We start from the raw sequence: 230,686 nt of genomic DNA, 5'->3' as shown, positions 1-230,686 counted from the left end.
TCTGGATGATCCGGCCCGCGCGGCGCTCCTTCATCCCGGGGACCACCGCCCGCGCGAGGAGGACCGGGCTCTTCACGAAGAACTCGAGCTGATCGAGGCAGTGCTGCCAGGTCAGCTCCTCGATGGTCACGTGCGGCTGCGGGCCCGTCGCGTTCAGCACGAGCACCTCGATCGGACCGAGGCGCGCCTGCACCTCGTCCACGAGGCGGGCGACCTCCCGCTCGTCGCGCACGTCGGCCTGGAACGCCTCGGCCTCGCCGCCGCCCCGGCGGATGTCGTCGACAACGCGCCCCGCGCCCTCGCGGCCGGCGAAGTAGTTCACCGCCACCCGCGCCCCGGCGGCCGCGAGCCGGCGGGCAATGGCCGCCCCGAGGCCGCGGGACGCGCCGGTGACCAGGGCTACTCGTTTCGATAGATCGTGCGCCATTCAGGCCTCTCCAGGGGATGGGTGACCGCGGGTCGCCCGGCGCCGCGAAGGAGATCGGCCGCGCAGGCGCGCCTCCGGGAGCCTCCCTCCCGCACGGCGCCGCTCGCCCCGCGCAGTGGGCCAGGGTCGGTCGCCGCAGGTGGTATCGACCGGGGTCCAGCAATACAAGATTTTTCCGTCATCCTGCCTTGCTGCTGCATCGTATGTGAATCTTCTTACCCGTAGAAGTGAAGTTTTTCAACGCGATGCGCTACTGGTCGACCTCCGAGCATCGTACGCTGGGACACATGAAACCACGAACGATGCGACATGCCCTGCGTCCCCTCGTGATGCTCGCCATCGGGCCGGTGTTCTGTGCGGCCGTGGGGATCACGCTGATCCACGCCTGGCTCGACGTGCGGCGCCGGCCGCGCGAGCGGCGTCGCTTCGGCCGCGCTGCGGTGCGGCATCGCCTCCAGCGGCCGCGGGAGCATGCGGGCTGCGATTGACACGCGCTTCATCGGCGCGACGGCGCGCGACGGCGCGCGACCGCGGTCCGGCTCAGCGCACGAGGAGGAGCCAGAGGAGCGCCGCGGCGGTGGAGGCCAGGGTCACCGGGACACCGACCCTGGCGTAGGAGCGAAAGCCGATCTCGCGCTCGGCGCCCACGGTCTCCACGACGATGATGTTCGCCACCGAGCCGAGCAGGGTGAGGTTGCCGGCGAGGGTGGACACGACGGCGGTCGCGATCCAGGCGAGGTGCGGATCGGGCTGGCTGCGGATGTACGACTCCGCGAGCAGGATGAACGGGACATTGGAGACGATCTGGCACCCGACGAGCATCGCGATGCTCAGCCCGAGCAGGCCGAGCGTCGGCCCCGCGGGGAGGTAGGGGCTCGCGTCGCGCAGCGCCTGCTCGGGCATGCCGGTCTTCTGGAGGCCCGCCACCACGATGAAGAGGGCGCCGAAGAACACGAGCACGGTCCACGAGATCCGGTCGAACAGGCCGCTCGCGTCCCGCCGGTGCAGCAGGATCGCCGCGGTCGCCCCGCCGATCGCCGTCCACGCCAGGTTCGCGCCCAGCACGAACAGCACCGACACGACCGCGAGGCACGCGAGCGGCACGAGGGCGCTCGGCCGGGCGCCCCTCGTCAGCGCGGGCGCCGCGGATTCGGGCGCGTGCGCGGGCGTCGCGGATGCGGGCGCGGGCGTCGCGGATGCGAGCGTCGCGGATGCGGGCGCGGGCGCCGCGGATTCGGGCGCGGGCGTCGCGGATGCGGGCGCGTGCGTCGCGGATGCGAGCGTCGCGGATGCGGGCGCGGGCGTCGCGGATGCGGGCGCGGGCGTCGCGGATGCGGGCGCGGGCGTCGCGGATGCGGGCGCGGAGGCCTGCACCGCGATGCGGCGCCGGAGCATGAGGTGCAGCATCGCGGCCGTGACGGCGAGCCCGATCAGCGCGGCGGGGCCGGCCTCCAGCAGGTACGCGCGGTACTGGATGCCGGACAGCTGACCCACGAGCATGTTCTGCGGGTTGCCGGCGAGCGTGAGCGCGCTGCCGGCGTTGGCGCCCATCGCGAGCGCGAGCAGGTACGGCACCCGATCGAGCCCCGCGCGCCGGGCGGTCCGGTCGACGAGCGGCGCCAGCATCACGCAGACCGAGTCGTTCAGCAGCACCGCGGAGGCGAGCCCGGCGCCGAGCGTGACCAGGTAGAGCAGGCGGACCGGCGAGAGGTTCCGCCGCGAGACCCACGCGGCGGCGCGCTCGAACACCCCCGCCACGTCGAGCGACGCCGAGAGCAGCATCATGCCGAGCAGCAGGCCGATGGTGTTCGGCTCGACCGCCGCGAACGCCTCGTGCGGCGTCAGGCCGGCGCCGGGCTCGATCGCGCTCAGGAGGACCATCGCGCACGCGCCCGCGAGCGCGCCGGCCGGGCGCCCGATGGGCAAGATCGACAGGCGCCGCGCGGCGATGAGGATGTACGTCGCGGCGAATACCAGCAGGACGGACCACACGGCGCGGCATCAGAGCGGCGGGGGGTGCGCGTGTCAAACGGAGCGGCGGAGCCGCGCTCGCCGCCGGCCTGCATTCCGGCTAAGCAGGCAGCGACGGCTGCGGACCGGCGGGCGGGCGGGGCGCTCTCCCGGGCTCCGCGGGAACGCCAAGGCATGCGCAGGCAGCTCTCGACCCCCACCGCGATCCTCCTCGGCAGCGCCATGATCGCCGCCGCGGTCTACCTCGGTCTGCGCCACGGCCCGGCCGCCGTCGCCCCGGATCCGCGCGCCGCCGCGGGCGACGCCTCGCACCGGGGCGAGCCTGCGCCGCGCGCCGGGGCGGCGGAGGGCGCGCGCGCGCCGGGAGAGGGCGCGCCGGCGCCGCAGCGCGCGCCGGCCGTGCCGCGCGAGGAGGTCGAGAGGCAGGCCGCGCGGGCGCTCGACGCGCGCCGCCCGGCCCTGGTCGAGCGCTGCTACAAGCCGGCGATCGCGGCGCGGCCGGCGCCGCGCGAGGTGAAGTACGTCTTCAACCTGACGTTCGACGCCCAGGGCCGGCAGATCGCGCGCGGCATCATCGAGGACCGCGAGACGTCGCGCCCCGACGTGACGGCCTGCCTGGTCGCCGCGCTCCCGCCGATCGCGGTCGAGCCGCCCGGCGCGAGCGTGCGCGTGGACGTCCCGTTCTCGCTGCCGTGACGGGGGCCGGGCCCGCCGGCGCAGGGGCCGCGCGCGTCGCCCTTGACGCACCCGCCTGAACGCCCGATGCCGGAGCGGTGACGCCCGACCAAGCCTTGAAGGAAGCGGCCACCGGCGCCCTTCGCCCGGTCTACCTCGTGATGGGGGAGGAGCGCTGGCTTGTCGATCGCGTGGTGAGCGCGCTCCGGGAAGCGGCGGCCAAGGGGGGCATCGCCGGGTTCAACGAGGACAAGTTCACCGCGGGGGACACGCCCGTCGAGTCGATCCTCGGCGCCGCGCGGATGCTCCCGATGATGGGCCCGCGCCGCTTCGTGCTCGTCCGCGGCGTCGAGCGCTGGGAGAAGAAGGACGACGCCGACGGCGACGACGGGGACGACGAGCGCGGCGGTGCGGGAGGTAAACGGAGCGCGTCGAAGCAGGCGAGCCCGCTCGACGCGCTCGCCGAGTACGCCAAGGCGCCGTCGCCGAGCGCGGTCCTCGTGCTCGTGGCGGCGAAGCTCCACGGCCAGCGCCGCCTCGTCACGTCGGCGAAGAAGGGCGACTTCCTCGTCTCGTGCGAGCCCTTGAACCGCCGCGCCCTGCCCGGCTTCATCACGTCGATCGCCCGCGAGAAGGGCAACCCGATCTCCAGCGACGTGGCCGACCAGCTCGCCGAGCTCGCCGGGCCCGAGCTCGGGTACGTGGTCGACGCGATCGAGCGGCTCTCGCTGTACGTCGGGCCGAAGCAGCCGATCACCGAGGACGCGATCGCGCAGGTGGTCATCCGGGTCCGGCAGAGCACGGTCTGGGAGCTCATCGACGCGCTCGGGCGGCGCCGGCTCGATCGCGCGCTCGCGGCGCTTTCGGACGCGTACGACCCGCGCGACGGGGGGCTGCGCCTGCTCGGGGCGGTCTCGTGGTCGGTCCGCCAGATGGTGAAGTTCGAGTCGGCGCTCGCCGGGGGCGCGAGCCAGGCCGAGGCGGCCCAGCGCGCGGGCGTGGCCCCCTACAAGGTGAACGACGTGGCGCAGACGATCCAAAAGCTCCCGAGGGGCGCGCTCGGCGGCTGGATGCGCCTGCTCGCCGAGGCCGACCTCGCGCTGAAGAGCAGCCGCCGCCCGGCGCAGGCGGTGCTGGAGACGATGCTGATCGAGATGTGCGCGCGCTGAGCGGGAGGCCGCGGCGGCGAGATCGGGGATGCGCGGGGGCCCGCCCTCGTGAACGAGGATCCGCCGAACGAGGCCGGGGCGCGATGCCTGGTTTCGCGTCGCCCGAGTTCGTACGTGGCTCCGCCATGAGAAGAATTTGAACCACCGAGGCACGGAGGGCACAGAGGAGAGAGAAGAGAGAGCAATAGTTTCTTCTCTCTCCTCGTTCCCCCTGTGCCCTCTGTGGTTCCTCCTCTCATGAACCAGGGAAGAGGCTGGGCGATGCGGTATCAGGCGGGCTTTCGGGCCCAGGCGCCGAAGACCATGTCGCTCACGTACGTGGCGTTCGCCTTCGTTCGCTCCTCCGCGAGGCGCTCTTCGAGCGTGTCGACGTCGATCTCGGCCTCGGTGGCGACGCCCTGCTGCACGATGCGCGGCAGCATCGCCCGGATGATCGCGGCGGTGCGGTGGTGCGCCCGCGGCGTTTGCACGATCGCCTCCGCGCGCACGCGCACGACGTCGAGGCCCGCCTGCTCGAGCACGGCGGCGAGGTGGAAGCCGATGTGGATGTCGGCGCCCTCGCGCTCCACCGTTCGCCACATCCATTGATGCGCGCGTTCATGGAGCGGCAGCGGCTTCAGGCTCGCAGGCACCATGGTGGCGTCGTGCTCCTGAAAGACGACCAGGCCGCCGGGGCGCAGGGCGCGGGAGAGGCCCTTCACGGCCGCCGCCGGGTCGGGCTGGTACATCAGGACGCGCCTGCCCACGACGGCATCGAAGAGGCCGTGCTCGGGCGCCAGCGCGCCGAGGTCGCCCTCGGCGAAGGTCACGTTCGGCAGCCCGAGCTCGCGCGCCCGGTCGCGCGCCGCCGCGAGCGGGCGCGCGTCGCGGTCGATGCCCACGACCTGCCCCTGCCCGCCGACGAGCTGCGCGATTCGAAACGAGACATCCCCGGCGCCGCAGCCCACGTCGAGCACGCGCATGCCGGCGCCGAGGCCCGCATCGGCCAGCAGCCGGTCGGTCATTTCTCCAACCATGTCGATCATCGGTCCACGCTCCTCCGCTTCGTTGGCCCTCCTCGACACGTAGGGCGAGCGGCGCCGCCGCTGAAGGGCGTCGTTTGTTGACGGATCGGCGGATCTTTCGATCGGGGGACTGGGGCTAGCCGAGCAGCGCCTCGAGCGCGCCCTTCTCCCGGAGATCGCTGAAGCTGTGGGTCGGGGCGCAGGCTTCGAGCTCCGCGAGGGCGTACGTGCCCGTGGCCACGGCGATCGACTCCGCGCCGATCGCCCGGGCCGCCGCGATGTCCTTCGGCGTGTCGCCGATGATCACGACGCGGCACGCCTCGAGCGGCGCCTCGAGCTTCGCCGCCCCGCGCGCCGCGCCGATGCGCAGGAGCTCGTCGCGGAGCTCGTGATCGCAGCCGAAGCCGCCGAACGCGAACCGCTCGTAGATGCCGACGCGCGTGAGCTTCGCCTGCGCCCCCGCGCGGACGTTCCCCGTGCCGAGGCCGACGGCGCACCTCGCCCGCCGGGCGGCGGCGTCGAGCGCGTCGAGGACGCCGTGGTGGACCCGGGTCTCGCCGGCGAGCGACATCTCCTCGGCGAGGATCTCGACGTAGAGCGCGAGGAGCGCGTCGATGGCGCCCTCGGTGACCTCGCGCCCGAGCGCCTCGAGCCCCGCCCGGATGATGGCCCTGTCGGTCATGCCGGCGAACGAGAACGCCTCGCACGCGTCGGGCCGGCCGGCAAACCGGTCGAAGGCGCGCTCCATGGCGCGCCGGCCTGCGCCGCCGGTGGAGAGCAGGGTGCCGTCGATGTCCCAGAGGAGGACCGTGGGGCGCATGCCCCCATGGTAGATGCGGCGCGGGCCGAGGGCGAGCGCGGAGGCGCGGGCCGAGGGCGAGCGCGGAGGCGCGGGCCGAGGGCGAGCGCGGAGGCGCGGGCCGAGGGCGAGCGCGGAGGCGCGGGCCGAGGGCGAGCGCGGAGGCGCGGGCCGAGGGCGAGCGCGGAGGCGCGGGCCGAGGGCGAGTGCGGAGGCGCGGCGGATGGTCGTCAGAACGCCCTCCGACAGGGCGCGACGGCGCGGATGAGCACGCCTCGCCTCCCGGGCCGGCCTTTGCAAGGTCCGGAGCTCTCAACATGGGTACCGCACCCGGACACGTCGCGGTCGCCCGGACAGGGGAGGCGGTCACCCGGACATCCCGCGCGCCGCCCGGACAGGGGCGGCGGTCACCCGGACACGTCGCGCGCCGCCCGGACAGGGATCGGGTCACCCGGACACGTCGCGCGCCGCCCGGACAGGGATCGGGTCACCCGGACAGCGCGCCGGCGCGACCGGTAGCGTGCGGGCGTCCGGCCAGCGCGGGCGTCCAGGCGGCTGTCCGGAGGACGCCTCTCCGCGCAGGGTATCAGGAACGCGCAGGCGGAGACCGACGTGGACACGTCATGCTTCTGCCAGCAGACGCGGTTTCTGCGCGTTGATGCACGAAGATAGAGAATTGAAGAGCGCTCGACGTAATGCATGGTTCGCGCGGCGCCTGCGTGCCTGTCGAGCGCTTCGAGCGCAACCGTGCGCCGATCTCTGCTATGAGGGGCCCGTCGAGGGCGGGAGATCGCGTTGCTCGGGCTCTCGTGCAGGTCGCCGACGCCGGTCGAGGGACAGGGCGCCTGCGAGCACCTCGCGAACTGCACAGGGCGCCGGTTGCGCGGAGGGTGCCCGGGAGACAAGACCATGCGACGCTCGCCACGAAGCCCGATCACCGCGGTCCTCCTGCTGCTCTCGTGCGCCGCGCCTGCGGCGGCGGAGCCGCTCCCGCGGCGCCGCCCGTCGACCGGACCGGAGCAGGAGATGCTCGACGAGGCGAAGCGGCTCGTGGATCAGGGGCGCATCGCGGACGCGCGCGACATCCACCTGACGCTGTGGCGGCTCACGAAGAGCGCCTCCGACGCGTTCCGCGTGGGGATGCTGTCGTTCCGGCTGCGCGACTTCCAGATGGCGGCGGAGTTCCTCGCCATCTACTTCGACATGGTCGGCACCCCCGAGGCGCCGAAGATCTGGGTGCCGCCGGGCTTCAAGGAGAGCTACGAGCTGGCGCGGGCGAACTTCGCGGAGGCGCGGCGGCACGTCGGGGCGATCGAGGTGCGCGTCAGCGAGCCCGGCGCGGCCGTGCTCGTGGACGGGCGGCAGGTCGGCGTCTCCCCGCTCCCGCACCCGGTCTACGTCGCCCCCGGCCAGCACCGGGTGGGCGCGCAGCTCGCCGGGCGGCAGGTCGAGGTGCCGGCCGCCGTCGACGCGGGCGGCGAGCGGACCGTCTGGCTGGTGCTCCGGCGCGCGGACGCGGAGGAGCCAGCGCGTCCATCGACGAGCAAGGCGGCCGCCCCGCCGGGCGCGGCGCCGCCGCGGGCCGCGCGCGATCCGGCGCTCCGGTGGTGGACCGTGGGCGGCCTCGCGGCCACGTCGGTCGCGCTCGCCGTCGTCGGGGGCGTCTCGGTCGCGGAGGCCAACGACGCGGCTGGCGATCGGGACGCCGCCTTCGTCCGGGCCCGCTGGGAGGCGTTCCGCTGCCGGCCGGGGCTGCCCGCGTGCGACGCCTACGCGGAGGCCGACGGGCGCGCGAGGACGTTCACGGCGCTGTCGGTGGGCGCGTTCATCGGGGCTGGCCTCGCGGCCGGCGGCGCCGTGGCCGCGGGGTTCCTGCTCGCGCCGGAGGCGACGGTCCGCGTGGGGGCCGTCGGGGGCGCCCCCGGCGCGGCGCTCTCGTTCGGGTGGTAGGGGGGCGGCCTCGCGCCGGCGGGCTCCGGGGGAGCGGGGGCCGCTCTCGCCCGATGCTCTGCGTGATCGTTCACTTCAGGTGAGAATTCGATAGCGATCGTCGTAATGCGATGTGCGTGCGTGATTCGACGCCTGCCATGAATCTCCGTGATCCCGAGGGCGAGCAGGCCTGGTACCGTGCCGCGCATGTGGAAGCGGCGGCTGTGCGCCTCCTGTGCGGTGCTCCTCGCGGGGGTCCTCTGGGCGGCCTGCAGCGGTGACGCCTACGTCGACGTGGAGCGGGAGCCGACGTGCGATTCAACGGAGGAATGCGACCCCGACAGGACAGGAACGCAGTGCATCGACGGGCTCTGCCGGTGTCCGAGCCCTGGGGAGGAGAGCTGCTGCGAACCTGGCGCGAAGGAGGACGAGGGAGATCGCTGCGAGCGGCAGTGCCGGCCCATTGACGAGTGCAACGCCATGCGTTGCGAGGCGCCTCGGGACTGTCCAGGGCCCGTCGACCCACGGTGCGGCCAAGCCGTCTGCGTCGCCGGCGTCTGCAGGCTCGCCTTGCCGGAGCAGCTTCAGAACCAGCGGATCGGCGACTGCGTGAGCCTCCGGTGCGACGAGTCAGGGCGGGTGGTCGCCGAGCTCGACGACAGCGACGTATTCAATGACGGCAACGAGTGTACGGTCGATGTGTGTGCGCAGGGCGTCGGCGTTCACCGTCCGAGAGAGGCGGGGAGGGCCGAGGAGAGCTCCGGGCGCTGCGACGGCAAGGGACATCTGGTTGAGTGCCTGACCGACGAGCATTGCGGGAATCCGTCTTCCGTAGCTTGTTCGCGGCGCGGATGGTGTGTCCCACAGTGGTGCGTCGACGGGGATTTCGACGCTCCCTTCGGGGAAACGGCGACCGACTGTGGGGGGGCGTGCGACCCATGCTCCGCAGGGCAAGCATGTCTGACCTCGGAGGACTGCCACGATCATGTATGCACAGCGGAAGAGAAATGCGCGCTGCCCACGTGCCACGACGGCGTACAAAACGGCGTTGAGACAGATATCGACTGCGGTGCGCCATCATGTCCTGCCTGCGATTTCGGCAAATGGTGTAACTCGCACGAATCCTGCAAGAGCGGTGTATGTGTAGACGGTTTGTGCCGCGCTGCGACCTGTGGCGACGGGGTCATGAACGGCGAGGAGGCAGGCGTCGACTGCGGTGGACTCTGCGCCGCGTGCCCACTCTATATCGACCCCTGGGCGTCTGATGTGAGGGCCTATGAATAGAAGGCGAAGTTTTGCCGCCACACTCGTGGCGCTCTTGGTTGCATCGCTCTGGCTCGCTTGCTCGGACAAGCCGCCGCTCCCCTACATTCCGCCGCCGGAGTGCAGAACCGCCGCGGATTGCGCGCTGCCATATGGCATGGACCCGAGATGCAGTCAGATGGACTGCCTCGAAGGTGCCTGCGAGATCGAGTTGTTCGAGGTGTCGAGAAGCCAGTATCGAGGCGACTGTGAGCTCGTCCTGTGTCGTGACGGGCGGCGCGTCTTCGAGCGCGACCTGGATGATGTATGGGACGACGGCAATCCGTGCACAGACGATGTCTGCGAACCGACGGGACCCGTCAACAAGCATGTGGCACCATCCCCTTCGCCTTCTGGTTCCGGATTCTGCAACGGCTATGGAAAGGAGGTCGCATGCTTGTATGATGCGGACTGCGTGGACGCGACGCTCTACTGCTCTTCTGATGGCAACTGCATCCCTCTGAAATGCAAGAACGGCGACCTCGATGGCGATATCGGTGAAACTTCCATCGACTGCGGTGGCCGCTGCGATCCCTGCAGGGTGACCCTGCCGTGCAACGACAAGTACGACTGTATCACGCGCGTGTGCGGGCCTGATGGGGTATGCTCGGTGGACAGGTGTCTTGACCGAGTGCAGAACGGCAACGAGACCGACGTGGATTGCGGCTACGGCTGTTACCCGTGCGCAGATGGCTACAAGTGCAAGGGTGACGAGACCTGCAAAAGCGGCGTTTGTTTCGCTGGCACGTGTCAGCCAAGAACGTGCAGCGACGGCCGGCGGAATGGGGAAGAGGAAGACGCAGACTGCGGCGGGGACTGTCCTCCCTGCAATTAAGGCTGCGCTCCGCGCCAGGCGTTCGACGGCGTGATGGCGGCGTGAGCCGTCACAGCCGAGTGAGCCGTCCATCTTCGAGGAGCACCCAGGGGGATGATGCCGCGTACGCCTCGGTTCCGGCCATGGGCAGACGCGGCGCATCCGTGAGCTGATGGAGCCCCTTGCCTCGGATCTGCACCCCACGTTCGGTGAGGCGGTAGACCTCCGAGAGCATCGGATAGCCAGCGTGAGGCGGCTTCGGACCAGGAGCGCGCTCCACGGCCGCGCTCGAATCGTGCCCTGCCCAGTCCTCCAGCCGCCGCGGGAGGAACAGATCTCCCGTACAGGAAAGGAGATGCCACAGGTTCATTTGCGTTTCCGATTCGTGGGCGACCAAGGCCAACGGGGTTTTCCATTCCGTCGAGAGGAGGGCAAAAACTAGCTCGTCGAATCGGCTGAGGCGCAGAGAGCCATGCGCGGGTTTCCTTGGAAAGAAGCAAGAGAGCAGTGCCCATAAGGAGGCGAGCTCTGGAAATCCTTCAACGCCACGGATGCAGCTTTCAACGAATGGCAGCGGGGTCTCGTCCACGTAGCTGTCCCAGAGGCCAATGACACGATCGTGCCGCTCGCGCGGCCAGGGGCACGCATTGCCGATGCGCTCGAGGAGAAACTCATCTGAATGGTCAGACACTGACTCCGAACAGCTAAACGGACGCGTTAACACCTCGCGACTCGCTGCGCTCGACAGCGGAACTGGCTCGAAGTCGACAAGAAAGACGTCGCTGTGCGGGATCCCGAGGTGGCGCAACCAGCTGCAGGTCCTCCAGAGGTTCACCCGCTCGTGAAGGCTCGCCGATACCCATACGACGACCGGGGGCTCCCAGCGGACATCCGACGAGTAAAGCCTATCCCACTCTTCGCCTATGTTCCACCACTCCTCGCGCGCCCGAGCATGCTCCACGGCGTCCCGGCGGCTCGGTCCTATAATTAGGCAATCGGACGCGCGCACCAGGTTGGTTGCGCCGATGTACGATAGACGTTCCATCGTCGGTGTGTCGAAGGCGACGTGCGTTCCTGTGCGAAGCGTTGGATGGCTGTTCATGTTCATTCAAACCCGCAATCGTAACACTCGCGATATGAATAGCTCTTCTCGAGCTGGCAATCGCGCCGGCATATGGCGCAGAGAGTCTTACGTCCCTCGATGATGCGCGTGCAAGGCCAGCCCTTGTCCTGGCAGTTGACGAACATATCGGTACATGTCTTGCTTGGCGAGCACGAACCCGCCATCGCGAGCTCTGCGCTACCTATCTCCTCGGCTCCGGCTTCTTCGCCTTCGTCGTTGTGCGGGTAATCTCCCGCTCCCGCGGATCCTGTCGGGTATCCAGCACCCGCGCCTCCCGGTTCCACTGTGTCGCAGGTATACGACAGGTCGCATGCCGACGCGAGCAACATCACGAGCCCGCCGCACAGCACGAGCGCGCTCGACTTCTCCACCAAGCCGTGCCCCATGTCTTCCTCCAATCCGGACGCACGCACCATTCTCTCACCGGGAAGGCGGCGTCAACAGGTCGCCTGGATCGAAATTACGTCCATGTTACATGGCCCTTGCGGATCTGGTTGCGGCCGGTGCGCCGCTGGCTCGAGGAGCGCTTCGGCGAGCTCGACGTCGTCGCTGCCGCTGCCGCTGCCACTGGCTGGCCGGCGCGGACCGACCTGCGTGGGCGGGCCCGGCCATGCCCGGATCCTGCGCTCACGAGCGTGGGCCTGCGCTCGTTTCCCTGTGAGCTCGGTGTGCTCGACGTCAGGGGACGGGGCCCATGAGAGGATCGAGCGCATGCGCGAGGAGTCGAGCCCTCGATGTTCGCTCATCGCGCTCTGGGGCCTCTGGCGTAACGTCTGCCGTATCTCTCTCATGCGCCTTTCACATCCAGCTCCGGATCGATTCCCGGCGCATCTCCAAATGCACTGCGAGGGCCGTGTCTGTCTGCGCGTGTGGCCTGAACAATTTCGGCGCCGCTGAACTGCTCCGGCGGGCTCGACAGCACGTTCGCGACTCCTCGGACACCTTCCCAGACCCTCTCCGCCCGGGTAAGCCTCATACTTATGCCCAAGAAGCAGAACAACACCCATTACGACCGCTGGCGCGACCAGGCCAAGGCCGCCGCTCAGACGGAGAACCCCCTCAAGGTGCCTTACGACGTCGCCCTCAAGGAGGCAGGTCAGGTCGCCGGATTCTTCAACAAGCACTGGGAGCCCACGGCCACGCTGTCAGGCCTCAGGCGCGTCAAGGCGCGCTTGCCCGAGAGCACCGGTGAGGAGATCGTCTCTCTGGTGTACGCGGTCCAGGAGGCGCAAACGAAGCTGCTCCTGCTCGTCGATCCCGTCGTCGTCGACCACGGCGAACGCGCGCGCCTCGTCCTCGACGAGCTCGAGTCCGCCCTCGAGTTCCTCCTCGACGACGGCGTCGAGGAGCCCGCCGACGCGCAGCTCACGGCCATTCAGGAGTTCCACGCCGACATCGGCCAGCGCTCCAGCGCGCTGCACCAGGCGCTGAGCGACTATGCCGGCCTCGCAGACTCGCTGAAGGACCGGCTCGTGGAGGTGGACGAGGAGTTCGACGTCGCCCTCATCACCGAGGCGAAGGAGCTCGCGCGCGCGCTCGCCGCGGCGCCGGCCGCGCGGCCGCCGGCCGATTCCGAGGTCAAGGAGGCGACGCGGATCCGCAACGGGCTGCTCAGGCTGCTCCAGGAGAAGACGGCGCTGGTGCGGAAGGCCGCAGCGCGGGTGTTCCAGCGCAATCCGGAGGTGCTGCGCGAGGTCACGAGCAGCTACGAGCGCCGCCGCCGCGCCGCCGCGCGCCGCGCCAAGGCCGCCCGCGACGCGGCGAAGCCCGAGAGCGCGCCCGCGAAGCGGCCCGGAGAGAGCCCTCTCCTCGGCTGAAGCGCCGCGCTCCTCCAGAGTGCCGCGCCCCCGCCAGAGTGCCGCGCCCCCGCAGCGCCGCGCCCCCGCAGCGCCGCACCTCCGCAGCGTCGCGCCCCTTCGCAGCATCGCGCCCCTCCGCAGCGCGCGCGGCCTTCGTGACGCGGCCCGCCGTCCGCGCCGAAGCTCGCGCGCACCGCCGCGAGTTGCGCTACTCCTCCAACTCGATGGCGCTCCAACCTTTCCGCGTCGCCGCGCTCGCCCTCGTGGCGGGCCTTGTCCTCATCGGCTCTCCGGCCTGCAAGAAGGGCGAGGAGGCCTCGCCAGAGCAGGGGCGCAGGCCAGGCAAGCAGGCCATGAGCTTTCCGGTCGAGGTCGCGCCCGTCGCGGCGGAGCGCGTCGAGTACGCCGTGCCCGCCGTCGGCGCCGTCGAGGCGTTCGAGCAGGTGCAGCTCACCGCGCGCGTCGCCGGCGTCGTCGAGGCGGTGCGGTTCATGGAAGGCGACGAGGTCAAGGCAGGGCAGGTGCTCGTCGAGATCGATCCGGCCCGGTACAACCTCGCCGTCCGCGCCGCGCGCGCGACGCTCGACCGCATGACCGCCACGCAGGCCGAGGCCGCCGCCGGCCTCGAGCGGCGCGAGGCCGAGGGCGCCGAGGGCGTCTTCAGCAAGGAAGAGGTCGCGTCGTGGCGCTCCAGGGCGGCGACGACCGCCGCGCAGGTCGCCGAGGCGAAGATCGCCGTCGACCAGGCGCTCCTCAACCTGCGCGACGCCTACGTGCGCGCGCCCATCCCGGGGAAGATCCAGACGCGCACCGTGCAGACCGGCCAGCACGTCGCCGTCGGCACGGTGCTCGCGACGCTCCTCCGCCGCGACCCGCTCCTGCTCCGCTTCCAGCTCCCCGCCGCCGACGCCCTGCGCGTCCGCCCCGGCATGGAGGCGCGCTTCACGGTGAAGGGCGACGCGCGGACCTACACCGCGAAGCTCACGCACGTCGCCGACGCGGCCGATCCCGCGACGCGCATGGTCGCCGCGACCGGCGAGGTGCAGGGCGAAGGCAAGGACCTGCTCCGCCCCGGCACCTTCGCCGAGGTGACCGTGCCCGTGGGCGCGAGCGGCGACGCGCCGGTGATCCCGCAGACCGCCGTGCGGCCGAGCGAGCGCGGGTTCCTCGCCTACGTGGTCGACGGCACCACCGCGCGCGAGCGCGTGCTCTCGCTGGGGCTGCGCACGGCGGACGGGCGCGTCGAGGTGAAATCGGGGCTCTCCGTGGGCGAGCGCCTCGTGGTGCGCGGCGCCGAGGCGCTGCGCGACGGGTCCCAGGTCCGCGTCGCGACGCCCGGCAGCCTGCCCGGCGGCCAGGCCGCGGGCCACGCCGGGGAGGGCGCCGGCGCCGGCGCTGCGTCCGGAGCACCGGCCGGCGCTGCGCCCGGAGCACCGGCCGGCGCGCCGCCGCCCACCTTGCCCGCCGGCTCATCGACGGCGCCGGCCGGCTCGGCGCCGGCGACCTCACCCGCCAGCTCGACGCGGAGCGCGCCGTGAGCCTCACCGAAGCGTGCCTCAGGAAGCCGGTCTTCGCCTGGATGCTGATGGCGGCGACCATCGTCTTCGGCCTCGTGGCCGTGTCGCGGATCGGCATCAGCCAGTTCCCCGACGTCGACTTCCCCACCATCACCATCTCCGCCACCCTGGAGGGCGCCGCCCCCGAGATCATGGAGCACGACGTGGTCGAGCCGCTCGAGGAGGCGGCCGTCCAGGTCGAGGGGATCCGGTCGATCACGTCGACGTCCCGCCAGGGCAGCGCCTCGGTCACCATCGAGCTCGACCTGTCGCGCGACGTCGACGTCGCGCTCCAGGACGTGCAGACGAAGATCTCCCAGGCGCAGCGGCGGCTGCCGCTCGACCTCGACCCGCCCGTCGTCTCCAAGACGAACCCGGAGGACCAGCCGATCATGTGGGTCGGGCTCTCCGGCCCCTTCTCCCCGCAGCTCGTCGCCGACATCGCGCGCTACCGGCTGAAGGAGAAGCTCCAGACGGTGCCCGGCGTCGGCGAGCTGACCCTCGGCGGCTACCTCGAGCGCAACGTCCGCATCTGGATCGACGCCGATCGCCTCGCCGCCAAGGGCCTCACCGTCGCCGAGGTCACCGAGGCCCTGCGCCGCCAGCACATCGAGCTCCCCGCCGGCCGCATCGAGACCCAGGGGCGGGAGATCAACGTGCGCGTGATGGGCGAGGCGCTCGACCTCGCCACCTTCAAGAAGATCGTCATCCGCGAGGGCGACCCCGGCGGCGCCGCCCCGCCCGGCGCGGCCGCCCAGCCGGCGGGCCCGCCGTCGTCGGCGCGCGCCACGGTGTACCTGGAGGACGTCGCGCTCATCGAGGACGGCTTCGAGGACGTCCGCCGGCTCGCCCGCGTGAACGGCGAGCCCGCGCAGGGCCTCGGCGTGCGGAAGCAGCGGGGCTCGAACGCGGTCGAGGTCGCGCAGGGCGTCCGCGCCGCGCTCGCCGAGGTCCAGAAGACCCTGCCCGAGGGGATGGAGGTGGGGGTGAACTTCGACTCGACGAAGTTCATCGAGGAGTCGGTCCACGAGATCGAGCTCGAGCTCGGCATGGCCATCGCGCTCACGGCCCTCGTCTGCTGGATGTTCCTCGGCTCGCTCTCCAGCACGATCAACGTCGTCCTGGCGATCCCGATGTCGCTGCTCGGCACGGTCGCCGCGATCTACTTCCTCGGCTTCACGCTGAACACCTTCACGCTGCTCGGGCTCTCGCTCGCCGTCGGCATCGTCGTCGACGACGCGATCATGGTGCTCGAGAACATCCACCGGCACGCCGAGGGGGGGAAGGACCGCGTCCGCGCCGCCCGCGAGGGCACCGCCGAGATCACCTTCGCGGCGCTCGCCGCGACGCTCGCGGTCGTCGCGATCTTCATCCCGATCATCTTCATGGAGGGGGTGGTCGGCCGCTTCTTCCTCCAGTTCGGCGTGACCCTCTGCATCGCCGTGCTCCTCTCGTACCTGGAGGCGATCACCCTCGCGCCCGCCCGCTGCGCGCAGATCCTCGACGTCTCGCGCGAGGGCCGGGGCCGCCTCGGGCAGCTCGTCGACCGCGGCTTCGAGGCGCTCTCCCGCGGCTACGGCTGGCTGCTCGCCCGGGCGCTGCGGTTCCCGGTCGCGGTGGTCCTGCTCGGCGCGCTCCTCTTCGCCGGCGCGATCGTCACGATGCAGCGGCTCCCGACGGAGTTCGTCCCGTCGCAGGACCAGGGGCGGCTCCTCGTGCGCCTGCAGACGGCGGTCGGCTCGGACATCGAGGAGACCGACCGGCTCTTCCAGCGCGCGGAGACGTTCGTGGGCGAGCACCCGGCGGTGTCGCGCGTCTTCGCCGTGGTCGGCGGCTTCGGCGGCGGCGCCGTGAACACGGGCGTCCTGTTCATCACGATGAAGCCGCCCGAGGAGCGGTCGCTCTCGCAGGCCGACCTCCAGGGCGCGCTCCGCAAGGAGCTGAACGGCTACCCCGGCCTGCGCGCCGTGGTCCAGGACCTCTCGCAGTCGGGCTTCACGGCGCAGCGCGGCTTCCCGGTCGAGTTCTCGATCCGCGGCCCCGACTGGGGCGAGCTCACGCGGCACAGCGAGCGCATCCGGAGCGAGCTCGCGCAGAGCGGCCTCGTCGTCGATCTCGACACCGACTATCAGCTCGGCATGCCCGAGCTCCGCATCGTGCCCGACCGGGCGCGCGCGGCGGATCTCGGCGTGAGCGTCGAGTCGATCGCAACGACGCTGAACACGCTGGTCGGCGGCGGGCGCATCGCCAAGTACAACGACAACGGGCGCCGCATCGACGTCCGTGCGCGCCTGCTCGCCGAGCAGCGGAGCCGGCCCGAGGACCTCGCGCGCATCCAGGTGAGGAGCGCGTCGGGCGCGCTGGTGCCGCTCACGTCGGTCGTGAGCTACGAGGAGCTCCCCGCGCTGCAGGCGATCACGCGCCGCGACCGCGAGCGCGCCATCTCGATCTTCGGCAACATCGCGCCCGGGCACTCCCAGGGCGAGGCGGTCGCCCGGGTCGAGGAGCTCGGCCGGGACCTGCCCGCCGGCTACCGCGTGGTGCTGGGCGGCGCTAGCGTGACGTTCCGCGAGTCGATGGGCGGCCTCATCTTCGCGCTCGTGCTCGGGATCCTGGTCGCCTACATGGTGCTGGCGTCCCAGTTCAACTCGTTCCTGCACCCGGTCACGGTGCTGACGATCCTGCCGCTGTCGATCGCGGGCGCCGCCTTCGCGCTGCTGCTCTCCGGGCACACGCTCAACATCTTCAGCATGATCGGCATCCTCCTGCTCATGGGGATCGTGAAGAAGAACTCGATCATCCTCGTGGATCACGCGATCGAGGTGCGGCGCGGGCACGGCGAGGGGGCAGGGGAGGCCATGGACGCCCGCGCGGCGATGCTCCGCGCCGGCCCGGTGCGGCTCCGGCCGATCCTGATGACCTCGATCGCGACGCTGATGGCCGCGGTCCCGTCGGCGCTGGCGCTCGGGCCCGGCGCCGAGATCCGGGCCCCGATGGCCGCGGCGGTCATCGGCGGCCTCCTCGTCTCGACGGCGCTCAGCCTCCTCGTCGTGCCGGCGTTCTACGTGGTCGCCGACGACGTGCAGGGCCGCGTCGCGCGGCTCCGGGCGCGGCGCGCGGGGCGCCACGCGCCCGCCGGGCCGGCGCACCCGGCCGCGCCGGAGCGCTAGGGCCGGCCGTCGGATGCGGGGCGCTGCCCGGGGAGCAGGGTTAGCATCGACGCCGCTATTCCCCGCGTACTTAGACCTGAACCACTTCATCACACGCGCGAAGCTGCGGCAGGCAGGGACAGTTTCATGACGATCTGGATCAGCGGAGTCTGCGAGACGAACGGCATCGACATCCATTACCTCCGAACTGGAGGCGCCAAGCCTCCCGTCGTTCTGCTCCATGGATTGATGGGGAGCGGCGCCTGCTGGACTCCCGTGGCGCGGGCGCTCGAGGGGGAGTTCGACGTCGTCATGCCCGACGCCCGAGGGCACGGCGGTTCGAGCGCGCCGCACCACGGATACCGGTACGAGGATCACGCGAGCGACGTCGTGGGCCTCATCCGCGGCCTGGAGCTCTCTCGTCCGGTCCTGCTTGGCCACTCGATGGGCGGCATGACCGCCGCGGTGGTGGCGAGTCGAGGGGCGGGGGTCATCCGCGGCCTCATCCTGGTCGACCCGACGTTCTTGAGCCCCGAGCGCCAGCGCGAGGTGCGCGACAGCGATGTCGCCGATCAACACCGCCAGGCCCTCGGCTTACAGAAGGCTGACCTCGTCGCGCAGGCCCTGGCCCGACACCCGGGTCGCTCGCCGGAGATCGTCGAGCTTCAAGCCGAGGCGAGGCTGAAGACCCGCATGGGGGCGTTCGACGTCCTCACGCCGCCCAACCCCGAATATCGCGACGTGGTGAGCGCGATCGCCGTCCCGAGCCTGCTCGTCATCGGTGACAGCAGCCCCGTCGTCACGCTCGAGATGGCGACGGAGCTGCGGAGCCTCAACCCACGTGTACGAATCGAACAGGTACAGGACGCCGGCCACGGCCTTCCATTTCAACAACCCGAGCGCCTGGGAGAGGTGGTCCTGTCGTTCTTGCGTGAGCTCGCTTAGCTGCTCGTGCGCCTCGGCCTGACGAGGGACACGCTGTAGCGACGATCAGCCGCCCGCCGACTGGCGCGGGCTCGTATGCGTGCATCCGAACGAAGCGGTATCGAAGAGCGCCGACGACTACGCCGTCACCGTTGCCGCCCGGAGAGGCGTCTAGCGGGAGGACGAGCGACGATTCGGAGCGCGCAGCAGGTTTGCCGACTCGCCCTACTTGCTCACCGACACCACGTCCAGGTGCAGCATCTGGCCGGTGGTCGGCGCCGTGTCGTACGGTGGCAGCCCCTCGAAATAGTCCTTGGTCCAATTGGCGATCTGGCGTTCGTTGCCGTCGTTCATCACCACCTTGACCATGGCGCCGCCGTTGACCTGGATCGTCGCCTCGTAGTCCTCCTTGTGAATGTCGTGAGCGCGGTACTGATAATTGTTCAGCCAGTACGTCTGGCGCGGCTCGCTCACCTCAATCGAATATTGCTGGTAATTGATGGAATCGTTGGGGCCAATGCTACCACCGATCATGAACGGCTTCACGGGCATCTCCCCCCCCACGATGTCCGTCGGCTCCCAGATCCCGCGAACCCGCAGCTTGACCGTGTACGTCGTGTTCGGATCGCCGCCGAAGGTCACCAACTTCTCGATGTGCTGGGTGTTGGGCGGATGATTGCACGTCGCCATGGGGGCCAGCGGCAAGGGCGTCGACGGGTCGCACGGGGCATCGACGAACAGCTTGTCCAACCCGCTCGCATAGCTTGCCAGATCTGGAGCGGCGCCGCCGCCGCCTGCCTCGACGGCACCACCGCCGCCACCCGAGCCACCGCCGCCACCCGAGCCACCGCCGCCACCCAAGCCACCGCCGCCACCCGAGCCACCGCCGCCACCCGAGCCCGACGCGGCGTCCTGCGTACCGGCATCGCCCGGCGCTGCTCCCGCGGTTCCATCCATGCCACCCGTCTCGGTGCTGCTGCATCCGGCGACCGTAAGCAGCAGCGCAAGCAGGGCCATCGCCGGCGTTGCGCAGATGCTCCGCATCCCTGCGGTATCGGGACTCGGACCGGGGTCATCGATGGCGGTGCGGTTCGCGCAGACGAGCCGCGCTCTAGCGAACGGAAAAATCCAGTTCATAGAACCAGTGTCCTACATTTGCGACGCGTCTGCAAGAGAGGGGAGGCCAATCGTGGGACCGGCGTCATCACCAGATGCGTCGCGCCGTTGCGCCTCGGCTTGCGGGGGAGGTGTCCCACGCGGCCATCGGCCAGGATCGAGAGGCGCTCCAAGCTGAACGGCGGGCGCGCGCCGTACCAGCACAATCGCTCGAGCCCTCCGCGATCCCCCGCGCGCCCGGTGATCGATCAGCCATGCTGCAATCCTACACGGGTCGTTCGAGTGTCCTCGCCGCTGAGTTCGGTCGCGCTGACGCGACGGTCTGCGGCCTCTGCCAGCGTGGTGTAGACAATATTGCACAGCCGAGTGAGCTCGTTGGATCTGTTGGCTTTTGTAGGCGGAACAGTAAATCGTACTTTATGTACGTTATGTCAACTGCCGGTCGGCGCCGTGGGCGGTCCGAACCAGGTGGTCAGGGCGTCACCAAGGCCCTGGTCCGTGCCTTCTCCGACCCACGCGACGTAGCCGTCAGGGCGAATCAGGACCGCGGTGGGAGCAGCGACCGCGCCGAGCACCGGGAGCTCCCACGCGCCGGCGTATCGCGCGTCGACTCGCCGGACCCGAGCCGCCGACGGCGTGATGTCGAAGGCGCCGGGCTCGCCGAGGTTAAGGAACACCGGTCGGGCATCGTGCAGCAGGGCGAACACGCGCTGCGGGCCGTCCGTGGTGACCACGTCGAGATCGGGCATGCGGCGCCCGAGCAACGGGTGTCCCTCGCCGAGATCGTAGTTGATGTCCACACCAGACATCATCGCGACGTATTGCTGGCGAGGCGCGTCCCTCTGCATCAGCTCGGACATCATCCCGCGCAAGGCCTCGATGCGATCGTCGCTGCGATCGAGCGCGGTGAGCGCCATGGTGTTACGCAGCACGCGGGCGCCGACTGGGTGCCGCTCGGCATGGTACGTGTCCAGGAGGCTCTCCGGCGACGTCCCGTGGACCACCTGTGCGAGCTTCCATCCCAGATTCACCGCGTCCTGCACACCGATGTTGAGCCCCTGTCCGCCCATCGGGGAGTGCACGTGCGCCGCGTCGCCCGCCAAGAGCACGCGGTTGTTTCGGTAGGACGCCGCCTGCCGAGCCATATCGGTAAACCGGGAGATATAGGTGGCGCTGCGAAGACCATAATCCGTCCCGTAGACAGCGATGAGCGCCTCGCGGACGTCGCGTAGGGTCGGCTTGTCGCCCTGGGCGAGGGGCGGTTCACTCAACACCATGCGCACGCTCTTGCCGTCCTCGAGCTTGCCTATCGCATTGATGCCCTTTTCACCACGGCGGATGCCCCACTCGGGCTCTTCGGCCATCTCGACCTCGGCGATCAAGTAGCTGGTCGACGGATCCCACCCTGGGAAGTCGATGCCTGCTTTCTTGCGGATCAGGCTGCGACCGCCGTCGCACCCGACGAGATACTTCGCGCGCAACGATCGGCCGTCGGACAGCTCGACATCGACGCCGGCGTCGTCCTGCGCGAAACCCGTGACCTCACTTCGGCGATAGATCGGCACCCCCAGCTCAGAGACCCAGTCGGCCAGGATGCGCTCGGTGCGGTACTGCCAGAGCCCGAGATAGTAGTTGTGGCGAGCCGGGATGTCGCTGATGTCGAGGGCGCCCCGCGCGAAGGGCGCGCTCCGAAACACCTGCCCTTGCGAAATGAAGCGATCGGCGATTCCTCGCTGATCGAGCACCTCGATCGTGCGTATGTACAGCCCGCCTGCGCGCAAGCCCTCGAGGTCTTGGCTCTCACGCCGCTCGACGATGGCGACGTCGACCCTCGCCAACGCCAGCTCGCCCGCCAACATCAGCCCGGTCGGACCTCCTCCGGCGATCACAACTGCGTGCTTTGTCATGGCGACACCGCGTCCGGATTCGTCGTGCATTTCGATCCTCCTGTGCATGCCATCTCTGGCTTGCGGCCGGCGACCGTACGGCACGACCCGGGGCTTGCCGCAAGCCCCCGTCTCTGGCATACGTTGGTAGTGGAGAGAGGCGGGGGCTGCTCTCCCCGGAGCGTTTTGTGTGTGCCCTCTCGCAGAACGACGGCGCGCAAATTTCAGCGAGACCCGCCTGCTCCCGCCGGCGTTGTGGGTCAGCGGATCCGCGGCGAAGAGTTGTCCGTCCTCCGGTGGCGCACAGCTGGCGCCGGTGTCCCCTGCGCGGGAGCACGGCCATCAGGACAGCCGCGTTCCCGGCGAAGTAGAGACAGGCCGTCCCGGCGGCGGGCTACCGTGCTCCACCTTGGATGACGAGGAGCGCCACGTCGGCTGACGACGGGTTCCGCCCGGGATGACGACGGGTTCCTCCCCGGCCGACGACACCCGCCGCCGCGATGCCGACGGCGTTGCGCGCCGCGCCGTCGTGATCGGCGCGCGCGTTCGCCCACGCTCGCCGGCCCTATCGCCGCGAGAAGCCCCTCGACATCCCGCTGCGTGCGCGCCTAGCGTGCGCCAAGCCCGGCAAACGACACCATGACCGCTCCTCAGAATCCGCTCCTCAACGACCGCGACGTCGAGTTCCTCCTCTACGAGGTGCTCGACGCGCCCCGCCTCTGCGAGCTCCCCTATTTCGCCGATCACACGCGGGAGACCTTCGACCTCTACCTCCAGAGCTGTCGCCGGTTCGCGCGGGAGGTGCTGTTCCCGACCTACCGGCCGGTGGACGCGTCGCCGCCGCGCTTCGACGGGGGGGCCGTCGCGGTGCACCCCGCCCTCAAGCAGGTCTTCCGGCCCATGATCGAGCTCGGCGTGCTCACCGCGGCGCGGCCGGCCGACGTGGGGGGCCAGCAGCTGCCGCTCGTGGTCGCGATGCTCGCCGGCGCGTACCTGATGGCGGCCAACCTGAGCGCGTGCGGCTACCTCGGGCTGACGACCGCGGCGGCGCACCTGATCCAGACGTTCGGCGACGAGACCCTGAAGTCCACCTTCATGACCCGGCTGTACGCCGGCGAGTGGACCGGGACCATGGCGCTCACCGAGCCGCAGGCCGGCTCGAGCCTGGCCGACGTGCAGGCGCGCGCCGAGCGGACCCAGGCGGGGCACTACCTCGTCCGCGGGTCCAAGATCTTCATCTCGGGCGGCGATCACGACCTCGCCGAGAACATCGTCCACCTCGTGCTGGCGCGCATCGACGGCGCGCCGCCGGGCATCAAGGGGGTGAGCCTGTTCGCCGTGCCCAAGCGGCGGCCCGAGGGCGGGCGGCTCGTCCCGAACGACGTGGAGGTCGCCGGCGTGATCCACAAGATCGGCTGGCGCGGGCTCCCGAGCCTCGCGATGAGCTTCGGCGAGCGCGGGGACTGCCACGGCTACCTCGTGGGCAACCCGCACCAGGGCATCTCCTACATGTTCCAGATGATGAACGAGGCCCGGATCATGGTGGGCGTCAACGCCGCCGCGACCGCCTCGGCGGCCTACCACGAGGCGCTCGGCTACGCGCTCGCCCGGCCCCAGGGCCGGCCGCTCGGCTCGAAGGATCCGAGGACGCCGCAGGTGCCGATCGTCGAACACGCCGACGTGCGCCGGATGCTGCTCCGGCAGAAGGCCATCGTGGAGGGCAGCCTCGCGCTGGTCTCCACGACGGCGCGGTACGCCGATCTCGCCGCGCACGCCGAGGATCCGGCGGAGCGCGAGCGCGCGCAGCGGCTCCTCGACCTGCTCACCCCCATCACCAAGACCTTCCCCGCCGAGAAGGGCTTCGAGTCGAACGCCCTCGCGCTCCAGGTCCACGGCGGCTACGGCTACTCGAGCGAGTACCTCCCGGAGGCGTGGCTCCGGGACCAGAAGCTCAACTCGATCCACGAGGGGACGACGGGCATCCAGGGCCTCGATCTCCTCGGCCGCAAGGTCGTGGCCGGGGGCGGCGCGGCGCTCATGGCGCTCGGCGGCGAGGTCGAGCAGGCGATCGGCCGGGCGCGGCGGGCCGGCGTCGAGCCCGCGTGGTGCGAGCGGCTCGGCGCGTCGATGGCGCTGCTCGGGGAGCTGACGATGCACCTCGCCGAGTCGGGGCTGCGCGGCGACGCCGAGCGGATGCTGCGGCACAGCGCGGACTACCTCGAGCTCGCCTCGATCCTGGTGGTCGCGTGGCAGTGGCTCGCGATGGCCGCGGCGGCCCGCGAGGGGCTGGCCCGGGGCGCGTCGCCCGCCGGCTTCTACGAGGGCAAGCTGTGCGCGGCGCAGTACTGGTTCTCGACGGAGCTGCCGCGGGCCCCGGCGCTCGCGGCGCTCTGCCGGTCGGGCGAGGACTCGTACGCGAGGATGCGGCCCGAGTGGTTCTGAGGGGCGGCGCGCAGCTCGCGCGGGACGTCGGCTAGGTCGGCACCCGCACCCGCACCTGCGCACCGTCGCGCCCGCGCACCGCTGAGCCCGCGGAGCTGCACCCGGCATGGCCGCGGAGCAACATCTTGGAGAGCTTACCTTGTCCCCGTTCGGCGCTTACGCTACTTGATGGATGCCACCTTCAGGGGTGGCCGGACATCGGCAGGGTAAGCGGGCAAACTCGACGCGGCGCTCCTTGCTTGACACGAGACCCAGGACTCCTTCACCAGGAGAGCGAGATGTACGTCCCGACGACGGCGATCCGGCCTCAGCTCGATATTCGCGCGCAAGCGCCCGTGCCGACGAAGCACGGTGTCTTTCAGATGCTCGTGTTCCACTGGGGGGGAGCGACGAACCCCGAGCAGGGGCTATCTCCCGACCACGTCGCGCTGATCATGGGTGACGTGCGCGGCAAGTCGGACGTCACGCTGCGCGTGCACTCCGAGTGCCTCACGAGCGAGGTGTTCGGCTCGCTGAAGTGCGACTGCCGCGAGCAGCTCGAGGCGGCCCAGGCGGAGATCGGCCGCCGCGGGCTCGGCGTCGTGCTCTACCTCCGGCAGGAGGGGCGCGGCATCGGGCTCGCCAACAAGATCCGCGCCTACCAGCTGCAGGCGTTCGGCCACGACACGGTCGACGCGAACCGCATCCTCGGGCTGCCCGACGACGCGCGTGGCTACGAGCCCGCGGCCGCGATGATCGATCACCTCGGCATCGAGTCGATCCGGCTCCTCACGAACAACCCCGACAAGGTGGAGGGGCTCCGCGCCCTCGGCGTGCGCATCTCGTCGCGCTCGCCGGCCGTCGTCCCGGCGAACCCGTTCTCCGCGCCGTACCTCGAGGCGAAGCGCCTCCGGATGGGCCACGCCCTCCCGTCGCTGCGCGACGGCGCGCCGGCCAGCGGCGCCGCGGCCAGCGGCGCCGCGGCCAGCGACGCCGAGTAGCCCGAAGGCCCGGCGCGACCCCTCGCTCGCGGAGCGGGCGGGGAGGCCGCGCCGCCGCGCCCGCTACTTCTTCGCCGCGTCCTTCAGCCGCGCCTTCAGCTTCCCGGCGTAGCCCTCCTTGTTCTCCTGCTTCACCCGGCCGATCGCCAGCGCGTCCTCCGGCACGTCGCGGGTCACGGTGGTGCCCGTCGCCACGTAGGCGCCCGCGCCGATCTTCACCGGCGCGACGATCTGCGAGTCGCTGCCGATGAACGCGCCGGGGCCGATCTCGGTCCGGTGCTTCCGGAAGCCGTCGTAGTTGCAGAAGATCGTCCCGGCACCGACGTTCGCGCCCTCGCCGATGTCGCCGTCGCCGAGGTAGGCGAGGTGGTTCGCCTTCGCGCCCTTGCGGACCACCGTCTTCTTGGTCTCGACGAAGTTGCCGATGTGCGCGTCGGCCTCGATCTGGCTGTCCGGGCGGAGGTGCGAGAACGGCCCGATCTGCGCGCCGGCGCCGATCGACGACTGCGACGCGACCGTGTACGGCTTCACCGAGGCGCCCGCCTCGACGACAACGTCCGTGAGCACCGAGCCCACGTCGACGCGGGCGCCCGCGCCGATCCGCGTCTTTCCCCGCAGCACCGCCGCGTGCTCGATCACCGCGTCCGGCTCGACGACCACGCCGGCGTCGACGCGGGCGCTCGTCCGGATCGTGACGCCGCTCCGGCGCAGGCCGTCGGCGATGCGGCCGTAGAGCACCTCCTCGGCGGCGGCGAGCTGCGCGCGGTCGTTGATGCCCACGAGCGAGCCGACGTCCCTCGCCACGACCACCGCGGCGCCGCCGGCCTTCGCCGCCTGCGCGACGATGTCGGTCAGGTAGAGCTCGCCCTGCGCGTTGTCGGTCGTGAGCCCCGCGAGCGCGCGCTCGAGGAAGGCGCCGCGGGCGAGGTACACGCCGGGGTTGACCTCGGTGATCGCGCGCTCCTCCGGGCTCGCGTCCTTGTGCTCGCGGATGCCGACCACGCGCCCCGCGCCGTCGCGCAGGATCCGGCCGTAGCCCGTCGGATCGGCGACCTGCGCGGTGAGCATCGCCATCGGCGCGTCGCCCGCGCCGTCGAGCGCCCCGCGGAGCTGCGCGAGCTGCTCCGGATCGAGCAGCGGCGTGTCGCCGCACAGGATCAGGACCGCCTCGGCGGTCGCCTGGAGGTGCGGCATGGCGCATCGCACCGCGTCGCCGGTGCCGCGCTGCTGGGGCTGGAGCGCGGTGCGGACGTTCTTTCCCTGGGCGCCGAACGCCCTGTCCAGATACGCGGAGACCTCGTCGCGGCCGTGGCCGACGACGACCACGACGTCCGAGGCGCCGGCGGCGAGGGCCGCGTCGACGACGTAGTGGATCATCGGCCGGCCGCAGAGCTCGTGGAGCACCTTCGGTCGGGCGCTCTTCATCCGAGTCCCTTGTCCGGCAGCGAGAACGACAGCGGTGAGCGGGGTGGGTTGGGCGGTCGCCATCGCCACGCAGCCTATCACCCTCCGCCCCGCCGCCGTCCCCATCGCCGCGCGGCGAGCCTGGAAAACGCGTACTATGTCCTCGCCGCCCTCACCCGCGCGGGCAGGAAGCCCTACGCCCCTTCAGCGGAATCGTCTACCCTCGCGGCGTCTCGGGGAGGTTTCCTCATGCGCACGCGTACGCTGCGTTCCTCGGCCGCTGGTGTGCTTCGGCTGGCTTCGCTCGTCGCGTCCGGCGCGGTGGCCGCTTCCTGTCACGAGCCGCTCGACACGGCGCGGAGGGCGCCCCCCAAGGCGACGCTGGGCGACGACGTCTTCGGCGTGCTCTGCGACCGCGTGGGGGCGTCGAGCCTCTACGAGGACCACACGGGCGCCTCGTACCAGCGCGTCTGCCATTACGACAGCGCGGGCGTTTACCTGGACGAGGTCGACGTCTCGCTGCTGCCGCCCGTCTCCGGCGAGCGGGCGGAGCGGGCGCGCAGGCTCGGCGTGGCCAAGGTCGAGGCCATGGCCCGGTGGCGCAAGGACCTCGTGCGCGCCGTCAACGCCGCGGTCCCGGACGTCGAGATCGACAACGTCGCGGCCGGCGAGGGGGGCGGCAAGATCCGGCTGCACGACGCCTTCCTGAGCCTGTCGCAGACGATCGCGCCGCTCTACGAGGCGAACCCGTTCGATCCGAGCCCGGAGGCCAGGGCCGTCCTGCCGGCGTCGACGCACGGGATGGGGCGGCTCCTCGACGCGCTCATCCACGGCAGCGAGGCGAGCGCGACCCGGCTCGAGGGGGAGGAGAAGGCGCGGCGAGAGCGGGCGCCGATCGACTGCGACCGGGGAGCGGAGGGGGAGGGGGGCGCGATCCCCTGTGCGCTCTCCAGGATCTGGGGGCGCCAGGGATATCGCTCGGCGGACGTGGGGCTCGGCGCGATGCGCGCGGCGCTCGCGTACCCGGGCCTGCGCCCGATGACCGTGGCGGCGCTCGACGCGATCGGCCCCGGCGGCCCGGGGGCGCCCGCGCTCCAGGCGCTCTTCGCGGCCGGCAAGCGCGAGCTGGCCGCGCTCTCGCCGGAGGAGCGGGCGCCGCTCTCGGTCGACGCGCCCACCGCCCAGCCGAACCGCCCGCGCACGCTCCTGGAGCTCGCGCAGGCGGCGCTGCTCGCCGAGGACGACGCGTTCGCCTCGCCGCCGTCGAGCTTCGTCGCCCGCCGCGACCGCCGCGGGTGGGTCCTCCCCCAGGGCGGCGGGGTCCCCGCGCCGTTCGTCGACGCCGACGGGGACGGGCTCGCCGACGTCGACGCCTCCGGCAGGTTCGTCGACGAGCGCGGCGAGCCGCTCGCGATCGACCCGCCGTTCGCCATCCCCGGCGTCACCTCGCCGCCGCGGGACGACTTCGGGCGCCTCTCGCCGGAGCTCTACGCCTACGTCGACACCGAAAGGACGCTCCTCGGCGCTGCGCTGCGCGCGATCGTGCCGCTCGTCGACGGGACCCGGTACGCGGGCAAGGGCGACCCCGAGCCGTGGAAGACCGAGCACGAAGGGCTCATGTACGCCCTCGCCGGCTCGACCCTGCTCTTCGGCGACCGCGAGGAGGCCTGCTACGACTTCCGGACCGACACGGTCTTGCCGGCGGACCCGACGTGCGAGGAGCGCGATGGCCGCCTGTCGTACCGTCGCTTCCGCGGCGAGGATTCGCCGCTCGCCGACCTCGCGCACGCGGTCGGCCAGGTGGTCGCCGACAAGGACTCGGACGTCTTCCTCCTCACGCTGATCGATCTGCTCGAGAACCACGAGGCGGAGCTCGCCCGCATGATGGGCGCGGCGCTGCGCATCCGCGACCTCGCCCGCCAGCACGACCGGCTGGCCGCCGAGGGCAAGGAGGCGGCGGCGCGGATCGACGGCGAGGCGCCGCTCTGGGACGAGGTGGCGGCGGTGCTCGACCGGGCCGTCGAGCAGCCGGGGCTCGTGGAGCGCCTCGTCGAGGCGCTCGCGAGCGACGCGCTCCTCGCCCCGCACGGCAGGGCGAAGCACGCGGGCGACGCGATCGCGGCGATGCTCAGGTACCGCGATCAGTACGCGTACGACCCGGAGGACCTGAACGGCCAGGCGATCAACCTCACGGTCGGGGCGCCGTCGACGTCCGATCCGAAGACGCCGGTGGACCCGACGAAGCCGAAGGTCGGCGACAACCGCTCGGCCATGGAGCGGCTGATGCACCTCATGCACGACACCGCCGGCGTGAGGCAGTGCAACAAGCGGGACACGGAGCTGAGCGTGTTCGGCGTCTCGGTGTCCTGCCCCGGGTGCGACGCGCCGTGCGAGCTGTTCCAGATCGACGACCTGGCGGCCTTCTACCTCGACTCCCTCCTCCCCGAGGGGCACGCCAAGAAGGCAGAGCTCAAGATCAAGCCCTCGGTCCTCTCGGCCGTCATTCCCGATTCGGTGCTCGAGTTCTCCAGCGGCATCGACGGCTTGACGAGCCACCCCACGCCGGCCGCGCTCAGCCGGCTCATCTACTTCGGGGCCGATTCGGACGAGTTCCCGAACCTCGTCGATCTCGACCCGCTGCGCGAGCTGACCAACGAGACGACGAACGATTTCATCTCGGGGACGCTCGAGCCGGCCGGCACCATTCACTGCCCGAAGAACGAGCTGGGCGTGAACGAGTGCAGCTCCCCGGAGAACCTGATCCGGATCCGCCACCCGGGGACGACCTTCCTCATCGAGCGGCTCGGGCTCGGCGCTTACCTGAGCCCCATCGTGGCGGCGTTCGCCGAGGTCGCCCCGGACAGCACCGGGGAGGAGATCCTGATCGATCTCTTCAGCACGGCGTACCGGCACTGGCCGGGCAAGGAGCACGGGCCGGAGTGCATCAAGGCCGGCTCGCCGGCCACCAACACCGCGTACTGCTCGGAGGCGGGGGCCAACACGTACGAGCCGCTCATGGCCGACGCGCTCCAGGCCGACGACGTCCTGGCGTCGTCGGTGGCGTTCGCCCGGACGCTGGCCGACCGGTCGGCCCCGGTGACGGTGCAGCGCGGCCCCGGGGCCGCGGCAAGTCCCCCGCAGACCTGGACGAAGGCGCAGGCGATCGAGAAGCTCGCGCGGATCTTCTTCAGCACCCGCTACGCGGCCAACGTGGGGATGGTCGACCGCCGGGGAAAGAAGCGCGCGACGTGGGCCGACGGCCGGACCCAGGATCAGCTCACCGGGTTCACCCTGCTCGCCGACGCGCTGAACGGCATCGACGCCCGCTTCGCGCAGAGCGCCGCGCGCGACGCCGCGGCGCGGAAGGGCCAGTGGAAGCGGGCCACGAGCGAGCTCGTCGACGCGCTCCTCGCCGTCGAGGGGTCAGGGCCGGAGACCCGGTTCAAGAACCGCGCGCTCCCGAGGATGGGCGCCGTCGCCCTGCGCGTCCTCCGCGAGCAGCTGAACGCGCGCTGCCCCGATCGCGAGAGGACGGGGCGGTGCGCCTGGGCCAAGGAGGAGCTCGGCGCGAAGGTGAGCGACCTCGTGAGCCACCCGCTGTTCGCCGCCGCGGTCGACGTGTCGGAGGCGATCCGCGCCCACGAGCCGGCGCGGCGGGAGCTCGAGCGGTTCCTCACCTACCTGCTCGACCCCGGCGCCGGCGACACCCCGCCCCGCGCGCTGCTGGCGGCGCTGGCCGACGTCCTGCAGCTGCTCGGCGACGAGGACACCCTGGTCCCGGTCCTGAAGGCCGCGTCGACCGCGCTGACCCCGGCGGGCGACCGCGGCGGCCCGGGCGCGGCCGACGCGGGGCTCACGGCGCTCAAGGCGCTCAACGACGACCGGTACGACCGGTACCACGCGATGGATCACGTCCTCCCCGCGCTCGTGACGCCGATGAAGGACGACGGCCGCGCCCCGCTCGAGGTGTTCGTCGACGCGTTCGCGGACGTGCACCGCGTGGAGGCCGCGAGCGGCGAACCGCTGGCGGCGGAGGACTACCGGCAGGTCCTTGTCTCGCTCCGGGACTTCCTCACCGACGAGACCCGCGGGCTCGAGCAGATCTACGCCATCCTCCGGAAGCGGCCCGTCGAGTGAGCCGCGCGCACGAGACCCCGATCCGCGCCGCGCTCGCCGCGGCGTCCGCCGCCGGAGCGCTCGCGCTGCTCCCGGGGGACGCCGGCGCTGCCGGGCTGTACTTCACCGATCGCGGCGTCCGCCCGCTGTCCCGCGGCGGCGCGTACATCGCCGGCGGCGACGATCTCGGAGCGATCGCCTACAACCCCGCGGGCGTCTTCGAGGCCGGCACGCAGATCCTGATCGACGCCGGGCTCTTCGAGTGGCGCAGCGAGCACACGCGCCAGGCGATCGTGCGGCAGGTCGACCCGAACACCGGCGAGCCGACGGGCGCGAGCTTCGTGCAGACGATGGAGCCCGTGACCGGCAGCGCGCCGGTGCTGCCGATCCCCACGCTCGGCGCGTCGTTCCGGGTCGATCCGCGGTGGGTCGTCTGGGGCGGCGTGTGGACGCCGTACGCGGCCCTCTCCAGCTACCCGGAGCAGGTGAAGGGCGCGCCGGCGCCGCAGCGGTATGCGCTGCTCACCCTCGAGGGCTCGGCGCTCGCGTTCGTCGGGGTCGGCGCGGCGTACGCGCCGTCGCCCAGGTGGCGCCTCGGCGCGGGGATCGGCGCGGTGGTCGGCACGTTCAACAGCCGCGTGATCGTCTCCGGGTGCGTCCCGGAGCGGATGTTCTGCGCGCCCGAGGATCCGGAGTGGGACATCCAGTCCGAGCTCACCGTCGGCCCGATCGTGGCGCCGACGGGCCAGCTCGGGGCGCTCTTCATCCCGACCCCGGCGTGGCGCATCGGCCTGGCCTTCCAGCTGCCCGCCTGGGTGCGCGCGCCCGCCACCTTCAGGGCGCGGCTCCCCGCGGCGCCCGTCTTCGAGCGCGCCGTCCAGGAGGGCGAGGACGCCGACGTCTCGTTCGATCTGCCCTGGATCCTCCGCGCCGGCGTGGAGGCGCGGCCCGTTACCGACCTGCGCGTGGAGCTCGGGGTCGGCGTCGAGGGGTGGGGCATGCACGACGAGGTCGCCGTCGAGCCCGACGGGGTGGTGCTCCGGAACGTCGCCGGCTTTCCCGAGGAGTTCCGCGTGCCTCCGGTCGTGCTCCCGCGGCGGTTCGAGGCGTCGCTCTCGGCGAGGGTCGGGGGCGAGTACGCGTTCGAGGCCGCCGGCAAGCGGTGGGCGCTGCGCGCCGGCGTGAGCCTCGAGCAGAGCGCGGTCCCGCCCGAGTACGTGTCGGTCCTCACGATCGACGCGACGAAGGTGACGACGGCGCTCGGCCTGGGCGTGCACCTCGGTCGATGGCGCCTCGACGCGACCTACGCGCATGTCTTCGCCGCGGACGTGCGGGTCGATCCGAGGGAGGCGCGGCTCCCGCAGATGAGCCCGGTGCAGGGCAATCCGCCGGAGAACCCGAACATGATCAACGGCGGCGTGTACAGCGTCCGCGCGAACGTGGTCGGGCTCGGGGTGGCGTACACGTTCGAGGACGCGGCGGGCGAGCCGAAGGCGCGATGAGGCGGCGAGCGCTGCGCGCCCAGCGGATCTCCGCGCGTCGCGCGGGCCCGGCGTCGCCTTCAGGCCGCCGCGGGGACGGCGGCCTGAAGGCCAGATCTGCTTGCGCGAGCGCGGGCGGCGGCGCTAGACGGCCCGCAGCTCGCGCAGGCGCTCCGTGAGCCGGGGCTCGTCCAGCCAGCTCAGGTCCTTGTCCACGCTCGTCTCGATGTGGTTGCTGACCTGCTTGCTCACCGTGCTGCGCAGCAGGCCGAGGAAGTGCGGCGGCGCGATGAGCACCAGCGAGTCGTAGGCGTGCTCGTTGAGACCCTTCTCCAGCACCTCCGCGAGCTCCTGGGCGAACTTCTGCTTCTCGACCTCCTTGGGATCGGTGTCGGGCGCCGCGCCGGGCCGGCCGAGGTACGTGCCGCCCCCGCCGCCGCTGATGTTGCCGTTCCCGCCCGGGGTGCCGTTCGGCTTCCGCCCGTGCGCGTCGGCCATCAGATCCCGCACGCGCGCCCGGCTCTCGTCATGACTGTAGGACTCGAGCAGGGTAAAGCCCTTGCCCGCAGGCTCTTCACGATAGAGCTGGGCACGGCTTGCGTCGGAGACCAAGATCCACGTCTTCCGTGCTGCCTTGCTTGCCATAAGCCTCCACAGGGAATCAACGCTTCCCTTGGGTTACGTTAAAGACCGACCCCCTCCATCGCAAGCGGCCGGAGAGCCCAAACCGACGAGATTCGACCGGATTGCACGCGAGGGCGCCGGATCGAGCAGGCTCATCCACCTTCCTGTGCGCGAATTCGAGGAGAACGGGAGAGGGCGAGAGCTGCTCAGGAGGTCGTTGAGCGCGAAATACGGTGTTCGGTGTACGAGTCGAGGTCGCAGCAGGCGGCTCGGGTTCTCGCGCGACAGCGGTGCTCGCCCTCACGCTGCGCGCCGGCCGCGGCCCCGACCCGCACCGCCCGCCCGAAGTTCGGCCGGGGATGGTCGGACTTCGGCGGCTTCGCGGCGGCTTCGCGCGGGCGGCCTCAGCCTTGGTTGCTTGGGGCTCCGTCCTGCTCCGCACCCCGGCGTCCGCTTCGCCGCCGCAGCTCCGCGCACCAGCAATCTCCGGCGGGGCTGCTCGGTCTGGCGCCAGCACCGGAGGGACGAGCAGGGGTTGGACGGGGCGCGCGGGCAGGACAGATGCGGAGATCCGCGAGGGCGAGCCAGGTCGGCGCGGTTCGCTACGCCCTTGGATCTGCCGCGGCCCGGGCACCGCCGGCCGCTGGCAGCGCAGCGGGCCGATGACGCGTCGCGCTCGGTCATCGACCTGCGAGGTGCGAGTAACCCTGGGACTGAACAGAGGTCGCCCCAACATTACCGGGTCAGCGTGCCTCGAGCCAGGGTGCTCAGCTCGTCTTGATCGTGAGCTCGTTGCCGCGCCCCGCCTCGAACGGGAGCGACTGGGAGAGATAGCCGTTCTGCGGGTTGCGCACGTAGTCGATGTAGCCCGAGGCCTGCTCGAACGCGTTCTCGCCGATGATGATCGCGCCCGGCCTCAGATGCGGCTCGAGCAGCTTGAGGACGTCGAGATAAAGGGTGAAGGCGCCGTCGAGCAACACCATGTCGATGTCGCCGGCGACACCAGACTTGAGGGTCTCTCGAGCATCGCCGACCCGGAGCTCGACGATCTCGGACAGCCCGGCGGCGGCGACGTTCGCCCGCGCCCGCTCGACTTTGCTGGGCACGAGGTCGGTCCCGATCACGCGGCCGCCGCCCATGTCGCGCAGCGCGGCGGCCAGATAGATCGTGGAGATCCCCATCGAGGACCCGAACTCCACGATGCGCTTGGCCTTGCAGGCGCGGGCGCACATATAGAGGAAACGTCCAAACTCCGGGGAGACATTGAGGAAATTCTCCGCGAACCCGTGATACGTGCCTTTCAGATCGTCGGCTTCGTCCTTGACGACTTGGGTGATCATCTCTTCTCGGGTGGCCGCCTCGCTCACGGCGATGGCGGCGAGCGGCGCGTCGGCCGCCTCCGCTTCCTGATGAAGACGCTCGAGGACCTCTGCGACCTGGCCGTTGCTGATTGAATTCATATCGACGATTCCTTTCCTTCTGAATGCCGAGCGAGCCGCGCGGGCGCGAAGGGGGCGCGCGAAGCTGCGGGACGGCGTCTGCCAGGACGCCCTTCGCGACCCTCATGCCCATGCCCGATGGGTACCGTTTGACAACCGAGTCGTCCAAGACAATATTGGGCTCGGTCTGAGACCTTTTTAGCATCGATGAAGGGCTGCGGCCCGCCCTGGGATCGAGGAGCAAGCCGATGGAACTCCGCCACCTGCGCTACTTCATCGCCATCGCCGAGGAGGAGAGCTTCAGGCGCGCGGCGGAGAAGCTGCACGTATCACAGTCGCCGTTGAGCCGTCAGATGCAGCAGCTCGAAGAGGAGATCGGCGCGGAGCTCTTCGCGCCGTCGGGGCGCGGCGTGAAGCTCACGCCCGCCGGGCGGCTGCTCCTGGACAGAGCGAAGGCGATCCTCTCCGGCGTGGACGCTGCGGCGAAAGAGGTGAGGGAGACGGCCGAAGGCCAGATCGGAACCGTCACGATCGGCTTCGAGAGCGGCTCTGGGTATGTAGGCCCGCTGTCGACGATCCTCACGCGGTTTCGGAAGCTGGCGCCTCGAGTGAATGTGGAGCTCGTGCCCATGAGCAGCGCCCAGCAGTGGGACGCCTTGCGCGCGGGGCAGATCTCGCTCGGCTACGGGAACTACGTCCCGGATGACTCGTCGCTCGAGAGCGTCGTGCTCTCCCGGCATCGCCTGGGGATCGTCGTGCCGAAGCAGCACCCTCTGGCGACCGCATCCATGATCAACGTCAAGGACTTGGCGACCGAGCCCATGCTGATGGATCCGCGGAAGAGCAACCCTCGCTTGTATGACGACATCATCGCCGCCGTCCGCGCGCGCGGCGTGACCCTGCACGTGGCTTCGGAGATCCTCGACGGAGAAGCCCTGTTGACGCTCGTGGCGAGCGGCTACGGATTGACCTTCGGCGCGGAACCCGCGGCTCGTTTCCTCGCGGTCGGCACCGCGGTCTGGAGGCCGGTCAGCGATCTCGGTTTGGAGATTCGCGACATCGCGATGTGGCGGCCCGACGCGCAGTCTCTCCTGCTGAGGCCGCTCATCGACTTGGTGCGTGAATCCGGCGCCGCTCCTCGCGATCGGGAGGTGGGGCTGCGCAGGCATGAGCGCGAGCGCCAGCGGCGGCCGCGACGCGGGTAGGTGCGGTGAGCAGCGCCAGCGAGATGGAGGCCCCCGGGCGCCATGCTGAGCGCGTTCATCGACGGGTGGAGCCCGCGCCCGCCGCCAGGTCGTCGAGCGATCGCCGTCGCTTCGAGGCCTCACGACGGTTGACAGCCGCCTCGCGCGTGGTGCATGCTGTGCGGCGATGACGTCCTCGAGCACGCGCAGCCTCTTCGCACGAACGGCGTTCGTGCAGGCTGCTGTGTGCGCAGACGTCGCGGCGCTCGCCATCGCCATTTCGATGCCCATTCGATGCGAGGTGCGAGCCCGTTCCTGAGTGATAGCAACCAGCGAACAGGCCCCGCACCTCGGCACGAGGGAGCGGGGCTTTTTCGTATCCAGTCTCCGCCTTCGTCGCCGTCGTCGGGGCCTCCGTCCGAGGCCCCATGAACAGCGATCGAATCCAACGTGGAACGGGCCGCGCGCCTGCACGCGCGATGCTCCGAGGAGCAGGGCTGCCGCTCGCGGCCGACATCGTCGCAGCGCCGGGGGTCCAGCCCGGCGTCCTGGCGGTGCGCGCGCGCGTCGAGGGCGCTCGCGCGACAGGCGCGCTCGCGCGGCGGCTCGCGAAGCTGCACGACGTGCGGCGCGCGGAGGTGCGGCCATGACCCCGCGGATGCCGTGCATCACGGACGTCGCCGCAGCAGCAGCCCGCCTCCGTCCGCTGCTCGCGCCGACGCCGCTCGTGCGTTCGGAGCGCTTCGACGGCTGGCTGAAGCTCGAGGCCCTTCAGGTCACGGGCTCGTACAAGGTCCGCGGCGCGCTCAACGCCATGCTCGTCGCGCTCGCTGGCGGCGATCGGCGGCCTGTCGTCGCCGCGTCCGCCGGCAATCATGCCCGCGGCATGGCATGGGCCGCGCGTCGCCTCGGGCTCGAGGCGCATGCCGTCGTGCCGGTCACCGCGCCGCGCACGAAGGTCCTCGGCGCCGAGATGCTCGGCGCGAGCGTGATCCGCTCCGGCGATTCGTACGAGGACGCGCTCGAGCACGCGCGGGCGCTCGCGGCGCGCCACGACTGGCGGTTCCTCCCAGCGTTCGACGACCCTGACGTGATCGCGGGCCAGGGGACCGTCGGCTGGGAGCTCGAGGCGTCGCCCGACGTCGTGCTCGTGCCGATCGGCGGCGGCGGCCTCGCCTCCGGCGTCGGCCTCGCGATGCGCGAGCGAGGCGTTCGCGTCGTCGGCGTTCAGGTCGAAGGCGTCGACGCCATGGCCCGCGCGCTCGACGGCCGCCCGGAGCTCGCGAACGTGCCCGCGACGATCGCGGACGGTGTGCGCGTGCGCGCGGCCGGCGAGCTGACGCGGCGGATCTGCGCCGAGGTGCTCGACGATGTCGTGACCGTGCCGGAGTCCGAGCTCCGCGACGTCGTCGTCGAGCTCGCCGCGTTCGACCGTGTCGTCGCGGAGGGCGCGGGCGCGCTCGCGTGCGCCGCGCTCGGTCGGGTGAAAGGGCGGCGGAAGATCGCGGTCGTGTCCGGCGGCAACATCGATCTCGCGACCCTGGCGGTGCTCGCCGGCGACGCCGCTCGCGCGCGACCCGCCGGCACGACTCTGCCGTCTGGCGCGGAGCGTGCGGCGCTGGGGAAGCCCGAGCTCGAAGCAGCCAAACAACCGCTGCAAAGCTACCAAGAATAACCCAGATTGGCCCTCCTCCCGGACGCTGGCACTACGCAATCACGCCGGCGAGAGCGGGCGCGGCCTACCGCAGCGCGGCGAGCAGCTCGGCGAAGCCGCGCTCGGGATCGTCCGGGAAGAAGCGGAGCTCCAACGTCCCCTTCGGCAGCGCGCCGAACGCGCGCCACCTTCCGCGGAGCTGCTCGAGCGCGGCGTGCGTCGAGGCCACCCGCCCTTCGGTGATCGCGACCGGCGGCGCGATGCCGGCGCCGGCAGCGCCCTCGAGCATGGAGGCGCGCCGCGCCTCGTTCGACACGAGGGGGTCGTACCAGCCGGCGTTGGCGAGCGCCTCGGCGAAGAGCAGCTCCCGCTGGTCCTCGCCGAAGCCGCGGTACTTGTCGGCCCCGCCGGCGCGGTTCGCCTCGGCGTTGATGCGCGCCGGATCCATGCCCGCGTCGACCCGGCCCCAGAATCCGTGTCGCAGGCCGAACGCCGACTCCACCACGAGGTGGATGAGATCGTGGGGCAGCTGATCCCCGTAGGTCGGAAACACCCAGGAGGTCTCCGTTCCGTCGCGGCGATGCACGTAGATGCGATCGCGCTGGCCGGGGACACGGACGAAGGCGGCCCGCAGGAAGGGCGCTCCGGTGCTCATGCCGCGAGCGTACCGCACGCGCGCGCGTCAGCGGAACCGGTCGGTCGCCTCGATGAGCTCGTGCAGGATGCCGGGCTCCATCGCCGAGTGCCCCGCGTCCGCCACGAGGCGCAGATCGGCCTCCGGGAACGCGCGGTGCAGCGCCCACGCGCTCTCCGGCGGACAGACGATATCGTAGCGGCCTTGCACGATGACCGTGGGGATATGGCGGATCCGGTGGACGTCGTCGAGCAGCTGCGTCTCCGACGTGAAGAACCCCTTGTTCATGAAATAGTGGCACTCGATCCGGGCGAACGCGAGGGCGAACTCCTCTCCCGACGTCTTCGTGACGAGCTCCTGGTTCGTGTACAGGCAGCTCGTCCGCCCCTCCCACACGCTCCACGCCCGCGCCGCCTGCTGCCGCAGCTGGGGATCGGGGCTCGTGAGCCGCCGGTGGTACGCCGTGAGCAGATCGCCCCGCTCGGCCTCGGGGATGAACGCGAGGTACTCCTCCCACGCGTCGGGGAAGATGGCGCTCGCGCCGCGCTGATAGAACCAGTCGAGCTCCTGCTTCCGCAGCAGGAAGATGCCGCGCAGCACGAGCTCCGTCACCCGCTCCGGGTGCCTCTCGGCGTAGGCCAGCGACAGCGTGCTCCCCCACGAGCCGCCGAACACGAGCCAGCGCTCGATCCCGAGGTGCTCGCGGAGCGCCTCCATGTCCGCGACGAGGTGCCAGGTGGTGTTCTCCTCCAGGCTCGCGTACGGCGTGCTCCTGCCGCAGCCCCGCTGGTCGAAGAGCACGATCCGGTAGGCGGCCGGGTCGAAGAAGCGCCGCTGCTTCGGCTCGGTGCCGCCCCCGGGGCCGCCGTGCACGAAGATCACCGGCTTGCCGCGCGGATTGCCGGACTCCTCGAAATAGATCTCGTGAAGATCGGAGACGCGGAGCCTGCCGGCGCGGTACGGCTCGATCTCGGGATACAGCGTTCGCCTCTGGATGCCTGTCGTCATCATGCCGCTCCCGTCCGTTGCCCCGGCGTCCTGCCCGCGCCAGCGCGCGTCAGCCTACGCCAAGGCGCGCCGGGAGGGGAGAGGGCGTGGACGGGAAACGGCGGGAACAGCGAAGAACAGCGGGGGACGGCGGGCGCGCCGGCCCGGGGGCGGCGGCCGCTCAGCCGGCCGGCGCGGCCTCGCGCCGCTCGGGCTTCGACGCGCCGCCGTAGAGCGCCTCGAGCGCGGGCCCGTACTTCTGGAGCGCCACGCGCCGCTTCAGCTTCAGGGTCGGCGTGAGCATCCCGTTGTCGGCCGTGAAGTCCTCCGCCGCGAGGGCGATCTTCTTGATCTTCTCGAAGGACTTGAAATCCGCGGCGAACCGGTCGACCTCCTCCTGGACGTGCGCGACCACCCGCGGGTGCTTCAGCATCGCGTCGGGCGACTCGAACGTGAGCCCCTGGCCCCGCGCCCACTCGGTGAGCGCCGTCATCTCGGGCACGATCAGCGCCACGTTGAAGGGGCGGTTGTCCCCGTAGATCATCGCGCTGTTGATCAGCGGAGACAGCTTGAGCTTCTCCTCGAGCGGGGCGGGCGCGACGTACTTGCCGTTCTCGAGCTTGTACTGCTCCTTGATGCGGCCCGTGACATAGAGATAGCCGTCCTCGTCGAGGTAGCCCAGATCGCCTGTGCGGAAGCCGCCGTCCTCGGTGAAGACGGCCTTGTTCTCCTCGTCGCGCTTGTAATAGCCCATCATGACGTTGGGGCCGTAAATGACGATCTCGCCCTGCTTCGGATCGTGCGTCTCCGACTTGTCGATGACGACCCGCACCCCCGGGATCGCCTTGCCCACGCTGCCGAGGCGGCGGGCCCCCGGGAAGTTCACGGTGGCGACGGGCGACGTCTCGGTGAGGCCGTAGCCCTCGTAGATGGTGATGCCGAGCGCGTCGACGAACTCGGCCACCTGGTACGAGAGCGCCGCCCCGCCGCTGATCGCGTACCTCAGCTTGCCGCCGAACTTGGCGCGGATCTTCGAGAAGATGACCCGGTCCGCCACGGCCAGCGTGAGCCGCTCGACGAGGTGGAGCGGCTCACCCTTGTTCTGCTTCGTCGCGGCGCGCAGCCCGGCGCGGAACAGGCGCTGGATGACCGCGGGCTTCTCGGTCATCTGCTTCTGCACCCCCTCGTAGATGCGGTTGAAGATCCGCGGGACGCTCATCAGCACGGAGGGGTGCACCTCGGCGAGGTTCGCGACGATCTTGTCGACCGACTCGCTCAACGCCATCGACGCGCCGACCGTGATCATCACGTGGAGCTCGCCGGTGTGGCCGAACGAGTGGGCCCACGGGAGGAACGACAGGCTCCGGTCGCCGCTGCCGAACGGGATGAGATCCAGCACGGCGCAGACGTTGGAGGCGATGTTGCCGTGCGAGAGGATCACCCCCTTGGGATTGCCGGTCGTGCCCGAGGTGTAGATGAGGCACGCCGTGTCCTTCGACGTCGGCTGGATGGCGGGCGCCGGGCTCTCCTCGCCCGCGGCGAGCAGCTCCTTGTACGAGGTGGTCCGCGCGCCGGGGACGCCGTCCGCCGGCCCCGCGGGCTCGAACAGACAGACGACGTGCTTCAGCGAGGGCGCCTTCTCGGCGAGGTCCCTGCATTTGCCGTAGATCTGCGGCGTGGCGACGATCGCGGCGACGGCCTCGCAGTCGTTGATGATGAACGCCCACTCGCCCGGCAGCTGCGCCTCGTACATCGGCACGACCGCGACGCCCATGCTGAAGCAGGCATAGGCCGAGACCGCCCACTCCACACGGTTGTTGGAGATGAGGGCCACCCGATCGCCCGGCTGGACGCCGAGCGACGCCAGGCCGCCGCGAAACCTGGCGACGAGCTGCCCGAACTCCGCATAGGTGATCCAGTCCCAGCGGCCATCGGTCTTCGTGCCGAAGAGCGGCCGGGGCCCATGCTGCTTCAGCGAGCGATCGAGCAGTTCTACCAGGTTTTCCAGTTTCGCCATCGGGTCTCCTCCCAGGGCGATTTTTACCATGATGCTCCGGCCGGCTCTGCGTCCTTTTGCGGCGCGCGGCGCCGGCGTTCCTCGGGCCAGCGCCGGATCTGTCCCGCCCGTCCGCATCCGTCCGCGGATCCCGGCCGCGTCGCGCCGTGCGGGATGGGCCCGCGCGCGGGTTGGGTGGGGTGAGCGCGCCGCGCGGGTTGGGCGAGCGCGCCGCGGGAGGCGGGAGCGGGCGCCGGGCGCGCGAGGTGGCGGCCTCGGGTCCCTTCTGTTAGAGGGTGCATCGCTTCAATGCCCCGGTATTCGATCACGACGTTCGGCTGCCAGATGAACGTGCACGACTCCGAGCGGATGCACGACGTGCTCCGCCGCGCCGGCTACACCGAGGCCGGCGGTCCGGACGAGGCCGACGTGCTCGTGCTGAACACCTGCAGCGTGCGCGAGAAGGCCGAGCAGAAGCTGCGGAGCGAGGTGGGGCGGCTCGCGCGCTGGAAGCGCGAGGGCGAGGGTCGGGTGGTCGTCGTCGCCGGGTGCGTGGCGCAGCAGGAGGGGGAGCGCCTCCTCAAGCAGATGCGGACGATCGACGTCGTGGTCGGGCCGGACAACATCCCGGAGCTGCCGGGCCTGCTCGGCGACCTCGCGCTCGGCGGCCTGCCGGTCGCGCGCACGGTGTTCGACCTCGACGCGCCCCGGTTCCTCGTGGCGTCGCCGCCGCCCGCGTCGCGCGCCGCGCCGACGGCGTTCGTGACCATCATGAAGGGCTGCGACGAGCGGTGCTCGTTCTGCATCGTCCCGCACACCCGCGGGCCGGAGCGCTACCGGCCGAGCGACGAGATCGTCGCCGAGATCGCCGCGCTCGTGGCCGCGGGGACGCGCGAGGTCACCCTGCTCGGCCAGACCGTGAACAGCTACCGCGACCCGCTCGGCGCGCTGCCGCGGGCCCCCGGCGCGAGCGCGGACGACCCGGACGAGAGCGAGTTCGCGGCGCTGCTCCGGCGCGTCGCGGCCGACGTCCCGGGCCTCGCGCGGCTGCGCTACACGAGCCCGCACCCGCGGCACCTCACGCCCTCGCTCCTCCTCGCCCACGCCGAGCTCGCCGTGCTGCCGCGCCACGTGCACCTGCCGGTGCAGTCGGGCAGCGATCGGGTCCTCCGGCGGATGATCCGCCGCTACACGCGCGCCGAGTACGTCGCGCGGACGCGGGCGCTCGTGGAGGCGGTCCCGGGGCTGACGCTCTCGACCGACATCATCGTCGGCTTCCCGGGCGAAACGGAGGACGACTTCGCGGCGACGCTGTCGCTCGTGCGCGAGGTGGGGTTCAAGGGGCTGTTCGGGTTCAAGTACTCGCGCCGCCCGCACACGCCCGCGCTGAAGCTGCCGGACGACGTGCCCGAGGCCGTGAAGGGCGAGCGGCTCGCGCGCCTGTTCGAGGAGAGCGAGGCGCTGCTGGCCGCCCACCTGTCCGGCCTCGTGGGGACGACGCAGGAGGTGCTCGTCGAGGGGCGCGACAAGGAGCGCGGGCACGGCGGCCAGGGCGGCGCGCTCTGGTCGGGCCGGACGGGGCGCCACGAGATCGCGCACATCGAGGGCGCGGCGGAGCTCGATCTGCTCGGCGAGGTCGTCGAGGTCTCGATCGCGCGGGCGAACAAGCACTCGCTGCAGGCCGAGCTCACGGAGGCGGCGCGCGCCGCGGCCCGGCCGCGGCAGCGGGGCGTCGCGGAGCCGCGGCCGGCCCGGCGCTCGCTGCCGGTGGTCGCCGCCGAGGGGGGCTGACGTGGCGCTCGTCCTCGACTTCGGCGGGGCGTCGCCGCGGCTCGGGCGCGACGTGTTCCTCGCGCCGAACGCGACGGTGATCGGCGACGTGGAGCTCGGCGACGAGGCGAGCGTGTGGTTCGGCGCGGTGCTGCGCGGGGACATCGGCGCGATCCGCGTCGGCCCGCGGACCAACGTGCAGGACCTCGCGTGCCTGCACCTGACGAGCGGCGTCTCGGAGACGATCGTCGGCGCCGACGTGACCATCGGCCACGGCGCGATCCTGCACGGCTGCCGCGTCGGGGACGGGTGCCTGATCGGGATGGGGAGCATCGTGCTCGACAACGTGGTGGTCGGCGAGGGCTCGGTGATCGCCGCGGGCGCGGTGGTGCCGCCCGGGAAGGTGATCCCGCCGCGGTCGCTGGTGCGCGGCAACCCGGCGCAGGTGATGGGGGAGGTGCGGCCGGATCAGGCCGAGCTCGGCAGGCTGGGCGCCGCGAGCTATGTGGAGAACGCGCGGCGCTTCCGGGCGGCGCTCGCCGCGGCGGCGCCCGCGGCCGGCGAGCCGGGGGCCGCCGCGGCGAGGCGCGATGGAGGGGCGATGGACGAGGTGAAGAGGCCATGAACATCACGGTGAACGGGGAAGCGCGCGAGGTGCCGTCGGCGGTCACGGTGCGGAGGCTCGTCGAGCTGCTCGGGCTGACCGAGGGGCCCGTGGCGGTGGAGCGCAACGGCCAGGTGGTGCCGCGGGCCGAGCACACGGCGGCCGAGCTCGCCGAGGGCGACGTGATCGAGATCGTGCACTTCGTCGGCGGCGGCTGAGCCCGCCTCGCGGCCGCGCGCCTCGCGGTCTAGCGATCTTCCAGTTCGTCCGCGATCCGGGTAGCATGGCGAGCTGCCGTGGATACGAGGGCCCTCGCTCTGGTCTTGGCGCTCGGCAGCTCGGCGGGCGTGGGCGCCGCCCTGGCGGTGCGCGACGCGCTGCCGGCGTCCCCGGTGGTCCGCGGCCTCTCGATCGGCGAGCGCTTCGTGCCGGACGGCGCCGCGCCGGAGGTCTGGCTCGAGGCGAGGCGGGACGCGCTCCGCGGCCGCCTCGTCCGGCTCCGCCACGACGACGTCGACCAGACGGCGACGCTCGGCGAGGCGGGCGTCGAGGTCGACGTCGGCGAGACGCTCGCGGAGGCGCGGCGCGTCGGCCACGAGGGGCCGTGGGCGCGGCGGCTCCGGGAGGCGCGGCGGGCGCGGCGCGGCGAGATCGACGTGCCGCTCGTCTGGGCGGTCGACGAGGCGAGGGCGCGCGCCTTCCTCGAGCGGCTCGCCCCGCAGGTCTTCCGGATCCCGGTGGACGCGCGGCTCGACCTCGCCAACCGGCGCAAGATCCCGGAGCAGGCCGGCCGGGAGCTCGACGTCGACGCCTCCCTCGCCGCGCTGCGCGCCGGGGACCACGAGGACGAGGAGCTCATCGAGCTCGCCGTCCGGTACACCGCCGCCAAGATCACCGTCGATGACCTGGTGAGCGTCGACGTCAGCCGGGTCGTCGCGGCGTACGAGACGAAGTTCAAGCGGCACGGCAAGGAGGCCGGGCGCGCCGTCAACATCAAGACCGCGGCGTCCAAGATCGACGGCACCATCCTGGCGCCCGGCGAGACCTTCTCGTTCAACGCCCACGTCGGCCCGCGGACCCGCAAGAACGGGTTCACCATCGCCCCGGAGATCCTCGGCGACGAGACCGTCCCCGGCTACGGCGGGGGGACCTGCCAGGTCTCCAGCACGCTCTTCGCCGCGTCGCTCTTCGGCGCGCTCGACACGCCGGACCGCCAGAGCCACTCCCGCCCGAGCGCCTACATCCCGATGGGGCTCGACGCCATGGTGACGTACCCGGAGTCGGACCTGAAGATCAGGAACACGCTCCCGTTCCCGATCATGATCCACGCCTACCTGCCGACGCCCACGGTGCTCCGCGTCGAGATCCTCGGCGGCGACCCGGTGGCGGAGGTCGATCACCGCATCTCGGCCGAGCACACCGACGACTTCATCCGCCGCATCTACGTGAAGTCCGAGCTCTCCGGGGGCGACGTGAAGCGCCACCAGAAGGGCTCGTGCGGGTACGACGTGAGATCGTATGTCACCGTCCGTTACAAGGACGGCCGGGCCTCCGACCGCAGCTATACGAGCGAGTACAAGCCCGCGCCCGAGGTGTTCTGGGTCGCGCCCGGCTACGACCCTTCCGCGCTGCCGCAGCTCCCCGAGCACGCGAAGGCGGTCGAGGAGCTCCAGGAGGGCGAGACCCCCGCGGGCGAGACCCCCGCGGGCGAGACGCCCCCTGCGGAGCCGCAGGGCGACGGCTTCTCGATGTGAGCGGGGGCGTCGAGGCCGGTCGCGCCCGGGCGGCTCACCGCCTGGACGCGGCGGGCGCGCGCGGCGTCCGGCGCGGCCGGCGACGCGTCACGCGGCCGCCGCGGTGCGGTCGAAGCGCAGGGGCAGGCTCCGGAGCCCGCGCAGGCCGAACGATCGGTTCCACGACGGCGGCCCCGGCTCGCGCGAGAAGGGGGGCAGCCGCCGGAGGAGCTCCTCGAAGGCGATCCTGCCCTCGACGCGGGAGAGCGGCGCGCCGACGCAGAAATGGATGCCGAAGCCGAATGCCACGTGGCCGCGCTGCTCCCGGGTGATGTCGAACCGGTCGGGGTCGGGGAACTGCGCCGGATCCCGGTTCGCGGCGGCGACGAGCGGCATGACGGTCGCGCCCTCCGGGATCGCGACCCCGGAGAGGGTCACGTCCTGCGTCGCCCGCCGGGTGAGCAGCCGGACCGGCCCCTCGTAGCGGAGGACCTCCTCGATGAAGCCCGGGATCAGCGCCGGCTCCTCGCGCAGGCGGCGCAGCGCGTCCGGGTGCTCGAGGAGCGTGAGGGTGCCGTTGCCGATGAGGTTGGTCGTGGTCTCGTTGCCCGCGACGAGCAGGAGGACCACCATGCCGAGCACGTCGTCCTCCGTCAGCACGCCGTACTCCACCTCGCCCCGGACGATGTCGCTGATGAGGTCCTCGCGCGGTCGCCGCTTGCGGTCGGCGATCATCTCGTGGAAGTAGGCGCGCATCTCGCGGCGGCTCCGGAGGATGCGCTCGACCTCCTCCTCGCTGAGCGGCTGGGAGCCCGCGGGCAGGTTGATGGTGTCGTCGGACCAGCGCTTGAAATCGGCGCGGAGCGACGGATCGACCCCGAGCATCTCGGCGATGACCGTGACCGGCAGCGGAACGGCCAGGTCCTCCATCATGTCGAAGGTGTCCTGCGCGAGGATCCGATCGAGGTGCTCGGTCGCGATGTCGCGGACCCGCGCCTCGATCTGCGCGATCGCCCGCGGCGTGAACGCGCCGCTGATGAGCTTGCGCATCTGGGTGTGGTCCGGCGGATCGCTCCTGAGGAGGCTCGTCTCGCCGACGAGCAGGGGCTCGCGCAGGAGCCGCTCGTCGAGGAGGATCCGCCTCACCTCGGAGGTGCGGGACGAGAAGAGCTCGGGGTGCTTCAGGACGTAGACCACATCGTCATAGCGGCTCACGGCCCAGAAGCCGTTCGGCTCGACCTGGCAGACGGGCGCCCTCTCGCGCAGCTCGGCGTAGTAGGGGTGTGGGTTCTCGATGACCTCGGGCGCGAGTAGATTCAACGCGTGACGCATGGTTCCCTCCGTTGCTTTGTGCTCGGGCGCGGCGCGGCGCGCCTCCTTGTGAATCCGCGGTACGGCAGGCGACGGGCGGTGAGCCTCCGGCGCGCTCGGCTCAGTGCCCCGCGGACACGGGGCCGCCACGGCCCTTCCCGAGCAGGAACACCAGCGGGAGCGTGGCGATGACGAGCACCGCTGTCACCCAGAACGTGTCGTTGAACGACATCACGGCGGCCTGCAGGTTCACGATTCCGTCGAGGACGTGGAGCGCCTTGTTGCGCGCGTCGGTCAGATCGAACCCCTTCGCGGCGAACGCCGATGTGTACGCGGCGACGCGCTCCACGGTCGTCGGGTCGCTCGCCCCCATGTGGCTCACCAGGATCGCGCGGTGGAACGCCTGCCGGTCGGCGAGCACGGTGGTGAGCACGGCGACCCCGACGCTGCCCCCGAGCTGCCGCGTCAGGCTGTAGATGCCGGTCGCGGCGGCGATGTCGCGCTTGGGGAGCGGCCCGAGGGTGGCCATGCTGAGCGGCAGGAACATCAGGGTCGTGCCGAACGACCGGATGATCAGCGGCCAGAACAGGTCGCCCGCGCCCGTCACGGGCGTCAGCTGGTGGAGCTGGAAGAGCGCGACGAGCAGGATGAGCCCCCCCGCCACGAGGAGCGCGCGCGGGTCGAACCGGTTCACGAGCCGCGCCACGAGCGGCATCGACAGGGCGGAGGCCAGCGCGCCCGGCAAGAGCAGCATGCCCGTCTGCTGCGACGTGTAGCCGAGGATCGTCTGGGCGAAGATGGGCACGGCGAAGAGCGCGCCGTAGAGGCCCATGCCGATGACGGCGGAGAGGAGGCTCCCCGCCCAGAGCGAGCGGTGCCGGAGCACGCGCAGGTCCACGATCGGGCGCTCCGACGAGAGCTCGCGGTGGACGAACAGGGCGAGGCTCACGACGGCGACCGCGGAGAACGCGACGATGAACGGCGAGTCGAACCATTCCTCGGCGTGGCCCTCCTCGAGCACCGTCTGCAGCGAGCCGACGCCGGCCGCCAGCAGGGCGATCGCGATCCAGTCGACGCCGCCGCGCTCGCGCTCGCCCGCGGCGTCCGGCGGCAGGAAGGCCAGGCACATCAGCACGGCCGCGATGCCGAGCGGGACGTTGATGAAGAAGATCCACCGCCAGTTGATGTTCGTGACGATGTAGCCGCCGAGCGTCGGCCCGATCGTCGGGCCGGCGATGACGATGGACGAGAAGAAGCCCTGCGCCATCGCCTGCTCTTCCTTCGGGAACGTCTCGAACAGGATCGACTGCGCCTTCGCGAGCAGGCCGCCGCCGCCGAGCCCCTGGAGCACGCGGGCGACGATGAGCATCGGCAGGCTGCTCGCGACCCCGCAGAGCACCGACGCCGCGGTGAAGGCGATGAGCGAGAAGACGAAGTAACGCTTCTTTCCGAAGCGGTGCCCGAGCCACGCGGTGAGCGGCAGGATGATGACGTTCGCGATGGCGTAGCTCGAGACGACCCAGCTCACCTGCGTGAGCGTGGCGCCGAGCGAGCTCTGCATCTCGGTGAGCGCCACGTTGACGATGCTCGTGTCGACGATCTCGAGCAGCGCGCCGAGGGCCACGGCCGCGGCCACGAGCCACCGGTTCGCGTTGACGGGCGCGACGGCGTGCGCCGGCGCGGCCGCGATTGCCGCCTCTGCCATGGTTCCTCCTCTCCTGCGCGATCTGCGCGATACTCACTTGTTCGCGTCGACCGTCAGCTCGACGCTCATCCCGGGGCGCAGCGCGAGGTCGGGCGGCGCGTCGTGGAGGCGGATGCGCACCGGCACGCGCTGGACGACCTTGGTGAAGTTGCCGGTCGCGTTGTCCGGCGGCAGCAGGCTGAAGCGCGCGCCGGTGGCCGCGGAGAAGCTCTCGACCTCGCCGTGGACGGTCACGCCGGGGTAGGCGTCGACGGACACGCGCGCGGGCTGCCCGACGCGCATGTGCGCGAGCTGCGTCTCCTTGAAGTTGCCGGTCACCCAGACCTGCCGCGCGGGGACGAGCATCCCCACGGCCTGGCCGGGGGAGACCAGCTGCCCGACGGAGAGGGTCTTCTTCGACACGATCCCGTCCTGCGGCGCGACGATGCGCGTGTACGAGAGCTCGAGGGCGGCCAGGTCCCGCGCGGCCTGGGCGGTCTCGACCTGCGCGTGCGCCATGCGGGCGCGGGCGCGCGCCAGCGCGATGAGGGCGTCGACGTTGCTCGCCTGCTGGACCCTCGCGCTCGCCTCCTCGACCCGGCTGAACGCCTGCGTGGTCGTGGCCTTGAGCGCCGCGAGGTGCGCCTTCGCCTGCTCCAGCGACGCGCCGGCGACGTCGACGGCCGCCTGCAGCTGGTCGAACTGGGCCTGGGCGAGCGCCCCGGTCTCCACGAGCCGCTTCGCGCGATCCCGCTCGAGCGTGGCCTGCTCCAGGGTCGCCGTCGCCGAGGCGACGTGCGCCTCGCCCTCGGCGATCTGCTGCTTCGACGCGCTCGCGCTGCTGGCCGCGCCGTGCAGCGACGCCTCGGCCACCGACTTGTTGCTGCGCGCGTTGGTCTCGGCGATGCGCTCGTCGGCGTCGGCCGCGTCGGCGCTCGCCCTGGCCGCCGACAGGCTCGCCTCGGCCTGCGCGAGCCGCGCGCGCGCGGGCTCGGCGTCGAGCTCGGCGAGCACGTCGCCCGCCTTCACCGCCTGGTTCTCCGCGAACAGGACCTTCACCACCACGCCCGGCGCGCGCGCCGGGACGGACACCACCTCGGCGTCGATCTGCGCGTCGTCCGTGGTCTCGAGCCCGCGGTGCGCGACGTACCACCCCGCGCCCGCCGCGACGGCGAGCGCGATCGCCGCCGCCGTGACGCCGACCGCCTTGCTCGGCTTGCCGGTCTTGACCGCCCCGGAGGCCGCCTCGGGGGAAGCCGCCGCCTCTCCAGGGAGAGCGCTCGTGGTCGTGGACATGTCGCCGCCTGCTCCTCGTCGCCTCGACGGCGGGCGCAACGGGCGCCGCGTACCTAAGGCAACCTGTGGTTGCGATATAGATAACACGAGGGCTGACAAAGACAACTACTTGTTGCCATAGCACGGACGAGCCATGCTCCACGGGTCGCGCCGTCGTGGTTGAATGGAGCCCCCTCGGGATATGCGGAGCGTTACGTCGTCCCCTCTGAAAGAGCCTTCTCCGGCCCAGTCCGGTGCCGCGGCGGGGCGCCGCCGGACCGGCACGCAGGGCGCGCGGCGCGGGGGCCGCAGCGAGCGCGTGGTGCGGGCGGTGATGCAGGCGGCCGCGGCCGAGATCGCGCGCGCGGGCTACGCGGCGCTGCGGGTGGAGGACGTGGCGGCGCGGGCGGGCGTGAACAAGACGACGGTCTACCGCCGCTGGCCGACGAAGGCCGAGCTCGTGAAGGCGACGTTGCGCTCGTTCTCGGACGACCGCCAGGCGCCGCCGGACACCGGCGCGCTGCGGCTCGACCTGCTCGAGCTGGTGCGGCGCTTCGTCGCCGCCGCGTCGACGTCCGAGGGGCAGGGCATCTACCGCATGCTCCTGGCCGAGATGCACGTGCCGGAGGTCGAGGCGCTCGCCCGCGCGCTCCGCGAGGAGCGCCTCGCCCCGTGGCGAGACGTGCTCGAGCGCGGCGTCGCGCGCGGCGAGCTGCCGCCGGGCACCGATCTCGACCTGATGGTGGAGATGATCCGCGGCACCGTGACGAACCGCCTCTTCCGCCTGCGCGCGCCGGTCGACGACGGCGTCCTGGAGTCGATCATCGACGTCGTGGTGCTCGGCGCGAAGGCCGGCGGCGCGCTCCGCCGCGCCCCCGCCGCGCCGTCAGACGACATTCATGTCATCGGCGACGAGCCTGGATGAAACCTCCCATCGAAAAGGGGAGATCCACGCAATCTGGGATCGACGGGTGAGCGCCCCTGCTCTCCGGGAATAATCCGCTGGACGGTGCATGACACCGGTGTAGATCGCCGTTGCAGCCGGAGGACCGGAGGTGAGCCGTGGCTCAGCTCGGTCGCGGGCAACGAGCCAAATGCGAGCCCTCCGCGGTGCGATCGTGCGCGGAGGGCGGATGCAGAGGGGGCGAGCACCGAGGGAGCGGGGAGATGCCGGTCGGCCGCCGCGCCGCCGCGAGCTCCTCGCCGGCATGGGGGCGACTGCAGGCCTCTTGCTGCTCGGCTGTCGCGGCGAGCCCGTCGATCTGCGCGCCCAGGCCGCCATCGCCGCCGGCGGCAGCCGGGGTTACGCGGGCCCGGCCGTGGATCTCGCGTTCTGGACGGGCTTCACCGGGGGCGATCGGCCGCCGATGGAGCGGCTCATCGCGCGGTTCAACCGCGAGCACGACAACATCGCGGTGCGGATGAGCGTGACCCGGTGGGGCGATTTTTATCAGAAGATCCCGGCCGCGGTCGACAGCGGCCATGGCCCCGACGTGGCCGTCATGCACGCCGATCAGCTGGCCACGGCGGCGGTCCACCGCACTATCCTTCCGCTCGACGAGGTGACCGAGGCGCTCGGCCTCGGCGCCGGCGACTTCTCCGAGACGCTCTGGAGCGCGGGCGTCTTCCGAGGGCGCCGCTACGGCATTCCCCTCGACGTCCACCCGCTCGGCCTCTACGTCAACCGCGCGGTGCTGGCCGGCGCCGGCCTCGACGACGCCGCGCTGCCTCGCTCGCGGCGCGACTACCTGGCCGCGCTCGAGCATCTCAAGCGGCGGGGGATCCAGGGATCGTGGGTGTCGCCGGTCCTGTTCACCGGCGGGCTGATGTTCCAGTCGCTCCTGTGGCAGGCGGGTGGCCAGCTGTTCTCGGAGGACGGCGCGCGGGCGATGTTCCACGCCGAGGCCGGCGTCGAGGCGCTGAGCTTCATGGTCGAGCTGATCCGGCGCGGCTACAGCCCGCGCGACGTCGGCCAGGACGCCGACACCATCGCCTTCATCAACGACCGGAACGCCTTCCTCTGGAACGGCGTCTGGATGATCAATTATTTCAAGGCGGTCCCCGGGCTCCGCTGGGGCGTGCTCCCGGTCCCCGTGATCGGCGCGCAGCGGGCGGTCTGGGGCAACGCGCACCACCTCGTGCTCCCGCGCCAGCCCGGGGCCGGCGCTGGCCATCGCCGCCTGCAGGCGGCGGTGGTGTTCCTCGCCTGGCTGAGCGAGCACTCCCTCGAGTGGGCCGCGGCCGGCATGGTGCCGGCCCGGCGGGCGGCCCGGGAGAGCGCCGCGTTCCGGCGGATGACGGAGCAGGCAATCGTCGCCGAGCAGCTCCCGGCGGTCCGCTTCCCGCCGGCCATCGCCGGGGCCGACGCGGTGCGCGCGTCCACCCTCGATCTCGCGGTGAACGAGGCCGTGCTGCTGAGGGCCGCGCCGCGCGAGGCCCTGAGCCGCGCCGCCCGCGAGGCCGACGCGCTGCTCGCAGGCAACCTGAGGAAGTTCGGGAGGGCGCCGTGACGGCGGTCGACGTACCCCTCGTGGAGCCCGGCCAGGCCGAGGCGGACGGCGGCGCGCAGAGCGCCCCCGGCGTCGGCCGGCTCCGGGAGCGCGGCTTCACGCGGCCGCGGCGGTGGGCGCCCTACCTGTTCCTCGCGCCGTACCTCGCGCTGTTCGGCCTCTTCGTCGCGACGCCGATCGCCCTCGGCGTGTGGATCAGCCTCCACGACTGGGACCCGTTCCTGCCGTCGCAGCCGTGGGTCGGCCTCGACAACTACGCGGATCTGTTCCGGTCCGGCTCGCCCATCCGCGGCAATTTCTGGCGCGCGCTGCGGGCGACCGCGCTGTTCACGGCGCTCAGCGTGCCTGTCCTCGTGACGCTCCCGCTGCTGCTCGCCCTCGCGCTCAACCAGCGCTTTCCCGGCCGATCGTTCTTCCGGGCCATGTTCTTCGCGCCGTACGTGCTCGGCGTGGCGGTCGTGGCGATGATCTGGCGGCTGCTCCTCGATCCGCAGGTCGGCGCGATCAACCACCTGCTGGCGAAGGTGGGTTTGCCTTCAGGCACGGGCTGGACCACGGCGGTGCCGTGGGTGTGGGTCTCGCTGGTGGGGATGACGGTGTGGTGGACCCTCGGCTATAACGCCGTGATTTACCTGGCGGGGCTGCAGAACATCCACCGGGAGCTCTACGACGCCGCCCGCATCGACGGCGCGACCCGATGGCAGCAGTTCTGGCACGTCACGATACCTGGGCTCAGGCCGGTGTTCGTGTTCGTCGTGACGATGACCGTCCTCGCGTCGGCCAACATGTTCGGGCAGGCCTACCTGGTCACCGGGGGCGGGCCGGGCAGCGAGACGCGCACCACCATCATGTACATCGCCGACGAGGGTTTCCGGAGCTTCCGCCTCGGCGCCGCGGCGGCCATGAGCTACGTCCAGGCGTTCTTCCTCGCGGTCGTGAGCCTCGTCATGTTCCTCCTGTTCTTCGGCCGGGGCAGCGACGAGGACGCTCCATGAAGCTCCGGCTGCTCGAGGGCGGCTGCCCTGTCCGCCGCCGGCAGATCGGGAGGGCCTTGTCGTATGCGGCGCTGCTCCTGCTCGCCGTGGCGTACCTCGCCCCGGTGATCTGGATGGCGCTCACGTCGCTCAAGCCACCTTCCGAGGCGACGGCGGTGCCGCCCACGCTCTTGCCCGCGCGGGCGACGCTCGAGAGCTACGAGGCGCTCGCGGGATCGAGCGCCGGGGCGCCGGTGTTCCGCTGGCTCCTGAACAGCCTCCTCGCCGCCGTGGCGCACGCGCTGCTCGTGCTGGCCACGGCGGCCCCGGCGGCGTACGCGCTCGCGCGCATGGAGTTCCGCGGCAAGCGGCTCGTGCTCGCCGTGGTCCTCGCCACGCTGTTCATCCCGCCGATCATGTTCCTGCCCGCGAATTACCTGCTCGTCCGGGGCCTCGGCTGGCTCGACAGCCTCCCTGCGCTGGTCGTGCCGCCGGCCGCCTCGGCGTTCGGCGTCTTCTTCCTGCGCCAGTTCTTCCTCGGCCTCCCGAGGGAGCTCGAGGAGGCGGCGGCGCTCGACGGCGCCACCCGGCTCCAGGTCTTCTGGAAGATCGTGCTGCCTCTGTCCAAGCCGGCCCTGGCCACGCTGGCCGTGCTCAGCCTGCTGAGCAACTGGAACGATTTCCTCTGGCCGATCTACGTGCTGTTCAACCCCGAGAAGCTCACGCTGTCGCCCGGACTCGCGCTGCTGCAGGGGGCCCACACCACCGATTACGCGCTGGTCACGGCGGGCGCGGTGGTCGCGAGCGCCCCGATCCTCGCGATGTTCATCGCCGCGCAGCGATACGTGATCGAGGGGGTCGCCCGCACCGGGTTGAAGGGGTGACCGGCGGCGCGACGCGGGGCGTCACGGCGGCGCGACGGCAAGGACATTGGCTGTCCGTGCGCGCCTCATCGTCGCTTGATCCGGAGTCGCTTTCGGAGGAAGCTCTCTGTCCACGGCGGCTGCGGTGCCCCTCTCGCGCGCGGCCGAGGCGCCGAGATGTGCCTGCTGCCGCGGACGACGGCTGGTGTGCGCTTGGCTTATCTTTGCTTGGATCTCATGAGCGGGATCCGGCGTCCTGTCTTGTCGGCGGAGCCCATCGTGGTGTGCAGATTTCAACGCCAAGGCGCCAAGCGCCTTTGCGTTGAAATCTCTTCTCACACCCGCCTCAGCGCGCCCTCCGCGCGAGCTCGGCCATGAGCCCGAAGAGCTCGACCACGCCTGGCAGATTGAGCTGCCCTCCGCTGAACTCCCGGTAGAGCGTGTGCACGTTCACCGCGATGCGCTCCGCGTCGCTCCAGCTCGCGTAATCGGCGAGCGCGATGTCGCGGGCGGCGTCGGCCGGCGGCATGCCGGCGTCGTAGCGGCGCCGCGCCTCGTCGCGGATGTACACGAGGTAATCGCGCACCGCGCGCACGCCGGCGCGATCCGTGATCGGGCCGTGCCCCGGCACGATGACGTCGGCGTCCAGCGCGAGGATGGTGTCGCACGCCTTGATCCAGTTGCCGACGGGCCCCGCCCACATGATCGGCGTTACGTCGACGAAGAGGATGTCTCCCGTGTAGATCGCGCGGTCCGCGGGCACGTGCACGAGCAGATCTCCCTTCGTGTGCGAGGGGCCCACCTCGAGGAGGCGGACCTCCTTCGCCCCGACCGTGACGGTCAGCTCCCCCTCGAAGACCCGGGTCGGCGCCGTGGGCGCGATCCCGTCGAAATCGAAGGCGCCGAAGCAATGGACGAGGTAATCGCCCAGCGCGCCGGCGGCGCCGCTGCGCGCCTGCCGCATCAGCATGGCGAGCATCGGCGCGGGGACCTCATCCATCTCGGCGGCGCCGGCGCGCGTGGCGATGATCGTCGCGCCCTCGACGAGCGCATTGCCGTAGCAATGGTCGCCGTTCGCGTGGGTGTTCACGACCGTGCCGATCCGCGCCGCCGCGGGGGCGGCCGCGCGCATGGCGTCGAGCATCTCGCGCGTGCGCTTCAGGTCGAAGAGCGTGTCGACGAGCAGCGCCTCGCCGTCCGAGGTGACGAGCCCCGCGTTGCTGAGCCCCCAGGTGCCGGCCGGCTGCAGATACGCGAAGCAGCCATTGCCGACCTCCTGCAACCCTTGCTCATACCGCCATCGGACCATGTCCATCCCCTCTCGCGCGCGCGTCGCTGGACGCGCCTCCGGGCTCCGGAGCGTAGGCCACCCGCTCGACGCCAGGGAATCGAAATCGACCCGTCCCGCGGCGCGACTCCAGCGCATCCCGCCGGCGCGGCGCGAAGGTGGAGCCGAGTGGGCCGGGCGGCGCCGGCGAGCGCCGCCCGGCGCCGCGCTACCAGGCGAAGGCCTCCGGCGCCTCGCCGCCGGGGCCGGGGAACACCTCGTCGAGGCGCTTCAGGGGCTCCGGGGTCAGCTGGATCTCGAGGGCGCGCAGGCTGCCGTCGAGCTGCTCGGCGGTGCGCGGCCCGATGATGGGCGAGGTCACGACCGGGTTCTTGAGCAGCCATGCCAGGGCCACGTCGGCGGGCTTCTCGCCGAGCTCCGCGCAGAGCGCCTCGTAGGCCTCCAGCTTGGCGCGGTTCTTCTCGATGCGCGCCTGCGCGTCGGCCGACGCGCGCCGGCCCTCGCGCGCCTTCTGGAGGGCGCCGCCGAGCAGCCCCCCGGCGAGCGGGCTCCAGGGCAGGACGCCGAGGCCGAACGCGCGGCACGCGGGCAGGACCTCCAGCTCGACGGTGCGCGCGTTCAGGTTGTACACGCATTGCTCCGAGACGAGGCCGAGGAAGTGCCGCTGCGCGGCGAGCCCGTTGGCCTGCGCGATGTGCCAGCCGGCGAAGTTGCTGCTGCCGACATAGAGGACCTTGCCCTCGCGGACGAGCTGCTCCATCGCCTGCCAGATCTCGTCCCAGGGCGTCTCGCGGTCGATGTGGTGCATCTGGTAGAGGTCGATATGGTCCGTCTGCAGGCGGCGCAGGCTCTCCTCGCAGGCGCGGCGGATGTGATAGGCCGAGAGCCTCCTGTCGTTCGGCCCTTCGCCCATGGCGCCGTAGACCTTCGTGGCGAGGACGATGCGCTCTCGCCGCCCGCCGCCCTGCGCGAGCCAGCGCCCGACGATCTGCTCGGTGATCCCCTCTCCGCGCTTGCGGCCGTACACGTTGGCCGTGTCGAAGAAGTTGATCCCGTGCTGAAGGGCCCGGTCCATGATGGCGAAGCTGTCGGGCTCGCTGGTCTCCGGGCCGAAGTTCATCGTGCCGAGGCAGAGGGGGCTGACCTTCAGGCCGGTGCGTCCGAGATTGCGGTAGTTCATGGTGCCGGGGAGGGTAGCAACGCGCCCCGCGCGCGGTCCATGCCGGCATGCTGAACGCGCCGTAGGGTTTCGCCGGAGTCGCGCGTCCGTGAGCCGGCCCGCCGCTTCCTTGATGCGCTGCCGCGCTTCCCATAGGCTCGTTTCGTCGGGCGAGGAGACGATCATGTGGCAGCAGGAGGACACGGAGCTCGAGCACGCAGAGGACCTCCGCGACGAGGCGCAGGGGCTCTCCGGCGTCCGGTTCACCATCGAGCTCGGGCACATCGACCCGTTCGACGCCGCCGCCGTCTTCTGGGATCAGCACGGCCAGGCGCGGGAGCTCTTCCCCGGCACGGAGTGCGCGATGCAGTCGGGATCGTACCGCGAGCCGAGCTTCGTGCTCCGGATGAGCCTGAACCTCCCGGGGATCGGGCCGTTCACGCAGACGTCGCGGTATTCGGCCCAGCGCGTCGCGCCGGAGGCGTTCGCCATCCGCGTCGATACGATCGAGGAGAGCATGCTGTGGAGACGGGGGCTCGCGATTCACCGCTTCTCGCCGGGCTCCGGCGCGACGACGCTGCTCGAGGTGACGAGCCTGTACGCGCCCAGGGTGCCGATCAAGATCCTGAATCAGGCGGCGATCGGCGCGGCCCGCGCGCACCAGCGGCGCTACCTCTCGGGCCGGCGCCCGACGGCCGCGGAGCGGGAGCATTTCCTGGCGGCGCTCGGCGCGGGCGGGCAGGGCGGCGCCTGAGGCGCGTGTGTCCTCTCGCCGCCTTCGCGGCGGCGCTGCTCAGGCAGGACGCGCGCGGCGCGCGCGGCGAGGCGCGGGCGGCGGCGCGGCGCGCGGCGTCGCAGCGGCCAGCACCGCGGCCTCGTGGGCGGCGAAGCGCTCCGCCAGGAAGTCGACGAACAGCCGCGCCCTGGCGGGCTGGAAGCGGCGGCTCGGATAGAGGACGTTCACGGCGGAGGCCGGCGAGGGCAGGTCGGTGAGCAGCGGGACGAGGCGCCCGGCGTCGATGTCGGCGGCGACGTCCCAGATCGACTTGAAGGCGAGGCCGTGGCCGGCGACGGCCCAGTCGCGCACCAGATCGCCGCTGTCGGCCACGAGGCGGCCGGCGGGGCGGACGGTGTGGAGCCCCTCTCCGGCGCGGAAGGTCCACGAGAGCGCGCGCATGCCGGGGCGCTGCAGCACGATGCACGCGTGCGCGTCGAGGTCCGCGAGCGTGCGGGGCCACCCGCGCCGCGCGAGGTAGGCCGGCGCGCCGCAGACCACGCGGCGGCTCCGGGCCAGCCGGCGCGAGACGAGGCGCGAGTCGCCGAGCGCGCCGATGCGCACGGCGACGTCCACGCCGGCGTCGAGCAGGTCCACGACGCGGTCCGACAGGCTGACGCGCACGCGGAGCTCCGGGTGCGCCGCCGCGAAGTCGGCCGCGGCGGGCCCGACCCACTGGCGGCCGAGATCCACCGGCGCCGACACGTGCAGGAGGCCGCGCGCCTCGGCCTGGCCGGCGGTCACCGCGAGCTCGGCCTCGCGCACGTCGGCGAGGATGGCGACGCAGCGCTCGTGGTAGGCCGCGCCCTCGGCGGTGAGCGTGAGGCGCCGCGAGCTGCGCTGGAGGAGGCGCACGCCGAGCGCCGCCTCCAGCCGCGTCATGCGCTTGCTGGCCACCGCCGGCGAGAACCCGAGCTCGCGCCCCGCCGCCGAGAGGCTGCCCCGCGCGACGGCGCACACGAACAGCTGCATGTCCTCCAGCTCGACCATGCGCACCCCCGGCGAGTCACGGGCAGCAAAGCGGGGGCAGGGTAGCCGCTCCGGGGGCGATCTTCAACATTTCCGAAAAGATGGTTCGGCGATCGCGGCCGTTTTCATACGCGCTGGAAAGGATCAAGGTGGCTCGTGTCGCCGCGCCGGTGCGAAGGCGGGCTCGGGGTCTCGGGCCCCGGGCCCGCCGTGCCCGGGCGCGGCGTCTTTCCGAGCGGCCGGCGCTGATGGTCGGCGCGCGCGCGCGCCGACCGACCCGATCGGCTGTCCGAGATCGCTTGTTCCGAGGAGACACGTCCCATGAAAAAGACCCTGTTGATCAGCGCCCTCTCCCTCTCGCTCTTCGCCGCCGCGAGCGCCTGCTACGTGCAGGGCGCCGGCGCGGAGGACCTGCCATCGCCGCGGTCGCTCGTCGTCGACGGGAGCTTGCCGAGGGAGCAGGCCGAGGCGGAGATGCTCGCGGCGCGCCGGTTTTACGCGTTCTGGAACACCGGCGACGAGCGCTACCTCGACGCGGCGATCGCGCCGACCTTCGCGGACCGCACCTTGCCCAAGGGGCGCCCGCAGGGCCCGATGGGCCCGGCGTTCGCGTCGAAGAGCTTCCGCGCCGCCGTACCGGACCTGAGCTGCGAGGTGGAGCAGCTCATCGTCGTCGGCGATCGCGTGGTGGCGCACCTGCGCTTCCGAGGCCGCTTCACCGGCACGTTCGGCGGCAGGGAGGGCGCCGGGCAGGCCGTGGACTTCATCGCCACCGACATCCTGCGCGTGCAGAACGGCCGTATCACGGACAACTGGCATATCGAGGACAACCTGACGCTGCTTCAGCAGCTCGGCGTCGTGGCGCAGTGACGGCCGGCGGCGACGAGACGGCGCCGCGGCTCGCTCGCGCCGTCGCGGCGCTGGGCACCCGCGGTGGAGGACGTCACCGATCGAGCGGCTTCGTGGCGCTGAGGAGCGAGTATCCCGCGTACACCGGGACGACGGACACGTCCGTGAACCCGCACCCGCGGACGAGCTCGTCGAGCTCGCCGGCCGTGAGCTGCTTGCCGGGGGTCATGTACACCATGTTCATGGAGGACAGCGCCGCCGTGAGCGGGCCGTCCTGCCCGTCCGAGAGCAGGAGCTCGTAGATGAGGACGCGGCCGCCCGGCGGCAACGCATCGAAGCTGCGCTGGATCAAGCGCCGCTGGCGCGCGCTGTCCCAGTCATGGAGGATGTTGGCGAAGAAGATCACGTCGTGACCCGAAGGCCACGCGTCGCGGAACATGTCGAGCTCCAGCACGTCGATGCGATCCTCGAGGCCGTGCTCCGCGACGTACCTCCTCGTCGTCTTGCACACGGGCGGCAGCTCGGCGACCGTGAACCGCACCTCGGGGTTCTGCTGCGCCAGGGCGATGCTGAAGCAGCCGGAGCCGCCGGCGACGTCGAGCAGGCGCCCCACGCCCGAGAGCTCGGCCCGCTGCGCGAGCCCGACCGCGGTCGCGAACGAGTGGCTGTGCATCGCCTGGGTGAAGGCGAATGCACGCTCGTCCGACAGGTCCACCTGCGCCCACTCCTCGGTGATGACCTTGCCCTGGCCCTCGCCCCACGCGATGGCCCCGTCCCGCCGCAGCGTCTCCAGCAAGGTGCCGTGCGTGATGGGAACCTGGCAGATGAGCCGCACCATGTGGCCCCAGTAGAACGGCTTGGTCGGGATCAAGAAGTTGCGAGACGTCTCGGTGAGATGGAACTTGCCATGAGACCGCACCAGGAGCCCCATGCCTGCCAGGGAGGCCAGGAGGGCCTCGGTCGCGCGGAGGCTGAGGTGGAGCTTCCCGGCCACCTCCGCGATGCCCGCGGGCTCCTGTTCGAGGAGCGAGAACACCCCGAGCTCGTCGGCAACGCTGATGATGGGCAGCTGGTAGACCGAATACCCGAGCTGCCGCATCAGGGAGTCGTCACAGGTAGGCTTTTCGAGATCCATGGACGTCAATGCATTCCTCCGCTCTGCTGAAAAGGGGGGATGCCGGCGCGGCCGGCGAGCGATCCGTCTCCAACATAGCTGAGCTCGGTCGGGGCTGGCCAGGTGTCGCTCGCTGCCTCGTGGGTCCTCCCGCGCCCTTGCCGGCCGCCGCGAGCCCACGCCTGCTGGCGGGCGCGATGCGCGACGCCGCTCGGCGTGCGGTTCAGGCGCTTGAGCGAGATCAGACGCCTGCGCGAGACGTAAGGGGCTCTGGTTTCGGCGCGGCGCGTGGGCTGGGCTGCGAGCGGGGGCGATCGTCTCCGCAGGACGGCGGTCGTGCTACGCTCGGCGAAAGGCCATGTCCGCTGTCGAGCCCGAGACGACCGCCCGTCCGCCCGCTGCGCCTCACCGGCGGGTGGGAGCCCACGTCTATCGCCGCCCGCCCGAGCCGGTGCTCTTCCCGGAGGCCGAAGAGGTGCTCGAAACGAACCGCCTCCTGGAGCTCCGCACCGCGCTGTACCTGATCCTCAAGCGCGAGCTCGCGCACGCAGCGACGCTCGGCTCCGACCAGTTCGTCTACTGGGACCCGACGACGCCGAGGAAGCGCCTCGCCCCCGACGCCTTCGTGCGTCTGGGCGCGCCTCATCGGACCTTCCGCACCTGGAAGACGTGGCTGCACGGGGCGCCCGACCTCGGGGTCGAGATCGTGAGCGAGTCGGACGAGGGCGAGCCCGCGTGGGAGGAGAAGCTCGAGCGCTACCGCGCCGCGGGCATCCGCGAGGTCGTGCGCTTCGATCCCGACGACCGGGCGCGGCCGATCCGCGTCTGGGACGCGCTCGACGGCGATCTCGTGGAGCGATCGCCGGAAGACCCGGATCTCTGCGCGTGCGAGACGCTGGGCCTCTGGTGGACCGTGGTGGAGGACCCGTCGGTCGGCCCGATGCTCCGGCTGGCGCGCGACAGGGAGGGCCGTGAGCTGCTGCCGACGCCGGACGAGGCCGCGGCGAAGGCGAGAGAGGCCGAAGCCGAGGCGCGGGAGGCGAACAGGAAGCTCCAGGCCGAGCTGGACGCGCTGCGGGCGGAGCTCGCGCAGGCCACGGGCAAGCAGACCCCGCGTTGACGACCGCGCGCCCCGCGAGGGCGTGGCGCGTGGCGCGGGCGGTACGCTCGATTCACGAGCGAGCTATCGCGTCGCTCCCGGGACGCGGGCGCCTCGTGTCCTCTCGTGGACGTGGTTTGGGGTCGCCACGCCCTCGACGCCGGCGAAGATCTGGAGCGCGCCGGTGAGATCGGGATAGACGACCACGTCGCGCGTGGGCTCGTCCGGACCATAACGCAACCACAGCAGCGGCCATGCGTAAGCGCGCACCGCCTGGGCCACGAGGCGGCCCCCGGCGGCGAGCGCGGTGAGGCCGGACACGGCGCGCTCGATCGTGCCGGCGAAGCGGTGGCCGTGGAAATCCGGCTCGACCGTCCGATCGCTGCCGCCGCGGTAGGCGGTGCTGCTCGCGCGGGGGCGGAGGTCGTGGCAGCGCAGAGGCTCGGGAGGGGCGGCGGCGCCCAGGCGGCGCTCCAAGGCGCCCTCGAACGAGAACAGCCACGGCACGAAGGTCATCTCGGGCGGCGCGTAGAGCTCGCGCATCTCGAGCGGGCGGTCCTGCAGATAGCGGATGCGCACCCGTCGGACGCGGCCGGCGCCCATGCAGGACGGGCAGCGGACGTATCCCGCGCTGCACGAGCAGGCGTACGGCCGGGCCTGGCCGCTGCAAAGGGGGCAGCGGGCGCGCCCCGAGGCGCCGGCGCACCCGGTGCAGGGCCCGAAGCCGAGATCCTCGACGAGGCGCCGGTACGCGCGGGGCTCGAAGGACAGCGGACGCGGCGGGTCGCCCGGCTCGAGCTGCGCCGCGGCCTCCGGGCTGAGGTCGACGACCTCCGTCCAGCCCTCGCGGCGCACGATCGACGCGAGGACGACCAGCGCGGCCACGCGGCGCTCCTCGGCCGGCGCGCCGGGCGGCAGCGCGAGGCCCTCGTCGCGGGCGCGCGCGACCGTGGGCAGAAACGGGGCCACGGGATCGGACGGCGGCACCATCGCGGCAGCATGTCCACGAACCGGAGCGCGCGCCATCGCGCCGCAGGCGGTGGGGACGAGGGCGCGTCGGGAGCTCAGGCGTTGCGCATCGGCTCCGCGAGCCATCGAACCAGCGCCTCGCGCTCGAGCTCGAGCAAGGCGACTTCGACCTCGTCTGGACCGTTCACGCGGGCGCGCTCGACGATCGATCGCTCTTCTTCGGCCGTCAGACGTCGCCCGATGCGCCGCGCGAAGAGGCGGCCGAGGAGCTCTGCGATCGCCTTCTGCCCGCGCTCCTCTCCTCGTTGCTCTCCCCGTTGCTCGGCCTCGATGATCATCTCCCCGATGATCGGCGTGCGCCGGAGCAGCCCCTCTTCCTTGTCCTCTACCATGACGATGAGCTCCTTCAGCAGATTATGCCCCCAGGGATCGATGGTCGCCATCACCAGGAGCGCTGTATACAGCTCGGCCCGCTCCTCGGCGTCCTTAGCCCCCGCGTGGATCTCCGCGACGATCTCTCGCAGCGCCGCCGCGGTCGCGTTACGTCCCCGCCCCCGGATCCTTGCAGCAGCGAAACCCGATCTCGTAGAACCGGAACATCGGACCATGCGAGTCGTTGGTCCCGCGGCACCCCGCCCACGGCTTGGACCAGTAGCCGCCCTTCAGCGACGAGCGGTGCGGCCACTCGGGACGCGACGTCGATACCCACTCTTCCACGTTGCCGACCAGATCGACGACGCCGTACGGGCTCACGCACGCCGGATACGAGCCCGACGGCTCGCCCTGCCAGAGCCGCTGCGTCTCGGCGGCCCGCACCGCCGGGTCGTCCGACGCGAGCCGCCGCTCGCTGATGCCCCGGTACGGCTTGCTCACGTTGCAGGCGGCCGGGTCCTGCGCGTAACCGTAAGGGAAGGGGAGCGCGGACGGCCCCTCGCACGCGAGCTCCCACTCGAACTCGGTGCAGAGCCGCTTGCCGACGGCGGCGCACTCCCGCTCGGCCTCGACGAAGCGGAGCATCACGACCGGCAGCGCGCCCGCCCGGTTCGGCCACTCGTGGCGATCCATGCACGTGCGCACCGGCGTGAAGCGCGGCTCGGCGGCGAACAGCCCGGGGAAGAAGCTGAAGCAGTGGCCGCCGCGGTAGCTCGTGCAGATCCGCTGCACGTTCTCGTGGTGGGTGCCCTCCACGAGCACCATGTCGGGCGGGCACGACGCCGGAGCCCCGGGCCGGGGCAGCGCGTCGGCCTGGGCGAGCAGCGGGGCGAGCAGGAGGTCGAGGAGCACGCGGCGGCTCTCTATCGCAAAGCCGCGCGCGCCGCACGAGAGGCCGCGCGGCGGCTCGCCTCACCGGACCTCGCGCCGCGCTCGCGCCCGCGCCCGCGCCGGGCTAGTCTCGCGCCATGGGATTGACGCTGCTTAGGATGCGGTTCGCCGCGCTCGCGGTCCTGGCCTGGGGGAGCGCCTGCGGTGGCAACGTCGTCGTCGACGGGATGCCCGGCGAGGGGTCGGGCGGCGCCGGCGCGGCCAGCGACAGCGCGAACGGCGTCGGCGTGAGCAGCAGCAGCGCGAGCGGGACGAGCAACGTGGCGGTGACCTCCACCGGGGGGGGCGGCGGCGACGCGCGGTCGAGGTGTCTCGACTACTGCGAGCTGTTCCTGTCGGCGTGCGGCGCGGTACCGGGCAGCTGCGGCGACCTCTGTGACGGGCAGCTGTCCACCGCGCCCGCGTGCAACGATCGGCTCGTGCCGTTCTTCGATTGCGCGATGGGCGAGGTGTTCGATTGCAACGTCACCCCGCCCAAGTGCCAGCCGCTCCTGGCTCGGTACGACGCGTGTGCGTCCCGCGACGGCTGAGGGGCGCTGGTACGAACGGCGTTCGCCATGGGGGATCAGCAAGGAAGCGCAGCGCCGGGCGGGGCGCTCGCCGAGGCGGTCGCGAGCTGGGTGGGGGCGAGGATCGACGCGGCGCACGCGAACCCCGCGACGGGGCTCGTCGCGCTGGCGGTGTACGCCGGAGCGCGGCGTGTGCTCGGCGCCGGCATCGGGCCGCGCGTCGCGGGGGTGGGGGTCCTGCCGCGGCTGCCGCGGCTCCGCGCCGGCGCGTCGCATCCGCTCCTCTCGGCCCTGCGGGCTCACCTGGTCGGCCGCCGCGTGCTGGCCATCGAGGTGCGGGGCGACGGCGTCGCCATCGTCGCCGGTGATGCGCTGCTGGCGGAAAGCGCGTCGACCGCACCCGGGTTGGGGTCGTCGACCGAACCCGGGTCGAGCCCAGGGTCACCCCAACCCGGGTTGAGCCCGGCGCCCGCACCCGGGTTGAGCCCGGCGCCCGCACCCGGGTTGAGCCCGGCGCCCGCACCCGGGTTGAGCCCGGCGCCCGGGTTGAGCCCGGCGCCCGCCCCGGCGGCGCGGCTAGAGCTCGCCCCGGGGCGCCGCGGCGAGGTGCGGCTGCTCGACGGCGCCGGCAACCTCATCCTCCGCTGGCCCCCCCAGGGGAGCGCCCCGCCGGCCGAGATCGCCTACCCGGAGGATCCGCTGGCCGCCGGCGCGGCGCTGGTCGAGGCGAGCGACGACGCCGCCGCCGGCCAGGAGAAGGCCGCCCTCGCGCGCGCCGTCAAGGCGCGGCGCGCGGCGCTCGAGCGCAGGGCCGACGCGGTGCGCGGCGATCTCGGGCGGCTGGGGAGCGTCGCGCGCCTCCAGAAGACGGGGCAGCTCCTGCTCGCGCAGGGCGCGCGGGTGCCGCGCGGGGCCGCGAAGGCGCTCCTCGACGACTGGGAGACCGGCGGCAAGATCGAGGTCGCGCTCGACCCGGCGCGCCCCGCGAAGGCGCAGGCCGAGGCGTTCTTCGCCAAGGCGCGGCGCTACCAGCGCGGCGAGGCGGTGATGCGCGCGCGCCTCGCCGAGACCGAGCGCGCCCTCGAGGCGATCGCCGCCCTCGAGGCCGACGTCGCGGCGGCGGAGGCGCTGCCGGAGGCGCTCGAGCCGCTCGCGCAGCGCGCGCGCTCCCTCGGCGTAGCGCGCGCGGACATCGCCGGGGCGGGCGCCTCCTTCGCCGGCGCCGGCTCGCCGGCGCCGGCCGGAGCCCGCGGCCCGCGGGCCGGGCGGGCCGCCCCGCGCCGGCCGTTCCATGCCTACCGGAGCGCGTCCGGCGCGGCGATCCTCGTCGGCCGGGGCGCCGAGGACAACGACGCGCTGACCACGAAGCACGCGCGGCCGCACGACCTCTGGCTGCACGCGAAGGGCGTCGCGGGCTCGCACGTCGTCGTGCCGCTCCCGAAGGGGGCGAGCTGCCCCGCCGACGTGCTCGTGGACGCCGCGACCCTGGCGGCGCACTTCAGCGACGCGCGCGGCGAGGCCGTGTGCGAGGTGAGCTACGTCCCGCGCCGCTACGTGCGCAAGCCGCGCGGCGCGGCCCCGGGCGCGGTGGTCTTCGATCGGGAGAAGGTCATCGCCGTGCGCATCGAGGGGGCGCGCCTGTCGCGCCTGCTCGCGACCAAGGAAGAGGGCTGACGACGGCGCGCTCGCGCCGGTCGCGAGGCGCCTCGCGCGCCGGTCGCGAGGCGCCTCGCGCGCCGGCTGCGACGCCCCTCGCGGCCGCGCCGAGACGCCCCTCGGGCCAGGCTGCGACGCCCTCGCTCCGCCTGCGGCGGGCCGCCCTCAGGCCGTGAACGCCGCCCGGACCTGCTCGTTCAGCTGATCCAGCCGGCGCGCCGGCAGCTCCGCCGCGCGGGCGAGCGACGTGATCACCGCGCGCTCCGCGTCCGAGATCCCCTCGCTCGCGTGGGCCACCGCCAGCGCGACGATGATGCCCTCCTCCACCGCGTCGCAGTCCATGAGGATCTCCGCGAGGAGCCGCACCCGCGGCTCGACGCCCGCCGCCGCGATCACCTTGAGGCTCGCCTCGATCAGGTAGCGGACGAGCTCCGCGTTCAGCTCGGCGCCGAGCATCGGCTCGATCAGCTGCCGGAGGGCGTCGATCTCCTCGGCGTCCACGTTGCCGTCGGCGTTCGCCACGAGCGCGCCGAGGTCGACGATCGGGGTCGGGTTGTACTCGTTCAGGTCGAAGCGAGCGCGGAGCAAGCCGGCCGCCTGGTGGACCAACGCGGGGGGCTTCATGTCGCCTCCGCTCCGGCGATTCGCCTCATGACTCACCACCTTTCGGCGCGCGGCGCCGCACCGTCTCGGACTCGCTGAGCCCGAGGCAGAGCTGCGCCCGCAGCGCGCGCAGCCCCGCGAGCACCTCGGCCGACGCCTTCTCGGCCTCGGCCCGCTCGATGGCCGCGTCGAGCGTCGCGAGCCGGCCTGTCTGGAGCGCCTTGAGCGAGTAGGTCATCTGCACGAACGTGTCGAACAGGTCTCCGAGCTCATCACCTTTGCGCAGCCCCTCTCCGATGGTGAGCCGCGTGGTGCCGACCTGGCGGCACAGGCGCTTCATCTGGTGGACCGGCCCCACGATGCGCTGGGTGATGAAGATCCCGAGCACCCCGAGGACGACGAGGAGGAACGCGCCGCCGCCGACGAGGATGTTGAGGAGGCGCTGGCGCAGCGCCTCGACCTCGGAGCGCCGCCTGCCGACCTCCGCCAGGTTGCGCTCGTACTCGCGGTTCGTCTTCTCGAGCTCCTCGTCGAGGGTATTGCCGAGCTCGGCGCCGTCGCCCCCCAGGGCGGCGGTGCTCATCCTCAGGATCTTGGCGCTGTTGGCCGCCTCTTTGAGCGCGAGCTCGGCCTGGGACGCCGCGTACTGCGCCTGCTCGTTGGCGACGCTCGCGGTCTGCCAGATGACGAGTCCGAGCACCGCCATGACGGCGAGCACCACCGCCACCAGGAGCCCTGTGTACTTGAGCTGGAATCGCGGGTTGAGGAGCAGCTTGCGGCGGGAGGCCGGGCGGGCTGTGGCGCGATCCTCGGCGGGAGAGGTCATGAGGTCTCGTCAGCGGGCGGACGGCATGACCGCCAGCACAGGACATGGCATGAGCGGGGCCGCCCCGGTGCGACCCCCCCGGAAAAACGCACTGCGGTCCCACTGGTACCCGATCCTTCGCGTGGGTCGCAAGGTCTATCCGCACCGAGGGACCTACACCGCGCTTCCGGCGACGTGTTTCGGCCGGTCTCGCAAGAACAGCCGGTTCGCTACCTGTGACCACCGTGGTGCCACGGTGAGCCCATGCGCCACATGCGCTCGCTCCGAGCTCCTTGCGCCCTGACCGGGCTCGAGGGAGGGCAGGCGCAACGGCGCTGCGAAGGAGCTCTTCGTACTGTGAAGCTGCGCTTTTACCGCACTGCCGTGGCGACCACCGGGGTGCGGGTCTTCACGTGCCGCCGCTACGGAGGTGCGTGGCGCCTTACCCAGCTCTCTTCCAGCTCATCGAGCGCCGGCCCATAGTTGGCGAGCCGCTCTCGGACCTCATCGAGGCTACTCAGGTCTTCCGCGCGCTCGACCTTCGCCGCACCGAAGAGGTGGATTTGCACCTCGCGTGCCCACCAGCACTGAAAGTCATTTCCCGAAGGACGGACTCTGGCTCGCAACACCTCCGGCGCTTGATCGTGCGCTTCCTCCACGCCGGCGTTCTGGACCCGCGCGCGAAGCCAGAAGGCGAGCTCCCCGAACGCCTTGCGCGCCCCTTCCTCCACGGTTGTCCCGTCGATCTGCGCGAGCCACGCGCGCCCCTCACCGAGGAAGTGGACAGGCCTGCAAATTGGAGCGATGCGCTCGAGCTGCCGCCACGGCACGACCAGCGCATCGGGCTTCGCCGGGTCGAGGCGGCGTCTCTCCCGCTCTGCGCGCTGCCGTTCTGCACGGGCGAGCGCATAGCGTACCCGCGCGCTCCCGGGGAAGCGGCGTACGGCCTCTCGGAGCAGCGCGACGGCGTGCTCGACCTCGCCCTCTGCGAGCACGAGCAGCCCGCGCTCGCCGGCCGCGCGGTGATCATAGGAATCCGTTTTTTCGAGTCGCTGGAGGATGTTGCGAGCTCGATCGCGCAGATCGCCGGACGTCAACGCGGACGTGACGCCGAGGTGCCGGGCCCACCTCCGGAGCAGACTCGCATCGGTGAGGAGGATCTCCACCTCGTTCGAGGTGAGGCGATGGCGAAGGGCTGCGGTGGGAAGGGTAGCGGTGGATGCGCTCGCGCCCGTATCCTGCCCTGATAGCGGCATTCCTAACTCATCCTGTACGGTCGGTCGAATCGTCGCGCCCTCGCTGGCTTTGAGCGGCTTCGGGACGTTGGCTCGGGAATGCTGTGCCTCGGCTTCATCGTGCCTTCCCAGCGCGCGCAGCACGCCCGGCAGGCCGTCGTGTACGACCTCGTTATAAGGGAAGCGTTCGATGGCGAGGCGGTACTGTGCCTCGGCTTCGTCGAGCTTGCCTTGCGCGCGCAGCACGCCCGCCAGGCCGCCATGTGCGAACTCGTCATCAGGGAAGCGTTCGATGGCGAGGCGGTACTGTGCCTCGGCTTCGTCAAGTCTTCGCCGCGCGCGCAAGACCTCGGCAAGGCCATTGTATGCGACCTTGTCGTCTGGGAAGCGTTCAATGGCGAGGCGGTACTGTGCCTCGGCTTCGTCGAGCCTTCCCTGCGCGCGCAAGAACTCCGCAAAGCCATTGTATGCGACCTCGTCGTCAGGGAAGCGTTCGATGGCGAGGCGGTACTGTGCCTCGGCTTCGTCGAGCCTTCCCTGCGCGCGCAGCATCTCTGCCAGGCCGCCACATGCGACCTCGTTATCAGGGAAGCGTTCGATGGCGAGGCGGTACTGTGCCTCGGCTTCGTCGAGCCTTCCCTGCGCGCGCAGCACGCCCGCCAGGCCGCCATATGCGAACTCGTCATCAGGGAAGCGTTCGATGGCGAGGCGGTACTGTGCCTCGGCTTCGTCAAGTCTTCGCTGCGCGCGCAACACCTCCGCAAGGCCACTATACGCGACCTCGTCGTCAGGGAAGCGTTCGATGGCGAGGCGGTACTGTGCCTCGGCTTCGTCGAGCCTTCCCTGCGCGCGCAGCACCTCCGCCAGGACGTTATGTGCGACCTCATCATCGGGGAAGCGTTCGGTGGCCTCCCATGCAGTGCGGAGGGCTTCATCCAGACGGCGCTTGGCAAGCAGTATCTGCGCCTCTTGAGTCCAGGTGTGGGCGTTCCAAGGGTCGAAACGCCGGGCCGAGCGCAGCCAGGATAAGGCAAGGTCGGCCTTGCGCTTGCCAATCCTCGCGGCGAAGTTGCAGGATGAGCGGACGAAATAGTAGTCGTTCCCCGTCATCTCTGCATAACGCTGCTGGTGGCGCAGCAAGATGGTCGCCTTCGTGACGGCCGCCTCGAAGCCGGCGCCGCCTCTGGCGAGCTGCTGTGCAATCAGCTTTGCTTCCTCCGATCGTGGATCCATCATCGGCCAGGCCCGTGCAGCGCCGCGACGCGCGCCGGCCGCCTGCGAAAGCGAACGAAGCCAGCCTTGCAGGAACTCTCCCGCCGGTCGTTGCAAAGCGTCGTCCCAGAAGGCCGCCCACGCTTCCGGCAACGGATACGCCGCCATGGTGAGCCGCGCGGTCCTCAGGAACTCGTCCCGCGCAATCTCCGGCCGCAGCCAGCGCTCGTCCGCGCGCTGTGCCAGCCCGGTTCCGAGCAGCACGAGGCCGCGCGCGACCTCCACGGGGAACCCTCCAGCGCGGTGCGCCTCCTCCGGCAGGGGCGGAAGCCCGCGCAGGCCGTGAATCCCATGGGCACCGCGGTACCAGGGCTCGTCCGGAGGTAGGTGGCAGAGTTGCCACCAGTGCTCGACCAGGCTGCGATCCTCCTGATGCCGGGCGAGGGCGACCCAGGCTCGACCCAGCGGATCGCGCGATGCTCCCTCGGACAGTGCGCCGAGGAAGTGCCGCTCGCGCAGCATCCGCTCCTTCAACGTCGATGCGGCCTCGCGGAGTTTGGGCTCCGAGGCGATGACGTCGGCGGCCCGGCACCACGCGAGCGCAGTGCGGGCGGCGCTGCCGGGCGGCGGGCCCAGCAGCGGATCTCCAAAGGAGCGCTCGATCCAGGCCGCGAGCGCCTGGTCGACCCTCCGCGGGAAAGCGCTCGTCGTGCCCAGCGCCTCGATCCAGTCGAGGAGGAGCTGCTCCGGCTCGGCGACGGCGAGGTGCCCGAGCTCGGCGACCCCGAGCAGGAGATCATGGAGCGCCTCGACAGGCTCCTGCTCGAAGCGGCGAAGCCACGGCGGAACCGGCGCTCCCTCGAAGACCTGATCCATCCAGCCTGTCATCCTATCAAGTCTCCGTCGGTGCCTGCGGCGTAATCGGGACGTCGGCTCAGATCGCGCACTTCGAGGAGGTGCAAGCCGCGCGCCGTGTGGAGGAGGTTGAGATCCACCGGGCGCCGGATGGTTCCTACCCGGAAGACGTGTGCGGCACGGAAAGCTGTGAAAGGATGGAGCACCTCCCGGCGCGACACGCCGGACGTGCCGCTCAGGTCCACGGTGATGCCGCTCGGGCTGGTGCGTGGCGCCGGGCAGAAAGGTGGCGACGGATCGCAGTCGAGTACCGTGGGCGGGATGAGCGGTTGTGTTGCCCGCATCCCGCGGCGACGCGGCACGTCCGCGACGGGATAGCGGAAGATGAGCACGGAAATTGGGGCGCGGCGTGCCCCGGGATCCATATGGGAGAGGCCGCAGCGATCGCGAAGCGTGTCGGTCCAGCCGAGGGCATCGTCTGCCGGCGTCCTGCCGAACAGATCCGATACATCCTCCCAGAAGGCAGCGAAGGCGGGCCGGAGATCGCAGTGTCGAGCGAACTCGTGGAGGATGTCGTCCATGCGAGTGCGGGCGCGATCGGCGCCGGGCGCGCTCACGAGCGCCTCGGCGACCGTCCGGATCTCCTCCGCGGGTTGCTTGCTCAGGCTGGCGACGGTGCCGATCTCGAGCGTACGAACCAGGTGAATCCTGGGATCGGTCGCGAGGAACGGCGAGCCTGGGTCGATGTCGGCGAAGGTCTCGGGGCATTCATCCGGGTCCGCGGGATCGATCAACGTCGGCACCGTGCCGCCATGTGGACGGAACACGTGCTCAGCAAGGTACGTCTGATGCGCGCTCAGCCACGCGCGGATATCGCCGTGCGCGGCGACGCCCCCCTTGTCACGGTAGCGCTCGACACGCGAGGGGGAGACACCCTCGTCGAGGAGAAAATTGCGCGCCGGCAGCGCGACCGGTCCGTTCGGATCCAGCCCTGTATCCGAGAGGAATGCGGCAAATTCTGACGCCGCAGAAAAGAGACCGCCGCCGGTCAAAGGAGGGCGTTTCGATGCACTCACGGCTGTCCGCGGAGGCTATCACCGCTCGTCCTACTTCGTGAAGGGGGCATCCGACGCCTCACAGGGGGCCTTCAGGGACGGAGGCACCAGGCAGTCCGCGCTACGGACGGTGAGCAGGTCATCGTCGACGGCCCTGACGGGACGATGTGCGCGGAGACAAGACCCGCGGCTGGTACCGAGCGCCTTGCTGCTGTCCAACAGCGTGATTGAGCTCGATGCCGTCGAAGAGTTGCAGCGCGCGGGGCCTATCCTCTCGCGCCTTCAGGGAAAGGGTGATGCCTCGGAGGTCCAGCACCCTCGAGGGGGCGTCGTGACCGAACCGGCCGGCACGAGCTCATGCTCTCCGTCACAGGTCGAACAGCGTCCCCTGCCGGCTCGGCCGTCGGAAGGTCGAGCGCTCGTCTGCCTCTTCGCGCTCGCGCGCGGCGTTCAGCCCGAGGCGCTGGCAGTGCACCTCGAACAGCCGCAGGATCGCCGCCCAGCGCGGGCCCGCGCCCTGGAAGCGCGCCCCGAAGGCGGCCTCGTTCATCTTGCCGCCGCGCATCTCCTGGATGCCGCGGCGCACCTTGCCGGCGCGGTCCGGGAACGCCTCCTCGAGGCGCTCGTCGAAGACCGGGAGCACCTCGCGCGGTAGGCGCAGCGGCATCATGAACGCGCTCTCCGCGCCAGCGTCCCGGGCGCGCTCCAAGAGCTCCGGGACATCGCTGTCGTTCAGGCCAGGGATCATCGGCGACAGCGAGATCCCCGTCGGCACCCCCGCGTCCGAGAGCGCCCGCATCGCCTCGAAGCGCAGCGACGAGCGGCTCGCATACGGCTCCATCTTGCGCGCCACCGCGTCGTCGGCGAACGGGATGCTGAAGTGGACGCGGGCGCGGGCCCGGCGCGCCAGCTCGCCGAGCAGCGCGGCGTCGCGGCGCACCAGCGCGCCCTTCGTGATGAGCCCGACCGGGTTCCTGAACGCGAGGCACACCTCGAGGCAGCGGCGGGTGAGCTCGTAGCTCGCCTCGAGCGGCTGGTAGCAATCGACGTTGCCGGAGAACACGATCGTGTCGCCCTGCCAGCCCGGCTTGTCGAGCTCCTTCTCGAGCAGCTCGGGCGCGTTCGCCTTGACCACGATCTTGCGGTCGAAGTCCGTGCCGGCGCCCCATCCGAGGTACTGGTGCGACGGCCGGGCGTAGCAGTAGGCGCAGGCGTGGATGCAGCCCCGGTACGGGTTGACGCTGTACCGGAACGGGAGATCGGGGCTGTCGTTCGCGGTGATGATGGAGCGGGCCTGCTCCTCGAAGACCTGCAGCGTCGCCGGGGGCGCCTCTTCGAGGTACTCGACCTGCGTCGACGACCACGGGTTCGGAGGGTTGTTCACGGGGCGCGGCATGGTGCGGGGCGCGCCGGGCGAGGGGCGGGCGGCGCGCCGTGAGTGTAGCGCGGTCGTGGGTAGGGTGGGAGCGTTTGTTCAGGTGTGCCCGGTGAGCGCCGGCGTGGCGGGCTCGGTGGAGAGAGGAGCGGCGGGGCGTCGACGCGCGGCGGCGGGCGCGGCGGGAAGGGGGTGAAGGACGCGGAGGACGCCGCGGAGAGGCGTGAGGGCGCGGCGGCAGAGGCGCGGAGCGCGCGACGGGGAGAGCGGATTGACAGGGCAGGGGGGGCCCTGCTCGCATGGGCGCGTCCAGCAGCGACGAGAGGGACAAGATGGCCAATCCGAGACAGCCCGGGTTCGATTTCCGCAGCACCTACCTGCACCTCGCGGACGGGGGCGACGCGTTGCCCATCGAGGTGAGGCCGACGTTCTGGCAAGAGCTCATGTCCGGCGATTCGAAGGCCGCGGACATCCGGCGGGTCGCGGAGGCAGGCGGCTGGCTGGTGACGACGTTTCACCTCGCCGAGGACATGCAGCAATGGGAGATGCACCCGGCCGGCGACGAGATCCTGGTCCTCCTGTCGGGCGCGAGCGACATCGTGCTGCAAGAGCAGGGCGGCGAGCGGGTGGTCGAGCTGCGCGCGCGCACGGCGTGCAAGGTCCCGCAGGGCGCGTGGCACCGGTTCATCGTCCGGGAGCCGGGGGACATGCTGGCGATCACGTACGGCAAGGGGACGCAGCACCGGCCGCTGTAGCGGGGGCGAGCAGATTCATGGGTGCGGCGCGAAGGAAGCCGAGCGCGGCGCTCGGCGAGCGATGGCGGGGGGGCCGCTGCGAGGGTCGACGTGAGAGCGTTTGACGGGCGAGCTGGACCATGTTAGCAGCCCGATGTTAGCAGCCCGACGACTGCACACGATGCACGGCCCATACTGGGCAGCACATTTCACTCGATCTGCTCTGCCTCGTCGCGTGACATCCCTGTGATGAAGGGGTTGTGGTCGCGAGGCACGACCGCCGGAGAATGTCGTTATGACGCATTGGGTTCGATGGACAGCGCTTTTTGTTGCAGCGTTGAGCGCTTCAGCTTGCTACGGCGGGAGCTCTGAAGAGAGCGTCCCCGTGGAGGACTTGGGCGAGGCGGCGGCTGCCGTCACGGTCTGCGTCAGCGGCACGTCGGGGTCGTGCGGCGGGAGCGATCCCGCCGAGAGCTGGACGGGAACCGAGTGCTGTGTCAGCACGTCGCCGACCTGCACGTACGGGACGTCGAGCGCCTGCGGGGGCTCGGACACGAAGGAGCACTGGACGGGAACCGAGTGCTGCGTCGACAATCAGCCCACGTGCGTGAACGGGACGTCGAGCGCCTGCGGGGGCTCGGACACGAAGGAGCACTGGACGGGAACCAACTGCTGCGTCGACAACCAGTCCATGTGCGTGAACGGGACGTCGAGCGCCTGCGGGGGCTCGGACACGAAGGAGCACTGGACGGGAACCGATTGCTGCGTCGAGGCGTCGGTCTGTGCGAACGGGACGTCGAGCGCCTGCGGGGGCTCGGATACGAAGGAGCACTGGACGGGAACCAACTGCTGCGTCGAGGCGTCGATCTGTACGAGCGGGACGTCGAGCGCCTGCGGGGGCTCGGACACGAAGGAGCACTGGACGGGAACCGATTGCTGCGTCGAGGCGTCGGCGTGCACGACCGGGACCTCGGGCACCTGCACCGGCGCGGGAAAGCACTGGACCGGCACGATGTGCTGCATCGAGTGACCGGCTCGCGATTCCGACGCCGAGGAGCATGACCGGAGCGCTACCCGGATCGCTCCCATCGACCGCGCGGTCAGCCGACCTCAGCCCCGCGCGGCGAAGCGGCGGTGGTCGACCATGAGGCAGCGGTCCTGCACGACGAGGACGCCGGCCTCGATCAGCCGCTCGGCCACCGCGTCGCTCCGGATGCCGCTCTGCAGCCAGACGGCGCGCGGCCGGGCGGCGAGCAGGTCGTCGAGGTGCGCGGCGACGTCCTGGCCGCGCCGGAAGACGTCGACGATGTCGATGGGGCCCGGGACGTCCGCGACGCGGCGGTAGACCTGCTGGCCGAGGATGGTCTTCACGTCGGGGTAGTAGACGGGGACGGGGATCACCTCGACGCCTGCGCTCTTGAGGTAGCTCGGGACGTAGAAGGCGGGCTGATCCGCCTGCGCCTCGGTCTTGATGCCGAGCACGGCGACGCGCCGCGCGGAGCGGACAAGCTCCGCCACCCGGGCCTCGTCGTGGCTGATGTCGCGGATGTCGTTCATGGGGGGAGTGTACGTCCGCCGAGCCGGCGCGGCACCCGGGACGGCGTGCTGGAGAGCCGGAGGCGTGGGGCCTGGGCGGCGCCCGGCGCTGGGACCGCTGCGTTCAGCGGGGGCGGCGGCCGGCGGAGGCACGGGGGCGTGTCGGCCTGGGGCGTGGGGGCGAGTCGCTTTCGTCTTCTCGTGGTTCGACCGAGCCTCTCGGGGGCTGCGCGGCGGGCGTCGTGCCGCCGCTGGGGCGGCCGCTCGGGCGGAGGTAGCCGAGCTCGCGGAGGAGCTTGCGATCCTGGATGGCCGATCGGACGACGGCGCTCCATTCCAGGTACCAGCCCCAGAGGTCGGCTTCGGCCTGCTCGCCGTCGTTTTCGGGGTCTGCCGGCGACCGATCCCCGGCGGGCTCGACCTTCTCGGCGCGGGCGAGGAGCTCCCTGGCCTCGTCGACGACCTCTCTGGTGATCCCGCGCCAGGCGAGGAGCTTCCTGGCTTCGCGGCCGTCTCGTCCGGGGCCGCCCTTGTCCTTGCGCCTGGCGAGCTGGTCCCAGCGCTCGACGAAGGTGCCGACGGACACGACGACGGCCGCGCCCTCGGTCTGGCCGAGGTTCCTGAACATCCAGGCATGGACCTCGGGGTGACGGCGCTTGAGGGTCGCCGCGGCGATGGGAAACCACCGGTTCTCCCAGCCGTCGAGCGCGGCGATGAGGTCGGGTTCGGGAGCGCTGGGGCGCACGTCGATGTCGAGCCGGGGGCGCGTGAGGCCCTGGAGGAGGCGCCACCCCTCGGCGAGGTCGGCGTCGGTGAAGCCGTGCGCGACGAGCGCCGCGGCGATCTCGTCCCTGCGAAGGCCCATCAGCAGCTGGAGCACCCGCACCGCCTTCTGCCGGAGCGTCAACCGGGCCATGAGGAATGAGGACCTCCCGTGGAAGACGACTGTACGGGGTCGGGGGACGCGTCCACCAGGGCAGAGCAGGAGAGCGCCGGGGCCGGGAAGGGGAAACCCAGGGCGGGCGAGGGGCGCCCCCGGTCGGCGGGGCGGAGTACCCGGGGGGAGGGAGGTGCCGGCGCGGGGGATCGAATCGGGGGAGATGGGGATCGAGTGAAGGGGGTTGGGGGATGACGAGAGGGAGGTGGGGGTGGAGGTCGCGGGAGACGGGGATCGAGTGCGGGAGGGCGGGGATCGAGAGAAGAGGGGCGGGGATGTGGGGAGGGGAGGAGGGAGAGATGGGCGGGGGAGCCGCCCGGGGAGCGGCAAAGCGGCCGAGGAGAACGGAAGGGCTGGCCGAGGGGAGGAGAGGGCGTGGTAGAAGAGGGCGGGAGCACCGGTTGCGAGCGGTGGAGTGGAGCGGAAAAGCCGGGGGGCGCTCGCAAGGCCGGCAGGTGTTTGAAATGACGATGGATTTGGGGATGACCGGGGGCGCGCGGGGCGGCCTCCGGCGGCCCCATTGAAGCCGGCTGCTGATACGTCACCCAATAGTTGCTCTTGTGCTTTCCGCCGCTGAAAGGCGGCGGCCTCATTGAAGCTCGATCGCGCCAAGCCCGTCGATCACGAGCGACTGCGGTTTCCACCGCTGAAAGGCGGCAGCCCCATTGAAGCACGACGCGCCAGTCGCCCGGGTCGACTTCCTGGCATAATTTCCGCCGCTGAAAGGCGGCGGCCCCATTGAAGCCCCACGGCCAGGATGACGGGGCGGAAGGCGGTGGCGACCCTTCCGCCGCTGAGAGGCGGCGGCCCCATTGAAGCCGAGAGACCATGACGGCATGAGCCATGCCCACTCCTTCTCTCCGCCGCAGAAAGGTGGCGTCCGTACTGAAGCAATGGTGATCGGCACTGCGCCGCTCGCGAAGGAATCGTCTATCCGTCGCAGAAAGGCGGCGGTCCATGAATCAAAATGCGTCGGTGCTGACTCGCTAACTTCACTCGCGCGCCGCGGCTCTGTTCATGCGTGCTGCCATCGACCGCCCGACGGCCTCCGATCCATCGAGTCTCCCCCTGCTTCGCGCATCGATCGCCTGTGCATCGGCGCCGCCGAACCGCGCGCCCGTGGAGCAGCCGATCCCGCCGGGAGGACGTCCACCCGCCCCTCCTCTCCCCTTGCTCCGTCGACGCCCCACGGTCCTGCGAGCTCAGCGAAGCACCCCAGCCCGCCCTTACCTGCACGCGGCGACGTCCCATCCGCGCGTAATCCTTCACCGTTCGCGATTCGTCATGGAAAGTTGTCGCCTCTCGACGTAATGCCGTGCTTGCAGTCTCACTGGAGCGCTCCATCTGGATCCACGAGGGCGCGTGCGATAGGCTACCCTCATGGCGCGGCGTTCCTCAGGAGTCTTTGTCGTGGCCGCATGTACTGCGGCTCTGTGGCAGGGTTGCGGCTCCCCGTCCTCCTACGACTGCCGGGAAACCCTCTCTTGCCCCTGCGAGTGCACCCCTGTTCCGCCGCTGGGCTTCACGGATCCGGTCTTGCTCTACATCGGCAGCGAGCTGTCGGCGCCCGAATGTCCGCCTGTGAGCGCCCCGGCGAAGGTCTACGAGGGCCACGCGGATCTGGACGTCCCCTTCGACTGTCCCGCTTGCCGGTGCAGCGAACCGACCTGCGGGCTGCCGTCCGTCTTGAGGGCGAGCGACGTCCCTCTCTGCCAGGGCCCGACGTTCACGGCCTTCGGTGCTCCTGCGGGCTGGGACGGATCCTGCGTCGCGGCGACCGCGGTCCCGGATGAACGGCTGGCTTCGGTCGTGATTGCGCCGGTCACGGTGACGGCATGCGAGCCGATCGAGCCCGAGCCGGTGCCGCGCCGAAGCGCCAGAGACGGGTTCATCTCCCCCTGGAAGACCTTCGCTCGCGCATGCAAGGGCGACCCGATCGCGCCGGACGACGAAGAAGTCTTCGGAGACACAGATGAGCCCGTATGCCCTACCGGAGAGAAGTGCTGGCCAGCACCGGAGCCCCCGCCACCCGGCTTCCGGCAGTGCATCATGTACCTGGGCGGCGGCGAGCCGGTGTGCCCGGACGATTACCCGCTCATGCACGTGTTCTACAGGGACTTCGAAGACACCCGCGAATGCACGCCGTGCGCGTGCACCCCGACGGGGGAGAGCTCCTGTTCCGCCTCCGTCTCCGCCTACGCCGATGACGCGTGCACCGACGCGTTCGCCTCGCACGCGGTCGGCACCGAGGCAGGGCTGTGCGTCGACGTCATGGCCGGCGTCGCGCTCAAGAGCATGAGCGCGACATGGACCACGCACCACCCCGGCACGTGCGAGGCCAGCGGCGGAGAGCTGCTCGGGAAAGCCACCCCCACGCATCCCTCGACCTTCTGCTGCCAGCCGCTCCCTGCACCCCCGCGCTGATCGACCCGCCCCCGCCGCCGTGGATGCAGCGGCGCGACGGTATCCAGCTCAGCGCAGCTCCCCGTCCGCCGCTCGTGGCACACTCCGCGACGTGAACCTCGACCGTCTCCAGGCGCCCCGGGCTGACGTTGCGCTCCGCATGTCTTTCGCTGTCCCTAGCTCCCAAGACGCATGTCGCCGGCTCGCCATAGCCATCGGACTCCTGTCCGGCGCCGCGATCCTGCTCTGGCCGAAGGCCGCCCTCGCGAACGCCGGCATCCCGATGATCGTCTTCGCGTGGCCCGCATCGGGGATAGCCTTCGTCCCCGTCGTGCTCGTCGAGGCCGCCGTGGCTCGCCGGGTCCTGCGCCTGCCGACGCGAGACGCGATCAAGCTCTCTCTGGTGGCGAACGCATGGTCCACGCTCGCGGGGATCCCGATCACGTGGGCTCTCCTGACGGTCCTCGAGATGACCGTAGGGCCGATCCTGTCGATGGCTCGCGATGATCTCGGACCGGCCGCCTCCCTGCTCCTGCTGCCGATCTCGGCTCCCTGGCTAGGCCCCGTGGAGGAGGGCTGGCGCGTGCTCGCCGCCGGGGCCTTCCTCTGTGTGCCCTTCTTCTTCGCCTCGGTGTGGATCGAGGCGCGAAGCGCTCGGCGCCGCGTGCCGGCGGCCGACGCGCTCCGCTGGGCGAAGAGGGCGAACTCCGCCACCTATGGCTTTTTCCTCGTCGCGCTCGCGCTGTTCGCGCTGATCTCGTGGATGAGCCACGCGGGCAGCGCCGGCTAGCCGCGGTCGCCGGCGTGGCGGCGGCCCTCCTGTGGCAGACTCCCCCGCGTGAACCTCGACCGGCTCCCCGCGCTCTGGGCCGACCTCTTCCGCCACCCCACCTCGCTGCCCGTCGCGCTCGGCGCGGCCATCGCCGTCCTCGCGCTCGGGTTCTTCGCCTACCGCCTGCTCTTCGCCCTGCTCTCGCGCGCCGCCCGCGCGACCCAGACGTCGCTCGACGACCTCCTCCTCCGGCGCATTCGGCTGCCGGCGCGCCTGCTCGTCGCGCTGCTCGCGCTGCACACGTTCATCGCCCTGCGCGGCGGCGAGCTGCCCACGCTCCTCAAAGGCGTGCTCCTCCTGGAGCTCGCCCTCGCGTCGTACCTGGCCATCGAGATCGCCGAGACCATGGTCATCGACTACTGGCTCGCCGAGCGCCGGAAGGTGCAGCTCCCGGCCCTCGTCCGGCACCTCCTGCTCACGATCCTCTACCTCGTCGCCGGCCTCTCCATCGTCGGCGCGGTCACCGGCGTCGACCTCGTGCCGCTGCTCGCGACCTCGACCGTCATCACGGTCGTCCTCGGCCTCGCGCTCCAGGACACCCTCGGCAACCTCTTCGCCGGGCTCGCCCTGCACTCCGAGCGCTCGTTCGGCGTCGGCGACTGGATCCTCGTCGACGGGATCGAGGGGCAGGTCGTCTACGTGGGATGGCGCTCGACCCGCCTCCGGACGTTCTCCGGAGACATCGTGATCCTGCCGAACTCGATCATCGCCAAGGCGCGCGTGCAGAACTTCTGCGCGCCGACCCGGACCTGCGCGCGCAACATCGAGATGCTCGTCGCCCTCGGCGCCGCCCCCGAGGCCGTGGAGCGCGCGGCGCAGCGCGCCTATGCGCAGGTGCCGGACATCCTCCGCGAGCCGCCGCCCAGGCTCTGGCTCGCGGCCGTCACTCCCCTCTTCCAGCGCTATGTCATCAAGTTCTGGATCGCCGACTTCGAGCGCCACGATCTCCTGGAATCCGAGCTGATGAAGGCGTTCTTCCGCGCCTGCCGCGAGGAAGGCGTCGCCCTCAGCCCCGCCGCAGCGCAGCCGGGCCTCGCCGTCGATCCGCGCATCCTCGACCCGCGCGCCCCCGTCGATCCGACGGTGGCTCCGGTGGTCCTGCCGGCGATCGTCGCGGTGCCGGCCGCCCCGGCGCCCGCCGCCGCGAGCGGCAAGGCCGACGCGGCAGCACCGCGCCAGCAGGGGCGCTCCGCCGAGCCGCTCCCGGAGCGCTGAGCGCCGCGATCGGCGCCCAGCGCCCGGCATCGCTTCGGCGACGGCCCGCCGCAGATCGCTTCGGCGCCGCCGCCCGCCGCGGCCGCCCGAGGTCCGCAGTCACCCTGATTTGGCTTGGTCCGGTCGCGCCGCTGCGGTAGCCGGGCGGTATGCCTGACAACCAGCCCGTCTCCCCCAACAAGGTCGCGGTCGTGGGCGCTGGCAGCGTCGGCGCGACGATCGTCTACGCGTGCCTGCTCCGCGGCGTGGCGAAGGAGGTCGCCCTGTTCGACGTGAACCGGGCCAAGGTCGACGCCGAGGTGCTCGACCTGAACCACGGCCTCCAGTTCGTCCCGGCGGCGACGCTCGAGGGCAGCGATGACGTCGAGGTCTGCCGCGGGGCGCACGTGGTCGTCATCACCGCCGGCGCGAAGCAGAAGCCCGGGCAGAGCCGGATGGACCTCGCCATCGCGAACGTCGCTATCTGCCGCGAGCTCCTGCCGCGGCTCCAGGCCGTCGCGCCCGACGCGCTCTACCTGCTCGTCACCAACCCGGTCGACGTGATCACCTATGTCACGCTCAAGCTGACCGGCTTGCCGCCCGCCCGCGTCATCGGCAGCGGCACGGTGCTCGACAGCAGTCGATTTCGCTTCCTGATCGCCCGGCGGCTGAACGTGGCCGTGCAGAACGTCCACGCGTACATCGCCGGCGAGCACGGGGACAGCGAGGTGCCGCTGTGGAGCAGCGCGAGCGTCGCGAACATCCCGCTCGACGCGTGGTCCGTGCCCGGCCACGGCAAGCTCACCGCGGGCGACCGGGCGGAGATCTTCTCGAACGTGAAGAACGCCGCCGCCCAGGTCATCTCCGGCAAGGGCGCGACCAACTACGCGATCGGCCTGGCGACCGCGAAGATCCTGGAAGCCCTGCTCCGCGACGAGAACCGCGTGCTGCCCGTCAGCAGCCTGCTCCGCGGCTACCGCGGGATCGACGATGTGTGCCTGAGCGTGCCGTGCGTCGTGAACCGCTCCGGCGTCGAGTCGCAGCTGCCCATCCCGATGAGCCCCGAGGAGGAGGCCGGCGTCCGCGCCAGCGCGGACACGATCCGCACGGCGATCCGGTCGCTCGGCTTCTGACGCGACCTCGCGCCGCATCGCCTGAGCGCATCCCTGGCTCGGTGATGGGGAGAATTTGAACCACAGAGGGCACAGAGGAGAGAGAAGAAGCTAGTTATCTTTCTTCTCTTGCCTCTGTGTCTCTGTGGCTCTTGTCTCATGAGAAGCCGTCCGGTGAGCACGACCGCGCGCTGGCGATCGTCGCTGTCTCAATCGCTCCGCCGACGATGAAGTGCCACGCTGGCGGCCGAGGAGCGCCCATGCCGGCTCCGTACGACCTACAACGACTCGTGGATACGACCGCTGTCGGGTCGGGGTGGGGGACCCGGGGCTCGATCACACAGTGTGTGGGTGCATGGGCGGGCAACGCCACGATGACCTACCGGTGTTGCCACGGCGCGTGGTGGTCCAGGTGACGCCGCGCCGGCGGCCTCCATGGTCCGGCGATCCACGGGCTCGAGCCCGCGCCGGGCTCGGCCAGCAGCGTGGCCGTCTGTGGATGTGTCGTGTGGTCACCGAGGCCGACACCCTGAGGACATCTTGCTCTACTCTACGCCCCACCCGATGCCTAGCGACGCTCCTGTCGATCTCTACTCACTCGCCTTCACCTGCAGCGTCGACCCGCTGCTCTTGCTCGATGAAAGCGGTCGGATCCTGGCGATGAACCCCGCCGCCGAGCGCCTCTGCTCCACGCCCGGGGCGCCGGCGCGCGGAGGGCCCGTCGATGAGGCCCTGCGGCCCGATCCGCCCCTCGGCGCGCTGCTCGAGCAGGCGCTCCGCGATCGCGCCCCGCGCGCCCTGCCGCCCGAGCTCACCCTCCACCTCGCGGACGAGCGCGTCGTCCTCGCCGAGGGGAGCCTCAGCCCGCTCGTCGACCCCGCGGGCGCGTGCGCCGCCGTGCTCCTCGCGCTGCGCGACGTGACCGAGCGACGCCGGGCCGAGCAGGCGGCGCGCGATCAACGAGCGCGCCTGCACGCGGCCGTCGAGGCGCTCGACGTCGGCTTCGTCGTCTACGATGCCGAGGAGCGGCTCTGCTTCTTCAACACCGCGTACAAGTCGCTCTACCCCGAATGTGCCGCCGCCATCCAGATCGGCAACACGTTCGAAGACGTCGTCCGCGAGGGCTGTCGAAACGGGATCCACCTCCACAGCGGCCTCAGCGAAGAAGAGTGGGTCGCCGGTCGCGTCGCGGACCATCGCCGCTCCGGGGAGGTCTACATGCGGCGGTTCGGGGACCGCTGGCTCACCCTCAAGAGCACCCGCCTCGCCGACGGCAGCTTCGTCGGCCTGCGGATCGATACCACCGAGCTCAAGCAGGCAGAGCTCGCCCTCGAGCGCGAGCGGCAGTTCATCCGCCTCGTGCTCGACACCATCCCGATCGTCGTCACGGTCAAGGATCGGGACGGCAAGATGATGCTCGTCAGCAAGAGCTACGCCGAGCTCTACGACATCACGCCGGAGGGGGCGGTGGGCAAGACCGTCGCCGATCTGCCGTCCTCCCACGCCGAGCTCTCCACCATCGGCGAGATGGACCGGCAGGTGCTCGCGCACATGCAGCCGGTCTCGAGGGTTCAACCCGTCGCGCGCCCGAACGGCAAGGTGCGGTGGATGTCCATCGTCAAGGTGCCCCTGGTCGAGCAAGACGGCACGGCGCACATCCTCGCCATCGGCACGGACATCACGGCGCAGCGGGAGCACGAGGAGCACATGGCCGCCACCATCGCCGAGCTCGAGCGGCAGAAGCAGGCCATCGCCGATCAGCTCGCGGTCATCCAGCACCAGCAGTCGCTCATCCGCGCCCTGTCCACGCCCGTCCTCCAGGTCGCCGAGGGCGTGGTCGCCGTGCCCCTCATCGGCGTGCTCGACGACGCGCGCGCGGCCGACGTCACCGGCAAGCTCCTCGACGAGGTCGTGCGCACGGGCGCTCGCTTCGCCATCATCGACGTCACCGGCATCGAGAGCGTCGACGCCGCGGCGGCCGACCACCTCGTCCGCATCGTCCGCGCGATCCGCCTGCTCGGCGCGAGCGGCGTCCTCACCGGCATCGGACCCGCCGTCGCCCAGTCGATGTGCGGCCTCGGGGTCGACCTCGCCGGCGTCACCACGCACGGCAACCTCCGCGCCGGGATCGAGGTCTGCCTGCGCGCGCTGCCCCGGCGCCGCTGAGCGCTGCCGGCGCTCCCATCCTCCGCGAGGGTGACGAGGAGAGTCACGCCGCGCAGGGCCGGGCGCGAGGCCCAGCCGGACGCGGAGCGTGGAGGCCGCGAGCGCTCACGCGACCTGGCTCCACCCGTAGAGGCCGATCGCGTCGATCAAGCGAGCAATGAACCGCCAAGTCGCCAGGGACGCCGAGAGGGGGATTCTCTTCTTGTATTTTCGGGGGGCCTCTCGGCTCGAAGCTCTGCGCTCTTCGTCGAGCCGCTCACGGCGGGGCCTCAGCTCCAGTGCGCGGTCAACTCGAGATGATCATCGTCGTCGCCGCCGCCGGCGATGATGCGCTGGCGGACGTGGCTGGCGCCGCCGATCTCGAGGAGCTGTTCGCAGGAGCCGATGACCTCGGTCCACATGTTCTCGTCGAACCCGGAGCAGCCGCTCCAGCGAGCGTGGGTGAAGCCGCGGCGGGATTCGAGGACCTGGACGCGGCCGACGGAATAGTAGTTGGCGAAGACGCGCTGGCCCAGGGAGAAGAGGGTGGAGGGCGAGATGAGGGCAGCGATGACCTTGTAGATGCCGCTCATGTCGTCGCGGGTGCACTGGCGGCCGATCTGGTGGATGAGCTCTTTGCCCTCGCCGCTGGCGCGCCGGATGGCCTGGAAGAGATCCTTGTACCAGGCGATCGGGTACCAGCCGGTGGAGACGATGCTGCCATAGCGCATGCCGGCGCGCAGCGGCTCGCACATCTCGTCCAGGCTGAGCTTCTGGAGGGGCTCGCCGCGCAGCTTGCCGAGGCTCACGTACACGGAACGAAACGCCACTCCCTTGACCTTGGGTTCGTCCGTCATCCAGCCGTGCCAGCGCCCTCAGCAGCGAGGGTACCGCGCACGTCGTGCGTAGGCCAGAGAGCTGCCGCTGGCCCGGGTGTGGCCAGAGCCGTGGGCGGGCAGCGACGAGCCCGTCCGGTCGCCGTCATCGCTGGACCCTTTGGTGGGGCGGCCAACGGTGCGCTCGATCTGGACGTTCCGTCGTGGAGCGGGGCTCACGGGATCTTGCAATAGGTCGGGAAGCTCGCCGGGACGCCCGACGCGTAGGGCTCGGGGCGCACCTTGTAGGGGTGGTCCTTCAAGAACTGCCAGCTCGAGGTGGCGATGCCCGACGGGATGCTGTGCCCGCCGCCGGTGTCGCAGTCGATGGCGAATCCCCCCTTCGCCTTGATGTCGTTCTCGAACGCCGCGCTCGCCTGCGCGAAGTCGATGATGACCACATCGGAGCCCTTCGCGCCGTGGACCGCCATGACGGCAGGCGGGTTGCTGGGATCCTGGAGGGGCGGCACGCCGAGGCTCGTGTTACCGCCCGAGTACGTCACGACGCTCGCGACGTAGTTGGATCGCGCATAGGCCATGTACGCGGCCTGCAGACCGCCCGCGCTGAAGCCGAGCGAGTGAATGCGGCGCGTGTCGACATTGCGCTGCTGGATGGCGCACGCGAGCGCCTCGTCGGCGATGTTGAGGTCGCCCACGTACCACACGTTGTTGCCCGTGGTCCGCGTGCCGTCCTCGCCGCCGTGCCCATCGTACGCGTTGGGCGCGAACACGACGCCTCCGCGGCTCGTGATCTCGTTGATGGCGGCCTGTCCGAGGCCGGCCAACGCTTCTTGCGGGCGGGAGCTCGTGGCGTGCCAGTAGATGACCACCGGCGCCGGGGTGGCGGACCTCGCGCCGGCCCACACGCGAACCTCACGGCCGAGGAAGGTCATGGTCCCGGTGGCGATCGTCGGACACGCCTCCCGGGCCGCTGGCAGGGCGCTCGGCGCGCTGCCGCCGCCGGAGCCGCCGGAGCCGCCCGAGCCGCCGGAGCCGCCGCTGCCGCCGCTGCCGCCCGAGCCGCCGGAGCCGCCGGAGCCGCCCGAGCCGCCGGAGCTGCCGCTGCCGCCGGAGCCGCCGGAGCCGCCCGAGCCGCCGCTGCCGGTCGTGCCGGAGGCTCCGCCTCCTGTCACGGACGAGATCGTCGGACGCGTGGTGCCCGTCGCGCAGAAGTTGAACGTGACCGAGGCGCCGGGCTCGATGCGCGCGTTGCCCCGGGTCGGCGTCGCCGTCAGGAGCGTGCCGCTGCTCGAGAACACTGCGCCCCAGGACCTGGTCACCGTCGCGTCCTTCACGTCGGTGACGACGCTCCAGGACGTGGCCGCGCTCGCGCCGCCGTTCGACACCTTGACGGCGGCGCAATAGCGGCCCCCCCAGCTCGGCTGATAGCTCAGCTCGGCCGAGAGGCCGCTCTCGGCCGCCATCGGCGATTCGCCGCCCAGCTCGGCATCGCCGGCCTCTCCAGCGACGCACGCGCCCAGCGTCGCGAGCAGCCCGGCCAGCGCGAGCCGCGTCAGCCGATGAGCGCCGGCGACGCCCGCCTCGATCGAGCGCGGGCGCGACGCGCCGACGAGCCGCTCATCCCTCGCTCGACGCTGCTCATCGCTCCCGCTCCGGGACCGTGAGCGCCGCTGCAACGAGCGCTTCTGCCAGGGGGCAATGTTCATGAGAGTGTCCTCCGTCCTGTGATGTTGAGATCACGTGGCTGCGCCAGGCGCCGAATCCCCGCGCGCGAGGAGCGACACGGGCACGGCCAAGGGCAGCCGCGAGCTTCCTAAGAAAGCTGGCTCGACGGCCGCGATGAACGGATCATAGCAAACGTCGAATCATCGGTGAAGCGAAGATGCGTTTGGATGAGTCGTAATTTCCGCAACTTCGCTCGAAGTTTCCGCGGCTCGTGCAAATGGCTCGCACGGTGTGAGACGCGAGCTCCGGTGACCGCCGTCGTGCGTTTGGAGCCCCGCTCACAGCGCGCGTGTGCGCTCGTCTTCGAGCCCGCTGGCCGCCGGCCGGACACGGCTGTTCGCGAGGCCCGGTGTGACGTCTTCGAGCCCGTTGGCCGCCGGCCGGGCACGGCTTTGTGCGAGGCCCGGCGTGACGTCCGGAACGCGGCGGCGCGAGCTCGAGGCGATGCGTCGGACTCGGCTGGTCGTCGAGGCGCGCTGTGGTAGCACTCAGGCCCAGGGCGCCGCGGCGGCTCGCGGCGCCGTCCGCCCGGAATGGGCGTGACTCGGTCCACCCTGTCGGCGGGGCGAGGTGTGCGGAAATGACCGTCGATCTCTCGATCCTCTTCGGGCTTGGCGCGCTCGGCGGCGGCGCCGGCGTGGCCTGGATGGCGGCGCGGGCCGCCTCGCTGAAGGCCCAGCTGCGCGACGCCGCCCGGCACGCAGAGGCCCTCCGTCAAGCCAACGTGCAGCTGGAACGGCTGCGCGCGGAGCAGCGCCAGGACCGCGAGACGCTCGAGCGCGCCCAGAGCGAAGAGCGACAGAAGGTCGAATGGCTCGACGCGCAGCAGCGAGAGATCGAGTGGCTGAGGCGGGAGCTGGACGTCCGGCCCAAGATCACGCGAAAGCGGTACAAGATCCTGACGCTCGGGATCAAGGGGACCGGGAAGACGTCGCTCACGCTGAAGTGGGCCAATCCGCTCGTCGATCTCGGCAAGGTGCAGGGGACGAAGATCGAGCGTTACGAGCGGACCGTCAGCCACGTGTCCACCAAGGAGGAGCTGGTCGAGCACATCTTCGAGATCGGCGACTGGGGCGGAGAGCACCTCGTCGAGGCTCAGCACGAGCTCGTCATGGACGAGATCCACGGACTGCTCATGGTCGTCGATCTCGCGGCCAAGGACGGCCGGCAGGTGGATCCGGCCCGGATAGACGATCAGATCCGGGAGTTTCAGCCGCAGTCGCTGCGCTATTTCTTCGGCTCCAAGACGCTGACGGCGTGCAAGGCCGTCGTCCTGTTCATCAACAAGTCGGACGTCCTCGCCGGGACTCCCGTCGAGATCGAGGCGGAGGCGCGCAAGCACTACCGGCCGCTGATCGAGGGCATCGAGCGGTTCAAGAACCACGTCGACACCCGCGTGCTCGTGGGGTCGGCGAGCTACGGTCACAGCACGCACCACCTGTTCTCGCACTTCGTCGAGCGCATCCTGCCGAAGCAGGCCTACGACGGTCAGCTCCTCCAGCGGATCAAGCAGGACATCCACCCGCCGGCAGCGGTATCCCAGACGGCGCGGCTCGCGGCGCCCCAGGTCGAGCTCCATGGGCAGAAGTGACCCCGGCGCCGCGGGCTATGAGCCCCCGCGCTACCGCGCCGCGGACGACGCGCCGTGGTATCATGTGCTCCACGGGAACGTCCCTGAGCACCAGATCGACCTCATGTATGGCCCGGAGGTCCCGCAAGGGCCCCTGACGCCGACGCACTTCAGCCACCTCGCGCGGCTGATGAAGTACATCGAGCCGCGGACGAGCGGCGCGCACGCGTTCGCCATCGGCAATCTCTCGCGCGACGATACCCAGCACGAGGCAGGCCACGGCGCGATCGCCCTGATCTTCGCGTTCCGGATCGGCGGCGCCACGGACCACGCCGGCAGGGGGCACCCGCCGTTCGCCCACGGCGTCATCGCCGTCGATCGCGAGGTGCGCCGCGCGTCGCTGCTGGACGCGGTCACGGCCTTTCACCGCCGCGCGATGGATGGCGGCGAGACCGGCGCGTCCGCGGACGCGTTTTATCGGGCGTACGTGCGCGCGGCGCTGGAGCGGCCGGACAGCGTGTCCGGGGTGCTGTCGCGGTACGTGGAGGCGTTCGGCGATCTTCCGCGCCTGCCGCGGAGCGAGCTGCCCTGGGCGTGGGTCGCCGACGCCGGCGCGCTGCCGAGGCGGGTGGTCATCGCCCACGGCGACGGCGAGCCGTTCGGATCGATCGCGAGCGTCGCTTGCCGGCTCGCGGCGGTGCTCTTCCGCTCGGACCTGCGGTGGACCGCGATCTCCACCGGTCGAGAGGCGGACATCCCAGGAGGGTTGTCGGTGCGCATCGTGCCCGAGCGCGAGATCGCGGCGGAGGACCTCACGGGCCGGCTCCTGCGCATCGAGGAGGTGCCCGAGGACGAGGCGGAGATCGCCAGCGCCGTGCTCGGCGCGAGGCCGTATGGCGCGGGGGCGATGCCGAGGGCCGTGGGCTGGCGGGAGCGCTATGCGGCGCAGCGCGCGCCCGGCGCGGGCGCGGACGGCGAGCGGACCGGACCGGCGGAGGCGCCGGCCGCGGGGGGCGAGGCGCCGGGGAGCGAGGCGCCGGGGGGCGAGGCGCCGGAGGCTGCCGCGACGCGCAGCGCGCGGGCCGTCGTGAGCGAGGCGGCGGCCGCGTCACTGTGCGGCAGTGCGCAGGCCGAGGCGGCGGAAACCACGCGGGACGAGGCGCGGCCGCGGCGCGTGGAGGAGCCGGATGCGCCTCGTGCGCGGGGCAGGAGGGCGGCCCTCGGCACGGGCGCGACACTGGCCGTGGTGGCGGCGGTGATCGGCGCCACGTCGGGCCCAGCGCGCGAGGACAGGAGAGCGGATTCCGAGGCGCCGCTCGCCGCGATCACGGCGAGTCCGCCGGCGGCGCCGCCGCCGCCCGTGCAGGAGGTGCAGAGCGGGCCCAAGGCGCCGCCCGCGGCCGCGGAAACCGCTCGGGCCGCGCGGACCTCGGCGCCGCGTCGCGCTCCGGCGAGGCGGGCTCCGCGAAGGGCGCCGGCGGCCAGGGACACCTCGGAGCCGACGGTGTTCGACAGCGCGCCCATGTTCGACTAGGACACCGAACGGGTTGAAGCCCCGAGAGAATGAATCACCGAAGCACAGAGGACACAGAGGAACAACAAAATCGCTCTGTGTCCCCTGTGCCTCGGTGGTTCCAATCTCTTCATCTCGGGCGTTTCAAGCTGATTGGTGCTCAAGGCCAGGGCGGCCGGCGGGGAAGTCGGACGAGGAGGCGGGCTGGCGCCGAGAGCGCCGCGCTGCTCCCGTGCTCTCCCGCGCCGCGGCGAACGTGGCTGGACCCCCGCGGCGGCCGCTCGCCTTTCATGCGAGGCGCGGCGGCGCGCCAGCGCTCACTCACCGCAGCTGGCGTTGGTCTCGGAGCACCAGCACTCGGCCCTGACGCCAGGCTCGCCCGGCGACGATACGACACCTGGCCGCCGGTCGTCTCCGCCCTTGCCGCCGACACCCGCGTTGCCCAGGGAGCGGACCGTCAACCCTTGCGCGATGCCCGAGGCGGCGGGGCACATGGCGTAGGCGATGCCGAGCGCGTCGCCGCCGCGCCCGCCGCCCCCTGGGCCGCCCGCACCGCCGGAGCCCCCATTTCCTCCCCTGCCGTCGCTGGACCAGAGATCATAACCGAGGATGACGCCGCCAGGTGCGCCGCTCCCCCCGCGTCCACCGCTCTGCCCTGACGCCCCGTTTCCCCCGTCGCCCGCTCCTCCGACGGCGGCGATCACCTCGACCATGACGAGCTTCGTCCCGAGGCTCACGATTCCGATGCTGGAGCCGCCGGCCCTCCCCCCGGCGCCGCCCTTGCCCCCGCATCCGCCCGCCCCTCCGCCGCCGCCGCTCGGGCCTGCGAGGAGCGCATCATTGGGGAGCGTGCACCGACCCATCGGGATATCCCCTGCGCCCCCGCCGCCGCCCTGGCCTGGCTGGCCGCGTGTGCCTTCGGCGCCATCGCCACCCTGGATTCCGGAGAGGGTCAACGACTCGCGACGGCCGCCGGCGCCGGGGGTGCCGGTGGCGCCGGGCGCACCCTGGGCGGCGGACACGACGGTCCAGCGTTCGTCGAGCGAGCCCCCGTTTCCAGTCGCTGTCGTCGTGGGGTCGGGCGTCGGGGCCCCGTTTGCGCCTCGCTCTCCGGAGCGATGGGCCCGATCCGGATCGAGCAGCGTCGCCCCGGGCCCACCCGCGCCACCGCGGGTGTCCACGGCGCCGCACATCGTGAGCCCGGGCTGGCCGCCCTGCGGAGCACTCGATATGCACGGCGCCGTCGGCGCTCCCGCCTCGCTCCCGCGCGGCGCGTCCGCCCCCGACTCCGCCGACTCCCTCTCGGGCTCTGCGTCGCTGCCCCTCTTCCCATCGCCGGCCACCACCGTGACCTCCCTCAGCTCCGCCGCGACGTCCGCCACGGCCACCGCGATCGCCGACCCGCCCAGCCGGCCCTCCGCGGACTCCGCGGAGATGTCGAACGCCTCCACCTTCGCGCCGCCCGCCTCGGCCGTCAGCGTCAGCGCCACCTGCCCCGGTGGCCCCTGGATCGCGCTCCTCGCCCCCGGCGGCCTCGTCCACGCCTCGCACGTGTAGCCCCCGAAGACCTCGATCCCGGCCCGCAGCGTCACCGCCTCGTCGAACGGCTGGCCGGCGCACGCGCAGACCCGCTTGCCGCTCGCGCCGTCGATCGCCTCTTGCAGCCGGGAGTACGGGCTGTGTCTCGTCCCGTCCCCGCCGGGAGGAGCGCTCGCGTCCGCGAACACGCCGCACCCGTCCATCGTTTCCGGAAGCGTGCCCGGAATCGGATCCGGATCCGCGCAGTGCAGGCACTCCGGTACCTGACGGCACGCGGTCGCGTGGAGCGCCGCGGCGAGCAGGGCGGCGCAACGGAGCCGGCGCGCGTCGCCGAACAGACCATATCGCATGATGTCGCTCCTCGATGTCACCATCGTGTGTTCAGCGAGATCCCTGCTCCGGGAGCGAGCGCCACGGGCGCGGTCGTCACCGGGGGCCGCCCGTCGGCCCGCAGCCATCCGAGCAGCGCATAGCCCACGGTCGCCGCGCCGAGCACGCCGGCCGCGGCGAACACCCCGGCCGAGGCGTCGTACAGGCGCGCGGCCTCGAGCCGGCGCCGGTGCACCTCGCGGCACCGCGCGCCGCCGAGCGACTCGGCCCCGCGCGCGTAGCAGGAGTCCGCGCCGGGCACCGCCGCGTCGCTGCCGGAGCGCGCGCTCCGATCGGCGACGACCCGCAGGAGGACCGCCGTGCCCAGCGCGAGCCCCGTGGCCGCGCCGCCCGCGGCGACGAGCGCCACGCTCGGCCCCGCGGCGCCGCGATCCGCGGCCGGAGGCGGTCGCTGGGGCGGCGTCCGGGCTTGGATCGCCGGCGCCGGCGCGGCGCGCTCCGCGAACCGGAGCTCCACCGCCTGCGACGCTCCCGGCGCGAGCGTCACCGAGGCCTTCGCCGGGCGCTCACCCTGGAGCCGCGCCTCGAGCGTCCTTTGCCCCGGCTCGACATACACCTCTCGCCCGAGCGGCGACGTCCCCGCCGGGGCGCCGTCGACGAGCACCGTCGCCCGCTCGCGGCTCACGATGAGCGTGAGCGTGGCGATCTTCGCCTTGGCCTCATCGAGCATCCGGCGCGCCCGCGCGCGATCGCGCTCGCTCACGCCCTCGGCTTCGCGCAGGAAGAACGCGATGTGCTCGGCGGCGTCGCGGTGCTTTCCGAGCTTGAGCTCCGCCTGCGCCAGGTTCGCCGCGATCTGGAAATGCTGCTTGAGCGTCCACGCCTCGAGGTAGGCCGCGTAGGCCTCCGGCCAGCGCCCCTCTCTGGCCGCCGCGACCCCTACGCTGTAGATCTGCGCCGCGCGCGCGCCGTCGTCGCGCGGCGCCCCTGGCGTGTCCGGGGTCTCCGCCAGCGCGACCGGCTCCACGGCGGCCGCGCAGAGGAGCGCGCCCAGCGCCGCTCCGGCCGCGCGCCGGCCCCAGATCGTCACAACACCCGCCATGATGGTCCTCCTGCGCATCGATGACCTGGGCGCGCGCGGGCGCCCGTGCGACCCAGGCGCGCCGCCCCGGCCGCGGCGCAGCGCCCTCGCGGCGCCGCGGCCCGGTGTGCACGACAGCGCGCTTGCCCCTGGGGATCGCCGCTCCTCATCACCAGATCACCAGCGATCGTCGGGGCTGCGCCGTCGAGAGTGCTTGTCGAGACAGAGGGTCCGCAGAAATCCCGTCTTTCCCACGCAGGGGCCGCCTGCCGGTGGTCTTCGCGGCGAGGGCGCCTTCTGCGATGGCGTGCCGGCGGACGGCGCGGGCACATGCTGCTTGGATGTCGGCGCGGGCGCCGGCGGCTCGCGCGTCATGCGTGCTTCGTCCGCCGGCACCGGCCCCGTGGTTTCATCGGCCTGCGCCGGAGGCGGCGGTGGTGCCGGCGGGCTCGCTGTCGTCGCGTGGGGCTCCGGAGACGGCGTCGGCTCCGGCGCGCGGAGGTGTCCCTGCGGCGGCGCGGAGGCGGCGCGAGGCGGCGGTCTCCCGGAGAGGGCCAGCGCCGCCGCGGCGAGCGCGCCCAGCGCGAGCGCCGCGGCGGCGATCCAGGGGTTCCGTCTCAGCCGCTCATTCGGCCTCGGCGGACGGGGCGCTCCGGGCGGGAGGATCCCGGCGTCCGGGCTCACCTGCGTTGAGCTCGCGATCAGCGGTGTCGTCGAGGTCCCGGGGTCCGGCCGGTGGCTCGCTGCGCCCTCGCTGGCGTCCGTGGCGTTCGCCGTGCCGTCGGCGCCCGAGGCCGGCGTCGAGAGCGCGGCTTGCGCCGGCGCCTCTGGCGGTGCCGTCTCTTCGCGCGCGTTCCCTGGCACGGCGGACAGCGCTCCTCTCGTCGTCGCGATCGCGCCGAGCCGCTCGGCGATCTCTGCCGCCGTCCCGAACCGCTCCTCGCGGTCTCGTCGCATGCAGCGGGCGACGATGTCCACGAGCCGCCGGTCCGCGCGCCACAGGGTCCGCGCCAGGCTAGGGATCTCCCCGGTCAGGATGGCCGCGAACACCGCGGTGGCGTCTCCCCGGAACGGTCGCTCTCCGGTGAGCATCTCGAACAGCACGATGCCGAGCGACCAGATATCGGAGCGATGATCGATATCCCTGTCGGCCCTGACCTGTTCCGGGCTCATGTACAGCGGGGACCCGACGGCTCCGCCTGGCATGGTGTGGAGCCCGTCGCTGGCGGATAGGTCCTTGGCGACGCCGAAGTCCAGCACCTTGACGACCCACCCCTCCGCGCCGGGCTCGCGGTGCAAGAAGATGTTGGACGGCTTGAGGTCGCGGTGGACGATGTGGAGCGCGTGCGCTGCCGCGAGGCCCCTCGCGACGTCTCTGCCGATGGCCGCGCCGATCTCCGGCTCGACCCGTCGCCTGCGCGCGAGGAGGTCGGCCAGCGTCTCGCCCGAGAGCAGCTGCATCACCAGGAACGGTTCTCCGGCCGTCTCGATCCTGTCGTAGACATCGACGATGTTCCGGTGCTGGAGCGCCCCGCAGCTGCGCGCTTCCCGCTCGAACCGCAGCCGCAGCTCCGGCTCCGGGCGGATCATCCGCTTGAGCGCCACCTCCCGTCCGGTGGCGATGTTGATCGCCGACCACACGGATCCCATGGCTCCCTCGCCGATCTTCTCGACGAGCCTGTATTTGCCGGCGATCGTCCCTCCCGCGTCGACGGGTTCGTGCGTCTTCAGCTTCGACATGAGCCCTCTCGCAGCGGAGCCGGCGCGCCATGCACGGACATCGCGTCAGCCGCGCTGGACGTCGCTCGACGCCCCTCGGCGTGGATTCCCCTCCAGACGTCCCCCGATGGATGGCGGTTCGGTGACACGCTCGCCGCCGTGCAGACACGAGGCGTGCCACGATCAGCCGTGCAGCGTCATCGCACCTTCGAGAAGGGCGAGGTCATCCATCGTCCGCCGCGCGGCGAGCTCCCTCTCCGGGGGCCGGGCAGCTCGGCAAGACCCCACCCCGCGAAGGCCGTCACCCGCTGGCCGGCCCCGTCCCCTGGTCCGATTCCCCCCACGCCACCATGACCGCGCTCGTGTTGTGGAACCCCTCGACGCTCCCACCGAACTTCGCGATCTGCCCGTAGCACGCCACCCCGAACATCGGATGCGGCGCCGCGTTCGGCGACAGGAACGCCCGCACCTCGTCGCGGTACCGCTCCCCCAGCAACCGGAACCGCGACGCGCAGTCGAAGACCAGCGCACCCGACACCGCCGGCAGCGGCCCGAGCACCTTCGTCGACAGCCCCTTCGCCGCCTGCAGCAGCGCGTCGGCCGTCGCGCTCACCACCCGCACGACCTGCCCCCGCGAAAGCCCCCCGGTCAGCACCACCGCCCCGTCCCCCCGGATCGCGATCGGCGACCGGATCTTCAGCGCCTCCCCGAACGGCGTCTTCGCCCCGAGCGCGTGCTTCGCCATCGTCTGGAGCAGCCCCTCGCCCGGCGACCGCAGCCCGAGCCGCGACAGCTCCTCCTCGTACACCCGCGCCGCCGGCTGCCCGTCCAGCGTCCGGAGCACGTTCCGCTCGATGTCCGTGATCGTGAAATCCCGCCCACCCTCGGCCGCCCGGAACCCGTGCACCACGTCGAGGTTCACCCGGTGCCGGTGCGTCAGCCGCACCAGCACCGCCGCGTCCGTCAGCGCCTTCCGACCCAGGAACACCCGCGCCCCCTCGAACGTCCACCCGTCGCCCGCCGTCCCGCCGAACACCCGCATGTGCGGCGGCACCCCCTGCCGCAGCGCGGCCACCAGCTCGTCCCCGTCGCACGCGAACGCGTCCGCCAGCACCAGGATCGAGCTCGGCGCGCCGCTGCGCGGGCCGTTGCTCGACACCGCCTCGTCCATGTCGCTCAGCGCCGCCCGCACGCTCTTGCCGTGATCCGCCCGCAGCTCGCGCGCCGCAGCGCACGTCACCTCGACGTTCGCGCCCCCGAGGAACGCGCACGACACGCCGCTCCTGCTGAAGCCCCGCTCCGTGAACGACACCCCGCCCGTGGTGGCCCCGACCACCGGGACGCCCGTCGCGTCCTCGACCGCGGCGAGATACTCCTCGTGCTTCGTCCCGCTCGGCAACGCCACGATCGCGAGCCGCGCCGGCTCCTTCCACTCGGCGACCGTTCGCTCGATCTTCCGTCCGAGCAGCCAGGCGTTCCCATCAAAGGGTCCGAGGGTCATCATCTTCATGCGCCGAAGCTCCTGCCTGCCCGGCGCCGGAGCGCGGGGCTTCGAGTCCAGGCCATCGCTGACGATACGCGTCGCGGCTCGGTGATAACACGCACGAGGGACCCCCCTCTACTCCTCTTGCAGACTTCTGCCCAGCGCGGTCGCCCGCCTGGCGCGGCGCCGCGGTCGCGCGTCGGCGGGGCTCGGGCGCTGTGATCCGCTCACGCACCTCCGCGCCCGCGCGCGTGGTCTGCTTCACCAGGCCGCTCGCCCGGCGGCGGCTGGGCCTCGGGCCGCGCCGCCCCGCGGACCTTCTCGTCGAGCGACCGGAGCGCCTGACCGAGCTCCGCGATCTGCGCCTCGATCGCCCGGATGCCGAAGGCGCTCTGCGTGGTCGCCTTCGCGAGCGGCGCGACGATCCGCTCGACCAGCGAGAGGTGGTGGCCCACGAACTCCGACACCGATCGATCGGTCTCGACCTTCACCTCGACCTTCGGCTGCGCGACCCCCTTGAGCGCCGCGGAGAGCCGCTCGAGCTCCGGCGCGAGCCACTGCTTCACCTCCCGCGCCCGCCCGTCCCCCGCCTGCGCCGCCGCGGCCGCCTTGCCGATCGCCCCGCGGATGCCCTCCAGCTGCTCGCCGAGCATCGAGAGCGTCCCGGTCACGCGCACGACCGGATCGTCCTCCTTGCCGCCCATGCGCTTGATGCGCTGGTACCCCTTCTTGATCTCCTCCCACCGCGCGCGCTGCTCGGGCGAGTGCCGCCCGCGCAGCTCGCCGAGCTTGAGCAGGTTCTGCTCGGCGCCCGTCGTCAGCGTCTGCGACTCGCTCACGTAGTGATCGTCGACGAGCCGCTCGATCTCCTCGGGCGTGTGCGCCGAGACGACCTTCTCGGCCAGCTTGTTCATGTTGCGGTAGCTGCCCTGCAGCTTGAACGGCGGCTCGGTCCGGAAGGCGTCGTCCTGCGACGCGCTCCGGATGTACTCGAGGTTCACGGACAGGAGCACCCTCTGCACCCGGAAGAGCCGCTCGAACACGGCGACGATCTCCGCGACCTCCGCCGCGGAGTACGCGTGCTCGAGCTCCGTCGCGGCGATGGCCTCGCCCCGCGCCATCCGGATGAGCTTGTGCGTGTCCCCCGGCGCCCGCCCCGAGAGCGGCGCGAGCGTCGGGTTCGAGGTGAGCGCGTTCTCCAGGTAGCTCAGCGCGAACAGCTCCTCCTTGCCGTCGAGGATGTCGCCGAGGTTGTAGGTGTCGGCCCGGTTCGACAGCATGTCGGGGATCTGGAAGCGCGCGCCTGACTCCGTGTACGGGTTGCCCGCCATCACCACGCAGAACTTCTTGCCGCGCAGGTCGTACGTCTTCGTCCGGCCCCGCCACACGCCCTCGACCCGGCGCTGCCCGTCGCAGAGCGAGATGAACTTCTGCAGGAGCTCCGCGTTCGTGTGCTGGATGTCGTCGAGGTAGAGCATCACGTTGTTGCCCATCTCGAACGCCAGGTTGATCTTCTCGACCTCCTGGCGCGCGGTCGCGTTCGGGGCCTCGGCCGGGTCGAGCGACGTGACCTCGTGGCCGAGCGACGGGCCGTTCACCTTCATGAACACGAGGCCGAGCTTGCTCGCGACGTACTCCATCAACGTCGTCTTGCCGTAGCCCGGCGGCGAGATGAGCAGCAGCATGCCCATGAGGTCGGTGCGCTTCACGTCGCCCGCGGCCCCGAGCTGCTTCGCCAGGTTCGCGCCGACGAGCGGCAGGTACACCTCGTCGATGAGCCGGTTGCGCACGAACGACGTGAGCACCCGCGGCGCGAACTCCCCGAGGCGCAGCCGCCGCCGCTCCCGCTCCGCGATCTCGCTCCGCACCTTGCGGTAGGCGCGGTAGCGCGGCGCCCGCTCGCGCAAGAACTCCTCGATCCTGCTCAGGAACTCGTCGAGCCGGAGCGCGATCGCGCGCTCCTTGATGCGCGGGTGCTGGCCGAGCAGCCCCTCCACGCGCGCCTCGGTCACGGCCCCGCTCGGCTCCCGCTCGAGGTGCCGCTCCGTCACGAGGACGACCGCCGCCTCGAGCGCGAGGTGGCCCATCGGGGCCCACGCGGCGTCCCGCGCGGTGAGCCCCCGCAGCCACGCCAGCGCGAGCTCCAGCCGCTCGGCCGGGTGCTTCTCGAGCTGCCGGAGGTCGTCCTCGAACGCCGCGCGGCTCCCCTCGAGGTCGAGGCGCGCGAGCAGCGCGTCGCGCAGCGCGAGCGCGGCGTCGCTGGTCACGAACCGGGGGCGCTCCGCCGCGAGCTCCTCGACGAGGTACCGCGCCGCGACGCGCACGTCCGCCGCGCCGCTCACGTCCGCCGCGAGCCGGTGCGCCGCCGCCGTCGCGGCCACGCCCTGCGCGAGCTCGGCCGCGAGCGCCGCCCGCGCCTCGCCCGGGCCGAGCTGCGCCGCGAGCCGGCCGAGGCTCCGCGCCCGCCGGTGCGCGAGATCCCGGGCGCGCGGGTCGAGCCCCGCCCAGTGGAGGCAGGCGAGGGCCCGCGGCGCGCTGCCGAAGCGGAGCAGCCCCGCCGTGGCGCGCAGCGCGAGCAGCTTCTCCAGGACGAGCGCGGCGTCCGCGTCGTGGACGCCGCGCTCGTAGCCCTCGTCGTGCCGATCGGCGGCGTACGCGCGCACCGCGGCGAGCAGCCCGCCCGGGCCGAGCGACGCCTCGCGCAGCCGCTCGATCGAGAGCCCGCCGCGCCCCGCCTCGGCGTCGAGGAGCATCGAGCCCGCGAGGAACTCGCCCCGGTAGACGTCCGCGGTCTCGCTCACGAGCTCCTGGCCCCAGAGGTCGCGCGCGCCCTCTAGCGCCGGATCCTCGATCGGCTCGAAGAAGTCGGTGCCGGTGAGGTGCAGCGCGAGCCCGTCGCCGTGCGGGACCAGCGTGAGCTCCAGGGCCTGCGTGCTCACGTTGAAGCGGTGGCGGCCGAGCTTGATGACGTCGCCGCCGCCCTCGAACAGGTCCTCGCGGTCGCGCAGCGCCCGGAGCGCGTCCTGCCGCGCCGACTTGAGCCGCGCCTCGACCTCGTCCCCCTTCACGCTGTCGCCGAGCGCGTGCAGGCTCGCCGCGAGGTCGCGGATCTTCGCGACCATCGCGTCGGACGCGAAGTACGTGTTGAGCTCGTCCACGGTCGCGAACGTGCGCGCCCGCCGCGAGACCCCCTGGACGATCCGGTCCGCGGCGGCGACGAGGTTCGCGACGCGCCGCTGCCGCTCGTCGAGCAGCGCCTGCCGCCGCGCGGCGATCGCGTCGTTCACCTCCTCGCGCTTGGCCGCGAGCTCGCCCAGGAACTCGTCGAACTCGCCGAACTTGCCCTCGAGCTCCTCGAGCTGGACGAGGAGCTTCGAGAGCTCGGCGTCGCAGCGCTCGGGCGAGTCGCAGACCGCGAGCGCGCTCGCGACGCTCTGGCCGAACACCTTGAACTGCGCGCCGAACTCGGCGCGCCCCTCGGCGCCCCGGAGGTCCTTGCCGCGGGCGCCGAGCGTGGCGCGCGCGCGGTTGAGCTGCGCGTAGACCTCGCTGATCCCCTCCAGGATGCGGGTCCGCGCCGTGGGGTCGTCGACCTTGAGGCCCGCGACGATGTCGGCGAGCACCGAGAGCCCCTCGCTCACGGCGTCGAGGTCCGCGGCGAACGGCGCGAGCTCGGACGACCTCGCGACCGCCTCGATCTTCGCGATGAGGCCCGCGAGCCGGTCGGCCAGCGGCCGGAACGCGTGGTCGCCGAGGAGGAACGTCACGCACGCGCGGCTCACCTCGTCGGCCCGCGCGACGATCTCGGCCTCGAGGGCGTCGACGCGGCCGAGGTCCATGTACTTGAGCTCGCGGAGCGTGATGAGGTGCCCCCGCTGCCGCCGCAGCGCGGTCAGGGCCTTCAGGAACGCGTCGACGCTCGCCGCGTCCTCCGGCCGGACCCCGCCGAGCAGCTGCCGCTGCGCCGCCTCGGTCTCGGCGAGCGCGCTCGCCGCGCGGGCCTTGATGGCCTCGACCTTCTCGAACTCGTCGACGATGCTCTCGGAGACGGCCCGGAGCTCGTTCACGGTCGACAGGAGGTCGCCCGCCTCGGCGTGGCCGAGCCAGTAGAAGGCGTCGGTCATCCGCTCGGCGGTCCGGATGAGGTCCTCGTACGTCTGGCGGGTCGGCGACGCCTCGAGCGCGGCGCGCCGCATGCTGAGCGCGTCAGAGATCCCGCGCACGAGGTCGGCGTTGCCCACCTTGGCGAGGTACGAGCCGTCGGTCGGCGCCGACGCCGCGAACTCCGCGGTCATGAACGGCGTCTGCCAGATCTGCATCGGGTGGACGCGGGTCGGCTCCTCGCTCGCGGCGCGGAAGATCACCATCTTGCCGTCGTCGAAGAGGCTGTAGCCGTGGCACTGGATCGGGGTCGCGATCTCCTTGCGGATCAGGTTGTACGGGAAGAGCACGTAGCGCCCCTCGACGACCTGGTGGAACACGTAGAGCACGTCCTCCCCGTTCGGCGAGCGGATGACCCGCTCGAAGACGAGGCTCTCGGTGCTGCCCTCGAAGCGCTTCGTCTCGCCGGTGACGAGGTAGTAGCCGTTCGGGAAGACGATGCCCTGGTCCTCGGGGAGGCTCAGGCAGGTGAGGCCGATCGCGTCGATGCGCGCGACCTTCCGGGTGCGGCCGTTGTAGACGAGGTAGCGGTACGACGGCTCCCGGAACGGCTTGATCTTGAGCAGGATGAGCGGCCCGAGCCGCGCGTACTGGATGTCGGCGTCGTCGAGCGCCTGGCCCGCGTCGTCGACCGGCTCGCGGTAGATGCCGAGCCCCGTGGCCGTGTTGTTCTCGATCTTGACCGTGAGGTCGCCGCCGACCGTCTCGACGAAGATCTCGCCGAGGATGGAGACGTGCGGGTGCTTGCCCTGCACGTGGTCGTCGCGCGTGGTCTGCGTCCACGCGAAGTCGTGCGTCCGCGGCCGGACGTTGTCCTCGTCGCCGCGCGCGTCGAGGTAGCGGGTGCGCCCGGTCGCGTCGATGCTCCAGCGGAACACCTTCACGTCGCGCTCGGACGCGCCGACCTGGAAGATGGCGAGCAGCCTGCTGTCGCTGCGCCGGAGCTGGAGCAGCCGCGGCTCCTTGACGTAGCGGTGGAGGTCCTTGAACTCCTTGACGAAGACGGGGTCGCCGAGGAACGCGTCGCCCTCGTCGAGCGGCACGTGCGACAGGTCGATGGCGCCGCCGTCCTTCGCGAAGCGGTGGAGGCTGAAGACGTCGCCGACGTTCACCTCCTTCAGCCCCATGAACACGAGGTAGCCGACGAGCAGCTTGCCCCGGATGCTCACGATGTCGCGCGGCAGGCAGTTGTTCTCGGTCCTGACGCGCGCGTTCTCGAGGAGCGCGAGGTCGGCGCCGCCGAACACCTGCTTTCGCCGCGCGTTGAGCGCCTCGGCGCGGCGGCCGAGCTCCTCGGCGCGCTCGACGAGCCGCCGGCGGATGACCTCGTAATTGCCCCCATCGAGCGACTCTGCCGTCTGCGGGGGGGGAGCCCCCGCGATCTGGGCCGCGCCGTCCAAGGCCCCTGTCGACACCATGCATGCTCCGTGTGGTCAGGCTCGAGGCCCGCCCCCGCGTCGAATCCGCGCGGGCCTCGGCTCGCCAGCGGCCAGGTTACCGCCGTTCGCCGCGTCCGGGGGGCGAGATGGCGATCGCGCGCCCGGGCGGGGCCGCGCGCCGGGATGTCAAGCCCGCTCTGCTCCCCGCCGGCCGCGCGCCGCCCGCGGATTTCCTCGCGTCCCGGCGACCGGCGCGTCGCAATGCCGCTGCGGCGTCAAATCCGCTTGCCGCACGGGGGGTGTTGCGTTGCGATGTGCCGGTAACGAGGGCGACCTACGCGCGCATCCGCGCGCGAGCGCTGTGCGGCGCGCGCCCACGCCGCCTCCGGCGGCGCACCCGAAGGCCGGGGCGCCTGGCGGCGCGGGTTGAACAACACGACGCTCTTCAGCGAGTTGGGATGGTGGCATCAATGCGCTTGGGAAAGAGACTTACTTCTTCCGTGCTCCTCGTCCTGCTTGCCGGTCCGCTCGCCGCCTGCGGGGACGACGGCGGCGGCGGCGGCGATGGCGGCGCGGGCAGCGGCGTGGGCGGCGCGGGCGGCAGCGGCACGTCGGGCACCGGCGGGACCGACGACAGCTCCGGGGCGTTCGGCGGGTTCATCACCGTCGGCTCCGGGACCGGCGGCAGCGGGGGCGATCCGTGCGAGTCGCCGGATCCTCCGCCGGAGTGCGACGCGGTCGACGCGGCGTGCGGCGACGGCGAGATCAACCAGGACACCGAGAAGTGCGACGACGGCAACAGCCTGCCCGGCGACTGTTGCTCCGGCGCGTGCAAGGTGGAGCCGTACTGCGAGTGCCCGCCGGGGGAGCCCTGCCGCACGACGATCGCGTGCGGCAACGGCGCGATCGAGCCCGGGGAGAGCTGCGAGGACGGGAACACGGTCTCGGGCGACGGCTGTGACGATCGCTGCCAGCGGGAGCCGGGCGACTGGATCTGCCCGAGGGCCGGGGAGCCGTGCTTCCGGCTCCACTCGTGCGGCGATGCGCGCGTCTCGGGCGGGGAGACCTGCGACGACGGCAACGCGGTGGGCGGAGACGGGTGCTCCGAGGTCTGCGCGCTCGAGGACCCCGGCAACATCACCTGCCCCCAGCCGGGGAAGCCGTGCAGGCCGGTCGAGCGCTGCGGCGACGGCCTGCTGCGGCCGAGCGAGCAGTGCGACGACGGCGGCGTGGAGCCGGGCGACGGCTGCTCGCCGAGCTGCCAGGTCGAGGCCGGCTGGGTGTGCCCGGACGGCGTGCACTGCGTCTTCACGGTCGTCTGCGGCGACGGCCAGATCGGCGTCGGCGAGGGGTGCGACGATCGCAACACGGTCTCCGGCGACGGGTGCTCCGCCACGTGCCAGATCGAGCCCGGGTTCGACTGCGCGCGCGCCGGGCGGCGCTGCACGGCGGTCTGCGGCGACGGGAGGGTCGTCGGGCGGGAGGAGTGCGACGACGGCAACACGAGGGACGGGGACGGATGCAGCGCCGCGTGCAAGTGGGAGCCGGGCGTCGTGTGCGAGACCGCGCCCGGCGGCTACGTCTGCCGGGACACCGTCTGCAACGACGGGAAGCGCGAGGGCTCCGAGCCGTGCGACGACGGCAACAACACGATGGGCGACGGCTGCACGCCGTTCTGCCAGGTCGAGCCGGACTGCGGCGAGACCGGCTGCACGTCGGCGTGCGGCGACGGGCTGCGCCTCGGCGGCGAGGCGTGCGACGACGGCAACACGAGGGACGGGGACGGCTGCTCGTCCACGTGCACCATCGAGCCGGGGTACAGCTGCACGAACGACGTGGCGCTCGGCGACCAGCTCCGCGTGCCGATCGTGTACCGCGACTTCAAGGAGGACGCCCCGAACTTCGAGCCCGACACGAACCCGCCGAACGCCGTCGTGACGGGCATCGTGCAGAACCTCCTCGGCGCGGACAACAAGCCGCAGTTCGCGGCGGCGCGGCCGAACGCCTTCCTCACGAACGCGACGGACTTCAACCGGTGGTACAACGACTCGTCCCTCTCGAAGACGGTCGTGGACTGGCTCACGCTCGCGCGGATCGGGACGTCGGACGTGTTCCGCTTCGAGGATCACACGTTCTTCCCGCTCGACGGCCGGGGCTGGCAGGACACGTCGGTGCCGGTGGCGCAGCGCGAGGCGAGCCGCGCGGCGGGCGATCCGTTCGACAACTGGTCCCCTGCGGGCAACCACAACTTCTACTTCACGAGCGAGGTCCGCTACTGGTTCGAGTACCACGGCGGGGAGCGGCTCGATTTCTACGGGGACGACGACGTCTGGGTGTTCCTCAACAACCGGCTCCGCATCGACCTCGGCGGCATCCACGCCCCGATGGGGACCGGCGAGATCGGCGGGGTGGCGGACAACCGCGGGACGTTGCTCATGGATGAGCTCGGCCTCACGGTGGGGCGCGTCTACGAGGTCGTCGTCTTCCAGGCGGAGCGCCACGTCACGGGGTCGAGCTACAAGCTGACGCTCGGCGGCTTCAACGCGGCCCCGTCCCGCTGCGAGCCGGTGTGCGGCGACGGGATCGTCACGGCGGACGAGGAGTGCGACGACGGGAGCGAGAACGGCGCGGGGTACGGGAAGTGCTCGACGAGGTGCGAGCTCGGGCTCTACTGCGGCGACGGCATTCGGACGACGCCGTACGAGATCTGCGACGACGGCACCAACCTCGGCGGCTACGGCTCGGGGGCCTGCGCGCCGGGGTGCGTGGCGGCGCCTCGCTGCGGCGACGCGGAGATCAACAGCCAGTTCGGCGAGACGTGCGACGACGGCGTGAACGACGGCCGGTATGGCGGCTGCACGACGGACTGCCTCGTCGGGCCGCGGTGCGGCGACGCGGTGGTCCAGATGCCGAACGAGACGTGCGACGACGGCGTGAACGACGGTCGCTACGGCGGCTGCACGCCGGAGTGCGGCACCGCGGCGCAGTGCGGCGACGGGGTGACCCAGGGCGAGTGGGGCGAGGAGTGCGACGACGGCGTGAACGACGGCTCCATGGGGTGCCTCGGCTGCCGGATCGGCGCGGTCTGCGGCGACGGGGTCAGGCAGGCGGACCTCGGCGAGCAGTGCGACGACGGCGTGAACGACGGCGGTTACGGCGAGTGCGCGCCCGGTTGCGTGTACGGCCCGCGCTGCGGCGACGGGGTGACGCAGACGCCGGAGGAGGAGTGCGACGACGCGGAGAACGACGGCGGCTACGGCGAGTGCGCTCCGGGTTGCGTGTTCGGTCCGCACTGCGGCGACGGCGTGCGGCAGCAGCCGTACGAGGAGTGCGACGACGGCAACACCGCGAGCGGCGACGACTGCAGCGCGACGTGCCGCACCGAGGTCAAATGACCCGGGTCGCACCGTGATCGAGAGGAGCGCGCGGCGGCTCGGGTGAGCCGCCGCGCTGCGCGCCGGGGGAGGGGAGCGCATCGTCCAAGGATGTAGCTGGTGCGGGGGGAGGTGCTCCCTCCGCGGGGGCCTACCGTGGACAAGGCCGCCGGCGGAGGCGATGTCCTCAGCAGCCGGGGGCGGATTCGGTCCAGAGACCGCCGGTGCAGGTCTGACCGCTGACGTACGCGCCGCCCTCGTCGTAGCGGCACCCAGCCCCCTCGTCCGAGCACGGGCCGCCTGCCGCCGTTGGCTTCGCCGCCGCTCCAACGAGCACACGATCCATCAAGATCGCTGTCGCAAGTCGAATCATCATCGCTTCCGGTCGCACCAAGGATCAATCATGGTGCAATTGTTGATCGAATAAAAAGAAGGCATTCGGGACGACTCTGCCGCGAATGTGCCGCAGTGTGCCGACGCCGCTGAGCCCGGGACACCGAATGAACGCTGCGGGTTGCGGGGGGCCGCCGTGTGATCTAAGGACAGGAGCTCGCCCCTTCCGGGCACTCCGTACTTTGTTCCTTTACCTAGAAAGCCTACGCTCCGGGCTGGGCACGAGGCTGGGGCAGCTCGTACCCCAGCTCGGCCAGGCGCCGGAGGTGGTACTTGGTGAGCTTGGCCGCATTGGCGCGGTCGAAATAGTCTGGCCCGAGATCCCGGTACTCCACGCCGTCGCGCAGAACGTAAAACGCGATGACCAGGATGCTGTGCGCCACCGCGGTCGCCGCTCGTTTGGGCCCACGGCGGCGCGCGATCCGGCGGTACTGCGCGCCGAGGTACGTCTTGCGTGATCGTGAGGCAGCCCACGCCGACTCCAGCAGCGTGGTGCGCAGCCAGTTGTTGCCGGTGCCGGTCGCGCCACTGCGTCGTTTCCCCGCGCTCTCGTTGTTGCCTGGGCACATCCGCGCCCAGGAGGCGAGGTGACCCGCGGTCGGGAAGCGCGTCATGTCGAGCCCGATCTCCGACAGCAGGACCTCGGCCGTCCGCTGCGCGACGCCGGGGATGGTCCGGAGCCGTTGCAGCGGCTCGCGGTGCGCTTGGCACAGGTCGACGACCCTGGCGTCGCATGCGGCGATCAGCTCGGCGAGATGGTCGATCTGCTTCAAGAGCTGCTCCAGCAAGAACGCGTGATGGCTCGAGAATCCACCGCGCAGCGCCTCGGCAAGCTGCTCGGCCTTGGGGATGAGCCGGCCCCGGGCGAGCGCCGCAAGCTTCTTCGGATCGCGCTCGCCGGCGATGAGCGCCGCGAGCATCGCGCGGCCGGACACGCCAAGCACGTCGGAGACGACGTTGCTCAGCTTGATGTTGGCGGTCTCCAGCAGCTTGCCCACGCGGTTGGCCAGGGTGGCCTTGTCACGGATCAGGCTCTTGCGATGCCGTGTGATGTCCCGCAGCTCCCGGATCGGGGCGGGCGGGATGAAGCTCGCCCGGATGAGTCCGTGCGCGAGCAGGTCGGCGATCCACTCGCAGTCCTTGACGTCGGTCTTCCGGCCCGGGACGGCCTTGATGTGCCGCGCGTTGGCGAGCAGCACCTCGAAGCTGCCCTCGAGCAGGTTGAAGACCGGCTTCCAGTAGACGCTCGTCGACTCCATCGCCACGTGCGTGCAGCCCTGCTCGGTGAGCCACTGGTGTAGCTCGAGGAGTTCGGCCGTGGTCGCGCCGAACGAACGCACCGTCGTCTTTGCGCGGCCTCGGGGCTCCTGGATCCGGACGCATGCAACGACGGTCTCCTTGTGCACGTCGAGCCCGCAGCAGCGGGCGTACAGGACCTCCATCTTGACCTCCAGCGCGAAAGGCGCCGGGGAGCGTCGCGAAGGGCGATTTTACCTGGCGTGCTCGCTCCTTGCGGAGACGGCAACAATTCGGGGTGCCTGATGCGACGCTCGGGTCCGTTTTTTTTCGGGCTCACGACACCAGTAAGCGTCGACCTTGGCCCGACGCGATCCGCGCCCGCAGTCTACCGGCTTTCATGCTTCGCGGGTGCGCCCCTGCGCATGCCCGTTTTTTTTGTTAAGGAGGTCTTTGATGAAGTCTTTCACCACGCGTCATCGGTTTGCCTTCACGGTGCTCCTCTTGTGCGCCCCGCTGCTCGCCGGGGCGAATGACGACGGCTGCGGCCAGGCCGTCCCCGAGCTCGATGGCGTGGACAGCGCGCCCGCCGAGCTCGTCTCTGCGGCGGCCGGGGGGATCAAGCCCGGCCGCTGTCGGCCGACCGGCTGCAGCGGGCAGGTCTGCGCGGACCAGGTCGTGTACACCACGTGCGAGTGGCGCGAGGAGTACGCGTGCTACGGCGACTACGGCATCTGTGAGCGAGACGCGTCCGGCCAGTGCGGCTGGCGGCAGACGCCGGAGCTCACTGCGTGCCTCGGCGGCGGGGACGCGCTGAAGGCGCCGCCTGGCGGCGGCCCCGGGCGCTGCCTGGTCACCGGCTGCAGCGGGCAGGTCTGCGCGGACCAGGAAGTGTTCACCACGTGCGAGTGGCGCGAGGAGTACGCGTGCTACGGCACGCTCGGCGTCTGCGAGCGCGACGCGTCCGGCCAGTGCGGCTGGCGGGACACCCCCGAGCTCGACGCCTGCCTCGCGTCGGCCTCGGGCACCTGAGCAGCGCGCCGGGGGGGCCCGGGGCGCTCCGCGTCCGAGCGTCGGCGCTAGGGGGCGCCCCCGGCCATGGCCTCGCCGCCCCGCGCGCCCGCGCGCTTCAGGAAGGCGCCCGGTGTGAGCCCGACGAGCTCCCGGAAGTCGGCGATGAGGTGCGCCTGGTCGTAATAGCCCGCGTCCGCGGCGATGCGTGCCCAGTCCTTCGAGCTCGCCGCCCGCCGCACGGCACGCTGCAGGCGAACGCTCCGCGCGAAATCCTTCGGCCCGATGCCGACGCTCTCCGTGAAGGCGCGGCGAAGATGCCGCGCCGTGACGCCGAGCCGCTCCGCCACGCGCTCCACCCGGACCTCGTCTCCTTCGAGCAGGCGAACCGCGCGGCGAGCGAGCCGCGCCGATGCCGGTTCGGAGGTCTGGCGGGTACGCAGGGCGACCGCGTGGGAGAGTCGGTCAAGCACCTCTGGCAGGCTTTGCGCCGCGAGGAGATCGAGGCAGAGGTCGCCGCCCGAACGGCCCCAGATGTCTTCCAGCGGGACGATCCGGTCCGTCAGCGCGTTCGCTGCCACGCCCAGCAGCGGCCCCGACCAGCCTGGCTTGAACTGAAGCATCACCGCCCGCGCGACGCCGGTTGCGTTCTTGAACAGCGCCCGCGTCCGCGGGCCCGCGACGGTCACATCCCCTCTCCGGCCCTCCTCGATCACTCGAAAGACAAGGGTCGTTCTCCCGTTGGGCAGCCATTCAACGTCGAGCGCGCGTCCAGCGACCGGGGCGACGGCGCGGACTTCCTCGACGAAGCGGGAGAGCGAGAACGTCGAGGCTGCAGCGTCCATCGTGCGCGGCACCCTCGGATTCTCGCGCGTGCGCTGCGGCCGGTCAAGCCGGCGCGGAAGGGCCGATGAAAATGTCCGGTCCTTCCAACCGGAGGGCGGCGACGGGAGGTACGAAGGCGGTGGAGGTACGGCATGAGCAACCGAAAGGAAATCAACATCATGAGCAAGCCGATTCCCGCAGCCGACATCCCCCGCGGACCGACGCCGGTCCTCTCGGTCAGCCCACTCGTGCTGCCAGCCCCCGGCCGCGCCGTCGATCTCCAGGTGCGCGTCTCCGCGCCCGTGACCGGAAGCGAGCTGCCCATCCTCTTGCTCTCGCACGGCCACGGCCCCTCCAATCACCTCTCCTCCTTGAACGGCTATGCCCCACTCGCCGACTACCTGGCGGCACACGGCTTCGTCGTGATCCAGCCCACGCATCTCGACTCGAAGACGCTCCCCTTCAGGGACTCCGATCACCCCGAGGCGCCGCTGTACTGGCGATCGCGGGCCGAGGACATGAAGCGCATCCTCGACCAGCTCGACGCGATCGAGGGCGCCGTCGCGGCTCTCGCCGGGCGTTTGGACCGGAGCAAGGTGGCCGTCGTCGGGCACTCGATGGGCGGGCACACCGCGAGCCTGCTGCTGGGCGCGCGGCACAAAGATCCCCACGACGGAACGGAAGTGAGCCTCGCCGAGCCTCGGATCAAGGCGGGCGTGCTGCTCGCCGCGCCCGGCAGAGGCGGCGATGCCCTCAGCGAGCTCGCGGCCAAGAAGTATCCTTTCTTCTCGACCATCGACTTCTCCACGATGACGACGCCCGCGCTCGTGGTCGCCGGCGATAAAGACGCCTCTCCCCACCTGACGGTCGCGGGCGCCGACTGGCACGCCGATCCATACTTCCTCTCCCCGAGCCCCAAGTCCCTGGTCATCCTGTTCGATGCAGGGCACGGGCTGGGCGGAATCTCGGGATATGACGTCGCCGAGACCACGGACGAGAACCCCGAGCGAGTGGCCGCCGTCCAGCGGCTCACCTGGGCCTACCTCCGTGCCGAGCTCTACCCCGGAGACCCCGCCTGGCAGGAAGCGCAAAACGCGCTGACCGGCGCGGCCAACCCGCTCGGACGGGTCGAATCCAAATAAGCGGGGCCGCCGAAGTCAGCGCTTCAGATCCATCCAGGCGGTCACCGCTGCGGTGAACCGCTCTGGCTCCTCGAAGAACGGCTGGTGTCCGCTGCGCTCGAAGAGGCGCAGCGTGACCGAGCCGGCGGCCCGCGATGCCGTCTACCCCGGCTGTCCGCCCAGCAGCGTCACCGCCTTCGATCCCGCCTCGATCCCGCGCCGCAGGCACGCCGCCTCGCCCGCGCCCTCGAGCTCGGCGGCGATGAACCCGGCCGCGAACGCGTCGCCGGCCCCGGTCGTGTCCACCACCTCCACCAGCGGCGCCGGCTCGTCGAGGCGCAGGCCCTGCCGTCCGCCCAGCGCCGCGCCCCGCGCGCCGCGCTTGATGATCACCCGCTCGAAACAGGCCCCCAGCGCGATCATCTGCTCGTGGAGGTCACCGGTGCCCGAGAGCGCCTCCGCCTCGTCGGCATTGGCGAGCAGCGTCGACATCCCTCGGGTCCACTCGAGGAATTCCCCGACCCCCACCTCCCGCAGGAAGCTCACCGACGCGGCGTCGATGGCGACCGGGACGCCGCGGCGCCGCGCCTCTCCGGCGAGCCACAGCACCGCGCGCCGAGGCCCCTCGGCGAAGAGCGAATACCCCGAGACGAGCAGCAGCCGCGTCTCGTCCAGGAGCCACGACGGCATGTCCGACGGCTCGAGCGCGAGGTTCGCCCCTCGATCGGTGAGGAAGCTCCGCTCCCCGTCGGCGTCGACGAGGATGACCAGCACGCCCGACGGCTCCTGCGGATCGGCCGCCAGGATCGCATCGACATGGAAGCCCTTGAAATAGGCTTCGAGCTGCGGCTTGTCGCTGGCCCCCACCCGGGCGACGAACGACACCCTCGCTCCCATCGCGCCAAGCCACACCGCCTGGTTGGCGCCCGAACCCCCCGGCCGGCGCTGGATCTTGGCGCGCCGGTCCGAGCCGCGCACCAGCGGCCCCTCGGGGCGGACGATGACGTCCGTCATCACGTCGCCCACCACGAGCACGCGGCCGGCCTCGCTCATGCCTTGGCCTTCTTCGCCGTCTGCTTGGCCCCGAGCTTGCTCAACGCCACCGCGATCTCCGCCGCCACCGCCGCGTTGTTCTCGACCAGAGCGATGTTGGCGACGAGGCTCTTGCCGCCGGTGAGCTCGACGATGCGCTTCAAGAGGAACGGCGTCAGGTCCTTGCGGCTCACGCCCTCGGCCTCCGCGCCCTGGATCGCCTCCTCGATCCGCGCCTCGATCTCCTGGGCGTCCAGGGCGTGGCTCTCGGGGATCGGATTGGCCACCAGGACCCCGCCCATGCCGAGCTCGAACTGCAGCGCGATGACCTTGGCCGCTTGCTTGGCGCTCTCGATCCTGTGATCCACCTTCTGCCCGCTCTGCCGCGCCCAGAACGCCGGAAAATCCCCGGTCTTGTAGCCCAGGACCGGCACGCCCTTGGTCTCGAGCGTCTCCAGCGTCTTGGGGATGTCGAGGATCGACTTGGCCCCCGCGCAGACCACCGCCACCTGCGTCCGACGCAGCTCCTCGAGATCGGCGGAGATGTCGAACGTCGTCTCCGCCCCGCGATGCACGCCGCCGATGCCGCCCGTGGCGAACACCCGGATGCCGGCCCACGCCGCCGCCATCATGGTGGTCGACACGGTCGTGCCGGCGACCTCGCCCGACACCAGGAGCGCCGCCACGTCGCGCCGCGAGGCCTTGGCCGCCTTGCCGCCCACCTTGGCCAGCCGCTCGAGATCGTTCGCCTTCACGCCCACCCCGAGCTTGCCGTCCATGATCGCGATCGTGGCCGGCACGGCGCCGCTCCGGCGGACCACCGCCTCCACGCGCTGCGCCATCCCGAGGTTCTGCGGATACGGCATGCCGTGGGTGATGATGGTCGACTCCAGCGCCACCACCGGCCGGCCGGCCGCGAGCGCCTTCCTGACCTCGGACGAGATGGAGAGGTGGTCCTTGATCGACACGATGAGATCCTTCGGCTGCGAGGGTTTTGCGCGCGGGGAGGGCTCGGGCGAGGCGGCCCGCTACCCCTTCGGCCGCAATGAATCGGCGGTATAGACGATCTTCCCCCCGACCATGGTCATGAGCACCTGAATCTTGCCGAGATCGTCCTCGGGGATCTGAAGAAAGTTCTGGTCCAGCACGATCATGTCAGCGAATTTGCCCGGCTCGATCGAGCCCACGACCTTCTCCAGCCGCAGCTGGTAGGCCGAGTTCATGGTGATCGCGCGCAGCGCGACGTTGCGCGGCAGGAGCGGGTCGTCGTTGAGCCGGCCCGCATAGGACGGACCGAAGCTGGCCGGATGCGTGGGGTCCCCCTTGCGGGTGACGCCGATCTTGAGCGCCAGGAACTCGGCGAACGGATCGATCGGCCAGTCGCTGCCATAAGCGATCCTCGCGCCGGCGTTGTGCAAGCTGCCCTCGGGCTCGAGGCGGGCGTAGCGCTCCGGCCCGAGCTGATGCTTCATCGCATCGACCGAATACGGGGCCTCCTGCGCCCACTGGAACGACATCACCGGGATCACGCCGAGCGCCTTGAAGCGACCGTAATCCGCCGGATCGACCGTCTCGCAATGCGCGATCGCCGCGCGAACGTCGTTGCCCGGCAGCCGGGCGCGCACGGCTTCGTAAGCGTCGAGCGTCTGCCGCACCGCACGATCGCCGATCGCGTGGACGTGGGGATCGAGCCCGGCCTCGACCGCCGCGAGGATCAACGATTTGAGCGTGTCCGGCGGAAAGTAGACGTCGCCGCTGTGCTTGCCCGGAACCCATTGAGGCGCGCCGTCCGTGCCGACGTTGGCATTGTACGGCGCGAGCATCGCCGCGGTCTGGGCCGGCGCCTGCAGGACGCCGTCGAGCATGACCTTGATGTGGCGAGCGCCGACGCCGGGGGCCGGCGCCGCGGCGGGCTGATCATAGGAGGACGAAAGCGCCTTGGCCGCGGCGATCGCCTTCTCCGGACCCTTCGCCACCTCGTCGGGATCGATCAGGATGGCGAAGAGCGACCTCGCCGTCAGCTCGCCGCTGCGCTGCACGGCCGTGAACGCCCTCAGCGCGCGTTCGTCGGAAGACGCGTCCATGAAGGTGGTCACGCCCTGGCGGCGGATCGCGTCGAGCGCCGCCTTGGCGCTGCGCACGTCGTCCTCCGGCGTCCGCGGCGGCATGGCCGCCGATACAAGCGTGATGCCAGAATCCTCGAAGATGCCCGTGGGCTGGCCGCCTGCGTCACGGCCGATCTTGCCGCCGACCGGATCGGGCGTTTTCGCGGTGATGCCCGCCAGCGCCAGGCCGCGCGAGTTGGTCAGCGCGCTGTGGTGGTCGGTGGAGTGCACGAGGATCGGCCGCTGGGTCCTGAGCGCGTCGAGCGCAGCCCGCGTCGGGTCGGCGTCCACCGAGACCGTGCCCTGCCGATCCCAGCTCGTCACCTCGAGCCACTGGTCGGGACCCTTGGCCGGCTCGCCGTCGAGGCAAGCCTGGATCCTCTCCTGGAGCTGCGCGATGGTGTGCGTCTTGTATTCAAGGCTGCACATCAGGCGCTGCGCCCCGCCGGACATCACGTGCAAATGGCCGTCGACCAGCCCCGGCATCAGCATGCGGCCCTTCAGGTCGACGACCTCGGTCCGAGGACCCACATACCCCTGCACGCCGCTGTCAGCGCCGACATAAACGATCCTGCCGTCGCGCACCGCGACCGCCTGGTGCACCGAGTCCGCGGCGTCGACGGTGTACACGAAGCCGTTCCGCAGCACCGTGTCGGCGGCCTGCGGCATGGAGGCGCCGCAGGCGACCTGCATCGCGAAGAGGACGTGCGACGCCGCCCACGCGGCGCCGAACGCGCGGTGACGGCGGGGGGGAACGCGGCTGTCCCCGGCAGATCGAGATCGGTTCCTCATGAGCGCTCCTGGGCCCATTCAGCGTCACCTGCGACACGGCGTCGCCGTGATCCGATGGGCTCGCTTGTCATCAGAGACGGAGATGTTCGTGGTCGCGGCTCATGAGAGCTCCGCTCTGGCCATGCCTGCGTCGCTCGAGAGGTCATGAGTCGGGCCGCCATCCTAGCACCTTCGCCGCGGCGGGAGGGAAGCCGGTCGCGGCGGAAAGCGGCCGCCACATGCCACGATCATCGTCCTCCGGCGCTCACCGACCTTCGATGACCAGATCGCGGAGCGTGTCGTCGAGCTCGGCGCGCGCCATGGCCGCGTCCTCGACGCGCTGGGTGATCTTCGCGCCGATCTCCTCCGACTGTCGGGCCACCTCGGCGAGCCGGTCGAGCAAGGTCTGGCGGAGCTTGCCGGCCTGGGGCGTGCGCTCGATGGTCCTCAGGCTCTCGCGCAGCTCGGCGGCGCGGTCGATCAGCTCGGCGCGCCTCCGCCGCAGCGGGTCGAGCTCGTCGCTCGCCGCGTCGAGCGCGCGCCGGAGCGCGAGCGCGCGGTCCAGCCTCGCGCGGAGCTCGGCCGGGAGGCTCGAGCCCTTCAGGTAGACCGAGAGCCGCTCGCTGTCGGCCTGGACGAGCGGGATGTCGCGCTGAGACAGCCGCGTCTCCTCGACCACGACCTTCTGGGGCGCGCCGGGGGCGAGCTTCTTCTCGACGAGGCAGGCGTCCGGCGTCGCGTCCGTGCACCCCGGGAGGCCCTGCGGCGCGAACCCCGTCGCCCTCGCGTGGCGGATGAGCAATGTCTCCGGCACGTCCCGGCCGGGCCTCACCTCGTAGACCGTCACGCGCCGGTACCGATCCTCCACGCGCAGCGCGCCGCGGGACAGCGACACGACCCGCACCGGCACGTCCGTGGTCATGCTCGTCGCGCGCACCTCGGTCGAGCTGTCGATGGCGTACGGGATCGTCGCGCTCTGCCCGGGCAAGAGGCGCGTGAGCACGCCTTCGCCCACGAAGGTCCCGCCGGAGAAGATCGACACGGATCCGGGCTGGAGGCCGAGCGCGCTCCGGTTCTCGATCTGCGCTGCGCGGAAGGGGTGGGTCGCGCTCGCGGGCGCCGCGGGATCGGGGCGGAACAGGAGGACGTCCTCGCCCGCGACCGGGCGGTTGATGAGCGTGATCAGCGCCGACGACTTCTTCGGGAGCGTCACCGGGTTCGCGATCGCGTACCGGAAGGCCCCGGCCACCGCGTCCACGCTCGCCGCGCCCTCCGGCACCTTCTCCATCGCCTCGGGCGTGACGGCGGGCGCCTCGCGCCGCGGGCTGGGGGCCTGCGCCGGCCCGACGTCCGAGGCGCGCAGCGAGACGCGGCGGTTGCGCTGCCGGTTCTCCTCGATGTCGTTGGCGACGAGGGGCATCTCGGCGCCGTGCGATCGCGTCACGAGCTCGGCCGTGACCCCGAGCTGGAGGAGCGCAGCGCGCACGGCCGCGGCGCGCCGGGCCGCGAGATCCGCCGCGCCGGCCTCGTCGGCCGACGCGTGCCCCTCGACCTCGAACGCGCGGATGTGCGGGACGCTCTTGAGCGAGCGCGCGAGCTCCTCGACGAGCGGCCTCGCGCGCGGCGGGACGACGTCCGAGCCCTTGTCGAAGGGCACGGTGGTCAGGATCTGGATCTCGCTGCTGATGGCGCGGACCGCCAGCGGGCAGCCGTGCCGGTCGGGTTGCGGGCTCGGCGAGCCGGGCTCGCGCGGGCAGGCGTCCTCGTGGTCGAGCACGCCGTCGCGGTCGGCGTCGGACCCCGGCGAGCTCTCCGCGAGCACGGGGGCGAGCGCGCCGCCCTCGCCGTCGTAGACGCCCTTCAGCTCCGGCCTGTCGAGCAGCGCCGGCGTGCGCAGGTTCGAGGCGTAGGAGAGCGGCGCGCCCGTCGCGAGCGTCACGTCGACCTCGCTCCAGTCCTCGTCGCCGATGTTGCTGATGAGCGCCCAGGCCTGGAGGAGCGCCCGCTTCTCCTTGTGCCCCTTGGCCGGCAGGATCACGCGGTAGGTCGCCTTCCAGGCGGCGGTCGGCACCGCGTACGCGATCGACACGGGCCTCCTCGCGGCCGGCGAGAAGACGAGCTCGACCTCTGCGGGATCGTCGGGGCCGCTCGCCTGCCCGGAGCGCGGCAAGAGCGCGCTCACGGTGGAGGGGGTGTCGTTCGGCCCGAGGTTTTGCTCGACGACCACCATGCTCTTCAGCACGTCGTCGACCTCGCGCTCCCGGAACCGGAGCGAGAGCCGCTCGCCCGACATGACGCCGGTGCGCTCGAAGTAACCGAGGCCGTTCTGGTACAGGACGACGTGCCGCAGGCGGAGATCGGGCGACGGCCCTTTGGCCAGCGGTCCGGCGCACGCGGCGAGGGCAAGCGAGAGCGCCGCGAGGAAGGCGTGCTTCATGGGGGCGAGCTTTCTGTGAAGAAGGAGGTGGAGGCGCTGATCGCCGGCAGTGTACCCGACGCAGATCGACGGCAGGCGGTGGAGCAAGGCTGCGGCGCGGCGGCTCGCCGCTCGCCCCGCCGCAGCGAAGGCGCGTGTCGCCCGGGATCGGGCGCTCGCCATTCGGAGTTTCCAGCGAGAGAAGGGCGCACGCGTGTCGTGCAGGCGGATGTTCAGCTTCGAATCCGTGGTCTCGAACAGCTCGGGTGCCTCTGCGAGGCCTCCGTGGGCGAGGCGTAGGTTGGAAGAATTCCGCATTCGGGAAGGCGCTGGCCGCCTTCAAGGCGAGATCGGCGGTTCGAGCGTGCCACCCTCATCTTCTGCTCGGCCGCGGATGTACTTGGAGGCAAACTGACAAGCCAGCTCCACGGCGTGGAGCGGATCCGCACCGGCCAGCGGGCGATCGAATGCGATCTCCGCTCCCCACACGATCGTTACGTTGATACCCCAAGGCGCGGGATCGTCGGCGTCGCGCACCTGCCTGACATCAAACAGTCGCACAGTGATATCCCGAGGTGCATCGCCCTTGAGTTGATACCTTAGCTCGATCATGCTCATCTGCACTTTCTGTCGCATTCACGATTGCAAGCGGCGAGTTTGTTGGTGCACTCCGATAGGCAGTTTTTGTCTCCCTTAGGGCAATCCTCGCGACATTTCTCCCATATCTGGTAGCAGAGGTCCTTGCAGTGCTCCAAGCAGTCGTTGGCTGCGCCCGTGCCCCACTCGCAAGAGCTGCAAGACAGCGCCCCGGAGTCGGTTCCGACGCCGTAACTCTTCTCGCACCGCTCCTCGGCTTCGTCCAGCGATGCATGTTGGCCCTGGTATAGCGTCGTGCAGCTCGTCGTGCTTCCGCAAGTGGCCGAACCCGCCTTCCAGGTGACGGTGCACGTCACCGTTTGCGAGCTGCATAAATCGAAGGAAGCATCGGCAAGTCGAGGATCTCGCGGCGCATGCCCCGTATGCCATGCCTTCCCCCCGATGCCGGATGCTTCTCCCACCGGAAGGCGGCGTCAACGGTGATCTAGGCTATGGTACGTCCCTGCTGTTCCTGCACCGGCGGGTCGAGCGCAGCGGGTGACGTCGGTGGATCGGAGCGCCCGCCAGCGACCACGGTGCCGCCTCCGGACACAGGCTGACCGAGCACGACATCACCTCGGCGCGGCAAAGGCACACTGCCGATGAATTCGCCGCCACGCCGCTGGCGGGCGGCATCTTCACGGCCGAGGTCGATATCCCCGGCCTGCCCGAGCCCTTCTTCGCCGACTGGTTACTTCTGCCGCACCACGCGGTTGCGCAGGACGCCGATCTTCTCGACCTCCAGCTCGACCACGTCGCCATCCTTGAGATAGCGCCCATGCTCCAGGCCGCAGCCATCGCCGACGGTGCCGGAGCCGAAGAACTCGCCAGGATGGACGGTTTCGTCGGCCGAGACGCGCGCCAGCAGATCCTCGAATTTGTGATGGATCGTGCTGGAGCTGCTGTCGCACCAGGTCTCGCCGTTCACCCGTGCCTGCATCCGTAAACGATAGGGATCGCCGATCTCATCCGTCGTGACAAGGAACGGCCCCATGCTGTTGCCGGTGTCGAAATCCTTGCCTTTGCAGGGGCCGAGCATGCTCTGCATCTCGATGCTCTGCGCATCTCGAGCGGAGAAATCGTTGAAGATGGTGAAGCCGAAGATGTGGTCGCGCGCCTCCGACGGCTTGATGTCCTTGCCCTCCTTGCCGAGGAAGAAGCCGAATTCTAGCTCAAAATCCATCACCTGGCTGTAGCGCGGCCAGATCACGTCGCCATCGGGGCCAATCACCGAAAAACGATTGGATTTGTAGTAGATCGGGATCTGATACCAGGTCGGCGCGACCTTGACCATTCCCAGCTTGACCAACCATGGGCCGAGCACGGGATGACGCATCCTGGCGATCTGCGCCATCGCCTGCTGCACATGCTTCTCGAACAGCATGCTGTCGCGGATCTGCTCTGGCACCGGCACGGGTGCATGCAGCTCGGCGTCCGACAGAGGCACGCGGATCTCGGCCTTGGCATGCAGGTCGTGCACCCGCGCCATCGCCTCTTCGCCACCCTTGATGATCGACAGCATCTCCGGGAAGACACCGCCGAGATCGACGATCATCGCGCCGTCGCTGGTGAGGACGCCTGGGCGCATGGTCCCGCGCGCCGGATGGCTGAAGGTGCAGAATTTCATCGGAGATCTCGCTTGTCCCGTGCTTCGATGACGGCGCCGGCGCGGGTCCAGCCGGCGGGCGCGCCGCGGAGCTCGTGCGGAAAGCAGGAGAGGGTGGAGCCGAAAGGCGGCAGGGCGGCCGTCATGGCCTCTCAGATGGAGTTGCCCGAGAGCCCCGCGGTGCCCGGGAACCCCATCGAGGTGCCGCCGGCGCCCCCCGAGCCGGCCGCGAGGACGTTGCCCACGAACGACACCGAGCTGCTGCCGACGCGGTAGAGGCCATACGAGACGCCGCCCGCGCCGCCGCCGCCGTATCCACCCTGGCCGCCGTTGCCGCCGCGGCCGCCGTTGCCGCCGCCGCCGACCTCGCTGGTGCACACCGTCCCGCCGTTGCCGCCGTTGCCGCCGTTGCCGCCGGCGCCGCCGACGCCTCCCGCGCCGCCGTTGCCGCCGTTGCCGCTCGAGATCTGGTTGGCGATGAGCGTGAACCCGTTCGAGTTCACGAGGAACAGCCCGAACGAGCCGCCGCCACCGTTGCCCCCGAGGCCTCCGAGGCCGCCGCAGCCCCCGGCCCCGCCGCCGCCGCCGCCGTTGCCGGCGCCGTCGTTGTTCGCGAGACCGCCCTGCCCGCCGCCGCCACCGCCGCCGCCGGCCCCGTTGCCGTGCACACCCGTTCCGCCGGTGTTGCCCGCCCTCGCCCGCCAGAGGTTGCCCGTGACCGTCCCGCCGTTGCCGCCGGTGCCGTTCAGCCCGACCCCGCCGTTCGCGCCGTTCTGGCCGGCGGTGCCCGGCTGCGCGCGATTCGTGTTGTTCCCCGGTGCGCCGCCGCTGCCGCCGAGCGACCCGCCCACGCCGTTCTGGCCGCCGCTGCCTGCATGCTCCCCCTCGGGACCGCCGTTGCCCCCGTTGCCGCCAGTGCGCCCGCAGCTCGACGTACCCCCCGCCCCGCCGGTGCGCGTGCCGACGTCGTCGCAGCTGCCCGCCCCGCCGGTCGACCCATTGCCGCCCACGGCACCGGCCGTCCCGCTGCCGCCCGCCGCGCCCGGCGCCCCGTTGCCGGCCTCCAGCCTGCTGTTCTTCAGCGTCACCGCTGTGCAGTTGACGCAGCGCATGGCGTAGTTCGAGATCCCGGGCGACGAGCCGCCCAGGAGGTCCAAGGTCATGATCGTCAGCCGATCGATCGTCGTGGGCGCATTGATGTTCGTCCCCTCGACCGCCGCGGCGTAGCCGCCATCCGTGGACCCCGAGCGCACGACGGCGATCGACGCGGCCGATCGCGCCCAGCCGAGCGCCCGGTTGTAGCCGCCGTAGAGCGACACGCCGCTCGTGAGGGTGACCCGGCCGTTGTACGTCCCCTGCGAGATGTAGACCTGCGTCTTGCCCCTCAGCACCGCCTCGTTGATGCCCGCCATGACCGTGAGCTTCGGCTGCGCCATCGTGCCCGGCGTGGTGCTGGCGTCGCTCCCGTCCGTGGCGACGAAGATCGCCTGGCTCGCGTCGCCGTCGATGCCGTCGCAGTTCGCGTCGACGAACGCGTCGTCCGGCAGGTCCACGTCGCTCAGGAACGTGCACGCGTACTCGCAGCCGTTCGCGAGCGACCCGTCGATGTTGTAATAGCCCGGCAGGCAGCCCTCGAACGTGCACGCCCCCGCGCCGCACCCGACCGCCGCGTTCGGGATCGCCGCGGCGCAGTTCATGCCGCAGCCGCCGCAGTTCGCCGGATCCGTCGCGGTGCTGATCTCGCACCCGTCGGCGTCGATGCCGTTGCAGCTCGCGTACCCCGCGTTGCAGGCGATGAGGTTGCAGGCCCCGGCGACGCACGCCTCGGCGGCGTTCGCGAGATCGCACGCCGCGCCGCAGGCGCCGCAGTGCGCGGCGCTGGTGCGCGTGTCGGCCTCGCAGCCGTTCGCCGTCTGGCCGTCGCAGTTGGCGAAGCCGGCCTCGCAGGCGCCGAGCACGCAGCTGCCGGCGAGGCACGACTCGGCGGCGTGCGGCAGGTCGCACGCCAGGTTGCAGCCGCCGCAGTTCGCGAGATCGCTCGCCGTGTGGACCTCGCAGCCGTCAAGGGCGCTCGCGTTGCAGTTGGCGTACCCCGGGGCGCACGCGCCGAGGACGCACGTCCCGCCGAGGCACGACTCGGCGGCGTTCGCGAGGTCGCACGCCGCGCCGCAGGCGCCGCAGTTCGCGGCGCTGCTGTTGAGATTGACCTCGCAGCCGTTCGCCGGGTCGCCGTCGCAGTCGGCGTACCCCGCGGCGCAGGCGCCGAGCACGCAGCTGCCGCCGACGCACGACTCGGCCGCGTGCGGGAGGTCGCACGTCGCGCCGCAGGCGCCGCAGTGCGCGGTGCTGCTGTTGAGATTGACCTCGCAGCCGTTCGCCGGGTTGTCGTCGCAGTTGGCGTACCCGGCCTCGCAGGCGCCGAGCACGCAGGTGCCGGCGAGGCACGACTCGGCGGCGTGCGGGAGCGAGCAGGCGATGTTGCAGCCGCCGCAGTTCGCGAGGCTCGTGCCGGTGTCGACCTCGCAGCCGTTCGCCGGGTCGTTGTCGCAGTTGGCGAAGCCCGCGTCGCAGGCGCCCATCACGCAGACGCCCGAGAGGCAGGCCTCGACGGCGCCCGGGTAGCTGCACGAAGCGCCGCAGGCGCCGCAGTTGGCGAGGCTCGCCCCGATGTTCGCCTCGCAGCCGTTCGTCAGGTCGCCGTCGCAGTCGGCGTAGCCGGCGTCGCACGCCCCGAACTCGCACGCGCCGCCCACGCACGCCTCGCTCGCGTGGGCGAAGTCGCAGGCGACGTTGCAGCCGCCGCAGTGGGCCGCGCTGGTCCGGAGATCGGTCTCGCAGCCGGTCAGCGGGTCGAGATCGCAGTCGGCGTGGTCCTGCGCGCACCCCATGATGTTGCAGTTGCCCCCGTTGCAGAACGCCGTGGTGTGCTCCTTGAGGCAGCTCGCCCCGCACGCCCCGCACGACCGCACGTCGGTCAGCAGGTTTGTCTCGCAGCCGTTCGTGGGGTTGCCGTCGCAGTCGGCGAAGTTGTTGGTGCACGACGAGACCGTGCAGACCCCGTCGATGCAGCCGGTGGTCCCGTTCGGGGAGACGCACAGCTGGTCGCACGCGCCGCAGTGGGCCGCGCTGGTCAGGAGGTCGGTCTCGCAGCCGTTGTCCGGCTCGTCGTCGCACGCCGCGGTCCCGACCGGACAGCTGCCCGACCGCCCGATGACGGGCACCACCACGTCGGGCGCGCGGGCGCCGCCGATCTCGGCCTCCACGGTCACCCGATCGGCGGGCAGCGGCCCGGCGACGCCCCTCGAGGTGAACGTCACCTCGAAATAGAGCGCGCCGCCCGGCGCGCTCTCGGCCGGCAGCGCATCGGCGGCGCGGGTCCACCCGCCCGGTCTCGCCGGATCGGGCTCGTAGCGCACCGGCGCGACGGCGAAGTCGGCGCTGGCGATGCCGGCCTCGGTGAAGACGACGTCCTTCCCGGTCTGGTTCTCGACGCGGAACATGCGTGTCCGCTGCCGGCCGGCCGGCACCGACGCGAAGTCGAGGACCTCGGGGCTCGCGCACGCGCCGGTCGGCCCTCCGTCGTTGAGCACGCAGAGCTCGAGCTTCCCGCTCCAGACCCCGCCCGCGCCCCCGCTGCCGCCGTCGCCGCCGCTGCCGCCCGCGCCGCCGAGGCCTCCGCTGCCGCCCGCGCCGCCGGTCCCGGTCGGCCCTGTCGGGACCTCCGAGCTGCCCGCACAGCCGGTCGCGGCGAGCGAGGCGACCAACGCGAGCACGGGGACGAGCGGCGCCACCCGGACGAACAGCGTGGCGAGGTTCGGACGCAGAAAATTCCTATCGCGCGCCATAAGACCAGTGGAGCTCAGAGGCCTTACGCTGTCTACAGATCTCGCGGCCACCGGAACGAGACCTGACGCGATGGCGAAATGGACGCCTCCCTGCGTCCCGATGGATGGAGGCCGGTATCGCACCTCGCCGCATTGCGCAGCATCGCCCTGCTGGCCGCGTGGACGCGCCGCGTTCCTCGGGCGACGGACCGCCGGCCGTGGATTGACGAACGACGGGCCGCACGGCGCGTCGCAGGCGCCTGCCCAGCTCGACCGGCGCTCCGGGGTCGCGCCGGATCGTCCACGACGCCAAGGCTGGCCAGATCCTGACCTCTCTTCTCTTCAGCGGCGAGGCGCGCGGCGCGTCCTGCCCAACTCCACGGGTCGCATCGCGTTGTGACGTTCTCCTCGGGTCGTCTCAGAGGCACGAGCGAGCCGCGGGTCCCCTGGACTCGAGCGCGTCCGGGCGCCGGCCGTGACAACGTTTTATCCAGGGGATTTCGGTGCAGAAAACAAACTTGCGCCGTAACGAAAATACGAGAAAAGGAGTGATCTGCGGCCCATGAACAGGCATCCTATGTCTGGGCGATGGCCGATGTACGCGCCCCCCGGACGAGGTGAGTGCCATGTACACGTGGGCGAGGCGATTCATCGTTCCTGCGCTGTTCACGACGAGCTGCGCGGCGATGCTCGGTTGCATCGCGAACATCGGCGGCCTGGATGACGAAGAGGGGAGCAGCGGGCCTGGCGCCGGGCCTGGCAGCGGGCCTGGTGCCGGCGCTGGCACGGGCGGGAGCGGCTCGACGGGCGGCGGCCCCGGCGTCGAGCCGACCGTGTGCGTGCCGGGCGTCCCGCGGACGTCGGCGCTGCCGCGCCTGACCAGGGTCCAGTACGACAACACGATTCGCGATCTCGTCGGCATCGACAGCCAGCCCTCGTCGATGCTCGCGCCGGACGGCGTCGGGAGCGTCGATCAGCGCGCGTGGGATGGGTACAAAACTGCCGCAGCGACGGTGGCGGCGGCGGTGATGGCGGACGCCGGCGCGCGCGCCAGGACCATCCCCTGCACCCCGGCGGGCGACGGCACCGCGTGCGCGCACCAGCTCATCGATACGCTGGGACGGCGCGCCTTCCGGCGCCCGCTCACCGACGACGAGAGGGGGCGCTTTCAGGCCCTCTACGCCCGCCGCCAGGCGCTCACGGAGACCGGCTCGTTCAACGAGGGCGCCCAGCTGATCATCGAAGGGTTCCTGGTCTCTCCCTCCTTCCTGATGCGCGCGGAGATCGACGAGACGCCCGAGGGCGAGTACTTCGCGCTGAACAGCCATGAAGTGGCGTCGCGCCTCTCGTACTTGCTGTGGGGGAGCATGCCGGACGACGAGCTGTTCGCCGCCGCGGACGCCGACGCGCTGCGCACGCCGGAGCAGATCCTCGCGCAGGCGCGGCGAATGCTGGCGGATCCCAAGAGCCGCGGCATGGTCAAGGCCTTCCACGAGCACTACCTGCACATGGGGCCGGGCACCCGCTGGTCGAACATCCAGCGCGATCCGGCCGCCTTCCCGGACTTCGACGCTTCGATGGTCCCCCTCCTGTCGGAGGAGACCGAGCGCTTCATCGAGCACGTGGTCTTCGACCAGGCCGGGACGTTCCAGGAGCTGGTCACCACGCCGGTGGGCTTCGTCAACGCCTCCCTGGCGCCGCTCTACGGCCTGGATCCCGCGCAGTTCAACGGCGCGGAGCTCGTGCCGGTCGAGCTCGACCCGACGCAGCGCTCGGGCCTCTTCACGCGCCTGGGCTTCCTGGTGTCGCACTCGGGGTACGAGCGAACGTCGCCCATCCTGCGCGGCGCGTTCCTGCAGAAGGAGGTCCTGTGCGCGGACATCCCGCCGCCGCCGCCCATGGTGGAGGGCACGCCGCTGCCCACGGACGAAAGCCTCACGACCAACCGCGCTCGAGTCGACGCGCAGACGGCGCCAGACGCTTGCAAGTTCTGCCACCACACGTTCATCAACCCGACCGGCTTCGCGCTCGAGGCGTACGACGCCGTGGGGGCCTACCAGCAGAAGGAGTCGTTCTCGGGCGCGCCCATCGACACGCGGGTGAGCGTCGACATGGGCGAGAGCGTCGTGGAGATCGACGGCCCGGTGGCGCTCTCCGAGGCCATCGCGAGCTCGCCGGAAGCGCAGAAGTGCTACGTGAGAAAGTGGGTCTCGTTCGCCTACGAGCGCGAGCTCAACAGCGAAGACGCCTGCACCGTGGACGAGCTGACCGCCAAGCTCACCCAGGGCGGCTACACCGTGCTCGACCTGATCGCGGACCTCACGCAGAGTCAATCGTTCCGAGTTCGTGCACTACAGACGGAGGTGGCGCCGTGAACCGAAGGCTATTCCTACGCGGAATTGGTGGCGCAGCGCTCGCGCTCCCCTTCTTGAATTCGCTCGTCCGCTCTGCGCGAGCGCAGGAGGTCCCGTCGCCGCGGCGCCTGGTGATCTTTTATACCAACAACGGTTGCCTGACGAACCGCTGGTTCCCGACGATCGAGAACGGGTCCGGGAGCGTCACCGCGGCGTCCCTGGAGGCGGTGCAGGCGGACGGGAAGCCCCGGACCCTCGCGCCGCTAGCCCCCTTCGCGGCGAAGCTGCTCTTCCCGCGCGGGCTCGCGATGCCCATGAACGGCTTCAACAACAAGGTGGACGGGGTGGTGCATTTCGACCCCCACGATCAGGGCATGGGCAGCAAGCTGACCTGCGCGCCCCTCGATCCGGCCGGGGAGCACTGGGCGCTGTCGCACTCGCTCGATCACGAGATCGCGCAGCGCTTCAACCAGGGCACCAACAAGTCCCCGCTCGTGCTCTCCGTGGGCAACGCGTTCACGAACGTCAAGGGCATCGTGTCGTACTCGGCGTCGAAGACGCCGTACGCTCCGGTGACCAACGCTCGCACGGTGTACAGCAGCCTGACCGGGCTCTTCGCGAGCGGCTCCGAGACCGAGGCGGATCATCGCGTGGCGCGCGGCGAGAGCATCATCGATCTGGTGAGCGCCGACCTGAACGCCTTCAAGGCCCGCAAGATGAGCGGCCCCGATCGGAGGAAGGTCGAAGACTGGCTCTCGCTGCTCCGCGAGACGGAGCAGCAGGTCGTCCCCTCGGCGTGCACCGAGGAGGCTGCGGCCGCGCTCGGCGTCACGGACGCCGCGCTCACCGAGGCGGGCTACCCCGCGCGCGGCGGCGGCTTCCCCAACAGCGAGAAGGTGTACACGCTGGGCAGCGAGATGATGATCCGCCTCATCGCCCTCACGATGATGTGCGATAGCAACCGATCCATCGTGCTCCAGTGGCCGGGCTACGTGACGTTCAATTGGGACGGCATCGCCCACACCCACGATCATCACGGGCTCTCGCACCGGAACGGGAGCGCCGCCACCGGCGGCCAGTGCGTGAGCGGCGTCCTCGAGCAGATCCACGAGATCGACCGCTGGTATGCGGGCCGCTACGCCAAGCTGGTCAAGACCCTCGACAGCATCGAGGAGGGGGATGGCACCATGCTCGACAACTCCGCGGTGATGTGGCTGCCGGAGCTCGCCGATGGCAATGCGCACAACAACAACAACCTGCCCATCGTGATCGCCGGCAGCGCCGGCGGTTACCTCAAGCAGGGCGTCTCGGTGAACCTCGCGGGCGGGAACCTCGCGGTGGGCAACAGCGAGGCCAGCTGCGCGACCGGCGCGGAGGGCGAGGACAACAGCGGCAACACCGGCTCGTCGGGCGGGACCGTCCCGTTGAACAAGCTCTACACGACCTTGATCAACGCGCTCGGCGCCGGGAGCCCCGACTGGATTCCGGTCGATCGCTTCGGCGTGTCGGACGCGGTCTCGGCCGGCTTCGGCGGCAGCTCTCCGTCGTTCACCACGGACGGCGCAGGCAAGGTCATCGACGGGCCCGGCATCGGCAATCCGGGGGAGCTCGACGCCCTCAAGGCGTGAGGCGAGGGGAGGCCCTCGCGGCGCCGCTCGGGCGCGCGGGCCTCGCCTGGCGAGCTCAGCAAGACCGAGCTCCGCGCCTCCTGGGCCAGCTCCGGGAGCACCCGCGCGAGGCCCTGTTTCTCCTCGCCGACGGCGGCGGCGTTCCTCGTCTCGAGCGCCACGCGCCTCGGCAGACCCCTGCTCCAGCTCTCCGCGGCGCGCACGTTTTCGTCGGGGCCTCGGGTCTCCTCGGGAACTATTCTGCGCCCCCCGTGGTCGCTTCCCGTCTCCGGACATGCCGCACCGATCGTAGGATGCCCTACGATTCGTCGTCGGCTGCTCCGGTCCAGCCGGCGCGCCGCTGCGCGATGAGGCCATCACGACCCCGACGGCGCGTCTGCGCGGCGGACGCTGTCGAGAAGGAGTTTCATGCGAAAGTCGATGTCGTTCGTGCTCACGCCGCTGGCGTTCCTGCCGGCGCTGCTCCTGGGTTGTTCCGGCGAGGAGGCGCCGGGCTCGGCGGGGACGTCGCCGACATTTCATCGCGACGTCGAGCCGCTCTTGCAGAAGCACTGCATGAGCTGCCACTCCCCGGGGAACATCGCCCCGTTCGGTCTGACGACGTACGAGGAGGCGCGCACGGTGGCGAGCCTCATGGCGCACGCGACCCGGGAGCGCACGATGCCGCCGTGGGGGGCGGAGGAGACCGACGAGTGCCAGCCCCCGTACGGCTGGAAGGATGATCTCCGGCTGAGCGAGGCCGAGATCGCCGTCCTCGAGGCGTGGGCTGCGGCGGGCACCCCCGAGGGCGATCCTGCCGACGCCCCGCCGCCGTTCGTCCGCGGCGCCGGCGGGCTCAGCGGGGTCGAGCTGGAGGTCGCGCCGGAGGAGCCGTTCGTCGCGAGCGGCGATGCCGACCAGTTCCGGTGTTTCGTGATGGATCCTGGGCTCTCGGAGACGCGCTACATCAACGGCGTGCACGTCGTCCCTGGCAACAGCAAGGTGGTGCACCACGCGCTCGTGTTCCTCGACCGGGAGGGCGCGGCGGACGAGCTCGCGGACGAGCACGGGGGATACGACTGCTTCGGCGGCCCCGGCTTCTCGGGCCAGCTGGTGGCCGCGTGGGCGCCGGGGGGCGTCCCGCTGGAGTTCGAGCCGAACATCGGCGCCGAGCTCCCGGCCGGCGCGCGGCTGGTGATGCAGGTGCATTATCACCCGGCGGGGACGACCGCGGATCCGGACAAGACGCGCCTCCAGATGCGCTTCACGAAGGGGGTGCCGGAGTACTCGATGGGGGTCGCGCTGATCGGCAACTTCGAGTCGTCGGTGGACGAGGGCGGCGGCCTCTTGCCCGGCCCGAACGATGGGAACGGCGCCGAGTTCATGATCCCGGCCGGCGCGGAGGATCACGTCGAGACCATGCAGTTCCGGATGCCCGAGTCGGTGTCTGCCGCGGAGATGTACCTCTACGGCGCCGGAACCCACATGCACTATGTGGGCACGGACATGAAGGTCACCCTGGAGCACACGCGGGGCGATCCCAACGGGGCTGGGGAGCAGTGCCTCGTGCAGACGCCGAGGTGGGATTTCTCGTGGCAGCGCGGGTTTTACTACGACGCTCCCATCGCGGAGCTCCCGCGCATCCACGGGGGCGATCTGCTCACGATGCGCTGCACGTACAACAACTCGAACAGCAATCCGTTCCTCGTGAAGGCGCTCCAGGAGCAGAACATCCCGGGCCCGGTGGACGTTCGCCTCGGCGAGAGCACGCTCGACGAGATGTGCCTCGCCGCCCTGACCTACGTGACCAAGAACCGATAACGCATGGATGTGCCGCGGCGCGATGGATCCATCAGATGGTCGGGCAGCATGGGGGAGAAAGCGAAGAGGACCGCAAGGGCGCCAGGGACGCAAGGAAAGGAGGATGTCGGCTATGTCTGTCTTCCTTGCGGTCCGCTTGGCGCTATGTCCCAGCCGTCGTTGTAAGCCCGCCCCTTAAGCCTCGATCTCCACCTGAAAAACACCTTCGGCCGGTAGCATATTCTCGGCATAAACGTGGTACGCGAAGTCCCACGTCGCCGTCGATCCCATCGACCCGCGCCTCTCAACACGTGAATGTTGAAGCTGAAGAAGCGCGACTTCTGAGTCGGGATGAACGACGAGATTGCTGCCAGCGCGAAAAGACATGTAGACTCCCTTTTCGCCCTTGTACTCGTAGACCGCCGCCCAGGATTCCAAGCGCGTGTTGCCGTTTAGCTCGTAACCACTCTGGCGGATACCACTGGGGAGGCCGAAGATTACGTACGGGTTCCTCGCGCTCGCCTTTCCGCGATTCGCGAGTGAAACCACGAGGCGATCGTCGCCAACTTTTCGGATGATAAATTCCAATGCAGGGCGCAGTCTTCTGGCAAACAAATCCTCGATCAGGCTGACCGGCATCGCACTGAACACACCGCCCGCCCGCAGATAAAATTTGTTGTCGATCTGGCTCCGATGGGGCGGGCGTTCGCTCTGCGGGATGTAGACAGCGATCAGGCCATCATCCCCAGCCGTTGCGATCGGCAGGTACTCCACTCCGGCGACCATTCGCTCGACGACTCGGCTCTCTAACTCCCTCAGGGCGGACTCGATCTTCTTCAGCTCCTTGATGGGCTTGAGGCCGACGATTTGATCGATATCGTCGTTATCCTTTCGCGCCTCCAGGCCGAGGATCAACACCCCTCCGGAGGTGTTGGCGAAGCCGGACAGCGCCTTGGCGAAGTTCGACTTGTCGCCTTGATCGAGCGACCCCTGATCCGGCCTCTGCTTCTCCTTGCATTCGAGCCAGTTGTTCTCGAACGCCTTGCCGATCATCTCCTGCTGCACGTAGGCGAGGTCGAGCTTTCGAAAGAGGGACTCGGCGTTGTCCATGTCGCCGAGCATAGCAGGTACGGCTGCGCCGTTCGAGCCGCTCAGCGAGAACGGGCCGAAAACGGCGTGCCTACGCTTGGCGCAACCCGTTGTCGATGGCTGCGGCACGCCGCGAGTGGACCACCAAGCGAGCGGCGTAGAGAGTTAAAAAATGGCGAGACACCGCGCACGGTTCAGGTCGGCGCCCGTCCGTGTAACGCACGGATGAGCCGCGGCGCGACGCGCCGTCGGATCATCAAATGGTTGGGCAGCATGGGGGAGAAAGAGAAGAGGACCGCAACGGCGCCAGGGACGCAAGGAAAGGAGGCTGGCGGTCATGTCTGTCTTCCTTGCGGTCCGCTTGACGCTATTGCCCCGCCGTCGTGGTTCGCCGGGTGATTTAGAACGACGCGCTTCACCCCGCGCATCAGCACCGGGACGTTGAAGTTGATGAGCAGCGCCAGCGGAAGTGCCGTGACCTTCAGGTACGACAGGACCTGCGAGACGTGGACATCGGTGAAGCGATCGACGGCCTTGAGCTCTACGACGAGGAGGCGCTCGACGAGGAGATCCATTCGGCCCTCGCCTACCTCGTGTCCCTTATAGTCGACGCTGAAACCCGCCTGCGGCTGGAACGATATGCCTCGAAGATTAAGCTCAATCACGAGCGCCTTCTCATAGACCGACTCCGAGTATCCGGGGCCGAGATGCCGGTGCACTTCAATCGCCGCGTCGATCACCCGCCGCGCAAGCTCATTCACCTCCGGTGGGGTCTCTCGAAACCGAGATTCGCGCTTGGGAGCATTCGCCCCATCATCTCCGATCCCTTGCGTCCCCCTGCGCCCTTGCGGTCCTCTTTTCTTCCGTCATCCCTATGTCCCCGCGATCGTCGACCTGCGGTCCACGGGGCACGCGGCCCAATGATCGCGATCGTGGGTCGACGGCGGCGCACGGTCGGGGCTCCGTCGATGGCGACCCATCTTTCTCACGTTCCCCGCGGCCGCCGAGCGCCGCTCAGGTCCGCGGGGGTCGTTGCACCAGCTGATCGAGCCCCAGCTCCCGCGCCTTCTGGGCGAGCGCCTCGATCTTCTTCTTCCCGTCGGCGTCCGCGCTCGGCAGGAGCGACGTCAGCATCCCCGACAGCGTGCCGTCCGCGGGCCTCGCGAGCGGCGAGGGGTGCGCGACGAGCTGCTTCAGGTCCTCGGGGAGGCTCGCGTTGCCGTTCAGGTAGTCGCCGACGAGCGCGCGCACCGTGGCGCTCTGGTCGACCATCCCGTCGACCGACTGGCCGAGCGTGACCGCCTTGACGAACCGATCGAAGAACGCCCCGTCGCCGCCCACGATGTTGATCTTCGCCTGCTCGAACGCGCCCCGCAGGATCTCCGCCTGCGCCCGCGCGATCTCGGCGCGGATGCGCAGCGCCTCGAGCTCCACCGCCCGCTCCTTCTCGAGCCGCAGGCGGAACTCCTCGTGCTCCCTCCCGACCCCGTCGAGCGCCTTCATGGCCGCGGCCTTCTCCGCCGTGCCCGCCGCCTCGGCCAAGAGCCGCTGCTTGATCGCGGTCGCCTCGGCCAGGCCCGTCTTCTCGAGCGCCATCGCCTCCGCCTCGCGCGTCCTCGCGGTCGCGAGCCCCTTCTGCTCGATGCCCGCGGCCTCGGCGAGCAGCCGCTCCCGCGCCACGAGCGCCTCGGCCCGCCCCTGCTTCTCGATCGCCTGCGCCTCCGCCTCCTTCACGAGCACCCGCGCGAGCCCCTGCTTCTCCTCGCCGACCGCGGCGGCGTTCATCTTCTCGAGCGCCACGCGCGCCTCGGCGAACCCCTGCTTCTCGATCGCCTGCGCGTCGGCCTCCTTCACCCGGATGCGCGCCAGCCCATCGGCCGCCGACTCGGCCTGCACGCCCTCGGCCATGCGGATCTTCGCGCGCGCCGCCTTGTCGCTCGCCTCGAGCTCCGCGTCCGCGATGAGGAGCTTCTCGCGCGCCCGGAACTTCGCCGCCTCCTCGCTCGCCTCCGCCCCCTTGATCTGCTTGACGAGCTGCTCCTGCGCCTCGGCCTCGGCGTTGATGCGCGTCACGTCCTTGAGGCGCGTCGCCTCGGCCACGGCGCGCACGTCCCTGATCCGCTCCTCCTCCTCGGCGACCGTCTTCTCGACCGCGATCCGCGCCCGGACCACGTCGGCGATGTCCTTCTTCTGGAGCTCGAGCTCCTTCTCGCGGGCGATCTTCTGGAGCGACACGTCGCGCTCGCGGCTCACGATCTCGAGCTGCCGCGCCTTCTCGACGCGCTCGGTCTCGACCGCGACCTCGCGCTCCTTGTTCTTCTGGGCGACCTGGACGCCGCGCTCCTTCGCCTCGCGGGCGACGAACGCCTCCTCGTCGTTCTTCTCCTGGAGGAGCACCGTCTTCTTGCGCTCCTCGCTCGTGATGCGGGCGGCCTCGTTCTGCTCGCGCGCCTGCGCCACCGCGATCTCCTTCGCCTTCTTCGCCTCGGCCTCGGCCCGGCGCTGCTCGAAGCGGAAGATGGCCTCATCGGAGTTCAGGTTCTGGCTGCCGATCTCCATCCGCTCCTTCTGGCGGAGCTCGTTCGTCAGCACGTTCTGCGTGACCGTGAGCTCGGTGATCTTCCGGATGCCCTCGGCATCCATGATGTTGTCCTTGTCGAGCAGCTCGATGGGCGTCTGCTCCAGGTAGTCGATCGCCGCGTCCGCGAGCACGAACCCGCTCAGATCCTTGCCGATGACGTCGATGATGTCGTCCTTGAACTTCTGCCGCTCCTTGTAGAGGTCCTCGAAGTTCAGGCGCTTGCCCACGGTCTTGAGCGCCTCGGAGAACTTCGCGGCGAACAGCTGCTCGAGCGTCTCCGGGTTCGACGCGCGGACGCAGCCGATGGTCCGCGCGACCGTGCGCACGTCGTCCTGCGTCTTGTTCACCTGCACGAAGAAGGTGACCTTGATGTCCGCCCGGATGTTGTCCTTGCAGATGAGGCCCTCCTTGCCGCGCCGGTCGATCTCGATCGTCTTGACCGAGATATCCATGTACTCGGCGCGGTGGATGATCGGCAGGACGAGCGTCCCGGTGAAGGTGACGATGGGGTCCTGGCCTCGCGTGTTGATGATCAGCGCCTTGCCCTGATCCACCTGGCGGTAGAACTTGGCGTACATGACCAGCATCCCGAGGACGACGAAGGCGAGGACACCGACGAGGACGAGGACGAGGGGGACAGTCACAGTGGGCACGCGCATCTCCTTCGCGTTCCGGCGGAGGGGAGGGCGCTGACCCTCGCGCCAGCGAGGATCGACGCCCGGGCCCGCACCGAGCCGGGTCGGGGGCCGCACGATGCCCCCTCGGGGGAGAGCGTACACGAAACGAGCAGCGCGAAAGCGGATTCAGCCGCCGCGCTGCTGCTCGTCCCTGGCGCGCGCCGCGGGCATGGCCTCGTCCTCGGCGCCGTCCGGGGGAGCTTCCACGCGGGACGCAAGCCGCTCGGCGAGGGGAGGGGGTGGGCCCAGCAGCCCGTCGAGCGGCTCGACGCCGAAGACCTCGCCGTCGGGGTCCCAGCTCACGAGCAGCGCGCGGTCGCCGCGGCGGAGGGCGCCGGGCGTGTCGCACCGGACGTCGAGGATGTGGCTCGCGCCGCCCTCGTCGATCACCGCCTGGCCGAAGCGCTCGTCGACGCGCCCGGTGGAGACGACGCACACGCGGCCCACGAGGTCCTTCTTCGACGTCGCGTGCCGGGTGACGAAGAGCGGCGCGAGCGGCCGCACCGCGAGCGAGGTCAGCAGCACGGCGACGACGAGCGACGCGGCGAGCGCGGTGACGCCGAGCGCCCAGCGCGGCAGCCCGGCGCCGGTCCAGAGCGGCGCGGCGAGCATCGTCGAGAGGGCGCTCGTGAACCAGCCGAACGCCGCGATCAGCGTGAGCGTCACGGTCGCCGGCACGCGGTGGAGCTCCAGGGCGACGAGCACCGCGCCGACGCCGTGCGCGCCGTCGGCGGCGCCCTCGAGCGAGCCCTTGGCGGCGCCCTCGAGCGAGCCCTTGGCGGCGCCCTCGAGCGCCCCTTTGGCGGCGCCCTCGAGCGCCCCTTTGGCGGCGCCCTCGAGCGCGCCCTTGGCGGCGCCCTCGAGCCCGCCGAGGTCGGGCGTCGCGTCGCCGTGGGCGCCGCCGAGCAGATCGAGGTCGAGCGCGCCGAGGAGGACGAACAGCCAGTAGATGAGCGCGAGCGCGAGCACGACCGTGAAGATCACGGCGGGGAATGCGAGCGAAGCGGCGAGCACCTCGGCCATAGGCAGACGCGGGCAGGGCGCGGGCGCAGGGGAACGCCGCGCGATGCGGCGCCCGCGACCAGCGCGCCCGATTGGATCACAGGGAGGGGAGGGATGGGGTCAAATTCTGCCGGCCGGTATGTCGGCGAAAACGCTTGACATCCCGAGGTAGGCGCCGAAGGCGGAGCAGCCTGAGATGAAACGAGGCGCTAGCGACGGGAAAACCGCGGAGGCGCTGCGAGCGCCCCCGGCTGGCTGGCACGAAGATCGGGCGCCGGCCGGATGGTCAGAAGCAGGCCGAGCCCGCTCACCATTCCGAGGACCGCCATGCCAACGACGGCCTCGACGCCGAGGGCGTCGAAGAAGCGCCCGGCGCAGGAGGCAACGACGACAATGCCGAGGTTCAGAAGGCTCGCGTTCAGGGCGGTGATGGTGCCGCGGACATGGCGGGAGATCTGTCCCAAACCGGAGTGATGGACAGGTCCTGCGATGCCGTACCCCAGCGCCCAGACAACCCCCGCCAGCGCGGCCACCGGCAGCGAGAACGGCGGGAGCACGCCGACCACCAGACATCCGATGAGCGTCGCGATGACGCCGCCGACGACGACCCGCGAGCGCGATCCGGCGAGCCGCTCGGTTCGACCGATCAACGAGTTACCTATCACCGTCACGAGTCCGAATGCGCCGACCATGACGCCGATGGCCTCGGTCTGCATGTGGAACCGACGGCGCAAGACCTCGGCCAGGACCGTGGTGACGCCGATCGACAGACCGAGCCACAGAAAGCTGGCTGCGAGCCGCCGCCGGACGCTGTAGATGGTGAGCGCCTCTCGGAACGTGGTCCAGAAACCCATGTTCTGTACCGCGGCGCGCCGAACGGGCATCCGCCACGTCAGGACGGCTGCCACCAGCGCCGCTGCTCCGACCAGGAGATACGCTGCTCGCCAGTCGACCCGCGCGGCGAGCACGGCGCTGACGACCGGCATGATGACGAAGCTGAGCGTCAATCCCATGAAGACGCGGCCCGTGGCCGCCGGCTGCGCCTCCTCCTCGACATTGTCGTTGATGATGGACAGCGCGTTAGGTTGGACCGCGGCAGCGCAGATGCCCCCGAAGATGCCAGCGGCGACGGCAGACGAGAAGGAAGGCGCCAGGGCGATGAGCACGGCTGCTGCGCTGAACCCGATGAGCCCTGGAACGAGCAGGGGCTTGCGCCCGAACCTGTCGGATAACGGGCCGAGGAGCGGCGCGAGGGAGGCATAGACGAGCGCGTAGCTCGCCGGCAACCAGGCAATCTGCGCAGCGGGAACGCCGAAATGAGCGCCCATGGCCGCCATCATCGGCCCTGCGACCACCTCCGCTGTCCCAATGAGGAACATGACCAACATCAGCGGTATCAACCGCCGAGTCGGTACACGAGGCGCCACTGGACTAGCGGAGGATTGGAGGTTCTGAGATGTCACCCAGTGTTTTCCTGCGTCGCCGGCGACGGCTCCGAGCTGCCGGCCGAGCCGAGCGCGCAGCGGCCGGTAGACTCGGTCAGAAGAAGTGAACCTCGAGCTTCAGGTGGTCAAGATAAGGCCAATCCAGGGTGCCGTGAAGGGAAAAATCTTCCGCCACGAAGATTCGCTCGTCATTCGGCTCTTCCTCGTACGTGAGGCCGTTGCAGATGTACCGGTCCAGGTAGTCGTAGTCGGTCGGTACGATGGCGTCTTTGCCGTGCGCCGTCACGTCGAGGATGTAGTTGACGTCGCCTGCCTGGTAGATGCTCACCACCGGGCTGAGGTGCGCCATGCCGATGTGCTTCAGGAATTCGATGCCGAAGTTGTTGGCGCCGACTTCGAAGTCAATCCTATCTTTTCGCATCTGGTCAGTGACCACGCGAGGCTCTTCACCTAGATTCTTGTAGAGGTGAAGGTTGGGCGAGTCCGTCCCTGCCTTGTCGTAGATGTACTCGTACCTGGTGTTCTTCGTCTTCTTGGCGCTCGAGATGAAGTAGTAGTGTCCCAGGCTGTGCAAGATCATGAACGTCTTGGAGGACAGCGAGATCCCTTCCCGGAACGTGAAGGTCTTGTATTTGATGACGGCCTTGATGTTGTTCGGGTGAGATTCGACCGTGTTGTATTCGAGGTCGAACATCTCTGCGGTCTGCTTGATCAGCTTGTCATAGTCGCTCTGGCTGACCATCTCCAGGACGCTCTTGATCTTCTCTTTTTTCGAGGCGAAGCCGGGTTTTGCCTTCGTCGACGTGCTCTCTTGCGTTTCCATGTGATCCTCTATTGTCCTTCTGAGACATCAAGTAAGTAATCTGTCGGTGTCAGCGCTTTGGTGTCGAAATTTCGGTGTACAGCGGCAGTCCAGCGAACCGACGCCGGGGGGCGGTCCGCCCTGCTCAATGTGAGCGGCTCGCCGCGTCGCGCACCGGGCTACTTCGCGTCGCCGCTCGAGACCACGCCGCCGTCCGCCAACGACGGGAGCGTATGGCCCATCCGCAGGCGCTTCGCCTCGAGGTAATGCGCCGAGAAGGGGTTGGCCGGAATGAGCGCCGGAGCGCGCGAGGCCACGTGCACGCCGAGCGCGACGAGCGCGTTCACCTTGTCCGGGTTGTTGGTGAGAAGCCGGATCGATTCGATGCCCAGGTACTCGATCATGGCGGCGGCAGGCTCATAACCGCGGGCGTCGTCGGGCAGCCCGAGGAGGCGGTTCGCATCGATCGTGTCGTGCCCGAACGATTGTAGCTCATATGCGCGGATCTTATTGGCGAGGCCGATCCCGCGTCCCTCCTGCCTGAGGTAGAGCACTACGCCAAGCCCTTGCCGCCCGACCTCGGCTTGCGCCGCCTCGAGCTGTTCGCGGCAATCGCACTTCAGAGAACCGAATACCTCGCTCGTAAGGCACTCGGAGTGAACGCGAAGGGTCACCCCCGACTTCCCGCGAACGTCGCCCATGACCAGCGCGACGTGATCGGGCGAGAGCCCGTGCTCGGGATGGGCCGAGCTGAGCCAATGGAATACCAGCATCTGAAAGACGCCATGCTTCGTGGGTACAGGAGCCTGGGCGCGTATATCGAGCTGAGGCCGGATCGCCGTCACGGGGACGTGCATCTCGCTCTCCTTCTGAACATGATCAGCCCCCCGATGAAGCGACGACTGTCGCGCGAATTGCTCTCGCTCGGAGAGACGCAGCCATTCCGCTGCGTTGCCCAGTGCTTTAGCCCACTCACCGAGTGAGCGCAAGAACGAATGGTGGCCCTCGATTCGATCCTCAATGCGTTCGATATGCGTTCGCGATCGGCGAGAGCGTGACGCGCCGTCCTCAGGCCCGCGCCGGGAGAGAGGTGGTGAGAATCGAACCAGTTCGCCTGAGCCGCACTGCTGGGCTCGACCCAAGATGATCCCTACAAGATCTATATCTCGTCATACCCCTACCGCGTCGCAAGTGGTCGTCACGGTGCCGTCGCATCAATTTACGGTGGCGTGCCCTGCCCAGGCCGGGCTCGTCGAGGCGGACGTCCCGGCTTCTTGGCTCCCGCGTCGCTCAGGCCGTCAGCCGAACATCTCGAGGGCCGCGCCGGTCACGGCCTCTGGAGCGTCGAGCGCGGCGTACGCGATGAACCGCGCCACGTCGTCCGCGCTCATCTGCGGAGCGAACCCGCTGCCGACGAGCATGTCCGTGTCCACGGAGCCGGGGAGCACGGCGATCGACAGGAGCCCCGTCGCGCGCAGCTCCTCGGCGAGGCTCTTCGAGAAGCCGACGAGGCCCCATTTCGACGCGGCATAGGAGGCGTTGCCGGGCGACGCGATGGTCGAGGAGATGCTGCCGACATGGATGAGCCGGCCGCGCTTCTCAGCCAACATGGCCGGGAGGAAGGCGCGCGAGACGAGGTACGGGCCGCGGAGATTGACCGCTATCACCTCGTCCCAGGCGGCAGGGGAGGTCTCGTGGACCGCCGCGCCGCGGCGGACGATCCCGGCGTTGTTGATGACGACGTTGGGCGCGCCGCGCCAGGCGACGACCTCGGCGGCGGCGCGCGCGACCTGCTCCTCGCAGGCGACATCGCAGGGGACCGGCAGCGCGGCGACGTCGAGTCGGCGTACCGCGTCGGCGATCTCGTCAAGGCGTGGACCCTGGCGGCCGAGCAGCGCGACGGAGAGGCCCCGGCGCGCGAGAGCGAGCGCGGTGGCCCTTCCGATCCCTCGGCTCGGTCCGGTGACGACCGCAACGCCGGTCATACCCGGCCCCCGGCGAGCGCGGCGGCGACCGCGATGTCGCGCTCCGGGCACGGCTCAGCGAACAGCCCCGCGACCGCGACCGTCTCGATAACGGCGCCCGCCTTGCGCTCGCCGCGCGCGACCAAACAAGTGTGGGTCAGCGCCAGCTTGCACAGGGCGCCCCTCGCGCCGAGCTCGTTTACGAGCAGCTCGACGAGCTGCCCGCCAATGCGCTCCTGCAGGGTGAGGCGCCGGGCGAGCGCGTCGAGCACGCGCGCGAGCGTGCCGATGCCAGCCATCCGCGCGCCCGGCAGATAAGCGATGGTCCCGGCGCCGTGGGCCGGTAGGAGGTGGTGCGGGCACATCGTGGTCACGGCGAGGTCGCGGGCCACGACGAGCCCACGATCGAGGGGACCCGCCTCCATGCTGCCCTCGCGGAGAATGGCGGCCGCGTCGACCGCGTCCCCGCGGATCAGGTCGTCCGCCCACGCGTCGGCGACCCGCTTGCCCGTGCCGGCGAGGTCTCCCTTGAGATCGCGCCCCAGGGCGCGAAGAAACTCTTCGATGGCCTGCGCTGCCCTACGCCGGTCGATCATGGCGGCCTGGTTCATTGAACACCATTCAATAGGAAATGAGGCACCTGTGAGCGTGCGATGACGCAACAAATCAAAATAACTCCGAGGCGTCAAGCCCGAGGAGCTCGAGTCCGCGTGGATGCGACGAAGCCGCGCATGGACGGCCTGCGCATGCATCTATTCGCACGAACATTCCCATGTCACTGCTGCGCGAGGGACCGGCCCGAGCTGCTCGCCGGCCGTCGCGGCGCGCACCCACGAGGTCCATTGACAATGGATCGCGTTTGCCTCATGAGGGTTGACCCATGAATGTTCGTCTCGTGCACGAATTTCGCTTCGAGGCCGCTCATCGACTTCCCAGGGTGCCGCCTGGACATAAATGTGCGCGCCTCCATGGCCACAGCTTCAAGGTCGAGATCGCCATCCGTGGCCCCGTGAATGAGGAGACGGGGTGGTTTCTCGATTTCGGCCATCTCTACGAGGCCTGGGCTCCTCTCTACGCGGCGCTCGATCATAACTACCTGAACGATGTTCCCGGGTTGGAGAACCCGACCAGCGAGGTGCTCGTCCGGTGGATTTGGGACCGGCTCGCGCCGTCGTTGCCCTTCTTGAAGCGGGTCACGATTTTCGAGACCTGCGACGCCCGCTGCGAGTACGAAGGGGACTAGTCCGGCCCGCCTGAAGTCCGGCCAGGGATGATGGCCGGACTTCAGCGCTGCTTCGCGGCGGCTTCGCGCGGGCGGGACCCTGTGCGACGAACGCCGCGAGCGGCCCGAGCTCATGGAGCGCGAGCGAGGGGGAGCTGCAATACTCCGAGCGAGCTCGACGCGGTGCCGAGCTCGCCGGGTTCATGGGTACAGATCGGTGCTGAGGTACTTCAACCCCGAATCGCACGCGAGGCACACGATCGTCCCGCCGCGGTGCGGTCCCGCGAGCAGCTTCTCCGCGGCGGCGACGTTCGCGCCCGTCGAGAAGCCTCCGAAGATACCCTCGCTCCGGGCGAGCCGGCGGGCCGCGTCGATGGCCTCCTCGTCGCTGACGGTGAGATAGCCATCGCACAGCGCCCGATCCAGGAGTGGCAGCTCTCGGCTGTAGCCGCCGCCCTGGATGCGGTGCCGCTGATCCGTGACTTCCCCGCCTGCCAGGAAGGGCGCCGTTGCGGGTTCGACCACGTAAGTGCGGACGGCCGGCAGCGCACGTTTCAACGCCCGCGCCACGCCGGCGAACGTGCCGCCGGTGCCCACGAAATCGACGAACGCATTTAGTCGGCCGCCGGTCTGCCTCAGGATCTCCACGCCTGTCCCGCGCTCGTGCGCCTCGACGTTGGCTTCCATCTCGAACTGATCTGTCCGACAGGCGCCCCGCTCGACCACGATAGCGCGGGCGCGCTCCTCGACGAGCGCGAGATCGAGCCCGCTGACGACGCCGGGCACCGAGTCGTGGTGCTGCGGTACCAGCACGACCTCGGCGCCGAGCGCCATCATCATGCGAGCGCGCTCGATGGAGTTCCCCGCGCTCATCACCGCCACGAAGGGATGCCCGAGGATCGCACACGCGATCGCCAGCCCGGCGCCGGTGTTGCCGCTCGTGAGCTCTACGACCGGCTGTCCAGGCCGCAGGGCGCCTGTGCGGCGGGCGGCGCGCACCATCTCCACCGCGATCCGGTCCTTCTTGCTGAGGCCCGGGTTGCGCATCTCGAGCTTCAGGAAGATCGACCCATTTCGCCCGCGGCATAGGCGGTCGAGCGCCACGAGCGGGGTGTCGCCGATCGTATCGGCCACGCTCGCGGCGACACCCGCCGTGGCTTCGCCCGGCCACCGCGCGCTGCCCGCCTGCATCTCGCCCCGGCGGGCGATCAGCAGCGCGGCGTCCCACGCGCGCCACGCGCAGGCCGCGTCCATGCGCGAATCCTGCCGCAGCCAGAGGAGATGATCTTCCACGGCGATGCGGCGCTCGCCAGCGAGCCTGTCAAGCGCCGAGCGGGGCGGCCCGGCGCCGAACGCCGCGACATCATCGCTCGCCGCCTGCTCTCGGATCGGCTCCCCCGCCGCGCACCCGAGCTCCCGCGCGAGCCCTTCGAGACGGAAGATGTCCAGCAGCAGGAGCGCACCGTGCGGCGCCAGGCACGCGCAGATCGTGCGAAGGAGAGCCCTCTCTGCGCGATCGGACAGCTGAGATGCCGCGCATACCGAGAGGACGACATCGAAGCGCGCATCCCCGAGCCTCGCCGCGATCTCGGCCGACTCCACCGGTAGCACGTGCGTGGCGACGACGGAATCTCCCAGGGCGTCGCGGGCGCGCTCGATCATCGCCTCGTCTCCGTCGAGGAGCGTGAAATGGACGCGAGCGGGGCCGAGCGTGCCGCGCAGCACGGCCGCAGGCTGGAGCGCGCCGCAGCCGAGCTCGAGCACACGGAGTTGCCCGTCAGGCAGCGACCGGCTCAGGAGCCGCGCGGCGGATGCGAGCGCCACCATGGCCGCGCTCGCCATTGGAGTCGCCGGATCGCCGAGGAGCTCAGGCGTCCCGAGCGCATCCCAGCGCTTGAGCCAGCAGCTCAGCACGTCACCTCCGTCGCCGTGTGCCTCATGATCGACGTGCGCCACGTCGGCTCCGCGCACGACTGCGCTGGATCACGGCGTCGAGCGTGCCCCAGGGCCGGACAACGGCACGCTCTCGCGCGCATGTCTGCGCCGGAGGAGGACCCCGGCGGCCAGCGCGCGATCATGGCACGCCGCCCGGCCGATGGTTCTCCTCGATGGCGATCTGCGCGATGATGTCACGCATGACCTCGCTCGCCCCGCCGGCCATGGTCGCGGCGGGCGCGTCGCGGTATATCCTAGAAATCGCCGAGCCCTCCAGGTAGCCGCGGCTGCCGTGGAGCTGCAAGCACTCCGCGGCCACGCGGCTCGCGAGCTCGGTGGCGCGGAGCTTGGCCATCGAGCACTCCGCGATGGGCAGCTCGCCGCGTCGGTACAGCCATGCGGCGTGGTAGACGAGCTGGCGAGCCGCCTCGATGTCCGTCACCAGGTCGGCGACCCGGTGCCGGATCGCCTGCAGGCCCGCCAAGGTCCCCTGGAAAGCGGGCCGCCCGACGATGTGGCGGCAGGTCTCCTCGATGCAGCGGTCCATCCCGCCGATCGCCAGCGTCGCTGCGACCAGCCTCTCGAGCTGGAACCCGCGCATCAGATACATGAAGCCGCCGGCGGGCTTGCCGATCAGGTTTTCGGCAGGCACGCGCACGTTCTCGAAGCGGAGCTCCGCCGTGTCGGAGCAATGCCACCCAATCTTGTCCTGCCTCTGCCTGGAGATGCCGGGCGACTCAGCATCGACGATCAAGAGAGAGAGCCCCGTAGCACCGCGCTTCGCCGTGGTCGATGCGGGCGCGGTGCGCGCCGCCAGCGTGATGAAGCCGGCCGTCGTCCCGTTGGTGACGAAGGTCTTCTCGCCGTTCACGACGAAGCAATCACCGTCGAGCGTCGCCGTGGTGGCGATGCGGTTCAGGTCCGAGCCGGCGTCCTTCTCCGTGATCGCGAGCGCCGCGATCTTCTCTCCGGCGATCGCCTTCGTCAGGTAGCTGCGCTTCAACGCCTCGCTGCCGGACGTGGCGAGATAGTGGGTCGCCATGTACTCGTGCACCGACACGGAGGCCCGGAAGCCGGAGTACCCCGTGCGGCCGAGCTCCTCGAGAAATGCCAGCGAGTAAAACAGATCCAGCTCGGCTCCGCCGTACGCCTTCGGGTACGGGAGCCCGAGCAGCCCGCGGCGGCCCATCTCCAGCCATGTCTGTCGCGGAATGCATCGAGCGTGCTCCCACTCGTCGGCGAACGGTAGTACCTCCTGCGCCAGGAACTCCCGTACGCGATGACGAAAGGCCTCGTGCTCGGGCGAAAAGTAGACGGACATCACGGCGTCCAGCGCTCCATGCTCCTGCTGCCCCTCTCCACGTGGTGCTCTCGCTGTCCGTCAGCAGGATTCCAGCGTGGCACGAACGTGACCCACCAGCGCGTCTTCTGACGTCCGGAGGAAGAAGTGTTCACCGGGGAGTACATGGGCGGTGAACCGTCCTGTCGTATAGCGACCCCACTCTGGGATGCGATCCGGCGGAGCGAGCGCGTCGTCCGCGCCAGCGAACACGGTGATCGGGACGTCGAGCGGCTCGTTGGCCGTCCCCGACCACGTCTCCGCCAGTTTGATATCCGCGCGCAGCGTCGGCGCGAACAGCGCCATGAACTTCTTGTCTGCCAGGACCTCCGGAGGCGTCCCGCTGATGTCGCGCAGCCCCTCGTAGAACTCCTCGTCTGGCAGGTGGTGGATCGCCGGCACGTAGCGAGGGACGTGCGGCGCGCGGCAACCGGCCAGCAGCAGGTGCGCCGGATGCGGCTTGCCCTTCGCCGAGAGCTGCCGGGCGAGCTCATAGGCAACCGCCGCGCCCATGCTATGGCCGAAGAAGACGAAGCGCCCGGTGAGCAGCTCTAGAAGCGAGTCCTCGATGGCGGCGAGCAACGCGGGCCATTCGCGGTACGCGGGCTCCTTGATCCGGCTATCGCGACCCGGAAGCCGTACCGCCATGACGTCCACGTCCGCCGGGATCGCGTGGACCCAGCCCCGAAACACCGAGGGGCTGCCGCCAGCGTAAGGAAAGCAGAACATTCGGAGCCTCGCGTTCACTCGCGGGGCCGGGCGGTATATCCAGCGATTGAGGCCAGGGGCTGCGGTAGGGATCTGCTCGATACTCATCTCAGCCTCTCGATTCGCAGGAGCGGACGGCAGGCAACGTTTCAGGATCTATCGAGCGCATCGCGCGGCGCCTCGCTCAAGGCTGTGTCCGCGCGGGCGGCGATCGCCTGCGCGGGAGCGGCGCGCTGGAACCAGTTGAGCACCGCCAGCGCAAAGACGCCGGTCACGAGCCCCCAGAACGCGGCGCCGATCCCGAACAGCGAGACGCCCGACGCGGTGACCAGGAAGGTGACCAGCGCGGGCTCTCGGGCGCGTTCGTCTCTCATGGCGCCGGAGAGGCCGCTCGCGATCGTGCCGAGCAGCGCGAGCCCGGCCACGGCGAGCACGAGCTCTCTGGGAAAGGCCGTGAACAGCATGCCGACCGCCCCCCCGAAGACGCCGACGAGCAGGTAAAAAACGCCGGCGGCCACGCTCGCCAGGTACCGCTTCGCCGGATCCTCGTGCGCCTCTTTGCCCATGCAGATGGCGGCGGTAATGGCGGCGAGGTTCAGCGCGAAGCACCCGAACGGCGCGAGCAGCAGGGTGGTGACACCGGTCCATGTGATCAACGGCGACACCGGCGTCGCGTAGCCGGAGCCGCGGATGACGACCACGCCGGGGAGGTTCTGCGACGCCATCGTGACGACGAACAGCGGAATCCCCACGCTGATCAGGACGGGCCAGGAAAACGTCGGCATGACGAACGTCGGCGTCGTCAGCGTTAGCTGGGACGACTCGATGCGGAGCAAGCCTTGCCACCATGATACGCCGACGCCGAGGAACAGCACGACGATCACCGCGTAACGAGGCCACAGGCGCTTGCAGAGCAGATAGGCGAAGAACATCGAGAAGACCAGCAGGAACCTGGTCTTCATGGCGGTGAACACGTCCATCCCGAAGCGGACGAGCACGCCAGCCAGCATAGCGGAGGCGATCGGCAGCGGGATGCGATCGATCACCCGCTCGAACCAGCCGGTCAGCCCGCAGATGGTGATCAACGCCGCCGAGAGCACGAAGGCGCCGATCGCTTCCGCCATGGATACGCCGGCGAGGCTTGTGACGAGCAACGCGGCGCCCGGCGTGGACCAGGCCGTGACGACAGGCGCTCGGTAACGCAGCGAGAGGCCAATGCACGTGACGCCCATACCCAGGCCGAGCGCGCCCATCCAGGAGCTCAGCTCGGCCGGCGTCGCGCCGGCGGCGCTCGCGGCCTGGAACACGATAGCGGCCGCGCTGGTGAAGCCGACCAGGACAGTGATGAAGCCCGCGACGACGACGGATAGCGGAATCGAGCTCGTCACAGTCCTCGGCATGAACATACATCCACGGCCGCGTCAATCAACCAGCGCTGTCCAGGGCCTGCAGACCTGCCACACCACGCTACGCCGGATCACGCTGCGCTGCCGCCGGCCTGCCGCGCCGCGAGCGCGGCATCGATGGCGGCCGCCATGTCGTCGAGCCGGCTCGCCGTGAAGATATCGTCCGGCGCGAGGACGTCTGCTCCGAAGCTGTCCTCGATCCGGGAGAGCAGCCGCACCGCCGTCAGGGAGTTCCCGCCGAGCTCGAAGAAATCCATATCAGGGCGCACCGCGCTCGCTCCGAACAGATCCCGCCAGATGTCGGCGAGGCGCGACTCGATCTCGTTGCGGCTACCCTCCTGCGGGCGCGGCGCGTGCCCCGCGCGAGAGAGCGCCGCGCGCTCGCGGAGGCTGGCCTCGGTGGGAAGGGCGCTCACGAAGATGAAGCGCTCGGGGACAGGATGGCCTGGGAGCTGGCTTGTGATCGCGGCGCGCAGGTCGTCGGCGAGCTTGCGCCGCGTCGGCCAGCGCTCGGCGGGAGCCGCCGCGCCGGTCCGCGCGCCGGCGCGTCGCTTCTGCGCACGGCGGCCGTAGACGGTATAGCAGCCCGTCTTGACCATGCGGGCGTCGCAGTCGTTCGCGACGTCGAAGCCCCGGTCGCCGAGCATCTTCAGGACCTCGGCGAGCCGACCCCCGATGTCGTGTACCTCGATGACGATCTGCGCGACCTTGGCCCACGTCGCTTCGTCCATGCCGCTCAGGACGTCCATCTCGGCCTTTTCAACGTCGATCTTCAGGAGATCGATCTCCTCGATACGTTGGAGCTGGACCACCTGCCGCAAGGTCATGACCTCGACGCTCCGCCGCTCCATCGCCATGCGGTCCGCGACGAGGTCGTCCAGGAGGCGTCCTTCCTGCGCGCCCTCGCCCGTGAGCAGGTAGGCGCGGAGCACGTCGCGATCCTCCGCGTCGGCGAAGCGGCCCGACATCACGGTGTTGTTGGGGTAGAAGGTGAACTCGGTCCGACCCGCCTCGCTCCCCATGGCGCAGTTCAGCACCGTGATGTCCGCGCGGTGGATCTCGGCGTTGGCGCGCACCGCGCGGCTGAGCTCGGCGATGGGCTCGACCGCGACGATGCGCGCGGTCGGGCAGGTCTTCGCAGCGAACGTGCTGAACATGCCGATGTTGGCGCCCACGTCGATGATGCACGCTTGCTCCGGCAGCTCGATCCCGTGCCGCAAATAGGCATTGTCGAGGAAGATCTCTCGGTATAGGAAGTCGGTCTCCGTGCGATTCCGCTGCGCGACCAAGAGGTCGGCGCTCGGCTCGTGGAGCGACAGCCCCTCGAGGCGGCCGTCTGCCTCGAGCGCGCACGCGCGCCGGATCTCCCCTGCGCGATGGGCATCCGGGACGATGTAAGCGACGAGCGCGCCAGAATCAGAGCCCCCCGACGCCACGACGGCGTCCTCGACCGCGGCATGACCGCGGAGGCAAGAGGTGAGCGCGCAGTTCACATCATTGTCATTGTGGTTCATGTTCCTGCCCGATTCTTCAATTCGCTTCGCGAGCGATGAACGCAGCGGCCAGATCACCGAGGCGTGATTCGGCTTCGAACAACGACAGGTGATCCCCGTGCTCTCCCATGTACAACTCTGCGCGCCGCAACTTGCCGGCGACGTAGCGCGACCCATCCGGGTGTGCCGTATGGTCGTCATGGCTCGTGGCCACCAGGGCCGGCTGGCCTACCCGGTCGAGCAGCGACCTGCAGTCATGATCCATGATCGCGCCGTTCAGCCGTCCATAGCGGTAGAGGAGCTCGCCGCTCGCGTAGGGATACATCACGTGATGGGCCATGTCGGCGCGAATCTGGGCGAGCACGGACGGTCGCTTGAACATCTTCTGTAGCCCCGCGGCCTTAGCGCGCCCCCTGCCGGCCATCGTCATGAGCGTCTGCACGTCGCGCTGATGTTGCGTCTTCGGCGCGTCTTCGCCGAGCTCGTAGTCACCGTGCCAGAGGCTCAGCGATGAGATGCGCTCCGGCGCTGTCGCCGCCGCGGCGAGCGCGATCACCGCGCCGCCGCACAGCGCCGTGGCGTGGGCGCGCTCGACGCCGAAGTGGTCCATGACGGCGAGCATGTCGCGCGCCTGCGCCGACACGTCGTGCGCCCGCGCGTCAAACTCGTCCGCCGTGCCCATCGCGCCGAAAAGCCCGCGGCTCTCCCACGTGATGACGCGGAATTCCTGAGCCAGGCGACGCATCCACGGTTCGCACAGGCCGATCGGCATGCCGCACGCCTGAACGAGCACGACCGCCTTGCGGTCGCTCGACCCATCGGCGTAGACCCGCAGCCGGGATCCGTCCCAGGACTGCAGCTCCCGATGCTCGAGCGCCCCCTCGACGCCGTGCGCGCGCGTTCCCAGCGCGACGTCGTCCACGACCATGCGCAGCGCGCGGAGCACGTCAGGAGGCAGCTCAAGCATCGACGCGAGCGCCAGGCGATCGCTGACGATGAGCTCGAACGCGGACAGCGGCGCCGCGTCGCGGTGCAGCACAATACGCCGCGCCGTGGCGCCGTCCGCCAGCCGGTCGAGCAACGCTTGGATCTCGTCACCCAGTTCACCGAGCGTGAGGCCTGCGCCCGCGGGCGCGCCGGGCCCCGACACCGCGACGCGCACCGGCGCGTCGAGCGCGTTCACGAGCGGCGCGACGGATGACATCGAGGCCGCCAGGCGCCGCACCGCCGCGCGGGCGGACGCCTGGGGCTCCTCGTCGTCGCCTGCCAGCGCGCGGCGGTCAGATCCATTCACAGTCGGCAGTAAGGGCATGGTTTAGCTCACCCGTGTTCACCGTGCTCTTCGGCTCGAAGAGCAGGACGTGCGCCTCGCCCGCAGCCACTGGAAGGTGGAGGGTGCCGCGCGGCACGATGGCAAACTCTCCTTCGCGGAGGTTGATGTCGCGGCCCTCGAGCTTGAGCGTGAGCTCGCCCTTGATGACCAGGAACATCTCATCCTCGTCGTCGTGCTTGTGCCATACGAACTCGCCGCTGAACTTGGCCAACTTGACATACTGGCCGTTCAGCTCGCCCACGATCTTCGGGGTCCAGTGCCGGTCAACAAGCGCGAACTTCTCTGCCAGCGACACGCGCGCGGCGGCCCTCTCGTTCATGCGTGCGCTTCCTGCTGCGCGGAAGCGGCCGTGATGTCCCGCGTGACGAAGCGGTGGCCGAGCGTGGTGCTCGTCGCGATCCGGTTGTGGGTGAACTCGTTTCGGCCGCTGACGAGCACGGCGCCGTACTTCTCCAGGCTCACCTTGCCGCCGTACTCCTCGATGACCTCGGTGTCCGGGTAGATCCTCACCGAGGTGGGCACGTAGCGCGAGACAAAGCCGAGCCGCATATCCTTCGTCTTGCCGCTGTGTGGGTGCGACGCGTGCATGAGCGTGGACCAGAACATAATGAACTGGCCTGGCCGCATCACCATCGACACGGCCTTCGACTCGTCCGGCTGCCAGTCCGGATCTTTCTGCAGCTGGCGGTAGTCGTAACCAAAGAAGCCGCGCCGGGTGCTCCCTTTGTCGACGCTGTTGATCAAGCTCGGATCGTAGTGCATCCTCTTGGTCTCGTCGTAGTACATGGTGCGATGGGTGCCCGGGATGAACTGCAGGCAGCCGTTGTCCACCGTGGCCTCGGTGAACGCCGACCACACCGTGATTGTTCCGCCGAACTCCCTGTCCTCCGGCCACACGATCTGGGGCGAACCGGAGGCGTTGGCGAACGTGTCGGCCTGATGCCAGTCCGTCCCCTCGTCGCCCGGATACTTCGGGAAGAACTCGGTGCGCCAGCACAGGACGTTCGGCCCGAGGATGCTCGCGACGCGGTCGACGATCTGCGGCCTGCAGATGTGCGACGCAAGGAAGGCGTTGTCGAGGTGGCGGTCGTAGTTCGCGATGTTCGTCACGCCGGACTTGGCCGCTTCGTCCTGATAGATGGCGGCGCTGCGGTCAAGCATCCTGAGCCGCTCGCGCCGCCACAGCTCCTTCATCTCCTCCGGCTCGTAGAGCGTGAACGGGCCGGCATAGCCGCGTCGGTGAAATTCGCTGGCCTCCTCGGGCGTCAATGAAAAGGTGGAAGCCTTCCCAGAAACAGTGCTCATTGCTTGACTCTCAACGGTTATTTGTTGTTCAGCGCCTTGTCGATGCTGCTGGCGAGCTGCGCGATCGTCGCGCCGTCGCCCATGACGGCGGGATCCAGATCCGTGCCGAACCGGTCGTTTACCCGCCCGAACATGCGGATGAGCGCGAGAGACGTGCCGCCAAGATCGAAGAAGTCATCGTCCTTGCCGACGCGCGGCAGGTCGAGGATCTCCCGCCAGAGCGCCTCGACCCACATCTCGGTCGGGCTCGTGGCGCTGACCCCGGTGCTCTCCAGGCGCTGGCCCGCCGCAGGCGCAGGGAGCGCGGCTCGGTCGATCTTTCCATGGGCTGTGAGCGGCAGCGAGGCCATGGCCACATAGGCCGACGGCCTCATGTGGACCGGCAGCGCCGCGGTCGCTCGCGCCTGCAGATCGGCGCCGATCTTGCTCGCCCAGGAGATATCGAGCTGAACGCCGGGCCGTGGCACCAGATAGGCGACGAGCCGGACGTCCCCGTCGCCGTAGTCGTGGGGCACGACGACGCTCGCGAGCACCTCGGGGTGGCCGTTCAGGCACAGCTCGATCTCGCGCGGTTCGATGCGGAATCCGCGCACCTTGATCTGATCGTCGGTGCGCCCGAGATAGGCGTACTCGCCGTTCGGCCTGCGCACGACCCGGTCGCCTGAGCGGTACAGATGCGTGCCGTCGGCGTCACCGAACGGGCTGCGCAAGAAGCGCTCGGCGGTCAACTCCGGGCGATTCAGGTAGCCGCGCGCCACGCCCGCACCGGCGACGTAAAGCTCGCCCGGCACGCCGTCGGGAACAGGCTGCCCTGCTTCATCAAGGAGGTAAAATCGCAGGTCCGGCAACGGGACGCCGATCGGGCTGATCTCGGGCTCGGCGAGATCTCCTCGGACGACGGGCCGGTACGACGCGTGGACCGTTGTCTCCGTGATCCCGTACATGTTGATCAGCTGCGGGTGCTGGTCGCCGCGGCGCGCCATCCACGGCGCGAGCTGCTGGGTGTCCAGGCGCTCGCCGCCGAAGATCACGAGCCGGAGCGACAGCGCAGCCGGCGAATCGCACGCCAGATCGGCCGCGACGAGCTGACGGAACGCCGACGGCGTCTGGTTCAGGACGGTGACGCGCTTTTCGTGGAGCAGCGCCAGGAACCGCGCCGGAGATCGCGACACGTCGAACGGCACGACGACCAGCCGCCCACCGTAGAGCAGCGCGCCCCAGATCTCCCAGACGGAGAAGTCGAAGCTGATCGAATGGAACATCGTCCATACGTCGCGCTCGTCGAAACCGAACCACGCGTGGGTCTGCTCGAACAGCCGGACGACATTGCGGTGCTCGACCAGCACTCCTTTCGGCTTGCCGGTCGAGCCGGAGGTGTAGATCACGTACGCAACGTTGCCGTCGGAGACGCTCGCCGGCGGCGAGCCGGAAGGCGCCGCTCCGACGGGCGCCGGATCCTGGTCGGCGAAGACGACCTTCGCCTCGCAATCGCGCAGGCCGAGCGATGCGATGCGCGATACGCTGACGATGACGGAGACGGCGCTGTCGCGAATCAGGAGCTGAACTCGCGCCGGCGGGTAGGTCGGATCGATGGGCACGTACGCGCCGCCTGCCTTCAATATGGCGAGCAGCCCGACGATCATGTCGATGCTGCGGTCGACGTAGAGTCCCACGAGTACATCCGGACCCACGCCCAGCGCTCGCAATGTGCACGCGAGCCGGTCGGCGCGCGCGTTCAGCTCGCCATAAGAGATGTCGTCCTCCGGCGTGCTGACGGCCACGCGCTCCGGATGGGCCAGCGCGATCGCCGTGAAGATCTCGTGCAGGCACTTCCCGGGCGACCGCTGAACCTGCTCGCCCAGCGCCCGTCCTCGCGACCCATTATTGGTCTCAAGCATTGATATTTCCTCTAGAAATTGGCAATGGGCAGCAAGAGGGGCGCTGCCCCGTCGACGCATTGCCGGCGCGCCGCGCAACACAAGAGGAGCGACGCCCTAAAGGCATTGCAGCGCGATGCGCGTTCACGTCGCGCCGCGAATGCCGATTGGCGTCGGTGTACTCTTGAAGTGCACGAGCCGATGCAAGCGGCGCCGCGGATTGAGCCCGCCCCCCGAGCGTATGGCTATTCCTGTCAGGGACAGTACTAAGTTCGTTGCTCTGGTTGGTCAAGAAACATTTTTTGTGTTCCGGTCGAGCGTGTTGTGGCGTGGGGGTGACGGGCTGGAAAATTGGCGTTGAATCGGAAAATTACAACGGCGCTCGTGACGCATTCGCGCGCTGATCGCGCGAATGCGCGGTGTTTCTGGTGCCCGCGCCGCGTACAGCCCTCGATCGGCGGTAGCACGAACGCGACGCGCGCGGGATCGTCATCGGGGGTGGGATCCATTGGATCGCCGCCATGGAGCATGGGTCGGCCGACGCTGTCCTGAAACTTGCCCGACACATTCGTCCGCTCGCTCAGCTCGGCGCGATTCGGTACGTCTATGCTGAATTCCGTGACCTCCTGGAAGAGCAGGTCGTGGTGAGCGGTGCGCGGACCCGCCCGGCTTCGCGCGTGGCGATGCGAGCGAACGCACTCTTGCGTTCCATGTGCCTGAGTTCCACACGGCGGGACCGCCGACCCCGAGGATGAAACGCGCGGCCTCGACGCGCGCAAAGACACGGTGGCCTGCGCGCGCGTCCTGATCGACGGCAAGGTGGAGAGGTCGTTACGGATGTTCGGGGCCACGGCGAGCGAGGTGTTGGCCCTGGCGGACTGGCTCGACGAGCAGGGCTGCAAGCTCGTGGCCATGGAGGCTACGGGCGTGTACTGGAAGCCGGTCTGGCCCGTGATCGAGGGGCGCTTCGGATCAGCAGAGCGCCGACCAGGCGCTCTGCTCGACGTCGTGCTGCCAGGGTTGCGCCGCGAGCTGCGGGAGGCGACCTACCCGGGCTCGCCGGGGTCGGTCGGAGGACAGATGAAGGGCAGCGTCAGGCTACGAGGCGTTCCGGCGCGACTCGTTGTTCTTCGTCTCCGACGTCGACGTGGCGCCGATCGAGGTCGCGCCGCCGGACGTGCCCGCGGCAGCGCTGGTCGAGCCCGCCGTCGAGCGCTCGCTCGACGACAGCCCGGAGCTCGTCTTCGCCTCGCCCTGCTGCTGCTCGCGGTAGAGCCGGATCTCGTTCCGCACGTCGGTCACGCCCGAGATCCGCTCGGCGAGCATCTCGAGCTGGTGCTTGAAGCGGCGCTCGCGGACGGTGCCGGTGAGGACGACCTCGCCGTTCTGCACCTTCACCTCGACGTCGCTCGCGTCGAGATCCGGGTGATCGGAGATATGGTCGCAGATGTCCTCCCGGATCCGCTCGTCCGAGCGCTTGTATCCCTTGGGCGGACGGCCGCGCGAACCCCCGACGTCTCCGCCCACGGTGCTGAGGAAGCTCCGGCCGCCGGAGCCCTGTCCGCCGGACTGGTAGCCTTGCCCGCCGGACTGGTAGCCCTGTCCGCCGGACTGGTAAGGGGAATGGCCCTGATCGCGGACGCGGGGCTCCTGGCCCTCGTACCCGCGGCGCTCGCTCCAGCCGCGCTCGTCGTCGGCCCACTGCCGGAGGCCGCCCCGGGCTCCGTAGCCTTCGCGCTGGCCGCCGCCGAAGCCTCCCTGACCACCGAAGCCGCCCTGGCCGCCACCAGATCCACCCTGGCCACCGAATCCACCCTGGCCGCCGCCGTGGTAACCCTGGCCGCCATAGCCGCCCTGGCTGCCGCCGAATCCGGCCTGACCGCCATAGCCACCCTGGCCGCCGCCGTAGCCGCCCTGGCCGCCGCCGAATCCGCCTTGCCCGCCGAAGTCGCCCTGGCCGCCATAGCCGCCCCGGCCGCCGCCGAAGTCACGCTCGCCGCCGAAGTGGCCCTGACCGCCAAATCCGCTCTGGCCGCCGCCGTGGCCGCCGAGTCCACCCTGGCCACCGAAGCCGCCCTGGCCGCCATAGCCGCCCTGGCCGCCGCCGAATCCGCTCTGGCCGCCGCCGTAACCGCCTTGGCCGCCGCCGAAGCCGCCTTGGCCGCCGTAGCCGCTCTGGCCGCCGCCGAAGTGACCTTGGCCGCCGTAACCGCCCTGGCCGCCGCCGACGCCGCCCTGGCCGCCACCGAAGCCGCCCTGGCCGCCGCCGTAGCCACGCCTGGAGCCAAGATCGTCGCGACCTCCTCGCTGGAAGTCATCGCGGTAGCCGCCCGACGCCTGGCGCTGGCCTCCGAAGTCCTCGCGCTGGGACCAGCCGCGATCCTGCCGGCCCTCCCAGCCGCGCTCGCCGCCGTAACCGCGCTCGCCGCCGTAGCCGCGCTCGCCGCCCCAGCCGCGCTCACCCTCGTGACCGCGGCCGCCGAGCTCCCGCTGAGCCCATCCGCCGCGGAAGTCCTCTTGGCCACCTCGGGCATGGCGCTGATCGTCTCGCTGGACGACTTGCTCGTAATTGCCACGATGCCCGTAGCTAGCATCGCCGGCGGCTCCGCGCTCGCCTCGATATCCCTCATCGCCTCGCTGCCCCTGGTGTCGCCCAAACCTCTCCTCGTCGCGTCCCCGCTCGTCGTTATGTTCCTCGTCGATCCATCCCTGACGATTCGGCATGACTCCTCCGCCTTTCTTGCGACACAGCAGCGAAACCGCGTCGCCCACGTTCGTGGTCCAGTCGACGCTCGAGGGCACGAGGGGCAACGGCGATCGGGCCGCCTGCTCTGCGCGCCTGTCCGTTGCCGCGTGACCTGAAGAACCGAGGCCTCGATGCCCCAGCGCGGCCCCGCATCGCAAGGGGTATTCCAGAACAGGCAGGGCGGTGTTTCGGTCCGTTTTCAGGAAGAACACGCCCGCCGCGCACGCGCCGAGGTGCAAAGTGCCTCACGTCAGGGCGGCAAAGCGTCCCATCGAGACGTTGTGCCACAGCGACATCGCGAGTTAGGGCTCCCCCCGAGAATGCCTAGGGAGTCCACGGATGCTCTCTCGCGCAGCGGCGCGGGCTCTGTCGATCGAGGCATGGATGGCCGCGGGCGACGACCCCGGGGCAGCTGCCCCGGACACCGATTCGCGCCGTCGACATGCTGTCGAGCTCGGTGTCCGACGCACGTGCTGCCGAGCTCGGCGCCCGATGCAAAGGCTCGGGCTGCCCGGTCACATTTCTAGCTCATTTCTAGCTCATTCCGTGCCGAGCCGCTCTCGCGGTAGAGCCCGGCTGCCGTGCCGGGCACGCCCCGCGACCTTCCGGACCGGGCGCGATGTTGCCGGGGCGTTGACTCCCAGCCGTCCGGACTCGACCATTCCGCGCGCATGAGCCAGCAGCATCGATCGTCGAAGGATGTCCTCGACCGCCGCACCCTCGCGGGCGATCACCGCCGCCTGGCCGAGCTGCTCCGGCCGGGCCAGTCGGTGCTCGACGTCGGCTGCGGGACGGGCGCCATCACCGCGGGCATCGCCGAGGCCGTGCAGCCGGGCGGCGAGGTCCTCGGCCTGGACCGGGACGCGGAGCTCCTCGCGCGGGCGGCGGCGCGCTTCGCCGGCCGGCCCGGCCTGTCCTTCGCGTGCGGCGACGTGCTCGCGTTCGACGCCGAGGCGCGCTTCGACGTGGTGACCGCGGCGCGCGCGCTCCAGTGGGTGCCTCGCCTCGACGAGGCGCTCGCGCGCATGGTGCGGGCGACGAAGCCGGGCGGCCTCGTCGTCGTGCTCGACTACAGCCACGAGCGCCTGCGCTGGGATCCCGAGCCCCCCGCGTCGATGCGGCGGTTCTACGCGGCGTTCCTCGCGTGGCGCGCGGGCCTCGGCCTGGACAACGCGCTCGCCGACGACCTCGCCGGGCGCCTCGCGGCGCACGGGCTCGAGGCCGTCCGCGTCACGGACCAGGACGAGCGCTTCCGGCGGGGCGATCCGGGCTTCGCGGCGGCGCTCGACATCTGGCTCCACGTCATCGACGGCTGCGGCCCCGCGATGATCTCGGCCGGCGCGCTCACCGAGCCCGAGCAGGGCGAGGCGCGGCGCGATTACGCGGACTTCTGCCGCGACGTCGCGGCGGGCCTGGTCATGGTCCTCCGCGCGGTCGAGGGGACGAAGCCGGGCAGGTGAGCGCCCTGAGCCGCCGGCGGTCGCCCGGAGCCCGCCGGCGGTCGCCCGGAGCCCGCAGGCGCCGCCGATCACCTCGGCGCGCGCAGCGCCTCGAGGATCCCGTCGAGCCGCTCGACGATCGCCCGGCCCTGGTCGTCCGCGCCCTGCGGCGCCCCGAGCGCGGAGGCCGCGAGCGCGGGGCCCATCGTCATCGCGAAGGAGGCGATCGCCTTGCCCGCGGCGGTCTGCGCGAGCCGGTCGGCGTAACCGCCGGACACGCAGGTCGAGATGAACAGGACCGCGTCCAGGAAGCTCGCGCACCGCGGGTTCTCGCCGTGCTCGGCCTGGTAGAACAGGGTCGAGCACCCGACGAGCATCACCGCCAGCGCGTCGAGGGGGTCGCGCGTCATCGCGCTCCGGAAGCGCTGCTGGAAGCGCTGCTTCAGCCGGTCGTACGAGAGCTCGCCCGCTCCCCCCGCGGCGAGGCCCAGCGCGAGCAGGGCGACCGCGCCGCGCAGCCGCTCGTCGCGGCCGAGCGGAGGGGCCGCGGCCGCGACGTCCTCCACGATCTTCCTCGCGGCGAGCGCTGATCGATCTCCCAAGGCGTGCCCTCCCGGCCGCGCCGCGGGTCACGGCGCAGGCTCCATGTCTCGCACGGACGCGGGCCGGAGGGAACCGGCCGCTCGCCTCACCGAAAATTCATGCGCGTGACACGCACCCGCGACTACCCTCGCGCCTTCCTCGGAGCTCCCATGCCGGCCCAGAGAAGCGTGACGAGATGGCTCGAACGGGCGCCCGCCCCGGTGTTCACGGCCTTCGCCGTGTTCGCCGCGTTCGCGACCTACTTCTGCATGTACGCCTTCCGCAAGCCGTTCGCGGTCGGGACCTTCAAGGGCGCGGTCGCGCTGCCGCTGCTCCCGGACCTCGATCTGAAGAGCCTCTACATCATCGCGCAGGTGCTCGGGTACTGCGCCTCGAAGTTCCTCGGCATCAAGGTCGTCTCCGAGATGCGGCCCGAGCGGCGCGCCCTCGCGATCCTCGCGTGCATCGGCGTGAGCGAGGCCGCGCTCGTCCTGTTCGGGCTCGCCCCCGCCCCGTACGCGGCGCTCTTCCTCGTGCTGAACGGGCTGCCGCTCGGCATGGTCTGGGGGCTCGTCTTCGGCTTCCTCGAGGGCCGCCTCGTGAGCGACCTGCTCGGCGCCGGCCTGTGCGCCAGCTTCATCGTCGCCAGCGGCTTCGTGAAGACCGTCGGCAAGCTCACGCTCGGCTGGGGCGTGCCGGAGGTCTGGATGCCCGCGGTGACGGGGGCGCTCTTCTTCCCGCCGCTGCTCGTCTCGGTGTGGATGCTCGCGCAGATCCCGCCGCCCACGGCGACCGACGAGGCGCACCGGACCCGGCGCGCGCCGATGGATCGCGCCGCGCGGCGCGCGTTCGTGCTGGCGAACGCGGGCGGGCTCGCGACGCTGGTCCTCGGCTACATCGTGCTCACCGCGTACCGCGATTTCCGGGACAACTTCGCCCGCGAGATCTGGGACGCCCTGGGCTACGCCGATCAGCCGGCGATCCTGACGACGGCCGAGATCCCCGTGGCCATGGGCGCGCTCCTCTCGGTGGCGGTGATGATGGGGATCCGGAGCAACCGCAAGGCGCTGCTCGCGGTGCACGGCATCATGCTCGCCGGCGCGCTGCTCGCCGGGGTGAGCACGGCGCTCTACCAGGCGGGCGTCATCGGGCCCGTGGGCTGGATGATCAGCGTCGGGCTCGGGCTCTACGTGGGGTACGTCCCCTACAACTGCGTGCTCTTCGACCGGCTCATCGCGGCGGTGGGCTCGGTGGCGACGGCGGGCTTCCTGATCACCGCGGCCGACGCGTTCGGGTATCTCGGGAGCGTGGTGCTGCTGCTCTACAAGAGCTTCGGCCAGGCGAAGCTCTCGTGGCTCGAGTTCTTCCTCGGCTTCAGCTACGCGACCGCGTTCCTCTGCGCGGCGCTCTTCGCCGCGTCGGCGGGGTACTTCTGGCTGCGCACGCGCGCCCCGGCCGCGGCCCCGCGGCCGGCGCTCGACGCCTGAGGGGTCGCGGGGCGGCGCCGAACGGCACAATGCTGGTCCGCGCCGAGACCCGAGGCGCGCCGCCCGCGCGGCGGCCCCTTCAATCGCCGCGCTCCGTGCCCGCCGTGCCGTCGAGGAGGCGCACCATGCGGCTCCGCAGCTCCGACAGCTCGCTCCTGAGGATCGCGACGTCCTCCTTCCACGTGAGCAGGGAGGGCCCGTGCTCGTCTTGCGCGACGGACGAGCGAATGAGCTCGGCGTAGCGGTCCACCTGCTCCTCGAGGCGCCCTTCGCGGAACGGGCCGTCGAGCAGGTCCCGGACCGCGCTCCGGTAGCCCTCGAGGTCCTGGCTCAGGGCGCTGAACAGCACGTCGCAGCCGGGCGCGCGCACGCGGGCCTTGCCGTCCTGGACCGGGACGTCTTCGTCGCATGTGGCCGGCGTCTCCGTCCAGTGCGGCACCGTGCCGAAGAAGCGCGAGCCCCCCACGCTCAAGGTGTTGTCGAGATCCCACGGGACGACGCGGAACTTGCCCGACGAGGGCCCTTCGTAGACGAAGTAGTTGTGGTTTGCGGCGGAGCCGTCCGCGCCGACGTAGAAGGTCGTGACCCCGTCCCAGTTCAAGATGGCGTCGTCGACGGCCATGTAGCGCTGCAGCTCGTGGACATCCATCCACCTCGAGAGGGCGGCGAGGCGCTCCGCGCCCTCGGCGGACGCGAGGTCCTCCGCGAACGCGATGAAGCGGTCGTGCGTGGCCTCTTCTTCGTTCGTCGTGATCTTCTCGGCGTAGTACTCGGGGTCGACCGAGACCGGCCAGGCTGCCTCGTAGAGGCTGCCGTCCGGATCCTCGGAGAGCTCGTTCTCCGTGAAGCGGCCGTCGACGTCCTCCACCATCGCGAAGAGGCCCAGCGGCTCGCCGTTCACGTGCAGCGTGGCCCACGCGCTCCTCGGGGCGACCACGCCCATGTCCCTGTAGAGACCATAGCCGAGCCGCTCGTGGAGCTTCGTGCGGTCGTGAATCATGGCGTGGAAGTTCAGGCGCTTCTGCCGGTAGAAGCGCTTGCCGTCGACGTACTCGTCGAACCTCACCTTCATGCTGAGCTTCGGGCAGGGGAACGGCTGCGGCTCCTCGAAGCACAGCTCGAGGGTGCCGTAACCGCCCTTGAAGCGCAGGCCCACGGGGCCCAGGCCGCTCTCCCTGAAGCAGGCCTCCGCCTCGACGTACTCCTCATCGAGCGCGTTCGCCTGGAGCGCTGCCCAGACGTCGTCGCGAAGCCGGAAGTCGAAGCGCGGGACGTCGCTGGCCGCGTACAGCGCGCTCGGGTCGCCGTCGGCCACCGCGGGGTCCGCTGGATAGCATGGCAGCGTCGCCACCCGCCCGCCGTTCTCGGTAGCCTCCTCCCCGCAGCCCGCGCCCAGCGTGGAGAGCGCCAGCGCGAGCGAGATTCGATACGTTGGTTTCATCAGTCGCTCCTGCGCCCTTTGACCGGCTTCACGGCGGGTGCGTAACCGAGGACACCGAGCACGTCCGCTGCCTCGGATTTCACGATCACCTCGGGATCACGCAGTAAAAAGGGTTGAAGCGGATCTACGCGGCCTTCGCCGGCTTCGGGTTCAGCTGGAGGAAGCGGCGCTGGTAGGCGTACGAGCGAAAGCGGATCTGCAGCGGCGGCTCGTTGCCGCTCTTGATCTCGAGCGTCGCGCCGTCGTCGTGCTCGGCGCAGTGCGGGATGCGCAGCGTGTAGCTCGTGCCGCCGCCGGTGCGCACCGCGATGCTCCCGAGCGCGAGCCCGGCCGCGGCGACGGCGACGTTGGTCCCGGTCTGGCCGTCGTGCGCCTTCGCCTCGATGCCGCGAGTCGCCGGCTTCGCGCACACGCAGCAGCCTTCCGGCCAGCGGATCGTCTCGCTCGTCACAGGCACCGGAAAGCCCGGCTTCGGGTGGACGTAGTCGTCGGCGAGCACGGTGAGGACGCGCTTGTCGACGAGGTACGCGGCCCGGCACTTGTCGCAGAACGCCGGGTCCTCGGTGTGGTTGAGCTCGATCTCCGCGAGCGTCGCCTGGCAGCGCGGGCACGTCGCGGTGCCGGCCAGGTCCCTGGCGACGAGGAGCGCCCCGAACGCGAACACCGCGAACCCGAGGCCGCCGACGAGACAGAGCAGCCACAGCGGACCGGAGCGGCCGATCATCGCGCGGAAACAGAGGAACGAGAGGCCGACGAGCACCGCCGTGATGACGGCATACTTGATGGTGGAGCCCGTGTTGCGGGTCACGGTGGACGTCATGAGCGCGACTTTAGCGCCGGTCGACCCTCGAGCGCGCGCCGAACGCTGTCGCGGAAAGAGGGGACAGGGTAGGAGGGGCGCGCGTCCAAACGCCTTCGGGCGGTGCAGTGCCATCCTGCCCCACATGCCCGTCGACGTCATGCCGGCAGCGCGACGCCGTCTCGATGCGCCGGAAATCGGTCGAGGCGCAGCCGATGTGTCAGCGGATCTGCCTGAGCAGCGCTTCACGCTCGCGGGCGAGCCGGCCTCGCGGGAATTCCCGCGCGTGGGCCTCGAGCAGCCGGCGCGCTTCGAGGTCGGCGATGGCATTGTGCGCGTCCATCGCGCTCCGGGCGTCGCGGATCAAGCTCCACTCGCGCTCGCTGACGGTGCTGCGCGCGGCGCTTCCCGGGGTTGAGGCACGAGGAGCGGTCGCGATCGGCGGCGCGGGCGTCTGGTCGACGGCGGCATGAGCGCGCGCGTCGGCGCGGTACGTTGACGGCGAGACCTCGCGGCCGGCGGGTGCGACGGGCGCGGTGATGGAGCTCGTGCCGCCTTCTTGGGCGGGAGCGGCTCCCTCCTGCCCCATCGGCGCGGTCCCCGGAGCACGCATCGCTGCAGGCAACAGCCACGGCTCCAAGCCGGGCGCTACCTCAGCGACGAGCGTGCCGGTCAGGACGACGAGCACCCCCTGAACGATGATCCGCAGGATCCCGCGGCCCAGCGCGGTCGGCCACGAATCGCGACGGCGCCACCCGAACGCGAGCGGCACGCATGCATCCCCATCCCGCCCGCGCGCACGTTCCTCGGCGATCCAGCGGTGCTTCTCCTCTTTCAAGCGCTCGAGCGCCCGGCGGTGTTGCGTCTTCACCGCCTCCGTCGTGAGGCCCAGCTCGGCGGCGATCTGGGCGAGAGGGATCTCCTCGAGGTCGTGCCTGATCAAGAGGTGCCGGTACTTCGGGTCCACCCGGTCGATCAGGGTGCGCACGCGCGCGTGCCGCTGCCGCCCGCGGAGCAGCTCCTCGGGGTCCGGGAGCTCGGCTCGCGTTTCGCTCCGGTCGAACGACGTCAGGACCTCTCCTCGACGGCGCGCCCTGCGCACGTGGTCGCGCGCTTGGTTGGCGGCAATCGCGACGCGGTAGGCCGCCGGGGCCCCACCCAGGTCGACCCGCCGGTCCGCTTCGAGCCCGCGCAGCAGCGCGTCTTGCGCGACGTCCTCGGCGTGGCGCGCAGGGACGCCCAGACGCCGTGCGATGCGCCGGAACAGCTCGAAGCTGCTGGAGAGGCTCGCTGGCTTGTCCACACCGGTAGCACGCCTGAGCCGACCCCTCGGGGTCAGCAAAACGCATGGGCGAGATGACTTTGGTGAGATGATGTAGGTGTCGCTGCCACCGTCCCGAACCCTGGTTGGCTACAGGATGACCAGCGCCCGGGGACGATCGGATCCCTTCCGCTATCCGTCCAAAAGTTCTCGCCCATAGCGCTGCTTTCTGCATTGGGTCTCGGTTGACTGACGGAGCGCGCCCGGCGTAAGTACCGTCTCTACATGCGTTACGGCGGGCACCTGCTGTCCATTCTTCTGGCGTTTGGCGCTTCAACGGGCTTGGCCAGCTCGGCCGACGCGGAGGAACGGCATCCGACGCCGACAAGCACGGATGGATCGACGGTGAAGGACCTTGGTCGACGTGCTCGGAAAGCGCGCAAGTCAGGAAAGTTGAACGAGGCCTACGACGCCTACAAGGCGGCTTTCGACGCTGCAGAGGCGGTGCCCAGCGCAAGCCAGGAGCGCGCGGAGATCGCCGGCGAGCTCGGCCTCTGTGAGCTCGCGCTCCGCAAGTACCGTGATGCGGCGGAGCACCTGACGTGGAGCCTCGAGCAGGGCCATGCGCTCACGGACGACGTTCGGACACGATTCGAAGCCGGACAGGCGAAGGCGGCGTTCTACCTCATTCGAGTCCTGCTGTCCGTCGATCCGCCCGATGCCGAGGTGTTCATCGACGGCAAGGCCATCGGTCGGACCGCGCGGACCTACAAGCTGTTCCTCGATCCCGGACGCCACATGGTGCGGGCCCGCGCGCCTGGCCGTGAAGACGCGCTGCATGTGGTCAGCGCCGACGCGGGCACGGAGATCGAGATCGCGATGCAGCTGCCGCGCGTGGCCGTGAGCGGCGCCAAGGAAGCGGCGGCGACGACGAAGGCCTTGAGCGCTGCGCCCGCTGCGCGCCCGCGGGCCCCGAGCCCGTGGGCGTCCTGGCCGGGGACGTTGCGCATCGCGGGAATCACGGCCGCGACGGCGGGCGTGTCGGTGGGCGCCGTCCTCATGATTCGTGCGGGCAGGCTCGACAACGACCTGAGCGCCCGGCGTGACCTGCTCCTGAGCGAGCCGTCGTCGAGCTCGTCGATGTGCTGGCAAGCGCCTCAGAGCTCGCCGTGCGGCGAGCTGGCGCGCCTGCAGGACGCGCGCAACCTGTCCGGCCGCGCGGGTCTGGCGATGGTCATCGCCGGCGGTGTGGTCGGTGCGGTGACCGCGGCGTCCTTCTTCACGGACCTCTCCTTCCTGGGATCCTCGCCGGGTCGGGATCGGGTCCATGTCTCGCCCGTGGCGAACGGGAACGAAATCGGTGCGCGAATCGAGGGGCTGTGGTGAGCACACGGGGAGCCGGGGGGATGGGGGCGCTGGCACGCCGAGGCGCTGTGACGTCGGTCGCCGCTGTCGCGGTCTGCGTGTGGGGAGCGAGCACGCTGGCAGCTTGCACGTCCTATTCCGATGATTGCGGGGAAAAGCTGGCGTGTCCTCCCGGTCCGGAACTTCCCCCCGACCCGTGCGCGGGAGAGCCCGGCACGGCGCCGGCGCTCGACCAGTGCGGGGTGTTCGTCAGCGAGCGCGGCGACGACAAGAACCGTGGCACGAAGCGCGCGCCGGTGAAGACGTTGCAACACGCGATCGGGCTCGCCGCGAGCGGACGAGGCAAGGGCGAGGCGCCGACGCGACGCGTGTACGCATGCGGCGGGGAGTTCGAGGAGGCGGTCACGCTGCCCTCGGGCGTCGACCTGTGGGGCAGCCTTCGTTGTGAGGCCGGTGAGTGGTCGTACGGGTGGTCGCTCGACGGGCCGAATCACCCGACGACCATCGCTCCTCCGGTGGGGATCCCGCTGCGCGTGATCACGGGAGAGAAGGAGGAGACATCGACGATCCTCGGCGTGCGCGTCGTGGCGGCGGATGCGTCCGCGGTCGATGGGAAGTCGTCGATCGCGATGATCCTCAGCCCGGGAGCCAAGGCAAAGGTGGTGTCGAGCGAGGTCATCGCGAGCAATGGCAAGGACGGCGAGCCCGGGGACGATGCGCCTCAGGAGCGGGCGACGGATGGCGAGGAGGGGAACCATGGCGCATCGGCCTGCACGGCGGACTTCACGGTCGGTGCTCGGCCAGCCGTGACGGCGTGCGACGATGGTACCGAATCGGTTGGCGGATACGGCGGCGATGGCGGGCCCGAGAGGGGCGGCGATGGTGCTTCAGGACAGCCGATCCCTGCATCGAATCCGGGCAATGAAGGCCTTGGAGGGGTCGGAGCCGACAGCGCGAGGTGCGAGAGCGGGGAAGACGGCGCGAAAGGTGCTGACGGCGGTCGTGCTGCCGGAGCGGCCGGCGTGGGTTACCTCACCGTCGACGGTTGGATCGGTGTCCGGGGCGAGGACGGAAGGAAGGGGGGCGTCGGTCAAGGAGGGGGTGGTGGGGGCGGCAGCAAGTCGCATGGCCCAATGACCGCGTGTCCGACAGGCCGACCTGATAGCGGAGCAGCTGGCGGCTCGGGAGGGAGTGGCGGCTGCGGCGGCGACGGAGGTAAGGGGGGCGGTTATGGCGGCGCGAGCATTGGTATTGTCGCCTTGCAGGGGGCTGTTCTGACCGTCGAGGACGCTCGGGTGACGGCAGCGAACGGCGGGCGGGGGGGCGTCGGCGGCACGGGCCAATCGGGCGGCTACGGTCGATTCGGTGGCAATGGGGGGCAGGGCTTCACTGGCACTGCCATCACATGGCACGCATGTGATGGCGGTGCGGGCGGCAGGGGCGGCCGCGGAGGAGATGCCGGCGGCGGTCTCGGAGGTGCGTCCTTCGGCATCGCCTCCGTGGGCGCCTCTGTGGCGCTTGGGTTCGATGCGACTGTCTTGCCCGGACACCCCGGCCAGGGTGGCCTCGCAGGCAATGCAGCTCCGGATGACGATGATGAGGGCAAGGGAGCTGTGGGACTGGCGCGATTTTGGTATCGGTTCGATGCGCCAGACCCGGAGCCGCCCCAGTGAACGGCTCTGAACCGGGCGGCAGCCTCGAGGAGGCTCTCATGCGAAAGACCACCGCCGCTGTCTTCTGTCTTCTGTCATGGCCGTGGACGATCGGCTGTGGAACTGCGCCCGCCGTGAACGACGATGGCGGAGCGCCTTGCGACGGCACCTCCTGTCTCGATGAAGCGCCGTCGGAGTCGGTCTGCCTAGAGCATCTGGCCAAAGACGTGCTCGACGATGGTTGCGGCGTCTTCGTCGCCGGGCTCGCAGGCGGGGGCGACGACGCGAACCCCGGCACCAAGGCAAAGCCCGTGTTCTCGGTTCAGCATGCCGTGGACCTCGCGCGCAAGGGACGAGGGCGCGTGTTCATCTGCAGCGACGGCTTCGGAGGCATCGTGCGGTTGCCCTCCGGCGTCGATCTTCTCGGAGGTTTCAACTGTTGGCTCTGGAGCCGTGACTACGATAATAAGGTTTCTACGCTCGACACGATGGACGGTTCCGTTCCGCTCTTGACCGTCGAGCCGGCGAGCGCAGACGATAAGGGGGCCGCCGACGGGGTATCGAAGATCGTCGACATCCGCCTGCGGGCGGACGGCCCGATCTCGATGCTCGTCCAGTCCGACACCGTGGTCGAGATTATTCGAAACGAGATCAACACATCCTACGGCTGGGGAGGCCGCGACGGCGAGGAGTGGCCCTATCCGAACCGTGCGGCGATCGGGCCAGATGGGCTGTACGGTGGCGACGCGTGCTCTGCGGCCACGGTCTCCGGCGGTGCGGAGGTGAGGCGCTCGTGTGATGACGGAATTCCTAGCAGCGGCGGCAAAGGCGGTGATGGCCTCCCGGACAGCGCTAAGGACGGCGGCGCCGGTGCGCCCGTCCCGATGCCGAACCCCACGAACGCAGGGCTCGGCGGTCACGCAGACCGCGACAACACCGGCTGTCATAGCGGGTCCCCTGGACGCTCTGGGGCTCAAGGGACGGTCGGCGTGGCCGGCGATGGCATCGGCCACATCAACGAGACAGGGTGGGGGGGCGACAAGGCAGGCGACGGCAGCAGGGGCATGCCGGGCCAAGGAGGAGGGGGCGGCGGCGGTCGTCGGGGAGGGCTCGCCGCGTGCGGCGCGGCGTCCAAGGGAGGTGCCGGTGGTGGCTCCGGAGGCGCGGGCGGCTGCGGTGGTCGAGGCGGTCGAGGAGGCGGTAACGGCTATCCGACCATCGGCATCGTCGCGCTTCACGCGAAGGTAACGGTCCGGGACAGCGTGATAACGACGCTCGACGCCGGGCCAGGGGGCGATGGGGGACCGCCGGAACGAGGCGGCTATGGCGGCCGAGGCGCACCGGGGGGCGCCGTCGGTGACGGGACTTGGTCGTGTGGCGGGGGCGAAGGAGGCATCGGAGGCGAAGGCGGCTACGGCGGCCCTGGGCGCGGTGGCGACTCGATCGGCATCGCCTACCTGGACGAGGACCAGCTCACGCTCGAGGGCGTCACCTACGAGCTGGGCCCTCCGGGCAAGGGCGGCACCAGCTGGGATTGGTCTGGCGCCATGGTCACGGGGGAGGACGGGATCGCCGTCGAGACGCTTCGTTTCCCTGAATAGACGTCGCACTCCTCACGTGCCCGCCGAGCGGCGATCCGGTCAGGCGCGGTCGTGGGGACCATGGGACGGGTTGGGAGTCCCGTCGACGCTGCGGGCCACCGGTGCGAGGTGCCGTCCGCTGCGCCGGGCTGTTGGGCCCGGCGCCATACCCGTGCGACCCCACAGATGAGCAGACGTCTTTAGAGTACGCGTTCTGCGGACCCCATCCTGTCTTCGAGCCTCTGCGCCGCTTAGAAACCGGCGCTGGAGGTGTCGATGGACGAGAGCACACGCACCTGGCGCGACCGCGTGGCGCGCTGGCACAAGAGCGGGCACTCCGCCCGCGTGTTCGCGGAGCAGGAGGGGGTCAACGCCGGCACGCTGTACTCCTGGAGCCGCCGGCTGGGCATGAAGCGGAGCGAGTACCGGCAGCGCTCGGAGAAGGCGGCGCTGCCCGCGCTGCTGCCCGTGGTCGTCGCCCCGGCAGGAGCCAGGACGCCCTCGTCGAGCGCGGCGCTGGAGATCGTCTTTCCGGATGGTGCGGTCATCCGAGTCCCGCCGTCGTTTGACGAGGACACGCTGGCACGCGTTGTTCGTGCGCTCGGGGGGGCACGATGATCCCGGGCCGCGTCGCAATCTACGTGGCCACCGAGCCGCTCGACTTGCGCCGGTCCTTCGATGGTCTTGCTGCCGTCGTGCGCGAGGTGCTGCGGCAGGACCCGCTCTCCGGAGCGTTGTTCCTCTTTTTCAACCGGGCAGCCGACCGTGTGAAGGCCCTGTGGTGGGACCGCAGCGGATACTGCCTTCTCTACAAAAGGCTGGAGCGCGGGACGTTTCGCGCTCCGCGTGCGGTCACGCCGGGAGCCACGAGCGTCGTCATCGACGCGGCGGAGCTGGCGAAGATCCTCGAAGGCATCGCCCTTCCACCTTCGAAGCTGCGGCGAGAGGTTCGCCTCGCCGCGGCTTCATCGCCTCCGGCCCCCTGATCGGACACGACAGCCTCGCGCTCTCACGCGCAGCGCCCATCGCCGCATTCCCGCCAGAGCCCATCATTTTCCTGCAACAACCCCTTCAAAAAGCGGCGATCCACAAGGTATCACCGCGTCGTGAGCATGTCGGTCGAAGAGCAGATCCACGAGCTGAAGGACAAGCTCGCGCGCGCCGCCCACGAGCGGGACGAGTACCGTAAGCTCTACGAGCTCGCCAGTATCGAGCTGGAGCGGCTTCGCCGACACATCTTCGGCCAGAAGGCCGAGCACGTCGACCCCGGGCAGATGCAGCTCGCCTTCGACGCGATCCTACAGATGCTCGCGGGCGCAGGTGCGCCGCCCGACGCGGGCCCAGCCAGCTCGCCGCAGGGCGGTGGCGCAGCACCAAGCGGCTCATCCGGAGGCGGCGACAAGGGGCGCATCGTCCGCCCGCACGGACGGCAAAAGCTGCCCGAGCATCTGCCGGTCGAGCGCATCGAGCTGTTGCCGCCGGAGGTGCAGGATGAGCGCGCAACCGCACTTGTCCGCATCGGCGAGGAGGTGTCGGAGACGCTGGAGTGGCGGCCCGCGAGCTTCGTACGGCTGCAGATCGTCAGGCCGAAGTTCGCGGTCAAGGGCGAGCCCGAGCAAGGCATCACCATCGCAGACGTTCCCGACAGCCCTATCCCACGCTGTCTCGCCGGCCCGGGCTTGCTCGCCCACGTGCTCGTGAGCAAGTACGCCGACCACCTGCCGCTTCACCGGCTGGAGAAGATGTTCGAGCGGTGGGGCCTTCACCTCTCGCGCTCGACGCTGTGCGGCTGGGTCGCCTCGTGCGCCGACAAGCTCAAGCTCATCGTCGCGGCCATGGCCGACGACGCCCTGAGCGCGCATTGCATCGCCATCGATGCCACGGGCGTGCTCGTTCAGGCGAAGGACAAGTGCCGGCGGGGCCACTTCTGGGTCCTGGTGGCGGACCGAGATCACGTCCTGTTCCGCTTCACGCCGCACCACAATCAGGGTGGTCCCAAAGCGTTCCTGCGCGGCTACAAGGGCTATGTCCAGGCGGACGCATCGAATGTGTACGATTTGCTCTTCCGCACCGAGCAGGTGACCGAGGTCGGTTGCTGGGCTCATTGCCGCAGGCACTTCTTCGAGGCGATGAGCTCCGACCGGGAGCGGGCGACGACGGCCATCGGCTTCATTCACCAGCTCTACACCATCGACAAGGCGACCAAGGAACAGCCTCCGAGCCGTCGAACGGAGCAGCGTCGGAAGGCCGCCGAGCCCGTGCTCGATGCGTTCCGCGGGTGGCTGCAGGCGCAGGACCTGCTCGTGCTGCCGAAGAGCCCCATCGCCATCGCCGTCGGCTACGCGCTCAACCAGTGGGCCGCGCTCACCCGCTTCCTCGACGATGGTCGGCTCCGTCTGGACAACAACCGGAGCGAGCTCGAGCTTCGCAGAGAGGCCGTCGGCAGAAAGAACTGGATTTTCGTCGGCAGCAACGACGGCGCCGAGTGGAACGCCACCATCGTCTCGCTCATCGCCTCCTGTGCGCTGCACGGCATCGAGCCCTGGGCTTACTTGCGCGACGTGCTCATCCTGCTGCCCACTTGGCCGCCCGAGCGTTTCATTGAGCTCGCTCCCAAGTCCTGGAAGCAGACCCTCGAGCACGCCGATGCTCGGCAGCGGCTCGCGGCCAGTCCGTGGCCCCGCGCGCCGGCTGCGACGCCCAGCTGATCGCGGCTCCCCCTCGTCGGCCACCGCCGCCTCCTTGCCGGCCGCCGGGCGTGCTGCTCGCCGGCCTGGGCGTGCTGGCGCGACCTCGTCGACGACGCTCGCCCTGTCGGCGCGTGGCGTCCGGCACCTTCTCGGCAACGCCGGCTCCGGAGCAGCATCGGCCGCTCTCGGCTTCGTCGTGCGCCGGCGGACGACCACGCTGGCCGCGGCGCCGGGGGCCATCGGGCCTTCCGCTCGCTGCCGGTCACCGCCACGCTTTTCCGTAGGCCGCTCTCGCTCTCGCATCGCACCGCGAATCTACGGCGCCTGCCCGCACCCCGCGAGAATGGGGTCTACAGCACGGATACTCTTTAGACGTTCATGATGCGTAGGCGCCGCGACACGCGAGCGGAACGCAAGCGCCACGGCCGCGGTGTCTCCGGGCGTCGGACTCGTCGCACCCAGCTTACAGGATATATCATCGGAGGCAGCACACGAGACTCTTCACGCCCCCACAGCTCCGGTTCAGGGCGTGCGACCAGAGCCGAACGTGACCGGTTCACGAGAGCGCCGTCGTGTAGCCGACCTCGAAATACGGCCACATCACTACCCGGTCGCCCACCATCGTCGCGGCCTTGATACCCCCGTCCTGGGACAGGATAAAGGCGACCGACGGCGCCATGTGCTCGACGAAGCGAAACGCCGAGCGGTGGCGCGTGCCGTAGCCGGTAAACGGCGCGGCGGTGCTCTTGTCCCCTTCCTCGTCCTCTGCGATGTGGATCGTGGACGTGCCCGGCCTGCTGACCCGCACCTCCCCACCGAACCCGATAATCCTGAGTTTGTCGGTCAGGACGACCGCACCGTCGACGGCGGTCAGCGAGCCGATGAATCGCGCGGCATCGCGCGAGGAATCCTCGAGGTCGCGTTGATGCCAGGCCAGCGCCTCAAGGTTTTCGAGATGCTCCTGCTCCACCATGCGGCGTTCGTGCAGCCGCTCATCAAGGTCGTTGTGCTCCAGCCTCACCGCCATCGCAGCCAGCAGCGCATCGCGCGGCCGGGTGCTCGGCAGCCTGTACTTGATCGAGACAGCTTCCTGGAGGCGCGAGTCGTTGTCCGCGACGGCATCCTGGACGAAGAGCAACGCACCACCGTGCTTCAGCTCGGCAGTGTGCAGAAGGATGGACTCGATGAACCACAGGTGGGAGAAGCTCAGGGAGTCATCCTTTTCTGGGTCCTGATTCACTCCAGAGCGCTCGCACGCTTCCCGGATGAGCTCATCCGACGCGTTGAGAAAGAACCGCGCAACAGGTCCGCGGAACAGGACGCTTCGGGTCGGGCTGACGACGTCGCCGCCACGGAGGCGGATGATCGGGTGATCGCCCCGGGAGATGCTCAGTTCGCCGGGCCGGGTGGACGCTACGACGAGGGCATCCGGGGAGGCGGTGCCGCCGATCCGCTCATGCCGCGCCATCTCCCAGAGAGACATGCCGAGGTCGATCAGGCCGTAGATTCTGAGGCTCCGGCTAGCGCCTTCCCCGATCTGCTCCACCGCAATCAGAACTCGCCGAGGGTCTGCGACTGGCGCGAGCCGCCGCAATTCCGCCACGGTGAACGGGACCGGCTGGCCGAGCGCGTACCGCATGATCGGCTCAAGCGCAACGGGCTCCTCCCGCGGTGGGTACACGGGCGTGCTGCCGGAAATGAACGCGACACGGAAGATGATCGGGCGGCCCTCCTCCGTCATGAGGCTCGCGTGATAGCAGACATCCAGGAGTTCATCCAGGACTGCCTTCGCCGGCAGGTCCACCCGCGGCCAACCGTCGGTCACCGGATCACCGTTCCACCGGCGCCGGAGGATCGCGTACAAGTCCCGTGGATAAATGTGCTTCGCCATCCATTGCTCCAAGAGCAGCACGTGGTGTTGCTATGCGGCCGACTTCGCTGGCCTAACGACTTGCGGAGGTGCTGCGGGGCGCTATGATGAGCGCAGCGAGGCTCGGCGCACGGTCAGCACCAGCCGCCTGTTGAGCGGGACGGGCAGGCCTCGGCATGCCGGGCTGGGCACAGCCCCACGGCTGCACGGCGCCCTGCCTATCAAACGAAGGGGCAATGCTCCTCCACGGATTCAAGAAGTCATCAGGATCCATGGTTCTTCGTTTTGATCTCGAGGGCAGCTTTCATGCTCGACTTGAACCAATTTGCATATCCGGCGGGCGCATCCTTTCCCGGCTTATAGTCGAGGCTTGACCAAGCTCTTGCTGCGTCAGGAGAGATTAACGGTCGGATGTTATTTCTGACCAGAGAATCGAATATGTGCTCGTAATGATCGCCGAATTCTTCGTTGAAATCGATGGCGTACAATCCCCACGTCTCGAAGATGAAGGGATCTAGGACATGGAACACGAACTCAAGCGTACGGGCAGATGGGTTTACCGTCGGCGGCGCGAAGTGCTGAATGGCGTTCCTGAGCTTCCCAAATTTGACAAATACGTCGACGCGCGACAGCCGAATGCCCGTCGCAGCCCACAGACGTTCCGGGAGATCTTGGAAGTCGAGCGTTTGCCCTCTCTCAAATAGATCTTCGAAGTCGAGCAACGCGCCAGCCGTCTGCGTTGACTTGGGGATCTGAGTAAAAATCAGGAGCGGATGCTCTGCTGCGAGCCGAGACTTAATCAGGATCTCTGCCGCATGCGCCGCATGCAGCACTGACAGATCTCCCCACGATGGGTTCTCGGGCGTGGAGTAGAGCGAGAGCCGAAGTGCGTGGGTCAGAGCTCCCAGCCCCAGATTCTTCATGTGTTCGGCGACGCCTCTGAGCGCCGGATTCATATACTCACCATTGTAATTCATTCGGTCGAGCCCGTTGGGTCTTTTCGAGTCGCCCTACGGCTGGGGCGCTTCCCTGTGGCGCGGAGGGACTTGTACTCAAATCGCCGTCCGTCCTGCAAGCCGTGATTTTACGAAATTTCCGAATGGTCTTCGTGAACTTTGTGGCAGCCTTCTCGGAGGTAAATAATAGCACGGAGGTTGCCCAGCGACCGGACGCCCTTGCGGAGAAGTCCGAAAAGACCATCAGCTTCTTCGTGCGCGACTCATCCAAAAGTCGGAAGTGCTCGGTCCTGCGGGCAGCTTCTACGCCCGCCATGAGCCCCTTGATGAACATGGGTAGCTCCTCTTCCGGGGGTAGTGTCCCAGGACGGCGCACGAGTTCACTTGCAGTCCGTACTCGGAGACCGACCCCGGTAGGGTCTGTGAGCTTGGCGATGACGCTGCCGATCACGGGTTGCCGCATTTTTCTAAGTATAGGCGAACTGACGATGCGGGGCAACTCTCTCTCTCTCTCTCTCTCTCTCTCTCTCTCTCTCTCTCTCTCTCTCTCTCTCTCTCTCTCTCTCTCTGTATCTTAGGGTAGGCGTGTTCGTGGGGCTCCGGAACTCGCACTCTGTTTAATCTCGTAATCAATTGGAGCTAACGGCCTATTCGGCCCAGCATGCGGATCGTACGCCGCTGCGGCCCAACTTCGTGTTCAGGCGGATGGGCCGAATCTTTCCGCGGCCTGTCTCCGTATTCCCCGACGATAGGCCACGATGTCGGCGAGTTGTCGGCGCATGTCCGGAGATTGACGGCCAGTGAATGACTGTGTGATTCCATCCCTAGGCCGCCGCTCCCAGACTGACTATGCCACAAGGCCTCTCGCTCACCCCGCCCTGGCCGACCCGTCACCAGGTCCCGCCGCACCCCTCGAACCCCTCCGCCTCCGGCTCCGGCGTCATCGCCCCCTCGCCACCGTACGCCGCCCGCAGCGCCCCCGTGAGCGCTCGCCCCCGCGCGATCTCGCCCAGGACCTCCGCGCCCTCGGTCGCCGTGCGCTCGTAAGACCCGTAGTCGACCGTGTAGAGCCCGAACCTCGGCGCGAACCCCTCGGCCCACTCGAAGTTGTCGTAGAGGCTCCAGTGGTAATAGCCCCGCACGTCGACGCCCTCGCCGCGCGCGCGCTCGATCTGCTCGAGGGCCCGCACCACGACCTCGGCCCGCCGCTCGCCCACGCGCGTCGCGATCCCCGACTCGGTGACCACGAGCGGCAGGCCGGGATAGCGCGCGCCGAGGTCCGTGAGCGCGCCGTAGAGGCCGGGTGCGTGGTGCTCGTAGCGCATTGCCGGCACGCAGAACGTCGGGTCGACCGGCGGCACGCACGCGCCGAAATCGAGCCCGTTCACGCACGGCGTGAGGTTCAGCACCGGCACGAGGCCGCCGTCGCCCGTCACGCCAGCGCGGAAGTAGTACTGGACCCCGAGCCAGTCGAGCGTGCCCCGCAGGCCAGGCAGCTCCAGATCGGGCGCGCCGTCGAGATCGCTGTCCAGCCTGCCGCTCACGACGGCGTCGACCACGAGGTGGTTGTAGACATACGCCATGCGGTCGCGCGCCGCGACGTCCTCGGGATCGTCGCTCACCCGGTGGCTCCGCGCCGGGACCCACTCGCCGACCGAGAGCGACAGCCCCACGTCCGCCGCGCTGCCGTCCCGGTCGGCGTCGACGACGTCCGCCTCCTTGAGCGCCCGGTACGCCGCCGCGTGCGCGAGCAAATAGTCGCGCAGCACCGGGACGAACTCGCCGAGCAGGTCGCCGAGCAGGGCCGCCTTCCCCGGGGGAAACACGCCCACGCCGTAGGCGGCGAGCAGGTAGTTGAACGGCTCGTTCAGCGTGCCCCAGTCGTCCACCCGGTCGCCGAAGCGCGCGGCGAGCAGGGCCGCGTGCTCGGCCATCTCCTCGATCACGAGCGGCCCGCCCTCGGGGTGCCCGAGGCCGCAGAGGTTGTCGTCGCCCGGCCCGCCCGCGCAGTCCGTGCGCCGCGGATCGTCGACCCAGACCGGGTTCGAGAAGTGGTGCAGCGTGATCACGGGGCGGATCCCCGCGGCCACGAGCGCGTCGAGGAGCCGGTCGTAATGGGCGAGCGCCTCCTCGTCGATGACGTCCCGCTGCGGCTCGACCCGGGCCCACTCCACGCTGAACCGGTACGAGTCGAGCCCCATCTCCTGGAGCAGCGCGACGTCCTCGATCGCCTTCGAGAAGCCGCGCGAGGCGTCGCCCACGAACTCGGCGCCCCGGCCCAGGCCGCCCTCGGCCCTGGGCAGCGTGAACACGTACCAGTCGGTGGTCGGGTTCCGGTCCTCGATCTGGGTCGCGGCGCTGGCGGCGCCCAGGCGGAAGCTGCCCGCGCCGGGCGCGCCGGCGAGCGGCCCGGGGCCGGCGTACGCGATGTCGGGCAGCGGCGGCGGCGCCGGCGCCACGGCCTCCTCGGACGAGCAGGCCGCGGCGGCGAGCGCCAGCGCGGCGAGGGCGGAGAGGCCGCGGGCGCGGCGGGCGTCGCGAGCGCGCGTGCCGCGGGCGTGCATGGCGAGGACGGGGCTCAGTTGACCGGCGGGATCTCGGTCTTGCAGCCGACGTTGAGCTGGACCTGCCCGCCCGCCTGGAACCGGGTGCAGGTCGCGGGGCACATCACGATCTTCGTCGGCGAGCCGCCGGTCGCGGGGTCGACGTCGTAGTACCAGCCGCCGGCGGCCGCGTCGCAGCGCGCCTCTTCGGCCACGTAGAAGATGGTCGTCGGGGCGCCGCCGTCCGTCGGCGTGTGCTGGACGTTGAGCGTGTCGTAGTCGAGCGTCTGCCCGGAGGACGGCGCCGGGACCTGGTACTCGCACGCCAGGCTCTTGCCGCGGATCGCGGTGAGCGCGTCGAGGAAGGCCTGCGTCACGTCCGAGCTCGTGTCGATGAAGAAGGCCGACTCGGTCCCGCCGCCCACGGCGATGCGGTCCAGCGTGGCCTGGGCGCCGTCGTCGTCGCCATCGAAGACGCCGATCACGAAGGTGGAGATGCTCGGCGTGCCGTTCAGCGCCCCGGCCGCGAGCCCCGCCAGGCCGTCGGCGTCCTTCGGGCTGCACTCGGTGGGCATGCCGTCGGTGGCGAGGACGGCGACGACCCGGTGGGTCGGGTTCTGCTCGGCGTGGGCGCGGGCCTGCGCGAGCGCGCCGGACAGGGCGCCGGCGGTGGGCGTGCCCCCGACCGGATCCTTCCGGCCGATCGACCGGATGAGCACCTCGGCCGACGTTGCGTCGAGCGGCGTGATGGGCACGGCGGGCGTCGCGTAGTCCTCGACGACGCACGAGTCCGGGTTCGCGCACTGGCTCCGGGTGACCTTCATGCACGTGCCCCCGTTGCCCTCGCAGGCCGCGCCAACGTCCGCGCACAGCCGGTTTCTCCGGGAGCAGACCCCGAGGTCCACGCACGTGTCGCCCGCGGCGCAGTCCGCGTCGGTGACGCAGACCTGGGTCTGCGTGGAGGTGGAGAACGCGTCGTGACAGACCCGGAGCGCGCACGGCCCGTTGTCGCCGCACTCCGCGTTGTTCGAGCAGCTCGAGGGTACGTCGTCGTCCGGCAGCGGGAAGTACTGGAGCCCGACGCCGAGCCCCACCGACTGCTCGTCGGTGAAGAAGGCCTCGAGCGCGTCGGTCACGGCGTCCCACTTGGTGACGCCCCTGCTGAGCGGCTCGTCCATCGACCCCGACGCGTCGAGCATGATGTAGAGGTCGAGCGGCACGAGCTCCGCGGTGCTCGTCTCGCCCGCGCACGAGGCGTCGCCGCCGGCGCCCTCGCCCGCGCCGCTGCTGCTCGCGCCGTTGATCCCTCCCGGCTCGTCGGTGCCGTAACCGGTCGACGAGCTCGGCCCCGAGCCGTTCTCAGAGCTCGTCCCCGAGCCTGCGCCGTCCCCCGTCGACGCGCCCCCGGTCCCGCCGCCGGAGACCGAGCCATCGGCCCCACCGCACGCCGCGAAGATCACGCAGATCCCTGTCGCGGCGAGCGCCACCATCGTTGAGCGGTTCTCCATGAGCAGAATCCAAACACCCTGACCGGTCCTTGTCGAGCGCATCGATCCGACCCTCGTCGGGATTCTGGCCCAATGTGGTGCGGGGTGAGACGTCTTCCGGCGAGGTGCGTGGAACCCCGCGATTCAGGGCTCGTTCAGCGCGCAGGAGAGCTCTGAAGTACAGACGGCTCGAGGCCAGCGTGCTTTGGAGCACAGGGGTGCTCTGGCGCAGAGGCGAGCGCCCGAATCGGGGCTGCTCCGGAGCACAGGGGTGCTGTGGAGCGCTGGGCTGCTGCCGGCTCAGGGCTGCTGTCGGCTCAGGGCTGCTGCCGGCTCACGGCTGCTTCTTCGGGCCCACGAGGCTGCGGAGGACGGCGCGGGCGACCTCGGCCCCCGTCGCGTCGAGCAGGCTCACGGGGATCTGGTACTCCCTGCGTTCGCTCGTGTCCGGGACAGGGCACTCGCAGACGGCGCGGATCGTGCCGCGGGCCTTCTTCAGGTACTCGATCGAGAGGCCCGCGACGATGAACCGGGCGTCGTCGGGCAGCGCGTAGGCCAGCGCCGTGTTCGCGGTGAGCTCGGCGAGGTTGACGAGCGCGACGGCGTGCACCGAGCGGAGGTGGTTGCGCAGCCCGGGCAGGTCGCGCATCCACACCTCGGCGCGGCCGCGCTCGAGGACCTCGACGTGGGCCCGGATCGTCCCCGTGTACGGCGCCATCGCGCCGATGAGCCGGCTGAACAGGCGCTTGCCCCCGGGCAGGAGGTGCAGCTTGTCCCAGAGGTCGCGGATGGTGTTGCGGCGCGAGATCGCCGTGATGGATGCGAGAGAGAAGTCGGAGAGGTTCATGCGCTGGACCCGCGTGGCAGCGGCAGAGTGCCTCAAGTCGCCCGCGCACGCACCCGGAATGTTGCTCCCCGGCGCTCCCGCCGCGGAGCTCGGCGACAACCCGTGCGACACGCCACGAACCGCGCAAAGGGGCCACGAGAGCGGCGCACTCGGCGCCACGAACAGCGCCGGCGCCCCGTAATCACGCCACGAGCAGCCCCGCGCCGCGGCGACGCCGCCGCGAGCGTGGTGGGCAGTGCCGCGCTCGAGCGAGCGACCGAGCGGCCGTGGCCGTCCGCCGCGCCCGCTCCGGACGGCGGCCACAAGGCGATCCGGCGGCGCTCGCGGGTCGACGCTCACGTCCCAAAGGCCCCCTTCGGACCGCTGAATCGGGCAGGAGAGAGCAATTCTCCGCGAGAATTGTACTACAAAAACTATTCAAAATTCGGATGGACCACGCGGCGCCTCGGCGCGCAGCCGGCGCGAGGATTCCGCGCGATCTTGAGCTTCCCAGGCGCCGGAGAGCGGCCGACAGGCCCGTGCGCCCGCCGCTCGCGGCCCGCGGCGGGCGGCAACGGCCCATCTGCGCCCGGAATTTTTCTTGTGTATGACGCGACCTCGCCGCCCGGGCCAAGGTGGTCCACCCGAGAAAGAGCGGGCCTTCGAGCTGCTCTTCCGCGAAAAGACATTCATGCTCATCTGGCGCTGGCTGACGCGCCTGGGCGTTCCTTTGCGCGACCGCGGAGACCTCGCGCAGGACGTCCTGCTCTCCGCGTACCTGAGCTTCGACAACTACAAGCCCGAGATCTCCCGGCCGGAGCGCTGGCTGAACCGGATCGCGGTGCACACCGCCGCGCACTACCGGGAGCGGGCCCAGCACCGCTACGAGGAGCTGGTGCCCGAGGAGGAGTTCCCGATCCTCGTCGACCAGTCCAAGACCCCGGACGAGCTGATGATCTCGGACCAGGAGCGCCTCATGGTGCTCGAGCTCCTGCATCACCTCGACGTGGACGCGCACTCGATCCTCGTCGCGCACGACCTCGACGGCATCCCGATGGCGGATCTCGCGCAGCAGCGCGGCATCCCGCTGTCCACGGCGTACAAGTGGCGCGCGCGCGCCCTGGCCATGTTCCACGATGTCGTCGCGAAGCGCCGGCGCGAGGAGCGGAAGAAAGAGGGCCCGCGCTTCGTGCTGCCCCTGGATCTGGCGGCGCTCTTCGCCACCGCCCGGCTCGCGCCGCGCGTGCCCGACGACGTGCGGCTGTCGATCCTCCGCGGCGTGCACGAGTCGGCGCGGGCGCTCAAGGAGGGCAACGTCGGGAAGGCCGCCGCCGGCGTCGGCAAGGCGCTGAACGACGCCGCGGCCTGGCTCAAGGGGGGCGTGAGCCTCGTCCAGCAGCTGCTGGCGACCGTGAACGCGGGCACCGTGGTCGCCGCGCCCGTCGCGGCCATGGCGGCCGCGGGGGCGCTCTGGCTGGCGCTCCAGGCCTCGGACCCGCCGCCGCCGCCGACGACGACGACGGCGAGGCACCTCGCGCCGGCGATCATCAACGCGGTGCCCCCGCCGCCGGCCGCGGAGCCGGCGCCGCCGGCCGCGGAGCCGGCGCCGCCCGCGGCGGTTTCGCCGCCGGACCCGGAGCCCGTGGCGCCGCCGTCGAGGCGCGCCCCGGTCGAGCGGCGAGCGCCCGGCCGGGAGGAGCGCGCGCCGGCGCCGGTCGCGCCCGAAGCGCCCGCGCTCGAGATCGGGGCGCCCGGCGGCAGCCGGGACATCGACCTGTTCGAGGCGTGCAGCGCGGCGCTGCAGCAGCGCGAGCCCGACCGGGCGCTCGCGGCGCTCGAGCGCTACGAGCGCGAGGTGCCGCAGAGCGCCTTCGGGGTGGAGCGGAAGGTGCTCTGGATCCGGGCGCTCGTGCTCGCGAGGCGCTTCCCGGAGGCGCGCGCCCTGCTCGACGAGGCCCGGCTCGAGCCCGCGATGGACCGGCGCCTGCTCGACGAGCTGGACGACTCCATGCCCGATCCGTGAGCGCGTGGCCGGGGCGCGCGGCCGCCGGGGGCGCGCCGGAGCGGCGCCGCGGCGGCTCAGTCGCCCGCATACGTGCCGAAGCTCGCGCGGCCGCTCGTGGAGACCTGCGGGGCGGCCTGGCCCACCTGCACGACCGCGGAGACGAACGCGGCCGGCTTGAGCCCTTCGTCGGGCCCGGCCTCGTTCGTGATGTACTCCAGCCCGATCCCCGCCAGGAAGCCGAACGACGTGGTGTTGCCGCCCGAGCCGAGGATCGGGACCGTCGGCGCGACGCCCACGTAGCCGAGCAACCCGACCCGACCCTCGCCGAGCGTCTGCACGAAGCCGCCGAGCTGCGCCGCGACCGGGAAGGCCCGGCGCTCCACCGGATCGTAGCGGTCGATCGCGAGCGCCACGCCGACCGCGCTGAGCACGCTCCGCGTGACGAGGGGCTTCTCGACCCACGGCGCGCGGGTGATCTGGAGGGTCGCGAGCATCGCCGGGACGGTCAGGTAGGCGCGGAAGCAGCTCCCCGCCGCCTCGAGCGTCTCGAAGTTGTCCTCGCCGCACAGCGGGACCGAGTGGATCGCCACCGAGCCCACGAGCCGCCGGGCGCGCTCCGGATCGCCGGGCTCGTTCGAGCGGAGCGAGCTCGCGACGCGGCCGGCGTCGGAGAGGAGCACCACCTTGCCCTGCGGGCTCAGCGGATCGCTGTAGACGGCCAGCCGGAGCCGCGCGTCCCCGTCGAAATCGTCGGTGAGCGGCGGGAGCGGGAACTCCGCGCTGCTCGGCGTAACGATCCACGTGCCGTCCTGGAGGAGCTCGATCGGCGCGCCGCCCCGCATCTGGTCGGTGCGCGTCAGCGAGACGTGCAGCGCGAGCGGCGCCACGAGCCGGTGCTTGGTCTGGCCCGTCAGCCGGATCCGGCAGTTGCCCAGCCGGAGCGGCGACGGCGAGATGACGACCGCGCCGTGCGCGAGCGGCTGCGGCCCGGGGCGCGACGGATCCACGGCGGGCGCCCGCCGCGGCAGGGCGGCGCGCGGCGGCGCCGGGGAGGGGGCCTGCGCCGCGGTTTGCGGCGCAGCCGGGCCCGCGGGCGGGGCGGCGGCGGGCGGGCGAGGCCCGGGCGGGCGGGGGCTCCCCGGCGGCGGGGCGCTCCCGGGTTCGGCGCGGGGGGGCGCGATCGGCGTGGGGCCGCAGTCGACCTTCAGGTCGTCGGCGAGCGGATCGGGGAAGAGCAGCCGCGCGGGGTTCGACTCGACAAGGTTCTCGAGCGGCGGGATCGTGACCCGGTACGTCGCGTTGACCACGTTGCCCGCCGCGGGCGCGTGCAGGTTGAAGGCGGTGACGCGGAGCCAGCCGCCGCCCGGGAACACGCGGAGCACCTTGCCGTCGGGGCGCCCGCAGGCGCCGGAGGCGACCTCGAGGACCGGCACCGTGAACGTGCGCTGGAACGGCTGCACCCGAGCGTTGCCGCAGCTGTCGACGATGGCGAGGTAGTGGAAGTCGGCCATCTCCGACTGCTTCGGCCACTGCATGCCCAGCGTGAGCTCGCCCGCGTCGGCGGGCGGCGGCTCGGGCCGGCCGTCGCGGCACGCGTCGACGCGCTCGGGCGGCGGCGCGGCCGGCGCGCCCGAGGGGGACCTCGCGGGATCGGCGACCGGCCGGTAGGCGCACACGTGCCGGTACGAGCGGCGGCCGAGGAGCACCGGATCGAAGTCGAGCAGGCGCTGGCCGTCCTCGCTGAGCCGTCCCCAGACCGTGAGCGGGAGGGGCAGCGTCGGGGTCTGGAGCTTGATCGAGCGCAGGATCTGGTCGCCGACGGGGCTCTGCCCGGGGTCGCCGGTCTGCGCCGCGCAGCCGCCGCCGCTGCACAGCCAGCGGCCGCCGCGGCGCGCGGCCTCGATCGGGACCGGATCTGTGTCGCGGACGGTCATCCAGACGCGGCGCGCGTCCGGGAAGATCTCCGGCCCGCCCGCCGACGCGGTCGCGGCGCCGACCGCGCCCGCCGGGGCGCGGACGACCTGGAGGCTGCCGCCGAAGTCGGCGGGGACGGCCATGGGCGGCGCGGAGGGAGCGCTCCGCGCCGAGGCCGGCCCCGCCGCGGGCGCGCCGTCCTCGGCCTCGCCGGCGTCCGCCTCGGGCTCGTCCTGCGCCGGCGCGGCGGCGGGCGCCGCCAGCGCGAGCGCGAGCGCGGCGGCCGACAGGAGCATCGCGGGCCTGCGCGCGCTCACGGCGAGCCCTCCTCGTCTCCCGGCTCGGGCTCGGGCTCCGGCGCGACCACGGCGGGCTCCGGCGCGACCACGGTGATGGGCTCGGAGGAGCACTCCGGGCTCGCGAGCAGGCGGGGCGTGACCCGGAGCGCCGTCGTCCCCGGCGCCACGGCGACGCCCTGGATGATCGTCGCCTCGCTGTCCTCGCCGCGCAGGGTCACGGACGCCTCGCCGAGCGCGATCACCCGGTCGTCGCCCACGTCGAGGTCGACGGGGACGGCGATGCGCACGCGCTCGGCGTTGTAGGCGCTCACCTCGAAGAGATCGCCCGGGGTCCCCGCGGTCACGACGCTCCGGAGGGCGCGCACGCGGAGCAGGCGCGGCTCGGGGTCGACGGTGAGGGAGGGGCTCGGCTCGAGCGCCTTCTGCCCCGAGCTCACGGCGAGCCTCACCTCCCCGCCGAGGTCGCTGAAGCACAGGGTGAACGGCGGGCTTTCCCCGGTCGCGCCCAGCAGCACGCGAAGGCGCGTGGTCCGCTCGCGGCAATCGGGGGCGAGCGAGAGGGCGGCCTCGCTGTGCAGCGACTCGATGATCACCGGGGCGTGCTCCACCACGCCCGGCGCGTTCTGGGGGGGCGACGCGCGGACGCGCGCCTCGCGCGACCGGATCGCGCCCGGCCGCCAGGTGGCGCCGAGGTCGTCCGGCAGGGGCCCGATCGTGCACGTGAGGGGCACGTACGTCGCGAGCACCCGGTCGCTCTCCCCGAGGCCTCCGGCGATGAGCGCGAAGTTTGTGGCGTCCTCCGGCAAGCCCGCGGGGAGCACCGTGATCGGGAGCTCCTCGGTGCGGTCGGCCCAGGCGACGACGAGGCGCGCCTCGCCGGACCAGTCGCCCTCGGAGGCGGCGGTGAAGCGGGCGTAGCCCTGCGTGCCGGCGGTGCAGCGGAACGCGCCGTCCTTCACGCCGCACGAGGCCCCGTCGCCCTCGGCGCTCTCCGCCGGGCGCAGCGCGAGCGCCTCGCTCGGGGTCACGCGGACCTCGACGTAGGCGCCGTACGCCGGCTCGTTCGCCTCGGTGAGCTTGAGCGAGACCTCGGTGCGCCATGGGCTCTGGCGGGGCAGCACCGGCCGGCCCGCCGCGTCGAGCGTGTCGGCCGCGAACAGCGGCCCGGCGACGTCGGCGCGGAGCTCGACCCGCCCGCTCCCGGCGAGCGGGTAGCCGCGCTCGATGCAGGCGGCGGAGAGGGCGAGCGCGAAGGCGCCGGCCGCGAGGAGCGGCGCTCCCGGTCGGCGACCGCGGCGCGCGCGGCGCGGGGAGGAGCGGGGCGCGCGCGGGGAGGAGCGGGGCGCGGCCGGTCGGGGGGCGGTCACGTCTGGTAGATCTCGGTGTACTCGGTCCCGAGCGGGTGGCGGTGCCAGGCGTAGGCGCTTTGCGGGAAGCCGCTCTCGTCCGTGTAGTCGCAGGGGCCGAGCTCCCATTCGGTGTGCCAGACGCTCGCGCCCGTCGCGGGATCGACGGACATCCCGTGGGCGGTCACGTCGTCCTCCGGCTCGCCGGGGTCGTGCACGACGCGCGTCCCGCCGTCGACGTAGCGCTCCAGGACCGCGACGGGGACGCGCGCCACGCGCTTGCCGGGCATCGGGATGAGGAACACGTCGCTCTTGTCAACGGTGCTGGTCATGGCGCTCTCTCCTGCGAGCGGCGGGGGCGGCGCTCCGGGGCGCGGGGCGCCGGCTCCCGGCGTGCGCGCCGCGCCGGATGGAGCGCGGGCGCTTCCGGGGGCTCGGCGCCGTCCCCTCGCGCTGTCTCGAGCATACCCGCTCCGCGCGGCGCGCGGGAACCTTCCGCGGCGCGGGCGCGCGCGAGCCGCGCGTGCCCGCCGCGATCGTGGGCGCGCTTGCGTTCACGCAGAGGCCCTGCTTCGCGCAGCGGAGGGCGACCGAGCTCGAGATCCCTCGATCGCTCGACGTCGCGCTCATGATGCGCTCATGATCGCCGCGCCCGCCGACACCTCACGCCTCACCGTCGAGCTGCGGCGGCGGCGGCCGAGGGCGGGGCGCGGGCGCCGTATGGTAAAGTGCCGGCGCCGCGGCCCTCGCGAGATCGTCCCCACCGCGGCCGCCCCATGCGCTCCCCCGATCGCCCGACCGTCCTCGGTGGCCGCTACCGTCTCCTGAGCGAGATCGGCCGGGGCGGCGCGGGCGCGGTCTACATGGCCGATGACCTCGACGGAGGCGGCCGGGTCGCGGTGAAGGTCCTGCTCCGGACGCCGTCGGCCGGCGAGGCGGCGGCCTCCCGCTTCCAGCGCGAGATCCGGGCGATGCGGCTCCTCGACGCGCCCGGGTTCGTGCGCATCCTCGACGCCGGCGTCGCCCCGGAGCTCGACGGCGCGCCCTTCCTGGTGATGGAGCTGCTCCGGGGCCACGACCTCGAGCACCTCGTCGCCACCCACGGCAGGCGCTCGCCCGCCGAGGTGCAGCGCTGGCTCGGCGAGGTCGCCGACGCCCTCGAGGTCGCCCACGCGCAGGGCCTCTTCCACCGCGACCTCAAGCCCGCGAACCTCTTCCTCGCGATCGGCGACGACGGGCGGGAGCGCGTGAAGATCCTCGACCTCGGGCTGGTCAAGGAGCTCGAGCCCGGCGCGCTCGGCGCGTCGGGCGGACTCACGGCGACGGGCACGGCCATCGGCACGCCCATCTACATGGCGCCCGAGCAGGCGCGCGGGCGCTCGGACCAGCTCGGCCCCGCGGCCGACGTGTGGGCGATCGGGCTCATCGCCGTGCGCCTCCTGACCGGCGACATCTACTGGACCGCGAACAGCATGGCCGAGCTGATGGTGGCGCTGCTCGTCATGCGGCTCTACCCGCCGTCGTCGCGCTGGCGGTGGCTCCCGCCCGCGTTCGACGCGTGGTTCCTGCGGTCGTGCGACCGCGACCCGGCCGCGCGCTTCCCTTCGGTCCGCGAGCAGAGCCTCGCCCTGCGCGCCGCGCTCGCGTCGGCCGGCGCGCCCGCCGAGCCGCCCGGCGCGGCCGAGCCGTGGTCCCCGGGAGGCCCCGCGGCCACGGACATGCTCAGCACCACCACGATGGAGCTCGCGGGGACGGTCGAGGCGCCGTCGGAGCCGCTCGCCGGCGGCACGCTCCGCGAGGCCGCCAGTAGCCCCCGGGATCCCGGCCCGCCCTCGCCGGCGCTGGGCGCCTCACCGCCGCTGGGCGGCTCGCCGGGGACCGAGCGGCCGCGCCACAACCTGCCGGTCCAGCGCACGCCGTTCGTGGGCCGCGCCCGCGAGCGCGCCGAGATCGCCGCGCTCCTGCTCGAGCCGAACGCCGGCCTGCTCACCCTCACCGGCGTCGGCGGCACCGGCAAGACCCGGCTCGCGCTCCAGGTCGCCGAGGACCTCGTCCCCGCGTTCTCCGGCGGCGTGTGCTTCGTCCCCCTCGCGTCGCTGCGCGAGCCGGCGCTCGTCCCCTCGGCCATCGCGCAGGCGCTCAGCCTCGGCGAGGGCGGCGCGCGGCCGGATCTGGAGCGCGTGGCGCACTTCCTCCGCGACCGGCGGCACCTGCTCGTGCTCGACAACCTCGAGCACCTGACCGCCGCGGCGCCGGTGGTCGCGCACCTCGCCGCGAGCTGCCCGCGCCTGTCGCTCCTCGTGACGAGCCGCGCCGCGCTGAACCTCTCGGGCGAGCGGCGCTACGTCGTGCCGCCGCTGGAGGTGCCCGAGCCGCGCGAGATCACCGCCTCTGCGGCGCTGGCCAGCTCCGCGGTGAGCCTGTTCTGCCGCCGGGCCGCGGCGATCAAGCCCGGCTTCCAGCTCGGCCCCGACAACGTCGCCGACGTCGTGGAGATCTGCGCGCGCCTCGACGGCCTGCCGCTCGCGATCGAGCTCGCCGCGTCGCGCCTCAAGGTCCTCACCCCCGCGGCGCTGCTCGCGCGCCTCCGCGACCGCGGCGCGGCCGGCCGCGCCTCGCCCGCCGCGGGCTCGTTCCGCCTGCTCACGGGCGGCGCGCGCGACCTGCCCGAGCGCCAGCAGACCATGCGCGCCGCCATCGACTGGAGCTACGGCCTCCTCTTGCCGGAGGAGCAGCTCGCCTTCCGCACGCTCGCCGTGTTCGCGGGCGGCTTCTCGCTGGCCATGGCGGACCAGATGTGCGCCTTCCGCGACCCGGCGCTCGACACGCTCGCGATCCTCGAGTCGCTGGTCGACAAGAGCCTCCTGCTCCCGGTCGCGGGCGAGGAGCCCCGGTTCCAGATGCTCGCGATCCTCCGCGAGTACGGCCTCGATCGGCTCGCGGAGGAGGGCGCCGCCGCGGCGTGCAACCGGCGCTTCGTGGAGCTCTCGCTCGAGCTCGCCGAGCGCGCGGCCGAGGCGCTCCGCGGGCCCGAGCAGGCCGCGTGGCTCGCGGCCTTCGAGCTCGAGCACGACAACCTCCGCCTCGCCCTGGAGCTCGCGCTCCAGCCGGGCGGCGCGGGCGACGCGGGCGCCCCGGTCCGCCTCGCGGCCGCGCTCTCGCGGTTCTGGTACATCCACGGGCACTACCAGGAGGGCCGCGCGTGGCTCGCCCGGGCGCTCGAGGGCGCGGCGGGCGTCGCGCCCGAGCACGTCGCCTCGGCGCTCCGGGGCGCGGGGACGCTCGCGCTCCTCCAGTGCGACTACCGCGAGGCGCGCGCGCTGCTCGAGCGGGGCGCGGCGCTCTACCGCGAGCTCGGGGACGAGCGCGGGCTCGCCTCGGTGGTCCAGATCCTCGGGAGCGTCGCCCGCGAGCAGGGCGACTACGAGCGCGCGCTCGCGCTGCACGGCGAGAGCCTCGCGCTGGCCACGCGCCGCGGCGACACGCTCGAGGCGGCGCGCGCGCTCGGCTACTCGGGGTTCGCGGCGTGGCTCTCGGGCGACACCGCGCGCGCGGAGGGCGCGTGCCGCCTGGCGCTGCCCGAGCTCCGCCGCGGGGGCGATCGCGAGGGGACCGCGACGGCGCTGCTCTACCTCGGCTGCGCGGCGTTCTACCGCGGAGATCTCGACGAGGCCTCCCGCCTCTGCGAGGAGAGCGAGGGCCTGTCGCGGGCGGTGAAGTTCAAGGAGGGGATCGCCTGGACGAGCAACATCCTGGGCCTCGTCGCGATCGAGCGCGGCGATCTCGCCCTCGCGGGGCGGCGGCTGCGGGCGAGCCTCAGGCTGCACCGGGAGCTCGGCGATCTCTGGCGGTCGGCGAGCGTCCTGGAGGCGCTCGCGCGCGCGGCGGTGCGGGCGGGCAAGCCGGAGCGCGGCGCCCGCCTGCTCGGCGGCGCGGCGGCGCTCCGCGAGGCCATCGGCACGCCGGTGCCGCCCATCGAGCGGCCGGCGCTCGCCGCGTGCGCCGAGGCCGCGCGGGCGGCGCTCGGGGCCGCCGTCCACGACGCGCGCTTCGCCGAGGGCCGGGAGGCCGGGCTCGACGCGACGGTGGCGGCGGCGCTCTCGGACTGAGCGGGATCGCGCCGCGCGGGTGAAGAGCGCTTCGCTCCCTCAGCGCGCGCCGGGGTCGTGCGCCTCCGCGCCCGGGTCGTGCGCCTCCGCGCCCGGGTCGTGCGCCTCCGCGCCCGGGTCGTGCGCCGCCGCGGCCCGCCCCGCGGCCCGGCCGAGGCGCTCGGACAGGCGGCGGAGGAGGTCGACGAGCTCCGCCGGCTCGTGCACCTCGAACTCGAACCCCAGGAACCCGAGGTGGAACGCGAGCGCGTCGAGGCTCGCGCCGCCGGTGTGGACCACGCAGCGGTCCGGCCCGAGCGGCTCGACGCGCCACGCCACGCCGGAGAGCTGCGCCGAGGCCACGTCCGCGGCGGCGTGCACCGTCACGCGCGCGCGGAAGCGGTACGCGTCGGTCGAGACCGACTGCGACACGTAGGCGGCCACGTCCTCGGCGGGCAGCGGGCGCGGCTTGAACCGCCCCCCGGCCCTCGGCCTGCCCTGGATGCGATCGACGCGGAACGTCCGCCACTCCGCGCGATCGAGGTCGTACGCGAGGAGGTACCAGCGGTGGCTCGTGTGCACGAGCCGGTAGGGCTCGACGGCGCGCGCGCTCGCCGCGCCGCTGTAGCTCGTGTAGTCGAAGCGCAGGACCTCGGCGTCGCGGCACGCGTTCGCCAGCGCGGCGAGCGCGTCCGCGTCGAACGTGGGCCCGCCGTCGCCGAGCCGCACGCTCACGGCCGAGAGCGCGCTCACCTTGCGCCGGAGCCGCTTCGGGAGCACCTGCTCGAGCTTCGCGAGCGCGCGGACCGCCGCCTCCTCCAGCCCCCGCGCGGGGCCGGTCGCCGCCGCGCGCAGGCCCACGGCCACGGCGACGGCCTCGTCGTCCTCGAGCGGCAGCGGCGGCAGCTCCTTGCCGGCGCCGAGCTGGTAGCCGCCGCCGATGCCCGGGGCCGCGTGCACCGGGTACCCGAGGCTCCGGAGCCGGTCCACGTCGCGCCGGAGGCTGCGCTCGGTGATCTCGAGCGCGCCGGCGAGCTCCCCGCCCGTCCAGAAGCGCCGGGACTGCAGGAGCGACAGCAGCTTCAGCAACCGTGCGGAGGTCTGGATCACGTGCCGCTCCTCATCGTTCGACGTCGCGCAACCTCGCGCGACATTGCGGACCGAATCTGTCCGCAATTGAGTGTAGCTTCCTCTCATCCCGCGGGCGAGGCGCTCGAAGGCGTCCCGCCCCCCAAACCCCCTGGAGCCATCGCCATGAGCAACGCCGCTTCCGCGCACAGCACGACGACCCCCCGCATGGGCACCTACCGGGGGAGCTGCGCCTGCCGTGCGGTTCGCTTCGAGGCCGACTTCGACCCGAGCGCCGGGACGACGCAGTGCAATTGCACCATCTGCGCGAAGACGCGGTGGTGGGGCGTCATCGTGAAGCCGAGCGCCTTCCGCCTCGTCGCCGGCGAGGAGGTCCTCGGCGACTACTCGCGGTCCGAGGCCGGTCACTCCCGGTTCTGCAAGACCTGCGGCATCCGCGTCTTCGGGCACGGAAACCTGCCGGAGCTCGGCGGAGAGTACTGCTCGGTCAACCTGAACTGCCTCGACGGCGTGGACCTCACCGGGGTGCCGGTGATGTATCTCGACGGGCTGCACGACACCTGGGAGCAGCTCGCCATCGCGCCGTACGTGGATCCGGTCACGGCCGCGAAGAGGGCCTGAGTCGGGGGCCGGCGAGCCCCATCCCGCAGATGAGGCGGCTCGCCGGCCTTCGGAGCTGCGGCGCCCGCGGCGCCGGGGAGGGCGACGTTACGGCGAGGTCCCCTTGAGGACGTCGCCGATGATGGCGTCGAGGTTCACCGCGTTGGCCATCGCCTGGTACCCGGCGTCGTTCGGATGCAGCTTGTCGGCGTCGTAGGCCGGGAGCAGCCGGCTCGGGTCGGCCGGGTCGCGCACCGCCTTGTCGAAGTCGATCACGCCGTCGAAGGCGCCGCTCGTGCGGATCCAGGTGTTCAGCTTCTGCCGCTCCTGCTCGCCCTTGGCGGTTCCATAATCGCCCTTGTAGGTCCCGGTCGAGCCGGCGAACGGCACCAGGGTGCCTCCGTAGATCTTCAGCCCGGCGGCGTGGGCCGCCTGGATGATCTGCTGGTAGACCGGGATCAGATCCGCCGCCTTGGCGGAGCGGTCGCCGATGTCGTTGATGCCGGCGAGCAGGATGACGGCGCGCGCGCCCGGCTGGGTCAGCACGTCGCGCGCGAGGCGGGCCGGGACCGGGTAGCCGAACTGGAGCTGGGGGCGGACGGTGAGCAGCTCGTTCCCGATGATGCCGGCGTTGACCACGGAGAGGGTCTGACCCTTCCGGCTGGCCAGGCGCTGCGCCAGGAAATCGGGGTAGCGCTGGTTTGTGTTCTTGGTCGAGAGGTATCCGTCCGTGATCGAGTCGCCGAGCGCGATCAGGGTGCCGACGACGTTCGGCGGGGCCTTCACGTCGACGCCCGACAGGAACATCCAGCACGAGATCTTGCGCGTGAACTGCTTGTCGGCGCCGGCGCCCGTCTGGTTGCCGGCGGCGAGGAAGCTGTCCTGCGCCGCGAAGTAGTGCTGCGTGGCCGGCCCGGTGTTGGCCGGCAGGTGGATGTTCACCGCCAGCGTCTGGAGGGCCTGCACGTTCATGGCCACGGGGTCGCTCACCGCCTCGCCGCCGGCGGCGATGACGATCGAGGCTTGGCCTGCGAAGCGCAGCGGCTTCGACGACCCGGCGACCGTGGCTGCGCCGCCCGCGGAGGCGGCGATCGACGCCGCGCCCACCCTGAGCGGCTCGCTGCCGCCGGCGTTGGAGATGCGCACGCGCACCGAGCTCCCGCCGGTGCTCAGGCGGACGATGTTCCGGACCGTCTGGCCGGAGAGGCCGACGTCCGAGGGGCAATCCTGCGAGTTGAAGGTGCCGCCCGGCGTCGCGCTGGCGTGCCATGCGGAGACCCATCGCCCGTCGGCTGCCTGATCGGCGGCCAGGGCGGGGCGGCCCCATGCGCCGGCGATCAGCGCGACCACCGCGGCGAGGAAGGAAGCGCGCGGCGGGCGGCCGAGCTTCGGCCTCGGCAGCTTGAGCGAGGTGCGCGCGGTGTTGCGGCGCTCTGGGGTGACTCCGTGGGATGTCTGTCGATCTGCCATCGGTTCTCTCTCGGTGGTTCGCGTGGAACGCGGGGAGCTCTCCCTGGTTCGGGGGGATGCAGGTTCATTCGCCCGGATCTGCACGAGCTGGGTCGGAGGTGTCGCCATGGGCGCGCCCGGGGGGCAGGATGCCGGCGCGGGGAGCAGGAGAGGCACACGTCACGGGGGCGTCAAGCCCGAGCTGGGCGAGCTGCCCTGGGTTGAAAGCACACGCGGTCAGCGACTCGACCTCTCCCATCGGTCTGAAAAAATATCGCCGTATAGAAACTGACCTGCGTGTCCAGGGCGCCGCCGTCCACCCGGAAGCTAGCGCCGTCGACGCCGCCGAACCTCGTGGGTAGGGTGAAATCCTACCTTTGTCCACGCTGCGTTCGCGAGTGCATTGCGGTTGGTCGATCGAATTATCACCTTCATGGCCAAAAAACTTCGCCATGCCGCATGGGCCTCGATCGTGACTTACGTCTGAATGCATTGTCTTGTGAGGCGCAGGGTTTCCTAAAAAAGCGCGCGGGGCGATAAAAACATCGCTGGAAAGGGAATGCGCGTGTCTTGTCGGGGCAAGCCCAGCATTTGCGGCTTGCGCTTACAATGGTTCGATGCCTAGATACGCTCACTCTCGGAAGTGAGCGATTCGCGTGAAACGCTACGAGACGGTCACCGGACGGCTGCTTGCCGGCGCGGCCCCGCCGGATCCGCGGTGGCCCAGCGAAGGTATGCTTCGCGCTCCTTTCCGCCCTGAAGAAGCAGCGAAGGAGTGGCTCGGGAAACAGGTCGGGCGTCCCTGGCCATCCGAGGCCGGCCTGGAGGGCCGACGATCGCCAGGGGGCATCGAGGTGGCTCTGCCGATGCCCGACACCGGGCAGAGCTTTCGTCGGGGCACCGTGTCCGACCTCCGCGATCGCGGAGCCGTCGCGGGCGGCTCGACGGCCGGGTGGAGCCGTTACAACGGCTTTGTCGAAGAGTTCGACCGGCTCCTCGGTTGCAGGCTCGCGAACATCCGCGCCAAGGTAAAGAACAACTTCGAGCTGGGGGACGAGTTCGAGATCGCGCTCTGCCGCGTGCTCCGGGAGCTCTTCCCAGATCGCATCGGCATCTGTCGCGGATATATCGTGGACAGGAACGGCGACTCTGCGGGCGACGACATCATCGTGTTCGATGCAGCACGCTTCCGGACGCCCCTCGCGCCCGAGTCCAAGGAGGAGGTGCCAGCGGAGGTCGTGTTCGCCTACATCGAGGCCAAGTACACCCTCTATGCGCATGCGAAGGTCCGCGCCAGCAACCTGGGCCAGTCCCTGGCGACGGCATGTAGGCAGATCGCCAACGTCAAGCGTCTGGTGCGCGCCGAGGTGCCGCTCGACGCGGTCACGTCGCGGTTCGGCCAGCCAGGGGTGGCTGTCGAGCGGCAGCCAGGGTTCCCCGTGATTCGCAATCCATTCTACGGGGCCGTCTGGGCGTTGAATCTCCAGATGGGCAAACTCCAGAAGAGCGGACGGGCGCATGCCATGTCGCTCCGGCTTCAGGAGATCGAGGACGAGCTGGTGTGGTCGGGGCACCCGCGCGAGCTCCTCCCCGATGCCATCGCCGCGGGCGAGCTCCTGGTGGTGCAGGCGGTCGCCGCACCCGGCGGCGGGCGACAGGTGCGGCCGTTCATCGCGCCTGACACGGAGCGCGCGATCCTCTGCGGCGTGTCCCGGCTCGCCACCGCAGCCGTGCATCTCCGCTGGGCCATCGATCGCATCGTGCTCGGCGAGGAGCCGTGGATGGATGGGTTCGATGCGCAGCTTGCGGCAGCCGACTGACGTCCGACGATCACCTCACGATGAGCTCGGGCGGCGTTCTTGACGCTCACACAGGACCACCTTTTCGGAGGACGTGCCCCGCACTACCACCAAAGGCAGATCGAACGACCGAATTTGGTGCTCCGGGTGGTAATTGCTTGCGGAAAAATACAAAGGCGAGATAGAACACCGCTCCGTGGTGGACGGTTCACCCTTGAAGGGCAACCCCGACGAGCGGCCGGCGCCGAGGGGGGGGCCTCGCGATGCTGGCAATGGCGCGGTTCTCGACTCCTTCGACGCGTGGATCCGCGGGAGGGCGCAGGTCGGGGCGTGGCGTGAGCTGGGTCGAGCGCTCGACAGCCGAGTAGGCGCCGGCGCGGAGCGCCGCGGGGAAGAGCTCGACTACACCGCTCGGTTCTTCGCGCTTCCGGCCGCAACGGACCCAGATGGGCTGTTCATCACTGGCCTCCTCGGCCAGGTCGTGGGGGCAGCGCCGGAGGAGGGGGTGCTCCACCTGCGCTGGGAGCGCTTGCGGGACAGCCCGCCACCGCAGTTCATCGTGAGCTCGAGCAACTGGGTCGGAGGGTTGCCGGCGGTGCTGCAGCTCATCGCGGCGCGCTGGCCTGGACAGAAGCAGGTCACGGCGGAGATCAGCGCGACGTACGTGATCAAGGCTGCCGTGTACAAGCTGGGTGCGGGGATGGAGCTCTCGCCGGAGCGGTCGTCGTGGCAGGGATACCACGCGACGCAGACGGCGGCGGAGTGGCGCGTCGAGCCGCCCAGCGGTCCGGTGAGCCGCGTGTCGCTGGCGCGCATCAGCGCGGAGGAGCTCGTCGTCGCGACGTCCGGGGACCATGAGCTGACCCTCGGGTCGAACCTCGGAGCCGAGCTGGAGGGTGCGGTATGGGAGGGGCTGAGATCGCTCCTCGTGTCGCCGTGACGCCGGCGGGCCCCAGGGCCTCGCGCCGTCCGCCGAACGAGTCGTGGCCTGCCCCGAGGTCGACCCCCGGCGCGCCGCGCCGTCGCGACCCGTATTTCTACCTCATCCGCTGGGCGAGCGAGAGGGCCGAGGTCTGGATGGGCAGGCCCCCGCAGCCGCCCCTGGAGGAGTGCGTCCTCGACCTGAAGCGGCAGGTGGAGCGCCTGCAGGGCCAGATCGACCAGCTCGTCCGTGACGACCCGCGGGCCGCCCGGCGCCAGCTCCTCTCCACCTTGATCGCCTATCTGAGGGAGCACGTCGCGCCCCTGGACGAGGTCGACGCCGTCTTCCTCTGGACCGAGACCGAGCCGCTGCGGATCGTCGTCGTGGTCCGCGACCCGGGAGCGACCGAGCAAGAGCTCTACGATCTCTTGACCAAGTGCCTGTTCTCCTTTCCCGAGCTGGATCTGGATTCCACCGTCCTCTACCGGCGGAACATGCCGGATCTCGCGCCTCCCGCGGGCGCCCTGCGCATCACGCAGGAGGGGTGCCATGGCTGACGAGGCGACCCACCTCTTGCAAGCGGCGCACAACGCCGCGTTCCTGGACGCGCTCGACAAGGAGCGATATCCCGACTGGGCCGTCACGGTTGTGTTCTACGTGGCGCTCCACTACCTGGACGCGTTCCTCGCGCGAAAGGGCCGGATCGAGCCCGCGACGCACGAGAACCGCGAGCGGCTCGCGAAGACGTTCAAGGAGCTGAGGCGGGTGGTCCCGCAGTACTTGCGGCTGAAGAGCGCGAGCGTCCGCGCGCGGTACTATGGCGACAAGCCGTCGGCGCAGGACGTCCAGCGTCTGATCGACTCGCCCCTCTCCGAGCTGAGGAGCCACATCGAGGCGCTGCTCCAGCAGCCATGAGCCGGGCCGAGCGTCGCAGCTCGGGAGCGAGGGTCGCAACATCGCCGATGCGCGGGGGTCATGGCCCCTCCTCGAGCGCGAGTTGCTCCGGTGTACAGAGGATGGGCGGCGAAAGCCGCTCTGGCGGGCCGCTGCCGGCCGCGTGTCACCGGGGGGACGACGTCGCGGGCGAGGGCGCGAGGGGCGGGCGCGCTCGAGGAATGTGCCGCGGCGCATTTGCGTTGAATTTGCCGTGGCGCGGTGCGGTAATCGCCCGAAGGGCCCGCCGGGCGCTCGGACGGCGGGGCCCACGGGCATCATCATGGACAGGCACGCGTGACGGGCGCACGAGACAGCGGCGGGGGTCTCCCGGCGGGCGCGAGCCTCCCGCCCGCGGAGAGCCTCCCGCCCGCGGAGAGCCTCCCGCCCGCGGAGAGCCTCCCGCACCCCGAGGCGAGCGCCCCCGACGGCGCGCCCGAGGCCGAGCTGCGCTCGGTCGCCGCGGGCGGCGCCACGCTCTGGCTCACCCAGTCGCCCGGGTTCTCGCTGTGGCGCGGCGAGGTGGCCGCGCCGGATCGGCTGCGGATCGAGGGGCGCGACGGGTACCTCCACGAGCTCCGGCTCGAGCCGGTCGGCGTGCTGCGGCTCGGCCGCGCGGAGCGCGTCGGCGACGAGCGCAACGAGCTCGTCTACCCCGACGTCGCCTCGCGGCTCGCGGCCACGCTGCGCCACGACGGCGTGCGCTGGTGGCTGCGCCGCCGCGACGAGTGCAGCGTGCCCGTGCAGGTCGGCGCGCGGCACCTCGCGCGCGGGGAGGAGTCGCCGCTCGTGCACGGCACCTTCGTCTGCGTCGGCGGCATGCGCGCGACGTTCTTCGACCGCCGGTACGCCGCGCTGTCGGTCCCCGCCGGCGCGGTCGACCCGGCGACGGGCCTGCTCGCGCGCGCCGGCCTGGAGCAGGAGTGCGCGTCGCTGCTCGCGCGGAAGGGCCAGGGCGCGCTCGTCCTGCTCCGGCCGATCGGGGCGGGCGCGCCCCCGCGCGCCGCGGCCGCGCTGGTCGTCGCGCACCGGCTCTGGCCGGACCTGCCGGTCGGCGAGGCGGACGGCTCCGCGGTGGTGCTCGCGCGGGGCGGCGCCGCGGAGGCGGCGGCCGCGGCCCGGCGCGCGCTGGAGGCCGTGGAGGCTGCCGGGCTCGGGCCGTTCGCGTGCGGCACCTTCGCGATCGCCGGGGAGGCGGACGTCGCCGGCCGCGAGGTCGAGCTCGGCCTGCACGCCATCGCCTCGCTCGCGGCGGAGCGCGAGCGGAGCGCCCCCGGGGCGTCCACCCCCGTGACGGAGCTCCGCGACGGCGCGGCGAGCGCGCGCTTCGCCGCGCCGATCGAGGTGCTCGAGGCGTCGCGGAGCGGGCGCCGGGCGACGGTCCTGTTCGGCATCGAGGAGCAGAGCGCGCTCGCCGGCGTCGGGCCGCACGTCACCGGCGCCCTCGCGCAGGAGCTCGCGGCGGTCGTCGCGAGCCACGCGGGCACCGGCGCGCTGATCGCGCCGCTCGCGCCCGGCGTGGTCGCCGCGTGCGTGCCCCGGAAGGCGGATCCGGCGGCGATGGCGAGCGCGGTGCAGTGCGACTGGCACGCCCGGCCCCCGATCCTGGACGGCCGGGTCGAGCACGCGCGGACGCTGTCGTGGGAGCTCCTGCACGGCGCCGACGCGGGCGCGCGGGCGGCGGAGATCGCGCGCGAGTGCGGCGATCCGCACGGGGTGCTCTCGGCGCTGAGCGGCGGCCTGCCGTACCCGATCGCGGGGCGGGTGCGGGCGGCGATCGGGGCGTCGAGCGCGATCGAGCGGGTGAAGATGCTGTTCGACGTGCTCGAGGGCACGTGGCGCTTCATCGCGACGGTGCTCGTGTCGGCCTTCTTCAGCGGCGGCAGCGCGCCGTCCGGGTCGGGGCGCGGCGGCGGCGCGGGCGGGGGGCCCGGCGCGGGCGGGGGTGCCGGCGGGCCTCCTCCCGGGTGGGGCGCGGTGCTCGATTTTTACGGCCGCACGCGCACGCGCGACGGCCTCGCGCTCGGCGCGTGGCGCGAGCTCGCGCGCACGGCCGCGCGGGCGTTCGGGGATCGCGACGATCCGATCGGCTCGATGGCGAGGGAGGTGCTCGACGTCAAGCTGTCGCACAACCAGACGTTCGAGACGCTCTCGAACCTGATGCAGGCCGAGCGCAACCAGTTCGCGCACGGTCATTACACCGAGGCGCGCGCGGCCGCGGATCTGCCCGACTTCGAGCAGATGACCCGCGCGCTCCTGCGAGCGCAGCGGCCGCTCTGCGCGTGGACCCTGGTGACGGTCGAGAAGACCGAGCCGGATCTCTATGGCGATCTCCAGACGGTGGAGTTCATCGATCACACCGGGCCGTTCGCGTCGGGGACGCGGCGGCGGATCGGGCTGAACTCGCCGGTGCGGCTGTCGAACGTGGTCTATCTGGCGCGCTTCCGCGAGGGGTTGATGCTGCCGCTCGAGCCGATGGTGCGGAGAACGCTGCACGAGGATCGGTACGACCTCTACTGGATGGATCACCTGCCGCGACAGGGGGTGTGCCAGATGAGCGCGGTGGTGGCGGGAAAGGCGGTGAAGGCGCCGTGCGATGCGCGGAGGATGCCGCCGCTCCTGCGGGCGATGGTGGGCGCGGCCGGCGGGTGAGGGCATGAGGGCCCCGGGGCGACGGGGCGCGACGGGCTCCGCCTGCGTCAGCGCGCGCGGGCTCCCTTCGGCGCGCGCTCGATCACGCGGGCGAACCCATCGAGCAGGGCGCGCAAGCCGAGGGTGAACAGCTCATCGAAGTCGAGGCGGAAGCCGCCGGTCCCGGCGAACGCGTCGAGGACGCGCGCGAACGCCGGGTAGCGCCCGGACGCCGCGAGGGCATGAAACTGCGCGACCCGCCCCTCCATCCACTCGTCGTCCGTCATCCCCGTCGCGCTCGTTGCGTCGACCTCGGCCTCCAGGTTCGTCGCGATCCCCTGGAGAAAACCGTGGAGGATGATGTGGAGCTTCATCCGCTCCGCGGCGTCGAGGCCGTGGCCTTCGAGCGCCCGGAGGATCCACTCCGCGTGCGTGATGGCGTTCGGGAGCGGCTCGGGCCGGGTCACGTTGATGACGCGCGCGAGCCAGGGGTGCCGGCGGAAGGCGGCCCACTGGACGCGCGCCGAGACCTCGAGCTGGGCCCGCCAGCCGAGCGGCACCGTCGCCGGCAGCGCCGCCTCGCCGAGCACGGCGTCGGTCATGAGCGAGACGAGCTCCTCCTTGCTCGCGACGTGGCGGTAGAGCGACATCACCGGCGCCCCGAGCTTCGCCGCGACGCCGCGGAGCGACAGCGCGCCGAACCCTTCGGCATCGGCGATCGCGATCGCGGCCTCGACGATCCGCGCGCGCGTGAGCTCGTGCTCGCGCGGGGCCCGCTGGCGGACGTGGGCGACGACGGTGCCGACGCGCGCGACGCCGCGGACGAGGCCGGCGTCGGCGAGCTCCTTGAGCGCGTGGGCCGCGGTCGCGGTCGCGACGTGGTGCGCCCGCGCGAGCTCGCGCGTCGACGGCACCCGATCTCCCGGGCGGAGCTCGCCGGATTCGATCCGGCGCCGGAGCTCGGCGGCGATGCGGCGGTACGGAGGCTCTGCGCCTGTTCGGTCCATGCAGCACCTGTTCTAGTACAGACGGGCCGCGCAGGCATGAGCTTCTGCGCGCGAGCGAGCGGTATATCGAGCGCTGATCTAGCACAAATCCTGGAAATCGACGCGTATGCCTCACACGGCGGTGGCGGAGTCGAGGGCGATGCGCACAGTGTACCGGCATTCTGGTACAGCGTACGCATCTTGGAGGAACCCCGATGAACAGGCCCCATGTCCTCATCTCCGGCGCCGGGATCGCCGGCCCCGCCCTCGCGCTCTGTCTCGACCGCTTCGGCTTCGAGGTCACCGTCGTCGAGCGCGCGCCCGCCCTCCGTGAAGGTGGCCAGGCGGTCGACTTCCGCGGCCCGGTCCACCGCGCCGTCCTCGAGCGGCTCGACCTCTGGGAGCCGATCCACGCCCACCGCACCCGAGCGAGCGCGATCGTCCTCCTCGATCCCGCCGCGAGGCCGCGCGTGACCCTGCCAGCGGTGATGGCGTCGGGGGACGTCGAGATCCTGCGCGGCGACCTCGTGCGCATCCTCTACGAGCGCACACGGCGGGCGGTCGACTACCGCTTCGGGGACCAGATCACCGGCATCGAGGCGCGCGGCGACGCGGTCGCGGTGGAGTTCGAGCGGGGCGCGCCGGCGACGTTCGATCTCGTGATCGGCGCCGACGGTCTCCACTCGAACGTCCGCGCGCTCGCCTTCGGCGACGAGTCGCGCTTCCTCCGCCACCACGGCTACCGGATCGCGACGTTCGCGCTGCCGAACGTCCTCGATGGGGCGCGCGAGGCGCAGATCTTCAGCGTCCCCGGGCGCTCGGTCGGGGTATTTCCGACCTCGCCGGAGGGGGCGCGCGCGCTGCTCATCCACGCGGGTGGTCCGCTGACGCGCGCCGAGCGCCGCGACGGCGGCGAGCTGAAGCGGTCGCTCCGCCAGACCTTTGCGGGCATGTCCTGGGTGGTGCCTCGCGTCCTCGACGCGCTCGACGGCGCGACCGATCTGTACGTCGACGGGATCGCCACCGTCCACGTGGACAGCTATTCCAAGGGGCGAGTCGCGCTGCTCGGCGACGCGGCCTACGGCGGCACGCTCGGCGGACAGGGGACCTCGCTCGCCACCGTCGGCGCGTACGTCCTCGCGGGCGAGCTCGCCCGCGCCGGCGATCCCGGCGCCGCCTTCGCGCGTTACGAATCGATGCTCCGCCCCTACGCGACGGGATGCCAGTCCGGCGCGCGGCGCGCCGGCTCGTTCTTCGCCCCGCGGACCAGCGCTGGCCTGTGGCTCCGCAACACCCTCTATGGCGTGCTCACGGGGCCGCGGTTGGTCGGCCTCTTCGAGCGCCTGGTGAAAGACGCAGCGACCGACTTCGTGCTCCCCGAGGATGCAGTCCGGCAGGCGCCCGGGGGGCGGGCGCTCGCGAGCTCTTGACCGGGCCTTCGGCACCGTCCTGTCGTTCACGTTGGCCATGGGACGCAACGCGCCCGACCGGGAGGTCGCGGTAGGGGGCGAGCCCGGCGACTACCGCATTGCGTCGCGGAGCGTCGGCGAACCGTGGCCATTCCGGTGAGCGCGTCATCCCCTGCGCGCGCAGGGAACGACGCCGGTCATGGATCGACTCCGGCGTCCGCTCGCCGCCACGCCGCCCCCCTCGCGCAGCGTTTTGCGGGATCCGGCAAAACCCTGACGCAAGAACGCGCGCCCCCCTCCGCCAACCCGCGCACAACCCGCGCACCCGGCCGGACATTCCCAGAGCGCTCCGTGGCACACACGGTGCTTTCTGCTGCGCCGGGCGTCCCGGCAGCGACGAAGCCGCCCCGAGCCGCCGCAGCCCCGGGGGACTGCGGCGCTCGTCTTAAATCGATCATCCTTGGACAAGGAGAGGCCATGGCACAGCGGTTTGATGCACGCGCAGGCGCGTGCGGATCGATGGTCATCGCGCTGGCATTAGGAGCTTCCGCGTGCGACGCGGACAAGGGGGGTTCCACAGCGAGAGAATCGGTCGAGAGCGGATCCATCCAGGCCGCGCTCACCGTCGGCGGCGCGCGGCACGACGTCACCGCCGTCCACTACAAGGTCGTGAGCGCGAGCAGCTCGTGCAGCGATTCGGCCATCGCCGAGACCACGAGCCCCCTCGAAGAGGAAGCGCTCCCCGGCGGCGCGCTCCCCCCGGGCTCGGGCACCCACGCCGGCGCCGACGGCCTGTTCGTGGTGCCGCCCGGCGACTACCGCGTCTGCGCGACCCCGATGGGCGACGCCGGACCGTCCGTCGAGTGCGGGCCCGCCGAGGGGATCGCGACCGTCGTCTCCGAGGCCACGACCGAGCTCTTCCTCGTCTCCCAGTGCCTCGGGGCGGGCAATGGCGGGCTCGACCCGGTGGTCGCGCTGAACGATCCGCCGGCGTTCCAGGACCTCGACGTCGTGCCGAGCAAGTTCATCACCCAGTGCGAGACGGCCACGATCACCGCGGTCGCGGAGGATCCCGACGGCGACGCGATCTCGTACACGTGGGAGCTGGCCGCCGGCGCCGGCTCGATCACCGGCGACGGCAACACCGCGACCTTCTCGCCGGACGGCCCCGGCGACGTCACCGTTCGGGTGAGGGCGACGGACGCCCTGGGCGGCAGCTCCTCGCTGACCTTCCCCATCCACGTCTCGGCCTCGGACTGCGGCTCGACGGACTGCCAAGTCTTCGGCTCCGACGCCTTCGGATACGTCGGCTGCTCGCGCGTCGAGGAGGTCCCGTCCTGCGATGACATCTCGTTCACCGGAAACCTCGCCTGCAACGAGGACGACTGCCTCAGCAGCGTCGCGCTCCCCTTCGAGTTCAATTACTACGGGACCCCGCAGTCGACGGTGAGCATCGTATCGAATGGCAAGCTCGGCTTCCCGGGCACGACGTCCTACAGCAACAGCTGTACCCTCGAGCCGCAGACCATCGCGCCGTTCTGGGACGACCTCTACCCGCCGATCGGCAACGTCTGGTACGCGACGCTGGGCACGGCCCCGTCGCGCCGGTTCGTCGTGCAGTGGCTGACTCCGCACATCGAGGGCGGCGACCAGCTGGACATCCGCGCGGTGCTGTTCGAGGGCTCGAACGACATCCGCTTCTGCTACGCGAACACCGCGGTCAACAACCCGCCTGTCGATCACGGCGCGAGCGCGACCGCCGGGATCTCGGGCGATACGAGCAGCCTCGTGTACTCGTGCCAGAGCCCGGCGCTCACGAACGGCCTGGCCCTCGAGTTCGATTACCCGGGCGGCTCCGAGACGTGCAGCGACGGTATCCAGAACCAGGGTGAGACCGGCGTCGACTGCGGCGGCCCCTGTGCGCCCTGCGGTGGCACCACGGTCGAGTTCTCGGAGCAGTTCAGGCAAGGCGAGTGGCCGACCGACCAGTGCGGCGCCTGGGACACGTTCCGCGCGTCGCTCACGGGCACGTACTCGTCCGTCACGCTCCGCGGCAGCCTGGACCCCGACGGCGTGACCTGCACGGGCGCGGCGGCGAACAGGCTCTGCCAGGCGCTCCACAGCGGGACGCCCACCGGGCCGGTCGAGTGCGGCGGCCGGATCTGGACCGTCGGGACCAACTGCGGCCCCGACGGGGTGGTCGAGCTCACCGCGGACGGCGCGGAGTGCAGCTGCGGCAGCAGGTACGCCGCGCGGCCGTGCATCGGCAACGAGAACTGGGGCGGCGTGGGCAGCGACTCCTGCTTCCCGCCAAGCCAGACGATCTCGGTCGTGTGCGAGGGCGAGGGCGGCGCCGGCCCGACGTGCGACGACGGCATCCAGAACCAGGGCGAGACGGGCGTCGACTGCGGCGGCCCCTGCGCGCCCTGCGGCGGCGCCACGGTCGAGTTCTCGGAGCAGTTCACTCAGGGCTCGACGTCAACCGAGCAGTGCGGCGCCTGGGACGCGTTCCGCGCGTCGCTCACGGGCTCGTACTCGTTCGTGACGATCCGCGGCAGCCAGGACCCGGGGGGGGTGACCTGCACGGGCGCGGCGGCGAACACGCTCTGCCAGGCGCTCCACAACGGGACGCCCACCGGGCCGATCATGTGCGACGGCCGGACCTGGGCGGTCGGCACGGAGTGCGGCCCCCCCGGCGTGGTCGAGATCACCGCGAACGGCGATACGTGCATGTGCAGCGACGGGTACACCGCGCGGCCGTGCATCGGCAACGAGAACTGGGGCGGTGTCGCCGGCGCCACCTGCTGGGCGCCGAGCCAGACGATCTCGGTCCTGTGCGGCGGCGAGGAGGGCGCCGTCCCCACGTGCGATGACGGCATCCAGAACCAGGGCGAGATGGGCGTCGACTGCGGCGGCCCCTGCGCGCCCTGCGGCGGCACCACGGTCGAGTTCTCGGAGCAGTTCACCCAGGGCGAGACGCCGGTCGAGCAGTGCGGCGCCTGGGACGCGTTCCGCGCGTCGCTCACGGGCACGTACTCGTCCGTCACCCTCCGCGGCAGCATGGATCCCGACGGGGTGACCTGCACGGGCGCGGCGGCGAACACGCTCTGCCAGGCGCTCCACGACGGGACGCCCACGGGGCCGATCGAGTGCGACGGCCGGACCTGGACCGTCGGGACCGACTGCGGCCCCTGGGGGGTGGTCGAGCTCACCGCGGACGGCTTCGAGTGCAGCTGCAGCAGCACGTACGTCGCGCGGCCGTGCGTCGGCATGGAGGCCTGGGGTGGGGTGGGCACCGACTCGTGCTTCCCGCCGAGCCAGACGATCTCGGTCGTGTGCGCGGGCGAGGGCGGCGCCGCTCCGACGTGCGACGACGGCATCCGTAACCAGGGCGAGACGGGCGTCGACTGCGGCGGCCCCTGCGCGCCCTGCGACAGCGGCCTGTGCGATGCGGCGACCGAGGTCGAGTTTGGCGGGCGCTGCTACTACCTGGATGGCTCGGGCGCGTCGTGCCAGCCCGGCTACACGCTGGCTCCGCAGAGCGTGCTGACCAGCATCGCGGCCCGGTTCGTGGGCAAGACGTACAAGACCCAACCGTCGAGCAACTGCTGCATCGCGCACAGCGAGCAATCGACCGAGCTCCAGGACTGGGGCATGGATTGGGGTGCTTGCAACGCGCCAGGCCCGTTCACGACAGGCCCCATGCTGGGGGGCGCCGGCTGCTCCGACGTGCTGATCGAGAGCTCGACTCAGCTCACGCTGTGCATGAGCCTGTGAGCGGCTCGTGACCGGCTGACGCGCGGCAGAAGGCGGCGCGGGGCCTCCGGGCGCCGCGCCGCTTTCGCCGCCGCGGTCGATCGCGGGCAGGAGAGCGCGCTTGAGCCCTGCGCGTTCGGGGGAGGGCGACCTGGATCATCAGGGGACGATCCAGGTCGCGTCAGCGACGATATCCGGTACACTGCGGCGTCGAACGCCGAAGGACGGATGGCGCAGCTCGTTCTGGACAACCTGGAGCCGGAAATCGTGGAGAAGCTCGAGCTCCGCGCGAAACGGCTTGGCACGACCCCGGAGAAAGAAGCCTCGAGGCTGCTTCGCGAGCGGCTCCGCGCCGAGCCGGATCCGAGCATCGCCGAAGGGCGCGACTCGGGAGCGGGCGAGGCAGGATTGGATCCGCGGTTCGTGCGGCTGCACGGGTTCCTCGTCTTCAACGGCGAGACCGCGGCCGAGGACATCCCCGATCATCGTTCGGAACGCGACGAACGCATCGACGCGATCATGAAGGGCTCCGGTGAAGGTCGCCTTTGACACGTCGGTGCTCGCCGCGGCCCTGGTCGCCTCGCACCGGGATCATGCGCGCGCCATGGTGTGGCTGAGCTCACCTCAGCGGGCCACGCCGGCGGCCTCGAACACGCCCCGGTACGCCTCGTCCACCCCGATGTCGCACCCCACCGACGAGAGCGCAGCGCGATCGCCGGGGCCATAGACCCGGAGCACCCAGCTCCCGTCGGCCTGGCGCGCGAAGACCTCGATGCGCGGCGCCTTCTGCGACGCGAGGACGACCTCCCGGATCGACGCCACGGTCTGGTAATGCGCGAACTTGTCGCCGCGGTCGTACGCCTCGCTCGAATCGGAGAGCACCTCGATCACGAGGACCGGATTCAGGAGCGTGTCGCGCCGCTCGTCCTCGAACTCGGGGCGGCCGCAGACGACGGACCCGTCCGGGTAGACGTAGCGATCCGCGGAGGGGATCTTGATGCGCATGTCGGAATTCAGCGCGATGCACCCGCCCTCGCCCAGCGCGTTGCCGAGCAGCCGGCCGATGTTCGCGGCGACCGCGCTGTGCTCGAAGGTGCCGCCGGACATCGCGAAGATCTCGCCGCCGGCGTACTCGTGCCTCCCCTCCGATGCGCGCTCGAGCTCGAGGTACTCCTCCGGCGAGAGCTTCCGTCGCGGTGCCGCCACGCCCATGTGCGACAGTGTCGCGTGGCGGGCCGGAGATGTCCACGTGCAGCCGGGCGAGCCGCCGCGGGAGCGCCGGGGCGCACGGCGCGGGACCGTCCACCTCTCCCGCCGCTTTTGATACCGTCGTCCCGCGATGGACCGCACGCTCGTCGACGAGGGCAGCTCCTCCCGCGATCCGGGCGTCGTGCCGCTGCCCCCGGGCGGGCTCGCGCACGTCCCCGGCGACGTGCTCGACCGCCGCTACCGGCTCCGCGTCCGGCTCGGCCGCGGCGGCTTCGGCGACGTGTGGCGCGCCGAGGAGCTCCTGCCCGACGGCGCCCCGTTCCGCGAGGTCGCCCTCAAGCTCCTCGTCTCGGACTTCGCCGACGCCGCGGACTGGGCCGACGAGGCCAAGCTCCTCGCCTCGTTCCGGCACCCCTCGCTCGTCACGATCTACGCCGCCGGTATCCTCCACGGCGCCCCGAGGACCCCGTTCGTCTCGATGGAGCTCCTCGAGGGCAGGAACCTCGCCGACCTGATCCGCTACCGCCGCCGCATCCCCTGGCGCCGCGTCGTCGCCTGGGCCCGCGACGTCGCCGGCGCGCTCGACGTCATCCACGCGCGCGGCGTCGTCCACCTCGACCTCAAGCCCGCCAACCTGTTCCTCACCCAGGACGGCGCCCTCAAGGTCCTCGACTTCGGCATCTCGCGGCGCGCAGGCCCCTCGCCCGGCGGCCCCCTGTCGCGCGCCCCCGGCGCGCCCCCGGCCGTCAGCGTCGGCGGCGGCAGCGGCCGCGTCGCCGGCAGCGACGGCGCCGGCGGCGGCAGCGGCGGCAGCGGCGGCAGCGACGGCAGCGACGGCGACCTCGGCACCGCCGCCTTCCTCGCCGAGCGCGACGTCTACGCCTCCACCCGCCGCGCCTTCGTCGGCGCGGACAGCCCCGCCGCCGCGCGCAACGTCATCGGCACGCCCGGCTTCATGGCCCCCGAGGTGCTCGAGATGGCCGAGCCCTCCGCCGCCACCGACGCCTACGCGCTCGCCGTCTGCATCGCACAGCTCACGACCGGGCGCCTCCCGCACGACGTGCCCGACGAGCCGGCCGACGGCTCCGACGCGGCGAGCGTCTCCGCCTGGTGGACCGAGCTCCGCGCCGCGACCCTGCGCGGCGCCATGCGCGACCTCGCGGCCGACCCGGCGCGCCTGCCGCGCGGCCTGCTCGCGCTCCTCCGGCGCCTGCTCTCGGTCGACCCCGCGCACCGGCGCGTCGCGCCGGGGCGGCTGAAGCAGCTGCTCGACGAGGTCTGGGAGCGCCCCCACGGCGTGCCGGACCGGCCGTACAAGGGGCTCGCCCCCCTCTCGGCCACCGACGAGGGGCTCCTGTTCGGGCGCGACGACGACCTCGCGCGCCTCGGGCGCGAGCTCGAGTTCGAGCCGTGCCTCGTCCTCCAGGGGCCCCGCGGCTCCGGCAAGTCGTCGCTCGCCTCCGCCGGCCTCGTGCCCCGCCTCGCCCGCCGCCACGCCGACCACAAGGACGACTGGATCGAGGCGCGCGTCAGCCCCGAAGGCGACCCGGACGGCGCGCTCGCCCGCACGCTCGCCGCCGTCTCGCCCGAGCTCGAGACCGCCGACCTCGCCGCGCTCACCCGGTTCTGCATGGCGTCCGCCGTCGGGGTCGCGCTCGTCGTCGACCCGATCGCGGCCCTCGGCGAGGGGCGGCTCGCCGCCCTCGTGGGCGCGCTCGCGACCGGCGAGGCCCGGCGCGGGCTCCGGCTCATCGGCGTGCTCGACGAGGCCGACGAGCGCGCCGCCGCCCTCCTCGCCACGCCGGCCGGCGAGGGCCTCCGCGCGGCGCTGCGCTATGTGGGGCTGCCCGCCGCCGCCGCCGTGAAGGACCTCGTCGCCGGCCCCGCCAGGCTCGCCGGCGCCGAGGTGCGCGGCCTCGCCCAGGTCGAGGCCGAGGTGCAGCGCGAGCTCCGGAGCGGCGGCGCCGCCCTGTCGTTCGTGGCGCTCGCCCTCGCGGACTGGTGGGCGACCGCGCGCGACCAGCGCGGCGCCCTCACCGGCGAGGCGTGGCGAGCGCTCGGCGGCGTGCGCGGCGCCCTCGCGCGGCACGCCGACGCCGCCGCCCTGGCCCTCACCCCGGAGGACCGCGCGATCGCCGACGAGGCGCTGCTCCGCCTCGGCGCCGTGGACGGCTCGCGCGTCCGCTGGGTCGAGGCGGAGCTCGTCGAGGCCGTGGGCGCCCCACCCGCCGACATGGACCGGGTCCTCGGCGCCCTCGAGCGCGCGCGCCTGCTCGTCCGCCGCGACCTTCGGGTCGAGCTCGCCCACGAGGCGCTCGTCGCGGGTTGGCCGCAGCTCGCGTCCACCCGCGCGCTGCACATGGACCGGCTCATCCTGCTCGAGCGCCTCCGCGAGGCCGCCGACGTGTGGGATCGCTCCGGCGAGAACCCCGATTTCCTGCTGCGGCGCGACCTGCTCGACCAGGTGAGCGCGGGCGCCGCCTTCGCCTCGCGGCTGCCGCGGCGCGAGCAGGCCCTCGTGCGCGAGAGCCTCCGGCGCGCCCGCCGCCAGCGCGCCAAGAAGCTCGGCGCGGCCGCGGCGCTCGGGCTCGCCGCCGCGTCGGCGTTCGCGGCGGAGCGGTGGGCCTCGGCGCGCCAGGCGAGCGCCGAGGCGGCGCGCCGCGCGGCCGAGGAGCGCGCCGACCTCGCCGAGCTCATCGGCAAGGCGCGCCGCACCGAGGACCCGTACCACCGCGCCGCGTGGATCGCCGCGGCGCTCTCCCGGCGCGCGGACGACGCGGCGCTGCCGCTCGACCTCGCGACCGCGGCCATGGACCTGCCGCGCGCGCACTTCCTGACGGTCGACACCGTGGTGGGGCCGGCGCTGCCGTGGGACGATCGCTGGGTCGTCGCCGGCGGCCCCGGCGGCGCCCTGCTCGTCGCCGACCTGCGCCCGCCCGACCCGGACGTCATCGACGACGTCGCGCTCGACGTCGACCCGGAGAGCGTCCCGCGCATCAAAACGCCGCGCGTGATCGCGCTCAGGCCGCACGACGCGCCGCACGTCGAGCGCGTGCCGTTCGCGTTCGACACGGCGGTGGCGACGCGCTCGGTCACGGGCGAGGTCCGCGTCTTCCGGCTGCGGGAGGACGGCACGGTCGCGCTCGCCGCCATCGCGCCGGTGCGGTGCAGCAGCGCCGTGCACGCGGCCGAGGCGGCGCCCGTGCTCGCCTGCTCGACCGACGGCGGGATCGCGCGCTGGGACTTGCGGCGCGGCGGCGGCGCCGGCGCGGTCGACCGCCACCCGTTCCGCGGCAACGTGCTCGGCGTCTCGCCCGACGGCGCCCGCGTGGCGGCGGTGCTCGGGCGCCGGGCGCTGCTCTGGGGGCCGGAGGGCGGCGCGGGCGCCGAGATCACCCTGGGCGCGCCCGCCGTGCTCGGGCGCTTCAGCCCGCGCGATCCCGCGATCGCGCTCGTGCAGCAGAGCAGGACGTCGATCTACGCCTTCGACCGCCCCGAGGCGCCGCTGCTCGAGCTCGACACCGACCCGGCGCCCGCGTCGGCGCGCTGGGACGCGGGCGGGCTCGATCTGGGCGTCTGCGGCGGCGGCGGCAGCGTCTGGCACTACCTCCGGAAGGGCGGCCGCGCCCCGGGCGACCCGCCGCCCGAGGGCTCGCCGTGCGAGGCGCCCCCGGGCCAGCGCGCGCCGCGGCCGCTGCGCGCGCGCGGCGAGGCGGCCGACATCGCCGATCGCGGCGTCGGCCCGCACGGGCTCGTCGGCGGGTGGCGGCTGCCGGACCGCCGCGTGCTCACGCGCGACCTCATCCTGTTCAGCCCGGGCCCGCCCGCCGCGGAGCGCTTCCTCCGGTTCGAGGGGCTCGACCCGGCGGGCGGCGCGGAGGTCCGCGAGCCGGGCGCCTCGGCCGCCGCGGTGCTGCGGCGCGGGAGCGCGGTGGCCTTCCAGATCGGCGGCGAGGTGCGCCTCTACGACGAGGGGTCGCGGCGCCGCGCGGGCGCGCAGCGGGGCCACCTGCTGCGCGCCTGCGACGACGGCCGCCTGCTCGCGTACCGCAAGGACGAGGGGGTGTGGACGCTGTTCGACGCGGCGACCGGGGCGACCGTCGAGGCGGTGCCGAGGGCGCCCGCGCTCGTGCTCGGCGTCGACGCCGCCTGCCGGACGCTGTTCACGCAGGAGCTCGACGGCAACCTCGTCGCGACGTCGCTCCGCGACCTGTCGTCGCGCACGATCGCGGTGACCGACGGCTACGTCTACGAGGCGCGCCCGAGCCCCGCGCGCGGCGGCGTCGGCCCGGGGCTGTGGCTCGCGTTCAGCTCGGGCGCGGTGGCGCGCATCGACGAGGCGCGGGGGGAGGTGCGGGTGCTCGGGTACGCGACGCCGCGGGCGACCGCGATCGCCGACGGCCCGCTGCCGGGCGACGTCGCGTTCGCGGACGCGACCGGCGTCGTCCTGGTCCGCCGCGCCGGCCTCGCGGAGCGGGTGCTCGAGGGCGTGAGCGGCGCGGAGTGGGAGGACCTCTCCGTGGCGCCGGACGGCAGGACGATGCTGCTCGCGTCGGCGGATCGGATCGCGGTGCTCGACCTCGAGCGGCGCGAGATCGTCGGCGCCATGCCGTCGGACGGCCGCGAGCGGCTCGCGGCGTGGGACGCCGACGGCTCGGTGCTCTCCTGGTCGTTCGGCCGCGTGGGCGGGCCGGTCGGCGTCGTGGTGCCCCGGGGGCTGCCGCTGGCCCAGCGCGTGGGCGAGGCGGTGTCGAACCTCAGGGCCGAGGGCAAGCGGCTCGTGGCGCGCCACGAATGACCGTGACCCGCGTCACGGATGGCACGGATGTCACGGCTGGAGAAGGGGTCTTTGGGACCGCCAAGGCGCCAGCATTGTAGGGCGCGCGCTCACCTCCGGGGCCGCGAGGGAGCAGAAGGGATTGGCTCCCGTCCGCGATCGCCGTACGCTGCGCCCATCGTGCCCGCGTCCGAACCGAGCCAGGATGCTTCGCTTTTCCTCTGCATCACCTTCTTCCCGAGCGAGCGCATGGCCACCGCGGTGCTGCGGCTGGTGTCCAGTTTCTGCGGCATGGTGCTGGACGACGCGAACGTGAGCTCGCGGTTTTACATGGCCGCGCACGAGCTCGCCGAGAATATCACCAAGTATTCGACCGGCCCCCGGGTCAGCCTGGAGCTCGTGATGGAGGAGGCCGAGAGCTCTTATATCCTGAAGATCCGCGCGCGCAACGAGGCCTCTCCGGAGCGGCTGCGCGAGGTGGAGAGGCGGCTCTTCGCGCTGAAGACCGCGAGCGACCCGGTGAAGCACTATGACGAGCTCATCAGCGAGACGGCGATGCTCGAGGGGGTGTCTGGGCTCGGCCTCGCGCGGGTGCGCGCCGAGGGCGGGCTCGACGTGGACTACAAGATCGAGGGCAACGAGCTGACGATCATCGCGCACGCGCCGGTCGAGAGATGGAGGGCAGATTGAGCAGCTTGAAGGTCGAGTCGGTCGTTACGGACAGCTTCGGGATCGAGCCGAGCCTGAGGGAGGACACCCTCAGCGTCAAGCTCACCGGCACGGGCGACATGGCGGCCGCCGCGCCGCTCGGCTCCTATTTCAGGACCCTCCAGGCGGAGGTGATACGCCTGTCCGTGAGCGCCGTCGAGTTCGACGTGCGGGCCCTCTACTTCCTGAACTCGAGCTGTCTCAAGGCGTTCATCAGCTTCATCTGCGGGCTCGCGGGCCAGGGGCTCAAGTGCAAGATACAGTTCCTCACGGACGCGAAGCTCGGGTGGCAACGGCGGAGCTTGACGGCGCTCGAGCGCATGTCCCCGGAGCTGGTCTCCATCGCCGATACCTGATCCGAGAGCCAGAGGCATGAGCAAGAAGCGCCGGACGATCGCCCTCTTGATGGATTACGTACGAGGCGAGTACCAGTCCGAGGTGCGCTTCGGGGTCGAGCGCGCCGCCGAGGCGCACGACGTCAACCTCGTGATCGCCTTCGGCGAGACGCTCGCCCTGCCCGGGTCGTCCGGCGCGTCCCAGAACAGCATCTATCACCTCATCGGACCGGAGACGGTCGACGGCGTCATCGTCGCCTCGACCACGCTGTGCCATCACGTCGGCGTCGACGGGATGCAGCGGTTCTGCCGGTCCTACGCGCCGCTGCCCGTCTGCAGCATCGGCGTGGCGATCGACGGCGTCCCGAGCCTCGTCGTCGACAACGCCCTCGGGATCGAGATGGCGGTCGGCCACATGGTCGAGCGCCACGGGCTCCGGCGCGTCGCGTACATCGCCGGGCCGGCGAGCAACGAGGAGGCGGACGTGCGCTCCGGCGCCTACTGGCGGGCGCTCGCCGCTCGATCGCTGCCCGCCGACGAGCGCCTGTTCGCGTGCGGCATGTTCTCGATCGACTCCGGGCGCGCCGCCATGCGCGAGATCCTGGATCGCGGGGTGGAGCTCGACGCCGTCATCGTCGCCAACGACGCCATGGCCCTCGGCGCGATCGACGCCCTCCGGGCGCGCGGCCTCGGCGTCCCGGAGGACGTCCTCGTGTGCGGCTTCGACGACGCGGTCATCGCGCGCTTCACGAAGCCGTCGATGTCCACGATCCGCCAGCCGATCAAGCGGCTCGGGGCGCGCGCCGTCGACACGCTGATGCGCATGATCGACGGCGAGCCGGTCCCGGGCTGCGATCTCTTCCCGGTCGAGCTCACGCTGCGCGAGTCCTGCGGCTGCGGCAACCCGGTGGACGCGGCGGGCGCGCCCCTGAGCAGGGCGTCCGGCGCGGCGCCCCCGCCCGCCGGCGAGCGCGACGAGCTCTCGCGCGCCCTCGAGAAGAGCGTCGCGATCCCGGCGGGCTCGCTCCACGGCTGGGCCGGTGAGCTCCTGTCGGCGCTGGACGACGAGATCGCGGGCCAGGAGGGCCGGTTCCTGCGCGCCCTCGAGGCGCTCCTCGACGCGGCGGGGCGCGAGGGCGCGAACCTGGAGCACTTCCAGGGCGTCGTCACGCTGCTCCGCGAGCGGTTCAGCCGCCGGCCCGACTACCGGCCCGACGCGGCGCAGGAGGAGACCCTCGAGCAGATCTGGCACGCCGCGCGCGTGCTCGTCGCGGGCGCGTCCGTGCGCTCCGAGGGGCAGCAGCGGCTGAGCGTGGAGCTCGCGTCGCTCTACCTCAGCTGGAGCTCGCGGAGCTTCTCCACCTGCCTAAGCCTGCCCGTCCTGCGGCGCATGATGGCGTCGGAGCTGCCGCGGATGCAGTTCTCGCGGGTCGCGGTGTCGCTCTACGACGACCCGCACCGCGCCACCATGGTGCCGCTCTTCTTGATGAAGGATGGCCTCGAGGTCGAGCCGCCTCCCGCGAGCTTCCCGGCCCGCCGCCTCGCGCCCGACGGGTTTCTGGGGGACGGGGAGCGAAGGAGCGTGATCGCGCTGTCGGTCGCGTTCGGCGACACGGAGAAGTTCGGCGTCGCGGTGCTCAACAGCGGCGCGAACGAGCTGGTCTATGACGCGCTGCGGCTCCAGATCGGCTCCGCGGTCAAGGCCGCTGCGCTGCACTGGGAGGTCGTCCGGCAGGTGGAGCTGCGCGAGCGGCTGGAGCAGGAGAAGGTCCGCCAAGAGAGCGCCGTCGCGGCGCGGATCCAGACCACGCTGGTGCCGGCGCAGCTCGCGATCGAGGGGCTCGAGCTCGCCGCGGTCATGAAGCCGGCGGCCACGGTCGGGGGCGACTACTACGATGTCATCGCGACGCCCGAGGGCGGGTGGCTCGGGATCGGCGACGTCGCGGGGCACGGGCTCGCGGCGGGGCTCGTGATGCTGATGATCCAGAGCATGATCTCGGCCCTGACGCGCACCGACCCGAACGCCAGCCCGAGCGACATCCTCTCCGCGGTCAACGCGGCGGTGTACGAGAACGTCCGCAGCCGGCTGAAGCGGGACGAGCACGCGACGCTCCTGCTCCTCCGGTACGAGCGGAGCGGTCGGGTGACGTTCGCGGGGGCGCACGACGACATCATCGTCTACCGCGCGCGCACCCGCCGCTGCGTGTGCATCCAGAGCTCGGGCGTCTGGATCGGCGCGCTGCCCGCCATCGACGCGATGACGCGAGACGCCGAGTTCTCCCTCGAGGACGGCGACATCCTCGTGCTTTACAGCGACGGCGTGACGGAGGCGCGCAACTGCCACCGGGAGCAGTTCGGCCTCGAGCGGCTGTGCTCTACCATCGAGTCTTCCCAGCACGCCCCGTCCGACGTGATCCGCGACCGGATCCTGAGGGAGGTCGAGGGCTGGTGCCCGAGCCCCGATGACGACATCACGGTCGTCGTGGCGAGGTACAGCGCGCCCCGGGCGCTGTCGCTCCAGTCCGCCGGCTTTCCTACATGAGCGCTACCCCGCGCGAGGGCGGAAGGGATTGGATCCGGCCCGAGAACCACGTAGGCTGCGTCAATCGTGCCAGTGTCCGAACCGAGCAGCAGCGGGTCACTGTTCCTGTGCATCACGTTCTATCCGACCGAGCGCATGGCGGGCAGCGTGCTTCGCCTGGTGTCCAGCTTCTGCAGCATGGTGCTCGACGACCCGAACGTGAGCTCGCGGTTCTACATGGCCGCGCACGAGCTCGCGGAGAACGTCATCAAGTACTCCTCCGGCCCGCGGGTCAGCCTAGAGCTCGCGCTGGAGGAGAGCGAGAGCGCGTGCGTCATGAAGATCTGCGCGCGCAACGAGGCCTCTCCGGAGCGGCTGCGCGAGGTGGAGCGGCGGCTCTTCGAGCTGAAGACAGCGACTGATCCGGTGAAGCATTATGACGACCTCATCTGTGAGACGGCGATGGTAGAAGGGGTGTCGGGGCTCGGCCTCGCGCGGGTGCGCGCCGAGGGCGGGCTCGACGTGGACTACAAGATCGAGGGAAACGAGCTGACGATCATCGCGCACGCGCCGGTCGGGAGGTGGAGGGGGGATGAGCAACTTAAGGGTTGAGCCCGTCGTCACGGACAGCTTCGGGGCGGAGCCGGTCCTGAGGGAGGACACCCTCAGCGTCAAGCTCACCGGCACGGGCGACATGGCGGCGGTCGCGCCGCTCGGCTTCTTCCTCAAGGAGCTCCAGTCCGAGGCGCTGCGCCTGCGCGTGGGCGCCGTCGCGTTCGACGTGAGGGCCCTTTATTTCCTGAACTCGAGCTGCCTCAAGGCGCTCATCAGCTTCATCTCCGGTCTCGCGGGCCAGGGGCTCAAGTGCAAGGTAGAGTTCCTCACGGACGCGCGGCTCGGGTGGCAGCGGCGGAGCCTGACGGCGCTCGAGCGCATGTCTCCGGAGCTCGTCTCCATCGCCGATGCCTGACCGAGAGCCGCGGGCCATGAGCAAGAAGCGCCGGACGATCGCCCTCCTGATGGACTACGTGGGCGGAGACTACCAGTCCGAGGTGCGCTTCGGGGTCGAGCGCGCCGCCGAGGCGCACGACGTCGATCTCCTGGTCGCCTTCGGCGAGACGCTCGCGCTGCCCGGGGAGACGGCCGCCGCCCAGAACAGCATCTATCACCTCATCGGCTCGCAGACGGTCGACGGCGTCATCATCGCTTCGGCCACCCTGTGCCATCACATCGGCATCGAGGGGATGCGCGAGTTCTGCCGCGCTTACGCGCCGCTGCCGGTCTTCAGCATCGGTATGGCGATAGAGGGTATCCCGAGCCTCATCGTCGACAACGCCTTCGGGATCGAGCTCGCGGTCGCGCACATGGTCGACGCCCACGGGCGCCGGCGCGTCGCCTACATCGGCGGGCCCGCCAACAACGAGGAGGCGAAGGCGCGCGCCGACGCGTACTGGAGCGCGCTCGCGGCGCGCGGCGTGCCGCTCGACGAGCGCCTCTTCGCGCTCGGCGCGTTCACGATCGACAGCGGCAGGACCGCCATGCGCGAGCTGCTCTCGCGCGGGGGCGACCCGGACGCCGTGGTCGCCGCCAACGACAAGATGGCCCTCGGGGCCATGGAGCTGCTCAAGGAGCTCGGGATCCGCGTCCCGCAGGACATCCTCCTGTCCGGCTTCGACGACGCGGTCATCGCCCGCTTCTCCAAGCCGTCGCTGACCACCGTCCGCCAGCCCATGAAGCGGCTCGGGGCCCTCGCGGTCGACAGCCTGGTGCGCATGCTCGACGGCGAGGAGGTCCAGGACGTGGGGCTCCTGGAGGTCGAGCTGACGTGCCGCGAGTCCTGCGGCTGCGGGGTCCAGGCGAGCGCGTCGCTCCCGCCGCCGGGCAGCTCGACGCGCGGCGGGGCGTCGCTGATCGCCGGACAGCGGGAGTCGCTGGAGCGCGCGCTCCGGCGGAGCGTGTCGATCCCGACCGGCTCGCTCGACGGCTGGCCCGGCGATCTCCTGTCGGCGCTGGAGGACGAGCTCGCGGGCGAGGAGGGCCGCTTCCTGTATGCGCTCGAGGCGCTCCTCGACGCGGCGGGGCGGGCGGGGGCGATCCTCGATCACTTCCAGGGCGCGATCGCGGTGCTCCGCGAGCGGCTCCACCGGCCGGCCGAGGACGGCGGCGCCCTCCACGACACCCTCGAGCGGCTCTGGCACGCCTCGCGCATCGTCATCGGGAGCGCGTCGGTGCGCGTCGAAGGGGAGCGGCGCCTCAACGTGGAGCTCGCGTCGATGTACCTCAGCTGGAGCGCGCGGAGCTTCTCGACCTGCCTGAGCCTGCCGATCCTGAAGCGCGTCATGGCGTCGGAGCTGCCCGCCCTCGGGTTCTCGCGCGTCGCCGTGTCGCTCTATGACAGCGCGCCGGACGCGCAGGAGACCACCATGAAGACGCTCTTCCTCATGGAGGGCGGTCGCGAGGTGGAGCCGCCGCCCGCGGGCTTCCCGGCCTGGCTCCTCGCGCCCGACGGGTTCCTGAGCGGGGGAGAGCGCAAGACCGTGATCGCGCTCCCGGTCGCCTTCGGCGATCTCGAGAAGTTCGGTGTCGCGGTGCTCAACAGCGGCGCGCACGAGCTGGTCTATGACGCGCTGCGCCTCCAGATCGGCTCCGCGGTCAAGGCCGCGGCGCTGCACCGGGAGATGATCCGGCAGGTGGAGCTGCGCGAGCGGCTGGAGCAGGAGAAGATCCGCCAGGAGAGCGTCGTCGCGGCGCGGATCCAGACCACGCTGGTCCCGGATCGGCTCTCGGTCGAGGGGCTCGAGCTCTGCGCCGTCATGAAGCCGGCGGCCGCGGTCGGCGGCGACTACTACGACGTGCTCGCGACCGCCGAGGGCGGGTGGCTCGGGATCGGCGACGTCGCGGGGCACGGGCTCGCGGCGGGGCTCGTGATGCTGATGATCCAGAGCATGGTCTCGGCCCTGACGCGCCGGGACCCGGGGGCGAGCCCGGCCCGGCTGATCTCGGCGATCAACGCGGCGGTGTACGAGAACGTCCGCGGCCGGCTGCTGCGGGACGAGCACGCGACGCTCCTGCTCCTCCGGTACGAGCGGAGCGGTCGGGTGACGTTCGCGGGGGCGCACGACGACATCATCGTGTGCCGCGCGCGCACCCGTCGCTGCGTCTGCATCCAGAGCTCGGGCGTCTGGATCGGCGCGCTGCCCGCCATCGACGCGCTGACCAAAGACGCCGAGTTCTCCCTGGAGGACGGCGACGTCCTCGTGCTGTACAGCGACGGCGTGACGGAGGCGCGCGACGCCCACCATGAGCAGTTCGGCCTCGAGCGGCTCTGCACCGCCGTCGAGTCGGCCCAGTCCGCGCCCGTCTCGGCCATCCGCGATCGGATCTTGAACGAGGTCGAGGGCTGGTGCCCGAGCCCGGACGACGACATCACGATCGTCGTGGCGAGGTACCGCGCGCCCCAGTAGCCCCGGCGCTCGCGGTCGCGGGTTGGGTTACATGGTCGTACGGCGGACCCATGGGGATTGGCTCCAGGGCGAGAACCACGTACGCTGGCCGGGTCGTGTCAGCTCCCGGACCGAGCCAGGGCCGCCCCCCGTTCTCGTGCGTCACGTTCTTTCGGAGTGAACGGATGGCCAGCGCGGTGTCGCGGCCGACCATCGCGCGCGCCGGTCGGGAGACGGAGGGTCGATGAGCAGCTTACGGGTTGAGCCTGTCGTCACGGACAGCTTCGGGATCGAGCCGAGCCTGAGGGGCGACACCCTCGGCATCAAGCTCAGCGGGACAGGTGACATGGCGGCGGCGCCGCCGCTCGGCATCTGCCTCAAGGAGCTCCAGGCGGAGGTCGTGCGCCTCTCCATCCCCGCCGTCGAGTTCGACGTGAGGCCCCTTTATTTCCTGAACTCGAGCTGCCTGAAGGCGTTCATCAGCTTCATCTGCGCCCTCGCGGGCCAGGGCGCGAAGAGCAAGGTGGTGTTCGTCACGGACGCGCGGCTCGGATGGCAGCGGCGGTGCCTGGCGGCGATCGAGCGCATGTCTCCGGAGCTGGTCTCGATCGTGGACGCCTGAGCCGGGGGCCAGAGGACATGAAGAAGCGCCGGACGATCGCCCTCGTGATGGATTATGTGCGCGGCGAGTACCAATCCGCGATGCGGGTCGCGATCGAGCGCGCGGCCGAGGCGCACGACGTCAATCTCGTGATCGCGGTCGGCGAGGTGCTGACCGGCCACAGCCCCTCCGAGATCGCGCAGAGGACCATCTACCACCTCGTCGGCCCCGAGGCGGTCGACGGCATCGTGATCGCCTCGCCGACGCTCGGCAATTACGTCGGCGTCGAGGGGGTGCAGCGCTTCTGCGAGTATTACGAGCCGCTGCCCGTGTGCAGCATCGGGATCCCGATTCCGGGCGTGCCCAGCATCCTCGTCGACAACGCCCTCGGGATCGAGCTGGCGGCCGGCCACCTGCTTGACGACCACGGCTGCCGGCGCGTCGCCTACATCGGCGGTCCGGACAGCAACGGAGAGGCGCGGCTCCGCGCCGACGCGTTCCGGAGGGCGCTCGCCGCGCGCGAGCTGCCCTGCGACGAGCGCCTCGTCGCGAGCGGCGCGTTCACGATCGAGACCGGCCGGGCCGCGATGGCCGAGATCCTGGCCCGCGGGGTCGAGCTCGACGCGGTGGTCGCCGCGAACGACAACATGGCCCTCGGCGCGATCGAGGTCCTGATGGCGGAGGGCCGCGCCGTCCCGAGGGACGTCCTCGTGTGCGGCTTCGACGATGTCGGCGTGGCGCGCTACGCGAAGCCGTCGCTCACCACGGTGCGCCAGCCGATCAAGCGGCTCGGGGAGCTCGCGCTCGAGACGGTCCTGCGCATGCTCGACGGCGAGCGCGTCCCCGAGCGGACCATGCAGGAGATCGAGCTCACGCGGCGCGAGTCGTGCGGCTGCTCGTACCAGGCCGTCATCTTCATGCGACCGCTCACGGACCCGCCGCCGCGCCTCGGGGCGCTCTCGCTCGGCGGCCGCCGGGACGAGCTGGAGCGCGCGCTGGAGCGCGCCGTGGGCGTCTCGGCGGCCTCGCTCCACGGCTGGTCCGGCGCGCTCCTGTCGGCGCTGGAGGAGGAGCTCGAGGGGGCCGAAGGGCGCTTCTTGCACGTGCTGGAGCGGCTCCTCGACACGGCGGCGCGCGAGGGGGTGTTCCTCGATCTGTTCCAGGGCGTGATCACCCTGCTGCGCGCGCGGCTCCGCCGGACCGCCGTGGACCCGGTCGGGGCCGCCGCGAACGAGACCCTGGAGCAGCTCTGGCACGCGGCCCGCATCCTCATCGGGAGCGCGTCGGTGCGCGCCGAGGGGCGCCATCGCCTCGACGTCGAGGTCGCCTCGATCGGCCTGAACTGGAGCGCGCGGTGGTTCTCGACGTCGCTGAGCCTCCCCCTCTTCCGGCGGATGCTGGCCTCGGAGATGCCGAGGCTGCTCTTCACGCGCGTCGCCGTCTCGCTCTACGACGACGCCCAGCGCGACACCCTGAAGACGCTCTTTCTGATGCAGGACGGCCGCGAGGTGGAGCCGCCCGAGGGGAGCTTCCCGGTGCACGCCCTCGCGCCGCCCGGGTTCCTGAGCTCGGGCGAGCGCAGGAGCACCGTCGTGATGCCGATCATCTTCGGCGACGCCGACTATTTCGGGATCATCGCGCTCAACAGCGGCGTGAACGAGATGGTGTACGACGCGATGCGGCTCCAGGTCGGCTCTGCGGTGAAGACGGTGTCGCTGCACCGGGAGATGGTCCGCCAGGTGGAGCTGCGCGAGCGGCTGGAGAAGGAGAGCGAGCGGCAGGAGACCGCGCTCGCGGCGCGGCTCCAGACCACGCTGGTGCCGGAGCGGCTCGAGGTCGAGGGGCTCGAGCTCGCCGCGGTCATGACGCCGGCCGCCGAGGTGGGGGGCGATTACTACGATGTCATCGCGACGCCCGGGGGCGGGTGGCTCGGGATCGGCGACGTCGCGGGGCACGGGCTCGCGGCGGGGCTCGTGATGCTGATGATCCAGAGCATGGTCTCGGCGCTGACGAGCCGGGAGCCTGGCGCGAGCCCGAGCGAGCTGCTCGCGGCGCTCAACAAGGCGGTGTTCAAGAACGTCCGCGACCGGCTGAAGCGGGACGAGCACGCGACGCTCTTGCTCCTCCGGTACGAGCGGAGCGGGCGGGTGACGTTCGCGGGGGCGCACGACGACATCATCGTGTGCTCCGCGCGGACGCGGCGGTGCGTGTGCATTCCGAGCTCGGGCGTCTGGGTCGGCGTGCTTTCCGCCATCGACGCGGCGACGCGGGACGCCGAGTTCTTCCTGGAGGACGGGGACGTCCTCGTGCTCTACAGCGACGGCGTGACGGAGGCCCGCAACGCGCACCGCGAGCAGTTCGGGGTGGAGCGGCTCTGCGCCGCCATCGAGGCCGCCCAGGCCGCGCCCGTCGAGGCGATCCGCGACCGGATCCTGCGGGAGGTCGAGGGCTGGTGTCCGAGCCCCGACGACGACATCACGGTGGTCGTGGCGCGGTACCGGGCGCCCGCGTAGCCGTCCCGGAGGGGTGCCGCCGCCGCGGCGCTGTCGTGTGGCGAGGGTCCTCTGTGACGGCGTCGTGGAGGGCCGGCGACGTCCCGCGGTCGCCGGCGCCGTGCGGGGTGGCGGCGCTGGACTGGCCGAGGGCGCGGTGCTGGACTCGCGCGGAGCGCCGCGCGGTGCGGCGCGCTGCAGCGGACGCGAGGATCCGCGCACTCTGGCCGAGAGATCGCGACATGGCTTATCCCGACCCGCAGGTAGTTGAGCAGGCCCTCGCCGCCGTGGAGGCGCTGCGCGCGAGCGCCGTCGAGCACGAGCAGCGCTACCGGCCCCTGCTCGAGGCGGTGCACCCGAAGCACCGGGCAGGGGCGACGAACCTGCTCCACTACCTCGCCGTCCGGCAGCAGGACATCCGCGGGCTCCAGCGGCGGCTCGCCGCGCTGGGGCTGAGCTCCCTGGGCCGGCTGGAGAGCTGCGCGCTGGCCTCCCTGGACGCGGTGCTCGGCGCGCTCGACGCGCTCGCGCGGCGCCCCGAGCCGCGGGTGCCCGGCGAGTGCCCCACCTCGTTCGAGTCGGGGGCCGCGCTGCTCGAGGAGCACGCGCGGGCGCTGCTCGGCGAGGGGAGGCAGGGGCGCCAGACGCGGGTGATGGTCACGCTGCCCGAGGACGCGCGGAAGGGCGAGCTGAAGAGGCTGCTCGAGGGCGGCATGGACATCGCGCGGATCAACTGCTCGAAGGGGGACGCGGACGCGTGGGCAGAGCTCATCGAGCGGCTGCGGAAGGCGGGGCAGGAGGTCGGAGTCGCCTGCAAGGTGCTCTGCGACATCGCCGGGCCCAACCCGCGGGTGAGCAAGATCGGCGGGGGAGCGGCGCGCGTGAGGCTCCCGGAGTCGGGCGAGCGGCCGAGGTTCTGGCTGTGCAAGGACGTGAAGGACGTGAAGAGGGCGCGCGCCGCGGCGGGCGACGCCGACGTCGAGGAGGCGCTCGCCGTGAGCTGCACGATCCCGGAGGTCATCGACGATCTCCGGCCCGGGCACCGGATGTTCTACGACGACGGGCGGCTGGGCGGCACGGTCACGCTGGTGACCGAGGGGGCTGCGCTGGTGGAGGTGGATCTCGCGCGGCAGGGCGGGGTGAAGCTGAAGCCGGGAAAGGGGTTGAACTTTCCGGACAGCGAGCTCGGGATTGCGCCGCTCACGCCGAAGGATCTCGAGGATCTCGATTTCATCGCGCGCCGAGCGGACATGGTGGGGCTCTCGTTCGTCAGGTCTCCTTCCGATGTGGAGCGGCTGCAGGAGGAGCTCGCCGCGCGGGGGGCGGCGCACCTCGGGATCGTGCTCAAGATCGAGACGACCCCTGCGTTCCGGCAGCTCCCGCGGCTGCTGCTCGCGGCGATGCGCAGCGAGCACGTGGGGGTGATGCTCGCGCGCGGCGACATGGCCGTCGAGATGGGGTTCGTGCGGCTGGCGGAGGTCCAGGAGGAGCTTTTGTGGCTCTGCGAGGCCGCGCTGGTCCCGGCGATCTGGGCGACGCAGGTGCTCGAGAGCCTGAACAAGACCGGGGTGCCGACGCGCGGGGAGGTGACGGACGCGGCGATGAGCTCGCGGGCGGAGTGCGTGATGCTGAATCAGGGGGAGAACATCGTGGCGACGGTGGCGTTCGTGGTCGACGTGCTGAAGCGGATGCACGAGCACCAGGACAAGAAGCGGGCGCTGATGCGGCCGCTCAGCGTGTCGCGGCTCGATTGAAGATCGAGAGGGGCACGGCGTTCGCCATCGCCTCGTGGCCGGCGTCATTGGGGTGCAGGTGATCGCCGCTGTCGAACGAGGCGAGGATCTTCGCGGGCTGCTCCGGGTCACGCACGGCGGCCTCGAAATCGATGACGCCGTCGTAGGAGGTGTTGCCACGGATCCACGCGTTGACCTCCTGGCGTAGGACCTCCCCCTCGGGCGTGTAGTAGGGCGGGAACGCTTCCTCGAACGGGAGGAGCGTGCCGACGAACGCCTTGACCCCCCTCGCTCTCGCCTTGTCGGCGAGCGACTTGAGCCCGTCGATCAACTGGGCGGCGGTCACCTTCTCGGCTTCACCCAAAAGCCCCGGCAACCCGATGTCGTTGATCCCGATCAAGACGATGGCGTGCGTCACGCCCGGCGTCCCCAGCACGTCGCGCTCGAAGCGCGACACGGCGCTCGGACCGATGTTGTCCCGGAGCAGCCTGTTCCCGCCGAGGCCTTGGTTGACGACCGCGACCATCCGCGTCTCCGGATCCGCCTGGAGCCGCGCGAAGAGCCGATCCGAGTAGCGCTTGTCGGCGTCGATCGTCGATGTCGAGCCGTCGGTGATCGAGTCGCCGAACGCGACGACGACCTTCTGGGGCTCGGTGGACTCGACGTCGACGCCCGCGAGCCAGTACGTGGACGTGATGTTGGTCGGTGACGTCAAGGTCTCGCTCGCCGCCTGGTTTCCCGTGGCGACAGCGTGCGTCGTGAAGGAGAACGGGTGCCACGTCGCGGGCTCCGACGGCGCCGCGCTGTAGATGCTCACGAGGAGGCGGTCGCCCGGGCTCACCGCGAGATCCACGCCGTCGCTCACCGCCTCGCTGGCCGGGGGGATCGACGCGCTCGGCTGGCCGGAGAACTGGACCCGCCGGTCGGTGCCCGGCGCCGAGACGAAGGGCGAGGCCTCTTTCGCCACGCGGACCTCGGCGAGCTCCAGCGGCTGGGTCCCGAAGAGGTTCGACAGCCGCAGCCGGACCCGATCGCCGGAGGCGGTGACGACGAGCCTCTGGCGCAAGGTCTCGTCGCTGAAGCTACGCGGCATCGTGTCGGGAAACGGCGAATCCGCCCCCTGCATCGTCGTCCCCCACGCGGCTGTCCAGCTCGCGACGGGCGCCTCGTCCTCCCCGCCGCAGCCGGCGGTGGCGCCGGCCAACACGAACGCTCCCAGGGTCGCCCGACGGGTCAATCTCAAACCGATCATCACGCATCTCCTCCACTCACGAGCACGTCATTAGCATCGGGTTGCGGCTCTTGCCCGCGCCATGCGCTACGCGAAGCCGGGCTCCCGGGGTTATCGACCGGGTTGACGATCCTGGCTTCACTGGGGCGACGAACGAGCGCCGGCGGGATCGACATCGCGAGACATTTTTTCGCCCCCCGCGCGGCGCACGGCCGGGGCCTGGCCCGGTCGCCACGCTCCCGGCCAGCGGCTCTTGGGACCGTTTCGCTGTAGGCGTACGTAGGTCCCTGGGATCCTGCCTGCCGCGAGGCGCTCTACGCGAGCAGCTCGGACCAGGGGCCGTCACCCCGCGCGCACGAATCGCCAGGCGTCGAGGAGCTTCTCGGACGGACGGTCTTCGATGGCATCCGTGTGGGCCACGAGGAGACGCTTCAACGGCAGCGCGGCCATGCGATCGATCGATCGCGCCGCAGCGTCGTTGGGCTTCGTCTTCGCCCACACGTCCGGCGGCGTTCGGATTTTGTCATAGCAACCCGTGAGCCGCGCGGCCCAGCGCCAACTCCAATGGTCCCGCGCGCACGCGCTGATCACGACGTCGGCGCCGATGAGCGAGCCCGTGGGACGATGGAAGAACACCGTCTCGTCCAGAAAGGGACAGCCATCGAGCGGGATCGCGTCGAGCTCCTTCACCGCGCCGAGGAACGCGTCGTCCCGCAGCCCCATGTGGAGCTGGATCTGCGGGTTGCGCGCTGTGGCCGAGGGCGGGCCGACCACCTTCGCCGATGCGAAGCGCGCGGCGGTGGCGCGCGCGCCGAGGTGATGGAAGCAGTTCGGCACGACGATCCAGCGAAGCTCGCCCAGCGCGCGGAGCGCCGCGCAGAACTCCTCCGTTGGCTCGGGCGGGCTGTGCACGAGGAGCCCGCCGCCTTCGAGTCGCAGCACCGTACTCCGCGCGCGCAGACGAACCCCGCTAAACCACACCGGCCGCTCGCTCACCCAGATCGCGTTCGGGACGACGACTGACAGCTCGCTTGCATCCATTCAGAGCCCCGCGGTGGCCGTGCGTGCTGCCACGGCTCTCAGGGCACTGACGGTAGGGTCCAGTCGACGACCCGTCAATGGTGTAGACTTTGGCGATCACCGCCGCCTCCGATCACCGCAGAAGCCTACGAGGCGAGTGCGGTCCAGATCAGCGTAGGAGCCGGCGGTGAACGGTGAAATCCGGCGATCACGTGGCCGCGATCTTCACCGACCCGACCCGGGACGCGATGATCACCGACACGGTTCGGACCCGGGGTCTGCCCCGCCGGCTTTGTGCCGCTCGTGGAGTTCCGTGGAGCCCCGTACCCTCGCGTCACCCGCTGCGCCGGCTTCCGGTGGTCCAGCATACACCGTTTCCGCCCCAAATCCAGCGGCGTCAAAATTTGTCAGGTTACACGCAGATCACACGCACAAATAAAGACACGGCTCTCGCCGTGTCTTCGTGGTGGAGGCGCCGGAAATCGAACCCGGGCCCGGATGCACGACGCGTCCGGGTGCTGCCGACGTCTGCCGTGACGAACCTGGTCAGGACGCGAGCCCGGCGCCGAGCCGGCCGTCGATGCGCTCGCGGCTCCGGCAGGTCTCGACGGCGCCGAGCATCAAGGTCCCGGCCGCAGAACGGCACGGGTACGGGCGGCGCTCAACGAAGACTTAGCTCTCGTTCCCACCGCTCCTGTTCCGCGATCGCGTCGTCGGCGGCTCGTACTCCCTCGACGAAGAGGGCGGCGAACTCCGGGTCGTTCAGGTCGAAGCCGAGCCGGAGCATGATGAGGCGGTCTTTTGGGGGGACGGAGCGGAGGATCGCGGCGGCGGAGCGGGGGCGGCGGGCGGGGCGCATGCTGCGAGCGTACCAGACTGTGCGGGCAGACCGTAACGGCGCGCGGCTGGCTCTAGCCTAGCCTGACACAAACGGACGAGAGCGCGTCCGCGTAAGCGTCCTGTGCCGCGGCCCGGGCGGGCGGCTAACGGGCGGCAAGCGGCGCTGCTCGCCCGGCCGGCTCGGGATCCTTCGGCGGTAGCGCCGTGCTCCTCGGCAAGGCTGATGAGCTCCCGACCCCGCGCTCCACGGAGCTCAGCCCGCGCGACCCCGCCTCTCGCCGCCGGGGCACCTCATCACGCGCCAGCGGCGGAGCGCTTCGCGAAACCGCCTTCTGCCACGGTGGATCCGTCCAAGCGTCCGGTGCCCTCGCCGAGCGGCGAGCGGCAGCGGAGCCGTCGTTGCTCATGGGCTCTCCCTGGGAAAGTGGGGACGCAGGGCGGCGGCAAAGAGGCGGTCGAGCATCCGGTCAGGCAGGATGCGCATCAACGGGAGCAGCGCCGCCTCGCGGCCGATGGTGTAGCGCGTGCGCGGCTTGCGCGCCGTCACCGCCCTGGCGATCACCTTGGCCGCGGCGTCCGCGGGCACGCCCGACTTGGCGTGATACGCGGTCTGCGCGGTGATGGCTTGCACCAGCCCGCCGTAGCGCTGGCTTTGCTCGGGCGTCATGGTCGACGCCAGCTCACGGGCGGTGGCGACCGGCCGGCCGGGCATTTCCGTGCGCACGGCGCCCGGCTCGACCACGACCACCTGGACCCCGAACGGGGCGATTTCGCGTCGCAAGGAGTCGCTGCCCGCCTTGAGCGCGAACTTCGTGCCTGCGTAAGGACCCTAGGTGGGCATAGCGATCTTACCGCCACGGAGCTGATGTTGACCACACGACCCTTGCTGCGGATCAGGGCCGGCAGGAGCGCTTGGGTAACGGCGATGTGGCCGAAGAGGTTGACCTCGACCAGGCGTCGCCACGCTCGGCCCAGGGCCCGAGCACCAGCTCCCCATCGGCGCCCCGACCATCTCGGCCCAGGGCTCGAGCACCAGCAGACGGCAGACGCCGAGCAAGCGCTCATGGGCGCCCCCCGGGCCGTTCGCCGCCTCCTTCGCGGCGGGGCGCCGAGAGACGAGCCAGTCCACGAAGACGGCCCGGTAGCCGGCGCCGACGCGTCAGTCGACCGACGGCACGGTCGCGTCGACCCGGGTCGGCAGCCCGCGCGCGCCCGCCGGCGCGCGGAACGCGGCGCCGGACAGCTCCCGCCGCATGCACGTGGCCGCCTCGTCGTAGCGGGGGTCGGAGGCGCTCCCGATGATCGTCGGCACCACGATGTAGCCCTCGGCGTCGACGTTGAACTCCACCCGGACGGCGTCGGGCGGCAGGATCTTGCCGTCCGGGCCGCGGCAGCGCTGCACGAGATCCCAGTAGAGCTGCGCCCGCGCCGCCTTCTCGATCGCGGGGCTCGACATGTCGGCCTGCACCATGGGCGCGCCGATCTCGACGCGCGACCGCGGGGCGGGGGCAGGGGAGGGCGCCGGGGCCGGCGGGGGCGCGGAGGGCGCCGGCAGGCCGGTGCTCGTGCCGATCTTCGCGAGGCTCGCGCCGTCTCCCGGCCCGGGCGCGGCCTGCCGCGCGGCGGCGAGGATCTCCTCGAGCGCGCCCGGCTCGGCGGAGCTCGCCACCGGCGGCCCGCCCGACCGGGGTTGGGCGCCGCGCTCGCTCAGGGACGCCGCGGCGCTGCGCGTCCAGGGGGTGTGCGCCCCGGCGTCGGCCTCCGCCGGCGGCGCGGGCTCGGGGCGCCCGCAGGACGCGAGCAGCGGGAGCAGGACCACGAGCGCGGTGCGCACCCCGAGAGGGTCGATCGGATGGGCGTCGCGCGCAACGGCGTCGGCGGTGTAGCGTGACCTCGCACGTCGATGCGCGCGCTCCTCGCGATCCTGCGGATCGGTCTTCGCTCGCTGCGCGAGGGGCGCGGGTCGCACATGTCGGAGGGGCTGGCCGGGGCGCAGGCGCGGGGGCCGGCAGGGGCGCAGGAGCCGGCGGGGGCGCAGGAGCCGGCGGGGGCGCAGGAGCCGGCTGCGGCGCGGGGGCCGGCAGAGCGCCGCGGCGCCCTCTCCGGAGCCCTGCGCCGCGCGCCCGGGGGGCGCCTGGCCCTCGTCGTGGCGCTCTCCTCGCTCTCGGGCGCCCTGTCCGGCCTCCTGCCGGCCATGGCCGGCGCCGCCCTCGGCGCCGTGGCCGGTCGCGCGGCATCGCCCGGCGGCGCGGCGCCCTCGAGCGGCCTCGCCGGCGCGCTCGCCCGCCTGCTCGACGGCGCGCCGCCGGCGGCCGTGGTGCTCGCCGCGCTGGGCGCCACGCTCGCCTCCGCCTCCGCGGCGGTGCTGTCGGGCCGGAAGAGCTCCGAGCTCGCCGGCGACCTCACCGCCGCCCTGCGCGTCGCGCTCTTCCGCGCGGCGCTGTCCGCCTCGCCCCGGGACGTCGACGCCGCGGGGCGCGCGCTCCTCGACGCGCACGCCGCGGGGCCCGCGGGACCCGTGGCGCCCAGGCCGCCGGCCGGCCCCGGCCCGCGGCCCGCGCCGCCCGCGCGGGGCGCCGAGGTCGTGCGCCTCGCGATCGCGCGCGACGCCGGCCTCGTCGCCGACTTCGGCGTCGCCTTCGCCGCCGGCCTGCCCCAGGCCCTCGCGACGCTCGCGGTGCTCGCCGCGTCGCTCGTCTCGAGCGGCATGGCGCTCGTCCTCGCGGGCGGCGCCGCGCTCTTCGCGATCTCGCGCCTCGCCGCGGACCGGGCCTCGGGCCGCGTGGCGCGCGCCATGCGGGAGATGCAGCACGCCGACACGGCCGTCTTCAGCGCCCTCGGCGAGGCGCTCGCGAGCGCGGAGGACCTGCGCCTGCTCGGCGCCCGCGCCCAGGCGGAGGGCGAGCTCGCCGGGGCGGCCTACCGGGTCGCGGACGCCCGCCGCCGCTTCGGCCAGGCGCTCGCGGTCTCCGGCCAGATCAAGGGGGTGTTCGCGGCGCTCTCGCCGCTGGTCATCGTCGCCGCGATCGCCGCCTCCCGCGGGGACGCCGGCGCGGGCGAGGTCGGCGAGCTCCTGCTCGTGGTGCCGCTCCTGATGGCGCGCCTCGAGGCGCTCGACGCGCTCCGCGCCGGCTTCCTCGAGCGCGCCCCGCTGCTGCAGGCGACCCTCGCCCTGCTGCGCCTGCCGGCGTATCCGCCGCCCGCGGAGGACGGCCCCGCCGCCGGGACCGATTTCGCCGCGGTGGCTCAGGGGCCGGGCGGCGGCGTCGCGGCCGCTCTGGACGGCGAGGCGAGGCGCCCGCTGGCGATCGAGCTCGAGCGCGTCACGTTCACGCCGAGCGGCGCGACCCGCCCGGTCCTCGACGACGTGTCGCTCTCGATCCCGGCCGGCGCGGTGGTCGGCATCTGCGGCCGATCCGGCAGCGGCAAGTCGATGCTCCTGCGCCTCCTGCTGCGGCTCGACGAGCCGTCGTCCGGCGCGATCGCCGTGGGCGGCGTGGACCTCCGGCGCATCCCGCCCGGCGAGCTCCCGCGGCTCTTCGGCGTGGTGGGCCAGTCGGCGCGGCTGTTCGAGCGGAGCATCCGGGACAACCTCGCGCTCGGCCTCGAGCCGCCGCCGTCCGACGACCGCATGCGGGAGGCGCTCCGCCAGGTGGAGCTCGACGAGCTCGCGGGCGCCGCTCCGGGCGCGGCGCGCGGGCTCGCGACCGAGGTGCGCGCCTCACCGCCGAGCCTGTCGGGCGGCGAGGCGCGGCGGCTGCTGCTCGCGCGGGTGCTGCTGCGCGATCCGCGCGTCTTCGTCCTGGACGAGCCCGAGGCGGGCCTGCCGGGCGCGACCGCCGAGGCGCTCCTGCGCACCGCGTGCGAGGTCGCCGGCGGGCGCACGGCGATCGTGGTGACCCACGCGCCGCACCTCCTCCGGTCGACGTTCAACGTGTTGATGGACGGCGGCAGGGTCGCGGCGGTGGGCACGCACGAGTCGCTCCGCGAGAGCTCGCCGCTGTACCGATCGCTCCTGGCGGAGGCGCTGCAGCGGTCCGCGGCGAGCCCGACACGCTCGCCGGACGCCGCGCGATGACGACGCCCGGCGACGCCGCGGGGACGGGGCGCGCTCCGCTCCTGGGAGCGCCCCCGCGGCCCGTCCCGCGCGCGTCGCCAGCGCCGATCGATGTCGTTTCCCTTCGGTCTTCGCTACGGATCAGGTCGGGCCCAGGGCGCCGTCCAGGATCCTTCCCTTCGGTCTTCGCTACGGATCAGGTCGGGCCCAGGGCGCCGTCCAGGATCCACTTGCGCAAGGTCTCGAGCTGCTGCGGGCTGACGGTCGGCCCGGTCGTGCTGGGCGGCATCACGCCCGAGATGCACTGCGCCATGTCGGTCTGCACGCAGCCCGCGGCTTCCGCCTTGCCAGAGGCCTTGAGGTAGAGCCAGCTGCGGTCGGGGTCGCCCGGGACGACGAGCCTGTACTGGCCGCCGCCGATGGAGGGCTGGTTGACCAGGCCTTCGACGATCTTCTTGGAGCTGATGTGGCCGCCGAGCGTCAGCTTCGCGTTGGGACCCGTCTCGGCATGGCAGCCGCTGCACAGGTTGGTCCGACTCTCGAAGATGGGGCGCACCTTCTCGTGGAAGAACCCCGACTCCACGGGCAAAGGCTCGTTGGGATTCACGACGTCGTCGGGATCCAGGTTCTGCTGGATGATCTTGATCTCGGTGTCCATCTCGCGGCACTGCGCCTCGAGATCCTCCTTGAGCTTCCGGTCGTCCGGCGTGAGGCCCTTGGCGCGGCGGTACTTCTCCCACACGTTGTCGATCCAACCGTGGAGCTTCCAGAACATGTAGTTGTCGATGTTCGCGCTGGTGTTGTTCACGCCGTGCGTCGTGTTGCCCGGCCGCGCCCACTTGGCGTGCAGCACGAAGTGGAGGCCCACCCACGGCATGTTGGTCGCCCCCGCGAGCCTCTGGCCCACGTTGCACTGGAGCCAGAAGCCGAGCGTGCCTTCGTCCGGGAACCTCGCGAGGTTCTCGGGCTTGTCGATCTCGTCTCCGATCCTCCCGGCCTCGAGGGCGGCCGAATCCCAGTCCTTCCACTGGTTACGCCACTGGGGCGGCACGTCCTCCGCCTTGGTCGGGAACTTCGCGAAGCCCTCGAACTGCTCGCTATGGTTGGGCCAGAGCTGCTTCAGCGCCTGGATCATGTGGCGGTGGAACACCAGGAACTGATAGCCGTCGCCGGCGGTCTGGCAGTTCTGATCCTTCGGGACCAGGCTGGTGAACGAGCAGATGTTCACCTTGCTCAACCCACCGCCGCCCGGGATGTTACAGGCGCGGATCGCATGCCACTCGACGTGGGCCGCCTGCCAGGAGTGGTCATACATCCACTTCAGAACCTCGGGCTGCACCGTTGTGTCGACGATCTCCGGATCGTTGTTGCCGGGCGGGAAGAAGTCAGCGGGCCCGTCCTTCATGGTGGGGCTCGAGTCGCTCGGGTCGGGCATGTAGCCGTTCTTGCAGTGGTCGTACGGATGGTCGTCCGTGCCGCCTGCGCCCGTGCCGCCCGAGCCCACGCTCGCGTGCTCGCCCGCGCCCGCGCCCGCGCCCGAGCTCGCGTGCGAGCTCGAGCTGGCACCGCCTGCTCCGACCGTCGCGCCGGGCCCCCCCGCGCTGCCCTCGGGCTCGCCGGTTAACGAGTTTCCATCGTCACTGCCGCACGCGCTCAGCGACAACGCGGCCAGCGCCGCGAGCGCGGCCAGGCACTGTCGAGATCTACGGCGGTCGGTTGCAGAAACGTGTAGCAGGTCGTTGAATCGCATGTCGCTCTTCGCACTCCGGTAAGCTTCATCCGTCAGGTGCGACCCACTCCCACATCGGAGCGGGTGACCATACACTATCAGCGGCATACCTGCTCCTTGAGCGGAGCGAGCATGCAGCAGAGGTATCGGATGTTACTGTAATTATATGTTCTCTCGGCCTCTGAATGAGCTCATGCTGGCTGGCGATGGAGCGAAGACGGCCCTTCCGACGTGTAAAGTTGCTGATAGGGTGTCGCTCTTCCAGGAAGGGCGGATCGGGCAAGGCGTCTTCGGAACCTTCGCCTGACCAGTCCCGGTATATGCCCTTCGTCCCTGTATTTGATCTCGAGGGCGAGCTCAGATTCGACGTGAAGGGACGTCTCCGGGACGCGCGCGTGAAGGTGAAGGATGGAGTCGGTGCGCGAAGGCACCTGCCCTCGACGGCTGACGATCAGGCCTCGCCGACGGAGAACGTCGCTTCACCCTCGAGCGAAAAGTACGACGCCTATTTCCTACCAGTGGCCCACGACCGCGGTTTGGAAATGAGCTTGACAATGTGAGGCGGTCATGACGCCCATGCTTCCCCCCAGGAGGCAGCGCGGAGATCAGACGGCGGGCCGTCGTCGGCGTCAAGCCGTCAGCGGGACGGACATCGCGCGGATATCGCATCGATGGGACTCCGCCTAACCGGTTCCGAGCCTGTCAGACTCGGTGCATTCAGCGACGGCGGCCGGTATCACCCCGAGCAGAATTCGCTCCGAGCGCGGCGCGCCGATGAGCCCGAGGCGCTCGCTCGTGCGCGGTGACCGGATTGGCAGGGCGAGCGGCAACGGAAGGCGGGGACCTCAAGGCAGGGCGGGGCGACCTCAACCTGGGTGGGCCGGCGGCGACCTCAACCTGGGTCGGGTCGGCGGAACGACCTCAACCTGGGTGGGCCGGCGGCGACCTCAACCTGGGTCGGGTCGGCGGGGCGACCTCAACCTGGGTCGGGTCGGCGGGGCGACCTCAACCTGGGTCGGGTCGGCGGGACGACCTCAACCTGGGTCGGGTCGGCGGAACGACCTCAACCTGGGTCGGGTCGGCGGGTCGGGGTCGGGTCGCGCAACCTGACGGGAGCACGATTTCAACCTGGGTCGGGTCACCTGGGCCGCGTCGTGGCTCCGGCGCCGGCGACCTCAACCTGGGTCGGGACGCGGGGGCAGCGGCGCCACCGGAGTCGGGTCGCGGGACGCGGCGCAATGTCGGAACGGAACGCCTCGGGATAGGCTACGCTCCGGGCCGGTCTATGATTCATCATCCCGGACACCGAATCTGCCTCACGTCGTGGGAGCTGCTTCAGGTCTTCCACGGAGCGGTCATCCCTCGCCAGGGAGAGCTGCTCCTCATCGAGAAAGATGGATGCGAGTCGAGGTACCGCGTGGAACGGGTCATGTACAAGATGACCAGCAACCACGAGCTCATCGCCACGGTCTTCGTGGAGCGAGCGTGATACCCTCCGGAGTACGTCGGAGATCGGCAGTGGGCCGTCCCTGATCGCTCGTCTGCTCGACGAGCCAGGCGATCCCACGATGGGAACTCGACGTGCGGAAGGTGAACGAGAGGTCTACGCCTTGCCCGTGACCTTGTCCCAGGCGTGGCGGACCGCGGACTTCATGTGCTCCCAGGTCCCGGGATTGCGCTCCTCCCAGGCCTTGCCCGCTTCCGCCTCGATGGTCGTCCAGTCGTGTCCCTTGAAGTTCTGGGACGTCCCGAGCTGGTAGCCGAACAGATACGCGGGCGCGACCTGCTCGTAGGCATAGCCGTGCTTGGAGTATGGGCCCGCCTGGTAGTGCTGCCGGAACTCGGTGTCGTACTGCTCGTACGCCCTCGTCCCATCGCTGCGCTCCGCCGCGCTGACCGGCTCGACGTGGACCTCCGTGTGACGCAAGGTCTCCCGGATCTGCTCGGTCCTCTGGGTCACCGCCTTGCTGACGACGACCTCCTCGATGACGCGCGCCTTCTTCGCGACGACCGCCTCCTCGTCGGTCTCGACGAGCTCCACGGTGCCGGACTGGAACGTGTCGAGCGCCGCCGGCTGAACCGGCCGATCCACCGGGTGCCGCTCGACGTGGACGTGCTCCTCGCGCAGCCTCACCGACTCCTCGACCGGCTGCTCGACCAGCCGGCTCGATACGCGCACGCCGCCGCGGTTCACCTCGCGCTTGCCGACCTGCAGCTCCTCCTCCATCACCGGGACCGCGATCTGCTCCTGCAGGACGTCGGCCCGGAGCTGATCCGTCTTCGCGGTCGAGGTGGCGGTCTTGGCGGTCTGCTGGGACTTGCTCAGCTGCTGAGAACGCTGGGACGGGGACATGGAACGTTCGCCGTGATTCATGATGTGACCTCCATGATGTCGTGGTCCATGTGGACCGTTATCCCCTCGCGCCGCGCGCGAAGGTGGGGTTCGTGACTCGAGAGCCGGGCGCCGAAGCCCGTTCGAGCATCCTTATTTCTCGTCGCGATCGCGGGAGGGCACGCGCTCCACCCGCACGTCCTCGCGCCGGAGCGTGACGCGCTCCGGCGGGCTCATCTCGACCGAGCGGACCCGCGTGATGCGGAGCTCCTCCTTCAGCACCAGGCGCTTCTCGATGAAGAGCACCTCCTCGACGACCGGTACGATCAGCGTGTCGCCCTCCTGCCGGGTCGCGGGCGGCTCCGTCACCACCCGATCGACGGCGATGCGCTCCACGACCACGCGCTCGCTCACGAGCGGCTCCTCGACGGCCTCGACCCGCTCGTGAACCTGCTTCGTGATACGGACGCGTCCAGACTCGACCGTACGCTTCGTCACCTCGAGCTCCTGCGCGACGACAGGCACGATGAGCTCGTCGCTGATCTCCGCTCTCCTATCCGCCGGTTCCTGGCTGCTGCTCGAGTCCTGCACGGTGCCCCGGTGCGCGCCCCTCCGCGGGGCGCGGTCGATCGTCGGTTGAGTCGCTCCCCATGAGCGCTCCCCGGCTGGAGCACGGTCCGGGCCAAGCGCGACCGCAGGCGCCGAGATGCGATGGAGCGCGATCTCCTCTGCACGCGCCCGCGCCCTCGCGAGGCATCGCGCCACAGGCCTGCTGCGAAGGAATATTTACAAAGTGCCTGTTGCCGGGGATCGCGACGCCAGAGGTGATGACCAGAAGGCCACAGGTGAGGCCGCAACGCGGTTCAGCTCTGGGCGCATCGTGAGCCGCGTCGATCGCGGATCACTGGGTCGCTCGCCTGTCTGGCCTTTTCGTCGCGCCGGTTGGCCGCTTGCCCGGTTTCCTGGCCCGCAGGGGTCGCCCGCCCGCCTGTGCGGCCTCACGGGTCGCAGGGGCCGCCCGCCCGTACGGCCTGGCGGGCGAGCTGCTCCGCATCGCGTCCGGCGCGGAGCGCCCCCTCGGGCACGTCCGCCGATATGTCGGGCGGGCGGCCCGCGAGACCCCGCGCGAGGTAGATGAGGATGGACGCGGTCCCCCAGGCCAGCGCGAACGCGACGCCCGCATCGACGATGGCGCGGTACGGCGGGGACATCCGCCGGACAAGCAGGATGAGCGCCACGATGCCCGCGACGAGCACCCACGTCGCGATCAGCCGGCGGCGCGTCGTGTGGAAGAGCGCCATGCAGTAGAGCGGCGCCAGCGCCACGTGCAGCGGCCGACGATGCTCAGCGAGGTAGAGCGCGCGCGCGACCACCCGCGGCGAAAAGCGCTGTTGGAAGCCGCGATATCCCTCGAAATAGGCGATCACGACCGTCCAGGCCGCAAGAAGGAAGAGCTGGCCTGTCGTGAGCTCGTGGGCTGTCAGGAGGCGAGCCGCCGTGGAGCCGAGCCGGTAGATCGCCTCGACCAGGACGGCGACGACGCCGAGGACACCCCAGAGGACGATGGCGAGACGACGCCGAGGCTCGCGGGCGGGCGAGCTCATCGCACCCACGCCGGATCGAGGGGCCTCACGGCCGTGGACCGCGAGCCGTCTGCCGCGTGCGCGGACGATCGCGTCGGACGGTGCGCCGGGCAGCCGAATCGCCGCATGCCCTCGCCATGCTAGGAGAGGAGCGGGGCACGTCAACCGGAACTTCGCAGGGCGGAGGGCGGCCCGCGGTGTCCTGCCGGCTGCGTGGTTGCGGTTCGTTCGGCGGCCGTCCGGCGGTAGCATCGCTGCCCCATGCCGATCGCCGACCGCTCCGCGCCGGGCGCGCCGCCCGCCCCGGCGCGGGCCCTCCCGCCCCACCCGCACGCGCTGCGCTCGCCGCTCGCCCCGTTCACCGCGCGCCTGCGCGACCTGCTCTCGACCGTCGAGTCCGCGGCGCTCCTCGGCGCGGTCGAGGCGCGCGTGCGCGGGCTCGGGGAGCACCTGCGCTTCGCCTGCCTCGCGATGCCGTGCTCGGAGGCGCTCGTGGCGCTCGAGATGGAGGCGCTCGGGCGGCTCACGGTGCCCGTGGTTGCCAACGCCGGCGGGTACCGCACGGCGGGCGCGGAGCTGTCGCCGAGCGGCACCCCGTTCGCCTACCTGCTCGGCGGCGGCGGGGGGCACGCGGTGGCGCTGGGCGACGGCGACCCGATGATCGCGCCGCTCCGGCCGCTTCTGGCCGCGGCGCCGGTTGTAGCAATTTTTGTGCCGATTCGCGTCGGCGCGGCGACTGTGGGCGGCGCAGCGCTGTTCTCGCACGATGCGGCCCTGGGAGGGCGGGAGCTCGACATGGCCGAGCGACTCGCCGAGGTACTCGCGCTCACCGTGGAGTCGTTCCGCACCGAACGGATCGTCTTCGAGCTCTTCGCCCGCGCGATGCCAGACCTTCTCGAGCAGGCGCCATGCCAGGTTGGGGCTGCGAGCCCGAACCAGGTTGGGGCTGCGAGCCCGAACCAGGTTGGGGCTGCGAGCCCGAACCAGGTTGGGGCTGCGAGCCCGAACCAGGTTGGGGCTGCGAGCCCGAACCAGGTTGGGGCTGCGAGCCCGAACCAGGTTGGGGCTGCGAGCCCGAACCAGGTTGGGGCGCCGGGCCCTGGTCAGCCGCTTCAGGAAGAAGCGGCCCCACCGCCGACCTCGCTTCGCGCCGCCCTGGAGCGGCACATCCATGCGCTCCGCCTCACGCCCGAGTACCGCCGCCGCCTGGAGCTCGCCGCGGTGGTGGGGAGGCTCGCCGAGCACGGCGAGGTCGAGGCTCGCCTCGCCCTCGACCTCCTCGCGCGGATCGACGCCTACGCGCGCGGCGGCAGCGTACAGGGGCCGCTCGGCGAGGGGGAGGGGAGCGCAGCGTGACAGCGCCCTCTCCGGTTCGTCCGGGCGGCGAGCTCCTCCGAGACGCCGCGCGTCCGGACGCGCGGCGCGGCGCGGGCGTACGCGTCGCGCTGG

At 71.3% G+C, this 230,686-nt stretch carries 172 protein-coding genes (2 of these 172 cut by a window edge); 77 read left to right on the top strand and 95 right to left on the bottom strand.

All coding sequences use genetic code 11. The features are described from left to right. A protein-coding gene (locus NQZ70_RS33705) for an SDR family oxidoreductase (protein WP_129577899.1) crosses the window boundary here: on the bottom strand, positions 1–427 show its 5' portion. It extends 335 nt beyond the left edge of the window; 427 of the gene's 762 nt are visible here — the first part of the coding sequence; its start codon is at positions 425–427; its stop codon lies off the left edge, out of view. A 287-nt stretch (positions 428–714) separates the two neighbouring features. On the opposite strand from NQZ70_RS33705, the gene NQZ70_RS33700 reads away from it, so the two are divergent. Next, positions 715–915, top strand: coding sequence for a hypothetical protein (locus tag NQZ70_RS33700; RefSeq protein ID WP_129577898.1), 201 nt, complete (start codon positions 715–717; stop codon positions 913–915). A 52-nt stretch (positions 916–967) separates the two neighbouring features. Here NQZ70_RS33700 and NQZ70_RS33695 read toward each other — a convergent pair whose 3' ends face one another. Next, positions 968–2,419 (bottom strand): SLC13 family permease, encoded by a 1,452-nt coding sequence (locus NQZ70_RS33695; protein ID WP_129577897.1) that lies wholly within the window; start codon positions 2,417–2,419, stop codon positions 968–970. A 153-nt stretch (positions 2,420–2,572) separates the two neighbouring features. Between NQZ70_RS33695 and NQZ70_RS33690 the strand changes: the two genes are divergently transcribed. Then, complete coding sequence (locus NQZ70_RS33690) at positions 2,573–3,094, top strand: hypothetical protein (RefSeq protein WP_129577896.1); 522 nt, start codon at positions 2,573–2,575, stop codon at positions 3,092–3,094. A gap of 77 nt (positions 3,095–3,171) precedes the next feature. After that, positions 3,172–4,242: a DNA polymerase III subunit delta gene (holA, locus tag NQZ70_RS33685; protein ID WP_237244276.1), complete on the top strand. Its 1,071-nt coding sequence runs from the start codon at positions 3,172–3,174 to the stop codon at positions 4,240–4,242. 269 nt (positions 4,243–4,511) lie between these two features. On the opposite strand, the gene NQZ70_RS33680 is transcribed toward holA, so the two are convergent. Continuing rightward, the gene (locus tag NQZ70_RS33680; protein WP_165374308.1) at positions 4,512–5,267 is read right to left on the bottom strand and encodes a class I SAM-dependent methyltransferase; all 756 of its coding nucleotides are present in this window, start codon (positions 5,265–5,267) and stop codon (positions 4,512–4,514) included. A 115-nt stretch (positions 5,268–5,382) separates the two neighbouring features. Further along, positions 5,383–6,066, bottom strand: coding sequence for an HAD family hydrolase (locus NQZ70_RS33675; RefSeq protein ID WP_129577895.1), 684 nt, complete (start codon positions 6,064–6,066; stop codon positions 5,383–5,385). Between the two features lie 888 nt (positions 6,067–6,954). Between NQZ70_RS33675 and NQZ70_RS33670 the strand changes: the two genes are divergently transcribed. Continuing rightward, positions 6,955–7,995, top strand: coding sequence for a hypothetical protein (locus tag NQZ70_RS33670; protein WP_237244275.1), 1,041 nt, complete (start codon positions 6,955–6,957; stop codon positions 7,993–7,995). Between the two features lie 609 nt (positions 7,996–8,604). Here NQZ70_RS33670 and NQZ70_RS33665 read toward each other — a convergent pair. The 3 genes from NQZ70_RS33665 to NQZ70_RS33655 form a co-directional block, all read right to left on the bottom strand. Beyond that, positions 8,605–8,787 (bottom strand): hypothetical protein, encoded by a 183-nt coding sequence (locus NQZ70_RS33665; protein WP_165374307.1) that lies wholly within the window; start codon positions 8,785–8,787, stop codon positions 8,605–8,607. Positions 8,788–10,160: 1,373 nt separating this feature from the next. Beyond that, a complete protein-coding gene (locus NQZ70_RS33660; protein ID WP_237244274.1) occupies positions 10,161–11,198 on the bottom strand; it encodes a DUF1835 domain-containing protein in 1,038 nt (345 codons plus the stop codon). Next, a complete protein-coding gene (locus NQZ70_RS33655; protein ID WP_129577893.1) occupies positions 11,195–11,599 on the bottom strand; it encodes a hypothetical protein in 405 nt (134 codons plus the stop codon). Before NQZ70_RS33655 ends, NQZ70_RS33660 begins: the two co-directional genes overlap by 4 nt. A gap of 594 nt (positions 11,600–12,193) precedes the next feature. On the opposite strand from NQZ70_RS33655, the gene NQZ70_RS33650 reads away from it, so the two are divergent. The 4 genes from NQZ70_RS33650 (at position 12,194) to NQZ70_RS33635 (ending at position 18,662) form a co-directional block, all read left to right on the top strand. Continuing rightward, entirely contained in the window at positions 12,194–13,030 is an 837-nt protein-coding gene (locus tag NQZ70_RS33650; protein WP_129577892.1) for a hypothetical protein, read from the top strand. A gap of 206 nt (positions 13,031–13,236) precedes the next feature. Then, positions 13,237–14,550, top strand: a complete 1,314-nt coding sequence (locus NQZ70_RS33645) for an efflux RND transporter periplasmic adaptor subunit (RefSeq protein WP_129577891.1) — start codon at positions 13,237–13,239, stop codon at positions 14,548–14,550. Further along, positions 14,547–17,738, top strand: a complete 3,192-nt coding sequence (locus NQZ70_RS33640; RefSeq protein WP_129577890.1) for an efflux RND transporter permease subunit — start codon at positions 14,547–14,549, stop codon at positions 17,736–17,738. Before NQZ70_RS33645 ends, NQZ70_RS33640 begins: the two co-directional genes overlap by 4 nt. 126 nt (positions 17,739–17,864) lie before the next feature. Further along, entirely contained in the window at positions 17,865–18,662 is a 798-nt protein-coding gene (locus NQZ70_RS33635; protein ID WP_129577889.1) for an alpha/beta fold hydrolase, read from the top strand. A 204-nt stretch (positions 18,663–18,866) separates the two neighbouring features. On the opposite strand, the gene NQZ70_RS33630 is transcribed toward NQZ70_RS33635, so the two are convergent. Together NQZ70_RS33630 and NQZ70_RS33625 are read right to left on the bottom strand one after the other, a co-directional pair. Next, positions 18,867–19,778 carry a hypothetical protein gene (locus tag NQZ70_RS33630; RefSeq protein WP_207217561.1) on the bottom strand — a complete coding sequence of 304 codons (912 nt, stop codon included), beginning with the start codon at positions 19,776–19,778 and terminating at the stop codon, positions 18,867–18,869. 410 nt (positions 19,779–20,188) lie between these two features. Next, positions 20,189–21,694: an FAD-dependent monooxygenase gene (locus tag NQZ70_RS33625; protein WP_129577888.1), complete on the bottom strand. Its 1,506-nt coding sequence runs from the start codon at positions 21,692–21,694 to the stop codon at positions 20,189–20,191. A 588-nt stretch (positions 21,695–22,282) separates the two neighbouring features. Here NQZ70_RS33625 and NQZ70_RS33620 point away from each other — a divergent pair. Then, entirely contained in the window at positions 22,283–24,085 is a 1,803-nt protein-coding gene (locus NQZ70_RS33620) for an acyl-CoA dehydrogenase (RefSeq protein ID WP_129577887.1), read from the top strand. Positions 24,086–24,363: 278 nt separating this feature from the next. After that, the gene (gene ribA / locus NQZ70_RS33615) at positions 24,364–25,065 is read left to right on the top strand and encodes a GTP cyclohydrolase II (protein WP_129577886.1); all 702 of its coding nucleotides are present in this window, start codon (positions 24,364–24,366) and stop codon (positions 25,063–25,065) included. 63 nt (positions 25,066–25,128) lie between these two features. On the opposite strand, the gene glmU is transcribed toward ribA (NQZ70_RS33615), so the two are convergent. Then, a complete protein-coding gene (gene glmU / locus NQZ70_RS33610; protein ID WP_237244272.1) occupies positions 25,129–26,490 on the bottom strand; it encodes a bifunctional UDP-N-acetylglucosamine diphosphorylase/glucosamine-1-phosphate N-acetyltransferase GlmU in 1,362 nt (453 codons plus the stop codon). A 228-nt stretch (positions 26,491–26,718) separates the two neighbouring features. Between glmU and NQZ70_RS33605 the strand changes: the two genes are divergently transcribed. Beyond that, a complete protein-coding gene (locus NQZ70_RS33605) occupies positions 26,719–30,606 on the top strand; it encodes a hypothetical protein (protein WP_165374305.1) in 3,888 nt (1,295 codons plus the stop codon). Next, the gene (locus NQZ70_RS33600; protein ID WP_129577884.1) at positions 30,603–32,087 is read left to right on the top strand and encodes an OmpP1/FadL family transporter; all 1,485 of its coding nucleotides are present in this window, start codon (positions 30,603–30,605) and stop codon (positions 32,085–32,087) included. Before NQZ70_RS33605 ends, NQZ70_RS33600 begins: the two co-directional genes overlap by 4 nt. Positions 32,088–32,210: 123 nt before the next feature. Here the strand turns inward: NQZ70_RS33600 and NQZ70_RS33595 are convergent, their stop codons facing one another. Continuing rightward, positions 32,211–32,678, bottom strand: a complete 468-nt coding sequence (locus NQZ70_RS33595; RefSeq protein WP_207217560.1) for a host attachment protein — start codon at positions 32,676–32,678, stop codon at positions 32,211–32,213. Positions 32,679–33,457: 779 nt separating this feature from the next. Then, positions 33,458–34,150 carry an O-methyltransferase gene (locus NQZ70_RS33590; protein WP_129577882.1) on the bottom strand — a complete coding sequence of 231 codons (693 nt, stop codon included), beginning with the start codon at positions 34,148–34,150 and terminating at the stop codon, positions 33,458–33,460. A gap of 227 nt (positions 34,151–34,377) precedes the next feature. On the opposite strand from NQZ70_RS33590, the gene NQZ70_RS33585 reads away from it, so the two are divergent. From NQZ70_RS33585 to NQZ70_RS33575, 3 genes are all read left to right on the top strand, one after another. Continuing rightward, positions 34,378–35,334 carry a LysR family transcriptional regulator gene (locus tag NQZ70_RS33585; RefSeq protein WP_129577881.1) on the top strand — a complete coding sequence of 319 codons (957 nt, stop codon included), beginning with the start codon at positions 34,378–34,380 and terminating at the stop codon, positions 35,332–35,334. A gap of 458 nt (positions 35,335–35,792) precedes the next feature. Then, positions 35,793–35,963, top strand: a complete 171-nt coding sequence (locus NQZ70_RS33580; RefSeq protein ID WP_165374304.1) for a hypothetical protein — start codon at positions 35,793–35,795, stop codon at positions 35,961–35,963. After that, positions 35,960–36,988, top strand: coding sequence for a pyridoxal-phosphate dependent enzyme (locus NQZ70_RS33575; protein ID WP_129577880.1), 1,029 nt, complete (start codon positions 35,960–35,962; stop codon positions 36,986–36,988). Before NQZ70_RS33580 ends, NQZ70_RS33575 begins: the two co-directional genes overlap by 4 nt. Positions 36,989–37,052: 64 nt before the next feature. Here the strand turns inward: NQZ70_RS33575 and NQZ70_RS33570 are convergent, their stop codons facing one another. From NQZ70_RS33570 to NQZ70_RS33560, 3 genes are all read right to left on the bottom strand, one after another. After that, positions 37,053–37,622, bottom strand: coding sequence for a hypothetical protein (locus tag NQZ70_RS33570; protein WP_129577879.1), 570 nt, complete (start codon positions 37,620–37,622; stop codon positions 37,053–37,055). Positions 37,623–37,649: 27 nt separating this feature from the next. Further along, on the bottom strand, positions 37,650–38,612 hold the full coding sequence (gene pip / locus NQZ70_RS33565; protein ID WP_129577878.1) for a prolyl aminopeptidase: 963 nt from the start codon (positions 38,610–38,612) through the stop codon (positions 37,650–37,652). Positions 38,613–38,769: 157 nt separating this feature from the next. Beyond that, a complete protein-coding gene (locus NQZ70_RS33560) occupies positions 38,770–40,605 on the bottom strand; it encodes a long-chain fatty acid--CoA ligase (protein ID WP_129577877.1) in 1,836 nt (611 codons plus the stop codon). A 288-nt stretch (positions 40,606–40,893) separates the two neighbouring features. Between NQZ70_RS33560 and miaB the strand changes: the two genes are divergently transcribed. The 4 genes from miaB to NQZ70_RS33540 all read left to right on the top strand — a co-directional run bounded on the left by miaB (position 40,894) and on the right by NQZ70_RS33540 (position 44,712). Beyond that, positions 40,894–42,375 carry a tRNA (N6-isopentenyl adenosine(37)-C2)-methylthiotransferase MiaB gene (gene miaB / locus NQZ70_RS33555; protein WP_129577876.1) on the top strand — a complete coding sequence of 494 codons (1,482 nt, stop codon included), beginning with the start codon at positions 40,894–40,896 and terminating at the stop codon, positions 42,373–42,375. Between the two features lies 1 nt (position 42,376). Beyond that, positions 42,377–42,979: a gamma carbonic anhydrase family protein gene (locus NQZ70_RS33550; protein WP_129577875.1), complete on the top strand. Its 603-nt coding sequence runs from the start codon at positions 42,377–42,379 to the stop codon at positions 42,977–42,979. Beyond that, the gene (thiS, locus tag NQZ70_RS33545; RefSeq protein ID WP_129577874.1) at positions 42,976–43,176 is read left to right on the top strand and encodes a sulfur carrier protein ThiS; all 201 of its coding nucleotides are present in this window, start codon (positions 42,976–42,978) and stop codon (positions 43,174–43,176) included. Before NQZ70_RS33550 ends, thiS begins: the two co-directional genes overlap by 4 nt. Positions 43,177–43,254: 78 nt before the next feature. Further along, positions 43,255–44,712 (top strand): VanW family protein, encoded by a 1,458-nt coding sequence (locus NQZ70_RS33540; RefSeq protein WP_237244271.1) that lies wholly within the window; start codon positions 43,255–43,257, stop codon positions 44,710–44,712. Between the two features lie 87 nt (positions 44,713–44,799). Here the strand turns inward: NQZ70_RS33540 and NQZ70_RS33535 are convergent, their stop codons facing one another. The 3 genes from NQZ70_RS33535 to NQZ70_RS33525 form a co-directional block, all read right to left on the bottom strand. Further along, positions 44,800–46,023 (bottom strand): cytochrome P450, encoded by a 1,224-nt coding sequence (locus NQZ70_RS33535; protein ID WP_129577873.1) that lies wholly within the window; start codon positions 46,021–46,023, stop codon positions 44,800–44,802. A gap of 100 nt (positions 46,024–46,123) precedes the next feature. Next, positions 46,124–47,707 carry a DHA2 family efflux MFS transporter permease subunit gene (locus NQZ70_RS33530; protein ID WP_129577872.1) on the bottom strand — a complete coding sequence of 528 codons (1,584 nt, stop codon included), beginning with the start codon at positions 47,705–47,707 and terminating at the stop codon, positions 46,124–46,126. Between the two features lie 33 nt (positions 47,708–47,740). Next, positions 47,741–48,982: an HlyD family secretion protein gene (locus tag NQZ70_RS33525; protein WP_129577871.1), complete on the bottom strand. Its 1,242-nt coding sequence runs from the start codon at positions 48,980–48,982 to the stop codon at positions 47,741–47,743. Between the two features lie 181 nt (positions 48,983–49,163). On the opposite strand from NQZ70_RS33525, the gene NQZ70_RS33520 reads away from it, so the two are divergent. The 4 genes from NQZ70_RS33520 (at position 49,164) to NQZ70_RS33505 (ending at position 53,329) form a co-directional block, all read left to right on the top strand. Beyond that, positions 49,164–49,886, top strand: a complete 723-nt coding sequence (locus NQZ70_RS33520; RefSeq protein ID WP_165374303.1) for a TetR/AcrR family transcriptional regulator — start codon at positions 49,164–49,166, stop codon at positions 49,884–49,886. Positions 49,887–50,169: 283 nt separating this feature from the next. Next, positions 50,170–51,471 (top strand): ABC transporter substrate-binding protein, encoded by a 1,302-nt coding sequence (locus NQZ70_RS33515; RefSeq protein ID WP_207217559.1) that lies wholly within the window; start codon positions 50,170–50,172, stop codon positions 51,469–51,471. Further along, a complete protein-coding gene (locus NQZ70_RS33510) occupies positions 51,468–52,466 on the top strand; it encodes a carbohydrate ABC transporter permease (RefSeq protein ID WP_129577868.1) in 999 nt (332 codons plus the stop codon). Before NQZ70_RS33515 ends, NQZ70_RS33510 begins: the two co-directional genes overlap by 4 nt. Continuing rightward, complete coding sequence (locus NQZ70_RS33505; protein ID WP_129577867.1) at positions 52,463–53,329, top strand: carbohydrate ABC transporter permease; 867 nt, start codon at positions 52,463–52,465, stop codon at positions 53,327–53,329. Before NQZ70_RS33510 ends, NQZ70_RS33505 begins: the two co-directional genes overlap by 4 nt. Positions 53,330–53,654: 325 nt before the next feature. Here NQZ70_RS33505 and NQZ70_RS33500 read toward each other — a convergent pair whose 3' ends face one another. Together NQZ70_RS33500 and NQZ70_RS33495 are read right to left on the bottom strand one after the other, a co-directional pair. Next, the gene (locus NQZ70_RS33500) at positions 53,655–54,617 is read right to left on the bottom strand and encodes an MBL fold metallo-hydrolase (RefSeq protein WP_129577866.1); all 963 of its coding nucleotides are present in this window, start codon (positions 54,615–54,617) and stop codon (positions 53,655–53,657) included. 187 nt (positions 54,618–54,804) lie between these two features. After that, a complete protein-coding gene (locus tag NQZ70_RS33495; RefSeq protein ID WP_129577865.1) occupies positions 54,805–55,776 on the bottom strand; it encodes an aldo/keto reductase in 972 nt (323 codons plus the stop codon). Positions 55,777–55,939: 163 nt separating this feature from the next. Between NQZ70_RS33495 and NQZ70_RS33490 the strand changes: the two genes are divergently transcribed. Then, positions 55,940–56,509: a hypothetical protein gene (locus NQZ70_RS33490; protein ID WP_129577864.1), complete on the top strand. Its 570-nt coding sequence runs from the start codon at positions 55,940–55,942 to the stop codon at positions 56,507–56,509. Between the two features lie 39 nt (positions 56,510–56,548). Here NQZ70_RS33490 and NQZ70_RS33485 read toward each other — a convergent pair whose 3' ends face one another. After that, positions 56,549–57,520, bottom strand: coding sequence for a LysR family transcriptional regulator (locus tag NQZ70_RS33485; RefSeq protein ID WP_129577863.1), 972 nt, complete (start codon positions 57,518–57,520; stop codon positions 56,549–56,551). 300 nt (positions 57,521–57,820) lie between these two features. Between NQZ70_RS33485 and NQZ70_RS33480 the strand changes: the two genes are divergently transcribed. Continuing rightward, entirely contained in the window at positions 57,821–58,369 is a 549-nt protein-coding gene (locus NQZ70_RS33480) for an ester cyclase (protein WP_129577862.1), read from the top strand. Between the two features lie 73 nt (positions 58,370–58,442). Here NQZ70_RS33480 and NQZ70_RS33475 read toward each other — a convergent pair whose 3' ends face one another. Continuing rightward, entirely contained in the window at positions 58,443–59,483 is a 1,041-nt protein-coding gene (locus tag NQZ70_RS33475) for a methyltransferase (RefSeq protein ID WP_129577861.1), read from the bottom strand. Positions 59,484–59,820: 337 nt separating this feature from the next. On the opposite strand from NQZ70_RS33475, the gene NQZ70_RS33470 reads away from it, so the two are divergent. Further along, positions 59,821–60,582 (top strand): Uma2 family endonuclease, encoded by a 762-nt coding sequence (locus NQZ70_RS33470; RefSeq protein WP_237244270.1) that lies wholly within the window; start codon positions 59,821–59,823, stop codon positions 60,580–60,582. Positions 60,583–60,645: 63 nt separating this feature from the next. On the opposite strand, the gene NQZ70_RS33465 is transcribed toward NQZ70_RS33470, so the two are convergent. The 3 genes from NQZ70_RS33465 to NQZ70_RS33455 all read right to left on the bottom strand — a co-directional run bounded on the left by NQZ70_RS33465 (position 60,646) and on the right by NQZ70_RS33455 (position 62,814). Beyond that, the gene (locus NQZ70_RS33465; RefSeq protein ID WP_129577860.1) at positions 60,646–61,551 is read right to left on the bottom strand and encodes a hypothetical protein; all 906 of its coding nucleotides are present in this window, start codon (positions 61,549–61,551) and stop codon (positions 60,646–60,648) included. Positions 61,552–61,625: 74 nt separating this feature from the next. Beyond that, the gene (locus NQZ70_RS33460) at positions 61,626–61,973 is read right to left on the bottom strand and encodes a hypothetical protein (protein ID WP_237244269.1); all 348 of its coding nucleotides are present in this window, start codon (positions 61,971–61,973) and stop codon (positions 61,626–61,628) included. A gap of 97 nt (positions 61,974–62,070) precedes the next feature. Beyond that, on the bottom strand, positions 62,071–62,814 hold the full coding sequence (locus NQZ70_RS33455; protein WP_129577859.1) for an SUMF1/EgtB/PvdO family nonheme iron enzyme: 744 nt from the start codon (positions 62,812–62,814) through the stop codon (positions 62,071–62,073). A 116-nt stretch (positions 62,815–62,930) separates the two neighbouring features. Here NQZ70_RS33455 and NQZ70_RS33450 point away from each other — a divergent pair, with 116 nt between their 5' ends. Together NQZ70_RS33450 and NQZ70_RS33445 are read left to right on the top strand one after the other, a co-directional pair. Then, positions 62,931–63,383 (top strand): hypothetical protein, encoded by a 453-nt coding sequence (locus NQZ70_RS33450; RefSeq protein WP_129577858.1) that lies wholly within the window; start codon positions 62,931–62,933, stop codon positions 63,381–63,383. A gap of 27 nt (positions 63,384–63,410) precedes the next feature. Beyond that, a complete protein-coding gene (locus tag NQZ70_RS33445; RefSeq protein WP_129577857.1) occupies positions 63,411–65,036 on the top strand; it encodes an NFACT RNA binding domain-containing protein in 1,626 nt (541 codons plus the stop codon). A gap of 147 nt (positions 65,037–65,183) precedes the next feature. Here the strand turns inward: NQZ70_RS33445 and NQZ70_RS33440 are convergent, their stop codons facing one another. The 5 genes from NQZ70_RS33440 to NQZ70_RS33420 form a co-directional block, all read right to left on the bottom strand. After that, complete coding sequence (locus NQZ70_RS33440; protein WP_129577856.1) at positions 65,184–65,642, bottom strand: tellurite resistance TerB family protein; 459 nt, start codon at positions 65,640–65,642, stop codon at positions 65,184–65,186. A gap of 25 nt (positions 65,643–65,667) precedes the next feature. Beyond that, on the bottom strand, positions 65,668–66,447 hold the full coding sequence (locus NQZ70_RS33435; RefSeq protein WP_129577855.1) for a HAMP domain-containing protein: 780 nt from the start codon (positions 66,445–66,447) through the stop codon (positions 65,668–65,670). A gap of 401 nt (positions 66,448–66,848) precedes the next feature. Next, positions 66,849–69,749 carry a tetratricopeptide repeat protein gene (locus NQZ70_RS33430; RefSeq protein ID WP_165374302.1) on the bottom strand — a complete coding sequence of 967 codons (2,901 nt, stop codon included), beginning with the start codon at positions 69,747–69,749 and terminating at the stop codon, positions 66,849–66,851. An 8-nt stretch (positions 69,750–69,757) separates the two neighbouring features. After that, positions 69,758–70,804 (bottom strand): hypothetical protein, encoded by a 1,047-nt coding sequence (locus NQZ70_RS33425; protein ID WP_165374301.1) that lies wholly within the window; start codon positions 70,802–70,804, stop codon positions 69,758–69,760. A gap of 346 nt (positions 70,805–71,150) precedes the next feature. Then, the gene (locus NQZ70_RS33420; protein ID WP_129577853.1) at positions 71,151–72,179 is read right to left on the bottom strand and encodes a PA0069 family radical SAM protein; all 1,029 of its coding nucleotides are present in this window, start codon (positions 72,177–72,179) and stop codon (positions 71,151–71,153) included. 311 nt (positions 72,180–72,490) lie between these two features. Between NQZ70_RS33420 and NQZ70_RS33415 the strand changes: the two genes are divergently transcribed. Further along, entirely contained in the window at positions 72,491–72,913 is a 423-nt protein-coding gene (locus NQZ70_RS33415; protein WP_237244267.1) for a hypothetical protein, read from the top strand. A 333-nt stretch (positions 72,914–73,246) separates the two neighbouring features. On the opposite strand, the gene NQZ70_RS33410 is transcribed toward NQZ70_RS33415, so the two are convergent. The 4 genes from NQZ70_RS33410 to NQZ70_RS33395 all read right to left on the bottom strand — a co-directional run bounded on the left by NQZ70_RS33410 (position 73,247) and on the right by NQZ70_RS33395 (position 75,344). Then, positions 73,247–73,486: a hypothetical protein gene (locus NQZ70_RS33410; RefSeq protein WP_165374300.1), complete on the bottom strand. Its 240-nt coding sequence runs from the start codon at positions 73,484–73,486 to the stop codon at positions 73,247–73,249. After that, positions 73,487–73,915 carry a hypothetical protein gene (locus tag NQZ70_RS33405; RefSeq protein WP_129577850.1) on the bottom strand — a complete coding sequence of 143 codons (429 nt, stop codon included), beginning with the start codon at positions 73,913–73,915 and terminating at the stop codon, positions 73,487–73,489. A gap of 87 nt (positions 73,916–74,002) precedes the next feature. After that, positions 74,003–74,449: a CoA-binding protein gene (locus NQZ70_RS33400; protein ID WP_129577849.1), complete on the bottom strand. Its 447-nt coding sequence runs from the start codon at positions 74,447–74,449 to the stop codon at positions 74,003–74,005. A 103-nt stretch (positions 74,450–74,552) separates the two neighbouring features. Next, positions 74,553–75,344, bottom strand: coding sequence for a hypothetical protein (locus NQZ70_RS33395; protein WP_129577848.1), 792 nt, complete (start codon positions 75,342–75,344; stop codon positions 74,553–74,555). A 1,557-nt stretch (positions 75,345–76,901) separates the two neighbouring features. Here NQZ70_RS33395 and NQZ70_RS33390 point away from each other — a divergent pair. The 5 genes from NQZ70_RS33390 (at position 76,902) to NQZ70_RS33370 (ending at position 83,072) form a co-directional block, all read left to right on the top strand. Then, positions 76,902–77,789 carry a hypothetical protein gene (locus NQZ70_RS33390; RefSeq protein WP_129577846.1) on the top strand — a complete coding sequence of 296 codons (888 nt, stop codon included), beginning with the start codon at positions 76,902–76,904 and terminating at the stop codon, positions 77,787–77,789. A gap of 139 nt (positions 77,790–77,928) precedes the next feature. Further along, complete coding sequence (locus NQZ70_RS33385; RefSeq protein WP_129577845.1) at positions 77,929–78,558, top strand: hypothetical protein; 630 nt, start codon at positions 77,929–77,931, stop codon at positions 78,556–78,558. Positions 78,559–78,606: 48 nt separating this feature from the next. After that, the gene (locus NQZ70_RS33380; RefSeq protein ID WP_129577844.1) at positions 78,607–79,815 is read left to right on the top strand and encodes a mechanosensitive ion channel family protein; all 1,209 of its coding nucleotides are present in this window, start codon (positions 78,607–78,609) and stop codon (positions 79,813–79,815) included. A 149-nt stretch (positions 79,816–79,964) separates the two neighbouring features. Then, on the top strand, positions 79,965–80,927 hold the full coding sequence (locus NQZ70_RS33375; RefSeq protein ID WP_129577843.1) for an L-lactate dehydrogenase: 963 nt from the start codon (positions 79,965–79,967) through the stop codon (positions 80,925–80,927). A 543-nt stretch (positions 80,928–81,470) separates the two neighbouring features. Then, positions 81,471–83,072, top strand: coding sequence for a PAS domain-containing protein (locus NQZ70_RS33370; protein WP_129577842.1), 1,602 nt, complete (start codon positions 81,471–81,473; stop codon positions 83,070–83,072). A 269-nt stretch (positions 83,073–83,341) separates the two neighbouring features. On the opposite strand, the gene NQZ70_RS33365 is transcribed toward NQZ70_RS33370, so the two are convergent. Together NQZ70_RS33365 and NQZ70_RS33360 are read right to left on the bottom strand one after the other, a co-directional pair. Further along, entirely contained in the window at positions 83,342–83,908 is a 567-nt protein-coding gene (locus NQZ70_RS33365; RefSeq protein WP_237244266.1) for a hypothetical protein, read from the bottom strand. A gap of 194 nt (positions 83,909–84,102) precedes the next feature. Then, entirely contained in the window at positions 84,103–85,593 is a 1,491-nt protein-coding gene (locus NQZ70_RS33360; protein WP_272826157.1) for a cellulose binding domain-containing protein, read from the bottom strand. A gap of 599 nt (positions 85,594–86,192) precedes the next feature. Here NQZ70_RS33360 and NQZ70_RS33355 point away from each other — a divergent pair. Both NQZ70_RS33355 and NQZ70_RS33350 read left to right on the top strand, forming a co-directional pair. Then, positions 86,193–87,203, top strand: coding sequence for a hypothetical protein (locus NQZ70_RS33355; protein WP_129577840.1), 1,011 nt, complete (start codon positions 86,193–86,195; stop codon positions 87,201–87,203). After that, the gene (locus NQZ70_RS33350; protein WP_272826155.1) at positions 87,190–88,716 is read left to right on the top strand and encodes a hypothetical protein; all 1,527 of its coding nucleotides are present in this window, start codon (positions 87,190–87,192) and stop codon (positions 88,714–88,716) included. The genes NQZ70_RS33355 and NQZ70_RS33350 overlap by 14 nt, the downstream gene beginning before the upstream one ends. Before the next feature lie 296 nt (positions 88,717–89,012). On the opposite strand, the gene NQZ70_RS33345 is transcribed toward NQZ70_RS33350, so the two are convergent. From NQZ70_RS33345 to NQZ70_RS33325, 5 genes are all read right to left on the bottom strand, one after another. Next, on the bottom strand, positions 89,013–90,584 hold the full coding sequence (locus tag NQZ70_RS33345; RefSeq protein WP_129577838.1) for a hypothetical protein: 1,572 nt from the start codon (positions 90,582–90,584) through the stop codon (positions 89,013–89,015). 17 nt (positions 90,585–90,601) lie between these two features. Then, positions 90,602–91,666, bottom strand: a complete 1,065-nt coding sequence (locus NQZ70_RS33340) for a hypothetical protein (protein WP_129577837.1) — start codon at positions 91,664–91,666, stop codon at positions 90,602–90,604. 156 nt (positions 91,667–91,822) lie between these two features. Continuing rightward, positions 91,823–93,385 carry a serine/threonine-protein kinase gene (locus tag NQZ70_RS33335; RefSeq protein WP_207217558.1) on the bottom strand — a complete coding sequence of 521 codons (1,563 nt, stop codon included), beginning with the start codon at positions 93,383–93,385 and terminating at the stop codon, positions 91,823–91,825. 280 nt (positions 93,386–93,665) lie between these two features. Further along, positions 93,666–94,874 carry an FIST signal transduction protein gene (locus tag NQZ70_RS33330; RefSeq protein ID WP_129577836.1) on the bottom strand — a complete coding sequence of 403 codons (1,209 nt, stop codon included), beginning with the start codon at positions 94,872–94,874 and terminating at the stop codon, positions 93,666–93,668. Positions 94,875–95,074: 200 nt separating this feature from the next. Beyond that, positions 95,075–100,426, bottom strand: coding sequence for a DNA repair ATPase (locus tag NQZ70_RS33325; protein ID WP_129577835.1), 5,352 nt, complete (start codon positions 100,424–100,426; stop codon positions 95,075–95,077). Positions 100,427–100,857: 431 nt separating this feature from the next. On the opposite strand from NQZ70_RS33325, the gene NQZ70_RS33320 reads away from it, so the two are divergent. Continuing rightward, entirely contained in the window at positions 100,858–103,782 is a 2,925-nt protein-coding gene (locus NQZ70_RS33320; RefSeq protein ID WP_272826151.1) for a DUF4215 domain-containing protein, read from the top strand. Between the two features lie 575 nt (positions 103,783–104,357). On the opposite strand, the gene NQZ70_RS33315 is transcribed toward NQZ70_RS33320, so the two are convergent. Then, on the bottom strand, positions 104,358–105,596 hold the full coding sequence (locus NQZ70_RS33315; RefSeq protein WP_129572563.1) for an IS110 family transposase: 1,239 nt from the start codon (positions 105,594–105,596) through the stop codon (positions 104,358–104,360). 250 nt (positions 105,597–105,846) lie between these two features. Between NQZ70_RS33315 and NQZ70_RS33310 the strand changes: the two genes are divergently transcribed. Beyond that, positions 105,847–106,422, top strand: coding sequence for a hypothetical protein (locus NQZ70_RS33310; protein ID WP_207217557.1), 576 nt, complete (start codon positions 105,847–105,849; stop codon positions 106,420–106,422). Between the two features lie 47 nt (positions 106,423–106,469). Here NQZ70_RS33310 and NQZ70_RS33305 read toward each other — a convergent pair whose 3' ends face one another. Next, entirely contained in the window at positions 106,470–107,258 is a 789-nt protein-coding gene (locus NQZ70_RS33305; RefSeq protein WP_237244265.1) for an AraC family transcriptional regulator, read from the bottom strand. A gap of 147 nt (positions 107,259–107,405) precedes the next feature. Here NQZ70_RS33305 and NQZ70_RS33300 point away from each other — a divergent pair, with 147 nt between their 5' ends. Then, a complete protein-coding gene (locus tag NQZ70_RS33300) occupies positions 107,406–108,368 on the top strand; it encodes an alpha/beta fold hydrolase (protein WP_129581724.1) in 963 nt (320 codons plus the stop codon). A gap of 141 nt (positions 108,369–108,509) precedes the next feature. Here NQZ70_RS33300 and NQZ70_RS33295 read toward each other — a convergent pair whose 3' ends face one another. The 7 genes from NQZ70_RS33295 to NQZ70_RS33265 form a co-directional block, all read right to left on the bottom strand. After that, entirely contained in the window at positions 108,510–109,400 is an 891-nt protein-coding gene (locus NQZ70_RS33295; RefSeq protein WP_129577833.1) for a carbohydrate kinase family protein, read from the bottom strand. Next, the gene (locus tag NQZ70_RS33290; RefSeq protein WP_129577832.1) at positions 109,397–110,347 is read right to left on the bottom strand and encodes a pseudouridine-5'-phosphate glycosidase; all 951 of its coding nucleotides are present in this window, start codon (positions 110,345–110,347) and stop codon (positions 109,397–109,399) included. Before NQZ70_RS33290 ends, NQZ70_RS33295 begins: the two co-directional genes overlap by 4 nt. A gap of 60 nt (positions 110,348–110,407) precedes the next feature. Continuing rightward, a complete protein-coding gene (locus NQZ70_RS33285; protein WP_237244263.1) occupies positions 110,408–112,276 on the bottom strand; it encodes an amidohydrolase in 1,869 nt (622 codons plus the stop codon). 244 nt (positions 112,277–112,520) lie between these two features. After that, positions 112,521–114,692: an OmpA family protein gene (locus NQZ70_RS33280; RefSeq protein ID WP_165374299.1), complete on the bottom strand. Its 2,172-nt coding sequence runs from the start codon at positions 114,690–114,692 to the stop codon at positions 112,521–112,523. Positions 114,693–115,010: 318 nt separating this feature from the next. After that, positions 115,011–115,289 (bottom strand): hypothetical protein, encoded by a 279-nt coding sequence (locus tag NQZ70_RS33275; protein ID WP_129577830.1) that lies wholly within the window; start codon positions 115,287–115,289, stop codon positions 115,011–115,013. A gap of 709 nt (positions 115,290–115,998) precedes the next feature. Continuing rightward, on the bottom strand, positions 115,999–116,934 hold the full coding sequence (locus NQZ70_RS33270) for a fumarylacetoacetate hydrolase family protein (RefSeq protein ID WP_129577829.1): 936 nt from the start codon (positions 116,932–116,934) through the stop codon (positions 115,999–116,001). 131 nt (positions 116,935–117,065) lie between these two features. Then, entirely contained in the window at positions 117,066–120,758 is a 3,693-nt protein-coding gene (locus tag NQZ70_RS33265) for a hypothetical protein (RefSeq protein ID WP_207217556.1), read from the bottom strand. 605 nt (positions 120,759–121,363) lie between these two features. Between NQZ70_RS33265 and NQZ70_RS33260 the strand changes: the two genes are divergently transcribed. The 3 genes from NQZ70_RS33260 to NQZ70_RS33250 all read left to right on the top strand — a co-directional run bounded on the left by NQZ70_RS33260 (position 121,364) and on the right by NQZ70_RS33250 (position 126,519). Further along, positions 121,364–123,112: a DUF1592 domain-containing protein gene (locus NQZ70_RS33260; RefSeq protein WP_237244262.1), complete on the top strand. Its 1,749-nt coding sequence runs from the start codon at positions 121,364–121,366 to the stop codon at positions 123,110–123,112. Between the two features lie 110 nt (positions 123,113–123,222). Beyond that, the gene (locus tag NQZ70_RS33255; protein ID WP_237244261.1) at positions 123,223–124,719 is read left to right on the top strand and encodes a DUF1552 domain-containing protein; all 1,497 of its coding nucleotides are present in this window, start codon (positions 123,223–123,225) and stop codon (positions 124,717–124,719) included. Between the two features lie 408 nt (positions 124,720–125,127). Next, positions 125,128–126,519, top strand: a complete 1,392-nt coding sequence (locus tag NQZ70_RS33250) for a hypothetical protein (RefSeq protein WP_237244260.1) — start codon at positions 125,128–125,130, stop codon at positions 126,517–126,519. Positions 126,520–126,693: 174 nt separating this feature from the next. Here NQZ70_RS33250 and NQZ70_RS33245 read toward each other — a convergent pair whose 3' ends face one another. The 9 genes from NQZ70_RS33245 to folE form a co-directional block, all read right to left on the bottom strand. Next, a complete protein-coding gene (locus NQZ70_RS33245; protein WP_165374297.1) occupies positions 126,694–127,608 on the bottom strand; it encodes a helix-turn-helix domain-containing protein in 915 nt (304 codons plus the stop codon). Positions 127,609–127,922: 314 nt separating this feature from the next. Beyond that, entirely contained in the window at positions 127,923–128,348 is a 426-nt protein-coding gene (locus NQZ70_RS33240; protein WP_237244259.1) for a GxxExxY protein, read from the bottom strand. Positions 128,349–128,601: 253 nt separating this feature from the next. Beyond that, positions 128,602–130,827, bottom strand: a complete 2,226-nt coding sequence (locus NQZ70_RS33235; protein WP_129577825.1) for a hypothetical protein — start codon at positions 130,825–130,827, stop codon at positions 128,602–128,604. A 144-nt stretch (positions 130,828–130,971) separates the two neighbouring features. Beyond that, on the bottom strand, positions 130,972–131,829 hold the full coding sequence (locus NQZ70_RS33230; protein ID WP_237244258.1) for an OB-fold-containig protein: 858 nt from the start codon (positions 131,827–131,829) through the stop codon (positions 130,972–130,974). Between the two features lie 227 nt (positions 131,830–132,056). Then, a complete protein-coding gene (locus NQZ70_RS33225; RefSeq protein WP_129577823.1) occupies positions 132,057–133,235 on the bottom strand; it encodes an MFS transporter in 1,179 nt (392 codons plus the stop codon). A 151-nt stretch (positions 133,236–133,386) separates the two neighbouring features. Beyond that, positions 133,387–134,115, bottom strand: a complete 729-nt coding sequence (locus NQZ70_RS33220) for a hypothetical protein (RefSeq protein WP_129577822.1) — start codon at positions 134,113–134,115, stop codon at positions 133,387–133,389. 158 nt (positions 134,116–134,273) lie between these two features. Then, positions 134,274–134,951, bottom strand: a complete 678-nt coding sequence (ribA, locus tag NQZ70_RS33215; protein ID WP_129577821.1) for a GTP cyclohydrolase II — start codon at positions 134,949–134,951, stop codon at positions 134,274–134,276. Between the two features lie 441 nt (positions 134,952–135,392). Beyond that, positions 135,393–136,079: an SDR family oxidoreductase gene (locus NQZ70_RS33210; RefSeq protein WP_129577820.1), complete on the bottom strand. Its 687-nt coding sequence runs from the start codon at positions 136,077–136,079 to the stop codon at positions 135,393–135,395. Beyond that, positions 136,076–136,654 carry a GTP cyclohydrolase I gene (gene folE, locus NQZ70_RS33205; protein WP_129577819.1) on the bottom strand — a complete coding sequence of 193 codons (579 nt, stop codon included), beginning with the start codon at positions 136,652–136,654 and terminating at the stop codon, positions 136,076–136,078. The genes NQZ70_RS33210 and folE overlap by 4 nt, the downstream gene beginning before the upstream one ends. A gap of 284 nt (positions 136,655–136,938) precedes the next feature. On the opposite strand from folE, the gene queD reads away from it, so the two are divergent. After that, positions 136,939–137,301 (top strand): 6-carboxytetrahydropterin synthase QueD, encoded by a 363-nt coding sequence (gene queD / locus NQZ70_RS33200; protein ID WP_129577818.1) that lies wholly within the window; start codon positions 136,939–136,941, stop codon positions 137,299–137,301. A gap of 180 nt (positions 137,302–137,481) precedes the next feature. On the opposite strand, the gene NQZ70_RS33195 is transcribed toward queD, so the two are convergent. From NQZ70_RS33195 to NQZ70_RS33145, 10 genes are all read right to left on the bottom strand, one after another. Beyond that, entirely contained in the window at positions 137,482–139,194 is a 1,713-nt protein-coding gene (locus NQZ70_RS33195; RefSeq protein WP_129577817.1) for a pyridoxal-phosphate dependent enzyme, read from the bottom strand. Between the two features lie 160 nt (positions 139,195–139,354). Further along, the gene (locus NQZ70_RS33190; protein ID WP_129577816.1) at positions 139,355–140,536 is read right to left on the bottom strand and encodes an acyl-CoA dehydrogenase family protein; all 1,182 of its coding nucleotides are present in this window, start codon (positions 140,534–140,536) and stop codon (positions 139,355–139,357) included. Between the two features lie 60 nt (positions 140,537–140,596). Next, positions 140,597–141,283, bottom strand: a complete 687-nt coding sequence (locus NQZ70_RS33185; protein WP_165374296.1) for a thioesterase II family protein — start codon at positions 141,281–141,283, stop codon at positions 140,597–140,599. A 128-nt stretch (positions 141,284–141,411) separates the two neighbouring features. Beyond that, complete coding sequence (locus NQZ70_RS33180) at positions 141,412–142,662, bottom strand: benzoate/H(+) symporter BenE family transporter (protein ID WP_129577814.1); 1,251 nt, start codon at positions 142,660–142,662, stop codon at positions 141,412–141,414. 77 nt (positions 142,663–142,739) lie between these two features. Beyond that, on the bottom strand, positions 142,740–144,182 hold the full coding sequence (locus tag NQZ70_RS33175) for an FkbM family methyltransferase (RefSeq protein ID WP_257792803.1): 1,443 nt from the start codon (positions 144,180–144,182) through the stop codon (positions 142,740–142,742). 16 nt (positions 144,183–144,198) lie between these two features. Continuing rightward, the gene (locus tag NQZ70_RS33170) at positions 144,199–145,473 is read right to left on the bottom strand and encodes an alpha/beta fold hydrolase (RefSeq protein ID WP_237244257.1); all 1,275 of its coding nucleotides are present in this window, start codon (positions 145,471–145,473) and stop codon (positions 144,199–144,201) included. After that, positions 145,442–145,813: a cupin domain-containing protein gene (locus NQZ70_RS33165; protein WP_129577812.1), complete on the bottom strand. Its 372-nt coding sequence runs from the start codon at positions 145,811–145,813 to the stop codon at positions 145,442–145,444. Before NQZ70_RS33165 ends, NQZ70_RS33170 begins: the two co-directional genes overlap by 32 nt. Then, a complete protein-coding gene (locus NQZ70_RS33160; protein WP_129577811.1) occupies positions 145,810–146,799 on the bottom strand; it encodes a chlorinating enzyme in 990 nt (329 codons plus the stop codon). The genes NQZ70_RS33165 and NQZ70_RS33160 overlap by 4 nt, the downstream gene beginning before the upstream one ends. 17 nt (positions 146,800–146,816) lie before the next feature. Beyond that, the gene (locus NQZ70_RS33155) at positions 146,817–148,778 is read right to left on the bottom strand and encodes an amino acid adenylation domain-containing protein (protein WP_207217553.1); all 1,962 of its coding nucleotides are present in this window, start codon (positions 148,776–148,778) and stop codon (positions 146,817–146,819) included. 996 nt (positions 148,779–149,774) lie between these two features. Further along, entirely contained in the window at positions 149,775–150,203 is a 429-nt protein-coding gene (locus tag NQZ70_RS33145) for a BON domain-containing protein (protein ID WP_129577810.1), read from the bottom strand. A 96-nt stretch (positions 150,204–150,299) separates the two neighbouring features. Here NQZ70_RS33145 and NQZ70_RS33140 point away from each other — a divergent pair, with 96 nt between their 5' ends. After that, positions 150,300–151,538, top strand: a complete 1,239-nt coding sequence (locus NQZ70_RS33140) for a hypothetical protein (RefSeq protein WP_165374294.1) — start codon at positions 150,300–150,302, stop codon at positions 151,536–151,538. Between the two features lie 555 nt (positions 151,539–152,093). Beyond that, complete coding sequence (locus tag NQZ70_RS33135; RefSeq protein WP_129577809.1) at positions 152,094–152,882, top strand: trans-aconitate 2-methyltransferase; 789 nt, start codon at positions 152,094–152,096, stop codon at positions 152,880–152,882. A gap of 68 nt (positions 152,883–152,950) precedes the next feature. Here the strand turns inward: NQZ70_RS33135 and NQZ70_RS33130 are convergent, their stop codons facing one another. Further along, on the bottom strand, positions 152,951–153,463 hold the full coding sequence (locus tag NQZ70_RS33130; protein WP_129577808.1) for a two pore domain potassium channel family protein: 513 nt from the start codon (positions 153,461–153,463) through the stop codon (positions 152,951–152,953). 150 nt (positions 153,464–153,613) lie between these two features. Between NQZ70_RS33130 and NQZ70_RS33125 the strand changes: the two genes are divergently transcribed. Beyond that, positions 153,614–154,930 (top strand): DUF5690 family protein, encoded by a 1,317-nt coding sequence (locus tag NQZ70_RS33125; protein ID WP_129577807.1) that lies wholly within the window; start codon positions 153,614–153,616, stop codon positions 154,928–154,930. Between the two features lie 79 nt (positions 154,931–155,009). On the opposite strand, the gene NQZ70_RS33120 is transcribed toward NQZ70_RS33125, so the two are convergent. From NQZ70_RS33120 to NQZ70_RS33110, 3 genes are all read right to left on the bottom strand, one after another. Then, entirely contained in the window at positions 155,010–156,371 is a 1,362-nt protein-coding gene (locus tag NQZ70_RS33120) for a CotH kinase family protein (protein ID WP_129577806.1), read from the bottom strand. 124 nt (positions 156,372–156,495) lie between these two features. After that, positions 156,496–157,191, bottom strand: a complete 696-nt coding sequence (locus NQZ70_RS33115; RefSeq protein ID WP_129577805.1) for a hypothetical protein — start codon at positions 157,189–157,191, stop codon at positions 156,496–156,498. Positions 157,192–157,390: 199 nt separating this feature from the next. Continuing rightward, a complete protein-coding gene (locus tag NQZ70_RS33110; protein ID WP_129577804.1) occupies positions 157,391–158,473 on the bottom strand; it encodes an RNA polymerase sigma factor in 1,083 nt (360 codons plus the stop codon). A gap of 243 nt (positions 158,474–158,716) precedes the next feature. Here NQZ70_RS33110 and NQZ70_RS33105 point away from each other — a divergent pair, with 243 nt between their 5' ends. The 6 genes from NQZ70_RS33105 (at position 158,717) to tnpC (ending at position 165,736) form a co-directional block, all read left to right on the top strand. Next, positions 158,717–159,817, top strand: coding sequence for a PEGA domain-containing protein (locus tag NQZ70_RS33105; RefSeq protein WP_237244256.1), 1,101 nt, complete (start codon positions 158,717–158,719; stop codon positions 159,815–159,817). Positions 159,818–159,837: 20 nt separating this feature from the next. Beyond that, the gene (locus tag NQZ70_RS33100) at positions 159,838–161,469 is read left to right on the top strand and encodes a hypothetical protein (protein ID WP_408022403.1); all 1,632 of its coding nucleotides are present in this window, start codon (positions 159,838–159,840) and stop codon (positions 161,467–161,469) included. Positions 161,470–161,507: 38 nt separating this feature from the next. After that, positions 161,508–163,049 (top strand): hypothetical protein, encoded by a 1,542-nt coding sequence (locus NQZ70_RS33095; RefSeq protein WP_129577802.1) that lies wholly within the window; start codon positions 161,508–161,510, stop codon positions 163,047–163,049. A gap of 255 nt (positions 163,050–163,304) precedes the next feature. Next, positions 163,305–163,646, top strand: a complete 342-nt coding sequence (gene tnpA / locus NQZ70_RS33090) for an IS66 family insertion sequence element accessory protein TnpA (RefSeq protein WP_129572539.1) — start codon at positions 163,305–163,307, stop codon at positions 163,644–163,646. After that, a complete protein-coding gene (gene tnpB, locus NQZ70_RS33085; RefSeq protein ID WP_129572538.1) occupies positions 163,643–164,014 on the top strand; it encodes an IS66 family insertion sequence element accessory protein TnpB in 372 nt (123 codons plus the stop codon). Before tnpA ends, tnpB begins: the two co-directional genes overlap by 4 nt. 126 nt (positions 164,015–164,140) lie before the next feature. Then, positions 164,141–165,736 carry an IS66 family transposase gene (gene tnpC, locus NQZ70_RS33080; protein WP_237245644.1) on the top strand — a complete coding sequence of 532 codons (1,596 nt, stop codon included), beginning with the start codon at positions 164,141–164,143 and terminating at the stop codon, positions 165,734–165,736. 538 nt (positions 165,737–166,274) lie between these two features. Here tnpC and NQZ70_RS33075 read toward each other — a convergent pair. The 5 genes from NQZ70_RS33075 to NQZ70_RS33055 all read right to left on the bottom strand — a co-directional run bounded on the left by NQZ70_RS33075 (position 166,275) and on the right by NQZ70_RS33055 (position 173,421). Next, on the bottom strand, positions 166,275–167,630 hold the full coding sequence (locus NQZ70_RS33075) for a putative sensor domain DACNV-containing protein (protein WP_165374293.1): 1,356 nt from the start codon (positions 167,628–167,630) through the stop codon (positions 166,275–166,277). A gap of 221 nt (positions 167,631–167,851) precedes the next feature. Further along, positions 167,852–168,544, bottom strand: coding sequence for a hypothetical protein (locus NQZ70_RS33070; RefSeq protein WP_129577800.1), 693 nt, complete (start codon positions 168,542–168,544; stop codon positions 167,852–167,854). An 890-nt stretch (positions 168,545–169,434) separates the two neighbouring features. Continuing rightward, on the bottom strand, positions 169,435–171,108 hold the full coding sequence (locus NQZ70_RS33065) for a glycoside hydrolase family 1 protein (protein WP_129577799.1): 1,674 nt from the start codon (positions 171,106–171,108) through the stop codon (positions 169,435–169,437). 14 nt (positions 171,109–171,122) lie between these two features. Beyond that, complete coding sequence (locus NQZ70_RS33060; RefSeq protein ID WP_129577798.1) at positions 171,123–172,595, bottom strand: VWA domain-containing protein; 1,473 nt, start codon at positions 172,593–172,595, stop codon at positions 171,123–171,125. 313 nt (positions 172,596–172,908) lie between these two features. Further along, on the bottom strand, positions 172,909–173,421 hold the full coding sequence (locus NQZ70_RS33055) for a hotdog fold domain-containing protein (RefSeq protein ID WP_129577797.1): 513 nt from the start codon (positions 173,419–173,421) through the stop codon (positions 172,909–172,911). Between the two features lie 670 nt (positions 173,422–174,091). On the opposite strand from NQZ70_RS33055, the gene NQZ70_RS33050 reads away from it, so the two are divergent. Then, positions 174,092–175,423, top strand: coding sequence for a sigma-70 family RNA polymerase sigma factor (locus tag NQZ70_RS33050; protein ID WP_129577796.1), 1,332 nt, complete (start codon positions 174,092–174,094; stop codon positions 175,421–175,423). Positions 175,424–175,479: 56 nt separating this feature from the next. Here the strand turns inward: NQZ70_RS33050 and NQZ70_RS33045 are convergent, their stop codons facing one another. From NQZ70_RS33045 to NQZ70_RS33035, 3 genes are read right to left on the bottom strand one after another with little or no spacing between them, the layout of a single operon-like run. Continuing rightward, the gene (locus NQZ70_RS33045) at positions 175,480–177,636 is read right to left on the bottom strand and encodes a hypothetical protein (RefSeq protein WP_129577795.1); all 2,157 of its coding nucleotides are present in this window, start codon (positions 177,634–177,636) and stop codon (positions 175,480–175,482) included. Beyond that, positions 177,633–178,985, bottom strand: a complete 1,353-nt coding sequence (locus tag NQZ70_RS33040; RefSeq protein ID WP_129577794.1) for a hypothetical protein — start codon at positions 178,983–178,985, stop codon at positions 177,633–177,635. The genes NQZ70_RS33045 and NQZ70_RS33040 overlap by 4 nt, the downstream gene beginning before the upstream one ends. Beyond that, positions 178,982–179,296, bottom strand: coding sequence for a hypothetical protein (locus NQZ70_RS33035; RefSeq protein ID WP_129577793.1), 315 nt, complete (start codon positions 179,294–179,296; stop codon positions 178,982–178,984). The genes NQZ70_RS33040 and NQZ70_RS33035 overlap by 4 nt, the downstream gene beginning before the upstream one ends. Positions 179,297–179,740: 444 nt before the next feature. Between NQZ70_RS33035 and NQZ70_RS33030 the strand changes: the two genes are divergently transcribed. Next, complete coding sequence (locus NQZ70_RS33030; protein ID WP_129577792.1) at positions 179,741–183,073, top strand: protein kinase domain-containing protein; 3,333 nt, start codon at positions 179,741–179,743, stop codon at positions 183,071–183,073. 39 nt (positions 183,074–183,112) lie between these two features. Here NQZ70_RS33030 and NQZ70_RS33025 read toward each other — a convergent pair whose 3' ends face one another. Continuing rightward, the gene (locus tag NQZ70_RS33025; protein ID WP_129577791.1) at positions 183,113–184,162 is read right to left on the bottom strand and encodes a YafY family protein; all 1,050 of its coding nucleotides are present in this window, start codon (positions 184,160–184,162) and stop codon (positions 183,113–183,115) included. A gap of 144 nt (positions 184,163–184,306) precedes the next feature. Between NQZ70_RS33025 and NQZ70_RS33020 the strand changes: the two genes are divergently transcribed. Beyond that, entirely contained in the window at positions 184,307–184,762 is a 456-nt protein-coding gene (locus NQZ70_RS33020) for a GFA family protein (RefSeq protein WP_129577790.1), read from the top strand. Between the two features lie 87 nt (positions 184,763–184,849). Here NQZ70_RS33020 and NQZ70_RS33015 read toward each other — a convergent pair whose 3' ends face one another. Continuing rightward, positions 184,850–186,211: an SGNH/GDSL hydrolase family protein gene (locus NQZ70_RS33015; protein WP_129577789.1), complete on the bottom strand. Its 1,362-nt coding sequence runs from the start codon at positions 186,209–186,211 to the stop codon at positions 184,850–184,852. A gap of 635 nt (positions 186,212–186,846) precedes the next feature. On the opposite strand from NQZ70_RS33015, the gene NQZ70_RS33010 reads away from it, so the two are divergent. From NQZ70_RS33010 to NQZ70_RS32990, 5 genes are all read left to right on the top strand, one after another. Next, the gene (locus NQZ70_RS33010; protein WP_129577788.1) at positions 186,847–188,010 is read left to right on the top strand and encodes a DUF6602 domain-containing protein; all 1,164 of its coding nucleotides are present in this window, start codon (positions 186,847–186,849) and stop codon (positions 188,008–188,010) included. Positions 188,011–188,185: 175 nt separating this feature from the next. Further along, positions 188,186–188,929, top strand: a complete 744-nt coding sequence (locus NQZ70_RS33005) for a hypothetical protein (protein WP_207217552.1) — start codon at positions 188,186–188,188, stop codon at positions 188,927–188,929. Then, positions 188,893–189,468 carry a hypothetical protein gene (locus NQZ70_RS33000; RefSeq protein WP_129577786.1) on the top strand — a complete coding sequence of 192 codons (576 nt, stop codon included), beginning with the start codon at positions 188,893–188,895 and terminating at the stop codon, positions 189,466–189,468. The genes NQZ70_RS33005 and NQZ70_RS33000 overlap by 37 nt, the downstream gene beginning before the upstream one ends. Then, the gene (locus tag NQZ70_RS32995) at positions 189,461–189,826 is read left to right on the top strand and encodes a HEPN domain-containing protein (RefSeq protein WP_129577785.1); all 366 of its coding nucleotides are present in this window, start codon (positions 189,461–189,463) and stop codon (positions 189,824–189,826) included. Before NQZ70_RS33000 ends, NQZ70_RS32995 begins: the two co-directional genes overlap by 8 nt. A 315-nt stretch (positions 189,827–190,141) precedes the next feature. Continuing rightward, positions 190,142–192,496: a hypothetical protein gene (locus tag NQZ70_RS32990; protein WP_272826136.1), complete on the top strand. Its 2,355-nt coding sequence runs from the start codon at positions 190,142–190,144 to the stop codon at positions 192,494–192,496. A gap of 47 nt (positions 192,497–192,543) precedes the next feature. Here the strand turns inward: NQZ70_RS32990 and NQZ70_RS32985 are convergent, their stop codons facing one another. Beyond that, the gene (locus NQZ70_RS32985; protein ID WP_129577782.1) at positions 192,544–193,482 is read right to left on the bottom strand and encodes a TetR/AcrR family transcriptional regulator C-terminal domain-containing protein; all 939 of its coding nucleotides are present in this window, start codon (positions 193,480–193,482) and stop codon (positions 192,544–192,546) included. A 194-nt stretch (positions 193,483–193,676) separates the two neighbouring features. On the opposite strand from NQZ70_RS32985, the gene NQZ70_RS32980 reads away from it, so the two are divergent. The 3 genes from NQZ70_RS32980 to NQZ70_RS32970 all read left to right on the top strand — a co-directional run bounded on the left by NQZ70_RS32980 (position 193,677) and on the right by NQZ70_RS32970 (position 199,175). Next, a complete protein-coding gene (locus tag NQZ70_RS32980; protein ID WP_129577781.1) occupies positions 193,677–194,891 on the top strand; it encodes an FAD-dependent monooxygenase in 1,215 nt (404 codons plus the stop codon). Between the two features lie 648 nt (positions 194,892–195,539). Then, positions 195,540–198,647 carry a PKD domain-containing protein gene (locus NQZ70_RS32975; RefSeq protein ID WP_272826132.1) on the top strand — a complete coding sequence of 1,036 codons (3,108 nt, stop codon included), beginning with the start codon at positions 195,540–195,542 and terminating at the stop codon, positions 198,645–198,647. 207 nt (positions 198,648–198,854) lie between these two features. Next, positions 198,855–199,175, top strand: a complete 321-nt coding sequence (locus NQZ70_RS32970) for a hypothetical protein (RefSeq protein WP_129577779.1) — start codon at positions 198,855–198,857, stop codon at positions 199,173–199,175. Between the two features lie 75 nt (positions 199,176–199,250). Here NQZ70_RS32970 and NQZ70_RS32965 read toward each other — a convergent pair whose 3' ends face one another. Continuing rightward, positions 199,251–199,838 carry a Uma2 family endonuclease gene (locus NQZ70_RS32965; RefSeq protein WP_129577778.1) on the bottom strand — a complete coding sequence of 196 codons (588 nt, stop codon included), beginning with the start codon at positions 199,836–199,838 and terminating at the stop codon, positions 199,251–199,253. Between the two features lie 127 nt (positions 199,839–199,965). Between NQZ70_RS32965 and NQZ70_RS32960 the strand changes: the two genes are divergently transcribed. From NQZ70_RS32960 to NQZ70_RS32915, 10 genes are all read left to right on the top strand, one after another. Continuing rightward, entirely contained in the window at positions 199,966–204,633 is a 4,668-nt protein-coding gene (locus tag NQZ70_RS32960; RefSeq protein WP_129577777.1) for a protein kinase domain-containing protein, read from the top strand. 159 nt (positions 204,634–204,792) lie between these two features. Next, positions 204,793–205,302 (top strand): hypothetical protein, encoded by a 510-nt coding sequence (locus NQZ70_RS32955; protein WP_129577776.1) that lies wholly within the window; start codon positions 204,793–204,795, stop codon positions 205,300–205,302. Then, positions 205,299–205,676: a hypothetical protein gene (locus NQZ70_RS32950; protein ID WP_129577775.1), complete on the top strand. Its 378-nt coding sequence runs from the start codon at positions 205,299–205,301 to the stop codon at positions 205,674–205,676. The genes NQZ70_RS32955 and NQZ70_RS32950 overlap by 4 nt, the downstream gene beginning before the upstream one ends. A 16-nt stretch (positions 205,677–205,692) precedes the next feature. Next, positions 205,693–208,197: a SpoIIE family protein phosphatase gene (locus NQZ70_RS32945; RefSeq protein ID WP_129577774.1), complete on the top strand. Its 2,505-nt coding sequence runs from the start codon at positions 205,693–205,695 to the stop codon at positions 208,195–208,197. A gap of 72 nt (positions 208,198–208,269) precedes the next feature. Next, positions 208,270–208,788, top strand: a complete 519-nt coding sequence (locus NQZ70_RS32940; RefSeq protein ID WP_408022444.1) for a hypothetical protein — start codon at positions 208,270–208,272, stop codon at positions 208,786–208,788. Then, positions 208,769–209,146 (top strand): hypothetical protein, encoded by a 378-nt coding sequence (locus NQZ70_RS32935; protein WP_129577772.1) that lies wholly within the window; start codon positions 208,769–208,771, stop codon positions 209,144–209,146. Before NQZ70_RS32940 ends, NQZ70_RS32935 begins: the two co-directional genes overlap by 20 nt. Positions 209,147–209,162: 16 nt before the next feature. Further along, the gene (locus NQZ70_RS32930) at positions 209,163–211,640 is read left to right on the top strand and encodes a SpoIIE family protein phosphatase (RefSeq protein WP_129577771.1); all 2,478 of its coding nucleotides are present in this window, start codon (positions 209,163–209,165) and stop codon (positions 211,638–211,640) included. A 223-nt stretch (positions 211,641–211,863) separates the two neighbouring features. Continuing rightward, complete coding sequence (locus tag NQZ70_RS32925) at positions 211,864–212,241, top strand: hypothetical protein (RefSeq protein WP_129577770.1); 378 nt, start codon at positions 211,864–211,866, stop codon at positions 212,239–212,241. Between the two features lie 17 nt (positions 212,242–212,258). Then, positions 212,259–214,733, top strand: coding sequence for a SpoIIE family protein phosphatase (locus tag NQZ70_RS32920; protein ID WP_129577769.1), 2,475 nt, complete (start codon positions 212,259–212,261; stop codon positions 214,731–214,733). A 221-nt stretch (positions 214,734–214,954) separates the two neighbouring features. Next, positions 214,955–216,466, top strand: a complete 1,512-nt coding sequence (locus NQZ70_RS32915) for a pyruvate kinase (RefSeq protein WP_129577768.1) — start codon at positions 214,955–214,957, stop codon at positions 216,464–216,466. Here the strand turns inward: NQZ70_RS32915 and NQZ70_RS32910 are convergent. The 6 genes from NQZ70_RS32910 to NQZ70_RS32890 form a co-directional block, all read right to left on the bottom strand. Next, positions 216,444–217,697, bottom strand: a complete 1,254-nt coding sequence (locus tag NQZ70_RS32910) for an SGNH/GDSL hydrolase family protein (protein ID WP_129577767.1) — start codon at positions 217,695–217,697, stop codon at positions 216,444–216,446. The two genes, NQZ70_RS32915 and NQZ70_RS32910, sit on opposite strands and share 23 nt — an antisense overlap. A 321-nt stretch (positions 217,698–218,018) precedes the next feature. Then, positions 218,019–218,717 carry a DUF4336 domain-containing protein gene (locus NQZ70_RS32905; RefSeq protein WP_129577766.1) on the bottom strand — a complete coding sequence of 233 codons (699 nt, stop codon included), beginning with the start codon at positions 218,715–218,717 and terminating at the stop codon, positions 218,019–218,021. A gap of 640 nt (positions 218,718–219,357) precedes the next feature. Continuing rightward, complete coding sequence (locus NQZ70_RS32900) at positions 219,358–219,483, bottom strand: hypothetical protein (RefSeq protein ID WP_257792733.1); 126 nt, start codon at positions 219,481–219,483, stop codon at positions 219,358–219,360. Between the two features lie 456 nt (positions 219,484–219,939). After that, on the bottom strand, positions 219,940–220,317 hold the full coding sequence (locus NQZ70_RS32895; RefSeq protein ID WP_207218053.1) for a hypothetical protein: 378 nt from the start codon (positions 220,315–220,317) through the stop codon (positions 219,940–219,942). After that, a complete protein-coding gene (locus tag NQZ70_RS53530; protein ID WP_207217550.1) occupies positions 220,200–220,601 on the bottom strand; it encodes an SDR family NAD(P)-dependent oxidoreductase in 402 nt (133 codons plus the stop codon). Before NQZ70_RS53530 ends, NQZ70_RS32895 begins: the two co-directional genes overlap by 118 nt. 94 nt (positions 220,602–220,695) lie before the next feature. Beyond that, positions 220,696–221,370: an energy transducer TonB gene (locus tag NQZ70_RS32890; RefSeq protein WP_129577765.1), complete on the bottom strand. Its 675-nt coding sequence runs from the start codon at positions 221,368–221,370 to the stop codon at positions 220,696–220,698. 69 nt (positions 221,371–221,439) lie between these two features. Here NQZ70_RS32890 and NQZ70_RS32885 point away from each other — a divergent pair, with 69 nt between their 5' ends. Then, positions 221,440–223,614 carry an ABC transporter ATP-binding protein gene (locus NQZ70_RS32885; RefSeq protein WP_129577764.1) on the top strand — a complete coding sequence of 725 codons (2,175 nt, stop codon included), beginning with the start codon at positions 221,440–221,442 and terminating at the stop codon, positions 223,612–223,614. A gap of 175 nt (positions 223,615–223,789) precedes the next feature. Here the strand turns inward: NQZ70_RS32885 and NQZ70_RS32880 are convergent, their stop codons facing one another. Further along, positions 223,790–225,097, bottom strand: a complete 1,308-nt coding sequence (locus NQZ70_RS32880) for a hypothetical protein (protein WP_237244254.1) — start codon at positions 225,095–225,097, stop codon at positions 223,790–223,792. A 1,510-nt stretch (positions 225,098–226,607) separates the two neighbouring features. On the opposite strand from NQZ70_RS32880, the gene NQZ70_RS32875 reads away from it, so the two are divergent. Then, entirely contained in the window at positions 226,608–226,811 is a 204-nt protein-coding gene (locus tag NQZ70_RS32875; protein ID WP_129577763.1) for a hypothetical protein, read from the top strand. A 114-nt stretch (positions 226,812–226,925) separates the two neighbouring features. Here NQZ70_RS32875 and NQZ70_RS32870 read toward each other — a convergent pair whose 3' ends face one another. The 3 genes from NQZ70_RS32870 to NQZ70_RS32860 all read right to left on the bottom strand — a co-directional run bounded on the left by NQZ70_RS32870 (position 226,926) and on the right by NQZ70_RS32860 (position 229,258). Then, entirely contained in the window at positions 226,926–227,696 is a 771-nt protein-coding gene (locus NQZ70_RS32870; RefSeq protein WP_129577762.1) for a YsnF/AvaK domain-containing protein, read from the bottom strand. Positions 227,697–227,807: 111 nt separating this feature from the next. Further along, positions 227,808–228,179 carry a YsnF/AvaK domain-containing protein gene (locus NQZ70_RS32865; RefSeq protein WP_129577761.1) on the bottom strand — a complete coding sequence of 124 codons (372 nt, stop codon included), beginning with the start codon at positions 228,177–228,179 and terminating at the stop codon, positions 227,808–227,810. Between the two features lie 473 nt (positions 228,180–228,652). Beyond that, positions 228,653–229,258: a hypothetical protein gene (locus NQZ70_RS32860; RefSeq protein ID WP_129577760.1), complete on the bottom strand. Its 606-nt coding sequence runs from the start codon at positions 229,256–229,258 to the stop codon at positions 228,653–228,655. Between the two features lie 240 nt (positions 229,259–229,498). On the opposite strand from NQZ70_RS32860, the gene NQZ70_RS32855 reads away from it, so the two are divergent. Continuing rightward, the gene (locus NQZ70_RS32855) at positions 229,499–230,593 is read left to right on the top strand and encodes a hypothetical protein (protein ID WP_237244253.1); all 1,095 of its coding nucleotides are present in this window, start codon (positions 229,499–229,501) and stop codon (positions 230,591–230,593) included. Next, a protein-coding gene (locus tag NQZ70_RS32850; protein WP_129577759.1) for a S8 family serine peptidase crosses the window boundary here: on the top strand, positions 230,590–230,686 show its start. 830 nt of this gene lie beyond the right edge of the window; the window shows 97 of its 927 coding nt (coding positions 1–97); its start codon is at positions 230,590–230,592; the stop codon falls past the right edge of the window. Before NQZ70_RS32855 ends, NQZ70_RS32850 begins: the two co-directional genes overlap by 4 nt.

This window comes from Sorangium sp. So ce836, from assembly GCF_028553905.1.
GTDB classification, from domain to species: domain Bacteria; phylum Myxococcota_A; class Polyangia; order Polyangiales; family Polyangiaceae; genus Sorangium; species Sorangium cellulosum_D.
The sequence above is the reverse complement of the archived record's forward strand: the minus strand, read 5'-3'. Positions and strand labels throughout refer to the sequence as shown.

Coding starts and splice junctions, on each gene's coding strand:
- NQZ70_RS33700 (WP_129577898.1), top strand. CDS start 715: ATGAAACCACGAACGATGCGACATGCCCTGCGTCCCCTCGTGATGCTC.
- NQZ70_RS33690 (WP_129577896.1), top strand. CDS start 2,573: ATGCGCAGGCAGCTCTCGACCCCCACCGCGATCCTCCTCGGCAGCGCC.
- NQZ70_RS33680 (WP_165374308.1), bottom strand. CDS start 5,267: ATGATCGACATGGTTGGAGAAATGACCGACCGGCTGCTGGCCGATGCG.
- NQZ70_RS33675 (WP_129577895.1), bottom strand. CDS start 6,066: ATGCGCCCCACGGTCCTCCTCTGGGACATCGACGGCACCCTGCTCTCC.
- NQZ70_RS33670 (WP_237244275.1), top strand. CDS start 6,955: ATGCGACGCTCGCCACGAAGCCCGATCACCGCGGTCCTCCTGCTGCTC.
- NQZ70_RS33665 (WP_165374307.1), bottom strand. CDS start 8,787: ATGCTCGTCGGTCAGGCACTCAACCAGATGTCCCTTGCCGTCGCAGCG.
- NQZ70_RS33660 (WP_237244274.1), bottom strand. CDS start 11,198: ATGAACATGAACAGCCATCCAACGCTTCGCACAGGAACGCACGTCGCC.
- NQZ70_RS33655 (WP_129577893.1), bottom strand. CDS start 11,599: ATGGGGCACGGCTTGGTGGAGAAGTCGAGCGCGCTCGTGCTGTGCGGC.
- NQZ70_RS33650 (WP_129577892.1), top strand. CDS start 12,194: ATGCCCAAGAAGCAGAACAACACCCATTACGACCGCTGGCGCGACCAG.
- NQZ70_RS33645 (WP_129577891.1), top strand. CDS start 13,237: ATGGCGCTCCAACCTTTCCGCGTCGCCGCGCTCGCCCTCGTGGCGGGC.
- NQZ70_RS33635 (WP_129577889.1), top strand. CDS start 17,865: ATGACGATCTGGATCAGCGGAGTCTGCGAGACGAACGGCATCGACATC.
- NQZ70_RS33630 (WP_207217561.1), bottom strand. CDS start 19,778: ATGAACTGGATTTTTCCGTTCGCTAGAGCGCGGCTCGTCTGCGCGAAC.
- NQZ70_RS33625 (WP_129577888.1), bottom strand. CDS start 21,694: ATGCACGACGAATCCGGACGCGGTGTCGCCATGACAAAGCACGCAGTT.
- NQZ70_RS33620 (WP_129577887.1), top strand. CDS start 22,283: ATGACCGCTCCTCAGAATCCGCTCCTCAACGACCGCGACGTCGAGTTC.
- ribA (WP_129577886.1), top strand. CDS start 24,364: ATGTACGTCCCGACGACGGCGATCCGGCCTCAGCTCGATATTCGCGCG.
- glmU (WP_237244272.1), bottom strand. CDS start 26,490: ATGAAGAGCGCCCGACCGAAGGTGCTCCACGAGCTCTGCGGCCGGCCG.
- NQZ70_RS33605 (WP_165374305.1), top strand. CDS start 26,719: ATGCGCACGCGTACGCTGCGTTCCTCGGCCGCTGGTGTGCTTCGGCTG.
- NQZ70_RS33590 (WP_129577882.1), bottom strand. CDS start 34,150: ATGAATTCAATCAGCAACGGCCAGGTCGCAGAGGTCCTCGAGCGTCTT.
- NQZ70_RS33585 (WP_129577881.1), top strand. CDS start 34,378: ATGGAACTCCGCCACCTGCGCTACTTCATCGCCATCGCCGAGGAGGAG.
- NQZ70_RS33580 (WP_165374304.1), top strand. CDS start 35,793: ATGCTCCGAGGAGCAGGGCTGCCGCTCGCGGCCGACATCGTCGCAGCG.
- NQZ70_RS33575 (WP_129577880.1), top strand. CDS start 35,960: ATGACCCCGCGGATGCCGTGCATCACGGACGTCGCCGCAGCAGCAGCC.
- NQZ70_RS33570 (WP_129577879.1), bottom strand. CDS start 37,622: ATGAGCACCGGAGCGCCCTTCCTGCGGGCCGCCTTCGTCCGTGTCCCC.
- pip (WP_129577878.1), bottom strand. CDS start 38,612: ATGATGACGACAGGCATCCAGAGGCGAACGCTGTATCCCGAGATCGAG.
- NQZ70_RS33560 (WP_129577877.1), bottom strand. CDS start 40,605: ATGGCGAAACTGGAAAACCTGGTAGAACTGCTCGATCGCTCGCTGAAG.
- miaB (WP_129577876.1), top strand. CDS start 40,894: ATGCCCCGGTATTCGATCACGACGTTCGGCTGCCAGATGAACGTGCAC.
- thiS (WP_129577874.1), top strand. CDS start 42,976: ATGAACATCACGGTGAACGGGGAAGCGCGCGAGGTGCCGTCGGCGGTC.
- NQZ70_RS33535 (WP_129577873.1), bottom strand. CDS start 46,023: ATGCGTCACGCGTTGAATCTACTCGCGCCCGAGGTCATCGAGAACCCA.
- NQZ70_RS33530 (WP_129577872.1), bottom strand. CDS start 47,707: ATGGCAGAGGCGGCAATCGCGGCCGCGCCGGCGCACGCCGTCGCGCCC.
- NQZ70_RS33525 (WP_129577871.1), bottom strand. CDS start 48,982: ATGTCCACGACCACGAGCGCTCTCCCTGGAGAGGCGGCGGCTTCCCCC.
- NQZ70_RS33520 (WP_165374303.1), top strand. CDS start 49,164: ATGCGGAGCGTTACGTCGTCCCCTCTGAAAGAGCCTTCTCCGGCCCAG.
- NQZ70_RS33515 (WP_207217559.1), top strand. CDS start 50,170: ATGGGGGCGACTGCAGGCCTCTTGCTGCTCGGCTGTCGCGGCGAGCCC.
- NQZ70_RS33505 (WP_129577867.1), top strand. CDS start 52,463: ATGAAGCTCCGGCTGCTCGAGGGCGGCTGCCCTGTCCGCCGCCGGCAG.
- NQZ70_RS33500 (WP_129577866.1), bottom strand. CDS start 54,617: ATGGTCCGATGGCGGTATGAGCAAGGGTTGCAGGAGGTCGGCAATGGC.
- NQZ70_RS33495 (WP_129577865.1), bottom strand. CDS start 55,776: ATGAACTACCGCAATCTCGGACGCACCGGCCTGAAGGTCAGCCCCCTC.
- NQZ70_RS33490 (WP_129577864.1), top strand. CDS start 55,940: ATGTGGCAGCAGGAGGACACGGAGCTCGAGCACGCAGAGGACCTCCGC.
- NQZ70_RS33485 (WP_129577863.1), bottom strand. CDS start 57,520: ATGGTCGAGCTGGAGGACATGCAGCTGTTCGTGTGCGCCGTCGCGCGG.
- NQZ70_RS33480 (WP_129577862.1), top strand. CDS start 57,821: ATGAAAAAGACCCTGTTGATCAGCGCCCTCTCCCTCTCGCTCTTCGCC.
- NQZ70_RS33475 (WP_129577861.1), bottom strand. CDS start 59,483: ATGGATCTCGAAAAGCCTACCTGTGACGACTCCCTGATGCGGCAGCTC.
- NQZ70_RS33470 (WP_237244270.1), top strand. CDS start 59,821: ATGTCCGCTGTCGAGCCCGAGACGACCGCCCGTCCGCCCGCTGCGCCT.
- NQZ70_RS33465 (WP_129577860.1), bottom strand. CDS start 61,551: ATGGTGCCGCCGTCCGATCCCGTGGCCCCGTTTCTGCCCACGGTCGCG.
- NQZ70_RS33460 (WP_237244269.1), bottom strand. CDS start 61,973: ATGGCGACCATCGATCCCTGGGGGCATAATCTGCTGAAGGAGCTCATC.
- NQZ70_RS33450 (WP_129577858.1), top strand. CDS start 62,931: ATGGGATTGACGCTGCTTAGGATGCGGTTCGCCGCGCTCGCGGTCCTG.
- NQZ70_RS33445 (WP_129577857.1), top strand. CDS start 63,411: ATGGGGGATCAGCAAGGAAGCGCAGCGCCGGGCGGGGCGCTCGCCGAG.
- NQZ70_RS33440 (WP_129577856.1), bottom strand. CDS start 65,642: ATGAAGCCCCCCGCGTTGGTCCACCAGGCGGCCGGCTTGCTCCGCGCT.
- NQZ70_RS33435 (WP_129577855.1), bottom strand. CDS start 66,447: ATGACCTCTCCCGCCGAGGATCGCGCCACAGCCCGCCCGGCCTCCCGC.
- NQZ70_RS33430 (WP_165374302.1), bottom strand. CDS start 69,749: ATGGATCAGGTCTTCGAGGGAGCGCCGGTTCCGCCGTGGCTTCGCCGC.
- NQZ70_RS33420 (WP_129577853.1), bottom strand. CDS start 72,179: ATGCCGCGCCCCGTGAACAACCCTCCGAACCCGTGGTCGTCGACGCAG.
- NQZ70_RS33415 (WP_237244267.1), top strand. CDS start 72,491: ATGGCCAATCCGAGACAGCCCGGGTTCGATTTCCGCAGCACCTACCTG.
- NQZ70_RS33405 (WP_129577850.1), bottom strand. CDS start 73,915: ATGCAGCACATCGTGCCGGTCCAGTGCTTTCCCGCGCCGGTGCAGGTG.
- NQZ70_RS33400 (WP_129577849.1), bottom strand. CDS start 74,449: ATGAACGACATCCGCGACATCAGCCACGACGAGGCCCGGGTGGCGGAG.
- NQZ70_RS33395 (WP_129577848.1), bottom strand. CDS start 75,344: ATGGCCCGGTTGACGCTCCGGCAGAAGGCGGTGCGGGTGCTCCAGCTG.
- NQZ70_RS33385 (WP_129577845.1), top strand. CDS start 77,929: ATGTCTTTCGCTGTCCCTAGCTCCCAAGACGCATGTCGCCGGCTCGCC.
- NQZ70_RS33375 (WP_129577843.1), top strand. CDS start 79,965: ATGCCTGACAACCAGCCCGTCTCCCCCAACAAGGTCGCGGTCGTGGGC.
- NQZ70_RS33370 (WP_129577842.1), top strand. CDS start 81,471: ATGCCTAGCGACGCTCCTGTCGATCTCTACTCACTCGCCTTCACCTGC.
- NQZ70_RS33365 (WP_237244266.1), bottom strand. CDS start 83,908: ATGACGGACGAACCCAAGGTCAAGGGAGTGGCGTTTCGTTCCGTGTAC.
- NQZ70_RS33360 (WP_272826157.1), bottom strand. CDS start 85,593: ATGAACATTGCCCCCTGGCAGAAGCGCTCGTTGCAGCGGCGCTCACGG.
- NQZ70_RS33355 (WP_129577840.1), top strand. CDS start 86,193: ATGACCGTCGATCTCTCGATCCTCTTCGGGCTTGGCGCGCTCGGCGGC.
- NQZ70_RS33350 (WP_272826155.1), top strand. CDS start 87,190: ATGGGCAGAAGTGACCCCGGCGCCGCGGGCTATGAGCCCCCGCGCTAC.
- NQZ70_RS33345 (WP_129577838.1), bottom strand. CDS start 90,584: ATGCGATATGGTCTGTTCGGCGACGCGCGCCGGCTCCGTTGCGCCGCC.
- NQZ70_RS33340 (WP_129577837.1), bottom strand. CDS start 91,666: ATGGCGGGTGTTGTGACGATCTGGGGCCGGCGCGCGGCCGGAGCGGCG.
- NQZ70_RS33335 (WP_207217558.1), bottom strand. CDS start 93,385: ATGTCGAAGCTGAAGACGCACGAACCCGTCGACGCGGGAGGGACGATC.
- NQZ70_RS33330 (WP_129577836.1), bottom strand. CDS start 94,874: ATGAAGATGATGACCCTCGGACCCTTTGATGGGAACGCCTGGCTGCTC.
- NQZ70_RS33325 (WP_129577835.1), bottom strand. CDS start 100,426: ATGGTGTCGACAGGGGCCTTGGACGGCGCGGCCCAGATCGCGGGGGCT.
- NQZ70_RS33320 (WP_272826151.1), top strand. CDS start 100,858: ATGCGCTTGGGAAAGAGACTTACTTCTTCCGTGCTCCTCGTCCTGCTT.
- NQZ70_RS33315 (WP_129572563.1), bottom strand. CDS start 105,596: ATGGAGGTCCTGTACGCCCGCTGCTGCGGGCTCGACGTGCACAAGGAG.
- NQZ70_RS33310 (WP_207217557.1), top strand. CDS start 105,847: ATGAAGTCTTTCACCACGCGTCATCGGTTTGCCTTCACGGTGCTCCTC.
- NQZ70_RS33300 (WP_129581724.1), top strand. CDS start 107,406: ATGAGCAAGCCGATTCCCGCAGCCGACATCCCCCGCGGACCGACGCCG.
- NQZ70_RS33295 (WP_129577833.1), bottom strand. CDS start 109,400: ATGAGCGAGGCCGGCCGCGTGCTCGTGGTGGGCGACGTGATGACGGAC.
- NQZ70_RS33285 (WP_237244263.1), bottom strand. CDS start 112,276: ATGAGGAACCGATCTCGATCTGCCGGGGACAGCCGCGTTCCCCCCCGC.
- NQZ70_RS33280 (WP_165374299.1), bottom strand. CDS start 114,692: ATGAAGCACGCCTTCCTCGCGGCGCTCTCGCTTGCCCTCGCCGCGTGC.
- NQZ70_RS33275 (WP_129577830.1), bottom strand. CDS start 115,289: ATGAGCATGATCGAGCTAAGGTATCAACTCAAGGGCGATGCACCTCGG.
- NQZ70_RS33270 (WP_129577829.1), bottom strand. CDS start 116,934: ATGAAATTCTGCACCTTCAGCCATCCGGCGCGCGGGACCATGCGCCCA.
- NQZ70_RS33265 (WP_207217556.1), bottom strand. CDS start 120,758: ATGGCGCGCGATAGGAATTTTCTGCGTCCGAACCTCGCCACGCTGTTC.
- NQZ70_RS33260 (WP_237244262.1), top strand. CDS start 121,364: ATGTACACGTGGGCGAGGCGATTCATCGTTCCTGCGCTGTTCACGACG.
- NQZ70_RS33250 (WP_237244260.1), top strand. CDS start 125,128: ATGCGAAAGTCGATGTCGTTCGTGCTCACGCCGCTGGCGTTCCTGCCG.
- NQZ70_RS33245 (WP_165374297.1), bottom strand. CDS start 127,608: ATGGACAACGCCGAGTCCCTCTTTCGAAAGCTCGACCTCGCCTACGTG.
- NQZ70_RS33235 (WP_129577825.1), bottom strand. CDS start 130,827: ATGCGCGTGCCCACTGTGACTGTCCCCCTCGTCCTCGTCCTCGTCGGT.
- NQZ70_RS33225 (WP_129577823.1), bottom strand. CDS start 133,235: ATGTTGGTCATGTTCCTCATTGGGACAGCGGAGGTGGTCGCAGGGCCG.
- NQZ70_RS33220 (WP_129577822.1), bottom strand. CDS start 134,115: ATGGAAACGCAAGAGAGCACGTCGACGAAGGCAAAACCCGGCTTCGCC.
- ribA (WP_129577821.1), bottom strand. CDS start 134,951: ATGCACGTCCCCGTGACGGCGATCCGGCCTCAGCTCGATATACGCGCC.
- NQZ70_RS33210 (WP_129577820.1), bottom strand. CDS start 136,079: ATGACCGGCGTTGCGGTCGTCACCGGACCGAGCCGAGGGATCGGAAGG.
- folE (WP_129577819.1), bottom strand. CDS start 136,654: ATGATCGACCGGCGTAGGGCAGCGCAGGCCATCGAAGAGTTTCTTCGC.
- queD (WP_129577818.1), top strand. CDS start 136,939: ATGAATGTTCGTCTCGTGCACGAATTTCGCTTCGAGGCCGCTCATCGA.
- NQZ70_RS33190 (WP_129577816.1), bottom strand. CDS start 140,536: ATGTCCGTCTACTTTTCGCCCGAGCACGAGGCCTTTCGTCATCGCGTA.
- NQZ70_RS33185 (WP_165374296.1), bottom strand. CDS start 141,283: ATGTTCTGCTTTCCTTACGCTGGCGGCAGCCCCTCGGTGTTTCGGGGC.
- NQZ70_RS33180 (WP_129577814.1), bottom strand. CDS start 142,662: ATGCCGAGGACTGTGACGAGCTCGATTCCGCTATCCGTCGTCGTCGCG.
- NQZ70_RS33175 (WP_257792803.1), bottom strand. CDS start 144,182: ATGAACCACAATGACAATGATGTGAACTGCGCGCTCACCTCTTGCCTC.
- NQZ70_RS33170 (WP_237244257.1), bottom strand. CDS start 145,473: ATGCCCTTACTGCCGACTGTGAATGGATCTGACCGCCGCGCGCTGGCA.
- NQZ70_RS33165 (WP_129577812.1), bottom strand. CDS start 145,813: ATGAACGAGAGGGCCGCCGCGCGCGTGTCGCTGGCAGAGAAGTTCGCG.
- NQZ70_RS33160 (WP_129577811.1), bottom strand. CDS start 146,799: ATGAGCACTGTTTCTGGGAAGGCTTCCACCTTTTCATTGACGCCCGAG.
- NQZ70_RS33140 (WP_165374294.1), top strand. CDS start 150,300: ATGGCCCTGATCGCGGACGCGGGGCTCCTGGCCCTCGTACCCGCGGCG.
- NQZ70_RS33135 (WP_129577809.1), top strand. CDS start 152,094: ATGAGCCAGCAGCATCGATCGTCGAAGGATGTCCTCGACCGCCGCACC.
- NQZ70_RS33125 (WP_129577807.1), top strand. CDS start 153,614: ATGCCGGCCCAGAGAAGCGTGACGAGATGGCTCGAACGGGCGCCCGCC.
- NQZ70_RS33120 (WP_129577806.1), bottom strand. CDS start 156,371: ATGAAACCAACGTATCGAATCTCGCTCGCGCTGGCGCTCTCCACGCTG.
- NQZ70_RS33115 (WP_129577805.1), bottom strand. CDS start 157,191: ATGACGTCCACCGTGACCCGCAACACGGGCTCCACCATCAAGTATGCC.
- NQZ70_RS33105 (WP_237244256.1), top strand. CDS start 158,717: ATGCGTTACGGCGGGCACCTGCTGTCCATTCTTCTGGCGTTTGGCGCT.
- NQZ70_RS33100 (WP_408022403.1), top strand. CDS start 159,838: ATGGGGGCGCTGGCACGCCGAGGCGCTGTGACGTCGGTCGCCGCTGTC.
- NQZ70_RS33095 (WP_129577802.1), top strand. CDS start 161,508: ATGCGAAAGACCACCGCCGCTGTCTTCTGTCTTCTGTCATGGCCGTGG.
- tnpA (WP_129572539.1), top strand. CDS start 163,305: ATGGACGAGAGCACACGCACCTGGCGCGACCGCGTGGCGCGCTGGCAC.
- tnpB (WP_129572538.1), top strand. CDS start 163,643: ATGATCCCGGGCCGCGTCGCAATCTACGTGGCCACCGAGCCGCTCGAC.
- tnpC (WP_237245644.1), top strand. CDS start 164,141: ATGTCGGTCGAAGAGCAGATCCACGAGCTGAAGGACAAGCTCGCGCGC.
- NQZ70_RS33070 (WP_129577800.1), bottom strand. CDS start 168,544: ATGAATCCGGCGCTCAGAGGCGTCGCCGAACACATGAAGAATCTGGGG.
- NQZ70_RS33065 (WP_129577799.1), bottom strand. CDS start 171,108: ATGCACGCCCGCGGCACGCGCGCTCGCGACGCCCGCCGCGCCCGCGGC.
- NQZ70_RS33060 (WP_129577798.1), bottom strand. CDS start 172,595: ATGGAGAACCGCTCAACGATGGTGGCGCTCGCCGCGACAGGGATCTGC.
- NQZ70_RS33055 (WP_129577797.1), bottom strand. CDS start 173,421: ATGAACCTCTCCGACTTCTCTCTCGCATCCATCACGGCGATCTCGCGC.
- NQZ70_RS33050 (WP_129577796.1), top strand. CDS start 174,092: ATGCTCATCTGGCGCTGGCTGACGCGCCTGGGCGTTCCTTTGCGCGAC.
- NQZ70_RS33035 (WP_129577793.1), bottom strand. CDS start 179,296: ATGACCAGCACCGTTGACAAGAGCGACGTGTTCCTCATCCCGATGCCC.
- NQZ70_RS33030 (WP_129577792.1), top strand. CDS start 179,741: ATGCGCTCCCCCGATCGCCCGACCGTCCTCGGTGGCCGCTACCGTCTC.
- NQZ70_RS33020 (WP_129577790.1), top strand. CDS start 184,307: ATGAGCAACGCCGCTTCCGCGCACAGCACGACGACCCCCCGCATGGGC.
- NQZ70_RS33015 (WP_129577789.1), bottom strand. CDS start 186,211: ATGGCAGATCGACAGACATCCCACGGAGTCACCCCAGAGCGCCGCAAC.
- NQZ70_RS33000 (WP_129577786.1), top strand. CDS start 188,893: ATGGGAGGGGCTGAGATCGCTCCTCGTGTCGCCGTGACGCCGGCGGGC.
- NQZ70_RS32995 (WP_129577785.1), top strand. CDS start 189,461: ATGGCTGACGAGGCGACCCACCTCTTGCAAGCGGCGCACAACGCCGCG.
- NQZ70_RS32985 (WP_129577782.1), bottom strand. CDS start 193,482: ATGGACCGAACAGGCGCAGAGCCTCCGTACCGCCGCATCGCCGCCGAG.
- NQZ70_RS32980 (WP_129577781.1), top strand. CDS start 193,677: ATGAACAGGCCCCATGTCCTCATCTCCGGCGCCGGGATCGCCGGCCCC.
- NQZ70_RS32970 (WP_129577779.1), top strand. CDS start 198,855: ATGGCGCAGCTCGTTCTGGACAACCTGGAGCCGGAAATCGTGGAGAAG.
- NQZ70_RS32965 (WP_129577778.1), bottom strand. CDS start 199,838: ATGGGCGTGGCGGCACCGCGACGGAAGCTCTCGCCGGAGGAGTACCTC.
- NQZ70_RS32960 (WP_129577777.1), top strand. CDS start 199,966: ATGGACCGCACGCTCGTCGACGAGGGCAGCTCCTCCCGCGATCCGGGC.
- NQZ70_RS32945 (WP_129577774.1), top strand. CDS start 205,693: ATGAGCAAGAAGCGCCGGACGATCGCCCTCTTGATGGATTACGTACGA.
- NQZ70_RS32935 (WP_129577772.1), top strand. CDS start 208,769: ATGAGCAACTTAAGGGTTGAGCCCGTCGTCACGGACAGCTTCGGGGCG.
- NQZ70_RS32930 (WP_129577771.1), top strand. CDS start 209,163: ATGAGCAAGAAGCGCCGGACGATCGCCCTCCTGATGGACTACGTGGGC.
- NQZ70_RS32925 (WP_129577770.1), top strand. CDS start 211,864: ATGAGCAGCTTACGGGTTGAGCCTGTCGTCACGGACAGCTTCGGGATC.
- NQZ70_RS32920 (WP_129577769.1), top strand. CDS start 212,259: ATGAAGAAGCGCCGGACGATCGCCCTCGTGATGGATTATGTGCGCGGC.
- NQZ70_RS32915 (WP_129577768.1), top strand. CDS start 214,955: ATGGCTTATCCCGACCCGCAGGTAGTTGAGCAGGCCCTCGCCGCCGTG.
- NQZ70_RS32910 (WP_129577767.1), bottom strand. CDS start 217,697: ATGATCGGTTTGAGATTGACCCGTCGGGCGACCCTGGGAGCGTTCGTG.
- NQZ70_RS32905 (WP_129577766.1), bottom strand. CDS start 218,717: ATGGATGCAAGCGAGCTGTCAGTCGTCGTCCCGAACGCGATCTGGGTG.
- NQZ70_RS32900 (WP_257792733.1), bottom strand. CDS start 219,483: ATGCTCCGGCTCGGCTTCGACCTGAACGACCCGGAGTTCGCCGCCCTC.
- NQZ70_RS53530 (WP_207217550.1), bottom strand. CDS start 220,601: ATGAGCGCTTGCTCGGCGTCTGCCGTCTGCTGGTGCTCGAGCCCTGGG.
- NQZ70_RS32885 (WP_129577764.1), top strand. CDS start 221,440: ATGCGCGCGCTCCTCGCGATCCTGCGGATCGGTCTTCGCTCGCTGCGC.
- NQZ70_RS32875 (WP_129577763.1), top strand. CDS start 226,608: ATGATTCATCATCCCGGACACCGAATCTGCCTCACGTCGTGGGAGCTG.
- NQZ70_RS32870 (WP_129577762.1), bottom strand. CDS start 227,696: ATGAATCACGGCGAACGTTCCATGTCCCCGTCCCAGCGTTCTCAGCAG.
- NQZ70_RS32860 (WP_129577760.1), bottom strand. CDS start 229,258: ATGAGCTCGCCCGCCCGCGAGCCTCGGCGTCGTCTCGCCATCGTCCTC.
- NQZ70_RS32855 (WP_237244253.1), top strand. CDS start 229,499: ATGCCGATCGCCGACCGCTCCGCGCCGGGCGCGCCGCCCGCCCCGGCG.